The following is a 230,686-nucleotide window of genomic DNA, read 5'->3' as shown; positions in this document are numbered from 1 at the left end:
TGCGGGCTCGCCTGCTCGGCACCCGCGACTCCGGGGCACCGGCCGAGGTCCTGCTTCTCAAACCAGTGGGCGACGGCGCGTGGGAGGCGATGGTGTCACCTGGCGGGAAGCTCAAGCCCGGGCGCACGGTGCACGTGGCGCCGGGATTCGACGTGGAGATCGTGTCGGTCACCGACCGCCGCACGCGCGTCGTGCGGTTGATCGTCGACGGGAGCGCCGACGAGGCGATCGAGCGACACGGGCATGTGCCGCTCCCTCCGTACATCGACCGCGCCGATCTGCCCGCCGACGCCGAACGCTACCAGACGGTGTACGCCCGCCAGCCCGGCTCCGTAGCCGCGCCCACGGCCGGCCTGCACTTCACGCCGCGGCTGCTCGACGCGCTCGCCGCCAAGGGGGCCCGGCGGGCCGACGTGGTGCTGCACGTGGGCGCTGGCACCTTCAAGCCGGTCGAGGTGGAGGATCCGGCCCAGCATACGATGCACGAGGAGTGGTATGCGGTACCGCCGGAGACCACCGCCGCCGTGGCCGACACGCGCGCCGCGGGCGGCAAGCTGTGGGCGGTGGGCACGACGTCCGTGCGCACGCTCGAGAGTGCGGCCCTTGTCGACGGCACCCTCGCGGCCGGCAGCGCCGAAACGCGCATCTTCATCCGCCCCCCATACACTTTCCGGGTCGTGGACCACCTGATCACCAACTTCCACCTGCCCCGCTCCACTCTCCTCATGCTCGTCGCGGCATTCGCCGGCTACGACCTTACGATGCATGCCTACGCCGAAGCGGTAGCCCGCGAGTACCGCTTCTATTCGTACGGTGACGCGATGGTCATTCTTTAATAATGTCAGATCCGTTCGGGTTTGCGATGGTCGCCCAACTCGGCGCAGCCCGCGCCGGCGCATTCACCACGCCGCACGGAGTCGTGGAGACGCCGGCGTTCATGGCGGTGGGGACCCTGGCCACCGTCAAAGCGCTCGACCCTGACGACCTGAGGGCCATGGGCGCGCAGATGATTCTCGCCAACGCCTACCACCTGCACCTGCGGCCGGGCGACGAGCTGGTGCGGCAGTTGGGCGGTCTCCACCGCTTCATGCAGTGGAACGGCCCCATCCTCACCGACTCCGGTGGCTTCCAGGTCTTCTCGCTCGCTGCGCTGCGCACGGTGGACGAGGACGGCGTGGACTTCCAGAGCCACCTCGACGGCTCGCGCAGGCGCTTCACCCCCGAATCGGTCATGGAGATCGAGCGGAACCTGGGCGGCGACGTCGTGATGCAATTCGACCACGTGATCCCGGGCCGGAGTGACGCCACCGCCGCGCGCGACGCGAGCGAACGTAGCGTCCGCTGGCTGGCCCGCTGCCGTGCCGCGTTCAACGCCCTCGACCGCGAGCGGCCCCAGGCCCTGTTTCCCATCGTGCAGGGAGGCATCCACGTCGCACTCCGCCGCGAGGCGGCGCGGGCCATCCAGGACCTCGACGACTGGAAGGGGTTCGGCATCGGGGGCCTGTCGGTGGGCGAGGACAAGCCGGACATGTATGCCACCCTCGACGTGGTGAACGAGGAACTGCGCGCCGACCGCCCGCGCTACCTCATGGGCGTGGGCTTTCCCGAGGACCTCGTGGAAGCGGTGCGGCGCGGCGTCGACCTGTTCGACTGCGTGGCGCCGACGCGCATGGGGCGCAATGGCGCCGTATTCACCCGGGAGGGGCGTCTCAACATCAAGCGGGCCGAGTACCGGGCGGATGAACGACCGCTGGACGAGGCGTGCGAGTGCACGGCGTGCCGCCGCTTCAGCCGCGCCTACCTGCGGCATCTGTTCCTGGCCGACGAACTGCTCGGCTTGCGCCTCCTGTCCCTGCATAATGTACATTTCCTCGTCTCGCTGATGCGGCAGGCGCGCGACGCCATCCGCGGCGGCACCTTCGACGGCTGGAGCCAGCAGTGGCTGGACCGCTACCACTCACGCACGGGCACCTCGGCATGACACTCCCTTTTGCGGCACTGCTGGCGATGGCCCCCGCCCAGGGCGGGCAGAGTTCGCTGATTCCGTTCATGGTCCAGCTGGCGCTCATCGTCGCCATCTTCTACTTCCTGCTCATCCGGCCGCAGCAGAAACAGCGGCGCCAGCACGAGCAGGCGCTGGCCAGCTTGAAGAAGGGAGACGAGGTCGTCACCGCGGGCGGCGTGGTGGGCGAGGTGGTGCACATCAAGGAGTCGCTCAAGCCGGACGGCACGAACGGCCCGTCCGCAGAAGACCGTATCACGATCAAGTCGGGCGAGACGCGATTGATCGTCGAGCGGGGTCGGATCGCGCGCATCATCGCCGGGGCGGCCGGCACCACCGGCGGATGAGCCTGCTCGACATCCGGGTCCTCGGCGACCCGATCCTGCGCGAAGAGACGGTGCCGGTTGGCGAAGTCACCGACGAGTTGCGCCGCCTGATCGACGACATGTACGAGACGATGTACGCCGCCAAGGGGATCGGGCTGGCGGCGCCGCAGGTGGGGCGCCGCGAGCGCCTCACCGTGATCGATCTCGAGGACGCACCCTACGTGCTGATCAACCCCGAGATCGTCGAGCGGGCCGGATCGGCCAAGGCGGAGGAAGGCTGCCTCTCCATTCCCGACGTCTACGGCGACGTGGAGCGCGCGTCGCACGTGGTGGTCCGCGCGACCGGCCGTGACGGCAAGCCGTTCGAGATTGCGGCCACCGACCTGCTCTCCCGCTGCATACAGCACGAGATCGACCATCTGCACGGACGGCTGTTCATCGATTATCTGAGTGTGCTCAAGCGCCGGAGCGCCCTCGCCAAGTGGACCAAGGAGAAGGAGAAGTACCCCGGGCTGATCCGGCGGATCACGCCGGCCGACGCCGCGGCGCACCACCACCGCGACGAGGAACTCTGAGTGCGAGTGCTCTTCTGGGGCACGCCCGAGTTCGCCACGCCGCCGCTGCGCGCGCTGATCGGCGAGGGATTCGACGTGGTCGGCGTGGTGACGCAGCCTGACCGCCCGGTGGGGCGCTCGCGCTCGCGGCTCGAAGCGCCACCGGTGAAACAGATCGCAGAGCGCGAGAACATCCCCGTGCTCCAGCCAGCGCGCCCGCAAGGCGAGGCCTTCCGCGCGCAGATCGCGGCCCTCGAACCCGAGGTCTCGGTGATCGTGGCCTACGGACACATCCTGCCCGCCGAGATCATCGATCTACCCACGCACGGCACGCTCAACATCCACGCGTCGCTGCTTCCGGCGCTGCGCGGCGCGGCCCCGATCCAGGCCGCGATCCGCGACGGACTCACCGAGACCGGCGTCTCGATCATGCGGATGGTGCCGGCGCTCGACGCGGGGCCCGTACTGCTCCGCGCCGCCACACCGATCTACGATGACGAGACGGCGGGTGAACTCTCGCTGCGCCTGTCCGAGATGGGAGCCGCCGCGCTCATCGAGGCGTTGGCGCTCATCGAACTGGGCGCTTCGCGCGAGGACCCACAAGACGCCGCCGCCGCCACGTATGCACCCAAGATCGTGCGCGAGATGACGCGCGTGGACTGGCGCGCGCCGGCCACCACGGTGTCACGCGTGATCCGCGCGTACGACCCGCGCCCCGGCGCCTTCACCACGCTCGACGGCGCCGAGGTCAAGCTGTTCGGCGCCCGGCCCGCCGTCGAAGCGCATGGCACGCCGGGTGAGGTCGTAGCCGTGAACGATGACGGCCTGGTGGTAGCGTGTGGCGACGGCGGCACCAGGCTCACCACCGTGCAACCGGCGGGCAAGCGGCGCATGGCCCCCGCCGAATGGCAGCGCGGACGCGGCATCGCGGTCGGCCGGCGATTCGACGCCATGCCCGCCGAGTGACGGCGCACGGCGATTCCGAACGCGCCGCGGCGAGCTATCTTTCGAGCGGCGCGGCCCCGGCTGCCGCGCGCCGGTTCTCTCTCGCGACGCACCTTATGGCAGGTCAGGACATCCACGCACACGGCAGTACCACGCTCGCCCGCCCGATGCCGGTCACCGATGCGCGATTGGTCGCCGCGGGGGTGTGCGCCGACCTCCGCCGCGGCGAACTGCTCGACGCTACCTTCGACCGCCGCTCCGCGCCGCTCGACGCCCGCGACCGCCGATGGACACGCGAACTGGTGTACGGCATGCTCCGCATGCGGGGCCGGCTCGATGCGCTGCTCGGCGACCGCGTGCGCGGCGGACTCGGCCGCATCGACCCCGAGTTGCTCGACTTGCTGCGGCTCGGCGCGTACCAGTTGCTCGAGATGGGGAGCGTCCCCGCCTACGCCGCCATCGCCCAGACCGTGGAACTCGCCAAGTCGCGCGCCGGTGAGGGCGCTGGCAAACTCGCCAACGCCGTCCTCCGGCGGCTCGACCGCGAGCGCGATGTGCTCATCTTGCCCGTACCCGCCGACCCGATCGATGCCCTGGCCACCGAGTTCTCTCACCCGCGCTGGCTCGTGGCGCGGTGGGTGGAGCGGTGGGGCGAACCCGACACGCGGCGGCTGCTCGCCGCGAACAACGCCGAGCCGCCGATCGTGGTACGCCCGATCCACACGACGCGCGACGAACTCGCCGCGTTGCTCGAGGCAGCTGGTGTCCGCGTGGAAGCCGCGCCCCTGGTGGCCGACAGCCTCGTACTCGCCGGCCCGGTGTCGGCGCTCACCGAAATCGGCGCGTTCAAGCGGGGGCTCTTCCACGTGCAGGATCCGGCATCCACGCTGGTCACGGAATACGCCGCCGTGCCCGCGGGCGCGACAGTGGCCGACCTGTGCGCGGCACCGGGCGGCAAGTCCGTGGAGCTGGCGCGAACGGCGGGCGCCGTGTGCTCCAGCGACGTATCGCTGCACCGGCTCAAGCGGCTGCGCGAGAATCTGGCGCGTCTCGGTCTGGCCAACGTCCATGTCTACGCGGCCGATGCGCGCGTGCCCGCGGTGCGCGCGGTGGACTTCGTGCTCCTCGACGCGCCCTGTACCGGCACCGGGACCATGCGCCGCCACCCCGACGCGCGCTGGCGGCTCAGACCGTCCGACCTCGCCGTGATGACGGCACTGCAGGAGATGCTGCTCGCTTCGGCGGCCCGGATCGTGAAACCGGGCGGCATGCTCGTGTACAGCACCTGCTCGCTCGAACCCGAGGAGAACGACGCACAGGTGGATCGGTTCCTTGCGGCACGCACCGATTGGAGCGTGGAGCCGCCGGCCGCGGGGACCGTGGCTGCCGATCTACTCGACGGGGGCCGACTTCGCGTGCTCCCGCAGCGCCACGGCGCCGACGGGGCGTTTGCGGTGCGGCTGCGAAGGCGGGCATGAAGGTGCGTGCCGGATGGCGGCGCGCGTGGCCCTACCTGGCCGCCTCGGCAGGCGGGTTCGCCCTGGCGTGGGCGCTGGTGGCAGTGTTCCTCTTCCCGCCCGGTGCGCCACCCGCCGAGGCCACCGTTCCCAACGTCATCGGACTCAGTTTCGACGTTGCAAGCGGGCGCCTACAACAGGCCGGCTTCAAGGCCCAGCGCGGCGAGCTGCGGTTCCAGGACGCAACGCCCCGCCTGAGCGTGATCGGCATGACGCCCGACCAGGGCAGCCGCGAACCGCTGGGCAGTGCGGTGGTGCTCGATCTGAGCAACGGCCCGCGTATGGGCGTGGTGCCGAACGTCGTCGGGATGGTGCAGACGCCGGCCGATTCGACGCTCAGCGCGGCGGGGTTCACGACCGACCCCGACACCGTGACGCAGGCCAGCGACCAGCCCGTGGGAACAATCATCGGGACGCGCCCTGCGGGCGGGACGCGCGCCGCGATCCCCTCGGCCGTAACCCTGATCGTGAGCGCCGGGCCGGCCACGATCCCCGTGCCCGATCTCACCGGACACACGATCATCGAGGCCCGCGTGCTGCTGGAGCAGTTGGGGCTGGCGCTCGGCGACGTTACGATTCTCAACAGCGGGGGCGCGGGCGCGCAAGCGGCCGTGGTGCAACAGGACCCCGCGGCGGGCACTCTCGTGCCGGTGGGCGCCCGCGTCACCGTGAGCGTTTCCGGAGGCAGTGCGCCATGACTGTCCGCATCGTGCCCTCTTTGCTCGCCGCCGACTTCGCGCGACTGCCCGACGAAGTGGCCCGGTGCGTGCAGGGAGGCGCCGACTGGCTCCATGTCGACGTGATGGACGGGCGATTCGTACCCAACATCACCTTCGGCGTGAAGATCGTGGAGACCGTGCGCCGTCTCACCACGCTGCCGCTCGACGTGCATCTCATGGCGGTGGAGCCGGAGCGGCTCTTTCCGGCATTCGCCGCCGCCGGCGCGAGTGGGCTCACCCTCCACGCCGAGGTGGCTCCGCACCTGCAGCGCCAACTGGCACATATCAGGGAACTTGGGTGCCGAGCCGGCGTGGCGCTCAATCCTTCCACCCCTCTGTCGGCGGTGGAAGACGTGCTCGACGACGCCGACCTCTTGTTGATCATGACGGTGAACCCGGGGTTCGGCGGCCAGGCGTTCATTCCCCACTCGCTGGACAAGGTGCGGCGCGCGCGCCGAATGCTCGACGAAGCACGGTGTCCGGCGCTACTCGAGGTGGACGGCGGCATCGCGCGCGACACCATCGGCAACGTGTGGCGGGCCGGCGCCGACACGTTCGTGGCGGGCCACGCCATCTTCTCGGCCCGTGACCCGGTCGCCGAGATCGGCGCGCTGCGACGCGCGTGTGAGGTACAGGTATGACCGTGCGACAGCAGTGGGGGGTGATTCTCGCCGTGATCGTAGCGCTGGGGGCTGGCTCGTACGCATTCCAGCGCGCGTTCGGTGGAGGCGTGCAGCAGGTGGGCGTCGGTGCCAAGGCGCCGCCGTTCAGCGCCCAGACCATCGACGGCACCCATCAGACCAAGCGGTTGGCCGACTATGCGGGCCACGTCGTCATCCTCAACGTCTGGGCCACCTGGTGCGGACCGTGTAAGGCGGAGATGCCGACGCTCGAACGGCTGCAGGAGATGTACGGCTCGCGCGGGCTCAAGATCGTCGCCGTGAGCATCGACGAGACCGCCTCGGACGACTCCATCCGGACGTATGCCCGTAACATGGGACTCACGTTTGAAATCCTGCACGACCCCCAGTATCGCATCGAGCAGAGCTACCAGGTGGTCGGGTATCCGGAATCGTACGTGATCGATGGCAACGGAGTGATCCGCAAGGTGTGGCTCGGCGCCGCGGATTGGACGTCGCAAGGCAACATCGCGTTGGTCCGACAGCTGCTGGGACTCGGCGGCTCGGCGTCCAGCACCGGCGCGACCGCCAGCCCCGGTGCCGGCGCGGTGGCGACGCGTTGATGCAGGCATGAACGCCGCGCGATCCCGCTGGCGCCGTCGCCTGGTCGGCGCGTTCACCGAGCGGCTCGGGCTCAAAGCCTTGGCCGTGGCCTTCGCGGTCGTGCTCTGGTTCATCGCCACGTCAAAGGAGCCCACCGAAGAAATCGTCCCCGTGCGCCTGTCCGTGATGCTCGACAGCGCGACGGTGCTGCGTGATCCGCCGCCCGACGTCCGCGCCCTGGTGGCCGGAGAGGGCAAGGAAATCTTTGCGCTGTTCTCCAGTCCGCCGGTGATTCGCCGCACGATGCCCCGGGGTGCTGACTCGGCCACCCTGGTGCTCACCCCGGACGACGTGCAGCTGCCGCCTGGCGCGGCGGTACTCGTGCGCGATGTCCAGCCGCGCGTGGTGGTCGTGCACGTCGTGCCACGACCAGCGGCCCCCGCGAGCGTGGGGGGCTCGGCGCGACAGCCCACCGGCCAGCGCAAGCCCACATGACGTCCGTGTTGGGCATCGAGACCTCGTGCGACGAGACGTCGGCCGCCGTGGTCAGCGGCGCCGCGGACGAGGTGACGCTCCACTCGCTCGTCATCCTGTCGCAGGATGTGCATCGGGTGTTCGGGGGCGTGGTGCCCGAGATCGCGTCGCGCGCCCACCTCTCCAGCATCCAGCCCGTCGTGGAGCGCGCGCTGGCCGACGCCGGGCTGGAACCCGCCGCCGTGGACGCGGTGGCGGTGACGCACGGGCCGGGCCTCGTGGGCGCGCTGCTCGTGGGAGTGAGCTTCGGCAAGGCCCTCGCGTACGCGCTGGGCGTCCCGCTGCTCGGCGTGCACCACATGGAGGGGCACCTGTTCGCCACCTCGATCGAGGATCCGGACGCCGTCCCTCCGTTCACAGCGCTGCTCGTCTCAGGCGGGCACACGCTGCTGCTCGACGTCGAGGCGTGGGGGCGCTACCGCCTGCTCGGCGGCACACGCGACGATGCCGCGGGCGAGGCGTTCGACAAGGTGGCCAAGCTGCTGGGGCTGCCCTATCCGGGCGGCCCGCACGTGGAGCGCCTGGCCAACAGCGCCGACGCCGGCCCGCTGCGGTTCTCACGGCCGATGCTTCGCCGCAACCAGCGGCCCGGAGACCCCGACTACTACGATTTTTCGTTCAGCGGCCTGAAGACGGCGGTGCTGAACGCCGTGCACGCGTCGCCAGGCGACGCCGGTCGGGGGCCGATCGCGCGGGCCTTCCAGGATGCGCTCGTCGACACGTTGGTGGAGAAGACGACGCGCGCGGTGAACGCATTCGGCCGTGAGCGGGTGGTCCTGGGTGGCGGCGTGGCTGGCAACCGGACGCTCGTGGCCGCGATGCGGGAGCGCCTCGCGCCCCACGGCGTATCGGTGTATGCTCCGGGGGCGCGGCTGGCCACCGACAACGCCGCCATGATCGCCCGTGCCGGACTCTTCCATTTCGAGCGTGGGGAGCGCGCCGGCCTCGACCTCAACGCGTTCGCCTCTCTCTCTCTTCCGGGCCTCGTCGCCGCATGACCACACCGATCATCCATCATCCGTTCGTCCTCCAGCTCGGCCCCCTGTCGCTCACCGGATTCGGCATCGCGGTCGTGGCGGCGTTCGCCGTGGCCCAGCACGTTTCAGAGCAGGAACTGGACCGCCGCGGGCACGACCCGCGCGCCATCGGCGATATGATCCTCGCCGCCGTGATCGGCGGCCTGCTCGGCGCCAAACTCTACTACGTCATCATCCTCAAGAACTACAACGCGCTGTTCACGCGCGGCGGGTTCGTGTTCTGGGGCGGACTGGTCGGCGGCATGCTGGCCGTGATGGCCGTGATCCGGTGGAAGAAGATCCCGATGATGCGGATCTTCGACGTGGGCGGCCCGGCGGTGGCGGCGGCCTACGCCGTGGGCCGCACCGGATGCTGGGCAGTGGGCGACGACTACGGCCGCCCGTTCAGCGGATTCGGGGCGGTGATGTTCCCCAACGGCCAGCCCCCCACGACGGTGGCCGCGATGGCGGCCGAGTTCCATACGAAATTTCCGGCGGGGCTCGCCCCGTCCACGGTCGTGTCGGTGTATCCCACCGAACTCTACGAGGTGGCGCTGGCCACGATCATGTTTCTGATTCTCTGGCGGCTGCGCGACCACAAACACGCCGAGGGCTGGCTGTTCGGCGTCTATTGCGTGCTGGCCGGGTTTGAGCGTTTCATCATAGAGTTCTTCCGCGCCAAGGACGACCGGTTCCTCGGCTCGCTGACCTACGCGCAGGGCATCGCGCTGGTATTCGTGGCGATGGGGTTCGTCTGGATGTACCTGCGGCGGCGCGTGGAGCCCGGCAAGCCGGGGATCTACGCCGCCCAGCGCGGGTGACCACCGCCGGGGGCGGTCAATCGGCCGCCCCCGGCGCCGCTTTGCGGAGCACCCGCTCTTCCAGCGCGGCGAGCCGCGCGTGCAGAGCCGCGTTCTCCTCGCGCAGCGTTGCGACCTCGGCGCCGAGGACCGTCACGGGCGCCGCCGAATCGGGGATCGTGGGTAACGCCACCGACCGCTTGGGCCAGAACGTCTTGGCCACCGCGAACACGAACAGCGCGAGCAGCAAGAGCTGGGCGAGCACCGTCTCCCACGTCGGATAGAGGCCCAACGCCTCCACGTGCGGGAACCCCGGAATGACGCTCATCGACATCGCGTTGCCCTCCTGCAGCTCACGGATACCTTTGCCCATGAACACAAATGCCATATAGTAGAGCAGTACGCTGGTCACGGTGAAGAACGGCCGCAGCGGAATGCGCACGCCGTAGCGATAGAACAGCGTGAAGATGACGGCCAGCGCGACGAACCCGGCCACGATGCCTAACGAGAGCGGCACCGCCAGGTGCGGGCCTTCGCTGAATAGCGCCTGGTAGAACAGCGCGGTCTCGGCCCCCTCGCGGTACACCGCGAGGAACGCCACGAACGCCAGCGCGCGCCCACCGCCGTGTTGCAGCGCATCGGTGACCTTGTCGCGAATGAACTGCTGCCACTTGGCCGCCTCCACGCGGGAGATCAGCCAGTAACTCACCGAGAACAACACGGCGACCGCGATCAGCAGGGTCACGCCCTCGATGATCTCGCTGCTTGCCGGTACGGCACTCAGGATCGTCTTCAGCGCTACCGCCGTGGCCGCGCTGGCGGCCAGGCCGAGTCCGACCCCTGTCCAGATGGAACGCAGCCGCTCGCGATGCCCCGTCTTGAGCAGGAAGGCCACCACGGCCCCGATCACGAGAATGGCTTCGAGCCCCTCGCGCAGGATGATCAGGAACGACTGCCAGAATGCTTCGGTGGCGCTGCCGGCCGGGTGGGTGAGTTCCACGACGGCCGAGAGATTCGCCTCGATGACATCGCGCGCATCCTCGGCGCCGGCGACGTCGTTCGCGCGCACCGCCGCCTTGAAGTCGCCGAATGACTTTTCCATCCGGGCCACGAGCCCCGGGTTCTTCGCACGGGCCGGACCTTCGAGCGGTTCGAACGCCAGATAGGCGTCGAACGCCCTGTCCCCCGCTTCCGCGGCCCGGCCGAGCTGCACCGAAGCCAGCGCCTGCTTGAGCAGCCCCGTGACGTTGCGTGCCGCGCCCGCCGCGCCCGTGTCGGATGCCGCACCCACGGCGCCAGCCCCGGGGTTCCGCACTGGGAGCGTGCGCAGGTACGCCACGACGCTCCGCACCTGCGCGTCGGTCATCCCGTCGGCCGGGGGCATCGCCGTACCTGCCAGCCCCTCGCGCACCACACGCGCCAGGCTGTCGTCGGTGCGTCCCGCCTGCCACTCCAGAGTGCCGATCTCCGGCGGAAGCTTGGACAGGCTGTGGGCATACGACCCGTCGCCCGCCCCGGTCGCACCGTGGCACTGCGCGCATCGCTGCATGTACAGCCCCTCGCCCTCAGCCACCTGCGCGGATGTACTGCGCAGCGAAATGACGTACGACACCACGTTCCACCGCTGCTGCGGCGTGAGATCACTCGCGAAGCCGAGCATCGGCGTGCCAGAAACGCCCACCGAGGAGATGCGGTACATGATCGCCGGCGTCACGCTCGCGGCGACGGTCGGATCCCCGATCGGCACCGGCTTGGGATTGAGCAGCGCCGCCTGGGGACCGTCGCCGCGGCCCGCCGTCCCGTGGCACTGCGCGCACGTGGCGTCGTAGATCCGCCTGCCGTCGCCCGGATCCAGTGCCGCGGCCGGCAGTTCGAGCGCCCCCTCGCTGCCAAGCGAGGTCGCAAACCGCCGCTCAAGCCCGCCGAGCACGCTGGGCGCTTGGCGGCGCTGCGCCGCCGTGATGATGGAATCGAGCAGCGGACGCGAAGCGTTCGCACGATCCCCGGTGAGCCGGTCGGAGATCCGCTTCGCATCGTCCAGAAAGCCCAGAGCCTCCTGGTATTCGGACGGCGCGATGAGCCGACCCTGTTCGTCTATGCCCTTGCCGTACTCCTCGACGGCCACGCTGACGATGTTGGCCATCCGACGCGCGGGTTGCTCCTGCGCGGCGAGCCGCGGCACGGCGAACCCCAGCGCTGCCAGGGCCAAGCAGGCCACCCGTCCGAGTGTCATTGCCGAGAAAAGGTATCGGCATTGCACTTCCGGTTCCAGGCTATCGCGAAGCGTCGCACACGTCATTCTCCGGACCGGACCGCGCTGGCCGCGCCGCGCTCGTGTAGCAGCCCCCAACATCGATCGGCGGCAGCGAACAACTCCTGCAACGCGGATTTCCAGTGACGCCAGCTCGCCACGCGTGCGTCGGCGGGAGGATTCGCGGCATTCGTGCCGGCGCGGCGCAACTGCTCTATGGCCCGGCGCAGAGGTTCGGTCGCGTCTTCGGCACGGGCCGCCAGAGCACGACGAGCGGCCGGACGCTTGTCGGCGCTGTGCTCGATCAACGCTTCCAGATAGCCGTCCAGGGCACGAGTCAACCGGTCGGCATCGAACGCCGCGACGACGTCGGCCCGCGCCACCGATTCCTCGGCGCGCCGGCGCGCGTCGAGCAGCGGGGCGAAGAACTCCCGCTGCCCCGCGGCGTCGGAACTGGCGCGCGAGGAGCCCAGCGAGTGGAGCGCCCGCGTCAATTCGGGGAGTGTGCTGCAAGCCGCCACGAGCGCCGCGTCGAGAGCGGCCGCGCGATCACAAACCATGCCCACCACATCGCCGCGCGCCGGCGTGATCGTCACGCGGGCGCCATCGTGGGCCACTTCGCGTACGTCGTCCACATGAATGGTGCGGGCCTCGCGCCCATCGGCGCGGGTGAGCACGATGAGGCCGCCGTTCGCGCGCACGAACACGGTGAAGTCCGGCGCCCCGGCAATCCGGGCCTCAAACACCGTGTCGGGCTCAGCCATCGGTGGGTTCCGACCGCGCCGCGCCGGCGATCATGCGGAGAGAATCGCGTCGACCACGGCGGCCGTATCGCGGAAGTTCGCCACCACGGCCGCGGGCTGGTACGCACCCAGTTCGGCCACCGAGTAGCGTCCGGTGGCCACCCCCATGGCGCGCGCGCCCACGCCGAGCCCGCAGGTGAGGTCGGCCGGCGTATCGCCGATCACGACCATCGCCTGGCCCGGGAGTTCGCACCCCAACATGGCGCCGGCGCGGGCGCGGGCAATGGCGGGGAGTTCTGCGCGTACTGCATGGTCCGAGCCGAACGCGCCGACGCGGAATCGCGCCGGAGCGATACCCACCGCGCCGAGCTTCACGTGGGCGCCCGCCTCGACGTTTCCCGTGAGAAGTCCGAGGGTCACGCCGTTCGTCGCCTCGAGGGCGTCAAGCAGTTCGGCCACGCCAGGATAGATCGCCGCCGCGTGGCCCGGGCGCCCGATCTCGTCGCGCAGCAATTCGACGTAGCGCGTGAACACGTGGTCCAAGCGCGCCTCGACCACATCGCGGTCGATGCCGGCCAGCGCCATCAGCTCGTGAACGATCTGAGGATCGGTCTTGCCGTCGAACCAGTGCTGCTCGGGGCCGGCCGTGCCGAATGATTCCACGAGCGCGCGCTGGATGGCGCGGCGCCCCGCGCCGTCGCTGTTCAACAGCGTACCGTCGATATCGAAGAGAACGAGTTTCACGCGCGGGTCAGGAGCAGGCCGGCCATGATGCAGATAGCCCCCATCACCTGCCAGGGCGTGGGCGATTCGCCAAGCAGGATCGCCGCCACGATCAGGGCGAACAGCGGTTGCAGGTTCGAATACATGGCCGTGCGCGTGGGTCCGATCACGCGTACGCCCCGATACCAGAAGAGATACGCCACCACCAGCGCGCCCAACCCGCTGTACAGGATCGCGGCCACCGCGCCGGGGGATACGGTGCTCCATGTCATGCGGGCAAGCTCCGGCGCCGCCACGACCTCGAGCATCAGGGCACCGCCGATCATCGTGTACGCCGACAGCGTGACGCCATCGATGCGCCGCGCGTACGGGGTCAGCAGCACCGTGTACAGTGCCCAGCTCACCGAGCCGGCAAGCACCAGCAGGTCACCCGCCACCGAGGCCCCTTTGACCACCATCCGCGCGCCGCTGTACACCACGAAGCCGATGCCGACCATGGACAGCACGATGCCGACGAAAGCGCGCACCGCCACGCGTTCCACGCCCAGCATCTGGCCGATCAACGCGATCAACGCCGGGGACGCCGCGACGACCAGAGCCGCGTCGCCGGCCCGCGTGATCGCCACGCCCTCGATGAACAGCAGTTGGTACACCCCGTTCCCGAGCACGCCGAGCAGGAGCAGGGCCACGATGTCGCGCCGCGCCACCGGCGCCCGCCGCGGTACGAACGCGACCAGCGACAGCGCCACCGCGGCCAGCAGCACGCGCGACCCGTTGAAGGCGAGCGGCGAGAGCTGGGTGGTGCCGTATTTCACGACGCTGAAATTGACGCCCCAGATGAGCGCCATCAGCACCAGCGAGATGTCGGTGAGCCAGACCGTCGCGGAACCGACCGCATGTTCGGCCCGGGGCGCCGCCTGCGCGTCAGGGGAAGGCATCCACGAAACGTAGACGCACCCCGCCCGACAGTCTATGTTTTTCTCATGCATGTTGCCTTCGCGCTCTTCGCCGACGCCGCCAACGTCTCGCAGGAAGGAAAGCTGAACATCCTCGGCGTGTTCGACGCCCTCCACGTGGGGTCGTCTCCCGCCGTGCACCCGCGCGCGCACCTCGTGGTGCACATCAAAGGCAACTCCCTCGACACGGGGAATCACACCGTGACGCTGCGCTGGCTCAATCCCAAGCGGGCCGAACTCTGGAGCAGCGCCGGCGACTTGAGCGTGGGACCGCTTCCCTCCGGAGTGGCCGAGATGGACGTACCGCTCATCGCACAGATCGACCTGCCGATCGACGGCGCGGGCTCGTACGCCATGGCCATCGCGCTCGACCACGAGCCGACCACCGAGGTTCCGGTGCAGGTGCGCGTGGGCGCGCCGATCGCCGCGGCCTCTGGCCTCGTGAGCTGAGACCCGCTACACGACCCTCCGCACGAAGCGGAACTGGTCGACCAGCGTCTTGACGTAGCCGTCGCGCGCGTCGGCCAACCGCTCCACGGCAAAGCCACCCCGCCCCACGGCCACGTGCGCCATCCGGCCGCTCCCCACGCCGAGCCCGACGTGCGTGATGCGCCCGTCGTCGCGATCCGAAAAGAACGCGAGTTCGCTCACCTGCAGCGCAGCCAGCTTGCGCTCCACGGGTTCCCCCACCTGAGCCTGCTGCCAGGCGTCGCGTGGCAGCGGGACGCCGTGTAGCGCGAAGATCGACTGCACGAAGCCCGAACAGTCGGCGCCCCACGGCGTGATGCCGCCCCACTGATAACTCGTACCCTCGAAAAATTCGGTGGCCGAGCGCGCGATGGCTGCGGCCGTGCCGGGAAAGCGCGTCGCGAACGCGGTCTCTTCCAGAATTTCGCCCGATTGCACGGTCTCCTCGGGCCCGAGGAAGGCGCCCAGCGGCAGCGACCGCCGCCCGCCCCCGGAAATGCCGGTCACGCAGCCCAGCGACACGCGCCGTCCGCCGTGGCTCTGACGGGCGGTGCGCTCGGGCGCGCTCGCAATGTAGCCCGTGTGCACCCATCCTTCGTACGCGTCGCCGCCCCGCACCCGAAGCCAGTCGCCCTGCACTTCGACCACATCGAGCGCATGGCCTGCCAGCCGCTGCGACACCTGCGGGCTCGATGCCCTGGGCTCTGCCAGCAGCGGCGCGATCGCCGACCGAACCATGACGCGGCCCGTGATGGTCATGGCGTGTCGGCGAGTCCGGGAAGGCCCGACGCCCCCACAGCCAGGCGCACACCGCGCTCGATCGCCTCCTCGAGCGCGGCGATGGCGAGCGCTTCCACGTGCAGCGCGTCGGCCGGCGTTCCCTCGCGCGCGCCCAGTGCGAACACGATGTCACCGTCGAACGACGAACCAGCGGGACGGATCCGATGGAAGAGGGCGGCGCCTGCGGCGCGCGCGAGTTGATTGAGCTGCACCCGGTCGAGCGCGGCGTTGGTGGCCACGACGGCGAGGGTGGTATTGCGGCCGCGCTGCTCGGCGGCCAGGGCCGCGATGTGATGCGGGTTCTCGACCAGCAGGCGCGCGGCGTGGAGGAATCCACCCGCGTCGTCGCGTGCGCCGGCCAGCACGTGGCCGTCGGCGTCGTGGACGTCGCCGAATGCGTTGACCACCGCCACCGCGCCTACGGCCACGCCGGCCGACTCGCGTAGGGCGCATCCCACGCCCCCCTTCATGGCCCGCCCGATTCCGGCTGCCTTGCCCACGGTCGCTCCAGTGCCAGCGCCCACGCTTCCCTCGGCCACGCCAGTGGACGCCGCCGTATCGGCGGCGCGGTAGGCCATATCGGGCGTGGGCCGTTGGTCGAATCGCCCCAGAGGCCGCAGATCGAAGATCACCGCGGCCGGCACGATAGGCACCACCCCGCCGCCGATCGGAAAGCCGCGGCAGCGCTCCTCCATCCAGCGCATGACACCCGCCGCGGCGTCGAGCCCGTAGGCCGAGCCGCCGGCAAGCAGCACCGCATCCACGCGGTCGGCAAGCGCGTCGGCACCGAGGGCGGGGAGTTCACGGGACCCCGTGGCGCGGCCGAAGATCGCGACGCCCCCCCGAAAGGAAGCGTCGATGCCGCGCACCACGGTGCACCCCGTGCCCGCGTCGGGATCGCCGGCGTGTCCCACTGCAACCCCCACCCGGGAAAAGTCCACGGCCATTCAGCGCGCCGTGTTCGGGGTGGACGGCGCGGCCGCCTGTTTGGCTTCGCACGCGCGGCAGCGTACGACCCCGCGGAGGTTGCAGACCACACAGATGAACGTACCGCAGTCGACGCACGGGTACCCTTCGGACGCACGCTCTTCGTTGCCGCACGCCCGGCAAGTCATCGCATCGATTTCCTTGATTTCCTGGGTCATCTCACTCCTCCGTAAGACATCGGCTGCCGCACCTCGCTGCCGTATTCCTTGATCTTCTTGATGAGCGTGGCGCGCGAGATTCCCAACTCCTTGGCGGCTCGGGTGCGGTTGCCGTCATGCGCGCGGAGCGTGCGGTCGATGTGCTGTCGCTCCACCTCCGCCAGGGTGCGCGGGATGTGGTGCTCCACGCCCACCCCCGATGCGTCGCGCACCTCGGCGGCGAGGTGCATCGGAGCGATGGCCGGCGCGCCGCGCCCGATGATGAACGCCCGCTCGAGCACGTTGCGCATCTCGCGGACGTTCCCGGGCCACGAGTACTTTAACATATGCTCAAGGGCCTCGTCGTCCAGTTCGGTGGGGCCCTCGGGCAGGTTCACGCGCAATTCGTCCAGCAGGTGCCCGATCAGATCCACCAGGTCCTCCCGGGCGCGGGCGCGCAGCGGGGGAAGATTGATCGGCATCACGCTCAGGCGGTAGTAGAGGTCCTCGCGGAACCGGCCCGCCGTGACCTCGGCCACCAGGTCGCGACTCGTGGCCGCGATGAGACGCACGTCCACCTGCACCTCGCGCGTGCCGCCCTGGCGGCGGAAACTCTTGCCTTCGAGCACGCGCAGTAGCTTGGGCTGGAGGTGCGCGTCGAGATCGCCGATCTCGTCGAGGAACAGCGTGCCGCCGCTCGCGGCCTCGAGCAGCCCGGGCCGGTACACGTCGCCCTCCGGCGATGGGCCCTGCTCCACGCCGAACAGTTCGGAATCGAGCGACGCCGCGGTGAGGGCGGCGCAGTTCACCTCCACGAATCGCTGTGCGGCACGGGGGCTCTGCCGGTGCATCACGTCGGCGACACGCCCCTTGCCGGTGCCCACCTCGCCCACCAGGAGCACCGTCGTGCGGTCGCTCCGCGCCAACAACTCGATCTGCCCGGCGAGTTCGCGCATCGGAGGTGACGACCCGAGCAGGGTGCGGGCCGGAAACGCGCCCCGCCGCTCGCCCAAATACAGATTCATCTGCCGGAGATGCGCCTTCTCGAATGCCCGCTCGGCGGCCGCGCCCAGGTGCGCCAACTCGATCGGCTTGGTGAGGAAGCTCTCGGCGCCAGCCTGCATCGCCTGCACGGCCAGCGACACATCGCCATGCCCGGTGATCATGATCACGACCGGGTGCTCCTCCTTCACGCGCTCGAGTACGTCGAACCCCGAGATATCGGGCAGCCGCAGGTCGAGCAGTACCAGATCCGGACGCCGCTGCCGGATGAGCGACACCGCTTCCTCCCCCGTATACGCCTTCAACACCTCATGCCCGTTGCGTTCGAAGAACGCCCCGAGAAACGAGGTGATGTCGCGTTCGTCGTCAACGATCAGGACGGAAGGCATGCCGAATCATAAGGGTGGCGTGAGCGATCGGTCCCGGCTCGACCCGGCCGGGGCTTACAGAGAATGGACACACACGGCCCCGGCGGCAACCCTCCATTATCCCGGACGCGGCACCAGTACGCGTCCCGCCCCGGCGAGCACGCGCACGTCCAGCTCGCCGGGCGGGAGAAGCTCGCCGTCGGCTTGGGCCCGACGCCGCGGGGTGGTGGCGACGCGTACGTGCCGCCCGCGGTAGAACCGGGTGAGGCCGTCGTCGGGAAATCGCCCGCGCAACATGCGCCACGCCACCCGCAGGGCCTGCGGCACCGTGCGCGCCGCGTATACCGCCACGTCGATCGCGCCGTCGTCGGGTGCTGCCCCGGGGGCGAGCGTGATCAACCCGTTCAATACCGACTCGACGTTGGCCACGAGCACCGACAGCGCCTCGACCTCGTGCACCGTGTCGTCCACCGTGATGCGGGCCCGGAAGCTCTCGCCGCGTGCGGCGGCCCCGATCGCCACGCGCGCCCCGGCCAGGATATACGCGGTCAAGCCGAGTCGACGCTTGAGCACCGCGGATGCGGTTTCGATCATCGCGACGTCGATGCCGATTCCGGCGGCCACCGCGAAATGCCCCCCCGTCCCAAGTTCGGCGACATCGATGGTGCGCGTGGCGCCCGCGCAGAGCGCGCGAACGGCACGCCCTGGACGGAGCGGGATGCCGAACGCGCGCACGAACAGGTTACCCGTGCCGCCAGCCAGCGCGCCCAGCGGCGTGCCCCCGCCAGCCAACCCGCCCAGCGCTTCCATGATCGTGCCGTCACCGCCCAGCGTGAATAGCGCGTCGTAGGTCTGTCCGATGTCCCTGGCCAGGGCGCCGGCATCGCCCGGCCCCGCGGTGAACCGCGTGTCGCACGACACGCCGCAGGCCGCGAACGCGCGCTGGACGCGACGCAGGTCGCGCACCCCGTGACGCGAGCCGGGATTGACGACCAGCAAGACCCGGCGGATCACCAGCGCCAGGTTTTCGAGAGGGAGAATCCCCACTGCTGCGGCGTCGGCACGAGGCCGCGTTGGGTCCGGCCGCACAGCAGGGCGCTGGACGGGGGCTCGAGCCCGGCCTCCACGGACAGTGTGCCGGTGAAGCGGTACTGCAGCTTGCTCTCCAGCTGCTCAACGAACGAGTTCACGCCGGAGGTCCCTCCCCCTGGTTGGTTCGCGTTCAACTGGCACAAGCCCGTGCTGATGCTGAAGAACAGGTTGTTGGTGATCTGCTTGTCGCCACCCAGTCGCGCGCCGGCAAAGAAGTCGCGCGCCGTACTGCCCGTCGTCTGGCCCTTGGTGTCCGTCGCGTCCGTCGCCCCGGGTTGGAACTGCAGGATATCGAATGTGGACCCGAGCTGACCGCGCAGCGTGCGGGCGAGTACGCTGCTCGCCGTCGGCAGGAGCACCTGCGCCGCCGTGCGGAGGTAGCTCTGATTCGCTCCCAATTCGAAGCTCGGTACGCCGCAGCACAGATAGCTCACGAGGTCGGACTGCGGAATCTCGTAACTCTCGCCACTTTCCAGATCGAGCGACGGCCCCGGATACAGGAAGCCGCTGAGCTTGGCGCGCACGCTGATGTCGGGGCGGTTGTACTGCCGCACCTTGTAGAGTGCGCTGACTTCGATGCGCGGGTTCAAGTCGGGTGTCCCGTAGAACGTGATCGTCCCCGTTTCCACCTGGAACTCGCGTTGAAACGGACCGAATGAGAGGGTGTAGGTGCCCCGTTCGGCCGTCAGCGTCCCATCGAGTGCCAACCGATAGGTCATGCTGTCGCCCGGATTGCGACCGGAAAACGGGGACCCCGCGTCGGTGGCCCGCACCGGCACTCGCGTCACGTTCAGCGACCCACCGAGCTTGATGTTCGCCTCCTGTGACCTCAGCCAGACCTCGTCCCCGAGCGTCACCCGCACCCCCGTGATCGCCATGTCCTGCAACAGGGCCGATGGCGGGCTCGGCAGCTTGATGCGGGAATTCAGGTCGGCGGTGTCGACGATGCCCGCCAGATCGCGGTAGCTGAGAATCACCAACTGCTTGTTGGCCACGTCGTGGTCGGGAATGTAGATCGTGCCGCGCACGAGGTTCACCGACCCGGTGAGCGTCGATCCCGTCCTGCGCCCGCGCAGCGTGATGCCGTCGCCCACCGTGGAAACGTCGAGCCGGGCGAGCGAGCGCTTGTCCATGGTCCGGAAATCGTGGGCCACCAGCCGCAGATTGAACAGCGGATTGCTGCGGTCGGCGAAGTCCACGAAGCCGCGCACCGACACGCTGTCGGCCGGCGACGACGGACTCCACGCCCGCAGTTGCCGGATGGCCAGGCTGTCCCGTTCCTGCGACACCGCGAGATCGGCGGTGAGATCGTGCAGCGTGATGCCCAGGTCGTCCATCGTCAGCTCGCCGCCGGTCATCAGCACCCGGCCGCCGAGCGTGGGATGCTTCCATGTGCCACCCACGTCGAGCGCCACAAACACCCGTCCCTTGGCGTGGGTCACTGCGGGCACGAACGCCTCGATGATCGCAAAGTCCGCGCTGTCGGCGCGGATCGTGCCGCGCAACGAGTCCGGCAGCAGCCGCGGGGCGCCGGACAGCGTCAGTTCCATGGGCAGCGAGGCCGTGGCCTGGAGCGCCGGGGCGCCGTCGCGGAACACGGTCACCGCGGCGCCGGTGCGTCCGTCGAGGTACGACGCGTGTGCGCCGACGCGCTGCAATTGCATCTCGCCGTAGTGCAGGTCGCTGAGCTCGGCATCGGCGGTTGCGCGCGGTTGATCGCGCGTGCCCGTCACGTCCACGCGGAGCGAACCCCAGCCCGACAGGGTGTCGGCGATCTGGAGCAGCGTCCCCGCATCGCGCGCCGGAACGCTGTCGGCCCACACCCGCGCCGAGACGGCACCGTGCTCGGGCACGAACCCCGCCACCGTGAACGCGCCCCCGCGACCGTTGATCAATCGCAGGGTGTCGACCGCCGTGAGCGCCGGTTCGATGCGGATGGCCGCCGGCGCCGCCAACGTCCAGGCATCGCTTCCCAGATTTAGCCCCACCGACTGCACCGTCACCGTCCACCGGCTGCTGTCGCGCGCCACGGCGCCGGCGGCGGCGAAGGTCGGACCGTTGTCGCTCAACGCGCCCAGCTGGAACGTACCGCTCGTGCGCGTGGAGAGTTGCAGCTCGGCCCCGATCGTATCGACGCGCACGCCCCCCAGCACCAGCGTGTCGAGTTCGAACCCCACGGTGCCACGCGGAATTCCGAGGATGTTGTCCAGCGCTACGACGCCCCGCGCCGAGGCGCCGCGATCCTCGTTCCGATAAAGCGAACTGCCGAAGATCTGGCCGCGCACATTGAGCGAGTCGAGGTTTCCGGTCAGCATGCCCGTGATCGACAGCGCACCAGCCAGCGAATCGGGCGTGCCCGTCGTGAGCGCCGTCCGCGTCTCGAGAAACGGGCGCAGGCCGCCCAACGAATCCACGGTCGCATCAAAGCGTAGCGAATCCGCAATTCCGGCGTGGAGGCCGAGCGCCCCATCGGCCGTCACCGTCGCCGCCGAGGTCTCGAGGCGCATCGAGTCCACCCGCATGCGGCCGTCGCCGAACTGCAACCGCGCCCGCGAGGCGAACACGTGCACCCGGTCGAACTCCGACCGCTCCATCGATACGCTGGCGGACCCGGTGAGGTTGGCCAACGAGTCGCCCCGCATGTCGATGGTGTAGTTCCCGGTCAACGAGCCCGACGGCACGTTGTCCCGATCGAGCAGCTGCGCTGGATCGACGCTGGACACCCGCCCGCTCCCCTGCGCGCCCAGCTCGGGGGGATAGGCGTCCACGCGTCCGTCGAACGTGATGCCGCCCGCCGGTCCGCGGAGCGACGCCGTGAGCATCAGGTCGTTGGCCGTACCCTGGGCGTGGATCGTCCCGCTGAACATCCCCTTGAAGGGCAGTTTGGGATACGAGCGCTGGAGGCCGGTGAACGACAGCGAATCCGCGAACAGCGAGGCATCGTACGTCATGGACGTATCGCCATACGTGATGCGTCCGCTGCCCAGGATACGGGACGGTGGCGCCAGCGGCACGCGTTGCGTCACGTCGGCATCGGAGAACCGCACGTCCATCCACGACGAATCGAGCGTCGCCACCCCGGACAGCGTTCCGGCAAGCGCCGGGAAGTCCGGATACAGGTATTCGATCGTGCGGAGATCGATGGTCGTCGCCTCCACCCGGAAATGGTGGAAGACGGTGAACGCCGGCTGGAGGATGTCCAGCTCACCGCGGCCGCTCACCTCGGACGACGCACCGGGCACGTGCGCGTCCTGGAATACCAGGTGCGATGTGTCCACCACGAAGTGCGTGAGTGGCCCTCCGCGCGCTACCACCGTCCCCCGCAATTGGCCCTGCCAGTCCACCGGGAATGCCCGACCGTTGAGCGTGCGCAGGAGATCGAAATCCACCGGGTCGGCCAGCAGATCGACGTCCTTCACCTGGAGCACCGGCCCGCCCACGGCGAACGTCATCGCTCCGCGCAGGCGCGATTTCGTACTTCGCACATCCAGTTTCGTGAGCCGGTAGTCCATCACGTGCAGGTTGCGCTCATTGACGATGTCGAGCACCATCGAGCCACCGCCGGTGCGCGGCAGTGTGGGATAGACCCACGCCACGTCGGCGAGCGATACCGAGTCGCCGATGATGTGGAGGTTGTAGCGGATCGGGAGATCGCTACCCCATACGACCTTGCCCGCCGCCGATCCGGTGGAACCCGGGAGGTCGAAGTGTGCCACGTCGGTCCAGACCGAGTCGCCGAGGTTGCGCACTGTCCCGCGCACGTTGCGGAACGAGAAGGGCGGATCGCTCTCATCCGCGGTGAGGGAAGCGATCTGGAACACGCGGCCGACGCTGTCGGGGTTGGCCAGCCGCGCGCGGGGCACGAGCGCGTCGATGTGAGTCCAGCGCCGGGTAATCGCGAACCCTTCGCTCCGCCGCCGGATCTCCGTGTTCTTGTTGACCAGTGCTGCGGCCACGGCGCTGTCGCGCTTCGCCCCGTGCAGGGAATCATCCGGGTGCCACGGTAGCGTGAGCACGAACGTCGCGTCGTGCAGCCGTACCGAGTCCATGACCACGTAATCGCCGTACTGCGGTCCCGTGGCCTTCGGTCCCGTGCGTCCGCTGCGGAAGATGCGCTGGAAGTTCCAGTCATAATTCTCGTGCTGGCGCAGGTAGACCGTGGGATGCTGCACGTCCACGTGATTGAACAACAACCGCTTGTCGAGGAGGTCGCGGGGATCGTACTCCACGGTCAAGGGTCCGCTCGCCACGAACAGCGAATCCTCGGCGTCGCGGATCTCGAGCGAGTCGACGGTGACGCCCGTGAGGTAGCTGCCGGTCACTCGGCCCAGATACACCTTGCCGTGGACGGACGATGCCAACTGCCGCTGGATCAGCTGGCGCACCTTGTCCTGCCCCCAGCCGCTCTGCGTGAGGACGAACACGGCCACCGCGGCCACCACGGTGAGCGTCACCACGAGCCCCAGACTCACGAGCAGCACGATGCGGCGGCGGGAGACCACTAGAACTCCGGCCCGATCGAGAAGGTGAGCGTCAACCGGCGGAGGAACGCGCCCGATCGCGCCGGCGCGAAGTTCGCCGGGCAGGCCTGGCTGTCCTGGCTGTAGGTGCTGATGCCACCGCTGGACGCGAGGTGCACGGGAATCGTGTTACCAGGACTGACGCAGTAGAGCGGCGCGACGCTGGTCTCGCCGTTCACGCTCGCGTCGTAGTAGATCGGCCCGCGGGGCTGCGGATAGGGATTGTACCCCACGTTCACCTGAAGCGGTCCCACGGGCGTGAACACGCGGATGCCGATGCCCGGCGTCCATTTGATCTGCGACAACGCCAGCGCGGTGCCAGGCGTGCCCCGCGTCCACACCTCACCACCGTCGGTGAAGAACGTCCACTGGAGCAGGTCCGGGAAGAAGGCGTCGGGCACCCGGTATTCGAAGTTCACCACGACCAGCGCGTTGCCGCCAACGGGCACCACCCGGTAGGGCGTGACCCCATTGGGCGAACGGAAATAGCGCGTGCTGTCGTTGACGATCACCGAATCGATGCCCTGGGCGATGTACAACAGCGACCCCATCTCGTTCTGGTAGAACCCGCGCACGCTGTTCGCCCCGCCCGCGTAGAGCCGCTCCTCGGGCGGGATGTACTGCGTCGGATCGGACAGCGAGAGACTGGGGCCGACCACGAGGCCGCCGCGCAGGCGCGCCGCGAACACCCCGATACGCCCCAGGGGATGGAACCACGAGAGGTCGGCGGTGCCCTTGTTGAACGTCAGATCGGACGCCGACCCCATGAACCGCGACGAACTGCGCAGTTCGGTGCGCAGCACGAACCCGTCGCTCGGGTTGAACGGGTTGTCGGTGCGGACCAGCGTGTACTGCCCGCCGGTCACCGCCAGCGGCTGCTCGACCAGCGAGATCTGATCCTGCGACTGCGTGTCGCACCGATTGAACACGGCGCACAGGAGAGCCGGTTGGGCTTGCGTGCGCCCGTACTCCAGGCTGTACGACAGACGCAGCGTTCCGCGGTCGCTCACGTTGCGGGTCACCGCAGCCTCGCCGCCGATCAGGGTCGTCCGCAGGTAAGCCAGGTATTCGCTGCGCCGCTCGCTGTACAGCGAATACGACGGCGTCCACCCCGTCCCGAGCAGGCCAGGCTGCAACAGCGTCGCCGATATGTTGTAATTCGTCGTGTCGCTGAACGGATCCTTGCGCAACACGTCCTGGTAGCACAGCCCGCGCGTGGCCGACGACGCCAGCGGGTAGCCGTACCCCACTTTCGACAACTGCGCACCCAGCTCGAGGTGGCGCGCCTGATGGAGGAAGTTCTTGTTCGTGTATTGCGCGCTCGTGCGGAAGCAGTCCAGCGTTCCCCACCCATACTTGGTGTCGAGCTGCTGCATGTAGTCCTCGCGCAGGTCGACGTTCAGCGCGACCAGCGAATCGCCTTGCGACTGCACGGAATCCGCCGACACCTCCACGTGACGGTAGGCCCCCAGCTGGTACAGCTTCCGCTGCGCCGCCACCAACTTGTCATCGCTGTACAGGTCTCCCGGGTGGATTCCCAGCAACTCCCGCACCACGTCGTCGCCAATCTGCTGTGAGTGCGCGCTGTCCACGGGGACCACATGGACGCGAATCTGGCCGATGTGCGCCAGGGCCCCGGGCACGGCCGTGATCGCGATGGACGCCGTGAGCGAGTCGGTCCGCACGGTATAATTGCGCAGCAGTTCCACGTTGGGATAGCCAGAATTCCGCATGCGGGCCGTGATCGTGTCCAGCTCCGTGGCCAACGTGTTCACGTCGAACGGCATCCCCACGCGCAGCCGCAGCCCAGCCACGATGTGCGCCCGGTTGGCCACCCCGTCCAGCCCGGTGATCGCCAACGAGTCGACCACGATCGGCTTCCCCTCGTCGATCGTGAACGTCACACGGACGGCGTGGGCGTCCAGCGACTGGACGAGTGTGTCTACCTGGGTGTTGTAATAGCCCTTGTCGTGGTAGAACTTCTTGAGCCGCAACACGTCGAGCGGCAACTCGGTGCGATCGAGGCAATGGCGCGCGCCGACGAATCCCAGATGCCGCCGCAGCCATCCCGACTCGGTGGTCACGATCCGCACTTCGAGATCCGACGCGCTGAACGCATGGTTGCCACGGAACACGAGCGACCGTACCTCCTGGTCGCCAGGATCACACGTGATGTCCTGCGCGCGTGCCCGGGCCGGGCCGGCCGCGACCGCGAACACGAGGCACAGCGCCCCGAGCGTGAGTTGCGAAATGCGATGCATCAACCGCCGGAGCGCAAGGGACGTCGCTGATGGAGCATGCGAACCTCGGAGCAGAACCCCCCAGGCGTCGCCCCCCGCGCGATTCCCGGGCCCTCTGAGTCGTGTGAACCGACAGCCGATACACGACGCGCCCGCGCGGCGCGTAAATCCGGCGGGCGCATATGATTGACGCGTCGGTGCGGGTAATGTAAGTTCTCGCCCGCTTTCCTAGGTGTCAACCGCCGTGGCCCGTTTCCCCGCCCGTTTCCCGAGGGCGCCGCTCCTCGTCGTCCTCCCCTGTGTCGCCCTCGCCTGTCGCGGGGCGGAGCCCTCGGCCACCTCGCGCCGCACCCTCATCGACGCGCGCGATACCTACGACCCACGTTCACTCGATCCCGCGCTGTCCACCGACGTTCCCACCGGCCGCGCCGTGAGCTACGTGTTCGAAGGCCTCACGCGCTTCGCCCCAGACGCCCGACTCGAACCCGCCCTGGCCACGCACTGGGACGTTTCCCCGGACGGCCGCACCTACACCTTCCACCTGCGGCACGGCGTCACCTTCCAGGACGGACGCCCCCTCACCTCGCGCGACGTCATCCACTCGTTCACCCGCGCCCTCGACCCCGCCACTCACGGTGGCCGCGCCGAGCCGTTGCTCCCTATCCGCGGCGCGCCCGCCTTCGCCAACGGGAAGGCGACGACAATCGCCGGCCTCTCCGCCCCCGACGACAGCACGGTCAAGATCACGCTCGACCAGCCACTCGCCATCTTTCCCAAGCTGCTCGCCATGCCGGTGGCGTCCGTGCTCCCCGCCGATGCCCCCGCCAACGTGGGCGAGCACCCGGTGGGCACGGGCCCGTGGACGCTCGTGAAGTGGAAGCACGACGACTACCTGCTGTTCGCCCGCAACGCGTCGTACTGGGGCGGCGCACCCAAGGCGGACTCGCTCGAAGCGCGCGTGATCGCCGAGCCGAGCACCGCGGTCGCCGAATTCGAGGCCGGCAACGTCGACGTCGTCGAGATCCCGCCCGACGAGATCGCCGGTTGGCAGGCCGACTCGGTGCGCCGCCGGCTACTCGTCGAAGCCCCGTCCCTCGATCTCGTGTACGTGGCCATCAACACCACCCGCGGGCCGCTCCGCGACCCCCGCGTGCGCCGCGCCATCAACCTCGCCGTGGACACGAAGACGATTCTCTCCCAACTCGTCCACGGGCGGGGCCACCTCGCCGCCGGCGTCATTCCACCCTCGCTCGGCGGTGCCGATTCGTCACGTGCCCCGTACGCGTACGATCCGGCGCAGGCCCGCCAGCTCCTCACGGCCGCCGGTCATCCCAATGGTATCGACGTCGAGCTGTGGACCGGTGCCACGCCGATCATGGTGCGCGTGGCGGAAGCCATCCAGGCCTACCTCAACGCCGTGGGCGTCCGCACCAAGATCGTACAGCGCGACGCGGCCTCGGCCCGCGAAGCAGCGCGCCAGGGTGAGACCGATCTGTTCCTCAAGGACTGGTACGCCGACTACCCCGACGCCGAGGACTTCCTCGACCCGTTGCTCGGCAGCGCCAACCGCGGGCTCGGCGGTAACGTGTCGTTCTATCGCAATCCGGCATTCGACGCGCTGATGACCGCGGCGCGCCGCGAACCCGACGAATCGCGCCGCGACGCACTCTATCGGCGGGCCGACTCGCTCGCGTTTGCCGACGCTCCCATGCTGTATCTCTATTTCTACGAGAAGCTGTTCGCCGTGCAGCCCTGGATTCGGGGCTTCACCATTCCCGTGATCTTCAACGGCCAGCGGTGGACGGATGTGTCGTTTCGCCGTCCGTCGCCGTAGTCCCCCATGCTCCGCTTCGTCGCCCGCCGCCTGGCCCTCGCCGTGCCGACGTTGCTCGGCGTGCTCATTGTGGCCTTCCTGCTGCTTTATGTGGCGCCGGGAGACCCGGTGACGGCGATGGTCGGCGAGCGCGCCGACTCCGCCACGGTCGCCCGATTGCGCGCCGAACTGCACCTCGACGACCCACTGCCGATCCAGTTCGCACATTACGTGAGCCAGGTCGCCCGCGGCCAGCTCGGCCGTTCCTACATCACCGACCGGCCGATCAGCCGTGACATCGCCGAGCGATTTCCCAAGACCCTCCAACTGGCCCTGGCGGCGATGCTGCTCGCCACGACCTGTGGCATCACGCTTGGGGTGTTGAGCGCGCGACGCCCCGGCGGTTGGGTGGACCGCTTCGCCCTCGGGGTGGCCTACCTCGGCATATCATTTCCTGTATACTGGGTTGGCTTGGTGCTGATCCTGGTGTTCGCCGTCTGGCTGCGCTGGCTGCCACCGTCCGGGTCGGGCGGGTTGAAGTACCTGATCCTCCCCGCGTTCGCGCTCGGCATGCGTTCCATCGCTTTCCAGGCCCGCGTCACGCGGTCGTCGATGCTCGATGCCCTGGGCGCCGACTTCACGCGCACCGCGCGTGCCAAGGGCGCCGGCGAGTGGGCCGTGGTGGCGCGCCACGCGCTCCGCAACGCGCTCATTCCCGTGATCACCGTGGTCGGGCTCGACTTCGGCTCGTACCTCACGGGCAGCATTCTCACGGAAACCGTGTTCTCGTGGCCCGGGCTCGGTCGCTACGTCGTCAACGCCATCGCCCGCCGCGACCTCCCCGCCATCCAGGGCTCGGTGCTCTTTCTCAGCTTCGTGTTCGTGATCGTGAACCTGCTCGCCGACCTGGCATACACGAAGGCCGATCCGAGAGTGGCGTACTGAGAACGGCACGTGGGAGGGTGGAAGGGTACGCGTAGTTCACCCTCCTACGCTCCCGCTCTCCTACTCTCCTACTCTCCTACCCTCCTGCTCGAAACCGCTCCCATGACATTGAACGATTACGCTGCCGCGGCCAGCCGCACGATCAATCCATCGCTCTCACCGGCCGACCGTCTGCTCGACGCCGCAGCAGGGCTCGCCGAGGAAGCAGGAGAAGTGCTCGGCCTGGTGCGCAAACATCGCATGCAGGGCCGCGGGCTCGACGCGGGCCAGCTACGCGAAGAGTTGGGCGACGCTCTCTGGTGCCTGGCCGTCGCCGCGCAGAGCGCGGGGCTGACGCTGGACGACGTGGCCCGGACCAATGTCCAGAAGCTCGAGGCACGGCATCCGAACGGCTTTACCCCTTAGCACCCGCTCCAGACCCGCGGGCCGCAAGTCGGGAACTGGCGGCTCGCGATGTTCGGTCAGTCGTCGTTCTGTCCGAAGATCGCCATGTTCGAGCTGTGCCCAGGATTCACCTTCTTTTCCGGGTACAGCCAGTGCACCGCCTGGTTCACGGCTGTGGCTGCATCGCCGAATCCGGTGACGATCAATTTGAGCTTCCCTGGGTACGTCACCACGTCCCCCGCGGCGTAGATCCCCGGCCGCCCGGTTTCCATCTGGCTGTTCACCTGGATCTCGTCCTTCTCGATGTGCAGCCCCCAATCCTTCAGCGCGCCCATATCACTGACGAACCCGAGCATCGGAAGCACCACGTCAGCTTCGAGTTCACGCGTCGTCTTGGCCTTGAGGTCCTTGAGCACGAGATGGGTGAACGCGTCGCACCCCGCGGGGACCGTGAGGTCGTGCAGCTCGTGAAAGGTGAACAGCGCTGCCTTCCCGGCATCCACGGCAGCGCGGAACTGCGCCACAGTCGCTTCGTGAGCGCGGAAGCGGTCGCTTCGGTGCACGATTGACACCGACGCCGCCCGGCCCAGCAATTGGGTCCCCCAATCGAACGCCGAATCTCCCCCGCCGATGATCACTACCTTCCGGCCGCGGAACTGTTCGGGATCGGTGACCACATCGTGGATCCCGCTCCCGTACCATGGTTCGGCCACGGGCTGCGGCAGCCGCCGCGGGCTGAACGCCCCGATCCCCGCGGCGATGAGGATTGAACGCGTCGGGAAGCGGTCCGTTTCGGTCACCAGCACGAAGTGCCCGTCGGCCTCCTCGAGCCCCGTGACCCGCTGCGAGAAGTGCATCGGCTCGCCGAACTGCCCGGCTTGGTCGCGCAGCGACCGGACCAGTTCCTTGGCCGGCACGCGGCGAAACCCGGCCACGTCGAAGATGTCCTTTTCGGGGTACAGCGCCGTCAGCTGTCCGCCGGGCTCGACCAGGGCGTCGACGATTTGCGCCGTCGCCCCGCGCATGCCAGCATAGAACATCGCGAAGAGGCCCGTGGGCCCTCCGCCGATGATCGTCAGGTCGCGAATTTCGTGGATCATTCTCTAACGTTCGCCACTGCTCATTCGTTAAACAAGCACGGCCCGCGCCCCCACCCGCCACCACTCCCCCATCAAATCCAACACGCCACCTCCGCATGAACGAGAGTCTCGAATACCAGGGTGCGTTCCACCTCGTCCGCAAAGTGGCCGAGGGCGGTATGGCCACCGTGTATGAAGCCGAACAGATCGGCCCCTCTGGCTTCGCCAAGCGCATCGCGCTCAAGGTCATCCATCCCCATCTCGCCCAACGGCGCGAGTTCCTGCAGCTGTTCATTGACGAGGCCAAGCTCTCGGCCAACTTGATGCACGGCAACATCGTGCAGATCTACCAGCTCGGCGAAGTGCGTGGGCAGTACTTCATCGGCATGGAATACATCCAGGGCCCGACGCTGCGCAGCGTGATCGATCGCCACAACGAACTCGGCCGGCCCATCCCGGCCACGATGGTCGCCTACATCGGCAGTCGCCTATGCCGCGCCCTCGACTTTGCCCACAATGCCATGGGCCCCGACGGACGCCGTCTCGACGTTGTGCACCGCGACGTATCGCCCGGCAACGTCATGATCACCTGGGACGGCCACATCAAGCTCGGTGACTTCGGCATCGCCAAGGCCCGCACCTCGATCGACCCGGCCACCGAGCAGCACGTGCGCATGGGCAAGAAGCGGTACATGAGCCCCGAGCAGGTGCTGGGCACCCTCGTCGACGCTCGCAGCGACGTGTTCTCTCTCGGCGTCGTGCTCTACGAGCTGCTCGCGCTGAGCCCTCTGTTTCATGAGGACGACACCGCGCTCTCAGTGGAGGAGGTGGTGCTCCGGCCGCTGCCGGACCTGCGCTCGCGGGTCACCGACCTCGACCCCGAGTTCGCCGACATCCTGCAGCTCGCGCTGCAGCGCAATCCCGCCGACCGCGCCACGGCGGCCCAGCTCGGCAATCTGCTCGACCAGTGGATCGCCAATCAGAGCGACCGCACCGGTGCCTCCCCCGACCGTCTGCAGACCCACCTCGCAGACATGTTCCCGACCACGTTCCAGGCGCGCTTCCACGCCGATCCTGCGGCGGTGCAGGCCGCATCGGACGCCTTCAAGAAGAAGCGTGGGTCGATCATCGCGCGATTGTTCGGGTAGCCGCAGGAGGGGCGGAGGGCAAACCCGTCACGCGGTTCGGCGGTCCCCGTCCTCGCTCTTGCCCGCGCTCCTTCTGCTAGTGCGGTCTTTGCCGGCACTCGCGCTGTCTGCGTACATTTACCAGCATGAAGATCTACACGAGAACCGGCGACTCCGGTGACACCGGGCTGTTCGGCGGGGGGCGTACGCGCAAGAGTGACCCGCGCGTGGAAGCCTACGGCGAGGTGGACGAGCTGAACGCCGCGCTCGGCCTCGCCCGTGCCAGCGAAGTCATGTCGCGCATCGACGAGGTGCTCGTCCCCATCCAGCGTGATCTGTTCGCCATCGGCGCCCTCCTCGCCACGCCCGATCGAGAGAAGATGAAGGCCCATCTCGACAAGGCCCGCATTGACGACGTCCGGATCACGGAACTCGAGCACGCCATCGACGACGGCGATCGTGAGCTCGAACCGCTCAAGGCGTTCATCATTCCCGGCGGTACGCCGAAGGCAGCGGCGCTCCACCTGGCCCGCACCGTGTGCCGTCGCGCCGAGCGCCGCGTGGTCGCGCTGCGCGCCACCGTCGAAGTGCCCGACCTCGTGATCATCTACCTGAACCGTCTGTCGGACCTGTTGTTCACGCTCGCCCGGGTCGCCAACCGCCGCACCGGCACCGGCGAGGTCACCTGGTAGCGCGCGCGCCCGCCGGAGTTCGTCCGTGATCGACACCGCATATCGCGTGCACGTCCTGCCGGGCGCGCTGGACGCCATTGGCGGTGTGGTGCGAGTGGCGGCCCGGGCACACCGATACGCGATCATCACCGACACCAACGTCGGCCCGCTGTACGGCGCGCGCGCCCGCGCGGCGATGGCGGGCGCGGCGTGCGAAGTGTTCGCCATCCCGGCTGGTGAACGGCATAAGACGCGGGCCACCTGGGCCCAGGTGACCGATCAGATGCTCGCCGCCGGCTTCGGCCGCGATTCGGCGGTCATCGCCCTCGGCGGCGGTGTCGTGGGCGATCTCGCCGGATTCGTGGCCGCCACATTCATGCGCGGGATCCCGTTCGTCCAGACGCCGACGAGCCTGCTCGCCATGCTCGACGCCTCCATCGGCGGCAAGACCGGCGTCGATACGCCCGCCGGCAAGAATCTGGTGGGCGCCTTCCACGAGCCCGCCGCCGTCCTCACCGACCCGGCTCTGCTCGCCTCGCTCCCGGTAGAGCACTACCGCGCCGGACTTGCCGAAGCACTCAAACACGGCGTGATCGCTGACGCCGCGCATTTCTCGGCCGTGGCCGTCACGGGCGCCGAGTTGCGCCACGGCCGCCCCGACGACCGTTCGATGAGCGCGCTCATCGCCCGCAGCGTCGAGATCAAATCGGCCGTCGCCGCTGGCGATTTCCGCGAGTCCGGACGCCGCAAGACGCTCAACTTCGGGCACACCATAGGCCACGCCATCGAACATCTGAGCGGCTACTCCCAACTGCACGGCGAAGCGGTGGCCATCGGTATGTGCGTGGAAGCGGCTCTCGCCGAACGGATGGCGATCGCCGAGCCCGGCACGGCCGATCGCGTTCGCGCCGCGTGCGAGGCGACGGGGCTGCCTAGCAGTCGTCCCGCCGACATCGATCCGGAAGCCATCGTCCGCGCCACTCACGGCGACAAGAAGGGCCGCGCCGGCCGTGCGCAGTACGCCCTGCCCACGCGCATCGGCGCCATGGCGTTCGGCGATTACGGATGGACTGCGCCGGTGGACGACCGGCTCGTCCTCGCCGCGCTCGCCTGATCACGTGGCGACGAACCCCCACTGGAGATCATGCCCGTGTCCCGCTCCGCCGTGACCCTCCTGTTGCTCGCCGCGATCATCGTTGCCTTGGCCGTGGCAGCACTCCTCCTCGACGTGCCGGTGCTCGTGATCGCGGTTGGCGTTGGTGTATTCGCCGGCATGCTCGCCGCCTTCGCGGCACGTACGCGGCGCGCGAGTGCAGGCGGACCGAACAAATCCAGTCCTTGATCGCGACACTGTCTCAGAAATTGCCGACGGAGTTCCAGCGCGGGAGCAAATCGGAGTCATCTTCGGGCGATGTTCGGAAAAGATGACCGAAAGATATTTGTTTAATGCGGCCAGATGATTTCAACTGTAAATTTCTGCCACATATTGGGTTAGGCTTACAGACAGATGTTTTTCAGCGCTGTGCCCGGATGGCCGCTGTTGACGCCTCCGGACGGCGACGTTAACGTGCCCGTCCCTGCTAGTCGCCGGCGCGATGCGAGCCTTCTGCGCTCGTTCCCACCTTTCGCTTTCGTGATAGGGGCGTGTATGGAGCAAGTGACCGAGACCAGGTCCAAGGGATATTTCCGCTCGTCTCCCTCCTCGGCGTTCGACCAGTACCTGCAAGACATCCAGAAACTCCCCCTCATTGATGACCCGCAGGAAGAGCGACGACTTGCCCGTCGCGCTCAAAAAGGTGACGAGAAGGCCGCCGAGCGGCTCGTCACGGCGAACCTCCGCTTCGTCATCTCGTACGTGAAGAAGTACCAGGGCCACGGCCTCGATCTCAGCGAACTCGTGGCGATCGGCAACGAAGGACTGCTCAAGGCCGTCCGCAAATTCGATCCCGATCAAGGCGTCAAGTTCATTTCGTACGCCGTGTGGTGGGTGCGCCAGGCGGTCCTCAAGGCCCTGGCCGAGCAGACGCGCTCGGTGCGCATTCCGCTCAATCAGAATTCGCAACTCATCCGGCTCGCGCGTGCCGAGACCGTGCTCGCCCAGGTGCTCAAGCGCGACCCCACCGAGAATGAGATCGGGCGGCTGCTCGAGGAAACGCCCGAAGCGATTCGCTCCGCCAAGCAGATGTCGGCCACCGAAGTCTCGCTCGACGCGCCGATCGATCGCTCCGACCGCGAAGCGTCCACGCTCGGCGAACGCTTTGCCGGAGTCGACGGTACCGAGATCGAAGAGGTGACCGACTACAAGTTGATGCGCGAGTTCATCGACCGGGTGTTCCGCAAGTACCTCACGCCGCGCGAACGGAAGATCCTCTATCTCTACTACGGCCTCGAGGAAGGGAGTGAGGCTATGACGCTCGAGAAGATCGGCGCGCTCATGGGCGTCACACGCGAGCGCATCCGCCAGATCCGCGAGCGCGCATTCGAGAAGCTGCGCGAGAGTCCCGACGGCCGCGCGTTGTGCGGCTTCTGGGCCGCCTAGCCGACCCGGCGTGACCAGCGAATCGGCCCCCGGCGCACCCACGCCGGGGGCTTTTTCACCCCGTCGTCGGGCGCTCGAGTTATCATGAAATGCATGCGCCCAATGGCATCGCCCTGTCGTGCCGATGACCGCCACCGCTGACCCCGGCCACGGCCACGTCGACGCCGCGCTCGTCGCCCGGCTAGCTGGCATCGTGGGCAAGCGTCGAGTGCTGTCCCGCGACAGCGAACTCGTCGCGTACGGGTCGGACGGCCTGCCGTCCTATCACGCGCGGCCGGCCTGCGCCGTCTTTCCGGGCACGCGTGACGAGGCCGTGGCCGTGGTGCGCGCCCTGGCTGCCGCGCACGTGCCGTTCGTGCCGCGCGGCGCGGGCACCGGACTCTCCGGCGGCGCACTCGCCGACGGCGTCGTGCTGCTCGGTCTCAACCGGCTCACGCGCATCCTGTCGATGGACCCTGAGAACCGGTTGGCCGTGGTCGAGCCGGGCGTGGTCAACGTCGCCCTGTCCCGCGCCGCCAAACCATACGGCTTATACTATGCCCCCGACCCGTCCAGTCAGGCCGCATGCACGATCGGCGGCAATGTGGCCGAGAATGCCGGCGGCCCGCACTGCCTGAAATACGGCGTCACGACCAACCACGTCGTGGCGCTCACGGTGCTGCTCCCCGACGGCGAGATCCTGCCACTGGGCCGCGCCGACGGCGAGGCCGAGGGCTACGATCTGGTGGGCGCGTTCGTCGGATCCGAGGGTTGCTTTGGCATCGCCCTCGACATCACGGTGCGGCTCACCCCGGAGCCACAGGCCATCCGCACGCTGCTCGCCGATTTCACCACGCTCGACGCGGCGGCGCGCACCGTGTCGGCCATCGTCGCGAGCGGCATCGTGCCGGCGGCGCTCGAGATGCTCGACGCGCCCACCATTCGGATGGTCGAGGCCTCCATCTATGCCGCCGGCTATCCGGTGGACGCAGCGGCCGTGTTGCTGATCGAGCTCGACGGCGCACTGGCCGGGCTCGAACAAGATGTGGCCGCCGTGGACGCCATGTGCCGCGCCGAGGGCGCACGGGCCGTTCGGGTGGCGCGCGACGAAGCCGAGCGCGCCCGTCTCTGGCAAGGACGCAAGAAAGCATTCGGCGCCATGGGCCGGCTCTCGCCGCACCTCGTGGTGCAGGACGCCGTGGTGCCGCGCACCAAGCTGCCCCAAGTGCTGTCGCGGATTCAGGAAATCGCCGCGCACTGGCGCGTGACGGTCTGCAACGTGTTTCATGCCGGCGACGGCAACGTGCACCCCAACATCGCCTACGATGCCAACGACCCCGACGCGACAGCCCGCGTGCACGGGGCCATGCGCGACATCATGGAGACATGTATCGCCGCTGGCGGCACCATCACCGGCGAGCACGGCGTGGGCGTGGACAAGCTCCCCTACATGGACCGCATCTTCTCGGCCCAATCGCTCCGCGCCATGTGCGACCTGCGCGACGTGTTCGATCCCGAACGACGCAGCAACCCCGGCAAGGTCGTGCCCGTGCATAGTTGCCGGGAATGGCACATGGCGGCTTCGGCCCGCCGGGCTCCGTGACGACGACCACCGCCGAGATCGCCGAGCGCATACGCGACGCAGCCGCGCACGGCACGCGGCTCCGCGTCATCGGCCGCGGACACTGGCTCGCCGCCAACCGGCCGGTGCAGGCCGACGCCACGCTGCCGCTCGACGGGTACTCGGGCATCGTCGACTACGTCCCGGGAGACTTCACGCTCACGGCGCGCGCCGGCACCACGCTGGCCGAGATCGCACGCGCGGCCCGCGACCAGGGACAGTGGCTGGCGCTCGACCCGCTGGGCAGCGACGAGGGAAGCATTGGGGCCACAGTAGCCACGGCATCCCATGGACCGCACGCCACCGGCTTCGGCACGCCGCGCGACCATCTGCTCGGCCTCGAGTTCGTGACCGGCGCCGGCGACGTGGTCCGCGGCGGCGGACGTGTCGTGAAGAACGTCGCCGGGTTCGATCTCGTACGACTGTCCACCGGCGCCTGGGGCACGCTCGGCGTCATCACCGAGGTCACGGTGCGCCTGCGCGCGCTCCCGGCCGAGCAGCAGACGTTGGCGCTCGCTGTGGATGAAGACGCGCCCATCCTCGAGCGGCTCACCTCCGGGCTGCGCGGGCTGGTCACAGCCCCGCTCGCCTGCGAGTTGCTGAGTGGGGTATTGGCGGCGCGGATCGGCCTCCCGGAGCGGCCCGTGCTCGCCGTGCACATCGGTGGCAACGCGGAGTCCATGCGCGCGCAACGCGATGCGTTGGCGGGGCTCGAGGCCGGCGCGTTCGCCCCGGCGGACGACGCGCTGTGGACCAGGCTACGCGCCGCCGGCGCCGGGGCCGCCGCGACCTGGCGCCTGTCGTACCGTCCGTCGCGCTTCGCACACACCTGGATCGAAGGCCGCGAGTCCATTGCGCCTTTCGCCGGCGCGTGGATGCACGGGAGCCCGCTGCGCGGCGCGGTGCGCTACGCCGTGCCGACCGACGCAGCCGAGCCGGGATCGCCAGAGCGGCTCCTCCGCGCCCTCACGCAACCGTTCGACGGTGTGCGCATTGGCGAGACGCTTCCCGCTCGGGCCTGGTCGGTGCTGCCCTCGCGGGCAATGGACCGGCTCTCGCGCGGGGTGCGTACGGCGTTCGACCCCCGCGGCATCCTCAATCCCGGCATCCTGGGAGCCTCCGAATGACGGCCAGCGGCGCGACGGCCTGCGCGCTGCCCGGCAGCCCTCTGGCGGAGGCGCGCGCCGGTCTCGACGCCTGCGTGCACTGCGGCTTCTGCCTGCAGAGCTGCCCCACCTATCTCACGCTCGAGGACGAGAACGACAGCCCACGGGGCCGCGTGGTGCTCATGCGGTCGATGTTCGAGGGTACCCTGTCACCCGATGATCAGGCCGTGCGAACGCATATTGATCGCTGCCTCGGGTGCCGGGCCTGCGAGACGGCATGCCCGTCGGGAGTGCCATACGGGCAGCTGCTCGAAGCGACGCGCGCCACGATGACGGCGCGGCATCCGCAACCGCTTGTCGTGAGAATCATTCTCGGCGTCTTCTCGCGGCCGGCATTGCTGCGCCCCGCCATGGCCTTGGGACGGATGCTGCGCGATAGCCGCATCGCTGCGGCGCTCGCGCGTCTCCCGGGACGCATCGGGTTCGCCTTTGCCATGCTCGACACCACGCGCGTGCCACTGGCCCGTTGGCCGTACGACGCGCCGGAGGCGGGTGAGCGCGGCCGGGTGTCCTTGCTCGATGGCTGCGTGATGGAGGGACTGTATGCCGGGACCAACCGCGCCACGGCGCGCGTGCTCGGCGTGAACGGATACGCCACGGCGGCGGCGCCCGGCCAGCGATGCTGCGGCGCTCTGCATGCGCACGCCGGCGATCTCGAAAGCGCAAGAGCGCTAGCGCGCGTCAACGTGGCGGCGTTCGAACGTTCAGGCGCGGATTTCATTGCCGTGAACTCGGCCGGGTGCGGCGCCATGTGCAAGGAATACGGCCACTTGTTGGCCCATGACCCCGTGTGGGCCGAGCGCGCGGCCGCTGTGGCCGCGCGGGTGCGCGACGTGAGCGAATTGCTGGCCGACGCGGGACCGGTGCCGGCGCAGGGTGCGGCGATGCGCGTGGCCTATGACGCCGCCTGCCATCTGCTCCATGCGCAACGGGTCGCCCTCCCGCCGTTGCGCGTGCTCGCGGCGATCGGGGGACTCGAATCCGCGCCGTTGGCAGACGCCGATCAGTGCTGTGGCGGCGCCGGCATCTACGGCCTGGTCCAACCGGTGGTGTCGAACCTCGTGCTGGCGTCGAAGATCAGTGACATCCGTGCGTCCGGGGCCCAGTGGGTGGCGACCGGGAATCCCGGCTGCCTGATGCAGATCGGCGCCGGGTTGCAGCGCGGGGGCGTGCCCTGCCGGACCGTGCATCCGATAGATCTGCTCGACGCGGCGTACGCGGCCGACCGCGGGCCGGCGCCGCGTGGCTAGGAGGCCGCACGCGCCCATTCCTCGGTGGCGACGAACCCGCCTTCCATATTACATATTCGCATGCTCGATGCGCTGATGCTGGAGTTGGAAGGTGTGGTGGTCGAAACGCGCGCGGCGCGGTTCGATGCGCTGGCCCGGGCGTTGGCGGACGACAGCGTCGTGGCGCTCCCGTCGAACGCGTCCGACGCACTGCTCGGCCTCCCGCCGAGGGACGCCGCGGCCATGGCGATCTCGCTGTTCGGCCTGGCGCGTGACGCCACGGCGATCGACCTCATCGGCCTGCGCGCCGACCGTTACTTCACGGAGCGCATGAGCCGTGGCGTCACGCTGCGTGAAGGGGTGCGCGTGTTGGTCACGATCGCCCACGCCAGGTCGAGGTTGGCGCTCGTGACGCGGGCCGGCCGGGCCGCGGTGGATCTCGTGCTGGGGCTCTCGGGCATGCACGATGCATTCGAGGTGATCGTGTGCGCCGACGACGTGGTCGACAACAAGCCCGCCCCGGAAAGTTATGCGCGCGCGCTCGCGCGCTTACAGAGCCGCCGTCCGTTGTCACGCGAACGCGTGCTGGCACTGGAGGACGCGAAGCCCGGCATTCTCGCCGCGCGCGCCGCTGGCGTGCGCTGCCTGGCGGTGGGCGACCTGCCGGCCCATCAGGCGGTGGAAGCGGACGGGCTCGTCCCCTCGCTGGCCGACGCGGGACACGATGTGCTGTCCGAACTCGAGCGCTGGGCGCACGAGGCCGCATGACCAGGGAGACCATCGCCGGCACGATCACGCCCGCCCACCCGGCATTGCAGACCATCCTCGGCCAGCCGGTGGTGCTCACGTATAGCAACGTGGACGCCGAATACGCCGCTCTCACGCAGCGGGCTGGTGTGGTCGACCGCAGCCATCGGGCGCGCGTCCGCGTCAACGGCCCCAAGGCGGCGGAGATGATCGCCGGCCTGGTGACCAACGACACGCTCGCCCTCCCGCCCGGCCAGGGGCAGTACGCCGCCGCGCTGTCGCCCAAGGGCAAGATCATTGCCGACGTGCGGATCTTCGTCCAGGACAAGAGCGTGCTCACCGACACGGGCGCGCGCGCGGCGGACGGATGGCGCACCATGCTCAAGAAGTATGTGAACCCGCGCGTGGCGCCCCATGTCGACGAGTCGGCAACCACGCGCGCTCTTGGGGTGTTCGGCCCCACGGCACGCCACGTGATCGAGACGATGACAGGGGTGAACAGCAGCGCGCTCACCTTGCTCCCCGCATACGCCCACGTCCAGGTGGAGGTGGACGGGGCCGTGATGATGATCGCGCGGACACCCGAACTGCTGGTGGACGGGTTCGAACTGTTCGCACCGACCGATGCATTCGATGCCCTGTGGGGGCGCGCGACGCGCGCCGGTGCCGAACCCTGTGGGCTCTCGGCGTGGGAGGTCGCGCGCGTCGAGGCCGGACGTCCCGAGTGGGGCCTCGACATGGACGACACCACGCTGACGCAGGAAGCGAACTTCGACGAGCTGCAGGCGATCAGCTACACCAAAGGTTGCTACGTGGGACAGGAAGTCGTGGCGCGCGTGCACTTCAAAGGCCATGTGAACCGGCATCTGCGCGGCCTGCGGGCGCCTGAAACCGCGGCCCCACCACCGGGCGCCACGCTCGTCGACCCGGCGGGCAGCGACGTCGGGGACGTGCGCACATCGGTGAAGTCCCCGCGGCTGGGCTCAATCGCCCTGGGAATGGTGCGGCGCGAAGTGGAACTCGGCGCGACCCTCACGACGCGATGGGACGGTGGCGAGGGACGCGTGGAGGTGTGCGCGCTTCCCTTCCCGCCCGCGTAGTGCGCGCGCTGGTCACCGGCGCCACGGGAATGGTGGGGCGCCACATCGCCGAGCGGCTGCTCGCCGACGGATGGACGGTGCGGGCGCTGGTGCGTGAACCGCAACGGGCGCAGCCGCTGGCCGAGACGGGGGTTGAACTCGCTCGTGGCGACGTACTCGATGCGCAGGCGTTCGCGACCGCCGCGGCGGGGTGCGACGTGCTGTTCCACGCCGCCGCGGAGATCATGACCCGCGGATGGGAGTCGTACCGCCGTGTGAACGTGGACGGCACACGCAACGCGATTTCGGCGGCGGCCGGCTCTGCAGCGCGACTGATGCAGGTGAGCAGTGTGGCGGTGTACGGATCGGAGACGCGTTACCTGGGGGAGAACCGGAGCGGCAAGACGAGCGAGGACCTGCCGTTGATGCCGTTACACGAGCGCAACTATTACGCGCGCAGCAAGCGGGAGTCGGAGGCGTTGGTGATGGCGGCGCACCGTGCTGGACGGATCTGGGCAACGGCGGTGCGGCCCGATGTGATCTACGGCCGGTACGACCGCCAGTTCGTGCCGCGGCTGGCGCCGCTGCTGCGGTTCGGCGTTGTGCCACTGTTGGCGGGGGGCCGGTCGACGCTTGCCGTGGTGCATGCGGCGGCGGTGGCCGACGGCGCCGTTCGCGCGGCGACGAGCGACTCGGCGGGGGGCCGGGCGTACAATCTCGCCAACGACTTCGAGGTGACCGTGCGTGAATTCTTCGCGTTCGGCGCGCGCGGCCTCGGGGTCGCGCCGCATTTCCTCCCGGTGCCGCTCTGGCTGGCGCGCGGCGGCCTGCGGGCAGCCAAACGGACCGCGCGGGTCGTGACGTTGGGCCGGGTGCGCATCGGCGGCGCCACAGCCGTGGACTTCCTGACCCGCGACAACCCGTTCACGTCGGAGCGGGCGCGGCGCGAATTGGGGTGGGCGCCTCCCGTGCGCCCCGAAGACGGCGTGGCCGACGCGTTCGCTTGGTGGAAGGCGCATCCCGCCGGGGCCTGAACGCATACGGGCGCGGCCTCACGGCCGCGCCCGTATACAAGAACAAGAATGAACGGCGATTAGCCCTTCTTCGTGCTATCCTTCTTCTTCGTGGTATCCTTCTTCACCGTCGTCGTCGTCGTGGTGGTGGTCGTTTTCGTCATCGTGGAGTCTTTCTTCGTCGTGTCCATGCTCATCGCCGACGTATCAGCGGGCGCAGGCACGGCGGCGGGCGCCGCGGCAGCAGTGTCGGCGGCGGGTTTCGATTGCGACGAACAGGCAGCGACCGCGAACACCGCGGCAACAAGGGCCAAGCGCTTCATTGAAAATCTCCTGAGAGAATCGGGGGTGAACGACAGGCGCGTAGCACCGCTGCACGCGAGGAAGAGGTGCTCATGCTTCTGCGGGCTTTAACTTACGGACGCCAGAATCGCTGTCAAGTCCGCTACCCCGCACCCAAGTGACGGCGCCACAATGGTTTCGTCCGCGCCTCCAGATGGTCCCAGACCGTTGCGGAGGGGATGAGCGCATGTTCCCCCCATGGAATTTTCGAGCAGGTTCGTAACCTGCTGGCCACAAAAGAGTTGGCAGGACAAAGAAGTCTTCGCGCCTCGACGGATACACGTACGACAACGGCATTGCGCGGCCCCCGACCAGCCCTAGGTTGCGGTTGACCCGTCATCACCAACGCTAGATGCCCACGCCTGCCGCATCGTTCGCCGCTCCCCCGCTCACCCAGGATGGGGTCGTGCGCGCCGCCTGTCCGCATGATTGCCCCGACACGTGCGCGATGCTCGTCACGGTCGAGAAAGGACGCGCGGTGCGGGTCGCCGGCGACGCCGAGCATCCATTCACGAACGGATTTCTCTGCGCCAAAGTGAATCGCTACGTCGAGCGGACGTACCATCGGGACCGCCTCACCCAACCGCTGCGCCGCGTGGGGCCGAAGGGCGCCGGCCGGTTCCAACCAGTTTCGTGGGACGAAGCGCTGGGCGAGATCGCGGCGCGGCTCTCCGCCATTGCGCGATCAACCGACGGCCCGCAGGCGATCTTGCCGTATTCCTACGCCGGCACGATGGGCATGCTGCAGGGCTCGTCCATGGACCGCCGATTCTTCCACCTGCTCGGCGCGTCCAAACTCGACCGCACCATCTGCGCCATGGCCGGCACGATGGGCATGCGCATGACCGTCGGTGCCAACATTGGCGCCGACGCAGAAGGCATCCCGGAGAGCGACCTCGTCTTGTTGTGGGGCACCAACACGCTCACCTCCAACCCCCACCTCTGGCCGTTCATCCTGCGCGCACGTAAGCGAGGCGCGCGCGTGGTCGCGATCGACCCCATCCGCACGCGCACCGCGGCGCAATGCGACGAGTGGATCGCCATTCGGCCGGGCACCGACGCCGCGCTGGCTCTCGGCATGATGCACGTGCTGTTCGCGCGTGGGCTCGACGACGCCGACTATCTCGCCCGCCACACGCTCGGTGAATCCGAATTGCGCGCGCGCGTCGCGGAGTATCCGCCCGCTCTCGTGGCGTCGATCACCGGGGTCGACGCGCCGGTGATCGAGCGCCTGGGCGACGCGTACGGACATGCCCGGGCGGCGTTCATTCGCGTGAACTACGGGCTGCAGCGGCATGCCGGCGGCGGGATGGCCGTGCGGACCATCGCCTGTCTGCCCGCCGTCACCGGACACTGGCGGCGCGCCGGCGGCGGCGTACAACTGTCGACGAGCGCCAATTTCGAACTCAACAAGCAGGCACTCGAACGCCCCGACCTCTCGCCGCCGGTGCGCACCATCAACATGATCCGCCTCGGCGATGCCCTCACCCGACCGGACGCCGGCGTGGGCGGTCCACCGGTGCGGGCCCTCGTGGTATACAATTCCAATCCCGCCGCGGTGGCTCCCGATCGCAACGCCGTGCTCCGCGGCCTGGCCCGCGACGACCTGCTCACCGTCGTCCTCGAGCATTTCCAGACCGACACCGCCGACTGGGCCGACTACGTGCTCCCCGCCACCACGCAACTCGAGCACTGGGACGTGCACCTGGCCTATGGCCACCATTACATAACGCTCAACAGACCAGCGATCGCGCCAGTCGGCGAGAGCAAGCCGAATACCGAGATCTTCCGGATGCTCGCGCGCCGGATGGGCCTCGAACACGACGTGCTGCACGACGACGACCTCTCGCTGATGCGCCAGGCGCTCGACACGCCGAGTGACAAGTTGCGCGGCGTAACCTTCGACGCGCTACTCGAGCGCGGATGGATGCGCCTCAACGTGCCACGGCCGTACCTGCCGTTCGCCGACGGTGGGTTCCGCACCCCGAGCGGCAAGTGCGAGTTCTATTCCGCCCGGATGAAGGAGATGGGGCTCGACCCCCTGCCCGCGTACACGCCGCCTTACGAAAGCCCCGAACGCGACCCGGCGCTGGCCGAGCGGTATCCGCTTGTGCTCATCTCGTCGCCGGCCCACGAGTTTCTCAATTCGACATTCGTCAACGTCGATGCGCTGCGCCGTGGGGCTCGCGAGCCCGAGTGCATACTGCACCCGGCCGACGCCGAACGCCGCGGCATCGCGTCGGGTATGCGCGTGGCCGTGCACAACGACCGGGGCGCATTCACCGCCGTGGCCCGCGTGGAGCACACCATCCGCGAGGGCGTGGTGTGGGCGCCCTCCATCTGGTGGGGGAAGCTCGCGGAGGACGGCGCCAACGCCAATCAAACCACCTCGCAACGCGAGACCGACATGGGGCACGGGCCGGTGTTCTACGACAACCTCGTGGACGTCGCGTTGGCCGACTGACCGCCCCTTGCGCGCCTTTGCCCGGCGTGGCTGATTCCGATTCATGCACCGGAGTTCCCCGTGACGAAGCTCCCTGAGACCCTCGGCGCGCTCAAGCGCTCCCCCGCTGGCGTGCCGGAACGGGCGCTGCGCTCGGTGAAGGACGAGATGCGTCAGAATCTCCTGGCGCGGCTCTGCACCGACGTTCCGCTCTTCGAAGGCGTGCTCGGCTACGAAGACACGGTGATGCCGCAGATCGTCAATGCGATCCTGTCCCGGCACAACTTCATCCTGCTCGGCCTCCGCGGACAGGCCAAGTCGCGCATTCTGCGTGCGCTCACCACGCTGCTCGACGACGCCATGCCGATCGTCGCCGGAAGCGAGGTGAACGACAATCCGTTCGCGCCGATCTCGAAATATGCCCGCACGCTGATCACCGAGGCGGGGGACGACACGCCCATCGCCTGGGTGGGACGCGAGAATCGCTACGTGGAGAAGCTGGCCACGCCCGACGTCACGATCGCCGACCTCATCGGGGACCTCGATCCAATCAAGGCGGCGCGTGGCGGACACCTGCTGTCCGACGAGCTGACGATTCATTACGGCATGCTGCCGCGCGCCAACCGCGGCATCTTTGCGCTCAACGAACTGGCCGACCTGGCCGGCAAGGTGCAGGTGGGCCTGTTCAACGTGATGCAGGAAGGCGACGTGCAGATCAAGGGCTACCCGGTGCGGCTGGCCCTCGACGTACAGCTCTGCTTCACCGCCAACCCCGAGGACTACACGGCACGCGGCAAGATCATCACGCCCCTCAAGGACCGCATCGGCAGCGAGATTCTCACGCACTACCCCGAGACGGTGGCCCTCGGCATGACGATCACCGAGCAGGAGGCATGGACGGCGCGTGACCACCGGCCGGTGCGCATTCCCGATTTCGTCGCCGAGCTCGTGGAACGCGTCGCCTTCGCAGCGCGCGCCGACCGCCGCGTGGACAAGCGCTCCGGCGTCTCGCAGCGCATGCCGATCTCCGTGCTCGAGAACGTCGTCTCCAACGCCGAGCGGCGCGCCGTGGCCACCGGCGAGGCGGAGATCGTGCCGCGCGTTTCGGACGTGTACGCCGCGCTCCCCGCGATCACGGGGAAACTCGAACTCGAATACGAAGGTGAGCTGGTGGGCGCCGCCACGATCGGGCGCGAACTGATCCGGAAGGCGGCGGACGAGACGTTCGAGAAGCGGGCCGGCGGCGTGAATGTGGACGAGATCGTCATGTGGTTCGACGAAGGCGCGGCACTGCTGGTGACCGACGACGCCAAACCCGACGTCGTGCTCCAGGGGTTCGATGTCGTCCCGGATCTCGTTCGCATCGTGCACCACACGGGGCTGGCGGCCGACGACGACCCGGCCCAGTCGGTGGCGGCGTGCGAACTCGTGCTCGAGGCACTCGTCGCGCGGCGGCGTATCTCGCGGAGCGACGGCGGGCGGTATGCGCGCGCCGTGCCCGAGCAGCGGCGCCGCCCCAATCAGGACTTCTTCGGCGGTGGACTCGGCTAGGCCGGACCCGATGACCACCTCCCACGCCGAGCACGCCGTCGCGCCGTCCATCGGCGCCGGGCTCTCCGTGCGGGAAGCCACGGCCGGGGACGTCGACACGGTCGCCACACTCCGCCTGACGCTGTTGCGCGAGTATGCAACGCATCCCGTGTACGGCCGGCTCCACGCCGAAGCCGAGGCGCGCGCCGCCGAGCTGTGCGCGCGACAGCTCGCCTCGGAGCGCGACGCGTTCTTCATCGCCGAGATCGACGGCATCGCGGTGGGGCTCCTCCGCTGCTCCGAGTCGCTCGCCTCGCCGCTCCTCGAGGTGGAGCGGTTTGCGTACCTGTCGTCGGTGTACGTGCGGCCCGCCTTCCGGCGTGCCGGCGTGCTGCGCGCGTTGCTCGCCCGAGCCGACGCCTGGTGCGGCGAACGCGGGCTCACCGAGATGCGGCTGCACAACGTGCCCGACCACGCCGCGGCCGCGGCGTGGACTGCCCTCGGCTTCGACGTCGTCGAAGAGGTGCGGACACGCTCGCTCGCCGGGCGCTGACCGGATGGCCATCGTCACCATCTCGCGAATGTTCGGCTCGGGAGGCTCCCAGGTGGCCAAGCGGGTGGCCGATACGCTAGGGTGGGACCTGCTCGACGACGCGGTCGTCGACGCGATCGCCGAGCGACTCGGCCTCACGCGGGCCGAGGTCTCGGCCCGCGAGGAGCGCGTGCCGTCGCTGGTCGAACGGGTGGCGGCGGCGCTCACCCTGAGCGTGCCGGAGATGCTGCCCGTGGCGGACGGCACGCTTCCGCTCACCGAAGAACGGATCGTGGCCGTGACCAAAGCGGTGATCGAGGAAACCGTGCAGAAGGGGCACGCCGTGCTCGTGGGGCGCGGCGCCCAGTCCCTGCTGGCCAACCGTCCCGACGCCTTGCACGTCTTCTGTTACGCGCCACGTGCAGCACTCGCCGCATTCGTGATGACCGACCGCGGCGTGTCGCACGAGGAAGCCCTGCGCCTCGTGGATGAGACCAACCGCCAGCGCGAGCGGTACGTGCGCCAGCACTGGCATCGCGAGTGGCGGGCCGCGGAGAGCTACGATCTGTGCGTCAACACGGGCACGCTGGGCATCGAAGGGGCGGCGCGGCTCGTGATCGAATTGGCGCGCGATCGGTTCGGCTAGTCCGCGGCGCCTTACCGGCGCCGTTTGAGGCGGGCGAGCCAGCCCTCCACTTCATCGGGAAGCAGGAGGTTGTCCGAGATGCGGGCGATCTCGTCGGCCTCCTTCCACGCGGCTTCCAGCATCGCCAATTCGCCCTCCAGAGCGCGCCGCTCGGTGTCCTCGTGCAGCGTCATTTCCAGCGCCAACCGCATCGGCTTGGGAATTTCCTTGATTCGCCGTCCCTTGGCGGCCAGAGCTTCCGAGCCGGCAATCGCGCGCGGCGCCTGGGTGCCGAACAGCCGGTGCGGGCTGGCGTCGTCCTCGATCAGCCTCACGGCCCGCTGGACGTCGTCCTTGCCCGCACCGCTCATGTTGATCTTGGGCAGGATCTTGCCAGCCACGCGAATCGCTTCGTCGCCCACGAACAGGGCGCTCGTCTTGCGCTTCCCGGTCGCCGCGTGCGGCACGCGTTCCGTGTATTCGAGGCGCGGCAGAGGCGGATCGCCGAGCCGCCGCGGCTCGTCGGGGAGCACGAACCTCTTGCGCGACACCGGCACGCGCAGCGCCCACCCCAACGGGTTGTCGTCGGCGACCAGATTGACCTTCGCCACCTGCTCGGCCTCGAGCACGAGCGGCTTCTCCATCCACGGCATCGGCACCTTCACGCGGCCGAAGGCGCGCCGATAGATCTGCGCGAACAGTTGCGGCGTCTGTCCCAGGAAGGCACCGCCGCCGATCGCGTAGAGGCCGAGCGCCGGGCCCACCACATAGATGCCGGCCACCGCTGCCACGCCGACGCCCGCGTACGTGTAGTACCGGCGCCGGCGGTGCCCGAACTGGTCGCCGTAGCGCCACGCGGCCATCTCCGGCCGGTCGGGCCGGCCGATGCGCACCAACTCCAGCCCTTCGCTCACGCGCGCCAACCCGATGTTATCGGTGGAGGCGCGCAGCTTCGTGTCACGGAACGCGCGCTCGCACTCCTCGATCGCTTCCCAGCGTTCCTCGAGCGGGCTCAGGTTCCAGCGCTCGCACTTGCGGCACACCACCCACAGGCGGCCGGTGGTGGCGTCGAACGCCAGGCGGCGGCCCACCGGGAAATGCTCGATCACTTCGTTGCTGCCGAGGTTCGAGTTGCAGAACAAGCAGGTGGAATACAAGCAGACTGCTCTTGGATGAATGCCGACGGCTCACGACGCCGGGCATTCGGCGGGCCGCGAACGGTGGGCTTAGAGGGTTCTCATTTCCGGGCTCTTGCGGAACGCCCACATACAATACGCCAGAATGATGGCCGCGGTGCCAGAAATGGCCAGTTGGTCGCCCAGGCGTTCGGCGATCGTGCCGGCGATCAGGGAGCCGACCGCTTGCGACAGACCGACGACCACGAACGAGTAGGCGGCCATGAGGCGCCCGCGCATGTCGTCGGGCACGATCGATTGCAGGATCGAGTTGGCCAGCGCACCGCTCACGATCATGGCGAAGCCCACCACGAACAGCACGGGGTACGCCATGGCCGGGGTGTACACGAGCCCGAACAGCACGAGGAGCAGCGCATAGGCCCGCGTGCCGTGCTCCCAGAGACGGCCCCGCTCGAAGTTGCCCCCGACCGCGGCCAGCCAGAGCGCACCGCCCAGGCCGCCGACCCCGACACAGGCCAGCAGCAGGCCGTAGCCGCCGGCGCCCATGTGCAGCCGGTCACGCGCCACGACCGGCATGAGCGTCAGGTACGGCACCCCGAGCACGGAGTACACGGCCACCACCTTCAGCATCGCCGCCACCGGCTTCGTGTCGCGCAGGTAGCGCACCCCTTCCACCGCGCCGGCCAGCGGTGACGCCACGGGTGCTGCGGGCCGCCATTCTGGAATTCGTATCATGTACAGCGCGATCAATACGGCCACGTAGCTCAGCGCATTCAGCCCGAAGCACCATGAGATGCCGAGCTGGGCGATCGCAGCGGCGCCGAGCGCCGGCCCCACGATGCGCGCCAGGTTGAAGCCGCTCGAATTGAGGGCGATGGCGTCGCGCAAGTCCTCACGGCCAACCAACTCGACCATCAGGGACTGCCGCGCCGGGATCTCCACGGCGTTGATGAGGCCGTTCGCGAAGGCCAGCACGACCAACCACCAGACCGTGGCTGCGCCCGACCACGAGATCCACCACAGCGCGACGGCCTGCACGAGAAAGAGGATCTGCCCCACCTGCACCAGCTTGAGTCGGTCGCTGCGGTCCACGAGTACGCCCGTGAACAGCGAGAAGCCGACGATGGGCCACGATGAGGCGGAAGCGACGAGGCCCACCACGAACGGGCTGTTCGAGAGTTGGAGGGCGAGCCACCCCAGTGCCATCGTCTGCATCCAGGTGCCGACGAGCGACAGCGTCTGACCGAACCAGAACAGCCGGAAGTTCCGGTGCTTGACCAGGGCCCGAAACGGATTCGCCGTCGGCATCCAACCAATATACGCCGACTCGGCTCGGACCGAGCCGCCGGCGGACGCTCGCGCTGAGATGGCTTCCGCAGTCCTGACCTCGACCGTGACCGCAGCGTCCACGATCCGGCCGACCCGGAATTCACGCACCACCACGCCTCGGATACTGACCCGGCTTGGCACTCCTTCCCGGCCGCGGGTATTGTTGGAGAGAGGAGCCCGCGGATGCGATTCCACACGTATACCAAGTTCAGTCCTGAAGCCGCCGACCAGGTGGACCTCCAGGCCCTGCTCGACAAGCTCGCCGATTTCCTGCTGCAGTCTGGATTTGCCGGCGACAACCTGCCCTTCCAGGGCAACTTCGAGTTCAACGAAGAACGCGACCGCTCTCTCGACGCCCTCCGCCAGGCGATCCTCAATGCGCTCATCGAGAGCGGACAGTTCACCCCCGAGATGCTCGAAGCGCTACGCGGCGAGGGAGACGAGGCGGCACAGGCCAAGCTCGCCAAGCTGCTCGACGAACTCGTCCAGCGCCTGATCGACGAAGGGTTCCTGAACCTCGAGGCCCCGCCTCAGATGCCGGGCGGCCACCAACCCGTCGAGGGGCCTGGCAGTCTCGCCCAGGCGGCAGCCCGCGACGTCCAGTTCAACCTCACCGAGAAGGGCATCGACTTCCTCGGCTACAAGACCCTCCGTAGCCTGCTCGGCTCGCTCGGCAAGTCGAGCGCCGGCAGCCACGAGACGCCACACCTCGCCACCGGCATCGAGTCCGACGGCTGGAGCAAGCCTTATGAGTTTGGTGATGTACTCAACCTGGACGTGAACGAGACGCTCAAGAACGCCCTCGCCCGCACGGGCAAGCTCGAGGTGCCGATCGACCTCGACTACGGCGACCTCATGGTCCGCCAGGCCGAGTACCGCTCGTCGTGCGCCACGGTGCTCATGCTGGACTGCTCGCACTCGATGATCCTCTATGGCGAGGACCGGTTCACGCCGGCCAAGAAGGTCGCGCTGGCCCTGACCCACCTCATCCGCACGCAGTTCCCAGGCGACACACTCAAAGTGGTCCTGTTCCACGACTCGGCCGAGGAGATCCCGATCGCGACGCTCGCGTCGGCGCAGGTCGGGCCGTACCACACGAACACCGCCCAGGGACTCAAGTTGGCTCAGCGCCTGCTGTTGGCACAGAAGAAGGACATGCGGCAGATCGTCATGATCACCGACGGCAAGCCGAGTGCGCTCACGATGCCTGATGGGCAGATCTACAAGAATGCCTTCGGCCTCGACCTCACGGTGATCACCGAGACCCTCAAAGAGGTGGCGCGATGCCGGCAGAGCGGGATCGTGATCAACACCTTCATGCTGGCCCGCGACCGTGCCCTGGTGGAGTTCGTGAAGCGCGTCTCGGAGATCAGCCGCGGCAAGGCCTACTTCACCACCACGCTGACCCTGGGGCAGTTCATTCTGATGGACTTCCTCAAGCGGAAGACACGCAAGGTCTCGTAGCCGCCTGCGAGCGCCTCCGGGATTAGGTTTCGGGGCCCGGCAATCCGCACGCCCCCTATTCCTGATGCCACGGTCACCATCCACCGCCGCGAAGTCCACGTCCGCCGCCCGGTCCCGCGCATCGCGCGTGGACGTAATGGCGGCACGCGAGTTCTCGCGGCGGCTGCGTGCCTGGTACCGCCGCAGCCATCGCGACCTTCCGTGGCGCCGCACGCGCAACGCGTACGAGGTGCTCGTGTCGGAGTTGATGCTCCAGCAAACGCAGGTGTCACGCGTGCTCGAGTTCTATCCTCGATTTCTCACCTCCTTCCCGACCGTTCACGAGTTGGCCAGCGCGACGCCGAGGCGCGTCCGGGAGGCGTGGGAGGGGCTCGGCTATTACGCGCGGGCCCGCAATCTGCACGCATTGGCCAAGCACGTCACGGCGAACGGCCACGGTGTGCTGCCGGCCCATCCCGATGAGCTCCGCGCCCTGCCCGGCGTCGGCGCGTACACCGCCGGCGCCGTGGCGAGCTTTGCCTTCGAGCGCCGGACGGCTGCCGTGGACACCAACGTCGCCCGGGTGCTGACCCGCGCGTTCGCACCCAAGCGCGACCCCAAGCGGCCTCGCGATCTCAGCATCCTGTGGTTGATTGCCGAACGGGTGCTCCCCCGCACCGGTAGGGCGACCTGGGTGCACAATCAGGCCCTGATGGAACTCGGAGCGCTGGTGTGCACGGCGCGCGTGGCGCGGTGCGAGGCATGCCCCGTCCGCAACGTCTGCAAGACGGGACGCAAATGGAATCGGCCTTCGGCCGGGTGAGCCACATGACTCACGTAGCGGGCACTTCTGGCGCTGCGGCAGGCCGCCGCGCCGCACGGTATCCCAACCGATGACCCTCATCTCCTTCTCCGGCGTGGGCGTCGATTTCGGCGCCACCATGCTGTTCTCCGACGTCACGTTCACCGTGGGAGCCGGCGACCGGTGGGGCATCGTCGGCCGCAACGGCACCGGCAAGACAACGCTCTTCCGCTTACTCACCGGCGAGATGGAGCCCACCCGCGGTGCGATCGCACGGCAACCCGGCACGCGCGCATCGCTGCTCGAGCAGCATCGCGACTTTGGCGAGGCGATCACGGTGTGGGAGGCCGCGGCCGGTGAGCTGCACGAGCTCCTCACCCTCGAGCGGTCGCTGGTGGACCAGGCCGCCGCCCTCGCCCACGACTCCTCACCGGCGGCCATGGATCGTTACGGCCGCGACCTCGAACGGTTCGAGCACGAAGGCGGATACGCCGTTACGTCGCGCATCGACGCGGTGCTCCATGGGCTCGGGTTCGACCCCGCGAAGGCGCGCACGACTCCCGTCGGCGTGTTGAGCGGCGGCGAACGCGGCCGGCTGGGGCTGGCCCGCCAATTAATGAGCAACGCCCAGGTGTTGCTCCTCGACGAACCCACCAACCATCTGGATCTCGAGACCACGCAGTGGCTCGAACAATACATCAAAGACATCGACAAGACGGTGCTGCTGGTGAGCCACGACCGTGCCTTCCTGGCCGGCACCGTGGACCACGTCCTGCACTTCGAGGGCGGATCGGCCACGCCATATGCCGCCGGCTATAACGCCTTCGTGCAGCAGCGCGCAGAACGCCGGCTCACGCAGCAACGCGCCTTCGAGCAGCAGCAGCGCGTGATCGCTCAGGAGAGCGACTACATCGCGCGCAACCTCGCCGGCCAGAACACGCGCCAGGCCAAGGGACGACGCAAGCGGCTCGAGCGACTGCCGCGCCTGAGTGCCCCGGTGGAAGGCGACGACGCGATGGCGCTGCGCTTCGATGTGCACCAGCGGGGCGGCGACCGCGTGGTGCAGGCTACCGACGTCACGGTCAAGGTGGGCGACCGCGTGCTCGTGGAACACTTCAACGGTACGCTCATGCGCGGCGACGTCCTGGGACTTGTCGGCCCCAACGGGGCCGGCAAGACGACCCTCATCCGGGCGCTGTTCGGGGAGCATCCGGTGGCCGGCGGCGAGCTGCGTATCGGCAATTCGATCGACGCCGGCTGGTACCGTCAGGACCTCTCGCAGGTGCCACTCGATAAGACCATCTACGGCGTGATCGAGGATCTGCGCCCCACCTGGGAACGACGGTTCGTGCAGGGGCACCTCGGACGGTTCGGCTTCTCGGGTGACGAGGTGCAACGCCGCGTCGACACACTGTCGGGCGGCGAGCGCGCCCGCGTGGCGCTCGCCATGCTCATGCTCTCCCGGGCCAATCTGATGGTGCTGGATGAACCCACCAACCACCTCGACGTCGAATCGATCGAGGCGCTGGAAGACGCCGTCGACGCCTACGACGGCACGGTGATCCTGGTGAGCCACGACCGCGAACTGCTGCGCGCGTTGACCACCAAGGTGTGGGTGCTGCATGAGCGGCACATCACCGAATTCAACGACGGATTCGCCGACTGGGAGGGGGTGAGCGCCGAACGCGCACACGCCGCCTCGGTACGCGCGGCCGAGGATCAGGCGCTACGTCGGGTGCACGAGCGCAAGCGCGTCACGGCCGGCAAGCGGGACCAAGCGGGCGTATCCGATCGGCCCGATCCCCGCAAGCTCCTGCGCGCCGCCGAGCGCGAACTCGGCGACGCTGAGGCGGATGTCGAGCGGGTGGAGGCCGAGGTGCAGTCCCTTACGACGGCGCTCGAGGATCCCGGACTCTATGCCCGGCCCGATGGAGTGGTGGAGGCCAGACGCTTGGGGGTCAGTTTGGAGACGCGAAAGCGGACGCTGGACGCCGCGCTCGCGCGTTGGACCGCGGCCAGCGAGAACTTCGAGACGCTGTCAGCGGCCACGGCGCGCGACGCGTAGCCGCGGCGGCGGCCGGCGCTCAGCGAACGGTGAGCGTGCCGCGGAGCCGGATGTCCTTGGAACTGGCCCCCACCATCACGCGGAACGCTCCGGGCTCGACCACCCAACGCCGGTCCGTATTGAGCAGGTGGAGCTTGTCGCGGTCGAGCCGGAAGGTCACCATCGCCGAATCGCCGGGTTCGAGATGGACCCGGCGGAATCCTTCGAGCTGCATGACCGGCCGCCCGACGGACGCGAGCACGTCGTGAATGTAGAGCTGCACCACCTCGTCTCCGGCGCGGGCGCCCGTGTTCTTCACGGTGCATCGCACGAAGGCCGTGCCGGCAGTGCCGATGGTGTCGGGCGAGATCACGAGCCCAGAATAGTCGAACGTCGTATAGCTCAGTCCGAACCCGAATGGAAAGAGCGGTTGCCCGGTGAGATCCACGTAATCGTCGCCGCGGCCGGTGGGCTGATGATCGTACACCAGGGGGAGCTGCCCCTCGGCTACGGGAAAGGTGATCGGCAGCCGGCCGGCCGGGTCCGCGTCGCCGAACAGCACGTCGGCCACCGCCGGTCCGCCCTGTTCGCCCGGATACCACGCGTCGAGCACCGCGCCCACCCGGTCCAGCCACCCCGACATCGTGATCGCGCTGCCGCCGATGAGCACGACCACCGTGGGCGTGCCGGTCGCGGCCACCGCGCCTATGAGTTGTTCCTGATGTCCCGGCAGGCCCAGCAGTGCGCGGTCGCGGAATTCGCCTTCCTCGATGCCGACCGCCACGACGGCCACGTCGCTCGCGCGCGCAGCGGCCACCGCACTGTCGATCTCCGCCCGCCAATCATCGGGCACCCCGGCGTCCCAGACCAGCTTCACCCGCGCGTTGCCGGTGCTCTCGAAGTATTCGAGGCGGATGGTGTGCGTGCTCCCGGGCGCCAGGTTCACGTCGGCCACGTGCGTGCCGTACGACTGCTTCTTCCAGTCGTCCACCACCAACGTGCCGTCGAGATACAGCCGGTAGCCGTCGTTGCCCTCGACCCCGAGCCGGTGCACCCCACCCGCGGGTACCGTGATCGCGCCCGTCCAGCGCGCGGAATACCAGTCGAAGGGGATGCCCGGCCCCGGTGAGTTGAGCGTCCATCCAAAGTCCACGTCGCGATCGGTACGCACCAACCGGGGCGGACCGTCGAACCGGTTGTTGTCCCAGTACTCTCCATGGAGGCCTGGCTCACCGCGCCCGTGTTCGATGCTCGCGAGTTGCGCGCCCGGCACGACCACATACTTGACCGCCGAGCGTCCCGGGCCGGGCGCGTAGCGGACACGCGCGCTGCCCATCCGGTCGCGGAGCGCATCCAGGATCGATACCCGCCGGAGGCCTGGGCCGCTGTACCCACCCAGCCGCGCCTCCACCGCGTCATCCCCGATCACGGCCACCGAGCCCACAGTCGGCGACAACGGCAGCAGCCCGCGGTCGTTCTTGAGCAGCACGATCGCTTCGCGCGCCGCCTGCCGGGCCAGCGCAAGGTGCGCGGCGCTGCCGTTCTCCGCGGCGGCGCGGTCGGGGTCCACGAAGGGATGGTCGAACAGGCCGAGCCGGAACTTGGCACGCAGCACCCTCGCCACCGACGAATCGACGACGGCACGCGGCACCAGCCCGCGCTGAAACGCCGCGAGATACGGCCGGTATTGTTGATACGATGACTGGAATACCACGTCGAGGCCGGCGTTGAACGCGTCCCGGGTGGCCGTCGCCGTGCTCGCTTCGGTGTGCTGCAGCACCGTCGGACCGCCCGTGGCCGCCGCATCCGAGATGACGAACCCCGTGAATCCCCAACCGCGTTTGAGTTGGCCGGTGAGCAGCGCGCGGTTCTGCGTCGCGGGAATGCCGTCCACGGAGTTGTACGCGGTCATCACGGCGCCAGCGTGCGCCTGCGTGACCGCCGCCTTGAACGGCGGCAGATAGTACTCGTCCAGTACCCGGGCGTCCCAATCGATCGGATAACTGTCCCGCCCGCCCTCCCCGACGTTGGCCACGAAGTGTTTGGGAGTCGCGATCACGCCGGCGCGCTCGAACGGTTCGATGAAGTTGCGCGCCATCGCCGAGGTGAGATACGGATCCTCGCCGTACGACTCCTCGACCCGGCCCCACCGCACATCGCTGGCGATGTTGATCACGGGCGAGAGCACCTGGCGGACGCCGCGGCTGCGCGTCTCCTGCGCGATGGCACCGGCCACGCGCCCCATGAGCGTCGTGTCCCACGTCGCCGCCAGGGCGATCGCCTGCGGAAAAACCGTAGCCCCTTCGCGCACCAATCCGTGCACCGCCTCGTCGAACGGAATGATCGGGATTCCGAGCCTGGTACTGTCCGTGAAGTACCGTTGGATGGCATTGATCCGCTCGGCCTGGCGGCGCGCCGCGTCGGCGAGCGGCACGGTGTCGCCGGCCGGCGCTTCGGAGATCTGCAAGCCGAAGATGCCATGCGAATAGTCGTCGGCGACATCGTCCCGGTTCCCGGGAATCATGAACAACTGCCAGAACTTGTCTTCGAGGGTCATACGCCCCATCAGGTCGCGCACGCGGGCATCGATCGGCGCCGCGGCATCGCGATAGACGGGCGCGGTGGCGCGTTGCGCATGGGCCGGCAGGGCGGCGGCCACCAGGGCGAGCGCGGCGGCGAAGGCTCGGAATCGGCAATGGGTCATGGCAGGGAGCGCGGGTCGATGATCCGCGCAGAACTTAGGCCCCGCCGGGGACGGGGGATAGGCGCCCCGCCAGGATGCGCTATCTTTCCCGGGCATATGACCGGCCACCTCCATTCCACCTCCGCACGCCGGTGACGGACAACCCCACCAGGCGCGGCACGCATTCGCCGTCCTCAGCCCAATCCAAACCGGTCGGCCACACCCGCCCGGCGGGCAACGCCGCCCACGGAAAATCGGGCGCCAAGTCCGGTGCCTCCGGGCGCTCGCGCCGGCGCGGCGGGTCGGGCCGACGTGGCGGGCACGGTCCGGGCCGCGCGTCGCAGGAAACGTCGCTTCCCACCACGCGCGCCGCGTATCTGGAAACGCGCCGCTGGCTCCTCGCGCAGCACGGATCGGTGTGCGCGTATTGCGAACGCCGGATGGACCCCGACCTCATCACGCTCGACCACGCCACGCCACGACGCGGCAAGACCGCATACGACCGTCGCGACAACCTGCTGCTCTCCTGTCAGGAGTGCAACGCCAAGAAAAAGGACCAATCGTTCCTCGCCTTTCTGCTCGGCCGCCGTGGACGCGCTGCGAGCGTGGTGCGATACGGCCAGCACCTCAGCCCCATGCTGCTGCACATGGCCCGCGAAGTCGCCGGCCCCGAAGCCACGGCGCGCGCCGAACGGTTGGCGGATCCCGACTATCCCTACAGTGACTGACGTTGGAGTCGTCCGCCGATCGGCGATTTGTCGCCGATCCCTGGCGCGCGACGCGCGATCGCTCCATGATGGTGCTGCGGTGACCGTCCCCCCACCACCCCGCACCGGACCCCTCTCTGCAATATTCCCTTTGGAGTCACGACGAACTGCTCGGCTATACGAATCTGGGAATACCGGGCGACGACCTCGGCCATCAGAGCGGCATCTTCGAGCCGGAACCACCCTTCGTGAAGATCGAACCGATCCTCACCGCGCTGCAGCACGCGATGAACGCATTCGAGGCCGACGCGCCGCTGCCCGCTCCGGAACTGCTCGCTTCCCTGTCGCGCGAAGAGCAGCTCAAGCTCATCCGCGCATCCCTCGGCGCGGGTTCGTCCGTGCGCCGAGTGGTCGAGTCGCAGCGGGCCGTCGATGCGTTTGCCCTCCACCTGCGCGACGAACAGGACCGCGAGGTCCCCACCCAATTCATCACGGTCCACCGCGTGAGCGACGACGTGCCGGTCGCCCTGGCGAGCGATGCGGCACCCGTCCCCGCCCGCTACGTCATCGTCGCACAACTGGAACAGCGCGCCGCCTCCTGACCGCGAGGCTCGGCGCGTCCACGACGAGGCGGGATACCACGTGACCGACTGGGACGAACGCTTCGCCGAAGCCGAATACGCGTACGGCACCGAGCCCAACGCGTTTCTGGCCGCCGTCGCCTGCCGCATCCCGCGCGGGCCAGTGCTCTGCTTGGCCGAGGGCCAGGGGCGCAACGCGACCTTTCTCGCGCGACAGGGCTACCGCGTGACCGCCGTCGACCAGTCGGCGGTGGGGCTCGCTCGCGCGCGCGACCTCGCGGCGCGCCACGGAGTGGAGATCGAATGCATCCAGGCCGATCTCGCCGAATACGTCATCGAGCCCCGCGCATGGGCAGGCATCGTCTCCATTTTCGTGCACCTGCCAGCGGCCCTGCGCGGCCACGTCTATCGCGGCGCCACCGCCGGCCTCCGTCCTGGCGGCGTCCTGGTGGTGGAGGCCTACTCGCCCCGCCAATTGATCTTCGACACGGGCGGCCCGCGGACAGCCGAGCGTCTCGTGGCGCGGCCGGCGCTGGTGGCCGAGTTGGCGGGACTCGACCTCCTGCTCGCGCAGGACGCGGAGCGCGAGGTGGTCGAGGGCAAGTACCATCGCGGAATGGCGGCAGTGGTTCAGGTGCTGGCACGCAAACCGGATGCGTGACGGAACGAGGGGAGAGGCCGGATGAGCATTTACGAAATCGCAGTCACGGGCATTGATGGCACGGTGGGCACGCTCGCACCCTACCGCGGCAACCTGCTGCTGATCGTGAACGTGGCCAGTAAGTGCGGATTCACGCCGCAGTACGAAGGGCTCGAGACCCTGTATCGCAACTACCGCGCGCGCGGGTTTACGGTGTTGGGGTTCCCGTGTGACCAGTTCGGACATCAGGAGCCGGGCAGCGAACAGGAGATCGCGAAGTTCTGCACCGATACCTACCACGTGACCTTCCCATTGTTCGCCAAGATCGACGTGAACGGTCCACTCGTCCACCCGCTCTACCGGCTCCTCAAGTCGGAGCAGGCAGGACTGCTCGGCACCGGCGCCATCAAGTGGAACTTCACGAAGTTTCTCGTGGGCCGGGACGGAACGGTGCTCAAGCGCTACGCGCCCTCCGCCCCACCGGCAAGCATCGGCAAGGACATCGACGCGTTGATCGCGTCGCCGGTCTAGCATGGACCGTCGGTCGTTCGTGTTCACGGGCGCCGCGGCGCTGGCCGGATGCTGGCTGCCGGTGCGCGGCGGCCCGCCCGCACCCGCCACCCCGCGGCGGCCCGTTCCCACCCCCGCCCAGTTCGCCTGGCAACGAGACGAGTTGGCCATGTTCTGCCACTTCGGGGTGAATACGTTCACCGACCGCGAGTGGGGCGATGGGACCGAGAATCCGGCGATCTTCAATCCCGCGGCGCTCGATGCGCGGCAGTGGGCACGCGCCGCCCGCGCCGCTGGCTTCCGCGCCATGATCCTCACCGCCAAGCACCACGATGGCTTCTGCCTTTGGCCCACTGCGACGACCGCGCATTCGGTGGCCTCTAGCCCCTGGCGCGGTGGCCACGGCGACGTGGTGCGCGAGTTTGTGGACGCCTGCCGCGCGGAAGGGCTGCGCGCTGGCCTCTACCTCTCGCCGTGGGACCGCAACAACCCGGCCTACGGGAATTCGCCCCGCTACAACGATCTCTACTGCGATCAACTCACGGAGTTGCTCACCCGCTACGGGTCGATCGCCGAAGTCTGGTTCGACGGCGCCAACGGCGAGGGGCCCAACGGCCGGAAGCAGGTCTATGACTGGCCACGCTTCTGGAGCACGGTACGGCGCTTCCAGCCGGACGCCGTGATCTTCTCCGACGCCGGGCCCGACGTCCGGTGGTGCGGCAACGAGCGCGGCGCGGCGGGTGATCCCAACTGGTCCACCGTGAACCCGGCAGTCGTGACCTATCCCGGCGAGAGCGGCCCGCAGGTGATCCCCTCGCTCCAGCACGGTGATCCCGCCGGGTCGGTTTGGCGCCCAGCCGAGGCCGACGTGTCCATTCGCCCGGGCTGGTTCTATCACCCGGCCGAAAACGAGCACGTCCGGACGGTGGAGTCACTCCTCGACTTGTACTTCTCGTCGGTGGGCCGCAATGCCAAGCTGCTGCTCAACGTGCCGCCCACGCGCGAAGGCCTGCTGTACCATAGCGATGTGGAGCGACTGGCGGCCTTCCGCGCACGGCGCGATGCGGTGTTCGCTCACGATCTAGCGGCCGGCGCGGACAGTGGGTGGACGCGGACATCAGCACGCACCGCGGAGCTGTCGCTCGAATTGGCCGCTCCGGCTACCGCGACCGTGGCGCGGATCGAAGAGCCGGTGGCGCACGGACAGGCTGTGGCCCGCTACACCCTCTACGGCTCCGACGGCGCCGATTGGTCGGTGCTCACGCGTGGCACCACGATCGGCTACGCCAAGCTTGACCGGTTCCCGTCCACGCGAGTGCGGAAGATCCGCCTGGTGATCGAGGAGGCGGCAGCGCCGCCTGCGCCCGTCGTGATGCGGCTCTACGCCGGCGCCTAGCTGCGCCGGGCCTTGGCGGGTTTGGCTTTGGGCGTGTCCGTCTTGGGCTTGGCGGCCTTTGCCGCCGGGGCGGGAGTGGGCTCCGGGACTACCGGCGCCGCCTTGGCCGCGTCGGTCTGCTGCGGTCCGCGACGCCAGTAAGGCGTGGCCGGAGCCGCACGGCGAACGAGCAACTCATCGTAGTACGCGACAATCCGGGCCCGGATCGCCTTCTGCGTGTCACGCGCCGTGGCACGAAATGGAGCATACCGCTGGCGGTCGTCCGTGGAAACCGTGAACCACCACCATGCCTCGTTGCCCACCGCAGCCGCCTTCCCCACGGAGCAGGTGAACGTACGGTCTCCGTCGATGAACTCGAATCCCTCGATCACATCAGGTCCTTTTTGGCTGTTTCTAAATCTAGTCGATTCGGTCACGCGGGTCACGTGGGGCGGGTTACGGCCTGTCGAGCCTCCAACTGGAGTGTGGGCCAACCGCCTACGGCTGCCCCCTTGGCGTCTCCAGGGGCGGCGGCGCAAGCCCGCCAGCGGAGCCCGTCGCCCTGCCCTCCAAGCGGGGCCTTTCGCTGGCCAAGAGCTTGGAGTGGGAGAACCTGCTCGGACCCTGCCTCCCGCTCGGCAACCCCGGCAGCGCGGGAGGAACGACTCGCCGGCTGCTTGTCGTGCGATTGACCTGGCGACGCCGGCGGGTGCACTCTTGTCTCGGAACATCGAACCGGAGATCCGCTCCAATGTCACACAAGAAGTTCACTCGTCGCGAATTCGTGTCCGACGCCAGCAAGCTGGCCCTCGGTGCCGTGGTGCTGCCGAACGCGTTTCCGACCATCGTGCCGCGCCACGTGCTGGGCGGTCCGGGCTACACCGCCCCCAGCGACCAGCTCCAAGTGGCCATCGTCGGCTTCGGGGGCATGGGCTCGCAGAACGCGCTCGAACTCTCCAAGACCGAGCACATCGTCGCCGTGTGCGACGTGGATCTGGCCTTCTCGGCCACCAACGTCGCATCCAAACTGAAGACCGGCGAGGGTGTCGACCGCCCCGACGGGGCAGAGCTCAAACGGCAGTTCGATGCGGCCACCAAGTATACCGACTGGCGGGTGATGCTCGACAAGCAGAAGGACATCGAGGGAGTGGTGGTCGCGACCCCGGACCACAACCACGCCGTGGTGGCCAACGCCGCCATGCTCGCCGGTAAGGCCGTATACGTTCAGAAACCACTAACGTATTCGGTATACGAATCCCGTGTGTTGCGGGCAACGGCGGCCAAGACCGGCGTCAAGACGCAGATGGGCAACCAGGGGCATTCGGGCGACGGTGCCCGGTTGATCAACGAGTGGATCCAGGCCGGCGTGATCGGGACCGTGCACGAGGCGCACGTGTGGACGAATCGCCCGTGGGGCTACTGGCCGCAGGGCATTCCCCGTCCGGCCAAGGCAACTCCGGAGCAGGCGGCGCGCCTGGGCAAGAGCTGGAGCCAGGGCGGCGTGGACAACATCCTCGCCAATGCCATGGCCGGGGACTATCCGATGCCCGACGGATTACGGTGGGACATGTACCTGGGCCCCGTGGCCGAGGACATCGTCTACCACCCCATCTATCATCCGTTCAACTGGCGCGGGTGGACTGATTTCGGGTGCGGTGCCCTGGGCGACATGGGCGCGCACCTGATCGACCACCCGTACTGGGCGCTCGGGCTCACGCAGCCCACGAGCATCGAGGCGAGCTCGACCCCCTGGGGCACGAGCGTCATACCGCCGGCTCCGGGCGAGATGGGCCCGGACGGCAAGCCGGCCCGCCCGCACCGCGTGCCGGTCACGTACCCGCTGTCGACGACGGTGCACTATGAGTTCCCAGCCGTCGGCAGCCGGCCGCCGGTCAAGCTGTTCTGGTACGACGGCGGGCTGTTCCCACCTCGCCCCGACGTGCTCCCCGACGAGGTGAAATTGCAGAGCGACGGCGGGGGCCTGTTCATCGGCGAGAAGGGCATCCTCCACTACGATACCTACGGCGAGAACCCGCACTGTTACCCCGAAGAACTCATGGACGTGGCGCGCGCCGTGCCCAAGACCATTCCGCGGATCACGGTCAGTCACGAGCGCAATTGGGCCCTGGCGGTCAAGGGACTGGCTGCCGAGAGTTCGCCGATATCGTATGCGTCCCAGTTGACCGAAACGATGCTGCTCGGCGTAATCGCGCTGCGGGCCGGACAGGGCAAGAAGATCTACTACGATGCCGAGAACATGCGGGTGACCAACATGCCTGAAATCGATCATTACCTGTCGCGCCAGTTCCGCGCCGGCTGGGCGATCTGACCCACGACTCATTCGAGGATATTTATGAAGCATTCCGTCCGGGCGGTTCTGGCCATCGCGCTTGCGTCCGGGGTTGGGGCCTGCGCCCCGCCGCAGCAAATGTCGCAGCGCGGCGCCGCCGGCCCAGTTACGGCCGGCCCGTGGCACTCCCTGTTCGACGGCAAGACCATGGACCAGTGGCGCGGATACCGCAACGCGGACATCTCGGCGTGGCACGTTGTGGACGGCACGATCACCAAGGACACCACGACCAGCGACATCGTGACGCGAACCCAGTACGCGAACTTCGAACTCGAGATCGATTGGAAGATCAGTAAAGGCGGCAACTCGGGCATCTTCTACCGCGGGACCGAGGAATACGACCACATCTACTGGACGGCGCCGGAATTCCAGTTGCTCGACGACGCCAACGCACCCGACGGTCGCGACCGCCTCACCGCGGCCGGCTCCGACTATGCCGTGTACCCGTCGCCGGCCGGCATCGTGAAGCCGGCCGGTGAGTGGAACTCCACGCGCATCATCGTGAACGGCAACCACGTCGAACACTGGCTCAACGGACGGAAGCTGCTCGCGTACGACCTGGGCAGCCCCGACTGGGTCGCTCGTGTCAAGACGAGCAAATTCAACGACTGGCCCGACTACGGAAAAGCGGCCATCGGCCTCATCGGCATCCAGGGCGATCACGACGGCGAGCTGTCGCTGCGCAACATCCGGATCCGGGAACTTCACTAAACACTCATGGCAAATTCCGTCGGCCTCGTGCTCCTGATGGCGTTTCCGTTCGCCGTGCTCATCTCGGCGTTCCGCGCCATGCGCCGGTGGGATGGCGGTTGGCGCATGGCCGCCCGGCTTCCGATAATCGCCATCGTCGGTGATCTGGTCTTCTCGTACGCCAGCAATCTCGTTGATCCGGGCAGCCACCTCTGGCCGTACGAGTTGGCAACGATCACCGCGGTGTCGGCGGTGTTCCTGATCGGGGCATCGTCGCTGCGGAAGGCGTCCTTGAAAGCCGGGAAGTCGTAACCCACACGGCGCCCGCCGTCCAACAACCGACGACCTGCCCGCGTACGCGGTCGCATGCCTCCCACGCCCTCTATCCCTCGCAACACGAGCCCGACCATCGGCCAATGGCTGATGTTCGGGATTCTCGTCTTGCTGGTCGTGGTGCTCGCGTTGCAGGACACACCCCACGCGGTGATCGTCGCCAGGCACACGCCAGCCCTTTGGGTGGCGGTGGTGAGCGCGCTCGCTGGCGTGATCATCTTGCGATCGGGGTGGGGCCGCAGTGAGGAACGTACGGAACGGCAACTCGAATTCGGGACGCTGCAGAACAGCTATTACCAGCCGCGGCGCGCCGCACTCACGCATGGGGCTGCGGTATTGGGGGGCGTGGCCGGCGCGCTCTGGTGGGGCATGGAGTCGTGGCTGCTCCTGTTCACGGGCATGCGCCGCCACCAGGCCGTACGCGGCCTGTTCGACTTCGAGATGTCCGTGCTCGTCGGCGCGCTCGCCGGGGGCGTCGTGGGCGCCACCCTGGGACTGGCGAGTGGCCACCTCTGGGAGCAGCGGCACCGGCGGAAGCGGCGCCGAACGTCGTAAGCGGACGCCACCGCTGGTCAGAGCAGGGCACGATCGTCATCTTCCGCCAATGTCCATCCGCCCCTTCCGCCACGCCGCGGCCTGCCTCGCCCTGGCCGGCACCGCCGCCGCGTCCAGCGCCTCTGCTCAACAAGACGACGTCGCCTCGCGCATCTGCGATCGGCCCCTCGTTCCCTGGCTCCTCATCGGACCGTTTCCCGTCGACACCGGCGCACTGCGCCTGGACAAACAGGACATCGGCAATCCGACGCAGCTACAGGCCCGCGCCGGCGAACGCGCCGGCGGGCACGTCTGGCAGCCCGTCTCGGCGGACCAGCTCGGCCAACTCGACTTCTTCAAGAGCTTCGCGCAGACCTCGCTCGATAACACCGCGGCGTACGCCGAGACCTACCTGGCCAGCCCCGACGACCGCACGGTCAGGCTCGGCGTCGAAAGCGACGACGACGTGATCGTCTGGCTCGACGGTCAGCTGCTCGAGCACAACGACATCGCGCGCGGCGTCGGCCGCGGTACCGATTCCCTCACGCTCCACCTGCACAAGGGTGTGAACCGCCTCGTGTACAAGGTGGTCAATCGCGGTGGCGGGATGGGCATGGGCGCCCGGTTCCTCTCCGATAGCCCCGATCCGGTGGGCGCCATTGTCGTTTCCGATTCACCCGACGGCGGCGCGCCGAGCCCGGTGCCCTGGTCCAACCTCCGCGTCGGTCCGATCGCGGTCGCTCAGAACGCGCGCCTCGTGAACGACGCGAATGGCAGTGCGCTCACGGTTCCATTACAGGTCTGCGCCGAACGCAAGGTATCGTCGGCGGCCGCGGCCCTGTTCGAGTTCGGCGGCACGCGTGTCGCCACGACCGTCGCCGCGGGCGCGTCACACCCGGCCGTGAATTTCCCGGCACGCTGGTCCGACCTCATGCGCGTCGCCGTCGCCCCGGCGCCTGTGCGACAGTCCGTCGACAGCCGGCTCAGCGGAATCCTCATGTCCAGCGACGCCTCCGACGCCGCGGATTCGTCGGCCGTGGCCGGCATCGGCACGGCGGAGGTTCCGGTCACCGCGGCGGGTCTGCTCGACCTGCTCTCTCGACCCATCGAGCTCAACGCGTGGCGGCAGGCGGCCACCGCCACCCAAGCCGCGAGTTCGCCCGCAGGGTGGGCCCCGCTCGATACCGTCCTCGCCGACTCGACGGTGCGGCGGCGACTCGCAGCCATCGGATTCTCCCTCCAGGTGCCGGTGGAGCTTGGCGGCTTCACGCTCCAATTGCACGCCGGCGAATTTCTTCCGCGTGGCTCGTTCATCGTGAACGGCAACCCCGCCTCGGCCGACTCCATGGGCCGCGTCACGCTCTGCGCGCCGTGTAACCGCGGGGCGTCACTCACCGTTGTCGTGCATCCCAACGGTTCCGGATGGTGGGACCCGCCGGTGCTCCGCATCGCCGACCTCGGCTGGCACGAGATCCACGACGGCGCCGAGTGGGCCAGGTTCTTCACCCGCGACAGCACGATCGCCGTTCCCGGCGATGCCGTGGCGCAGCAGTTGGGACGGGCCATGTTGCTCCCGGTCCGCACGCCCTACCAGACGGCGATCGCCCAGTGGGTGCAGAGGCTGGCGCCCGCCGTGGCCCGGGTCCGGCGCGATACCATTGACCTCGTCGGGAACTCGCACATCGATGCCGCCTGGCTCTGGCGGTGGCGCGAGACACAGGGCGTGATCGACGCCACTTGGGCCACCGCCACCAAGCTCATGGCGAAGTACCGCGACATGCACTTCGCCGCGTCGGCTGCCGTGTACTACGAATCACTCGCCAAGCAAGCACCCGACGTTCTGGCACGCATCAAGCAGTTGGACAAGGAGGGGCGCTGGAACGTGGTCGGCGGCTGGTGGCTCGAGCCCGACGTCAACATGCCGTCGGGCGAGTCGCTCGTGCGCCAGGGGCTGTACGGCCAGCGCACGTTCATCAAGATGTTCGGCCATCCGGCGCACGTGGCGTGGATCCCCGATACGTTCGGGTATCCCTGGTCGCTGCCACAGATTTTCCTCAAGAGCGGCCTCGACTTCTTCGTCACGCAGAAGCTCCGATGGAACGACACCGACAAGTGGCCCGCACGACTCAACCAGTTCTACTGGGAAGGTCCCGACGGCTCGAAGATCTTCTCGTATATCCCCTACGGGTACGATAGCGATCTCGATCCGCAGACGCTCGCCACCCAGGAGCGGACGACGATCGATTCCAGCGCCGTACCGCGCATGCTCACCCTATACGGCGTGGGCGACCACGGCGGCGGCCCGACGATGGAGATGCTCGAGCGCTCGCACGACCTCGAACGCATTCCGGCCTTCCCGGTGATGCGCGACGACAGTCCCACCGACGCGCTCACCCGGATGCGGACCGACTTTCCCGCCGATGGGCCCGTGGTGCGGGACGAATTGTACCTGGAGTACCACCGCGGCGTGTTCACGACACAGAGCGAGATGAAGCGGTGGAATCGCCACATGGAGGGTCTGCTCGGCGCCGCCGAGGCTGCGGCGACGGTGTCGCCCGCGCCATACCCGCACCGGGCGCTCACCGACGCCTGGCACACGACGCTGTTCAACCAATTCCATGACCTGATGGCCGGGTCCGGCATCGACTCCATCTACACGGACGCGACGGCGGACTATCGCGAGGCGAACGCGCTCGCCAGCGGCGCGCTGGCGACCTCGCTCCGGGCAATCGCCGAGCCGCTCGACACTCGGCCGTTGCGCACGGGAGACGTGCCGATGCTCGCGTTCAACCCCAGTGGCGTGGCCCGCACCGACGTGGTGGAATGTGCTCCCCCCGCCGGCGGGGACGGTCCCGGCGCGGCCGCCGCGTGGACCGCGTTCGACAGCCAAGGGCGCCCGTTGCCCACCGAGCCCGGTGACTCGGGCCGCATCCGGGTGCGTGTCGGACCCGTGCCGGCAGTCGGAACGGCGGTCTTCTTCCTACGGCCGTCGAAGCCCACACCCGCCACCGTCGTTCCTGGCTGGACATTGGAAAACCGGTATCTTCGCGTGACCATCGATTCCGCCACCGGCGGCATCGCGCGGATGTACGACAAGGTGCACCGACGCGACGTGCTGGCCCGCGGACCCACCACCAACGGCCTCGTCTTGATGGTGGACCGGCCCAAGGATTACGACGCGTGGAACATCGACAATCTCGACGGCGCGCGTACCTGGCTCGTGGCGCGCACCGCCGAGACGCCCCCGCGGATCGGGCGCGACGCGTTCGGCACCTCCATCACCGTCTACCGTGGCAAGGACAGTTCGCTGGTCACCCAGCGCTACGAGCTGCCCGCCGACGGCGACCGCCTCGACGTGGAAACCACGGTGGACTGGCACCAGTCGCATGAACTCCTGAAGGCCGTGTTCCCCCTTGCCTTCCACGTGGACAGCACGCATGCCGAGATTCCCTACGCGGTGATCGGCCGCACCACTCGGCCGCGCACGCGTCAGGACAGTGCCCGGTTTGAGACGCCGATGCTTCGTTTCGTGGACGGCTCGACGCCGGCCGGCGACTACGGCGTGGCCATCGTCAATGCAGGCAAGTACGGGTACAGCGCGTTTGGCGATACCATCTTCATCACGCTGCTCCGGTCCCCCAAATCGCCCGATGCGCACGCCGACATGGGCACGCAGACGTTCGAATACAGCATCGTACCGCATGCCGGAGACTGGCGATCGCCCGCCGTGCTGGCCACGGCCCGGTCGCTCAATGAGCCAATGCGTGCCGTGGCCGTGAATGCGCATGGCGGCCACGGGCGCGGCACGGCAAGCGCGCTCACCATCAAGGGCGGGACCGTGGCGCTCGGCGCGCTCAAACGGGCCGAGGACGGAGATGCATGGATCGTGCGGCTGGTCGAGACGAGCGGACAGGCAACCACCGCCGTGTTGCAGCTCCCATGGGCCGTGACGGTCCAGGAGACCGACCTCATCGAGCGGCCCACGGGCAAGACCTTCGCGCCAAAAGGTCGCGTACTCTCGGTGCCGATGGGTCCATGGGAGATCGAGACATTGCGGATTCCGCGCGCGCCATGATCCGTCCGGTATTCGATACTATACCAATAATATTCCGATGACCCTCCGCGACTTCCTGTCCCCCAACCCGCGCCTCACGCGCCAGGAGTACGAACTATCCGAGGCCATGGGGCGTAAGCGGTACGCCATGCGCGGCGCCGTGCGCATGGCCCGCTGGCTGCTCACGTTCAGCATCGTGATCCTCGGCGTCCGCGGATATCTCGCCGGCAACTGGATGCAGATGCTGAACCTCCGGGTGGCGCTCGAAGTCGTCGCCCTCGTCGTATTGTGCTCGGCGTTCGTGGCGTACACAACGTACGCACTCATCTGGAAGGCACTACACCAGATGTTCGGCCCCAAACCGGGGGCCTGAGGCGCCGCGGCGGGATCCGCATGCGGCATGGCCGTGGCCACCCAATGCGTGTGCACCGCCCCGCGGGTTCGCAATTGACCAAGATTCCACTCGGCGCCTCGACACACGCCGTGCGCCGCAGTACCATCCGCAGGTCCGCCAACCGGCCGCGACCATGCGCTATGTGATGAAACAGAAGTTGTTCTCCTGGGGCGACGACTTCACGATCCAGGACGACGCCGGCCGCGACGCCTTCTTCGTGGACGGCAAGGCGATAAGCCTCGGCTCACAATTGTCGTTCCGGGATCTCAGCGGCCGCGAGTTGGCGCTCATCAAGCAGCGCGTCGTCTCGTTGAAGCCCACGTACGAGATCTATCGTGATGGAGCCGTCGCGGCCGTCGTCACGAAGGCGCTTTTCACCTTCCTCCACTGCCAATTCTCGGTCGATGTTCCGGGCGCCGACGATCTCCACGCATCCGGCAACCTCACCGATCACGAATACGCGATCACCCGCGGCGACCGCCAGGTGGCCACCGTGTCCAAGCAGTGGTTCACGCTCGCCGACACCTACGGCGTCGACGTGGCCGACGGCGAGGACGAGGTGCTCCTGCTCGCCGGCACGGTCGTCATCGACATGTGCTGCCACCCCGACGGCGGCCACCGCCACTAGCTCTCCGGAGATTCCTGCATGCGCACCGCCACGATCGTCACGCAGATGCTCATCCGCCTCTGCTTCCTCGTCCTCCTCGTGCTCGGCGTTCTCTTCTGGACCGGGCACGCAGTCCAACTCGTCAGCCTCCACATGGCGATCGGCGGCATCTTCGTCCTCGGCCTCTGGTTCCTGGCCGCGCTCGGCGCCAGGGCCAAGGTGGGCATGGGGCTCGTGGCCAACGCCGCCGTCGGCGGCTTCATCGTCCTCGGCCTTGGCATGACGCAGACCACCGTCATGGTCGGCGACATGCACTGGCTCGTCCGCGTGGTCCACCTGCTGGTGGGCACGGCCGCCATCGGCATCAGTGAGCAGATCGGCGCGCGCATCCGGAAGTAAGCAAATCGTCATCTTGAATTAATCCGCCGGTTCTTTCGCCCCCGGCGGATCGGCGTACCGTAGGGGCCATGCCCTCCCCCCCGTCCGCCACTCGACCCCGCGCCCGCCATGGATGGGCGCGCGTCCTCGCAGCCGGCGCCGCACTTGTCTCGGGCGCGTGCGTGCGCCAGCAGTCCACGGCGCCTACTCCGGTGCGCGCCGCCACTCCCGCCGAGACCGCCATATACCGCCTGGTCGCCGAATCGGTCTACGTGCGCACCACGGCGCGGTCGGTCGGGATCGTCACCGCGTCGCTCGATACCGCGTGTATGAGCCAGCCGTGCCATCCGCTCCTGAGCCGGTGGGGGCTCGATCCACTATGGTGGGCCGACGGCGACAGCGCGTCGGCGCTGGCCACGCGCGCCGATTTGATGGCGCGTACCGCGTCGCCTCTGACGCTCGCCGCCGTGCCCGACGGGCAGCGTTTGCTACAGGCCGTCGCCCCCGACTCGGCAGCCGTGGTGGTCGCCCAGCCGGACACGGCGCGCTGGAAGGCATTCAAGGAGCATCACGGCGGCGCCTCGGGATTCCTCTGGTTCTCGCCGGTCGGATTCGACGCCCGCCGCCAGTCCGCGGTGGTATTCGTGGACTGGCGGTGCGGTCCCTTGTGCGGCCACACCGTCACGATTGCGCTCCACGCCACCGCCGACGGCGCGTGGCGCATCGCTGACATGCTGCTCGTGTCGTCGCGATCGGCGCGGCCGGACACCGGCCCCCGCTGACGGGCGTCTGCCGAATGGCTGCCTCGTTCACCGTCGATCCGGGCCCATCTCGCCTCGCGCTCACCCGCGCGGTGACCGACGCCATCACGGACTGCGAGCTCACGCATCGCAAGCGCGTGCCGATCGACGTCGCCGCGGCGCGCGCCCAGCACGACGCCTACGAACAAGCGCTCCTCATCGCCGGCTGCACGGTGCGGCACGTGGACGCGGCCCCCAACCTGCCCGACGCGGTGTTCGTCGAGGATACCGCGGTCGTGGTCGATGAGATCGCGGTGATGACGCGACCGGGCGCCGAGTCGCGGCGCCCCGAACTGCCCGCCGCCGAGCGCGCGCTCGCGCCGTACCGCAACGTGGTCCGGATCCTCGCTCCCGGCACCCTCGATGGCGGCGACGTGCTCGTGGTGGGTCGACGCGTGTTCGTGGGCCGGTCGTCGCGCAGCAACGACGCCGGGGTGGAGCAGCTCTGCGCCGAACTCCGCCCATTCGGCTACACGGTGGAGCCGGTGCCGGTGCACGGCTGCCTGCACCTCAAGTCCGCGGTGACCTCGCTGACTGATACCACTCTACTCATCAACCGTGCCTGGACCCACGCCCAGGCGTTCCGAGGATTCGACCTGCTCGACGTGCACCCGTTCGAGCCGTACGCCGCCAACGTGCTCCGCATCGGCGAGGCGCTCATCTACCCCGCCGAGTTCCCGCGCACCCTGGAGCGTATCGAGCGACGGGGGTTGCTCGCTCACACAGTGCCGGCCTCCGAATTGGCCAAAGCGGAGGGCGGTGTGACGTGTTGCAGTCTGATCTTGAACTCGGTAGGAGAATAGGAAGCACGGGAAGGGAAAGGCGCCGCCTGAAGCCTCGCCATTCCTCGCTGTCTTTCCCTCCTAGACTCCTACACTCCTACACTCCTACACTCCTACGCGAGCAATGCACTCGATCTCGACCCCCGCTGCCCCCACTCCCGCAGGCCATTACTCCCAAGGCATCATCCACGACGGGCTCGTCTACGTTGCTGGGCAGTTGCCACTTGATCCCATCACCGCCCAGGTCGTGGGCGACGGCGACATTGAAGCGCAGACCGAACAGGTGCTCCGCAACGTCGCCGCGGTGCTGGAGGCCGCGAACAGTGGACTCGACCAGCTGCTCTCGGTGACCCTGTTCGTCACCGGACGCGAACTCTGGGGACCGGTCAATGGGGTGTTCGCGCGCATGCTCGGCGACCACCGCCCGGCCCGGGCGATCGTGCCGGTGAGCGAACTGAAGCCGGGGTGCCTGATCGAAGTGCAGGCGATCGCCAAACAGCGGACGTAGCACCACCGGCCCCACCGCCTGCGACACCAGGCCCGGAGTTCGCGGTCGCTGGAAGCGACATCGGGACGCATCGTGGCTTCGCGATGCGTCCCGTTTGCCTTTGCGGCAGGCTAACCGCTGAAAGCGCCCACCCTGCTATTGATGCAGGGTGGGACCATCATTCATCGTCAGCGCAGGTTGCTCTTGTACGCCCGCTCCCCCCGCCCGATGTAAATCTGCCGCGGCCGCGCGATCTTCTGCTCCTTGTCGTTGAGCATCTCCTCCCACTGGGAGAGCCAACCGGCCGTACGCGCCACGGCGAACAGCACCGTGAAGAAATCGGTGGGGAAGGCCATCGAGCGGTAGATCAGCCCGGTGTAGAAATCCACGTTCGGGTAGAGCTTGCGCGACACGAAGTAGTCGTCGGACAGCGCGATGCGCTCGAGTTCCAGCGCGATCTCGAGATCCTTGTCCATGCCCACCTGCTCAAACACCTCGTAGGCCAGTTTCTTCACGATCTTGGCCCGCGGATCGTAGCTCTTGTATACGCGGTGTCCGAAGCCCATGAGTCGACCGCTGCCGCCCTTCACCGACTCGATGAACGCCGGCACGTTCTTCTTGTGGCCGATTTCCTTGATCATAAGCAGCACCTGCTCGTTCGCACCGCCGTGCAGCGGACCGAACAGTGCGGCGATCCCGGCCGCCACCGCCGAGAAGGGATCGACGTGTGACGACCCGACAGCGCGCACCGCGTTCGTGGAACAGTTCTGCTCGTGGTCGGCGTGCAGGATGAACAATATCTCCAACGCCTTCACGAACACCGGATTCCCTTCGTATTTCGATTCCGACATCCGCGCCACCATCGAGAGGAAGTTCTCGACGTAGCTGAGATCGTTGTCGGGATAGATGAACGGCAGCCCCTTCACGTGCCGGTACGCAAACGCCGCCAGCGTCGGCACCTTGGCCAGCAGCCGGATGATCGAGATGTTTCGCTGCTCGGGGTCGGCGATATTCTTGGCGTCGGGATAGAACGACGACAGCGCCGCCACCGTGCTGCAGAGCATCGACATCGGGTGCGCGTCGTACCGGAACCCCTGCAGGAACCCTTTGATGTTCTCATGCACATAGGTGTGGAACGTGATGTCGCGCACCCACTGCTTGTACTCGTCCTTGTTCGGCAACTCCCCATGCCGCAGCAGCCACGCCACCTCGAGGAACGTCGCGTTCTCGGCGAGCTGCTCGATGGGATAGCCGCGGTACCGCAGAATCCCCTTGTCGCCGTCGATGAACGTGATGGCACTCTTGCACGAGGCCGTGTTCATGAACGCCGGATCATACGTCATCAGCCCGAATTCTTCGGGTTTGGTCTTGATCTTGCGCAAGTCCATGGCACGGATGGTGGTATCTCCCTCCACTCCCTCCGTGAGGATCGGAACCGAATAGCCAGCCCCGGTCCGTGTGTCCTTGATCTCGAGCGCCGCGGCAGCTGCTCCGGCGGCATCCTTGCGCGTGTCTTTGATCTCGAGCGTCGCGGCAGCTGCCCCTGCGGCGCCAGACTCAGTCAGTGTCTTGGGCATGCTACGTTCTCCGTGGGTGTACTCCGGCGGGCCGAGTGCTCCGGCCGCGTCCTTCCAATCTATGGGAAGGCACACCCAAACGGCATTGCCACGACTGTCAGGAGAGTGTTGTTTCCGGATCGCTACGAACCCTGACATCCCTTCGGTAGGAACACCGACACTGCTCCCGTCACCCGCAGGTATGCCCCTGACCGCCCTTCCCCTTCCGTCCGCGGCGCGGCTCGCCGCCGTGGTCCTGGTCTCGGCGGTAGCGGGCGGCGTGAATGCAATTGCCGGTGGCGGCACGCTGCTCACCTTCCCGGCGCTGATCGGGCTCGGCGTCCCGCCCATCATCGCCAACGCCACGAGCACCGTCGCGCTCTGGCCCGGGTCCGCCGGCAGCATGTGGGGCTACCGCAACGAACTCGCCGGCGCGCGGCGATGGGCACTCTGGTTCGCGGTCCCCAGCGTGGTCGGCGGGGCCGCGGGCGCCTGGCTTCTCTTGCGCACCCCCGCCGATCGATTCGCCGCCCTCGTGCCGTGGCTCGTACTGGGCGCCACCGCCATTTTCGTCCTCCAGGCCCCGTTGCAGCGCGCGCTCCGCGTGCGCGGGGCGACCGGACCCGCCACCGCGGACGGCGACGTCGCCATCACCACCGACCGCCCGGGCGCCGGCGTGTTGCTCGCACAACTCCCGGTCAGCGTGTACGGCGGCTATTTCGGCGCCGGCATCGGAATTCTCATGCTCGCCGCCCTCGGCTTCATGGGATTGGCCAACATCCACCGCATGAACGGGCTCAAAGCGTGGGGTGGCCTGTGCATCAACGCGATGGCGGCCGGCATCTTCATCGTCGGCGGACTGGTGAGCTGGCACATCGCGCTCGCCATGGCCGCGGGTTCGATCGCCGGCGGCTACGGCGGTGCGCGGATGGCGCAACGCGTGCCACAGGCGTGGGTGCGATGGTCGGTGGTGGCCGTCGGATTTTCGAGCGGCGTGTGGCTGTACATTGCTCACCGCCAGAGCTTGCTCTGATCAGACGGCCGTCGGCGCTCCGAGCTTCCGCACGATCTCGAATTGGCGGGGCGTCACCGATTGCACCGACAGCCGGCTCCCCTTCTGCAGCAGGGCCATCGCGTGGAGGCCCCTCACATCGCGAAGCTCGGCCAGCGTCACCGGACGCGTGAATCGTTCCACGGCCTGCAGATCCACCATCATCCAGGTAGGAGCCTCGCGCTTCGACTTGGGGTCGTGGTGGGGATCGCGCGGGTCGAACGCCGTGGAATCGGGATACGCCTCGCGCACCACCCGTGCCACGCCTACCACAGCCGTGGGTTCGGCGTTGCTGTGGTAGAACAGCACCAGGTCGCCGTGCTTCATCCCGTCGCGCATCAAGTTGCGGGCCTGGTAATTGCGCACCCCGTCCCACGAGGTGGTCTTGGCAGGGCACCCCACGAGATCGTCGAACGAGAACGAGCCGGGCTCGCTCTTCACCAACCAATAGTGCCGTTCGCTCATACGCCGAATCTAACCCGAACCGGTCCGGTACGGCCGTGTTGGCCGCCACCGTGCCGTCCGGCAACCTCCGGCTGCCGTTCGGGGAACGCCCACTTTCCCCTTTCCTTCCGCGCGGGCACGTTTAATGGATGGCGTCCCCAATACCGGCCCCCCCCACGGATTTGCCCGCCCCACGCTTCGTCGAGTCTCGCGACCCGGCCACCGGCGAGGTCTGGAGCCGGTACGAGAGCACGAGCTCGGCCGACATCGCCGCCGCCCTCGCCGCCGCTCGGCACGCCCAGCCCGCATGGCGCGCCACACCCGTGCGCGAGCGTGCGCGCATCCTCGAGCGGTTTCACGACGTGCTCTTCGCGCGCCGGGACGAGGTCGCCGCCACCGTCGGCCGCGAGAACGGAAAGCCCCCGGTCGAAGCGCTGAGCGAGGTGCTCGTCACGCTCGACTTCGCGCGATACTACGGCAGCCGGAAAGTCCTCCGCGAACTTCGACCGTCGGCGCGAACCGGTGCCAGCCCGGCCACGTGGCGCAAGCGCGTGCTGATTTCGGTGGAACCGTTCGGGGTCATCGGCGTGATCGCCCCGTGGAACTACCCGTTCATGCTCCCCGCGGCCATCGTCCTGCCGGCGCTCGTGGCCGGCAACGCGGTACTGCTCAAGCCGTCGGAATTCACCACGGAGAGCGGCTTGCTCATCGCCAGCCTGCTCGACGAGGCGGGACTGCCGCGCGGCATCTTTCGCGTGCTGCCCGGTGAGCGCATCACCGGGGCCGCGCTCATCGAGCACGGATGCGACAAGTTCTTCTTCACCGGTAGCGAAGCGACCGGGCGCAAAGTGGCGGCCGAATGCGGGGCCCGCCTCATTCCCTGTGTCCTGGAACTGGGCGGCAGCGACGCCGCGATCGTGCTCGACGACGCCGACCTCGAACGGGCCGCCGAAGGCCTCGCCTGGGGACGGTTCTCGAACAGCGGGCAGACCTGCGTGGCGCCCAAGCGATTGTTCGTCCACGAAGCCGTTTACGACCGCTTCGCCGCTCTGCTCTCCGACCGCGTGCGGCGCATCAATGCAAGCAACGACCGCATGTCGGCTGAGACGGGGCCCCTCATCCGTCCGGAGCAGACCGCGCGCCTCCAGGCGCAGTTCGACGACGCGCTGGCGCGTGGCGCAAAGGTTGCCGCCTCTGCCGACCGCACGGCTGCCCGCGTGTTCGCGCCGGTGCTGCTCACCGACGTCACCTCCGACATGCGCGTGCTGCGCGAGGAGACGTTTGGCCCGGTGCTGCCCATGGTGCGGGTACGCGACGATGAGGACGCAGTGGCGCGCGCCAACGATTCGCCATACGGCCTGAGCGCCAGCGTTTGGAGCCGCAACCGCCCGCGCGCGCTGGCCGTGGCCGCCCGCTTGGATGTGGGAAGCGTGGTGCTCAACGACTCGGTGGTGGTGGCCGGCATGAGCGACGTGCCGCACGGCGGAGTGAAGGCGAGCGGGTCAGGACGCGCGCATGGCATTGCGGGCCTGCGCGAATGCGTGCGCAGCAAGACGGTGGTGGTCGAGCGGGCTCCGGGGCTGCGACAAGTCTGGTGGTTCCCGTATGGGCCCACGCTGCGCAACGCCTTCGATGGCGCCCTGACGGCGCTCCACGGCCCGGGGGTGTGGGCGCGGCTCCGCGGGCTCTGGCGGGCACGCGGCCTGCTCCGCCGCCCACGCCCTTGAATCGCCGACCTCCGCGGTTGAGGTTACGGGAATGACGCAAACCATCGGTGCCGCCGCCGCGATCATGATGATACTGCGCGGCGTGCTGCTCGCGGTCGGCGTGCTGGCCGCCGTCGGCGCCGGCATTGCATGGGGCGTGCGCACGCGCCGTCTGGGGCCCTTCACCTGGGCGGGGCGCTTCGCGCGGCGGTGGGTGGATCCCCTGCTCGCCCCGGTGGAGCGGTTCCTGCTCCGCACTGGAGGTCACGCGACCAGCGCCCCATGGTGGGGGCTCGTGATTCTGCTCGTCGCCGGCATGCTGTTGCTGAGCGCCGTGCAGGCATTCGCCGGTGTCGTGCTGCAGGTGATGTGGGTGGCAGGCCACCCGTCGCAGGCACCCGTCCTCGTGCTGTCGTGGGTGTTCATGATCCTGCGGCTGGCGTTGATCGTGCGGGTGCTCGTGTCGTGGATCCCCGCCTCGCCATACGCCTGGTGGGTGCGGTGGAGCTACCGGCTCACGGAGTGGCTGCTCCGTCCGCTACGCGCCGTCGTGCCGCTCTTCGGCGCCGTCGACGTGACGCCGGTGGTCGCCTACTTCCTGCTCTGGCTGGTGCAGAGCCTGCTGCACATCCCGTAGTGGCGCTCGACGTCCGGCCGCGTCCGGGCGGCGTGCGGGTCAGCGTGCGGGCGCAGCCGCGGGCCGCCCGCACGGAGATCGCCGGCGTCCACGGCGACGCGCTCAAGGTGCGCCTCTGTGCGCCGCCGGTGGATGGCGCGGCCAACGAAGCGCTGGTGGCATTCCTGGCCGAGCGGTTCGGCCTGACGCGGCAGTCGGTGCGCATCGTGAGCGGCCACGCGGCGCGCACGAAGATCGTGGAGCTGGACGGCGTAGACGTGGCCGCCGTGCGCCGCGTGGCCGGAGAGGACTAGGCGGTCGGCCCGGGCGCCATCGCCCGTCGAATCGCTTCGTCCAGTTCCTCCATGCTGAATGGCTTGCCGAGGAAGGGCGTCTGGTGGTCGCGGAGTTCGCCGCGCATGAACTCGTCGGCATGGCCGGACATGAACAACACGCGCATCGCCGGCCGTTCGGTCGCGAACGCATCACGCAATTCCAGCCCCGTCATACCGCGCATGCGGATGTCTGTTATTAGCAAATCGATATTATCGGTGAATAGCCGGCTCACCTGCAGCGCCTCGGCACCCGACGCCGCGTCGAGTACGGTATGGCGGCGGCGGGACAACGTGCGCCGCATCATGTCGCGCACCGCTTCGTCGTCGTCCACGACCATCACCGTGAGGCGCCCCGACACCGCCGGCCGCGGGGCGTCGAGCGCCCGACGGCCCGGCCGCGCTTCCTTGCTCGGCCCCCCGGGCACGAGCCGCAGCAGGCGGGCCGGGCCGGCCGCCCGGGTCACCGCCGCGGTATCGGCCGGCGTCTCGGACGGCCGGTCGGCGACCGGTCCCGTCCCCGCGCTCGCCACGGCCGTGATCACGTCGTCCTCCGCCTCCACACGCGGCAGGTAGACGGAGAACGTCGTCCCCTTGGCCGAGGTGGCGGTGGGCCACACGTAGCCCCCACTCTGCTTCACGATGCCGAACACCGTGGCCAGGCCGAGCCCGGTCCCCGCTTCCTTGGTCGTGTAGAATGGATCGAACGCCCGTGTCAGGGAGAGCGGATCCATGCCCTTCCCCGTATCGATCACGTCCAGACGTACGTACGGCCCCGGCCGCGGGGTGACCCCCCATTTTGCGAACTCCTTCTCCAACGTCACGACTCTCGTACGCATCGTGATCTTGCCGCGTTCCACGATCGCTTCACGCGCGTTCATCACGAGATTCAGCACCACCTGTTCGAACTGCACCGGGTCGGCCATCACCAATCCGACCTCGTCACCCAGCTCGAGCTTCAGTTCGATATTGCTGGCCGCCAGCACGCGCAACATCGGATGCATGGCCGACAGGCGCCGGTTGAGGTCCAGGATCTCGGGCCGCAACAGCTGGCGCCGACTGAAGGCGAGCAGCTGCCCCGTGAGTCCCGCAGCACGTTCCGCCGCCCGCACAATCTCGTCCACGCACTCCTGTGCCGCCTGGTTCTCACCCACGGCTTCCAGCAGCAGCGACGAGAATCCCTTGATCGCCGTGAGCAGATTGTTGAAATCGTGCGCCACGCCACCAGCCAGCAGTCCCACCGCCTCCATCTTCTGAGCGTTGCGCAAGCGCATCTCGATCTGCCGCCGCTCGGTGACATCCACGAACATCCCCATGATCCCCACCACCTGGCCCTCCGGATCCCGAATCGCCGCGGTATGGATCAGCACGTTCACCCGCGTCCCGTCCCGCCGCATCCGCACCACCTCGGTTCCACGGGCCGGGTTCCCCTCGGCGGCATTGCGGATGTGTTCGAACATCTTGGCCACCGCCTCGGGGGGAACGTGGAGCGGGGTCCGGCCCACCACCTCCTCTTCCTTCCACCCGAACAGTCGCTCAGCCTCGGAACTCCACATCAGGATGTGCGCGTCGATGTCCATCACCGTGATCGCCACCGGCGACTGCCGGAGCAGTTCCTTGAACGGCTCCAGCGCCGGATGCAGCCCCCCGGCACCGGGGGAATTCACCGTGTGATCTGACATCGTTGACCCGTCACCAGAGGTGGACGCTGACCCGGCAGTTTGCTTGCCGCCCGGGTCGCCGACCCGCTAATATGGAGAAGCACAAGTGTTCGTGGCGATTTCCGGCAAATTGCGGCCACGTTAAAGATTCGCTAAAGCGCCTGGCTCGGCGCTCCTTGCTCCGGGCCTCTCTTGTTTTCCGGCACCCCGTCGATGGCCAACCGTCCGCCGCCAGGTACCTACCTCGCCGAGCTCTCCCACCGCGTCCTCGTCTTCGATGGCGCGATGGGTACCAATATTCAACGATACCATCTCCGGGCGGAAGACTTCGGTGGGGATTCGCTCGAAGGATGTAACGACCACCTCGTGCTCACGCGTCCCGATGTCATCCGCGAGATCCACGAGTCGTTTCTCGCGGTAGGCTGCGACGTGGTCGAGACCTGCACCTTCCAGTCCACCCCGCACCGCCTCCGCGAGTGGGGCATCGAGCCCAAGACGCACGAGTTGAACCTCGCGGCGGCCCGCCTCGCCCGCGCCGCCTGCGACCGCTTCTCCACGGCCGATCACCCGCGCTTCGTGGCCGGCTCCATCGGACCCACCGGGCTGCTCCCCTCGAGCAGCGACCCGGTGCTGTCCAACATCACGTTCGACGCGCTGGCCGCCAACTACTACGCCCAGGCCCGCGCGCTCGCCGAAGGCGGGGTGGACGTGCTGCTCGTGGAGACGGCGCAGGATATCCTCGAAGTCAAGGCCGCCCTCACGGGGTTCGAGCGCCTGTTCGCCGAACTCGGCCGCCGCATCCCGGTGCAGACGCAGATCACGCTCGATGTGAGCGGCCGCATGCTCCTCGGCACGGACGTGGCCAGTGCGCTCACCACGCTCGAGGCGCTACGCGCGGACGTGATCGGCCTCAACTGCTCCACCGGACCCGAGCACATGCGTGAGCCGGTGCGCTACCTCACCGAGAACGCCGGACGTCCCATCTCGTGCATTCCCAACGCCGGCTTGCCGCTCAACACCGGCGCCGGCGAGGCCGTGTACCCCCTCGAGCCCGAACCGATGGCGGCGATGCTCGCCGAGTTCGTCGCCGATCTCGGCGTACGCGTGGTGGGCGGCTGCTGCGGCACGACTCCCGCGCACTTGGCGGCTATCGTCAGCGCCGTGCATGCACGACCCGCCGCCAGCCGCCCCTGGGAATCGCGCCCCGCGGCCCATGTGCCCCGCATCTCGTCGGCCATGCGCGCCATGCCGCTCGAGCAGCAACCGCCTCCGCTGCTCATCGGCGAACGCGTCAACGCGCAGGGTTCGCGCAAGGTCAAGCAGCTGCTCCTCGCCGACGACTACGAGGGCATCGTCCAGGTCGCCCGCCAGCAGCAGGACGCCGGCGCCCACGTCCTCGATGTGTGCGTGGCCGTCACCGAGCGGGCCGACGAGGCCGAGCAGATGGCCACCCTCGTCAAGCTGCTCTCGATGAGCGTGGAACTGCCGCTGATGATCGACTCGACCGAGCCGGCGGTGATCGAGGCGGCCCTCGCGCACGTGCCGGGCCGCGCCATCGTCAATTCGATCAACATGGAGAACGGCCGCCAACGCATCGACCTCGTGGTGCCGATCGCCCGCCGCCACGGGGCGGCCCTGGTCGCGCTCACGATCGACGAGCATGGCATGGCCAAGACCCGCGAACGCAAGCTCGAAGTGGCGCGCAACATCTACGATATCGTGGTCGGCGAGTACGGCCTCGCCCCCGAAGACCTGATCTACGACGCCCTCACCTTCACGCTCGCCACCGGCGACCAGGAGTGGGTCGACTCGGCCCGGGAGACGATCGAAGGCATCCGGCTCATTAAGCGCGAACTCCCCGGCGTGTACGCCTCGCTCGGGGTGTCCAACGTGAGCTTCGGTCTCGCCCCGGCCGCGCGCGCGGTGCTCAACTCGGTCTTTCTGCACCACTGCGTGGAAGCCGGACTCGATATGGCAATCGTGAATCCGGCGCACATCGTGCCGTACGCCGAAATTTCACAGGCCGAGCGCGCCCTGGCCGACGACCTCGTGTTCAACCGGCGTCCCGACGCGCTGCAGCTCTTCATCGATCGCTTCACGGCCGGCGGGGAGCGCGGCACCGCGGGAAGCCAGCCGGCGGTTGACCCCACGAGCGCGATGACGCCCGGTGAGAAGGCCCACTGGATGGTCGTCCACCGCAAGAAGGAAGGCATCGAACAGGTGCTCGACGCCGCCGGCGTGCGAGAACACCCCGTGCGCGTGCTCAACGATGTGCTGCTCCCCGCGATGAAGGAGGTGGGCGACAGGTTCGGCGCCGGCGAGCTGATCCTGCCGTTCGTGCTCCAGTCGGCCGAGGTGATGAAGAAGGCGGTCAAGCACCTCGAGCGGTTCCTGGACAAATCCGAGGGCTACACCAAAGGCCGAGTCGTTCTCGCCACCGTGTACGGCGACGTCCACGACATCGGCAAGTCACTGGTCAACACGATCCTCTCCAACAACGGATATACGGTGTTCGACCTCGGCAAGCAGGTGCCGGTGAATGTGATCCTCGAGAAGGCTCAGGCGGTGAACGCCGACGCGATCGGTCTCTCGGCGCTGCTCGTGTCGACTTCCAAGCAGATGCCGCTCTGCGTGCAGGAGTTGGACAAGCGCGGCCTGCACATTCCGGTGCTGATCGGCGGTGCGGCGATCAACCGCCGGTTCGGCCGGCGAGCCATGTTCGTGGCCGGCGAACGCCCGTACGCCGCTGGCGTGTTCTACTGCAAGGACGCCTTCGAGGGGCTGGAGACGATGGACGCCCTGCAGGATCCCCGCCGCCGCGAGGCCACGGTGGCCAGACTGATCGACGATGCGCGCCGAGACGTGTTCCTCCGCTCCGACGCTGGCAAGGATGTGCGCGCCGGCACCGAGAGCGAGGAACGCAGCGGCGTCCGCGCCGACCACCCGGTGCCCACGGCGCCGTTCTACGGCACCCGCACGTTGCGCGACATTCCCCTCGACGAGGTATTCGAGCTGCTCGACGTCGACGAGTTGTATCGCCTGCAATGGGGCGCGCGCGGCTCCGGCGCGGCATTCGACCGCCTCGTGCACGATGAGTTCGCCCCGACCCTGGAGCGAATCAAGGCACGCGCACGGCGCGAGGAGTGGCTGCGTCCCCAGGCCGTCTATGGATACTTTCCCGCGCAGTCCCGCGGGAATGCCGTGATCGTTTACGACCCGGAGGACTTCACCCGCCACGGCACGGCCCGCGAGCTCGCCCGCTTCACCTACCCGCGACAGGACGGCCGCGACCGCCTCTGTCTCGCCGACTACTTCCGCTCGGTAGACTCCGGCGACATGGACGTCGTCGCGCTGCAGATCGTGACCGTCGGCGATGCAGCCTCGCGCGAGTTCGACCGGCTACAGCACGCCGGCGAGTACACCGAGGCGTACTATCTCCACGGCCTCGCCGTGGAAACGGCGGAGGCGGTGGCCGAATGGCTGCACCGGCGGATCCGCCACGAACTGGGCGTTCCCGGCGGACGCGGCAAACGCTACTCGTGGGGCTACGGCGCCTGCCCCGACCTCGAGGATCACGAATTGGTGTTCAAGCTCCTGCCTGCGGAACGCGAACTCGGCCTGACGCTCACGACGGCCTACCAGCTCGTGCCCGAGCAGAGCACGGCGGCGATGATCGTGCACCATCCCGACGCCAAGTACTACGCCGTGCGCGCGACGGCGGGATCGACCACATGAGCGCTCCCTATTCGCGGCAACGGTTTCTCGACCCCGCACGCATCATCGTGTTCGACGGAGCGATGGGCACCATGCTCTATTCGCGCGGCATGTTCATCAATCAGTGCTACGACGAACTCAACGTCAGCGCCCCCGAACTCATCCGCGCCATTCACCAGGAATACGTGCGCGCCGGCGCTCAGGTGCTCGAGACCAACAGCTTCGGCGCCAATCGGAGCAAGCTCGCCCAGCATGGACTGGAATCGAAGGTGCACGAGTTGAACCGCGCTGCCGCGCAGATCGCTCGCGAGGTGGCCGGCGACCGCGACGTGCTCGTGGCGGGCGCGGTCGGCCCGCTCGGCCTGCGCCTCGAGCCCTTCGGGCCGACCAGTCTCGAAGAGGCCCGAGGCTACTTCCGCGAGCAGATGGAAGGGCTGCGCGACGGCGGCGCCGAGTTGTTCATTCTCGAGACATTCGGCGACCTCCACGAAATCGAACAGGCCATTCGCGCCGCCCGCGATGTCGAGGCCGGGACCCCCGTGATCGCCCAGATGACCATCGGCGTGGACGGGCTCTCCCCCTACGGCGCCACCCCTGAAGATATCGCGCGGTCCCTCGACGCCTGGGGCGCCGATGTCATCGGCCTCAATTGCTCGGTGGGCCCGCAGACGATCCTCGAAGCCATCGAACGCATGGTGCCGCTCACCTCGCGCAAGCTCAGCGCCCAGCCCAACGCCGGCATGCCGCGCGACGTCGGCGGCCGCAGCATGTACATGGCGAGCCCGGAGTACATGGCCACATACGCCCGTCACCTCGTGCAGGCCGGCGCCAAGATCGTCGGCGGATGCTGCGGTACCACGCCCGCCCACATCCACGCGATCGGCGACGGCGTCCGCCCCCTGGCCCCACGGCTCGCCGAAGTGCACACTCGCCCCGAAGCGCGCGACTCCGCACCGGTGGAATCCGCACTCGCGCTCCCCGCCATGGTTCCGCTCGCCGAACGCTCGCACTGGGGCGCGCGGATCGCGGCCCGCGAGTGGGCCACCTCGGTCGAGATCGTACCGCCGCGCGGGGTCGACGCGTCCCGCATGCTCGCCGATGTCCGCCGCCTCAAAGACGCCGGCGTCGATGCAGTCAACGTTCCCGACGGACCGCGCGCCCAGAGCCGCATGGGCGCCTTGCTCACCAGCGTGCTCATCCAGCAGCAGATCGGCATCGAAACGGTCACGCACTACGCCTGCCGCGACCGCAACCTGCTCGGCATGCTGTCCGACCTGCTCGGCGCCGCGGCGATCGGGCTGCGCAATCTGCTCGTCGTCACCGGTGATCCGCCCAAAATGGGTCCCTACCCCGACGCGACAGCGGTGTTCGACATCGATTCGATCGGGCTCACCAACCTGGTGCACAACCTCAACCGCGGACTCGACCCCGGCGGCAACCAGATCGGAGAACCCACGCGGTTCGTGATTGGCGTGGGCGTGAACCCCGCCGCCGTCGATCCCGACCACGAACTCGAGCGGTTCGAGTGGAAGGTCGCCGCAGGCGCGGAATTCGCCATCACCCAACCGGTGTTCGACGTCGAGCAGTTGGAACGGTTCATGGCGCGCATCGCTCACGTCCGGATCCCGTTGGTTGCCGGGATCTGGCCGCTGATCTCGGTGCGCAACGCCGAGTTCCTGGCCAACGAGGTCCCCGGAGTCGCGGTGCCCGAAGCCGTCGTGGCCCGCATGCGTCGTGCCAACGAACGTTCGCGGGACCACGCCGTGGCCGAGGGCATCGCCATTGCACGCGAGATGCTCGACCGGGTGCGTCCCGTCGTCCAGGGCGCCCAAGTGTCGGCCCCGTTCGGCAAGGTCGACCTTGCCCTCCAGGTACTCGGCCGGTAGGCCCACTAGGCTTCGTGAAGCCGGCGCCGCCAGGCAGCGACGCCCAGGCGTCAGATCGAGCGAAATGCCCGCCAGGGGTTGATTGAATCTCCGTCGAGCAGCATTACTTATGCGGACCACGCTGCCATGAATGCCCAACCACCCAATCCACAGAGTCTCCCATCCGGCGCGTTGCGTGACGCCGGCGGTGCGCGGATTCTCGTTGATTCCGATCGCATCGAGTGGGAGACCTATGACGAGAGTCAGTGGGATTTCCGCATGGCGCTCGACTGGGGCGTATTGCCGCAGGCGGAGAACCCCGGGTTGATCTTCTCGTCGCGCATTGACCGGCGGCGCGTGTGGCCGGCCCCGGCCAACTGGCAGAGCATGACCGATGACCAACTCCTGGCACTGTGCGCCAACGCTCGGTCGATGTTCTGAACGGAGTCGAACGGGCGGGCAACGAGAGACGGGGCGGACGGCTTTGCCGTTTGCCCCGCTTCCGCATGCTGCCGTCAGAGTGCCACGCTGCCCGGGTGCCGGACTGTCTTATATTCCCCCATACTCTCATCCCTGTCAGCGCCATGTCCAACAACGCCGAAACCGCCCGCGCCCCGCTCACCGTCCTGTCCAACGACGAACTCATGTTCCGCGACGCGGTCGCGGCGATGGCCGAGGAGATGGTCCGCCCCCGGGTCCAGGAGATGGAGCGGGCCGGCAAGATCGACCCCGAACTGACCAAGGCGTTTGCCGAGATGGGGCTCATGGGCATCGAGGTCGACGAGGCGTACGGGGGTGCCGCCGGGTCGCTCATGATGGTGACACTGGCCGTCGAGGAGGTCAGCAAGATCGACGCCTCTGCCGCCATCCAGATCGACGTCCAGAACACGCTGGTCAACTACCCCCTCCGCACCTACGGCAGCGACCACATCAAGTCCACCTACCTACCCCGCCTCACCGGCGGTACGGTGGGCGCCTATGCTCTCTCCGAGCCTGGGTCGGGGTCCGACGCCTTCGGGATGGCCACGCGCGCCGAGCGGAAGGGCGACAACTGGCTGCTCACCGGGCGCAAGATGTGGATCACCAACGGCGCTGAAGCGCAGATCTACGTCGTCTTCGCCAACGCGAATCCGGAGGCCGGATACAAGGGCATCACCGCGTTCGTCGTCGAGCGCGGCTTTCCCGGATTCAGCGTCGGCCGCAAGGAAGACAAGATGGGCATCCGAGCGTCGAGTACCACCGAACTCATCCTCGACGGCGTGGAGATCCCGGTGAAGAACGTGCTCGGTCCCGTGGGCCAGGGGTACAAGGTGGCCATCGAGACGCTCAACGAGGGACGCATCGGCATCGGCGCGCAGATGATCGGCGTTGCCCAGGGCGCGTTGAAGGCCGCCACCGACTACGTCAAGGAGCGCAAGCAATTCGGCAAGGCGCTCGCGGAGTTCCAGGGCATCCAGTTCCAACTCGCGCAGGCGCGCACCGAAGTCGAGGCGGCGCGCCTCATGGTGTACAACGCGGCCCGCCTCAAGGACGCTGGGCACGACATCGCCATGGAGGGCGCCATGGCCAAGCTCTACGCTTCGCAGGTGTGCGAACGCGTGACGTCGATCTCACTGGAGCTATTCGGCGGCTACGGTTACACCAAGGATTTCCCCGCCGAGAAGTTCTATCGCGACGCCAAGATCGGTGCGATCTACGAGGGCACGTCCAACATGCAACTGCAGACGATCGCCAAGCAGATGCTACGGTAGCGGCGCGCCGCGTCAGCGGAATAGCCGCGCGATCTCCGAAGCGTACTTCTCGGCCACGACCTTGCGCCGCACCTTGAGCGACGGCGTGAGCTCGCCGCCCTCGACGGTGAATTCCGCCGGGATGATCTCGAACCGTTTCACCGCCTGCACGCGCGCCAGCCGCGCGTTCACGGCGTCGATGTTCCGCTGAAGATACGCCCGGAACTTCTCGCACTGGGCCGCGGCGGCCGGATCACGCGCCGGACTGCCCGCCGCCTCCGCATCCGTGGGCACTCGCGCTGGATCGAGCGTGAGCAGCACCCCGAGATACCGTTGTCGGTCGCCGACCACCACTGCCTGGCTCACCACGGGGATCGACTTGAGGTAGCCCTCCACCAACTGGGGCGCCACGTTCTCGCCACCGGCGGTGATGATCAGATCCTTCTTGCGGTCGGTGATCTCCAGGAATCCCGCGGCATCGACGTCGCCGATGTCACCGGAGTGCAGCCAGTGGTCGGCGTCGAGGGCCGCCGCCGTACCCTCCGGATCCTTGTAGTAGCCCCGGAACACGTGGCGGCCCCGCATGCAGATCTCACCATCCTCGGCAATCCGGAGTTCGGCGCCTGGAAACACGCGGCCGGCCTTGCCGGTGCGGTACTGCTCCGGCGTGCTGATCGTCGCCGGGCCCGTGCACTCGCTCATCCCGTACACCTCGCAGATCGGCAGGCCGAGCGACAGGAAGAACTCCAGGGTCGAGCGCGCGATCGGCGCCGCCGACGTCACGAGCACGCGAGCACGGTCGAAACCCAGCCGCTGCCGCACTTTCTTGAACACCAGCGCGCTAGCCAGCGGATAGAGCAGTGGCTTGCGTTTCCCCTGCTGGGCCGCGTAGCCGCCGCGCAGCCCCACGCCGCGCGCCCATGCGATCAGCTTTTTGCGCAATGGTGAATTCTGCGCGCCCGCCGCCTGCATTCGCTCCTGGATCTTCTCCCACACCCGCGGCACGCCGAGAAAGAAGTCGGGGCGCACCTCGCGCAGGTCGTCGCCCAACTGCTCCATCCCCTCGGCGAACCAGGTGCATCCGCCGAACGAGATCGGCCCGAATAGCGACACGAGTTGCTCGGCGATGTGGCTCAGCGGCAGGTAGCTCAGGATGTTGTCGCCGGCGCGCAGGCCGAGCGCCGCAATTCCGACGTCGGCCGTCCAATTCACGTTGTCGTGGGTGAGCATCACCGCCTTCGGCTCGCCAGTCGTGCCGGAGGTATAGATGAGCGTCGCTACATCGCCGGACGTCTGAGCGGCCAGTCGCGCCTCGAGTACTGGTTCAGACGTGTCGTGCCCGCGGCGCAGCAGGTCCGACCACCCGATGACGCCCGGCGCGGCGGGCTCGCCGCGCATCTGCACGATAGCGCGCAAGTGCGGCAGATCGGGCCGGATGGCGAGGAACTTGGCGAGGTGCTCGGCGTTCGCCACCATCGCGATCTGCGCTTCGCAGTGATGCGCGATGTATCGGCACTGATCGGGCGCGAACGTCGCATAGATGCCAGTGGGCAGGCCGCCGGCATGGATGGCGGCGAGCGCGGCCACGAACCACTCGGGGCAGTTGGGGCCTACGATGGCGACGCCCTTGCCGGGCTCCAGTCCCAGCGAAATGAAGCCGCGCGCCGCCAGGCGCACCTGCCGGCGGTAGCCGCTCCAGGACAGCGATTGCCACGCGCCGGCATCCTTCCATCGGAGGGCGGGGAGATCGGCGCATTCCCGCGCCGTGCGGTCGAGGGCCTGTGGGATCGTCTGCGGGTACATGGGAGTGGAGGTCGTGTGCCGGTGACGGCCAGCCGGATAGCTGATAGCGCTTGGCCGACAATTTGTCGAGACGCCCGATGGCGCGGGCGGCCAGCCCGGCCTAATTTCCGCCTCGTCATGCCCGCCCATTCTCGCGTTCCCGACATTGGCGACGCGCTCCCCAGAAGCGGCGGCTCCATCTCCCGCGCACTTGGCCGCGGCGTGCTTGGTCTCCTCGGATGGCGCATCGAGGGCACCCTTCCCAACGTCGCCAAGGCAGTGGTGATCGTGGCCCCCCATACGTCCAACTGGGACTTCGTGATCGGGATCGCCGCGAAGTTCGCCCTCGGACTGCGCGCCGCGTGGCTGGGCAAGAACACCCTGTTCCGCGGCCCATTGGGCCCCGTCATGCGTTGGCTCGGCGGTATTCCCGTGGACCGCTCAAAGCCGCACGACGTCGTGGCGCAAACGGTGGCCAGGTTCGCCGGATCGGAACGCCTGGTGCTCGGCATCTCACCGGAGGGCACGCGCAAAGCCGTCGCGCGCTGGCGCATGGGGTTCTACCACATCGCCTGCGGAGCCGCCGTGCCGATTGTGCCGGTGGCGTTCGACTGGTCGCGGCACGCCCTCGTTATCGGTCCACCGCTCGTGCCCAGCGACGACCCCGACGCCGATCTCGCGGCGCTGGCAGCGTGCTTCGCGCCCGCCCGCGGCCGCCGCGGCGAATTGACGTCACCACCGCGCTAGCTAGACCGCCGACCTGCGCGCGGTAGATTGCCGTGCATGTCTGATTCGCCGTCGCCGATGCGCGCCGCATTCGCCAAACTCGTCGGCGCCGTCGTGGCGCTTGACATCGTGGCCATCGCCGCCTTCCAGCTTGGCCACGTGGATGCTCGTGGACCCGTGTTCCTTCAGCGCTACGTGGTCGTATGGACCCTGTCGAGCGCGCTCGTGGTCGGGTGGGGGCTGTGGCAGGTAAAGCAGGCTCGGCGCACATGGCGCCGACGCGGGGCGGCAGAGCGTGACTCGGGCTCAGGCGCCCCGCGTCACGACTAGCTTGAGCGGCGGCTTCTCGTCGGCCTCCTCAACGGACTCCGGAACGATCGTGTGCCGCAACGCGTGGACCACTTCCGTGGCGAATGTACGGCCGGCGCTGCGATCGATCTCCTCCAGCGCGTTCCACGGCGCGAATGGCGGACGCGTGTCGGTGGGCGTGAGCAGCGTTTCATAGGCGTCCGCCACTGCGAGAATCTTCACCGCCATGGTGATGCGCAGAGCATCCACCGGCCAGTCATCGCCGATCAACTCGTGATACCGGCCATACGCCGTGACCGTGTCGAGCGCAGCATGCATCGATGCCGCCACGGGCACCTTGCGAACCTCGCGCGGGAAGTCGGCGAACATACGCGCTACGCGCGGATCCTGCGGACCCATCTCGTGCAGCAGGCCGGCTACGCGCAGATCCTCGATCTCCCCGCCTCGCATGCCGAGCTTGCGGCCGATCGCCATGGCCCGCTCGGCCACGCGATAGCTGTGGCCGCGGCGATGCCGGTCCGCCGCATCGAGATGGAAGGTGAGTAGCTCGAGCAGCGCGAAATACGTCCGCTTCACGTCGTCGGCCCGGTCCTTCCGCTGGTCTGCCAGCGTACCCACCACGTAACTGGTCAAGATCAAGAACCCGCCCCACGGCACGAAATACATCACCGTAGGAACCGAGAAGCCCGGCGTACCCCCCAATCCGGTAACTGCCTGAAAAAACGTCACCAACAGAACCGTGAGCACGGCCGCCCACACGGCATGGCGGCGCCCGATCAGGAATCCGGCAGCGATGACCGGCAGGTAATAGAAGCTCAGGAAAGCGAGCTTGTAGTCCACCGCGAAGTTGATGAGCAGCAACGAGGCCACGAGTACGACGACGAGTGTCTGCTCGAAGTGATCGTAAAGGGCCTGCTTTACCCGATTCGCTAGTCCTTGCACCGTGACCCCGTCCTGAGTTCGGTCGATAACCGGTACATCCGCCAGCGTCGGTGGATTCCGCTTGAGTCTCACTCTCGGCTCCTTTTCGGTCGAGAAGTCGTTCCGTGAGAACTAGTGTCATATAGCTGGTCTGTAGCCGCAAGTGCATAGGCCGATGAAATGGCCCTAGAAATGCGACATCATCGGGCATATTGGCCGATGTGTGCCGCTGAAACACCCGACGTGACCGATTCGCCAACGTTTCGCGAGCTACCGCCTCGGGACTGGAGCGTTGAGCGGCGTACATGGTACAATTGTGTATGAACCACGCCTTGATCATTCGCGGCGCCGCAGTCGCGCTGTTCGGCGCCGTGATCGCCCGTCCCACCGCCGCCCAACAGCCAACGGCCCCGGCGTCGATAGTCGGAATCGCGTACGACAGCGTGCGGAGCCAACCGATGGCCCGGGCCGAGATCGCCATCCAGGGCACCACACTTTTCGCCGTGGCCGGTGACGACGGCCACTTTCATTTCGATAGCGTCGCGCCCGGCCAGCATCGCCTGATCGTCGGGCATCCGATTCTCGATTCGCTCGGCATTCAACTCATGACTCCGCCGCTCACGTTCAGCGCCGGCAAGCAGGCCACGCTCGACTTGGCCACACCCTCGGCAGCGACACTCGTCAAGATGCTCTGCCCGGCCGCCTGGCTCACGCGTGGCCCTGCCGCGCTGTTCGGCCGCGTGCACAACGCCGATACCGGCCTGCCCGTCCCCAACGCCAGCGTCTCGGTGGTGTGGTACGAGATCGACTATCTGAAGCTGAGCAAGATCCCGCGTCTGCGCGAAGCGACGACGGGCAAGGACGGCACGTACCGCATCTGCGGGCTCCCCGCCAGCTTCGATGGCAAGGTCCAGGTCAATTACGCCGGCCTGAAGAGCGGCGACGTTCCCGTTTCCTTCAACAAGTCCGTGCTCGAGATGCGTAGCCTCAGCGTCGCGTCGGCCGCGCCGGTGACGGTGGCGACCGGGGATACCAATCCGCAGCCGCGCCACGCGCTGGCGGTGGCCAGCCTGCGCGGCCGCGTGCTCGGGACGACCGGACTCCCCGTAGCCGGTGCACGGGTGCAGCTCGAAGGAACCTTCCACTCGGTGAATTCCGGGGCCGATGGTTCGTTCCAACTCGACAGCCTCCCGTCGGGATCACAGGTCGTGCGTGCTATGTTCATCGGTTTCACGCCGGTGGAGCAATCGGTGGAGTTGTCGAGCAACACGCCGGTGACGGTGACCCTGCAGATGCAAAAGGAGGTCGCCATGCTTCCCACGGTGACCACCCAGGCGCGGCGGCTGAGCGGACTCGACGCCGTGGGCTTCACGCAGCGCGAGAAGACCGGCATGGGTTTCTACCTCGACGAGAAAACGATCGACCGGAAGCAGGCGAGCAAGTTCACGGATCTTCTCACGGCCGTGCCCGGAATCCACGTCTCACAGTCCGGCTACGACACGTACGTCACGGACAACCGCAACCCCATGGGGGGATGCGTTCAGTACGTGGTCGACGGATCCCCTTGGACGTCGGTTTCACCCGGCGACATCAACAGCTTCATCCAGGGCTACGACGTGGGAGCGATTGAGGTCTACCACGGCGCCGACACCCCACCGCAATTTCAATTCGCTGGTCAGAGCGGATGCGTAGTGATCGTCGCCTGGACCAAGTGGCGGCTCGATCGCAACACCGGAGGCGGGCGTTAGAGCAGCTCCTTGAGGCGGGCCGCGTCCACATTGCCGCCGCTCACCACGCAGACCACGCGGGAGTTGGCCGGCATGGAGAGCTTGCCTGTGATCAGCGCCGCCACGCCGGCGGCGCCCGCCGGTTCGGCGAGCAGCTTGGCAGAGCTGAGAATCAGTCGCATCGCGTCGACGATCTCGTCGTCACGGACCAGGACCACGTCGTCCACGTGGCGCTGGGCCACGGTGAGTGGCAACTCGGTGGTCATCGGGGCCGCGAGCCCGTCGGCAATGGTCTGTGGCCGGTCGATTGCCGTGACGCGCCCCGCATCGAGGCTGCGGCGCAGCGCCTGCGCCCCCACGGGTTCGACGCCGAAAACCTTGACCGACGGCTTGAGATGCTTGGCCGCGATCGCGATGCCCGCCAACAGTCCGCCGCCGCCCACGGGAACGACGATCGCATCGACCTCGGGAAGATCCTCGAGAATTTCCATCCCCACCGTGCCCTGCCCGGCGACCACGCGGGGATCATCGAACGGGTGGATGAAGACGTAGCCGTGCTCGATCGCCAGCTCACGCGCTTTGTCGAACATCGCCGAACCCCACTGGTGCTGCACCACCGTGGCACCGTATCCGCGGGTCGCGTCGAGTTTGGCCTGCACGGCGTCGCTCGGCATGACGACGGTGCACGAAGTGCCGGCCGCGCGCGCCGCCCACGCCAGCGCCTGCGCATGGTTGCCCGCCGAGACACCCACCACACCCCGCCGCCGCTCGGCAGTGGTGAGTTGGCGGATGGCATTGAGCGCACCGCGCACCTTGAACGATCCGGTCTTCTGCAGCACCTCGCACTTGAGCCACGCCTGCACGCCGACGTGCTCGCCAATGCGCGACGCGGAAAGCGTGGGAGTGCGGTGCACATATCCGGCAATGCGCTCGCGGGCGGCGATCATGTCGGAATAATCGAGCATACGTGACCGGGCTGGGGACCCCTCACGCTAGCGGCTCCGCCGCACCACCCGCAACCCGCTTGCTCCGCGGCGCGCCCCGCGGAAAGATTTGGCTATGCGGACCCCCCCCTCATGTCTCGCCTGAGCCAACCGGGCTGCATGCTGCGTGCGATGAGCGCGCTGTTCGGGGCCATCTTTCTCCCCGTTGGGGTGTCGTTCTTCTTCATTCTCCACCACCGGCACTGGATGCGAGGCGTGGGTGCCGTCACGGCATCGCTCGGCTTTTTCTACGTGGCATGGCGCGCCCACGACATCCTCGGCCTCGACGAGATCGGACCCGATGCCGGGGCGCCGTTTCCTGAATTTACGCCGCCCGCGGGAGAACCCGCCGGCCCTTCACACCATCTGCAGGAGCCGCCGCCGTGATACCTGCCAAATCTTGCGTACCCGCAGTGACTCTCGCCCTCGCCGTATCGCTCGCTACGCCCGCCGTCGCCCAGTGGCAGCTCGCACCGCTTGCCACACGCGCGGAATTCCGCGGGCTGAGTGTCGTGGATGGAACCGTGGCGTGGGCGAGTGGGACGCACGGAACGGTGGCGCGCACCACCGACGGCGGCGCCACGTGGACACTGCGCGGGGTTCCGGCGGCCGATTCGCTCGACCTCCGTTCGATCGTCGGACTCGGCGCCGACGTGGCGGTGACGGCAAGCGCCGGCCCCGCCGAGGCGGGACAGGCGCGCATCTTTCGAACGACCGACGGCGGCGCCAGTTGGTCGGCGGTGTACGCAACTGATCGAAAGGGCGTGTTTCTCGACGCCCTGGCGTTCTGGGATTCACGGCACGGCATCGCGCAGAGCGACCCGGTGGACGGCACATTCTATCTGCTCACCACCGACGATGGCGGCATGACCTGGACTCGCGTTCCGCCGGCAGCGCTGCCTCCCACACTGCCTGGTGAGGCGGCCTTCGCCGCCAGCGGGACGTGCATGGTCGTGTGGGGCGCCGACGACGTGTGGATCGGCACGGGCGGCGGCCCGCGCGCACGGGTGTTCCACTCCCGCGACCGCGGACGTACCTGGACGGTGAGCGACACGCCGGTGCATGCCGGCAGCTCGGCGTCGGGGATCTTCTCGCTCGCGTTCCGTGATGCAACGCACGGAGTGGCCGTCGGCGGCGACTACACCGCACCCCACGGCCAGACGGCGAACGCGGCGATCACCGACGACGGCGGGCGCACGTGGCGGGCGGCGCATGGTCCGCTCGTGCCGGCGTATCTCTCAGGCGTCAGCTACGCCGGCACCGCGAACGATCTCATCGCCGTCGGGTTGGCCGGCACCGCGCTCTCCTCCGACGGCGGCGAGTCCTGGATCGCCGTCGATACGCTTCCGCTCGACGCCGTGCGCGTGCACGGTGCGTTCTGGGCGGCTTCCGGTCCGCACGGACGGCTGGGACGGTGGGCCGGAGCCCCGCGGCGGGCCCTCGGCCGGTCCGGCACCTCGCACTAGCTGGCTCAGCGTTCTGGCACTTTGGTCACACCGCCGGAAATAATGAATGCCATCACGTGGGCGCTGTCGGCGTCGAGGCGGTGCACCTGTGCCGCGGGGAACACCACGAGGTTGCCAGCGAAACCATAGGACTGTGGCACGTATACCGTCACCGAGTCGGCAACGCCGAAGTTGTCCACCGATTCCTGCGTGAGAAATCCGAACACGCGCGCGCCCGTGCCGCCAGCCAGCGTGACCAGCACCGGCTTGTCGAAGCGCCGCTGTTCACCCACGAACGCATTCAGCAGATCGCGCGTGCTCGAATAGAGCAGACGCACGAACGGCAGACGGTTGAACAACGAATCCAGCCCCGTGAGCAGGACGCGGCTGGCGAACGTTTGCGCCGTGAATCCGACAAGCGTGATCAGCAGGATCGAGACCACGAATCCCGCACCGGGGATCGGCAGCCCCAGCCAGCTGTCGATCGTCGTGAAGATCACGTAGCAGATGTAGATCGTGATGAACACGGGGGCTGTGACGATCAGCCCCTTGAGGAAGTAGTTCAGCAGTCGTGACATGGCGGCACGCGGAAGGAGAGGAGCCGGCCGGGATGTGAAACGGACTCCCGCCGGAGAGGGAGCCCGTCGCGAGCGGCTGGCGCTCGTGGAGCTTACTGCCGCACCGGGGGAACCGAAAGCTTGCGGCAATCCCCATGGGGCCGAGACGCCCGCGGGCGCTGCCTGTCTGCGGCGGCGCCGCGTTCCCGGCAACGGTGGACTTTGTCCGAATCCGTGACCTGCGCCGCCCTCAAACGGTCGTTCAACGGAGACTCCTCAAGCGAGAGGCGCATGAAGAAGTTGTTCGGGACCATCGGCATGTTCGTCGGCAGCACCGTCGGCTGGTATGCGGCCGTCAAACTGGGCTTCATGACCGCATTCTTCGTGAGCACGATCGCGGGTGGTGTGGGCGCCTATTACGCCGTCAAGGCCAGCAACAACCTGACCGGGTAGCCCAGTCCGCCAGCGCTCCCGGGCGCTCGCGCGTTGAGCAATTGGGGCCGTTCGCGATCACCTGCCTCGCCCCCTTCTTCGTCCGCCCATCGCCGTCAGCCGCTCTCCGCCGTGACACCACTCGATCTGTCGAGCGACGTCGCCCTCGTGGCGCTGTGTCTGCTCACCACGAATCTACTGCTCGGGTTGCTGCTCTCCATGCATTACAACCCGTGGACCCATTGGCCGCACCGGCGTTTCAACTATTTCAAGCTCCACAATTGGAACGCGTACCTCGCGTTGGCCCTGGCCGTCCTCCACGCCGTACTGCTCCTGGCCGTGAAGACGCCGGCGTTCCGGTTCATCGACCTCGTCTATCCGGTTGACGGCCCCAAGCAGCCGTGGATCAATACGATCGGCGCAGCGGCGCTCTACATCCTCTGTCTGGTGGTCATCAGTTCGTACTACCGGGTGGAGATCGGACGCCGACGGTGGAAGCTGCTCCACTTGCTCACCTACGTCACCGCCGCGCTGTTTTACGCGCACGGGCTTCTCACCGACCCGACGCTCAAGGACCGACCGATCGACTATCTGGACGGAGAGAAGGTGCTGGTCGAGATCTGCGCGCTCCTGGTGCTCGCCCTCGCGCTGTACCGCCTACGCTGGGGAATCCGCCGCCGGGAGGAGCACCGCGCGGTCCACACCGCCGCCCGGGCGGCGTGACGCCCGGTACTTCCGCTCGGGGCAGGAATGTCGAACATTTCCTGCATGATCCGCCGGTTGTTTCTCGCCCTCGCTCTCGGCGCGGTCGCGTGCAGCTACCGTGGCAGCCCGAGCGGGCCCGCGACCCCTGAAGTGCGATCGGTTTCCCTGGGACCGAGCAACCCCACGCTCGCGGTCGGCCAGACCGTCCAACTCACCGCCACCGCATACGACGCGCACGGGAACGTGGTGGGCGGGCTGACCGTGGCGTGGACCTCGGCCGCTCCGTCAGTCGCCCGGGTGGACAGCAACGGGCTGGTCGCGGGACTCGCGGCAGGCCGAGCCCAGATTTCCGCCTCCGTGGCCGGCGCCAACGGCGCCCTCACGGTGACGGTCGGCCCGTAGCGCGCAGCGCCGGCTACAGCAATCGCTTCGTGCGTTTACGCCGCCGGCTCTTGGCCGACCGGCGGTATGGCGGCCGGAGCACCGTCTCGGAGATCGCCATCAGCGCCTGTTCGGCGGTGTGGCGCGACAGTTTCCACCGCACACCCGGCCTCTTCTCGCGCTGGATCCTTTCCAGCCGTTTGCGCAGTGTGTCGTCGTCTGGGTTGCGCTCGCCCTTCGATGGTCCGCGGCTCATATTCGCTGGTGAGTGACGTGGTTCAGTAGTACCATCCGGCTTCGGCTCCGTCCAGGGAGCCCCCTCTCGTACACCGCCTCGACCGCTTCGATGTCGATTCGCCCTCCGTCCGCAGATCCGATCGCCCCCGGCTCGTCCCTGTCGCTGGATGAACAGTGGATGCCCTTCACCGCCAACCGCGCCTTCAAGCGGGCGCCGCGCCTCCTCGTCTCGGCCAAGGATATGCACTACGTGGCGGCCGACGGACACCGTGTACTCGACGGCACGGCTGGCCTCTGGTGTGTGAATGCGGGCCACGCGCGCGAGTCAATTGTACGCGCGATCGCCGAGCAGGCCGCCACACTCGACTACGCGCCGGGATTCCAGATGGGCCACCCGTTGGCGTTCGAACTCGCCCGCCGCGTGGCCGCTCTTACTCCCGACGACCTGAACCGCGTGTTCTTCACGAACTCGGGGTCGGAAGCCGTGGACACCGCGCTCAAGATCGCCCTCGCATACTGGAGGGCGCGCCGGGAACCGGAGCGCCTCTGGTTCGTGGGACGCCAGCGCGGCTACCATGGCGTGGGGTTCGGCGGGACGTCGGTGGGAGGCATCCCTGCCAACCGCCGTCAATTCGAAGGCCAGCTACTGCCCAACGTCGACCACCTGCCCGATACCCACGACTTGGCGCATAACGCGTTCAGCCGCGGGCAGCCGGCGTGGGGCGCGCACCTCGCCGATGCGCTCCAGACGCTCATCGCCTCGCACGGGTCCCGCGCCATCGCCGCGGTGATCGTCGAGCCGATGGCCGGTTCCACGGGTGTACTCGTGCCGCCCAAGGGCTACCTCGAACGGCTGCGCGACCTCTGCGACCAACACGGTATTCTGCTGATCTTCGACGAGGTGATCACGGGGTTCGGCCGGCTCGGCGCCCCATTCGCCGCACAACAGTTCGGCGTGACTCCGGACATGATCACGATGGCCAAAGGCATCACCAACGCCGCCGTGCCGATGGGCGCCGTGGCCGTCCGCACACGCATCCACGATGCGATCGTGGACGCGGCGCCCGATGGCATCGAACTCTTCCACGGCTACACCTATTCCGGTCATCCCCTGGCCTGCGCGGCGGGGCTCGCCACGCTCGATCTGTACGAACGCGAAGGACTGTTCGCGCGTTCCGCCGAACTCGCGCCCTACTGGGCTGACGCCATCCATCGGCTGGACGACGCTCGGCACGTGATCGACGTGCGCAACGTCGGCCTCGTGGGGGCGGTGGAACTCCGGCCGCGCGACGGGAAGCCGGGCGCGCGAGCGTTCGACGCGTTCCTCGACTGCCTGGAGCACGGCGTGCTCGTGCGCGTCGCCGGCGACAACATCGCGCTCTCCCCACCGCTCATTGTAACCACCGAACAGATCGATGAGATCGTGGAGGCCGTCGCCCAAGCGTTGCGGCGCATTTCGTGATCGGCGCTCCGTCGCCCCGCGCCGCGCTCGCGCATCTGCGGCGTGTCGATCCGGTCATGGCCGGGCTGATCCGCCGGGTGGGGCCCTACCGGCCGCGCATGCGATTGGGGCGGTCGCACTTCCACGACCTCGTGCGATCCATCGTGTATCAGCAACTGTCAGGAAAGGCGGCAGGCACCATCCACGGTCGCGTCGTGGCACTCTTCCCCCGTCGGCACGTCGACCCCGAACGCCTGCTGGCGCTCCCCGACGACGCGCTGCGCCGTGCCGGACTGTCGCGCCAGAAGATGGGCTACGTCCGCGATCTCGCCCACAAGGTCCACACGGGCGTCGTGCCCCTCCACCGCGTGGGGCGGATGAGTGACGACGCGATCATCGCGCACCTCGTCCAGGTGAAGGGCGTGGGCCGGTGGACCGCGCAGATGTTCTTGATGTTCCGGCTGGGACGCCCGGACGTGCTCCCCGAACTCGACCTCGGCATCCAGAACGCCGTCCACCGGGCGTACGGCCTGCGGCGCCGGCCCGCACCCGACGACGTGCGACGCATTGGTGCCGCGTGGAGTCCCTACTGCTCCATCGCCTGCTGGTACCTCTGGCGGTCGCTCGAATGAGCCTCCCGCCGCGGCTCCCCCACGCCCCTTCCCGGGGTCCGTATCCCATGTCGGTATCCCGTGCCGTCCGTGTCTGCGCCCTTGCCCTGGCCGCCGCCGCGCTCACCGGCGGTGCCGTGCCGGTCGTCGCCCAGTTGGCGCCGACCGAGCGGAAGATCCGCGACTTCGTGCATCAGCATCACGCAGATGAGATCGCGATGCTTGCCAATATCGTGAACATCAACAGCGGCACAATGAACCTTGCCGGCGTGCGCAGGGTCGGCGCGCGGTTTGCCGCCGCTCTCGACTCGCTCGGCTTTCAGACGCGCTGGTCGGCGATGCCCGACTCCATGAACCGGGCTGGCCACCTGATCGCCGTGCACAAGGGGCAGCCCGGCGGCACGCGGATCCTGCTCATTGGCCACCTCGACACCGTGTTCGAGGGTGAGGGCCAGGAATTTGTACGTGTAGACACGATTGCCCGTGGCGCCGGCTCCTGTGACATGAAGGGCGGGGACGTGATCGCCCTGTACGCGCTCAAGGCGCTGCGTGACATCGGCGCGCTGCGGAACGCCAACATCATCGTCGTGTTCAACGGCGACGAGGAATCACCGGGCCTCCCGCTCGCCGTGTCACGGCGCGACCTCCGCGACGCCGCGCGCGCGAGCGATGTGGCGCTGGCCTTCGAGGGCGGCGCCCGGTCGTTTGCTTCGGTGTCGCGCCGCGGCAGCAGCTCGTGGCTACTCACCGTTTCCGGCCGGCAGGCCCATTCGGGTGCCGTGTTTGGCCCGGGTACGGGGTACGGTGCGATCTACGAGGCCGCCCGCATTCTCGACGGCTTCCGTCGCGAGCTGGTCGGCCCCAAGGACCTGACCTTCAACCCGGGGGCGATCCTCGGCGGCACGACCGTCACGTACGACAGCGCGAACCTCTCGGGCACCGTGGCCGGCAAGACCAATATCATCGCCCCCACCACCGTGGTGCCCGGCGACCTGCGGTTCATCACCGAGGGCCAGGAGGACAGCACGCGTCAACGCATGCGCGAGATCGTCGGAGAGCATCTGCCCGGGACGTCGGCCGAGATCACATTCCAGGATGACTACCCCGCCATGCCGATGACGCCGGGCGGGGAGCAGCTGATCGCGCTCTACGACGCGACCAGCCGCGCACTGGGTTACGGGCCGGTCCAGGCCCAGGATCCCAGCACCCGCGGAGCCGGCGACGTGTCGTTCGTGGCGCCCTACATCGCCGGCATGGACGGGCTTGGTGCGATCGGCCGCGGTGCTCACACGCCGCACGAGCAGGTCGATCTGAATTCGTTAACAATGCAGACGGAGCGCGCGGCGGTGATGATGTACCGGCTGCTCGGCAGACGGGTAGGACGGTAGACGGCATAGCGCAGTCAGCGACCCTACCGGCCTACCCTCCTACTGCAATTGAGCCGGCGGCGGCCCGAGAAACCCCTTCGGCAGCTCCGCCATCAGATCGCGATGGGCGAACACCACGTCGGGGTGGCGCTGGAGCATCTGCAGGTAGCGCGTCGCGAACGCCGTCGTGGGCGGAATGGGCGTGAGGAGGGCGCGCACCTGGGCCAGCAGCGATGCCGTCAGGTCGCTCGCCACGGGTCCCTCCTCGCGGTCCGCTTCGTCCAGCGCCTCGTCGATCTGCACGATGAGCTGCGACGCAGGCCGCAGCCAGGCGAACTCCGGCTCGTGGAGGACAGCCTGCAAATACTCGTTCGGCGCGAGTCGTCCGCGCGACCGCTCCAGCTCCACCCGTTCCATTTCGAGTAGCAGTCGGTGGACACGCAACAATCCCTGTCGCGCCGTTTTCAGCGTCTTGGTGGTCAGATCGCCGGCCGCCAGACCGGCCCGGTTCAGTTTCGCGGACATCGCTCCTCCTCCTCCGGAAGTTAGGGGGAGGGGGAAGCCCCGCCGAGCGCGGTTGGATCGATCAGCCGCCGCTCGCCACCTCGATCAGCCCAGCGGCGCCCATGCCGCCGCCGATGCACATGGTCACCAGCCCGAGTCCGCCGCCGCGCGAGCGCAGTTCGTAGATGAGCTGCGTGGTGAGCTTGGCCCCCGTGGCTCCCAGCGGGTGACCGAGCGCAATCGCGCCGCCGTTCACGTTCACGCGCGCCGGATCCATTCCCAGTTCGCGCACGACCGCCACCACCTGCGACGCGAACGCTTCGTTGAACTCGATCAGCTTCACGTCGCCCAGCGCGAGCCCCGCGCGCTTCAGCACCTTGGGAACGGCCTTGACCGGTCCGATCCCCATCACATCCGGATCCACGCCCGCCACTGCGTAGTTCACGAACCGCGCCAGCGGTGCGAGCCCCAATGCCTTGGCGCGCGTGGCGCTCATCAGCAACACCGCGGCCGCCCCGTCGGAATACGGGCTGGAGTTGCCGGCCGTCACCGTGCCCTTGGCCTTGAACACGGGGCGCAGATTGGCCAACCCCTCTGCGGTCGTGTCGGCCCGCGGTGTTTCGTCGCGCGCGAACTCCGTCGTGGTTTCAGTCTTCCGGGCCCCGTTCCAGGTGGCCGTCGTCACCGGAACCGGAAGGAGTTGCGCGTCGAACGCGCCCGACACCTGCGCCCGCACCGCCTTCTGCTGGCTGGCCAGCGCCCACGCGTCCTGTTCCTCGCGCGACACCTTCCACCGCTCGGCCACCCGCTCGGCAGTGAACCCCATGCCGATGTAGCTCTCCACCGCTGCGGGGTCGAGCCGCGTGTGGTAGCCCGACATCGGCACCTGGCTCATCATCTCGATGCCGCCGGCGACCACGACGTCGGCCATCCCGCTCAGGATCTCCTGCGCGCCGAACGCGATCGTCTGGAGCCCAGATGAGCAGAAGCGGTTGATCGTGGCGCCCGGGACGTCGACGGGGAATCCGGCGCGGAGGAGCGACAGGCGGGCCACGTTGAGCCCCTGCCCCGCTTCCGGCATCGCGCACCCCCACAGCACGTCGTCCACGATCGCCGGGTCCACGCTCACCCGGTTCACCGCGGCCCGCATCAACTGCGCCGACAGTTCCACGGGGTGCACACCGGCCAGCGCGCCATCCTTCTTGCCACGGCCCACGGCACTGCGCACCGCTGAAACAATCACGACATCAGTCACGAGTCATCCCTCTCAGTTGCGGAGCGGTTTGCCGGTTTCCAGCATGTACGCGATGCGCTCCTGCGTTTCCTTGGTGCCGAGCAGCCGCAAGAAGGCGTCGCGCTCCAGGTCGAGGATGTCGTCCTCGGTCACCCGGCGCGCCGGTCCGTCGCCGCCGCACAATACTTTAGCAATTTCTAATGCCATCCGTACGTCATGGTCGCTGGCCTGCCCGGCTTCGTGCATCGCCCACGCGGCGTAGTGCAGGTTGCCGATCCCGTCGCGCCCCACGACGTTGATCGTTCGCGGTGGTGGCGCCGTGTACCCCGGCGCGAGGTCCAGCACCAGCCGCTTGGCGTCGGCCAGCAGGAAATCGCGGTTCATCGAGATCCGATCCCCATCGCGCAGGAACCCGAGATGGCGCGCTTCGAGCGCGCTGGTGCTCACGGTCGCCATGGCGATCATCCTGAACGCCCGCTTCGCGGCCTCGAACGGGTCGGCGTCCTCGTAGGCCGCCAGTTCCTGCGAGAATCGGAACAGCAGCTCCTTGGTACCGCCGCCGCCCGGCAGTAGTCCCACGCCCACTTCCACGAGGCCCATGTATAGCTCGGCGTGCGCTTGCAGCGCGTCGGAGTGAAGCGACCACTCGCACCCACCCCCCAGCGTGAGCCCGAACGGCGCCACAACTACCGGAAATGGCGCCGAGCGGATGGACATCGAACACCCCTGGAACAGCCGAACGGCTTCGTCGAGACCCTTCCAATTTCCGGCCTGTGCCATGGCCGCCACCATGCCCAGATCGGCGCCGGCGGTGAACGTACGCGAATCGTCGTTTCCAATCACCAGCCCGGCCCGGTCATCATGCGCCACGAGTTCCAGCGACTTCATCACCATCGCGAGCACGCCTTCGCCGAGGGAGTTCATCTTGCTGTGGAATTCGAGCAGCGCCACTCCGTCGCCGGCGTCCCACAGCGTAGCGTCGGGCGAATCGGCCAGCGAGCGGCCGGCCCGCCGCAGCGCGCCTGTGCGTACCATCCCCTCGGGCTCCCGGATCGGCTCGTAGCCCCTCCAGTCGAGCGACACCACGCGCAACCCATCGGCGGCATAGTACCCCTCGGTCGCCGCGGCTGGACGCAGCTTGGCGGCGTCTGGCAGTGCGCCCCCGAGCAGGTCGAGTTGCGCGAGCGGACCCGCTTCCCACGCGAACCCCCACTCCATCGCATGGTCCACGTCGGGCAGGTGGTACGCGATCTTGGGAGCCGTCGTGATCACGTACCGCGAAAGCCGCGTCAGATACTCGCGGGCGAACGTCCCGTACGCGCCGTCGACCGCCACTGCCGCCTTGAGCCGCTCGCCCAGGGGCAGGCGCATCGCCTTGCCGATCGCCGGCGTCTCCGGCTTGGTCGCCGGCGCGTACGCCATGGTCTTCCAGTTCAGCGTGTGGATCTCCTTGCCCACGCGCTTGTAGAACCCGGCCCCGCTCTTCTCCCCGAGTTGGCCGTTCCTCACCATCGCGGCCACCCATTCTGGCAACGCGAAGTCCTCGCCCGTCGCCTTGGCCAGTCCAGTGGCGACATGCGACAGGACGTCGAGCCCGGTCAGGTCGGCCGTGCGGAACGTGGCCGACTTGGCGCGGCCGAGGAGCGGACCCGTGAGCATGTCGACTTGGTCGATCGTAAGGTCGAACTCCTCCATCATCCGCAAGGCGAGCACCATGCCGAACACGCCCAATCGGTTGGCCACGAATCCCGGCACGTCGCGGGCCGTCACGATTCCCTTGCCAAGCACGCGTTCGCTGAACCGACGGGTGTCGGCGATTGTTTCCGGCGCCGTCTGGGCCGTGGGGATGATCTCCAACAGATGCAGATAGCGCGGCGGGTTGAAGAAGTGCATGCCCACGAAGCGCCGCTTGAATCCCTCGCTCCGGCCCTCGGCGAGAAGCGCCATCGGGATGCCCGACGTATTCGACGCGATGATCGCGTGCGGGGGCAGCAGCGCCTCCAGTGTCTCGTAGAGCGCACGCTTGGGCTCGAGCTCCTCGATGATCGCCTCGATCACGAGATCGCACCCGGCGAGCACGCCCAGGTCATCAGTCGTATTGCCGATCTGGATGAGCGCCGCGCGTTCGGAATCCATGAACGCCGCCGGCCTGGCTTTCTTCGCGCGCTCGAGCCCCTGTCGGGCCGGTGCGTTGGGATCGGTCGCCGGCCCCGCGATATCGAGCAGATCCACCGCGATGCCCGCCGACGCGGCCAGCGCGGCGATACTGTGCCCCATCGTTCCGGCGCCAACCACGCCAAGCCTTCGAATCCGCATCCTGCCCCTCCGGAGTGGTTCCTGGAATCCGGCCCGGCCCGCGCCGGAATTGAGAGATAGGCGGTCGGGGTGCCGAATGGGAGGGGAGAATCGACTACGCGCGGCGGCGGTACCTGCTGACTGCAGGCTGCACGCTGAGAGCGTGGGCCAACCGCTCTCAGCGTGCAGTGCTCATCAGTTGTTGCCGTTCCCGTTCCAGGGATCCCAATCCGCCATTCCGAACGGATCGCCGGGCGGTGCTTCGAGTGCCCGCGTCGGCTGGGGTAGTTCTCTCCGGTCGATCCACCGCTGGAAATCGCCGGCAATCGCGTACCACTGCGCCCGCGCCTCTACGCTGCCCGCGGCTGCACGCCGCGCGGCCTGCGGCTGCAGGTCCTTGATCTTCAACTCGGCGATCGCCCGTACCTCGGGCGCCGCCGTGGTGTCGGCCGCCAGCAGGAGCAGGCGGTCGGCCACGGCGCGTTGCGTCACGCGCTGCAGCGCGGCGAGCTTGCCGCTCGACGGCACGGGCGCATTCCACGTGCGGCCGATCAGTGAATCGATCGTCTCGCCGAGCGTGAGCATGTTGGGACCCCGGGTGGCGAACTCCACCAGCCGCGCGGCGCGTTCCGGTTGCAGCACCATGTCCACGATCATCTGCGCGAGGGTCCGCGCCGCCCCAAACTCGTCGAACGCCGGCTGCGTCCGCGTGCCGAACAGTTCGACACGTGGCGTCACCTCGTTGGCGTTCGGCGTGAGCAGCGTGAGCACGGTATCGGGAATAGCGAGCGCCGACGGCTGGAGCGCCGACAGCATCAGCCCCAGCGCCACGCGCTGTTCAGGGCCGGGAATCGGCCTCGTGGCCTGCTGTCCGTCGCCCACCACCGCCTCGGCGTACTCCATCCCGCCGATCGTCTTCGATACCGAGTTCAGCGCGAACCGGTGGAAGAAGTACAGCGGCGCGAGCCGCTCCTGTAGCATCGTCAATGGCTCGCCAGGCCGCAGGTTGCGCAGCCCGAACCGCGCCATCGCCACCCGTCGCACATCCATCTGGTTCTTGAGGAACTGCGCGGCGGTGGACTGATCGTCCCACAGGTTCACGCGCGGATCGGATGCGTCGTCCGGCCGAGCGTCAGCATCGGACAGAAAGAGGTACCCCTTCTTCAGCCCCTCAGCCACGATCGCCTTGAGCGAATCCTGCTCCTGCCCCGGCGGAAAGATCCCGTAACCCCAGTGAATGGCCCACACGTCGTAGGCGCCGGGCCCCACGGCATATGCCTGCGACATGTCGATGTTGCCGTTCTTGTCGAGCGTGATACGGGGCGCCGGATAATCCATCACCGACGCGCGGCTGTACGTTGACGCGATGTAGTTGTGTGAGAGTCCCAGGGTGTGCCCGATCTCGTGCGCGCTCACCTGCCGCACACGGGCCAGGACGAAGTGCGTGTCGGCCGGCGTCTGGGCGGCGCCCATCAGTGCCGCGTACAGGTTGTAGTCGGTGCGCGCACGGTGCGAGTCCAGCCGGGAGATGCCCTTCAGAATCTCACCAGTCCGCGGGTCGTCCACCGAACCACTCACCGACCACCCGCGCTCGTTCCGGTTCTCCCACACGAGCACATTGTAGCGGATGTCCATCGGATCGATGCCTTCGGGGCAGAGGTCCACCTTGAACCCGCCCTTGAGCCCCGCCTCGTCGAACGCCTGCTCCCACCACTTCACCCCCTGCAGCGTCGCTGTCCGGATCGGCTCGGGGATCCCGCGGTCCACACAGTACACGATCGGATTCTTGATCGGAGAGTTGGGATCGTTTGGATTCACCCGCTCCAGCCGATGCCGCTCGATCCACCGCTGCTGCAGCGGCTGGTCGACGGGCTGGGCGTAATCGTTGAAGGTGATCCCGAAGTACCCGATGCGCGGGTCCCATTCGCGCGGCCGGTAGCCCGAGTCGGGCAGTTCGACCAGCGAGATGTGGTCCCGCAACGTGAAGGCGTGGCCGTCGGGCGCCATCCGGCTCACGATGCCGCCCGGCGGTCCACTTGCCGCGAAGGTGAGCGAGACGTCCACTTCGGTGTTCTTCGGAAATGCCTTCGTGTATGGTGCATAGATCGACGACCGGTCCTTGGCCACCGCGTACGCGCCCTGCTTACTGCGCTGCAGCGTGGCCACCACATTGGTCCAATCGTGGATGAAGAAATCGGTCGCGTCCACCAGCAGCCGCCCGTTTTCCACCGCCAGCAGTGGCAGCGCGGCCACGGTACTCACCGGAAACGCCTCGGCCACCGTGCGCTCGTGGTCCGGATTGTTCGTGGCTCCCCGGAAGCGCGTGTTCTGGAACACCACAAACACATGCTCGGCGTTCCGATCGAACTGCACGATCTCGCTCTGACCGCCTGCCCCGCGATCGATGCCGATGGGATTGGACCCGAGTCCCGTGGCCTGCATCACGTCCATGAGGGCGGGGAAGGAATCGTGTGGGATCTCGAGGAGGATCTTGCCTGTGGATTGGTTCAGATAGAACGGAATGAAGCCGTCGTGCTTCACGAAGCCCGCCGTCTTGGCGGCAATGCTCGTGTCCACGACGGCCGGCTTGTGCGCGGGGGCCGGTGGATTCTGCGCGGCGGTGGCCGGCGCCACGAAGACCAGCGCGAGCAGGGCGGCAAGGAGGTTCGAATGCATGGTACGGGAGGGCGGAGGGTGAGAGTGTGCGGGCCGGGCGGGGAGGAGTCACGAGCGCCGCGCCTGATGCCCCAACCTATACGAGGAACCGCCAGGGGCGCGACTGGAGGCCGGCGCGGCCAGGGGGAATATCGCCACCTTTGTCCGGCGATTCGCCGAACTGGGCGTGATCCGGTTCAGGCAGGCCACCCACGCCACGAGCGCCATAGACTGGACCAGCAACCGCCTGGGATCCGTGGGCCTCGCCGGCGCCTATGCCCGGCGGACACGGCATGGGGTCCAATGCCGCGGGCAGGGACGCCGATTTCGTGGCGCAGCACCGGGACATTATGACACCGCTCGATCAGGACGTCGTCCGAACCAATATCCCGACTACGTATATTGGTGGCAGAGCGGTCTGCCAACGAATGCCGTAGGCCACGGGGCTCGCCACACCGGGAGTGCTGATGGGATCACCCCCATCCGGCTCGCGCACGCAGCCGGAGCACGTGACGCAAGCGCAGAACATGACGCCTCCGGCGACCACGAACGCGTGGCTCACGGCCGAGCGACTGGTCCAGATCCGCGCCGTCCTGCTCGGCCTCACGCTGTTCTTCGCGCTCGCCGTTTGGGTGCTGTACAGCATCGGATTCGACGCGCGGGGTCCACACCTGGCGGGCAAACTGCGCGCGGTGGGAGCCATGACCTGGATCTACGCGCTCGTCCAGATGCTCGACCACCGGTTCTGGAACAGCCGCTTCGCACGGCGGCGCCGGGCAGCGCTGAGCATTCCCGAGAGTCTGTTCGGCTGGCTCCTGGGCCAGATGCTCGCCTGGTTCGGCATCGTGTATTACGCCCTCACCGCCGATGCGCGCTGGTACGCGGCCGGCTTGGCCATCCTCATCGTGAGCTTCGCGGCCTTCCCGATCCGTCGCGACCACTGATCATCGCGGCGCGCGTCTCCACCGGCAGCGGTGCCTGCTTCCCCCCGGCAGCCATCCTGGCTACCATATGCGGGATTACGCGAAGTCTCAAAATTCCCTCCGCTCCTCCGTCCCATGCTCGCTTCGTCTTCCATGGCCTTTCTCAAGCGGCTGCTCGACACGCCAGGCCCTTCCGGCTACGAGACCGCCGCTGCCCGTGTCTGGCGCGCCGAAGCACAGACATTCGCCGACGTCGTGCGCAGCGACGTGGCCGGCAACAGCATCGCTGAAGTGAATCCCGAAGGATCGCCGACCATCATGCTCGACGGCCACATCGACGAGATCGGCGTCATCGTGCAGTACATCGACGACGACGGCTACCTGTACATCTCCCCGATCGGCGGTTGGGATCCCGAGGTCCTCGTCGGCCAGCGGCTCCGCTTCCTGTCCGACGACCCCGAGGTCGTGGGTGTGGTGGGCAAGAAGCCCATCCATCTCATCAAGACGGCGGACCGTGAGAAGGCGTCCAAGATCACTGACTTCTGGGTTGACATCGGAGCCAGGGACCGCGCTCAGGCCGAAGCCCGCGTCGCCGTGGGCGACGCCGCCGTGATCGACTCGCGCTCAATGGACTTCCCGAACGACCGAATCATCTCGCGGTCGATTGACGATCGGATCGGGGCCTTCGCGGTGCTCGAGGCACTGCGCCGATATAAGGAGCGGCCGGGCAAGGCACGCGTGGTCGCCGCCGCGACGACCCAGGAGGAGATCGCCTGGAACGGCGGCGGCGCGCTGGTGTCCGCCAATACCATCCGGCCCCAGATGGCCATCGCCGTGGACGTCACCTTCGCCACCGATCATCCCGGCCTCGAGAAGAAGGAGATCGGCGACCACCGGCTCGGCAGCGGTCCAGTGCTCGTGCGCGGCTCCCTGGTCTCGCCGGTCGTGTTCGAGTTGCTTCGCGAGGCGGCGAAGGCCGCCAACATCCCGTACACCGTGCACGCCGAGGGGCGCGCCACCCATACCAACGCCGACGCCATTCATCTGGCGCGCGAGGGAGTGGCCACGGCGCTCGTCTCGATTCCCAACCGCTACATGCACTCGCCCAATGAAATGGTGAGCCTGGCCGACGTGGACCACACCGCGGCCCTCATTGCCGAGGCCTGCCGCGGTGTGGACGACCGCACCGACTTCACCGCACGATAAGCGGAGCGCCTCAGGGGCGCTGGTTCTGCTGTGCCAGGCGCGCCACGGTGTCGCGGACGTCCTTGTCCCGGTCCGACGCCAGCGCCTTGAGCGCGTCCCGCGCCGCAGCCGAATTCACCGAGGCCAGGGCCTGGACCGCCGCCACCCGAACCGCCGTCGCCTTCTTCTTGAACAACCCGTGCTCCGGCTCGGCCGCGCGAATCAGCCGCTGCACGGCCTCCAGCGTGCCCACACGGCCCAACGCAAGCAGCATTGCCAACTGCACGTCGGTATCGGCCTCCTTGTCGATCGCGGTGATCAGTGTGGCAGCGGTCTCGGGATCGCGGTGCGCCGCGATCGCGAATGCTGCCTGCATCCGCACCTCCGGCTCCGGATCGCGCACCGCCGCCCGCACCGCCTGTCGCGCGCTCTCCGTTCCGAGCTGCATGAGTGCGTTCGTCGCCGAGCGGCGCACCCGGCCTTCGGGGTGGTGCAGCAACCCCACCAGCGAACTCTCCGCGGCCACCGGCTTCATCTCCGCCAACAGGTCCGCTGCGTTCCGCGCCACGAACCACCGCGCATCGCCGAGCATATTGATCAGTGCGGGAACGGCGGCGTCGAGTTGCATCAGCACATCGAACATCGCTTGTCGGTCTTCGGTCGTCTGCGCCTGCGTCATCTGATCGATCAGCGCTTCGGCGCCGTCCTGCCCGGTCCGCGCCAGCACTTCAACCACGTGCGCCCGGCGCTCGGGATCCCGCGACATGAGCGCCGCGACCGGGCGCAGCGTGAGTTGCCTGGACATGCGGCGCAGTGCCAGGACGTAGGCCCGTTTCACATCCTCGTCCGCTGCCGATCGCTCGCACCGCACGACCCCATACATGAGGTCGGCCACCACCGCCGGCTTCCCTTCGCGCGCGGCCGTTTCGGCCTGCGTGACGGCACCGTCGAGCAACCGGATGGCTTCGGACGGGTTCTCCACCGTCTCGAGACGCGCAACTAACGTCTCGGGGGAATCCTTCGCCGCGCCGATCGCCGAGAATTGGAAGAACATCGCGCTGATGTCTTCCGACACGAGGCCCGGCACCCCCGCCTCACGTTCCGGCCCCCGTTCCTGGTCGTTGCGCGCGGCTTCGGGCACTGCGAACTCTGTCAGGGGTGCCAGGGCCGCCACAGGCTCGGCGACGCCCGACCCGTTCATGCGGCCCCCGGCTAGCTCGCGCGCGCGGTCCAGCACCGCCGCTGCACGCGGACTGGCTTCGAAAATGATCTCGCGCAGCCCGCACGCCGCCATCCGTGCCGCCACGTCGGATACCCCGGGGAGCACCGTGGGCATCGGCTCGTCATCGGCCATGAGTTCACCCTCGCGCACGGTCAGCCGAACCGGCCCCTGCTTGCCGACCGCGACGGCAGCCCGCAGCGTCACCTTCTGCTGGTCGACGTTGTGCGCGTCGTGGATCAGCAGGGAGACGAGTCGGGAGAAGAGGCGTGCGAAGGTAGCCGAGTGGTCCATGACGTGGCGTTCCGCCCCGCAGTGGGCTGGTGAGTGTCCCCAAAAGTAGGCCCCCCCAGTGCGGGGCCGCCAGCAGCCGGCTCACGCCCAACTGGTTCCCCGGGCGAGGCGGCGCTAAACTCCTCAATTCCCTCCTTGTAAGATGGCCATGAAGATCCTCTCCCGTTCTTCGCTGCTGTTCGCCGTAATGATCGCCGGCGCCTGCCAACCGGTCGTTTCGGGGCCAACCAGCGCCCCGACGCCCGCCCCCGTGGCCGCGGCCGACTCGGCGCGGATGCGCGCCGACATCGCTTATCTCGCCAGCGACCGGCTCGAGGGCCGGCGTGCCGGCACGCCGGGCAACGACAGCGCCGCTGCGTTTATCGAGCGCCGCTATCAAGCCCTCGGGCTCGCCGCCATGACGCCTACCTCGTATCTCCAGCCCTTCGTCGCGCGGCCCGCCGCGTCGGCTCACCCCGGCGCGCCCGAACTGCTGCCCACGCAGAACGTCATCGCCATGCTGCCTGGCACGGACCCGGCGCTACGCCAGGAATACGTGGTCGTCGGTGCCCACTTCGACCACTTGGGGCGCTCCACCGAGGGGGCGCTCGACCCAGAGGCCACGGACGCCATCCGCCACGGCGCCGACGACAACGCGTCCGGCACCGCGGCGGTGCTCGAACTGGCCCGCATGTTCCGCGCCGCTCCAACACGTCGTTCGCTCATGTTCATCAACTTCAGCGCCGAAGAGGAAGGGCTGCTCGGCTCGGCCTACTTCGTGGAGCACAGCCCGGTGGCGCTCGACAGCATGGATGCCATGGTGAACTTCGACATGGTGGGCCGGCTCCGGAACCGGCGATTGATCGTCTACGGCGTGGCCACCGGCGCCGAATTCCCGGCCCTCCTCGACAGCGCCAACGCCGGGCGCCTCACGATCTTTGGTCAGGGCGACGGATTCGGCCCCTCGGACCAGTCCTCGTTCTACGCCAAGAACATCCCCGTGCTCCACTTCTTTACCGACCTCCACGCGGACTACCACCGCGCCACTGACGTCGTGAGCAAGATCGACGCCGCCGGCGAAGCCACCGTGGTGGGCATTGGCGAACGCGTGATTCGCGACATCGCCGACCGGCCGGCGCGCATCACGTTCGTCCGCGTGCCAGCCAAGCCCAGCACGGCCGCGTCGAGTTCGAGCAGCGATGTCTATTTCGGGTCCATTCCCGACATGGCAGCCGGCGACATCAGAGGTGAGCGGCTCACCGGCGTCACCGCCGGAAGTCCCGCCGACGCGGGCGGCATCAAGGCGGGCGACGTCGTGGTGGAATTCGGCGGCCAGGAAGTCACCGATCTCGAGACCTACTCGGCAGCGCTGTACAGCCACAAGCCGGGCGACGTGGTCCAGGTCGTCGTGGTGCGCGACGGAGCGCGCGTCACGTTGCGCGTCACGCTCAGCAAGCGAGGAGGGTAGCCGGCGCGGTGCCGGCTACCGCCGCTGTGTGACGCTCCACGCCTGGTCGAGCGCGCGATATACCTTTCCGCTCCCCGAGGGGCACCGGTTTCCGATCGCCAAGTACCAACTGCTTCGCCAGCGGGTACTCGATCTGGGCATCGTGCCGGCCGACCGCCTGCACGAACCCGACCGCGTCAGCGCAGACGATCTCCTGCGCGTGCACACGCCCGACTACGTGCAGCGGTTCACCCGCGGCGCGCTTACCGCGGCGGAAGTGCGGCGGCTGGGGTTCCCGTGGTCACCGGCGCTCGTCGAGCGGTCGTACCGGGCCACGGGCGGCACCTGCGAGGCGGCCAGACACGCGCTCGACTTCGGAATCAGCATGAACCTAGCTGGCGGCACGCACCACGCGTTCCCCGACCACGGCGAAGGCTTCTGCGTGTTCAACGACGTCGCCGTGGCCATTCGTGCCCTGCAGCACCGCGGGCAGATCGAGCGAGCCGCCATCGTCGATCTCGACGTACACCAGGGCAATGGAACCCACGCCATCTTCGCCGGCGATGCATCGGTGTTCACCTTCAGCATGCACGGAGGTCGGAATTACCCGTTCCGCAAGGTGGCCGGCGACCTCGACGTGGAACTGCCGGACGGCGCCGACGACGCCGAATACCTGAATCGGCTGGCTGCGGCCCTCCCCGGCGTCATCGCTCGTGCCCACCCGGACCTAGTGGTGTACCTCGCCGGCGCAGACGCGCACGAGCACGACGCGCTCGGCCGATTGTCGCTCACCCAGCAAGGGCTGGCGCGCCGCGACCTGTTGGTGGTCCAACACTGTCGCGAGGTGGGACTCCCGCTGACCATCACAATCGCTGGCGGCTATGGTCGCGACCCCTCGACCACGGTCGCCCTCCATGTGCAGACCGCCCGAATCGCGTCGCAGTTCAGCTGACGCAGCCGTGGCATTCTACCCCGAAGCTCGCGTAATGCATGGGCTTAGCCAAATGTGATCTATATCACATCATTGTAAGTTCTTTACCAACAAAGGGTTCTAAACGTCTCAAGAACGGCACCCCTCTTGCCCTTCTGGGCTGCCGGTAGCGACGGCGCGACCACTACTGCCGGGCAACAACTAGTCATGCCCCCCATTTCCCATTTCGGAGACCCCCCCACCATGTTGCAGAATCGCAAGGGCTTCACGCTGATCGAACTTCTGATCGTCGTCGTCATCATCGGCATTCTGGCGGCGATTGCGATTCCGAAGTTCGCGAATACCAAGGACAAGGCATACATCACCGCCATGAAGTCGGACCTCCGCAACATGGTTACGGCTGAGGAAGCCTTCTTCTCCGATTCGTCGGCCTACACGACCAACGAAACTGCGATGAACTTCAAGCAGTCGACGGGCGTCAATGCGCCGACGATCACGGTGGGCGCCGGCTATTGGTCGGCGACGATCACCCACACGATGCTGACCGGGCACACCTGCGCCATCGCCATCAACACCACGAACCCGCTGGTCACGAGCGCGGGCGAAGGCGAGCCGGTCTGTAACTGAGGCTGGGGTAGTCGGCGGCACAGAGGGGCCGGACGCACACGCGTCCGGCCCCTCTGTTATACTCGAGTCACGACGCGCGACGATGTGTGGATTCTCCACCACCAGCATGCCTCCGAACCCTCCACCTCCTCGCGCCTCCGGTTTCACGACGACCACCCCGGTTCCGCTGTACTGGACAGCGTACGGTCCGGACGTGGGCCCCCGCGCGCTGGTGCTCCACGGCGGCCCCGGAGCAGACCACAGATATCTCTTGCCGCAGATGCTCGAACTCGCCCACGATCGGGAACTCCTGTTCTACGATCAACGCGGCGGCGGCCGGTCGCGGACCGACGATCGCGAGCCCATCACGTGGCAGACTCACGTCGCTGATCTCGCGGCGGTACTCCGGGAATTCACGCTCTCGCGACCCACCATCATCGGCTATTCCTGGGGCGGGCTGTTGGCGCTGTTGTATGCGGCGGCCGCGGAGTCCGACCCCGCCTCGCCTGCCCCCGATCGGCTCGCGCTCATTGACCCGGCTCCGATCTCACGGCAATTTCGGGAGGAGTTCGAGGCGGAGTTCGCTCGGCGCCAAGCCGCTCCGGCGGTCCAGGCGATGCGCGACGAGTTGGTCGCTTCGGGCCTGCGGGAGCGGGATCCCCAGGGGTACCGCCACCGGGCATTCGAGTTGAGTGTGGCAGGCTACTTCGCCGATCCGCACGCAGCGCGTGACCTGACCCCGTTCCGGATCGTGGAACGCGTGCAGCGAACGGTGTGGGAAAGCCTGGGAGATTACGATCTCGTGCGCGATGGGCGGTTGGCGGCGGTCCGCTGCCCGACGTTGATCGTGCACGGCATGCAGGATCCGATCCCGCTGGCATCGTCAGAAGCGTGCGCCCGCGCGACGGGCGCCGAGTTGGTGACGTTGGAAGCGTGCGGACACGTGCCGTACGTCGAACAGCCCGCGGCGCTCTTCGGGGCGCTGCGTAAGTTTCTCGCATGATCGCGGCTCGCCCGCACGGCCCTTTCGAGACGACCCGATGTCTCAGACCGACACTGTCATTCAGCCGTACATCACGACCATCGAACCCGACGGACAGAAGCTGCACGTATCCTGCCGCGTGGCGTTCGACGGCATCGAGTACGTCGGTCGCCTCTGGTTCGCCGACGATGGCTGGGAGGACTCGGGCATTCCCGACCGGGGCGCCCTGCCGGGCCGGTCACACGACGAGGTGCTGGCGCTCGCCAAACGGCTCAACGCCACCGAACTCACGCTGCGCTACCGGCGTGCGCTCGCCGAGAAGCGGCGCTTCATGCAACTGCGCAGGGCCACCGACGAAGTCCTCGCGAAGATTCGCTACTTGAACCAGGTCGCCATCTCGATGCGAGCCGGCCTGCTCGACAAAGAAGGCGCCAGACAGGAAATCGAGCTCACCGAGAAGCAGCTCCATGAGTGCGTGGACCGGCTGAAGCAGCATGCCGGTGTCGAAGGCTAGGTCCCGGGTCCGGCGCGGAGCACTGCGCGGCCCAGCGCTCGAACGGCAGGCCAGTGAGGTCCTGGGCCGGCTCCTCGCAGAGTACCCCGACGCCCACTGCGCCCTCGACTTTCAAAATCCGTTTCAGCTCCTCGTGGCGACCATTCTCAGCGCGCAGTGCACCGACAAGCGCGTGAACATGGTCACGCCGGCGCTGTTCAAGAAATATCCCACGCCGCACGCCTTGGCCCACGCCCGTCGTGAAGACCTTGAGGCACTCATCAAGAGCACAGGCTTCTTCCGCAACAAAGCCAAGAGCCTCATCGGCATGGCCGCTGCGATCACGGAAACGCACGGGGGCGCGGTGCCCCACACCATGGAAGCGCTCACGAATCTGCCTGGCGTCGGACGCAAGACGGCCAACGTCATTCTCGGAAACGCCTTCGACCAGAACGAAGGGATCGTCGTCGACACCCACGTCACGCGGCTCAGCCAACGACTTGGCCTGACCCGGGCGAACACAGCGGAAAAGATCGAGGCCAGCCTCACCCCGCTCTTTCCGCGCCAACAGTGGACCATCCTCTCGCACCTGCTCATCGAGCACGGGCGGCGCGTCTGCCTGGCTCGGAAACCGAAATGCGTTGAGTGCGTGCTCGCCGACATCTGCCCCAGCGCGATCTTCTGATTGAACTCCGGCTGGCTCGCCCGACCGGGAGTTCCTTGACTGTTCCTCCAATCTCGATGCCCGGCACACGCGATCACTCCCGCGCCGCGCCAGAAACGCCTAGTTTATCCTCGGCGAAGTTCTCTTCTTTCCCTGGCTGGTATTCCCGTGAGCAAGACCGCCACCTTTGAAACCAACCGCGGCACGATCGTCGCCGAACTCTACGACGGTGAGGCGCCGAACACCGTTGCCAACTTCGAGAAGTTGGCCAACTCGGGCTTCTACGACGGCGTGAAGTTTCACCGAGTGATTCCCGATTTCGTCGTCCAGGGGGGCGACCCGCTCTCCCGCGACCTCCCCGAAGGCGACCGGCGCATCGGCACCGGAGGTCCGGGCTACAAGATCAAGTGTGAGACCGCTGGGAATCCCCGCCGCCATCAGGTGGGCGCCCTGTCCATGGCGCACGCCGGAAAGGACACCGGCGGCAGCCAGTTCTTCATGGTGCTGAGCGAAGCGAACACCCGGCACCTCAACGGAGTCCACACCGTCTTTGGCCAGATCACGCAGGGCCTCGACGCCATGCAGTCCATTCGCCAGAACGATGTGATGAACACGGTGCGGGTCGCGTAGCCGCACCGCCGCCCAGGAGCTCACATGACCGACTCGCACGACGCACACCAGACGCACGCCAGCGACATGAAGGCCGGCTTCATGGGCCTCATCTTCGGTGCGATCTGCATCTTCGCCATCCTGTACGGCATCGTCCGGCTCACCAACCGTCATTTCAATTCTGAAAAGCCGGCGGCTCAGGCCACGAAGTAGGTGAGCATAGCGGCGTGAGTCCGCGACCGTTCCGGCTGCGCACGCCGCCGAGCATCAAGCACAGCGACTGGAACAGGAAGATCCGGAAACACCGGACGAGAGCGATCGACAACGTGGGGGCTTCGGTGGGAGGCATGATGCACTCCGCGTATCATGCCTCGCCCTGAGGCCCTCGCCCTTTCAGATCGGCGTCATCGGTCGCTGGCGGATCACGTGCCATTCCCGTCTCCGTTCCTGATGCGAGGGCCGCACGCATCGAGCGGTTTCTCATGCCGAGCTGGCGCCTATCGGTCCGCGGTCAGAAGAGACAATATTCCGAAGGCCTATCGAATTGGGAGCCACACCAACCGCCATGCCCGATCTACCATCCCGCGAATCCGCGCTCGCCCTGATGCATGAGTACACGGCCAGCGAGTCGCTCCGTAAACACATGCTTGCGGTCGAGGCTGCTATGCGCGCCTATGCCGTCAGATTCGACGAGGACCCCGCTCGGTGGGGACTTGCGGGGCTGATCCACGATTTCGACTACGAGCGGTATCCCAACGCCGAGCACTCGGCTATCGACGAACATCCCGCGCACGGCGTCGGACTGCTCCGCAGCATGGGCTGGCCCGAGGACATCCTGCAGGCCATCCTTGGCCACGCCACCTACTGCAACGTGCCGCGGGAGACTCCGATGGCCAAGACGTTGTTTGCCGTGGACGAACTGACTGGCCTCATCACGGCCACTGCCCTCGTCAAGCCGACGCGGAGCGTCCACGACGTGGATGCCCGTTCGGTACGGAAGAAGATGAAGGACAAGGCGTTCGCCCGCGGAGTGAGCCGGGAGGACGTGCTGCTCGGCGCGCAGGAACTGGGCGTGGACCTCGACGCCCACGTTCAGTTTGTGATCGAGGCCATGCGCGGTGTGGCGCCCCAGTTGGGGCTGGCCGGGACGCCTGGTCCCTCCTGACCAATGTTCAACGCCCTTTTGGCTCCCCGCGTACATCCAGTTGAACAACGTCGAGATGCCAATGACCGTAGCGATCGCTCCCAGGCAGCCACAACTGAGGGCGCCCGTGGTTGACGTGGGCAGGCCGGAGCGGGAGTACGTTCTTGCGGCGCAACACGGCGACCAGGAAGCGTTCGCGGCACTCGTGCACCTGCACCAGCGCCGCGCATACGCGGTCACGCGGGCAATCGTCTCGACGCATGAGGACGCGGAAGACGCGGTCCAGGAAGGGTTCTTGCACGCCTACCGCGCGCTCGACCGGTTCCTGCCCGACCAGCCCTTCGGCGCCTGGTTGTACCGCATCATGGCCAACTCGGCGCTCGATCTGGTTAGGCGTCGCAAGGTCCGCGATGCGGATGAATTGCCGGAAACGGTCGCGCTGCCATTCCGCGATCCGGGAGAGGCGGACGAGTTGCGGCGGCGGTTGAATGAAGCGGTAACGCACCTCACGGAGCGGCAGCGATCGGTCATCGTATTGCACGACGTAGAGGGGTTCACGCACGGCGAGATCGGCGGCATGCTCGGGATTCCCGAGGGAACTGCCCGGTCGGACCTGCACCACGCCCGCGCAACGTTGCGCGGGCTCTTGAAAGACGTATGGAGTGATCTATGAGCGATCTGCGACTGGTGCACGAGGACGACGAGATCACGCGCGGACTGCGCGAGATGTACGCCGCCCCGAGCAGTGAGGCGTACTGGAGCGAGCTCGAAGCGCGCATCACATCCCGCATCGCCGGCGTCGAGTTGGGGTGGTGGACCGAACTCGATCATTGGACGCGTCCGGCGCTGCTCGCCGCGGCGGCCCTCATCCTGGCCTGCACGGCGGCGGTCTTCCGCGCGCACCAGGCCGAACAGACCACCGCATACGAAGCACTGCTGGCGCCCATCCCGGGCCCCCTCGAGACAGCCGTGCGACCCATGCTGCAGGACACGCGCGACGGAACGGCGCGCTACGTCCTGACGCGGGACTGAGGAGAACGGATCATGGACCGGCCGAAGCTGCAGGCCCTGATTCTCTTGCTCGGTGCCGTGCTGGTGGGCGGAGTGCTCGGATTCTCCGCCGACCGCGTCATGCAGCGCCGGCCCCATAGCTGGGCCGAACGCACGACGATGTACGACGACATCGGGCTCACCCCCGCGCAGCGCGCCGCCGCCGACTCGGTGTTCGACGCCACCAATTGCGCGATCTCGACGGTGTTCACCCCGTTGCACCCGACACTTGATTCCATTCGCCTCGACAGCAGGCGCAAGTTCCGCGCCCTGCTCACGCCGAGCCAGCTCTCCACCCTGGACGCCCGCATCCGGGATGACTCCCTCCACCGCGCCCGAGCCGATTCCACTCGACGGGCGCGCGGGGACACCACCCATCGCGGCAGACAATCCAATTCGAGACAGGACGCCTGCAAAAAATGAAGAAGTTTCTGATTCTGGCGGCGCTGCCCGCCGCGCTCGCGGCACAGCAGCCCGCCGTCGATTCGCTGCGCCCCATATCCCTCAAGGACGCCATCGCCCTCGCCACCCAGTACGCGCCGGCGGCGGTGTCCGCCGAAGGGCAGATTTCCACGGCCCGGGCCGGGGTCACGTCGGCCTACGCGCAATTCATCCCGAGCCTCTCCTGGTCCATGGGGCAGAGTCAGCAGAGCGGCCCTCGATTGGGCCAGGACGGCACGATCATCCAGTACCTGACCCCCTGGTCGTACTCTGATGGCCTGCGGTTCGGACTCACCCTGTTCGACGGCGGTCAACGCCTTGCCGGCCTCCGCACCGCCAAAGCCGCCGTAAAGAGCGCCGAGGCTAACGAGGTCGCGCAGAAGTTCAGCATCGCGCTTCAGGTGAAGACGCAGTACTACAACATTCTCGCCGCCATGGAGTCGGAGGGCGCGGCACGCGCCCAGCTCCAGCAGGCGGTCGAGCAGATGAAGGTGTCGGTCGCCAAAGTCATTGCCGGCGCGTCCACCAAGTCCGACTCGCTCCAGTCCGGTATCCAGGTGGCCAACGCGCGCCTCGCGCTGCTCACAGCTCAGAACAACCTCCAGGTGGCCTCGGCGTCGCTGACCCGGCTCGTCGCCACTCCGTACCTGGTAACCGCCGACCCCTCGGACACCCTGGCGCAGGAACTCACGCCCGTGGACAGCGCCCTCGTGGCGCATCTCGCCGCCCAAGGGCCGAGCATCAGAGGCGCCCAGGCAGGTGTGGCGTCCGCCGAAGCCGGCGTCAGTGCGAGCAGGGCCCCGTACTTGCCCTCGATCAGCATTTCGTACGGCCGCAACGGCAGCGGCTTCGACAAGTACTTCGGAATCGGGGGGGGACAGCTGAGCTACAGCAAGAGCCTATCGCTGTCGCTCAGCTACAGCCTGTTCGACAACTGGACGCGTGAGGCCGGGTCAGTTTCGGCCAGTGTCTCCCTCAACAACGCCCGGGCCACGCTTCGCGACGCGCAGTTCGCGGCGCAACAGAACGTCGTCCAGTACGTCACGGGACTGCAGACGCTGCAGGAGGAGATCCAGATCCAGCAGCAGTCGATCGTGGCCGCCGAGGAGAACCTGCGCGTTCAGGAGCAGCGGTACGCGGTCGGCGCCTCCACCCTGCTCGACGTCCTCACGGCCGAGACCACGCTGAATCAGGCGCGGGCGCAGCTCATCCAGTACCGCCTCAACTACCGCACCACCAAGGCGCAGATCGAACAGATCATCGGGCGCGACCTGCAGTAACCCCGCACAAATGCCGAAAGCGCTGGTCGGGCCTCCATGGGCCCGGCCAGCGCTTTCTTTGTGTTTTCCGTATTAGAGGCAGTTGCCCCCCATCAACTGACCCCGAGGAGCAGGTTCGTGAATCGATTTCTCCCCCCGATCGTGATCGCCCTGGTGGTCGGCTGCGGCACCGGCAAGAGCAAGCAACTGCCCGTGCAGACGCAGACCATCACGCGACGCGACATCGTAGTGTCCGCCGACGCCAATGGCGCGATCGAGCCGATCGTGATCGTCGAGGTGCGCTCCAAAGCCTCGGGCATGATCACCGACATGCCGGTGGAGACCGGAACGTCCGTCAAGCCGGGCAACCTGCTCGCGCAGATCGACACCCAGACCGTGCAGAAGCAGTTCGAGCAGGCCCAGGCCGATCTCAACTCCGCCACGGCGCAACTCGACGTCGCCATCGTGCAGAAGAAGCGCAGCGACGACATGCTGGCCGCCAAGGTGATCACGCCCCAGGAAAACGAGCAGGCGCGGCTCACGTACGAGAGTGCGCAGGCTACCGTGGTGCGCCAACGCGCCGCCCTCGACCTCGCCGTTCAGGCGCTGCAGGACGCAACCGTCCGCGCGACGACCGTCGGCACCATTATCGAGAAGGACGTCCAGGTGGGCCAGATCATTCAATCGTCCACCAGTTCGGTGAACGGCGGCACCACGCTGCTCAAGATGGCCGATCTGTCGCACGTGCGCATGCGCGCGTACTTCAACGAAACCGATATCGGCAACATCCGCGCTGGTGAGCCGGCCACGGTTACCGTGGATGCATTCCCCGACCGCCGATTCGAAGGCAAGGTCGAGAAGATCGAGCCCCAAGCCGTGGTCCAACAGGGCGTGACGATGTTCTCCGTGCTCGTCAACCTCGAGAACTTTGACGGCGCGCTGCTTCCCGGCATGAACGGCGAAGTCTCCGCCATCGTCGATCAACGCAACAACGTGATCGCCGTCTCCAACGACGCCATCAAGACCACCCGCGAGGGGGTGACCGTGGCGCCGATGCTTGGACTCAACCCGGATAGCGTTCAGGCCAATATACGCGCCCAGATGAGTGGCGGGCTCGCCGGCATGGGCAGTGGGCGGCGCGGAAGCCGGCGTGGGAACAGCGGAAACGGGGGCGGGGCTACAGGTGCGGCAGTAACCCGAGGCGACGTGGAGCTCGATCCTCAGCAGAGCGCGCAGGGCGCGAGACGGCGCGGCGGCGGCCAGCAGGTTCAGGTCACCGACCAGGATTGTGCGGCGATCGCGGCCGCCTACAAGAAGTTCCCCAAGGAGAAGAAGCAGCTCGACGATCTCATGGCGAAGATGCGCGACCCGGATGCCGACCGTCAGGCGCTGGTGGGCCAGATGGCCCCACTGTACGAGAAGATGGGCCTCGACCGTACCAAGGTGGGTGCCTGCCGCCGTCGTGACATGGTGGCCGCCAACGGCGGGGCCGGCGGCCTTGCCGCCGGTGCCTCGGAGACAGGGATGACCATACGGCCGCGCACGGGCCTCGTGTTCGTCGCCGACAGCGGCGGATACAAGGCCCGCGTCGTGATGCTTGGCCAGAGCAACTTCGACTACACCGAGGTGCTGAGCGGGCTCAAAGAAGGAGAGAAGGTCGTGATGCTCAACGTGCTGGCGCTGCAGGCGGCACGGGATCAGCAGCAGGACCGGTTCCGCCAGATGCAGTCGTCGCCCCTCGGCGGTGGCGGTGGCGGCCGCGGCCGCTAGGGAAACGCAATATGCTCATCGGCGAAATCATCAGTGTGGCGCTGGGCGCGCTACGTGCCAACAAGCTCCGCTCGCTGCTCACCATGCTCGGCATCGTGATCGGCGTGGCCGCCGTCATCGCCATGGTGGCGCTCGGCAGCGGCGCGCAGCAGGCCGTGAAGGACCGCATCGCGTCGCTCGGTACCACCCTCCTGAGCGTGAGTCCCGGCCAGGCGCGGGGGTTCGGCGCCGCCATCGGGGGCCAGCGCAAGCGCATGACCATCGAGGACGCCAAGGCGCTGGACGACCCGGAAAACCTCCCCGACGTGATCGCCGTGGAGCCGGAGATGCAGAAGAGTTCGCAGGTCACCTGGACCAACCGGAATACGAACACTTCGATCATCGGAACCGCCGCCAACTACCTGACGGTGCGCAACTACAAGCTTTCCTCGGGCCGCATGTTCACGGAGGCTGAAGACGCGGGGCAACGCCGGGTGGCCATCGTCGGCCCCACCGTGGCGGCGAACCTCGGCCTCACCACCGCCGATGCGCTGGTGGGTGAGGACATCCGCGTCGGCGGCGTGCTGTTCACGGTGATCGGCGCCACCGAACCGAAGGGCCAGGGAAGTACGTTCGGCGATCCGGACGATCAGGTGCTGATTCCGATCACCACTGGCCGTTATCGCGTGTTCGGCTCCAATTGGGTGCGCTCGATCAACCTCCTCGCGTCCACCGAGGATAACATCCCCCTGGCCATGGCCGAGATCCAGAAGGCCCTCCGTCGCCAGCACCGGCTGCGCACCAGCGATCCCGACGACTTCCAGATTCGCAGTCAGACCGACTTCCTCACCACGACCGCCGAAACGACGCAGGTGTTCACCTACCTGCTCGCCGGCATCGCGGGCGTCAGTCTGCTCGTCGGTGGCATTGGCATCATGAACATCATGCTCGTGTCGGTCACCGAGCGCACCCGAGAGATCGGCATTCGCAAGGCCCTCGGAGCCACCCGCTGGAACATCCTCCTGCAATTCCTCATCGAGGCCGTGGTGTTGTGCTGCCTGGGCGGCATCGTGGGTATTGCGTTAGGCGCCGGGGGCGCGCAACTCATGAGCAAGACCGCCGGCTGGAACACCCAGATCTCGATCGCCGCGATCGCCGTCGCCTTTGCCTTTTCGGCGGGGGTTGGCGTGATCTTTGGTGTATGGCCAGCTCGGCGCGCGTCAGTCATGGATCCGATCGTAGCGTTGCGGTACGAGTAGGCAGCCACCTGAAATTCGGCTCATGCTGCGAGTCAACCGGCAGCAATCCAATGTTGACTGGCCAAGACTGCTTGACAAGACATATCGCACGATATATCGTAATGTCACCAACGATATATCTCTGCTATATCGCAGAGGAGAAGATACCAATGCGCGATGACTGCTTTGGGCCCCGCCGGGCTCGCTGGGACTGGGACGCTTTTGCCGGAGGGTTCTGGGGGCGTGGGCCGCGAGGCCGGCACTTCCGCGGCCGCATGGGTCGCATGTTCGAGCAGGGTGATTTGAAGTTCGTCATCCTCCAATTGCTCGACGAGAAGCCCCGTCACGGTTACGACATCATCAAGGCATTGGAGGAGCGCTCTCACGGTGCCTATTCGCCCAGCGCGGGCACGGTGTACCCCACTCTCACGATGCTCGAGGAGATGGGTTACGCCAAGGCGACCGCTGAGGACGGAGGCAAGAAGGTCTACGAGATCACCGCCGAGGGCAAGAAGCATCTCGAGGAGAACTCGAGCACCGTCGAGTCGATATTCGCGCGCATTTCCGAGGCGGTGGAGCCCTTTTTCAGCTCGTCCATGGCCGACGTCCGCAGCGCCATGCGGCATCTGGCGAGGAGCAGCTTGGGCACGGCCATGAAGCACGCCGAGAGCAGGGAAGTTCTGGGCAAAATCGCCGAAGTCCTGAACCGCGCCGCCGGCGAGATCGACGCGATCACCGGGTAGCGCGCTGGACGCGCTCCAACGGATCGCTAGATTGGTGTACGGGCCGCGAATCCCTCGCGGCCCGTTTGCATTTGGCGGGGTCCGGCCTGGCGAGCATTCGGCTCGGCTACCCTGGGTAACCAATCTGCCTTTCCATGCCCGCTGAGCCCTCCCGCTCGGGCGAGCCGTTGGCCGACCCAACGGCCAACGGTACGAGCGGCTTCCATAGCGCCATCCCCCGCGAACGGCAGCACGTCGAATCCAATCCCACCGGCAAACGGCTGGCGTTCCTATCGCTGGCCGCGCTGGGCGTGGTCTACGGCGACATCGGCACCAGCCCGCTGTACGCGCTCAAGGAGTGCTTCCGGCCGGAATACGGGATCGATCCAGTGCAGCGCAATGTCTATGGCGTGCTATCGCTGCTCGTCTGGATCCTGATCCTCGTGGTCTGCGTGAAGTACCTGGTGTTCATCATGCGGGCCGACAACCGGGGAGAGGGCGGCATCCTGGCCCTGCTCGCACTGCTCCTCCGTGACAGCGCGACACCCCGTCCCGCGGTGAGCCGGCGGTGGCTGGTGGTGCTCGGGATCTTCGGGGCGGCGCTGCTCTACGGCGACGGCATGATCACGCCGGCCATCTCGGTGCTCGGCGCGATGGAGGGCCTGCAGATCGCAGCCCCGCACCTGGGCGAATTCACCGTGGTCGTGTCTACCGTCCTCATCCTGTTCGCGTTGTTCTCGCTGCAGAAGCACGGCACGTCTCGAGTGGGGGGCCTGTTCGGGCCGATCATGGCCGTCTGGTTCGTGGCCATCGCCGCGTTGGGAATCGCAGAGATCCTCCGCGCGCCGGCCATCCTGCTCGCGATCAACCCGTGGTGGGGGGTGCAGTTCTTTCTCGAGCACGGCGAAGCCGGGTTCTTCATCCTCGGCGCGGTGGTGCTCGTGGTCACGGGAGCGGAGGCCCTCTACGCCGACATGGGGCATTTCGGAAAGCGGCCCATTCGCCTGGCCTGGTTCGCGTTCGTGTTCCCCGCGCTGCTGCTCAACTACTTTGGCCAGGGCGCCATCTTGCTGCGCGAGCCGAGCGCGGTCACCAACCCGTTCTTCCTCTTGGCACCGCACGTCCTGTTGTACCCGCTTGTCGTGATCGCCACGCTGGCCGCCATCGTGGCGTCGCAGGCCCTCATCTCGGGTGCGTTCTCCCTCATGCAGCAGAGCGTGCAACTCGGATACTCGCCGCGCGTGACGATCATCCACACATCGAGCCGCGAAGCAGGGCAGATCTACATTCCCGAGGTCAACGACGTGCTGCGCATCGGCACGATCGTGCTCGTGCTGAGTTTCCGGTCGGTGGCCAACCTGAGTGCCGCCTACGGCATCGCCGTCACCGGCACCATGGTGATCACATCGTTGCTGTTCTACTCCGTCGCGCGCACCCGGTGGAAGTGGTCGTTGCTCAAGGCGGGATCGCTCACCCTCGCTTTCCTCATCGTGGATGTGGCGCTGATGGCCGCCAACCTGGTGAAGATCAGGTATGGCGGCTGGGTGCCGATCGCCATCGCCGTGGCGATCTTCGCACTGATGAGCACTTGGAAGCGGGGGCGCATCATGCTCAACCGTGTCCTGCATTCGGGGGCGTTGCCGCTCGATCTATTCCTCGACGATGTGGCCCGCCGCAAGCCCACCCGGGTGCCGGGCACGGCGGTGTTCATGACCTCGTCGCCCAAGGGCGTGCCGGTGGTGCTGCTGCACCATCTCAAGCACAACAAAGTGCTGCACGACCAGGTGGTGCTGATGTCGATCATGACGCTCGAGGTGCCCGAGGTGGACAACGCCGAGCGGATCACGCTGGAGAAATTTGAAGAGGGCTTCTGGCGGGTCACGGCGCGCTACGGCTTCATGGAAACGCCCGACGTTCCCGAGGTGCTCAACCGGGCGCGCGCGCTCGGCCTCCGGGCCAAGCCACTCGATACGACCTTCTACCTGGGGCGCGAACGTATCATCGTGCTCGGCAAGGGCGAGAAGCGCACCGGCCGGGGAGCGGTACCCGATGCGGAAGAGGGACCGGTGCTCGAGATGGCGCGGTGGCGCAAGAAGCTATTCGTCGTGATGTCGCGCAACGCGCGTTCGGCAACTGAATTCTTCAGCATTCCGCCGAATCGCGTGGTGGAACTGGGAGCCCAGGTCGAGTTCTGAGGGCTGGGTGGAAAGTACGAGGGTGGAAGGGTACGAGTGAGCCGCCGATCGACCGCCCCTCCCCCCACGAGCGCGCGCAGGGGTCCGCGATACGGCCATGCCGCCACGGGCAACGCAGCGCCCCGGCGGGCCCCCTTCCCCAGGCCCGGTCCCGGACGCAAATCAATGTCGCGGCGATCTCGCCCTCCCCCGTCCTGCCCCCTCCTCCGTCGCCGTTCCCATCCCGGAGATCCCTCCATGCCCGCCCATCCGCTACTGTTTCGCCACGCGCTCGGACAATCGCCCAGCCGGTTCGGCGTTGCTGGACTTGCCCTCGGGGCGGTGATGGCCGCGTCGCTCGGCATCGCAGCACCGGGCGCGGCGCAGCACCCGACGCACACCAACACGGCCAACTGGACGCTCGCCGACAAGTTCACCCCGGAGGCGTTGCGGCCGATCCTCTACAGCTCGGCGGTGGATCCGCACTGGATCGGCAAGACCGATTCGATGTGGTACAACTGGAAGGACCACACGGGGTCCACCTTCTTCCTCGTGGTGCCGGCGCTCAATGTCAAGCGGCCGCTGTTCGATCAAACCAAGCTCGCCGCCGCGCTCACCGCTGCATCGGGGCGCGCGTACGACGGCTACAACCTGCCGTTCACCACGCTCGATCTCAGCAAGGATCACAAGACCTTCGAGTTCAACGCCGACAGTTCGCGCTGGAAGTGGACGCTGGCCGCCGAAACGCTGGAGCGCGTGGGCAAGGCCACGCGCGAGACCGGCGGGGCCGACGGCCGGGGAGGCGGGAGGGGCGGCGGCTTCGGCGGCCGCGGAGGCAACTTCCGCAACTTCTCACCCGACAGCACGCACTTCGTGTTCGCGCGCGACAACAACCTGTTCCTCGTCGATACGTTGACGAAGGACACGGTGCAGATCTCCACCGACGGCGAGCGTAAGCGGACGTTCGGCTACCTCGATACGGCCGCCGTGCTGCTGGCCCGCGAAGGCATGGCCGCCGGCGGTCGCGGCGCGCCGCCGCTTGACTCGCGCGTGCGGGCCAACGTGACCTGGTCGCGCGACTCCAAGGCATTCGCGGTCACGCGCCAGGACGAACGCAAGGTGAAGGACCTCTATCTGGTGAACTACCTCGCCAATCCGCGTCCCACGCTCATGGAGTATCCGTACGCCATGCCGGGCGAGGCGGACGTGCCGCAGATGGAGCTTTACACGTACGTGCTCGGCGACAAGTCGGTGACGCCGTTGGACGTGAGCAAGTACAAGGACCAGAGAATCATGAATCTCGTGTGGCCCGATGCGGGCCACGATGTGCTGAGCCTGGTCCGGCGCGACCGCACCCAGCGCGAACTGGAGATGATCGACATCAACCTCCAGACGCACGACATCAAGACCATCCTCACCGAGAAGAGCGACTGGGGTGGACTGCAGACGCAGGAGCCGCGTTACGTGAAGGCCGGCGGCGACTTCATCTGGTGGTCCGACAGCACGGGATGGGGCGAGTACTACCTCTATTCGCACGATGGAAAGCTCAAGAACGCGCTCACGTCGGGTCCCTGGCGGGCCGAGAATCTCGTCGAGGTCGACTCGGTACATGGCGCGGCCTGGGTCACCGGCGTGGGTCGCGAGCCCGGCGAGGACCCCTACTACCACCACCTGTACAAGGTCAATCTCGACGGCACAGGGCTCACGCTCGTCGACGCCGGCAACGCCACGCATACGTCCGATCTCTCGCCCAGTTTCAGGTACGACGTGGACAACTCTTCACGGATCGACGTGGAGCCGCATGCCGTGATCCGTAACGAAACGGGCAAGGTCGTGATGGACCTCGAAACGATGGATGTCTCCGGGCTCAGGACGCTGGGCTGGAAGCCCCCCGAACCCTTTCACGTGAAGGCGGCCGACGGGATCACCGACATCTGGGGTGAGATGTGGAAGCCATTCGACTTCGATTCGTCCAAGTCGTACCCGATCATCACCTACACCTACCCCGGACCACAGACCGAGTCGGTGATCTTCAACTTCTCACCCTCGGCGCAGCAGCAGCGGCTGGCACAGCTCGGTTTCATCGTCGTCACCTTCGGCAACCGCGGGGGCAGCCCCGAACGGTCGCGAGCGTACGACACCTTCGGGTACCTCAATCTCCGCGACTACGGGCTGGCCGACAAGAAATACGTGATCGAGGAACTGGGCGCCGAACACCGCTACATCGACCTCAACCGGGTGGGGATCTACGGGCATTCGGGTGGTGGCTTCCAGACGGCGGCGGCCATGCTGCTGCCGCCCTATAACGATTTCTTCAAGGTTGGCGTGAGCGAATCGGGCAACCACGACAACAACGTCTACAACCAGAACTGGAGCGAGCAGTACCACGGGCTGCGCATCGAGTCGGCAGCCGACAGCGCCCGGGCACGCGGCGGGCGGGGCGGGCGCGGTGGACGTGGCGGAGCGCGGGGCGGCGGTGACGCGGGCGGGATGCCGGCTGCCGGTACGCCGGCCGATACCGGCACGAAGTACGAAATCCACGTGCCGACCACGGTGGAGTTGGCGGCGAACCTCAAGGGCGCGCTGCTCCTCGAAACTGGGCTCATGGACAACAACGTGCATCCAGCCAACACCATGCGGTTGGTGAACGCGCTCATCAAGGCCAACAAGAGGTTCTCCCTCATGGTCTATCCACCGAAGCCGCACGGCTACGGCGACATGGCCCCGTACGCGCAGGTGATGATGATGGAATTCTTCGCCACCCATTTCCTGGGGGACGACTACGGCGGCAGCGCGGAGATGACGGCGCACTAGCACCGGCGGGAACAACGACCACAGGTTCGATGCTGTGAGTTGTTGGCCGAACGCCGTGTGCAACGACGCTGGGACGCATCGCGACTCCGGTCGGAGTGCGTCCCAGTGTTTTGTTTGGCGAACAGCTGACCGCTCTCGGTTCACAGCCGTTCACCTGCTGCTTGCGGTTGCCGCTGCTACCGGGTCCAGATCAACGTCACGCAGCCGCTCCCATCGGCTATCGGCGCTGCGCTGCCCGCTCCCGTCGCGTTGAATCCGGGCGGAGTCTCGCCCGTCGTGTAGGTCTCGATCCCGGCGACCATCGCCGGATCGACGAGTGCGTCGAGCCCAGTTTTGAGCACGCGGCTCACGTGCCCCGGCGCGACGGCGCGACTCGGGACCTGCACGCGCACGCCGTCGATGTACACGTTGCCGGTGCAGAGGTCGCGGCCGGAGAAGTGCCCGATGTCGGTCATCAACGTCGGCGCCCAGCGCTTCAACTGGTCCTCGGTCACATACGCGGTAGGCGGCGCGCCGCCGTACTCCCGGCGCTCGTAGAATCCGACGCGCTCCAGCCGCACAATCGTGTCGGCCGGCCCCCGCGCGATGCCGCGCGCCCGGGTGTGCACCGTCGGGAGTTGCGGGAGCGCGGCGTCGATCGTGAACGTCGCCGGCGTCGTGTCCTCCGCGGCGTTCGGCAGGGGATACGTGCGCATCAGATAGCCCACCTTCCGGATGCGCAGCAGCGCGCCCGACGTGTCGAGCGGGAGCACCACCGTCCCGGTGCTGGTGGTGAGCGCCGAGAAGCCGGTGAACACGTCCTTCACCTCGACGCCCTCGACGGGCTGGCCGGTCTGATCGTCGAACACGCCGATCACCCGCAGGTGAACGGCGATGCTGTCGGCGTGCGGCGGGGGCGCCGTGTTCTGGGGGCGCGCCGAGCTGGCGGCGACCACGAGGGCGGCCGCGGCCAACGTCGCGGTACGCACGATGAATGGAACGGGGGGGCAGTTCATGTAAGAACGAGTATTGGCCTGTTGTACGCAGTTGAGTATGCAATTGGTGTTGAGAGGATGCAAGAACTTCTTCCCGCGCGACCGCATCGGTGCCCAACGGTCGAGCCTTCCCGGCCCTCGGCCCAAATCCTCCGGCTCCAGAAGTTCATCAGCACCCCTTACCACGCCCTCTGATCTTCGGTATTTATTCGGGTATGACAGGCGCCGCTGCCCAGGACCTTCTTGCCCTCCGTGCCCTCCTCGAGGAGCGCTTTCCCGATGCCTCGCCCATCACTCGGCGGGCCGCCACCCAATTAGCCACGGGCATTGCCCAGCTCGACCAGGCCTTGCCCAGCGGAGGACTTCCCCGCGGCCGGCTATCCGTCTGGGCGCCACACGGCGGCGCGACCGCCATCCTCCGCGCCGCCTGCCAGGGTATCCTGGCCGTCGGCGAGCGTGCCGCCTGGATCGACAGCGTCGGCACCGTGGCCGGCGCGTTCTGGGACGATGGCCCCCTGCTCGTCCGCCCCTCCAGCCGACTCAATGCGCTGCGATCGGCTGAGGAGTTACTGCGCTCGGGCGGGTTCGCGCTCGTCGTGCTGGCCGGTGCGGAACCCAAGGGACAGGAGACCGTCCGTCTCACCCGCGCCACGCGCGACGGCGGGAGCGCGCTCGTCGCGCTCACCACGCACGCCGCGATGTCGGCCTTGAAGCTCACCTCGCGCATTCAACCCGCGGACTACCGCTACACGCGCACGCCGTTCGGCGACCCCGCCGAGATCACGCACGCCCGCGTGCGCGTGGACGCGGTGGCTCTCGGGTGGCAGGCGCATGCCGCATTCGTTCTTCCGGTCACGCATCATGAGTTACGTCTGTCTCTGGAGCCCGAGCTGGCCGACCGGCGCGGCGTTTCCCGCTGAACTGATCACCGATCTACTGCAGCACGTCCCGCGCGTGCGCCTCGGCGCCGGCGGCCGCGTGTGGGCCGACGCACGCGGCCTCGACGCGGGCGCCCTCGCCCTGACGCTCGTGGACGTGGCACACCGTCACGGCTATTCCAACGCGCACGCCGGCGCCGCCACCACGGCGATCGCCGCCGAGTTGGCGGCCACGCAGCGCCGTATCCCGTTCACCATCGTGAAGCCGGGGCACGACCGCGACTTCATGGCGCCGTTTCCGATAGACGTTCTGGATCCATCGACATTGCTCGACCACCTGCTCGACGGCATCGGCGTGGAGACCTGCGGCGCGCTGGCCGCCCTCGACGCGGCTAGTATAGAAATACTAATGGGCGCCGAAGGTGTCCGACTGTGGAAGCTCGCCCGGGCCGACGATCCGCGGCTGCTCTTCGCGTCGCCCGCCCGCGCGCTCCCCAGCGCGTCCGTCGACTGGGTGGACTACGCGTTGCGGGACGCCGAACGGTTGCTGTTCGTGGTGAACGCGCAGGCCGCCACCGTGTGCGACGCGCTCGCCGCCGGCGGGCACCGGGCACGCGAGGTGTCGCTCGCCTTCGCGCTCGCCGACCGTACCGAGTTCGTGCACCGCATTCGCTCGGCGCGCCCCACGGCCAGCCAGAAGGCTTGGATGCGGCTCATTCGCACCGCGCTCGACCGCATCACGCTCCCCGACGCGGTCACCGGCGTGACGCTATGCGTGGAGTCGGCGATCGGCAACGACGGCGTGCAGGGCGACCTGTTCGACAAGGGATTTGCCAGCGCGCCGCAGGTGGAGCGCGCCGTATCGCAGTTGATGGACGACCAGGGCGACGTGGTGCTCACCCCCAGGAATTCGGCACACCCGCTCGTGGACGCGCGCACGGAGTGGACACGAGAAGATCCTGCGGTGGCGGCAACGAGCGGGGAACGCGGCGTGGCCAAGGCGCAGAGCGGGGCAAGACCCACCCCGCGGCTCACGCTGCAGCTCGTGTCACCGCCGCGGCCCGTGTCCGTGCGCACGGCGGAGCGCCGGGATCATCAGGTGCCGGTGCAGTATCGGGATGGCCAGACGTCGTACGCGATCGTGGACGCCGCCGGCCCCGAACGTGTGTCGGGAGGCCAGTGGGAACAGGGCGGCCCATACGCGCGCGAGTATTTCCGGTGTGTGCGGGAGGACGGCACGCTGGTGTGGTTGTATCGCGATGCGGTGGGGAGCGGTGGCGGTTCACAGTTGGAGGTCGGCGGTTCGCAGTTAGCGGTTTCCCCTCCTACCGTCCTACCGTCCTACCGTCCTACCGGTTGGTACCTCCACGGCTGGTGGGACTGATCCATGCCGTACGCGGAACTCCGCGGGCACACTGCCTTTTCCTTTGGCGATGGGAGCGCCACACCCGAGTCGCTCATTGCCAGGGCGCACAATCTCGGCTACCGCAGAATCGCCATTACGGACAACGCAGATCTCGGCGCCATCGTGCGCGCGCAACTCGCCGCACGGGCGTGCGATCCGCCGCTCGAGCTGATCGTCGGCGCGGAGATCAACGTGGACGGCATGCCCTGCGCGTTCCTGGCCCGCAACGCGCAGGGCTATCGGAATGTCGCGGCACTCGTCACCGCGGCGCGGGTGGGCAGCTGGACTGCCTGGGACAAGGACGCACAGCACCGGCGCCGCGGTCATGCCGGCGTGACGTGGCAGCAGGTGGCACGGCACGCCGAGGGGGTGCACGCGCTCACCGGCCCTGGGTCGGGTCCGCTCGCGTCGCGTATCCGGGCTGGCGACGACAGCGGTGCGCGCCGCCTGCTCGGCGATTGGTACGAGGTATTCGGCGACCGGCTGGCCGTGGAGGTGCAGCTGCATCACACCGGGGGCGCGGAGGCGGCGCTGGCCGGCGCACTCGTGTCGCTGGCCGAGCGTGAGCGCGTGCCGTGGGTGGTGACGCACGACCCGCGGTACGTGGATGAGGGCGGGCGGTTGGTGCACGACATGCTCACCGCGCTGAGGGCCGAGCTGACCATTGATGAAGCGGCGGCGCATGGCGTGCTGCATCCGAATGGTGAATGGCGCCTGCTCGCGCCCTGCGAGATGGAGCGGCGATGGCGAGGGCGCACGGAGGGGTTGTGCGAGAGTGCGCGCATCGCAGCCGAGTGCGAGCCCGCGGATTTCGCGTGGATGCGTCCACCGATGCCCAGGTACGCCGTTCCGGCCAACCACAACGACATCACCTTCCTGCGCGAGCAGGTGTACATCGGGGCGCGCGAGCGGTGGGGCGGCGCGGTCACGCCCCGGCAGGCCGCGCAGATCGAGCACGAGCTGGCGGTGATCAACCGGCTCGGCTTCGCGGGGTTCTTTCTCGTGATGTGGGACGCCGTGCGGTTCGCCCGCGGGCGGGGAATTCTCTGTCAGGGGCGCGGGAGCGCCGCGAATTCGGTGACCGCGTTTTGCCTGGGGGTCACGGCGGTGGATCCGGTGGAGCACGGGCTGTTGTTCGAGCGCTTCCTGAGCGAGGTGCGCGTGGACGGGAAGGCCGAGGCGCCCGACATCGACGTGGACTTCGAACACAACCGGCGCGAGGAGGTGCTCGACTACATGTACGCGAACTACGCGCGCGAGAAGGCAGCCATCGCCTGCACCGTGCAGACCTACCGCGCGCCCAACGCCGTGCAGGACGCGATGCGGGCGTTCGGGTACCCGCCGGAACTCGCCGTCTCCATATCAAAACGCTTACATCACGCCGAGCCCGCAGAGGCGGCGGAGGCCATCCGCAACGGACTGGGCGCCGAGCAGGGGCTGGACGTGGGCGACGCGCGGGCGCAGGCACTGTTGAGGGGAATCGCGGCATTCGACGGTGTGCCGCGCATGCGGTCCACGCACGTGGGCGGGTTCGTGTTGTCGGCGCAGGCGTTGGGGAGCTATCTGCCCATCGAGCAGACCGCGATGGGTCGGACCATCGTGCAGTTCGACAAAGACGATCTCGATGCCGTGGGCGTGCCCAAGTTCGATTTTCTGGGATTGGGTGGATTGTCAGCCATACGGCGTGCCTTTGACGTGATCGAGCGGCGGGGGGGTGCGCGTCCGGTGATGTACGCGCTGCCGTACGATGATAAGAAGACCTATGAGTTGATCCAGAGCGGGGAGACCATCGGCACGTTCCAGATCGAGAGCCGGGCGCAGATCGGATCCATTCTCAAGACCAAGCCCGAGCGGTTGTACGACATCGTGGTGCAGGTGGCGTTGATACGGCCGGGGCCCATCCAGGCGAAGTTCGTGCATCCGTACACCGAGCGGCGGCTGGGTCGCGAGCCGGTGACCTATCTGCACCCGGCGCTCGAACCCATTCTCGAGCGCACGCAGGGAATTCCGATCTTCCAGGAGCAGGCCATGGCCATCGCCATGGCGCTGGGCGGCTATACCGGCAGCCAGGCCGACGAGCTGCGCCGGACCATGGGGAACATCCGGAAGAAGGAGCGGTTGGTGGGGGCGCTCACCAGACTGCGCGCGGCGATGGTGGAGCACGGGGTGAAGGGCGACGTCGCCGACCGGATCTGCGCCGACCTCGTGAGCTTCGCGAACTACGGGTTTCCCGAGTCGCACGCGTGGAGCTTTGCGCTCATCGCATATGCCACGGCGTGGTTGAAGGCGCATTACCCGACCGAATTCTTTTACGGATTGCTGAATTCGTGGCCGATGGGGTTCTATCCGGTCTCGACGCTGATCCACGATGCCAAGCGGCATGGCGTGCCGTTGCTGCCGCCATGCCTGCGCGACGGGGATTGGGAGTGCAGCGTGGAGGAAACCGCGGATCCGGCGCGGCCGGCGTTGAGGATCGGGTGGCGGCACGTGCGGAGCGTCGGTACGCGGGTGATCGACGCGCTGAAGGATGCGCGGATGGCCGGACCGTTCATCTCGATTGCGGATGTGGTGCGGCGGGCCAGGTTGTCGCGGGCGGACGTGTTGGCGTTCGCGCAGGCGGGGGCGCTTGGAGTATGGGCGCCAGACCGGCGGCATGCCGCGTGGGAGGGGCTCAGGGCGGTTGGGGATCTCTTGTCCCTGGCACCGGCATCACGGGAGTTGCACGATCCGCCGCCGATGGATCGGGACCGCCAGGTGCTGCTCGATTACTACGCCATCGGGTTGAGTCTGGACGGGCATCCGATGCAAGTGGCGCGGGCGAGGCTGGAGGCGGGAGGGGCAGTGTCGAGCCGGGATCTGGCCGGGCTGCCGACTGGGCGGACAGTGACGATCGGGGGGCTGGTCACGGTGCGGCAGCGGCCGAGCACCGCCGGGGGGACGATTTTCCTGTTGCTGGAAGACGAATGGGGGTTCGTGAACATCGTGGTGCATAAGAGCCTGGTGGCGGCGAACGAGGAGGTCGTGAAGCGGGCGCCGTTCGTGCTCGTGCAGGGGAGATTGGAAAAGGACTCGGGGGCGGTGAATGTCGTGGGGCGGAAGTTCCGGGAGTTGACGGTGCTGGAGGGGGGCCGGAAGATCGCACACCTGTCGCACGACTTTCATTAACGACTCCCCGAACTCCGCCAACGGTCGGAGTCAGTCTGCCCCAACGCTGAGCCCGGGCGCCGGATTCACTTCCCACCGAAAACAGGTATGATGTAAGCGAGCATTCGCGCGCCCATTACCGAACGTTTCCGACCGCAGAGGCCCCTCATGTTCAAGCCCCTGACCACCGCCGTCGTCATCGCCGCGGCCGCCTTCTCCGGCGCCTCCGCCCAGAAGCCCGCCGCGAAATTCACCCTCACCAGTTCCGACGTGCACGCTGGTAAGACGATCCCCGCCGCCCACATCTTCAACGGCATGGGCTGCACCGGCAACAACATCTCCCCCGCCCTTTCCTGGTCCGACGCGCCAGCCGGCACCAAGAGCTTCGCGATCACGGTCTATGACCCCGACGCGCCGACGGGCAGCGGCTGGTGGCACTGGGTGGTGTACAACATTCCCGCCAGCGTCACCTCATTGCCGGCCGGCGCCGGCGATGCGACCCGGCACCTCCTGCCCGCAAGCGCGGTGCAGGGCAAAACGGACTTCGGCTCCGCCGGCTACGGCGGCCCCTGCCCGCCGGCGGGCGACAAGCCCCATCACTACCACTTCACGGTATACGCGCTCAATACCGACAAGATGGACATCCCCGCCGGCGCCACGGCGGCCTACGTCGGGTTCAACATCCATGGACATCTATTGGGCAAGGCGGAGCTGACAGCCCTGTACGGCCGGTAGTCGACCCCGGCCCACTGCACGCCGCGGCCGCACCGCCCAACCCAGCAGCGCGGCCGTTTCTCTATCGCGCGACGACCTGCACGCTATGTTCAACGCGCCCGGACTACTTCGGAGACCACCACGATGCTTCCCCGCGTCCGCTCCCTTCCGTTCGTCACATCCGCCCTGTTCGTCGCGTCGCTCATTGCCACGGCGGCGAGTGCGCAGAAGCCCACGCTCACCAACGAAACGCCCGCGCATTTCACCCCTGTGGACAGTTCGTGGAACTACGTACGCCGAGACGTCATGATCCCGATGCGCGACGGGGTGAAGCTCCACACCGTGATTCTCATCCCGAAGGGGGCGCACGACGCCCCAATCCTGCTCACGCGCACGCCGTATGACGCCAGCGCCACCACCACGTACGCCCAGAGTTCACACCTCGCACCCGAACTCAACGGCTACGACAACGCGCTCGACGTCATCATTCCCGGCGGGTACATCCGCGTCGTGCAGGATATCCGCGGCAAGTACGGTTCCGAGGGCGACTACGTAATGAACCGGCCGCTCGTCGGCCCGCTCAACGACACCAAAGTGGACGAGTCCACCGACACCTACGACACGATCGACTGGCTGGTGAAGAACATCCCGCAGTCCAACGGCCGCGTGGGCGAACTGGGCATCTCGTACGACGGCTTCGAGCCGCTCATGGGACTCGTGAACCCGCACCCGGCACTCAAAGTCTCCGTCCCCATGAACCCGATGGTGGACGGCTGGATGGGCGACGACTGGTTCCACCACGGCGCGTTCCGCGAACAGAACATGCCGTACATCCTGGAGCAGGAAGCGACGCGCGACAATTCCGTCAAGTGGTGGACGGACCACTTCGACGACTACGACGTATACATGTCGGCCGGATCGGCCGGCGCGCTCGGCGCGTCGCGCGGCATGCAGCAGGTGGGCTTCTGGAACCAGATCCTCGCGCATCCGAGCTACGATGCATGGTGGCAGGATCAGGCGATGGACAAGATCCTCGCCAAGCAGCCGCTCAAGGTGCCGGTGATGTTGGTTTCGTCGCTCTGGGACCAGGAGGACATCTACGGCGCGATCGCGGTGTACGACGCGATCAAGCCCAAGGACGTCAACAATGACATGGTCTTCCTCACCATGGGTCCCTGGCACCACGGCCAGGAGATCGAGGACGGCAGTTCGCTGGGCGCGCTCAGATTCCCGACCAATACGTCGTACGACTTCCAGAGCAAGATCCTGGGGCCCTTTCTCGCGCACTACCTCAAAGACGGCGCGCCGGCCGACGACGTCGCCCCGGTGAACGCGTACCTCACGGGCGCCAACGAATGGGAGCGGCTGAACAGTTGGCCGTCGGGGTGCGCCCGCGGCTGCACGGTCACGCCGACGCCACTTTATCTGGAATCAAGTATGAAAGTCGGGTTCTCCGCGCCCTCATCCGGCGGCAGTGCATTCGACGAATACGTGTCCGATCCTTCGAAGCCGGTGCCCTACCGCACGCGTCCGAGCCAGCCGATCGGCTATGACCTGCCGCTCACCTGGCCGCAGTGGCTGGTGGACGACCAGCGCGAGGTCGGGAGCCGCACCGACGTGCTCTCCTACGAATCGGACGTGCTCACCAAGCCCGTGCAGATCAGCGGCCAGCCGATGGCCAACATCATCGCCAGCACCACGGGCACCGACGCCGACTGGGTGGTGAAGGTGATCGACGTCTATCCGCCCGAAGTGGCGGGCGACGCCTCGATGGGCGGCTACGAACTCGCCGTGTCCATGGACATCTTCCGCGGCCGCTACCGCACGAGCTACGCGAACCCCGGGCCGATCACGCCGGACACGCCGCTGCTCTACAAGTTCCCGCTCCCGACCGCGAACCATGTCTTCCTGCCGGGCCATCGGATCATGGTGCAGATCCAATCGAGCTGGTTCCCGCTCTACGACCGCAATCCGCAGACGTTCGTGCCGAACATCTTCTGGGCCAAGCCCGGCGATTACAAGGCGGCGACACAGCGGATCTACCACGAACCGGAGCATGAGAGTTTCGTGGAGTTGCCGATCGTCGGACGGTAGAAGGGCCGGCCGGCAGGACAGCGAGGCTACGTGACGACAGCATCCGCTTCGATCTCCACGAGTAACTTCGGATCCACCAGCGCACTCACCTGAACCAACGTGGCCGCGGGGCGAATGTCCGAGAACACTTCGCCCTGCGCCCGTGCCACTTCGGTCCACCACGAGATGTCGGTGACGAAGGTACGGACACGGACCACGTCTTTCAGGGAAGCCCCCGCTTCGGCGAGGGCCGTTCCGATCTTCTCATACACGAACTTCGTCTGGCGATAGGGATCACCCTCGCCCACGACCTTGCCCGTTTCGTCCACGGCGGTGGTTCCGGCGACGTAGACGGCATTACCGAGCTTCACCGCGCGGCTGTAACCGTAGAGCGTCTCCCAACTCGTGCCTGACGAGATCAACTGTCTGGCCATGCCTACCGCCTCCTGGTCTCGGGTTCTCCCGCCATTCGTCACCTGGCCAGAGTCAACTCTGACACGTACAGACCCGGCTCGGTTCGCCCGGAAATCGCGAGTCGGTTCCACACATTGATCGTGGCGACCACACAGGTGAGATCGGCCAGTTCCTTCTCGGTGAACTGCAGCTTCACGGACTCGTATACGAGGTCGTCCACCTGCCCGCCGGCCACCAAGGTCACGGCCTCCGCCCACATCAGCGCCGCGCGCTCGCGGTCGGTGTAGTAGGGGCTTTCACGCCACGCGTCCAACCCGTACAGCCGTTGCTCGGGCTCACCGATCGCCCGCAGGTCCTTCCAGTGCATATCGATACAATAGGCACAGCCATTGATCTGCGAGGCTCGGAGCTTGACCAGGTGGATGAGCGGCTCGTCCAACCCGCACTCATGCAGATACTTCTCCAACCCGACCATCGCGCGATAGAAGCCAGCGGACGCCCTTTGGTAATCGAACCGTGATTTCATATGGACCCCACGCCTCCAATTGACGTATGGTGGAACAATAGCCGTCGCCGAACCGCTCGCGTAACCAGCCCGGCACCGAAGGCCGGGTGGCGGCCACTATCGGCGCCGTCGTGCTGGATGGAACGCTCCGTATGCCATAGTTTCGAGAGCGATGTCTTTTACGCGTGAGAGCCTGTGCCGGTTCGTCCTTGTTGCCTGCGCGTCCGCCTGCGCCGGTGCACAGGCCGGAGCGCCGCCTGCCCCCGCAGCAACCAACCGCGAGCCGGCGACGACCTGCTTGGTGGCCGATACGTCGGCGTCGCCCGCGGACACGCTTCACTACGTGGCCGACGGCCGGCCGCCGTCGGTAACGGTTGCGGCCGTGGACTGCAACGGTAACCCGGCGCCCGCGATACCGGCGGCGGATCTACCGGTGATCGAGTACGACGAGCTGCCGCCCGGCACCGACCTTCGCGACGTGCTCGATCGCGGCATTCCAGGCGCCGGCGCCGCCCGGGCCGACCTCGTATTCACGCGCGATCCCGGCGTGCTCGCCTACGCAGCGCGCCGAGACGACTACCGCGCCGTGGCGCTTCCCTGGGACCGCACGTACGCACTCGTGGTTCCGAACGCCGATTCCACGGCGCCGCCGGATTCCGTCGAGCGCGAGGCACTGGCGCGCGACGCCGTGCGGAGCGATGCACGGGGCGCGGCGGGTCCCTTCTGGTGGCAGGGCGACACGACCTGCAACCTGCCCGCGCCGGGCGCCGCCGCCCTGCCCGTGGTGGGATTCGCAGCCGGCGATTCGATCGGCCGTGAGCTGGCGGAGCGGATCGTCGCGCTCGCGACGTCGCCCGGACGGCCAGCATGGATTCCGCCGGAGCTCGGCGCGAGTCGGCGCGGGCCGCTGCGCACGGCGCCGATGGCCGCCGACTCGCTGGGCGAGGCGATCGCATCAGGACGGGTAGCGGCGGCGGTGCTCGCGTACCCGCGCATTCGCCCACCGGGGTGCGATGCGGCGCGGCGAACGCCAGCCGGGGCGGCAACGATCCCGTTGATCGACTCGCGGGCCCATGTGCTGATTCGGCGCGGCAGTGGCGCGGCGTTCTACATCGTCACCGACGGTTCCATCCGCGTCATGCCGAGCGAGCGACGGTGACGTTCCGAACCCGGCTGACGCTGGCCTTCAGCGCCATCGCCATCGTGCCGCTGTTGACATTCGGATATGGCGTGCGCCGTGAGATGAGCTCGACGCTGGACGCCGAGGCAGAGCGACGGGTGGCCACCGCCACTTCGACGGTCCTCGTCGAACTCGCGCAAGCCGCCGCCGCCGACCACGCCCGCCTTCGATCGTTCGCAGCCGATCTCGCTGCCGACAACCGCTTTCGCATCGCACTCGTCGACCGGAATTCAGCGGAGCATCGCTGGCTGCTCGACTGGGCGTCGAACACGATGAGGCTGGGCGGCCTCGCCGTCCTTCAGCTGCAGGACAGCTCCGGCCATATTCTGAGTTCCGGCCAATTTCGCAATGACTTCGACCGCCTGGATCCGGCGCTGCCGGCCTCGCTGGCTGCCGCGCCGGATGAATCGGGAGTGATCTCCGTGCGCACACCCGACGGCCCGGTCCGGGTGCTGGCAGTAACCGATGCCTTCACGATCGGTGGGCGCCGATTCTCGCTCGTGGGCGGACGCGCGTTCGACTCCAGCGCGGTGGCGCAACTGTCGCGCGACGCGCAGATCACCACAGCACTGGTGGTTGGCCACGCCACCGCCCCACGTGACGTGGCCCAGACCATCGCGCTCCCATACTTCGACGACCAGGCTGGCCCCCACCCGACTGCCACTGCCCGGCTCGTACTGCTCCAGGATCTGGGCCCGGCTCGTGCGCTCCGTGAGAGTGTGAACCGGTGGCTGCTCCTCACGCTCGGCAGTACGCTCATCGCGGCGATCCTTGCCGGCGTGCTCGTCGCCGGTCGGGTTTCCAGACCGATCGCCGACCTGGCCGACAAGACTGCGCGACTGGATCTCGATCGGCTCGATCAGAAATTCGGGACCGATCGCAGCGACGAGATCGGCGCCCTTTCCCGCCTACTCGATGCCATGACCGCGCGACTGCGGTCCAGTGCCGCGCGAGTGCGCGAGACCGAACGACTGGCCGCCACGGGAGACCTGGCCCGCCAGATCAATCACGACATCAAGAACGGACTGGCCCCGATCCGCAACGTGCTCCGCCACCTTACACAGACGGCCGAACAGCATCCCGACCAGCTCGCGGCCATCTACGACGAGCGCCGTGGCACGCTCGAATCGAGCGTGCAGTACCTGGACGAGTTGGCGCGCAACTACGCGCGACTTTCACCCGTGCTCGACCGGTCGTCGTGTGCTCCCGGGCTCGTGGCGATGGAGGTGGTCCATGGTGTGACCGCGGACGCCGCGCGCGTGCACGCGCGCATCCCCGACGGGTTGCCAAACGTCAGGGCCGACGCGGTCGTCCTCCGACGCATTCTCGAGAACCTCGTCTCGAACGCCGTCGACGCCCTCGATGGCGCGCCGGGCGACGTAACGCTCGCCGCCGAGCCGGCCGGCACGGACCTCGAACGACGGGTCCGATTCACCATCTCGGACACGGGCCGCGGCATGACCCGTCAGCAGCTGGACCGCGCTTTCGACGACTTCTATACGACGAAGCCAACGGGCACGGGGCTCGGGCTCTCCGTCGTACGTCGCCTGCTCACCGACCTGGGCGGCTCGATTCGGGTGGAGACGGCACCGGGCGAGGGGAGTACATTCACGGTGGAAATTCCTGCTGGGTGAGCACACGATGAGCAATATCCTGATTGTCGACGACGTCGCCCCCCTCGCCGAGCAATACGCGTATGATCTGAAGCGGATCGCCGGCCATGACGTGTCGGTGGCGACGAACGGGGCCGAGGCCGTCGAGCGACTGCGGTCCGAAGCCATCGACTGCGCGATTCTCGACCTCGAGATGCCCGGCATGGACGGATTCGAGGTGCTGCGCGCGCTCAAGCACCACGGAGTGGAGACACCGGTGATCGTATATACGGGCACGGGGAACTTCGATCGCTGCATCGAAGCCGTACGCCTGGGTGCGGCCGGGTTCATCGACAAGGCCGAACCCATGGAGCGCGTGGCGCAGGAACTGGAGCACGCAATCGAGCGCCGCGCGCTGCGGCAGGAAGTGTTCGCGCTTCAGCAGCGGCTGGGCGAGTCGACCCTGGTCGGTGCCAGCGCGGCGATGGATCAGCTTCGCCGCGCCATCGCGCGCGTCGCGCCCATTCCCAGCGCTGTGCTGATCCTGGGCGAGAGTGGAACCGGCAAGGAACTGGTGGCGCGCGAACTGCACCGCCTCGGGGCCAACCCCGCAGGCCCGTTCGTGGTCATCAATTCGGCGGCGCTGCCAGAACACCTGGTGGAGAGCGAGCTGTTCGGGCACGAACGCGGCGCGTTTACCGGGGCGGTGAGCATGCGCAAGGGCGCGTTCGAAGCTGCCGAGCGCGGTACGCTCTTTCTGGACGAAATTGGCGAGCTTCCACTGGCCGTGCAGCCCAAACTCCTGCGGGCGCTGGAGCAGCGCACCGTGACCCGGGTGGGCAGCAACAAGGACATCCCGGTGAATGCGCGCGTCGTGGCGGCCACGCATCGCGATGTCGACCGATTGGTGGCGGAGGGTCGCTTTCGCGAGGACCTGCTCTTCCGGCTCAACGTGCATATGCTGCATGTGCCTCCGCTTCGGGAGCGGCCCGAGGACGTGCCGGTGCTCGCCGAGCGGTTCGTGGCGGACACCTGCCGCCAGTTCGGCGTGCTACCCAAGCAGCTGGCTCCCGATGCCCGCGAAGCGCTGGTGCAGTACGACTGGCAGCGCAACAACGTCCGCGAGTTGCGGAACGTGATCGAACGCTGCGTCGTGGCCGCGAACGGCGAGGTGATTCGCGCCGAGCACCTGCCGCCCGAGTTGCGCGGCGAGACGCCGGCGGCAGACGGTACTTCGGACCATTCGTTCCAGGCTCTGCGCGAGGACGCCGAGCGAAAGATCGTCCTCGCCGCATTGGAGCGGCACGACTGGCACGTGACCCGGGCCGCCGAGTCGCTGGGACTGGCCGACCACGCGAGCCTGCTCAAGATCATGCGGCGGCTGGAAATCCAGCGAGCGGTCGAAAGTTGACCGTCGTTGGCAGCTCACGGTGAGCCCTGGAGCTCCCGACTCTGCGTTCTCAGCGTCACGTTCGCCGTCTCGTGTCCCGCCGGACACGTCGCGCTCGTGGCAACCGTGTTCGCACGGACACGGCGCCTGGCAGCCCGAACCGCCGCGAGCCCCCAACTCGCTCGCGAGCAACGGCTTAGGGGAATTGCCCGAACACCCTGATCCGTGGCCGCCTCCTTGCCTTCTCAATGGGCGTCTCACCACCGCCAAGGCGCTCCGGCGCCCCCAATGAGGAGGACCCCATGTACACCATCACTCGCAGCACCCGCATCCGCGGCTTCTCGTGGACCGCACTCGTCATCGTGCCCTTCGCCCTCGCGGCGTGCGGCAACGACAACGCCGAGGCTCGTCCCGTCGGTTCCGGCAAGACGGACGTCGCACGGCCCACCGGCTCCGCGGTGACCGGCAAGGTCCGGCCGGCCACCAACACCACGGGCGGTTCGGTAACGTCCCGCACCTCGGAGTTCGTACTGCCCGCTACATATTCAAACGCTAATGACATCTTCAAAGCCGGCCACTACGACGAGGCGGCGGCGATGTTCGAGCGCTACGTGGCGTCCAAGCCCAACGACGCGTTCGGCTTCTACATGCTCGGCCTGTCCTCGTGGAAGGCCGGCGACTTCACGCGCGCCGAGAAGGCGTTCGAGAGATCCATCGACATCGATCCCACCTACGCCAAGGGGTACTTCAACTCGGCCCGGGTACTGCTCGACCTGAAGCGGGCACCCGAAGCGCTGGAGCGCGTGGAGAAGGGGTTGGCGATCGATTCCGTGTCGGCCGACGGCTGGCGGCTCAAGGCCCGGGCGCAGGCCGGCAGCGGCGACCTCGACGGGGCCAGGGAGACCTACCGGCAGTTGCTGGTGCGCGACGGCGAGGACCTCTGGGGGTTGAACAACCTTGGCGTGCTGCTGCTGGATTCGGGGGATTACAAGGACGCGCTCGGTCCGCTCGCCCGCGCCGTACAACTCAAGCCGACCGCGCCGCTGTTTCAGAACAACTTCGGCATGGCGCTCGAACGGTCGGGATACCCGGTGACGGCCAAGCACGCGTACGAGGCCGCCGTCCATGACGACTCCACGTTCACCAAGGCCGTGAAGAATCTGGAGCGGATGCAGAGCACCGTCACCGACTCGATGGCCGTTGACGAGGTCAGCATCCAGGACCTGGCCGAGCAATTCCGGCTGAAAGTGAAGGCGTGGAAGGACACGCCCACCGCGAAGCCTGACTCGGGAATCGTGAAGCTCGACAGCACGATCACGATCGTCCGGACGGTGGGTGATCCGATCAAGATCCGGCCGGATTCTGGACGGTAGGACGCTACACGGGAGGAACGACGGCCGAGCCCCGCGGATTGCATCTGCGGGGCTCGGTTGTCATTCCAGGAACGGGCCAGCCATCGTTCGCCGGGTACGGCGAACCCGGGCCCGGATTGCGGTGATCGGTCAACCCATTGAGGAAACGGTATGAAACTGGGATTCATCGGCCTCGGCCGCATGGGAGAAGGGATGGTGCCCAACCTGCTCGCGGCCGGTCACGATGTCACCGTGTACAACCGCACTGCGGCCAAGGTGCAACCGCTGGTCGAACGCGGAGCACACGCGGCGGCCGCGGTGGCCGGGGCCTGCACCGCTGGCGCCGTGATCACCATGCTCGCCGACGATGCCGCTGTGGAAGCCGTATCGTTGGGCGACGGCGGCATTATCTCCAACCTCGGAAGGGGCGGACTCCACATCTCCATGAGCACGATCAGCGTCGCGCTGGCCAACCGGCTGACCGCGGCGCACGCCGAGGCGGGACTGCGGTTCGTCTGCGCGCCCGTGGTCGGGCGCCCCGATGCCGCCGCCGCAGCAAGGCTCTACATACTGGCGGCGGGCGCTCCTGACGCGGTTACCGAGTGCACGCCGTTGTTCGCGGCCATGGGACAGCACGTGCTCTTCATGGGCGACGCGCCACGCTCGGCGAATCTGGTGAAGCTCGCCACCAACTTTCTCATCATGTCAGTGATCGAGTCGGTGGGCGAAGCCATGGCGCTGGTAGGCAAGGAGGGGATCGACCGCCGTGCGTACCTCGAATTCCTCACGAACACGCTGTTCGACGCCCCCGTGTACAGGACGTATGGCGGGCTGGTAGTCGACGGAGATTTCACCAAGGTGGGCTTCGCGGCTCCGCTGGGACTGAAGGACGTGCGGCTGGCGCTCGCCGCCGGCGAAGAGCTGCGGGTGCCGCTGCCGCTGGCAAGCCTGCTGCGCGACCGGTTCCTGGCGCTGCTGGCCATGGGAGGCGAAGCGCTCGACTGGTCGGCCATCGGGGCGCTTGCCGCCCACGACTCGGGGCAGCGCGGCCCCATGGGGTGATGTTGGGCCGAGCCGGCGTAAAAACCTTTCGGCAACTTCCGCCGTAGGACGGGCAGCCCGCTTCGCCAACCTTCGGCGGGCGTTCGCTGTCTAAGCGCGAAAGCTGCGCTCTCCCGTTCCTTCGGCCCACCGCCCGATGTCCCATCTGAAACTCGCCTTCCGGACGCTGTTCAAGACGCCCTTCGTGACCGGCGTGGCAGCGCTGTCGCTGGCCCTCGGGATCGGCGCGAACGCCGCAATCTATTCGCTGTTCAACGAATTGCTGCGGCAGCCCCTCCCGGTACCGCACCCCGAGCAACTGGTCAATCTGGGAGCGCCCGGCCCCAATCCGGGCTCACAGTCGTGTGGGCAGGCAGGCGGCTGCGACGTCGTGTTCAGCTACCCGATGTTCCGCGATCTCGAGAAGGCCCAGACGGTGTTCACCGGCCTGGCCGCCCACGTGCTGTTCGGCGCCAACGTGGCCTACGGCGACCAGACCATGAACACGGAAGGGGAGGAGGTCTCGGGGTCGTATTTCCCGACGCTCGAACTCTCGCCGACGCTCGGCCGGCTATTCACGCCAAGTGACGACCAGGCCATCGGGGCGAACTTCCTGGCGGTGCTGAGCTACGGGTACTGGCAGGCGCACCTGGGCGGCGACCGCCGCGTGATCGGCAAACCGATCGTGATCAACGGCCAGACGATGACGATCGTCGGCGTCGCGCCCCAGACGTTCACGGGAACGACGATCGGCACGCAACCGGCGGTGTTCGTGCCGCTTTCGATGCGTGGCGTCATGTTACCGACCTGGAAAGGGTTCACCAACCGCACGAGCTACTGGGCGTATGTGTTCGGGCGGCTCAAGCCGGGCGTGACGGTGGACCAGGCGCGCGCGGCGATGAACGCCATCTATCACCCGATCGTCACCGACGTCGAGGCCCCGCTCCAGAAGGGGATGAGCGACGCGACGATGGCACGGTTCAAGGCCAAGCTGCTGACCGTGGACGATGGGCGCCGCGGCCAGAATACCCTGGCGCAGAGTGCGAAGACGCCGCTGCTGTTCCTGTTCGCGATCACCGGCATTGTCCTGCTCATCGCCTGCGCCAACATCGCCAACCTGCTGCTCGCCCGCGGCGCCAATCGCACGATGGAGATGGCCGTGCGCCTCTCGCTCGGCGCCACGCGGTGGCAGATCATCAGGCAGTTGCTCACCGAGTCAGTGCTGCTCGCCCTGGTCGGAGGGGCGATGAGCATCTTCGTCGCGCACTGGACTTTGGTGTCGATCATGGTCATGCTGCCGCCCGACTCGGCGCAGACGCTCAACTTCCAACTGCACCTGTCAGTGGTCTGGTTCGCGGCGGCCATGTCCGTCGGCACCGGCATTCTCTTCGGCCTGTTCCCGGCACTCCAGAGTACGCGCCCAGATCTGGTCACCGCATTGCGCAACAACTCCGGCAAGCTCTCCGGTACGCGCGGAGCGGCGCGCTTCCGCACGTCGCTCGTCACCGCACAGATCGCGCTGTCCATGGCGCTGCTCATCTCGGCCGGCCTGTTCATCAAGAGCCTGCGCAACGTGAGCCGCGTGGATCTCGGTATCAACGTCGAGCACGTGGCGACGTTCGGCGTGTCGCCGGAGCTCAACGGGTATTCAAGTGCCCGCTCGGCGGTGTTCTTCGGCCGCCTGGACCAGGAGTTGAGCGGTCTTCCGGGCGTGACCGGCGTGACGGAAGCGCGCGTTCCGCTCCTCGCGGGCGACAATTGGGGCAACGACGTCAACGTCGAGGGGTTTCCGCGTGGCCCCGACGTGGACAATAACTCGCGGTTCAACGAGGTGGGGGCGAACTACTTCCACGTCATGGGCGTCCCGATACTGGCAGGCCGCGACTTCACGACGTCCGACATCGCCGGTGCGCCCAAGGTGGCCGTGGTCAACGAGGCGTTCGCCAGGAAGTTCCACCTCGGACGTGACGCGGTCGGCAAGCACATGTCCACGGGAGGCAACGATCTGGACATCGAGATCGTGGGGCTCACGAAGAACGCGAAGTACAGTGACGTGAAGGATTCGGTGCCTCCGGTGTTCTTCCTCCCGTGGCGGGCCGACACCGCGCTCGGCGGACTCAACTACTACGTGCGGAGCGCCCAGGATCCAGAGCAGCTTCTGCAGGCTATCCCGAGCGTGGTCAAGAAGCTCGACCCGAACCTGCCGGTGGAGGAACTCAAGACCCTGTCCGAGCAGGTCAAGGAGAACGTCTTCCTCGATCGCATGATCGGCACGCTGTCCACCGCCTTCGCAGTGCTGGCCACGCTGCTCGCTGCGGTCGGGCTGTATGGCGTGCTGGCATACTCGGTGGCGCAGCGCACGCGGGAGATCGGCGTCCGTATGGCCCTTGGCGCGGACGCCGCTCGCGTGCGCCGCATGGTATTGCGCCAGGTGGGTCTCATGACGTTGATCGGCGGGGCGATCGGCGTAGGAGGGGCGATCGCCTTGGGACGCGGCGCGCAGTCGCTGCTCTATCAGCTCAAGGGCTACGATCCTGCCGTCACGCTGGCGGCCGCGGTCGTTCTCACATTGGTGGCCCTGGCGGCGGGGTACCTGCCGGCCCAGCGTGCATCGCGGACCGATCCGATGCACGCCTTGCGGTACGAATAGTGAAACGGGCCCGGTCTCGGACTTGAGAACGGGCTCCGTTCGGTGCAACGTACCCGCCGCTACGCCCAGCTCAGGTCGTGCTTCGACAGCGGCAGCGACCGCACGCGCTTTCCTGTCGCCGAGAAGATCGCGTTGCACAGAGCGGCCACCGCTGGCGGCAGTGCCGGCTCACCAAGGCCCGTGGGCGGAAAGTCGGTGGCGAGAAAGTGCACATCCACCGGTGGTACGTCGCGGATGCGCATCAACCGATACTGGTTGAAGTTCGCCTGTTCGGTGCGCCCGTCCTTGATCGTGATCTCCTGGCCAAACGCTTCGGACAACCCGTCGAGCACAGCGCCCTGCGCCTGGCTCTCGGCGTTGAGCGGGTTGATGACCTGGCTGCCGATGTCGCCGGCCACCCAGACCTTGTCCACCTTCACGGCGCCGGCCTTGGTTACCGTGGCCTGCACGACCTCGGCGAAGTAGCCGCGGTGGCTGAAGTGGAAGGCGACGCCCTGCGCCGTTCCGCGCGGGAAGGTCTGCTTGCCCCACCCCGACTTCTCGGCCACGAGGTCGAGCACGCCTTGCATTCGCCGGGCGTCCATTGCCGCGCCGTCTTCGGCGGCCACCAGCAGATCGCGTCGGAACTGCACGGGGTCGCGCCCAGCGGCGTGCGCCAATTCGTCGATGAACGACTGCATCACGAACGCGATGGCATTGCTGCCCGGCGCGCGCAGCGCTCCGGTGGGCACGCCCAGCGGCATCGACGACACACCGAGCGAGAAATTCGGGATGAATCGCGACGGGAACTCGGCGGCTGAGATCCCGGCGCTGGCCGCGTAGCGGGGCGCATCGCCGAAGGTCACGAAGTGGTCCTTCCAGGCCACCAGCTTGCCCGAAGCGTCCACGCCGCCGGTGAAATAGTGGAACCCCGCCGGGCGATAGAAGTCGTGCTGCATGTCGTCTTCCCGCGACCAGAGCAGCTTGACCGGCGCGTCCACCTGCCTTGCGATGCGCGCCGCTTCGACCATGTAGTCGTTGTTCAATCGACGGCCGAAGCCGCCGCCGCTCCGCGTCAGGTGAACGGTGATGTCGTCCTCCTTCATCCCCAGCGTGGTCGCCACCATCGTGCGCCCGCGCGCCGGCATCTGCGTGGGCGCCCAGATCTCGAGCTTCCCGGCACGATAATGGGCGGTGCAGTTCTGCGGCTCCAGCGTCGCGTGCGAAATGAATGGATAGAAGTAGTCGCCGCTCACCACTTTCGCTGCCCCCTTGAGTGCGGCATCCACGTCGCCGTCGCTGCGGAGGGAGCGTTGCGGCGCCTGCTTCGACAACGCCGCGGCCCGGGAGGCGAACGACGCGCTGCTCTGTTGCGCCGCCGCGCCTTCGTCCCACACCACCTTCAACTTCTTGCGCGCCGATTGGGCGGCCCACCAGGTCTCGCCGATGATCGCGACGCCGCCGAGCAGACCGCTGAGATCGCCGCCCGGCGCCGGCTCCACCACGAACGCGTCCTTCACACCCGGCTGCGCCTTGATCACGTCGAGGTTGGCGCTCTTCACCGTACCGCCGAAGACCGGGCACTTCTGGAATACGGCATGCACCATCCCGGGCAGCGTGACGTCAATGCCATAGAGCGGCTGGCCGGTGACGATGGCGTGGTTGTCCACCTCGTGCACCGGCGTGCCTATGATCCGGAAATCCTTCGGATCCTTGAGTTTCACCGAATTCAGATCGGGAGCGGGCACGGTTGTGGCGCGATCCACCAGTTGGCCGTAGCTGAGCTTGCGTCCGCTCGCGGCGTGGACCACGGCGCCCGGCTCCGTGCTGCATGCGGATTCCGGTACGCCCCACGCGGCGGCCGCGGCGGTGATCAGCATCGCGCGGCCAGCCGCACCCACGCGACGCAGGGGCATCCAGTTGATGGGCGTGGCCGTGCTGCCGCCGGCCCATTGGTTCTCGAACTTGGTCGTGTCGAGCGACGCCTGTTCCACGCGGACGTTCTTCCACTCCACGTCCAGCTCGTCGGCGATGATCATAGGCAGCATCGTCTTCACACCCTGCCCGATCTCGGGATTCTTGGCCATGATCGTGACCATACCGTCGGGCGTCATACGGATGTACGCATCGGGCTGAAATTCGTCGGACGCTTTCGCGGCCAACGTTTCTGCCCCGGCCAATCCGGGGATGTAGGTGGCAAGCAGGATGCCGCCGCCCGCGATGGCAGACACGCGCAGGAAGTCGCGGCGGGTGACTGTGGCGTTCCTCATCGGGTGGCCTCCGTACCAGCGGCGCGATGGACGGCCGCGCGGATTCGCAGGTAGGTGGTGCACCGGCAGATATTGCCGCTCATCGCGAGATCGATATCGGCATCGGACGGATGCGGATTCCGTTTGAGCAACGCCGCGGCCGACATGAGCTGTCCCGTCTGGCAGTAACCGCACTGCGGAACGTCCAACTCCTCCCACGCCTGCTGGAGCGGATGGCGACCGTCTTCCGACAGGCCTTCGATCGTGGTGACGTCAACACCGTCGAGGCCGGACGCGGGCAGGAGGCACGACCGCGCAGGCCGTCCGTTCACGTGCACGGTACACGCGGCGCACTGGCCGACGCCGCATCCGAACTTCGTGCCTTTGAGATCGAGGATGTCGCGGAGCACCCAGAGCAGGGGCATGTCCGCGGCGACGTCCACGGTGTGCGACTTTCCGTTGACCTTGAAGGTGACAGGCATCGGCTTCGCCCTCGATGTTCGGCATGGCCCACGAGCATCCCGGGGAAACCGGGTCTCCTGGTCAATCTACGCCGAAGAACACACCGAAGAACAGCGTCAACCCGTGGTGCTTTCCCCTACTCCGACCGTAACGCCTGCATCGGATCCGCCTTGGCGGCGCGGCGTGCCGGGATGAGGCTGGCCAGCGTCGCGACCACGAGCAGCGTCACGGCCACAGCCGCGTAAACCGCCGGATCGCGAGGCGACTCGTTGAACAGCAGCGGCTTCACCCAACGGCCTGCCCCCAGCGCGATCGCGGCGCCGAACACGATGCCCACTGTCGAAACGCCGATCCCCTGGCGGAGCACCAGACCCATGAGATCCCGCATCTGCGCACCGAGTGCGACGCGGACGCCCATCTCATGCGCGCGCTGCGCCACGTTGTATGCGATAACGCTATACAGTCCCACGGCGGCGAGCACGAGCGCCAGCACGCCGAACGCCAGGAACATGGTGGCACCAAGCTTCCACGACTGCGTCTCATTGCCGAGCACGTCGCTCATCGACGTGACGGTGACGTACGATACGCCAGGCATGAGCGGCTGCAGCGCCCGGCGAATGGCCTCCGTCTGGGAGGCCGCGGCGCCGTGCATGCGCACGAACAGGCCGCCCTGGCTCGGCGCAAACTGCTGCCACGACATGTAGTAATACAGCCCCGGCTCACTGTTCAGGCTGCTGTTCTTGATGTTCTCGGCCACCCCCACCACGTAGGTGCATGGCATCGTGTCGGCGCCCACTTTCACGCATTGCCCGATGGCGTCGGCGTGGGGCCAGAGTTTCCGTGCCATGGCCTGGCTCACGACCATGGCGCCCGGTGCACCGGCCACGTCCTGCGCCGTGATGCCGCGGCCACGCAGGATGCGGGTGCCCATGGTGGCGAAATAGTCGGGCGAGACGGCGTTGAGATCGAATTCGCCGAGTTTCTCGACCGTATCGATTCCGGCCACGGTCAGTTGGGTGTCCCACGTGCTCCAGAAGGGCATCGTCACTTGGAGCGACGCGTGCTCCGCGCCTGGAATGGCCTGGGCCGCCTCGAGCATCCTCATGCGAAGCGCGTGCGCCTGCGCGCTGTCCAGCGTCACACCCCGCATGTTGAGGTTCACCACGGCCACCGGATCGGCTTCATACCCAAGCGGCGTAGCTCTCACATGGGCCAGGCTGCGCACGAACAGCCCCGCGCCCACGAGCAGCAGCACCGATAGCATGCCCTGGAACACGAGCAAGCCGGTGCGTATATGTGAACTATGATACGTTCCCTCGCGTGCGCCCGCCTTGAGATCGCGGGTGAGGTCCGTGTGTGCGGTCTGGAACAACGGGGCGAGCCCGGTGAGCAGCCCCGCGGCGGCCGCGGTGAGCGCGATGAAGATCAGGGTCCGGGGATCGTCGATCACCGTGGCCGTGGTCGTCTTGGAGAGGAACAGTGCGCGGAGGAGCGCCCCGCCCCACTGGGCCACCGCAGCGCCGGCCACGCCCCCGAGCAGGGCGAGCGCGAAGCTCTCAGTGAGCAGCTGCGACGCCAATCGCCCGCGGCTCACGCCGAGGGCCAGCCGCACGGCGATCTCGCGGCGGCGGCGCAGGGCGCGCGCCAGCAGCAGATTCGCGACGTTGGCGCAGGCGATGAGCCACACGATGAGGGCCACGCCGCTGATCCAGGTGACGATCCGGGCTAGGCTCGATTCGTTGGGCCCGCGATCGCTGAGTATCGACGCGGCGATGCCGCGCGGCTTGGTCACTGACAGCGGCTGCATGCCCTTGTCGGTCGCGGCCTCGATCGTGTAGCTGCGCAGTACGGCCTGCGTGAGGTCGGCATCGGCCATCGCGTCACTCACGCCTGGCTTCCGCTCGGCGATCATCGACGCCCAGGTCCAGTGGTAGGTGGTGTTCCAACTTTCGCCGCGTAACCGAAGATCAGCACCCATTTCGCGGCCCATCGCCGAGAGCGGGACGAACGCGGCCGGCGGCGCGTTCGGCCAGAGCCCGACGAATCCCTGAGGGGCGACACCGATCACGGTGTACGTCGTGGCGCCGATGTGCATCGCCTGGCCCAGGACGTTCTTACGTCCGCCGAACTTCATCTGCCAGTAGCCGTAGCCGAGTACCACCACCGGCGTTCCGGTCAGCGCGGCGTCTTCGGCGGTCGAGAAGTAGCGGCCGAGCACCGGCGGCGCGTTGAAGAAGCCAAAGAAGCTGGCGCTCACCGCGCTGACGTTCACCTCTTCGGCGTCGGTTCCGGTTCCGATGGCCAGCTTGCGTTGGGCGACCTCGGCCGTGCGCGAGAATGACCGGGTGAAGTTGGTGAGGTCCACGTAGCGGGCGAACTGCACGTTGCTGCCAATGAACTCCTTGCCGCGGTAGGTGCTGCCGATGTAGACGCGGTTGGCGAGCGCCGGGTGGGCGAGCATCGGCGGCGGGCGGAAGAGCAACCGGTCGACGATGGAGAACATGGAGGCATTGGCGCCGATACCGAGGGCAAGCGTGACCACCACGGCGATGGTGAAGCCCGGCTTGGCGCGTAGCCCGCGGGCGGCGTAGCGGACGTCCTGGAGGAACGCTTCGAGGGAGGCAGGCATGGGAGGGGGAGAATCCTCGGCCAGCGGGAGGTCACTGCTTGCGGCGGACGGTTCACGGGGGGGCACACGAGCGCCGGCAACGGCCGGTTTCCCGCTGACACAATCTGCTCCTTTGACACCGGCCCGGCGAGAATCGTTTGCCGCTATTCGGCGCGCAGCGCAATGACCGGGTCCACGCAGGCGGCGCGGCGGGCAGCGAGGTAGCTCGCAAGAAGAGACGTCGCCACCAGCACGATCGGGATCGTGACGAGGACCAGGGGGTCGGTCGGACTCACGCCATATAGCAGCGTCGTGAGCAGTCGCGCCGCGGCCAGCGCAGCGCCCAGGCCGAGAATGAGTCCAGCAACCGCGAGCCGAACCCCATCGCCCAAAACCATCCGCACCACGTCGCCCGCCCCCGCCCCCAGCGCTACGCGCACGCCGATTTCGTGGGTCCGCTGACTCACGGCATATGCGATGAGGCCGTAGAGCCCCACCGCGGCAAGCACAAGCGCCAACGCGGCGAACACGATCATCAGCGTCGTGCTGAATCGCGGGCTGGCCAGGTTGTCGTCGAGAATGCTCCGCTCGCTCCGCGCATCAGTGATCACGGCGCGTGGATTCACTGATTTCACGATGCTTCGCAATACCGCCAGTGTCCTGCTCACGTCAGCGCCCGGCCGGAGGCGCACCATGATTCCCGCCGCCTGATCGAGTCCCGCTCGTGGCGTGGGATAATAGAACTGAAGATCTCGATTCACCGGCGACGGGCCTATCAATCCCACGTCGCTCACGACGCCTTCGACGGTCAGCCATGGGTTCGCACGATAGGTCCTGAACCGATGGCCGACGGCGCTGCCGTTCGGCCAGAACCGCCGCGCCATTTCCTGTCCGATGACGACGTTCTGGTCCTGGCCGCGCTCATCCTCGGGGGTGAACGTGCGCCCTGCCAGGACGTGAATTCCCAGGATGGCAAAATAGGCGGCCGGCACCCGGCGCACGCTGTAGATGAACTCCTGATCCTTGGGTCCCGGCGGGGCTCCTTCGATTTCGAGAGCGCTGCCACTCCACCCACTCGATGACTGCAACAGGCTGTATCCGACGGGTATCGCCGCCGCCACGTCCGGCGCCGCGTCTGCCCGGATCGTGAGACCGGACCAGAACGTGGTGCGGGCCACGGAGTCGGGAAACGCTGGTGCCGGCAGGACGATTCCCATCTCCAACAGCCCGTCCGGAGCAAAGCCTGGATCCTTCGCGTTCATGCGAGCGAAGCTCGTCACGAGAAGTCCGGCGCCGGTCAGCAAGACGACGGAGAGCGCGAGTTCGCCAACGATCACCGCGGACTGCAGCCGGCTGCGTGCCCGCGAAAGCCCGGTCGATGCAACGCTTCGCAGCAGCGTCGCAAACCGCGCACTCGTCGCGTGCCACGCGGGCAGCACGCCGTAGGCCAGACTCGTCAATCCGGCCAACGCGATGCCGACCAGCAGCACCCACCGATCGAACTGGACGACGTCGAGCTGCCGGAGCTGCTGCGGGCGCAGCAGGATCACCGCGCGAAGCATCCAGTAGCCGAAAATGATTCCCGCCGTGCCGCCGAAGGCGGCGAGGATCAATCCCTCGACCGACATCTGGCGTACGAGCCGGCCGCGGGACGCACCGAGCGCGGCGCGCACCGAGAGCTCCCGGGCTCGGTTCGCCGCTCGGACGAGGTGCAGACTCGCAACGTTCGCACAGGTGATGAGAAGCACCAGCAGCGTTGCGCCCACGAGCACCCAGAGCCCCACCTGCAGGTTCGTACCCATGACGTCGCCCGGCCGGACGAGTCGGGTCGGGATCACCCCGCTGACCTTCCCTCCAGCAGCCAGCACCTCTTGGCGCTTGAGCAGATTCAGCTCCTGCTCGGCACGCTCCACGGTCACCTTGGGCTTCAACCGGGCGACGCCCCGCACCCCCCAGTCCTGGCGGGTGAACAGCGCCATCTGGGTCGGAGTCAGCGGAGCCCAGAAGGCTGTGTTCGAGTAGTCGTTGATCGCGTCGAGCTGGTCGGGCACGACGCCGACGATGACGTAACTCGTGTCGTGAATCGTGACGTGCTCGCCCAGCACGTCCCGGCTTCCGCCGAATTCCGCGCGCCAGAAGTGATCGGAGAGCACCATCGTCCGTTCGGCGCCCTGCGACGCATCGGCTGGCCCGAACACACGCCCGATAGTCGGCTTGACACCGAGTTGCAGCAGCAATTCAGGCGAGATGTCCGCCCCCGAAGCCACCGTCGAATGCCCCGGAGCGGAAAGCACGCCGCCGGTTTCGAATACGATGCTCACGGCGTCCACCGTCGTTGCGCGCTTGGCCCAGTCCACCATGTCCTGCGACATGGCCGAGGCCCGCAGGTTTCCCTCTGCCGGAATTAGTATCCCGAACACGCGCCACCGATCCCCGTTGGCGAACGGCAGTGGATGCAGGATCAACCGATTCACCACACTGTACATCGTCGTCGTCACCCCAATCCCAAGCGCAATCGTCAACGCCGACGTCACCACGAACCCCGGGCTCTTGCGCAACGACCGCACGGCGTACTTCGCGTCCTGCGCCAACTGCTCGATCCACCGCACCCCGCGCGCGTCGCGCTGGGCCTCGCGGTAGCGCTCCACGCCCCCAAACCCGATCATCGCCCGGCGCCGCGCCTCGTCGCGCGACAGCCCATGCATGCGCATCAGATCCTCGGTCTCGAGCTCGATGTGCAGCCGGATCTCGTCCGTCAACTCGGCGTCGAGCCGCTCGCCCCGTACGAGCGCCCGCAGCCGTCGCCCCACGAGCTTCAGCCAGTTCCGCATAGGCGCGTTCCGCTCAGGTCGCCTTCAACACTTGATCCACTGCCGCCGAGAACAGCTTCCACTCCGATCGCTCGGCGGCCCACTGCTTCCGCCCATCGGTGGTCAGCGTGTAGATCTTCGCGCGCCGCCCTTCGGGACTCGTCCCCCACTCAGCTTCGATCCATCCCTTGTCTTCCAAGCGGTAGAGCGCGGGATAGAGGCTCCCCTGCCCCACGTCGAGCACGTCGTCGGACAGCTGGCGCAATCGCTTGGAGATCGCCCAGCCGTGCAGCGGCCCAAGCACGAGCGTCTTGAGGATCAGCAGATCGAGCGTGCCCTGCAGCAGATCGGCGCGTTGCGCCATCGCACCTCCAGGCCGGCGGATTACCTTGTCATTCGACAATACGATGGGGCTGTCGTTGTCGGATGTCAAGGTATTGGACGGTTTTCGCCTCTCCGGCGCCGGTTTCGTATCTTTCCCAAGCCCCCACCCACCCGCTACCCCACCGTCGCCATGCGCCGCTTTCCACTCGTCGCCGCCCTCGCCGCCGCCCTCCTCGCGCCGAGCACCACCCGCGCCCAGACCCAGACCCACGATGTCGTGCTGCTCGGCGGCTGGCTGTTCACCTCCACCGGCCACACGCGCGTCCGAAACCCCGGCATCCTCATCCGCGCCGGCAAGTTCCAGCGCGTTGGCGGCAACCTTTCCGAGGTCAAGCCCGGCGCCGACACCATCCGCGTGGCTGATACCGAAACAATCATACCCGGCTTGTTCGACCTCCACGCGCACTACGCCATGCAACTGTTCGGCAATGGACGCGTGGACGAGACGAAGGCATATCCGTCGCTCTTTCTCGCCAACGGCGTCACCACCACGTGGCCCGCCGGCGAGATGAACGCCGACTCCATGCGCGCCCTGCGCATCCGTATCGATCGCGGGCTCCAACCCGGACCCCGCCTGCTCAATTCAGGGCCCTACTTCGGCACCGCGCGCCCCGGCTGGAAGCGCGACATCTCGGTGGACTCGATCTACGCCGAGGTGGACCACTGGGCCGAGCTCGGCGTGGGCGGATTCAAGGCCAAGGGCATCGCCCCGTATCAACTGCAAGCGCTCATCGAGCGGGCCCACCAGCACGGGCTCACCGTCACCGGGCACCTCGACTCCGGATTCCACGACACGGTGAACCCGCGCGATGCGATCCTCATGGGGATCGACCGCATCGAGCACTTCATGGGCGGCGACGCGTATCCACCCGACCGCAGCGCCTACGCGTCACTCGAGAATTTCACGACGGCGACGTTCGCTTCGGCGGCCTACAGGCGCACGTTCCAGCTCTATATTCAACATCACGTATACTACGACGCTACGCTCAGCGCCTACGGCTACTACGGAAAGCGCGACCCCGCGGTATTCACCTACTTCACCGACGAGAAGCGCTTCCTCACGCCGTACATGCGCAAGATCGTGGACTCGCGGCCGCCGCGGCCGGTGATGGAGCAGTTCGAGAGGATCTACTGGGCCAAACGAAAGGAGATCAAAGCCTTCTATGACGCGGGCGGCGGCGATCTCATCACGCTCGGTACCGACCACCCGAGCTGGGGCGAGTACTTCACGCCGTTCTCGGTGCACCGCGAGTTGCTGTCGTTCGTGCTGTCGGGCATCCCCCCCGAAGCGGTCCTGCGCTTCGCCACCATCAACGCCGCCAACGCCATGGGGCTCGGCGACCGGCTGGGTTCCATCGAGACCGGCAAGTGGGCCGACGCCGTCATCGTCGAGGGCAATCCGCTGGCCGACATCCGCAACGTCCGCCACGCTCGTCTCGTGATCAAATCCGGCATCGTGTACGACCCGGCCAAGCTCATGAAGTCGGTGGAGGGCACGATCGGCCCCGCGACACCGGCCGACACCGTGTTCTGGCTGGGGGGGACGACGGGGGTATACCGCTAACCCGTGCGCCTACCGCCCCGCATCGCGGCTCCCTAGCTTGCCCGCAGCCACGCCTCGCACCGTTCGGAGCCCGAATGCCGTCTCACGATCAACTCGCCGCGTTGCTCGCTCGCCTGTCGTACCGTGAAGGCGACTTCACACTCACCTCGGGCGCCACGAGCAATTTCTACCTCGACGCCAAACAGGTGACCTACCACCCGGACGGCGTGGCGCTTGTCGGCGCGGCGATGCACGCCATCGCGCGCGAGTTCGGTGCGGCGGCGATCGGCGGTCCGACGATGGGCGCCGACGCGATCGTCCTGTGCGCGGTGTACGCGTCCGGCGGCAGCGACCGCCCGCTCACCGGATTCGTTGTGCGCAAGGAGCCCAAGAAGCACGGGCTCGGCAAATGGATCGAAGGAATCAACCCGGCCGGCCAGAAGGTCGCGATCGTGGACGACGTGATCACGTCAGGCGGCTCGCTGCTCAAGGCCGCCGCGCACGTGCAGGAAGCGGGCGCGGAGATCGTCGTTGCGATAGGACTCGTGGATCGCGAACAGGGCGGACGCGAGGCAATCGAAGCCGCGGGGTTCGCCTTCCGCGCCGTGTGCACCCTGTCCGACGTGCGCGCCCAATTCCGCGGCGCGCGATGACGCCGCCCCCTGCGCTCCCCACGTTCGGCGAACTGGAAGCCGCCGACCGCCTCGTCAGGGCGGTGATGCCGGCCACGCCGCAGTACCGGTGGCCCCTGCTCGACCGGCTGGTGGGCACCGCGATATGGGTGAAGCACGAGAACTTCACGCCGGTGGGCGCGTTCAAGATCCGCGGCGGGCTGGTGTACATGGACCGCCTGCGGCGCGCCATGCCCGGCGCCGAGGGCGTGGTGACGGCGACGCGCGGCAATCACGGGCAGTCGGTGGCGTTCGCCGCGGCACGGTACGGCTTCAAGGCCGCCGTGGTGGTCCCCCACGGGAACAGCCGCGAGAAGAACGACGCGATGCGCGCCCTCGGCGCCGAGTTGATCGAGTTCGGCGACGATTTTCAGGACGCGCTCGAGCACGCGGTGGAAGTTGCCGAGCAGCGCGGCTGGCACCGAATGCCGTCGTTCGACACGGCGCTCGCGGCCGGCGTTGGCACGTACGCCATGGAGTTCCTGCGCGCGGTGCCCGAGTTGCAGACGGTGTACGTTCCCATCGGCTTGGGTTCCGGCATCTGCGGTATGCTCTCGGCAATGTACGCGCTCAACCGGGACGTCGAAGTGGTGGGCGTGGTCTCGGCGGCGGCGCCCGCGTACAAACGGTCGCTGGAGGGCGCGGAGTCGGTGTCGTGCGCCGTGAGTACGCAGATCGCCGATGGGGTCGCGTGCCGCACGCCCAACGCGGCCGCGTTGGGCCTCATGCGCGGCCGAGTGGCGCGCGTGGTCGAGATTTCGGACGCCGGGGTCGAGCGGGCGATGCGCGACATCTTCCGCGCCACGCACAACGTGGTGGAAGGCGCCGGCGCGTTGGGGCTGGCCGCGGCCATGAAGGAGCGCGATGCCTTGCGCGGCCGCACGGTGGGAATCGTGTTCACCGGCGCCAACGTGGACTCGGACGTGTTCGCACGCGTGCTCGCGTCCGGGTAGGGCTCAGCGGTAGATCCGGTAGCGTTCCGCCGCCCGTTCGAATGCACGTGACTGGGCATCCAACACGGGCAGCAGCGCGGCCACTGTGCCTGCGTCAACGGCCTTGCGCAACGCGTCGGACCCGGCCAGCTCGTCCATATGCGGCAGCAGCCATTTGAAATCGGTGGGATGCCGGCGGCGAATGACCTGCAGCATGTACGCGGCGACCTCCAAGGGCCGCACGCGGTCGCGATCGACCACTGAAACATGGAGCATCGGGATCGTTTGGCCGCCCCACTTCTGGCCAGCATCGATTCTGCAAGCCGTGGACTCGAACCGCACGCCCGGCAGCGCCATGGCGTTCAGTTCCCGTGCGATCGCTCCGGCATCGGTGAGCCACGGCGCACCTACGAGTAGAAATGGCGACTCGGTGCCGCGCCCCTCGCTCAGATTCGTGCCTTCGAAGAACACGGTTCCGGGATACATCAGCAGGGCGTCCATCGAGCGGAGGTTCGGCGATGGGCTCACCCATGGCAGCCCCGTCTGATCGTACCGCATGGCCCGGTGCCAGCCGTCCATCGGAATCACGTGCACGTTGGCATGCACCTGCCCGGTACCCACGAGGTAGCGCAGCAACTCGCCCGGGGTGAGGCCGTACCGCAGGGCCACCGGATATTCCCCTACGAACGAGCGGTATGCCGTGTCGAGCACGCCACCCGTAACCCGGCTCCCGCCGAGAGGATCGGGCCGGTCGAGCACCACAAAGGGCTTGTGCGCCCGTCCCGCGGCATCGGCCGACAACGCCATGGTCCATACGTACGTGTAGAAGCGGACGCCAGCATCTTGAATGTCATATAGCAGCACGTCCACACTGTCGAGCATAGCTGGTGTGGGAGCGCGCACGGCCCCATAGAGCGAGTAGATGGGGACTCCGGTGGCCGCATCGGTGTCCGACGCGATGCGTGCCCCGGCCTCGGCCGTCCCCCGGATGCCGTGTTCGGGCGCGAACAGCGCTACGAGCCGCACGCCCGACGCATGCGCGAGCAGGTCGATGTCGCTGCGGCCCCGCCGGTCGCGGCCAGTCTGATTGGTGATGAGCCCCACGCGCTTGCCACGCACGAGGGACATCGAATCGCGCAGCAGGACTTCGATGCCGGGCACCACGCCGGCCTCGCGCGGCGCCGGCGTGCCCTGCGCGCGCGCCGCCGTCGCGCTCAGGAACAGGATCGTCAGCGCGACCCGCGCGCGCGAAACGTGAGCAGTGGTCACGCCGGGATATTACCCGCCGGCGCCCACGGCGAGAAGCTCCGCGCCCTCGAGCCGCAGCGGCTGGCCGCCGCCATCAGAACCTGATGATGCGAATCGGTGCCGGGGAAGCGAGCACAGGCCGGAGCATCATGGCAGCGCGCGACGCGCGGATCCGGGCGATCACGGGTAGGGCAGACATGCTCGGCGCCGCAGGAGCCTCCGGAGCGGCCGTCGTCGCAGGAGCCGGTTCCGGCGACGGGATGAATTTGCTGATCACCGCCGGTGCGGCGCTGTCGTCCAACCAGCGCACGCGGGGCGCCGGGGCTTCGATGCGCACCCGCTGCATCTCCTGCCGCACCTGGTCCATGGCGCGCTGCACCTGCGCGCGGACCTGTTGGCTGTTCACGTTGAACTGCATCATCGGGGCTCCGTCGCCACGGAACATGAACGTGGTGCCGGCGTTGCCCAGCTCCGACGCCTTGGTGGCCTTCACGTGGACCGTCTTGAAGTGACCGTCCGCATAGACCTGCAGCGTCACGTCGTCGCCGGGTTTGACCTTGGCCATCTCCTTCTGTAGGCGCTGGTAACGCGCCTCGGCCACGTATCGGTCGCCGGCGTCCTCGCGATCGACCTTGAGATTCACGCCGTTGATCGCGGCGAGTCGATTGCCCTCCTCGAGCCCAGCCTTGGCCGCCGGCCCGCTGTCGTCCACGGCAACAACGAGCACGCCGAGGGTGTCGCGTTTGCTGCCGGTCACCGAAAGCGAGACGCCAAGCATGGCCCGGTTGTCCTCGGCCATGCGCATCATGCCGGCCGGGTTGCCGTACAGATCGCCGGAACTCACGGTCTTGATGACCACCGGTTTCACTTGGCCGTTGTGGTAGACGCTGAGCGACACGTTGTCGCCAACCGTGAGCTTGCCCAGTTCGCGCGTCAACCGGTTTGACATGGCATTGGCCATCTCCTCATCTCCGATGTCGATCGGTGCGAGCTTGAGATCGATGCCGTTTATGGACTGGATGCGGTCGCCTTCCTGGATGCCCGCCTTGGCGGCAGGCCCTTTGGCGGCCACGTCCGTCACGAGGAGACCCAGTGTGTCGCGCGCGTCGCCCGCTGAAGTGGTCACTCCGATCACGGCCGTGGGAGCGAGCACGCGAGTCCACGAGAGGCTACGTACGCCGGACCCCGGCATGGTACGAACGGTGACCTGAGCCGCGGCCGGTGCGACGGTGCCGGCCGTGAGCAAGAGCATGATGCAGAATGTGTTGCGCATGGTTCCTCAGTGCTTCGGTTGGGGGCTACTGTGGAATGGACACAGCTGCACCCACGAAGGGTTTACGGAAAACACCGGTAGGCCGGTCAGACCGTAGGACCGTGGGACGGGAACTGCGGTGGGCAGTTATCCCTCTCACCGTCCTACCGTCCCACTCTCACTCCGCCATATTTCTGCCCATGCCCCCCACCCCAACCCCCGACCTCGACGCATTCCTCGACCACTGGCAGGACGAGGCCGACGCGGCCTACCTGTACCGCGTCCTGGCCGGCTTCGAGGCCGATGCTAAGAAGAAGCACATCTATCTCGAATTGGCGGAGGTCGAGGACCGTCATACCACCATCTGGGCCGGTTTGCTGGCCGACAATGGGCGTCCGGTTCGAGAATTCCGGCCCACGGCGCGCACCCGCCTGCTCGCACTCCTCGGACGCTGGCTGGGGCCGAACTTTCTGCTGCCAATGTTGCTCGCCGAAGAAGGGCGCGAAGTGCGTAGCTACCTCCAGATGCATCGCGGCACCACGAAGGGCGCGCCGGGGCGCGACGAATCGCTGACGCTGGCGCGCGAATCGGCGGAACATGCCAGCACGCTCGGTACGATGGCCGGTCGTGAAGGGGAGCCATGGCACCGTGCCGAGTCGGGCGGATTCTTGCGCAACGTAGTGTATGGGTTCAACGACGGACTCACGGCCAACTTCGGCCTCGTGGCCGGCGTGATCGGCGCCTCGGCGAACAACCAAGCGCACGCGGTGATCGTGGCAGGTGTAGCAGGGCTTATCGCCGACTCGCTGTCCATGGGATCGAGCGGGTACCTGGCGGCGAAGAGCGAGCAGGAAGTATACGCGCACGAGATCGCGATGGAGCGCGACGAGATCGCGCTGATGCCCGAGGTGGAGCGCGACGAGCTCGCGCTCATCTACCAGGCCAAGGGGATGGACGCCGATTCCGCCCACGCGCTGGCCACGGACGTGATGGCCGACCCGCGACGAATGCTCGACGAGCAGGTGCAGGAGGAGTTGGGGATCGGCGAGCGGAGCATGTCGCCGCTGCGCGAGGGGTGGGTGACGGGCACGGCGACAGCCGTGGGCGCGTTCATCCCCGTGGCGCCGTTCCTGTTCTGGTCGGGCACCACGGCTATCGTGATCTCGTTCGCGATCGCCATGCTCTCGCACTGGCTCGTGGGGGCCGCGCGCTCCGTGTTCACTGGACGCGGCGTGTTCCGGTCCGGGATCGATATGTTCGTCGTCGGTCTGGGTGTTGCGGCGGCGGGCTACCTGGTGGGCGATTGGATCGGCCGGCTGCTCTGACGCTACATTAGACTCATGCGCCGATTCGGGATCACTGGTGCTCTGCTGCTCTTCGCCGCGTCCAGCGCGGTTGCGCAGGGCGGACTGTCGGCGGGCCATCTGGGGGCGGCGTTCGGCGTCAGCCTTCCGACCAGCTCGCTGTCGCACGAACACTCCGCGGGATTCAACCTCGCCGCCACCGCCGAATACCGGGCACCGCTTGAGACGGTGGGCGTGCGGGGAGAGCTGTTCTACGAGCACTTCGCCGCCAAACCACAGGCGGTAGGCGCCCACTCCGTCCAGGCCACGGCCGCCATCGTGAGCGCCGTATACCATATCCAGGGGGTATCGTACCACCCGTACCTGATCGGCGGCATGGGGCTATACCACGTCACCGCGAGCGGTACCAATCCCGGCTTCAACGGCGGGTTGGGAATCGAGATTCCGCTCACCGGAATGACGGCGTATTTCGAGGCCCGGTTGCACAAGGTCCTCACGAATGGTAGTTCCTACCTGTCCCTGCCCATCACGTTCGGGTTGAGCTTCTAGCCCTCCACGCATGCCCTCCACCACACCGGATCCCCTTCCCGCCCTCTCCGCCACCGACATCCACGTGTGGCATGCGACCCTTGCGGCCACCCCGGAGAACCTCTCCAGCGCCGCCGAGATGCTCCCGGCCCATGAGCGTGAAAAGACCGCGCTCGTAGCGAGCGAAGCCCAGCGGGCGCGGCTCACGCTGTCGCGCGCCTGGGTGCGCGACATCCTGGCTCGGTACCTGAGCGAGGCGCCTGCGGACATCACCATCCGGCGCTCGGCGCGCGGCAAGCCGCAGGTCGTGGCCAAGGACACCGATGCGCCGCTTCAGTTCAGCGTATCGCACTCGGCCGATCACATGCTCGTGGCTGTCACGCGCTCCGACGATGTGGGGGTGGACCTCGAGCGCATGACGCGGCTGGCCGATGTGGAGCGCATCGCGGCGCGGTTCTTCGCGCGCGGCGAGTACGACGCGCTGCTTGCCCTGCCCGCTGAGCAGCACGCCGACGCGTTCTTCCGAGCCTGGGTCCGCAAGGAGTCGGTGGTGAAGGCGCTCGGCACGGGCATCGCTGCGGCCTTTGACGGCTTCACCGTATCGCTCGGCAAAGAGGTGCAGCAGGAGGTCGACGTCACGGGGATCACCGGCGTCGACCGACAACACCTCTGGGTGCGCCTACTCGACATCGGACGCGTGGATTATCTGGCGGCTGTGGCCTTTTCGCAGCCCGACTCCCAGGTCCGTTACGCCGAGTGGACCTGACCGCCAGCCCTACACTACCAGATTGAGCAGGCGGTTCTTCACGTAGATCACCTTCCTGGGTGATCCCGTAACGAATTTGGCGATGTTCGGCTCGGCCAGGGCCGCTTCCAGCGCCGCCGGCTGCTCAGCGTCCTTGGGCACCTGGACGGTGCCGCGGGTCTTGCCGTTCACTTGGACGGCCACGGTCACCGATTCCTCGGTTGCCAGAGCGGCGTCGAATGCGGGCCAGCCGTCGTCGAACACGCTACGCGCATGGCCAAGGATTTCCCACAACTCTTCGGCCACGTGCGGCGCGAACGGCGCCACGAGTTGCACCAGTGGTTCCACCTCGCGCACGTGGGGTGTGCGGTCGTGGGCGCGGATCGTGTTCACGCACTCCATCATCGCGGCCACGGCCGTGTTGTAGCTGAGCGCCGGGATGTCGTCGGTCACCTTGCCGATCGTCTGGTGCACCTTGCGCATAACGGCGGGGTCGGCTTCGCCGTCGCGCGCCGCCTCGTGCACCGACGTCCACAACCGGTCGAGGAACCGTCGCACTCCGGAGATGCTCTGATCGCGGAAGTCGCCGCCCTCTTCGTACGGCCCCAGGAACATGAGGTAGGTGCGGAACGAGTCGGCCCCCCACCGCTCCACGTATTCGTCGGGGTTCACCACATTGCCGCGGCTCTTCGACATCTTGGCGCCTTCGCGCACAATCGTGCCGTGGGCCCGAAAGCGCGTGAACGGCTCCTCGAAGCCGAGCAGCCCGGCATCGTGCAGCACCATCGTGATGAAGCGCGAGTACAAGAGGTGCAGCACGGCGTGCTCGTTGCCGCCGATGTACGAGTTCACGGGCAGCCAGTGCCTGGTGATCTCGGGGTCGAAGGCCACGTCGTCGCGATCGGCGCTGGGATAGCGCAGGAAGTACCACGAACTGTCGAGGAAGGTGTCCGACACGTCCGTCTCGCGACGCGCCGGCGCGCCGCACTGCGGGCACGACACACGGTACCACGACGCGTCCCGGGCCAGCGGCGAGACGCCCGAGTCGTCGGGGCGGAAGTTCTCCAACGGCGGCAGCACCACCGGGAGATCCTGTTCCGGCACCGGCACCGGGCCGCACGCGTCGCAGTAGATGATCGGGATGGGCGGGCCCCAGTACCGCTGCCGCGAGATGCACCAGTCGTGCAGCCGGTAGTTCACCACCGCCCGTGCGGCGCCGTGCTCCGTGAGCCACTTCACGATGGTGAGCTTCGCCTCGGGCACGGTGAGCCCATTGAATCTTCCCGAATTCACCAGAACGCCATTCACGTTGTCGGTGAACGCGGCGTCCATCGGGGGGGCCGTGTCGTGCGGGTCGGCGCCCACCACGCGCACGATTGGCAGCCCGAACTTGAGGGCGAACTCGTGATCGCGCTCGTCGTGGCCCGGCACAGCCATGATCGCGCCGGTACCGTACTCCATCAGCACGTAGTCGGCCGTCCAGATCGGAATCGGCTCACGGGTAGCCGCGTTGATCGCGTACGCGCCCGTGAACACGCCCGTCTTGTCCTTGTTCACCTTGCGGGTGACGATGTCCTGCTTGGCGGTGGCCGCACGGTAGGCTTCGACCTCGACGCGCTGTTCGTCGGTGGTGACGAGATCGACCAGCGGATGCTCAGGCGCCACCACCAGGAACGTCGCGCCGAAGATCGTGTCGGCGCGCGTGGTGAACACGCGGATGTCCACCGGCGTCGAAACCACCTCGCCGCTCAGCCCGCCGCCGCTGACCGTTGCGCTCCCCGCGAACTCCATCAGATCCTGCACCCGAAACGCCAGTTCGGCACCCTCCGACTTGCCGATCCAGTTGCGCTGCGCCGTCTTGGTGCTCTCCGACCAGTCGAGCGCGCCGAGGTTGTCGAGCAGGCGCCCCGCATAATCGGTAATCCGGAAGAACCACTGCTCCAGGAACCGCTGCTCCACCAGCGTGCCGCACCGCTCGCACGCGCCGTTGATCACCTGCTCGTTGGCCAGCACGGTCTTGTCGTACGGACACCAGTTTACGGCCGCCTGCTTCTTGTACGCCAGCCCGCGTTTGTACAGCTGCAAGAACAGCCACTGCGTCCACTTGTAGTACGACGCATCGGTCGTGGACAGCTCGTAGCGCCAGTCCACCATGAGGCCCGCCCGGCGCAGCTGACGCCGGAAGTTGGCGATGTTGCGTGGGATCAGCTCCAGCGGATGCACCCCGACTTTGAGGGCGTAGTTCTCCGAGTGGATGCCGAACGCGTCGTAGCCCAGTGGCTCGAACACGGTGTGGCCGCGCATGCGCTGGTAGCGGCCGTGAATGTCGTTGCCGGTGAACGCGAACAAGTTCCCCACGTGCAGCCCCTCAGCCGACGGATAGGGGAACATCATGAGCGTGTAGTACGGATTCGCGCCTGAGAGGTCGGTGTGGTTCGTGCCGCGCTCGTCCCAGCGCGCCTGCCACTTCCGTTCCACAACGGTAGGCTCGTACGCGGCCGGAAGATCGGTCGTAGGCGTGTGATTCGTATCGGTCATTCGTTCGGGGCGGCGCACCGCGATCCCGCAGGGGCGGGTCGGAGCGGGCGCCAAAGAGGCGATGGCCAGGGGTTTCCGCAATTTACTTGGCCCCAGAGGGCAAACAAGCCAGATTGGGGGGGGTGCCCGGCGCGGGGTACCGCGCGTCCACCCACCAGCCCCGATGCCCCCTTCACGTCCGCCCTCGCCCACGCCCGTGACCACGGGAGCCACGCCGGAAGCGTTCGCGCCCGGAAGCGCGCTCTCCATCCGGTTCGTGCCCCTCACGGCGCTCGCCGCGGCATTGATCCTCGTGACCCTGGGAATGGTCGTCAGCGGCGAGGTCGCGTCGGCGCTTCGTGGCCGGGCGGACGGGCACCTGCAGACCGTAGCCAAGCAATACGCGGCGCTGGCGCAGGTGGCGGCGGCAACCCGGCCCCAGGCCAGCCCCGACCTCACCGCCGATCCGGCTCTTCGAACCACCCTCCAGGATGTGTTCGCGACGGCGTCGGCCTCGGAGATCGAAGTAGAACTGGCCGACTCGGCGGGCCATCCGCTCATCAGTTCGCGCGACGCGACGAGCAGTGATCTGCAGGCGTTCGCGAGGGCCGCGAGCACCGGCGGTGACACCGTCTTCACCGTAGTCACGTCGCGCGGCCAGGAGCGCGTGGCGCTGGCCACCGCCAACCTCGGCCGGTGGGTGGTGCTCGCCCACGAAACGCCCGCCACCGCCACGTATCGCGACGTCCGCGAGACGATCGTCGCCGTTGGTGCTTTCCTCTTCCTGATCATCGTCGGCATCGGATTCGCCGTCGAGCGGCTGGTGAACCAGCACATCCGCCGCCCGGCCATGGAACTCGCGGTGCTCGCCGAAGCCGTGGCCGCCGGCAATCTCACCGCGCGCGTGCCCACCGTGCGGTCCACCGACGAGATCGAGCGGCTGGCGCGCGCACTGGGCGCGATGGTCGGCGAACTCGCGCGGCTCGCCCGGGTGCTCAGCGCTTCGGCTGGCGACACGGCCACGATGTCGGTTCAGATCACCGCCAGTTCGGAACAGATGGCGGGCTCGGCGGCCCAGATCGCACAGACAGCCAGCGACCTCAGCAAGCAATCAGAGCAGATGGCCGAGTCGGTGCAGTCGCTTGCCGCGTCGTCGGACAGTCTCGGACCGCTCGTCGAGCAACTGAACGCCGGCGCGCATGAAGGTGTAGAGCGGAACGGGCGCCTGCGCGAGCTCGCGCTGGAGAACCGGCGGCTGATGGATGACAGCACGAACGCGCTCGCTACACTCACCAGCGACGTGGCCGCCACCGCCGCGACGGTGCGCGCTTTGGTGGAGGCATCACAAGAGATCCGCACCTTCGTCGCGCTGGTACAATCACTGGCCCGCCACTCCAAGCTGCTCGCCCTCAATGCCGCCATGGAGGCGGCCCGCGCCGGCGATCAGGGCGAGGGTTTCGCCGTGGTCGCCGCCGAGGTGCGCCGCCTCTCAGCCATGTCGTCCGACGCCGCCGAGCGCGCGCACCGCGTGGTGACCGGAGTGCTCACGGGCGTCGAACGATCGAGTGAAGGCATGGAGCGCATGGCGGCCACGGCTCGAGGCGTGCAGCGCGCCACCGAGCAGGCGTCGGCATCGTTTGCGCATCTCGAGGCGAGCGTGGCCGAATTGGAGACGTGGACGTCGTCGATCGAGCGCACGGCGGCCGGCACCGACGCGCTGGTACGCGACATGAGCGAGCGACTGGTGATGATCACCCGCGGAACGGAGTCGTTTGCCGCCGCCATGCAGCAGGTGGCTGCGGCAAGCGAGGAGCAGAGCGCCAGCACGCAGGAGATCGTGGCGGCGGCCGCCACCATGGCGCACGCCGCCGAGCGCCTATCGACGCTGGTGTCGAACCTGCGCATCGGCAGGAGCAAGCGCAGCGAGGGCACGCCCGCGCGGGGCACTGCGCCGGGGCGGACGAGCTGAGCGCTAACGCCGCGAACGAAGTATCTCCCCCATCGTGGCGAGTAGGCGCTTCACGCCTTCGACGGTGTGATCGCCCATGTGGCCTATGCGCACCGAGGTGCGCTGCAGATCACCGTGGCCGAGGCCGATCACGTACCCCTGCTCGTTGAGCGCGCGCACCATCCGCTCGGGTTGGTCGCACAGGTAACAGGTCACCGACGGCGACCGTTCCCCTTCGCGCGCCAGAATCTCCAACGACAGGTCGGACCCTCCGTCAGCCACCACCCACTCCCAGCATGCCTGCGCCATCTGCGCATGCCGGTTGAACCGGGCGCCGAACCCCTCCAGCTCGATGTCGGCCAATTGCCGGTCCAGAGCGTACAGCAACGCAATCGACGGTGTAGTCGGGCTCTGTGATTTGTGCCAGAAGTCATCGTAGCGCACGAGGTCGAGCGTGAAGCCGCGGTCGAACAGCGTGCGCGCGCGTTTCAGCAGCCGCTCCGACGCCGCCGCGAACGCCAGACCCGGCGGCAGCGCGAGTGCCTTCTGCGACCCGGCGAACACGAAGTCGGCGCCCCATGCGTCCATTTCCACCGGCATGGCGCCTACGCTCGTCACGGCGTCTACGAGCAACATGGCGTTCGACGCCTCGCGGACCGCCCGTGCGATACCGGTCACGTCGCTCAACGCGCCGGTGGACGTCTCGGAGTGCACCACCGTCACCGTATCGTACGCGCCCTGTTCGAGCGCCAGGCTCACCTGCTGCGCTGACACGGTCTCCCCTGGCTCGGCGATCACGCGGGTAACCTCGCGCCCGGAAAGTTCGGCGATCTCGGCGAACCGCTCGCCGAACGCGCCGCACACCAGGGAGAGCACGCGTCGCATACTCCCGCAGCGAATGCCCATTTCCATGGCCGACGTCGCCGATCCGTTCACCACGTAGACTGGCCGCTGGGTGCCGAACAACGGCTGCAGCCGCCCGTGGACGGTGCTCATGAGCAATTCCATCGCGGCGCTGCGGTGCGGAATCATCGGGTGCAGCATGGCCTCCAGCACCTCGGCCCGCACCGCAGTGGGCCCCGGCAGGAAGAACCGCTCGTCGCACGACATCAGCCCACCACGGCCGAGGCCGCGCCCGGCCTCCGGTCGAGGCGCCCCAACGTCGTCTGGCGATCGCTCATTTCGGGATCACGAGCGTCCCCGACATCGGGTGCCCCTTGGGCCGCTGATCGGCCGTGTACATGTACGCGAACGGTTCGAAACGCGGCCCCCGCTCGTCGCACACCGCGAACATCGTCGGCCGGTCGGGATTCGCGCTCTGATACGCGCAGGCCGCCGCGTATTCGCCCTTCTTGTTCACGGCGTAGTACTCGAGGTCGAAATAGGGACGGCCGTGCTCGTCGAGCAGTCGCGTTTCCGTCATCTCCACCACGCGCTCCATCACCTTCATCACCGCCTGCGAGGGAGACATCCCCTGCCGCATGAACTCCACAGCCAGGAAAGAACCGCACACCTTCATGTTGGCCTCACCGCGGCCTGTGGAGCCTGCCGCCCCCACCGTGTTGTCGCAGTACTGGCCCGCCCCGATGATCGGCGAATCGCCCACCCGCCCCGGGATCTTCCACGACAGCCCGCTCGTGGTGGTCACCGACGCGATGTCCCCGCTGGCCGTCACCGCATTCATGTTGATCGTGCCATAGGTGTGCGGCACACCGTGCGCGTCGTAGGTCACGTGCATCGATGGCGATTCGTCGTCGCCTCCGCCGCGTCCGGACCCCCGCGGAGGAAGATCGAGCCAGTTATCGTTGGGATTGAGATCGGCCTTCCACCGCAACCAGTCCCGGCGGCTCTTGTCGGTGAGCAGGTTTTGCGTCTTGAACCCCATCTCCACGGCGAACCGCCGCGCCCCCGCGCCTACCAGGAAGATGTGATCCGTGTAGTCCATCACGGCCTTGGCCACGGCCGCAGCCGTCGCCACGTCCTCCAGACACCCCACGGCGCCCGCCCGTTTCGTGGGTCCGTGCATGCACGACGCGTCGAGCTGCACCACGCCGTCCTCGTCGGGCAGTCCGCCGAGCCCCACCGACTGGTCGTCCGGGTTCAACTCGACGATGCTCACGCCGGCCACGATCGCATCGAGCGGATCGGCGCCGCCCACGAGCAGGTCGTACGCGACCTTGATGCCTTGCTTCCCGTCGGCGTCCTTCGTGAGCCCGTTGCTCGCCGAGATGATCACGGGCCGCGACGCCGGCCCCGGTGATCCAGGGGCCGACCGGTCGACAACGGACGAGATCACCGGTTCGGCACCGCCGATCCGGGGGAGCGCGAGGCCGGCCGCTGCCGCAGCGCCCGCACTGATGAAGTCACGACGGGAGATCGACACGATACTTCCTCCAGAATATGACGGACGTTCGAGCAATCTTACGCGGTTTCTCGCCCCAATACGAGAGGTGACCCCCCTCGGCGGCGGGTCCCCCGTCGTCCGCCTGCGGAGGCCCGTGCCGGTGGCCTCGGGCGTTCGCTACCGGGCCCCGTACACAGCGCGTAGCTTACGGTCCTATGACGCGCCCCACCCGGCAGGACCAAGTCAAGAACGTCGCATTCTTCCAGAGTCTGCCCGAATCGCTCCGCTGGCATCTCATTCGGGCCGGGGTTCCCACAACCTACGAGCCTGGCGCCATGCTGTTCCGCGAGGGCGAACCACGCGAGTTCTTCGCCGTGCTGCTCGCCGGAAGTGTGGCCATCGAGCAAGCCAACAACTCCACCCCGCTCGCCACGCTCGGTCCGGGCGAGGTGATCGGCGAAGGGCTGCTGCTCGACGATTCGCCCCACGGTGTTTCGGGGCGGGCCCTGGTCAAGACCGAAGCCCTGATGTTCCGCAAGGACGTGGTCGAGCCGCTGCTCAAGGACACGCCGGCGCTGCATGCGGCGCTGGTCACCCGGGCCGCGCGCGCCATCGCCCAGCGTCTGAAGGCCGCAGACGCCACCCTGGCCGGACGCGGCCGGGCCCTTGGCTTCACGGGCGGCCAGACGCGGCGCGAGCACGACCTGCTCGGCGAGCGCGACGTGCCCGCTGACGCCCTGTACGGCGTGCAGACGCTGCGCGCGCTGGAGAACTTCCCGATCACCGGCGTTCCAATCCGCGAATTTCCGTCGCTGGTCGAGGCCCTGGCCGCCGTGAAGGCCGCCGCCGCCCGAGCCAACGCCGACCTCGGACTGCTACCGCGCGACGTGGCCCATGCCATCGATGAGGCAGCCATGGAGATCCGGGCCGGGCGCCACCACGAGCACTTCATGGTGGACGCCATCCAGGGCGGCGCCGGGACGTCTACCAACATGAATGCCAACGAGGTGATCGCCAACCGCGCGCTCGAACTCATGCACAAGCCGCGTGGCGACTACGCCGTGGTGCACCCCAACAACCACGTGAATCTCAGCCAGTCCACCAACGACGTCTATCCGACGGCGGTGAAGGTGGCCCTCCACACCAGCATTGAGGGACTCCGCGCCGCGATGCGCGACCTCGTGAACGCTTTTCTCGCCAAGGCTGACGAGTTCTCGCCGTTCATCAAGATGGGTCGCACTCAGCTGCAGGACGCCGTGCCGATGACGCTCGGCCAGGAGTTCGCCGCCTTCGGCCATACGATTCTCGAAGACGTGGACCGCCTGGGCGAGGCTCAGGCGCTGATTCGCGAGATCAACATGGGGGCGACGGCGATCGGCACTGGTATCAATGCCCCGCCAGGCTACGCCGAGAAGGTGCGCGAGCATCTCTCCCAGATCACCGGGCTCTCGCTCATCACGGCGCCCGACCTGGTGGAGGCCACCTCGGACACGGGAGCCTTCGTCCAGCTCTCCGGCGTCCTCAAACGCTGCGCCGTCAAACTCTCCAAGATCTGCAATGACCTGCGGCTCCTCAGTTCGGGACCGCGCACCGGACTCGGCGAGATCAACTTGCCGGCCATGCAGCCCGGCTCTTCGATCATGCCCGGCAAGGTGAACCCGGTGATCCCCGAGGTCGTGAACCAAGTGTGCTTTGACGTCATCGGCGGTGACGTGACGGTGACCATGGCCGCCGAAGCCGGTCAGCTGCAGCTCAACGTGTTCGAACCCGTGATCGCCTACCGGTTGCTGCGTAGCGTCGATACGCTGCGCAACGCCTGCGTCGTACTCCGCGAGCGGTGCGTCACCGGCATCACGGCCAATCCGCAGCGGATGCGCGACTTCGTCGAGCATTCGATCGGGATCGTGACCGCCCTCGTGCCGGTCATCGGCTACGACAAGGCCACGCAGATCGCCAAGGCCGCGCTCGACACGGGCCGCGGGGTCACCGAGTTGGTCCTCGAGCAGAAACTGCTCACGCGCCAGCAGATCGACCGGATTCTCGATCCGGAGCGGATGACCGCCCCGCGCGCCACCAAGGCGTAGCCCCTCTTTCTCCCGATCCCCGCGGCATCCCATGGCTGGACTCAAACTCGACGGCGCCGGTCAGGCGAAACTCAAGACGCTCGACGATGCGACCACCATCCTCCACCGCATCCACGGTCTCGTGGAGCAGTACGCGCTGGCAGTGAAGCGCCAGACGCCCACGAGTCCCTACTTCAACAACCTCAAGCGGCAGCTCCCCGCCCTCGGCGGCTTGCTCAAGGGCCAGTTTGGCGTCATCTCTGATCAGGTGTTTGCGATCACGCTGGCGATCAGCCGCGGCTCCAGCGAGCCGACGCGCATCCGGCAAATGCGCGAGGGGGTGGCCCAACTCACCCAGGCCCTCGAACTCACCGCCAAGCAAGTGGTCGAAAAACATTCCATCCACGACGAAGAGCAGCCCGACCACGCTGGCGGCTAGAAGTTCCGGTCGGCTGTGCCCGACGGGCACCCCGCCGTTTGTTCCCGCAGAATCGCGGCGCGCGGGGGGGGGACACCGAAAATCGCTTGATTTAGCCCTGGGCAATCCGTAGGTTGCCTCTGCTGTTTTTCACCCGCTTGCGCTCCCTCGGCCGGAGCGCATTTCCCACTGTCGGTACAAGGACCCCCGCATGGATCCACATTCCCGCCCGCGTCGGCTGACTACCGCCGCGCTGACGGCCGTGCTCGCAGTGCTGCTCGCTGCATGCGCCCCCGCACATCCCAACTCGATCTTCACGCACCATACGGAGTTCAATCGGGATATCGGACACTTGTTCGACATTCTGATCTGGCTCGGATCGTTTGTGTTCGTGTTCGTCGAAAGCATCCTGCTCATCGCGCTCATCAAGTTCCGGAAGCGCGAGGGCCAGCCGCCGCCGCAGCAGGTCCACGGCAACACGAAGCTCGAGATCCTCTGGACGTCCATTCCGGCCCTTATTCTGGCCATGATCGCCGTACCCACGGTGCGGACGATCTTCAAGACGGAGGCGCCGGCAGCCCAGGACGCCCTCCAGGTCACCGTCACTGGCCATCAGTGGTGGTGGGAGTTCCAGTATCCCCAGTACGGGATCACCACGGCCAATGAACTCTACCTGCCGATCGGCCGCACGGTGAACTTCACGCTCAGGACGGCCGACGTGATCCATTCGTTCTGGATCCCTGAGTTGGGCGGCAAGCGCGACCTGATCTCAAACCACACCAACTACCTGTGGTTCACTCCCGATTCGGTCGGCGACGACGTGTTCAACGGCTTCTGCGCCGAATTTTGCGGCACCTCACACGCCAACATGCGGTTCAAGGTGTTCACGGTGGCACCCGCCGAGTTTGCGGCGTGGACGCACAATCAGGAGCAGCCCGCCGTCTCGCTCCTTCCCGACACGACGAAAGCCAAGACGCCAGCCATGGCCAAGGGAGCAGCGATCGCCTCGGCCATGCCGGTCGCCCAGGCCGCACCGGCCACCGCGAGTTTCGTGAGCTTCCCGCGGGCGAATATTCCGAGATACGCTGTTCCCGCGACACCACTTCCGCCGGGGATGACCTTCGACCAGTCACTCACCGGCGATCCGCTGGAAGGCGAAAAGCTCATCTCGGCCGGGCAGAGCATGTGCCTCGCCTGCCACACGATCAAGGGCAACCCGATGATGCAGGCGATTCTCGGGCCCGATCTCACGCACATCGCCTCGCGGACCACCATCGCCGCCGGCCTGTACCCGAATGACAAGCAGCACCTCGAGCTGTGGATCAAGAACGCCCGCGTCATGAAACCGGGCGTGATCATGTACACGCTCGGCAAAGGCCAGATCGACCCCGCCACCGGAAAGCCCACGACCATGGGCAACCTGACCGATCAGCAGATCGCCGACATCGTCGCATATCTGCAGACCCTGAAGTAACCGCACGGAGACGCTGACGCATGGCCACAACCGCCGCCGCCCCGCCCTACGTTTCGACGCACGAAGCGTCCAACACGGGAATCTGGAGCTGGCTCACCACTGTTGATCACAAGCGGATCGGGGTGCTGTATCTCGTTACCGCGCTGACGTTCTTCCTGATAGGCGGCCTCGAAGCCGAGATCATCCGTGCCCAGCTGATGCACCCGAACGGAACCGTCGTCTCGGCGACTACGTTCAATGAGCTGTTCACGATGCACGGTACGACCATGATCTTCCTCGCGATCATGCCGTTGTCGGCCGCCTTCTTCAATTTTCTGATCCCGCTGCAGATCGGGGCCCGCGACGTGGCCTTCCCGCGGCTCAACGCGTTCAGTTACTGGGTATTCCTGTTCGGCGGCATCTTCATCAACGTGTCATGGCTCGTGGGCGCCGCCCCCGATGGCGGCTGGTTCGGCTACGCACCGCTCACCACCATGCAGTTCAACCCCGGCCTCAACATCGACTTCTGGGTGCTCGGCATCCAGATCCTCGGCGTTTCCTCGCTGGCCGCAGCGTTCAACTTCATCACCACGATCATCAACATGCGGGCGCCCGGCATGCAGCTCATGCGCATGCCGATGTTCACCTGGATGGCGTTCATCGTGCAGTTCCTGCTCGTCCTGGCCTTCCCCGTGATTACGGTCGCCCTCGTGTTCCTGCAATTCGACCGCTTCTTCGGCACCCAGTTCTACGAGTTGGCAGCCGGCGCCGATCCGCTCCTCTGGCAGCATCTGTTCTGGATCTTCGGCCACCCCGAGGTCTACATCCTCATCCTGCCAGCGTTCGGCCTCGTATCCGAGGTGCTCCCCACGTTCTCCGGAAAACCACTGTTCGGGTACCCGGTGATGGTGTACTCGGGCATGCTGATCGCCTTCCTCGGCTTCGGCGTATGGGCGCACCACATGTTCGCCGTCGGCCTCGGTCCGATTGCCGACACGGTATTCGGCGTGACCACGCTCCTCATCGGCATTCCGACGGGAGTGAAGATCTTCAACTGGATCTTCACAATGTGGGGCGGCAACGTGCGCTTCACGGTGGCCTGCAAATTCGCCATCGCGCTCATCGCGCTCTTCACCATCGGCGGGATTTCCGGTGTCATGCACGCGTCGCCGCCCGCTGACCTACAGCAGACCGACAGCTACTTCGTCGTCGCCCACTTCCATTACGTGTTGTTCGGCGGGTCGATGATGGGCATTTTTGCCGGCATCTACTACTACTATCCGAAGCTCACCGGACACCTGATGAGCGAGAAGCTCGGCAATTGGCATTTCTGGCTCACCTTCATCGGGATGAACCTTACCTTCTTCCCGATGCACTTCTCTGGTCTCGCCGGCATGCCGCGCCGCATCTACCGCTACGACGCCAACCAGGGCTTCGATACGTACAACCTGATGTCGTCGTACGGCGCCTACCTGCTCGGCTTCGCCACGCTCCTCTTTGTCTGGAACTTCGTCCGTAGCCGCAAGAAGGGCGCCGTGGCCGGCCACAACCCGTGGAACGCCCCCTCGCTGGAATGGTCGCTCCCGTCGCCCCCACCCGACTACAACTTCGCCACGATCCCGACTGTGTCCTCACGCTATCCCCTGTGGGACCACAAGGGCAACGTGCCGGAGTTCCATGACGGAGATCGGATCAAGACGGCCAAGGAACTTGGCATCCCGATGCCGTTCCCGACCATAAAGCCGCTATTCACGGCCCTGTTCATGACCCTCATGTTCTCGGGCCTCCTGTTTATCCACAAGAACAACTGGCCGATGGCCTATACCTTCATATTCGGTGGCGCCGCCGGCATGGTGATCTCGCTCTACAGCTGGCTGCTCAGTCCGCTGGAATAGCCCGTCCCGGCGCGCGGGAGCATCTGCGCACCGTTCCCGATTCCTTTAGCTGTCGCACAACGCAATCACGGTTCAATCAATGGCCAATCCAGCAGCTGCAGTCGAGCACCAAGGGCACACGCCGACCACCACGGGCCTCGATCACCGCAAGGTGGCGATTTGGGCCTTCATCGGGTCGGAGTGCATGCTGTTCGCGTCGCTCATCTCGACCTACCTGATCTACAAGGGCCGCAGTGTGACGGGCCCGTTCCCGCACGAGGTATGCAGTCCGCCTGTCTGCGACACGGTGATGAAGCCGATCCTCAACATCCCCGTGACGTCGGCCTCCACCTTCGTGCTGCTCATGTCGTCGCTCGCCATGGTACTCGCGTTGGCCGCCGTCGAGAACGCCGATAAGCCCAAGCACTCGTTCGGTGAGAAGGTCCTCGGCAGCTCCAAGCTGTGGCTGTTCATGACCGCGCTGCTCGGCACCACCTTCCTCGGCTTTCAGGCATTCGAGTTCACGTCGTTCGTACATGAAGGACTCACCATCCGTACCAACCTGTTCGGATCGTCGTTCTTCACGCTCACCGGCTTCCACGGCGCCCACGTGACCGCCGGCGTCCTCTGGCTGCTCACGCTCCTCGCCATCGACTTCAAACGCGGCCTCCAACCGAAGGACGCACTGATCGTAGACATCGCCGCGCTCTACTGGCACTTTGTAGACGTGGTCTGGATCGCGATCTTCACCCTCGTGTACCTCATCCACTAACGAGACCACCATGGCTCACGATCCCTCGGCCGACGCTCACCCCACCCACGTGGACCACTCCGCGATGGGCATGGAAAAGGAGCATCCGACCTGGTCCGTGTATTGGAAGGTCGCGGTCATCCTCACCCTCATCACGATGGCCGAGGTGTGGATCTACTACATCCCCAGCTTCGTCGCATCACACCTGTTCGTGCCGACGCTGCTGATCCTGTCGGCGGTCAAGTTCGCCATCGTCGTCATGTTCTATATGCACCTGCGCTACGATCACCGGCTCTTCCGCGCACTGTTCACCGGGCCCCTGATCATCGCCATGACGACGATCGTCGCTCTGCTCTTCCTGTTCGGCCACCTGGCCATCCACACCGGATAGCCCGCCGCAGCCACCGATCGCTCCGCGAAAAAGGCCGGGCACCCCGGATGGGGCGCCCGGCCTTCATTTCATCCCGCGGCGCGGCCGCTATTCCCTGCCTTCCAGCGCGTAGATCAGCTCCGCCTTGAGCCCCGGATGGGCGCGCCACATGTACGCCCCCATCGTGATCGACGCAATCAGATTGCCCACCGCCACGTTGTACCACGCCAGCACCCCCAGCACCGGGATGCTGTCGAATGCCGAGCTGAGCCCATAGAAGCCAACCTCGAAGGCCACGAACAGGATCATCGCCCCGGCTAGCACCGTCGGCTGCTGCTCTGCCCAGTGAACGATTGCTGCGACGACGATCCCGGCCGCAATGAACGCCAGGTAGTGGAACACTGTATACCCGATCACCACCAGCAGGTCGGTATTCCCGTTGGTCGTCTGCCCGAACAGCGTGAAGAACCCGCGGCCGAGTTCGATCGGCGTCTGGAATGGATGACGCAGCACGACATCCACGATGAAAAACCAGCCGGCCACACTCGTCGCACCCAGAACACCGGCGACGCTGCCCTCGCGCAAGATATTGTTCCGCACCGGCCACCTCCTGAAGTCATTTCGGCGGGAGCCCCGCCGGGCTATACTAGTATCCCCAGATGCCGCCGATCAGTTCCCCAGTCCCCGCCTCCACGGCGCAGCCCGCGCCCCGAGCGAGCACCGCTCCCCGCGAGCGGCTGCTCTCGCTCGACGTGTTCCGCGGCCTCACCATCGCCGGGATGCTGCTGGTGAACACGCCGGGCACATGGAGCGCCATCTATCCGCCTCTCGAGCACGCGGCCTGGAACGGGTGGACCCCCACCGATCTCATCTTTCCGTTCTTCCTCTTCATCGTTGGCATCACCACCGAACTTTCCCTCTCCGCACGCCGTGGCCGTGGAGACGCCGAAAGCGATATTCGCCGCCAGATCGTTCGCCGCGGCGCCCTCATCTTCCTGTTCGGATTCCTCCTCAATGGCGTTCCGTTCTTCACCTGGTCCGCCATCCCTGGGAACCCCGATCCCACGTTCGTCCAGCGCGTCGTGGACCGCCTGTATGATTGGCGCATCCTCGGCGTGCTCCAGCGCATCGGACTGGCGTACATTGCCGCCGGCCTCATCTCGCGCCGCGCGTCGGTGAAACAGCTCGTGATCGTCGTCGCCGTCATACTCTTCGGCTACTGGTTCGTGCTCACCTGCCTGCCCGTTCCGGGTACCCACGGCACCATCGGCGCCCTGCTCCTCGACCGCCCCGAGACGACCATGGCGGCGTGGTGGGATCGGACTTTGCTCGACTGGACGCGGTTCGGCCTGGGCAATCACACGTGGGGGAACAGCTTAACCTGGGATCCTGAGGGTTTCTTCTCGACCATCCCCGCCGTCGCCACTTGTCTGCTTGGCAACCTTGCAGGCCGTTGGATCGTCAAACAAGAGCGATCCTTGCTCGACCGCGTCAGTGCGCTGTTCGCGGTGGGCGCCCTGGGTATGATGGTCGGGTTGATGTGGAACTGGGTGTTCCCCATCAACAAGAATCTCTGGACAAGTTCGTACGTCGTGTTCACCGCGGGCGTGGCGTCCGTGGCGATCGCGACGATCATGTGGATCGTCGATGTGCAGGGGGTAAAGCGGTGGACCGGCCCATGGGTCGTCTTCGGCCTGAATCCGCTCACTGCCTACGTCGGCTCGTTTTTCATGGCCCGCATGATTTACTCGGTGCTGTCCGTGCAGTACCACGGACAAACCGTCCCGTTGGAGGAGGCGATCTTCCGGTCGCTCTTTCTCTCGTGGGCGTCGCCGGTGAATGCGTCCCTCGCCTTTGCCGTGGTCTTCGTATTACTCTGGTATGGCATTCTGGTCGTGCTGCGACGCCGCAACATCATCTGGAAGGTCTGAGCCCTTCAGGCTCGCTCACACGCTCAGGCCATTCACCCGCCCGTGCGACATCCATCGGTCCCTTCGCTGACATGAAAATCGCGGTCCCTTTCGCCCTGCTGCTCGGCGGCGCCACACTCGTCGCCGCCACGCGCGCCGTTGCCGACGCGCCGAAGGGCGCGCCCACCCCGACGTCCACCGTCCCAGGGGCCAGCGCGGCGGCGCCAGCGAACTGGCGCGTGCCGGCGCGCCCCATCGCGTCTCGCGCCGCCAAGTCGAAGAGCGTCCGGGACCTCGACCTCGATCTGGACTATTTCCTCACGACCAAGGTGCGTGGCGGTCGGTGGGGCGCCATCGTCGTCTCGCTGACACGAGGTGACACGCTCTTCACGCGCAACGCCGACGAGTTGATGCAGCCCGCGTCGACACTCAAACTGTTCACCACCGGGCTTGCGTTCGATCGTTTCGGACCCAACTACCAGCTCGGCACCGATGTTCTGCGCGACACAACGATCGACCGCGACGGCACACTCCATGGCAACCTGTACCTTCGGGGCGGCGGCGATCCCTCGCTCTCCACCCGCTTCCTCGGTTCGGCCAGCTCGCCTATGGATCGCTTGGCGCAGGCCCTTGCCGCTACCGGACTTCGCCATGTGACCGGCGACCTCATCGCCGACGCCAGCGCCTTCACGGACCAGCCCATTCCCGACGGATGGAAGCACCGCTATCTCTCGGCGGCGTATGCCGCTCCCGTCTCGGCGCTTTCGCTCAATGAGAACGTCGTCTGGGTAGCCGTCTCGCCGGGCGCGAGGAGCGGCAAGGTGGTGCTCGAGCCGGCCAGCACCGCGTTCACGATCAGCAATCAGGTTACGATCAAGCCGGGCCGCACCGGCGCCTCGATCACTATCTATCGCCGTGGCGAGGGCGACATCGCAGTGCGCGGCTGGATCGGCACGCGTGCCACGACCAAGCGCTATTCCCTCGTCGTCGACGACCCGCCGCTCTTCGCTGCCGGCGCCCTCCGCGCTTCACTCGCCGCCCTCGGCATCACGGTGGACGGTACCCTCCGCGAGGCGGTGACGCCGCCGTCGGCCATCCGGATGGCCTCGCTCGAATCACCGCCGCTGGCCGAGATCGTCTCGGAGATGAACCGTGAGAGCATCAACCACGTCGCGGAGTTGCTGTTCCGCGACGCGGCGCGCGCTACGGCGCCCGACCACATCGGGTCGGTCGAAGCCGGCGAGACCGCCCTGCATACCTTCCTCACCGACAAGGTCGGTGTGCCCGCCGCCGACGTACGCGTATCCGACGGCAGCGGCCTCTCGGTCCGCGATTCGGTCACGCCCCGCGCTATGGTGAGCCTGCTCGCCTATGCGCATTACGCGCCGTGGTCGTCGGCCTTCCACGCCTCGTTGCCCGTGGCCGGCGAGTCCGAACTGCTCAAGGCCCGCATGCGGCGCACCGCCGCCCAGGGCAACCTGCACGCCAAGACCGGCACCACCAATACCGTGGCCTCGCTCGCCGGCTATGTGACCGCCGAGGATGGCGAGATCCTGGCCTTTGCACTGATCTACAACGGCGGCGACCGCTGGAATGCGCGCGCCGCCATGGACAAGACCGGCGCCGCGCTCGCCTCGTTCTCGAGAAACTGATCGGTCGGAGCTGGCCGATCGGCTAGTCGCGCCGCTGCGACTTATCGAACTTCGCGGATATCGATGCCCCGCTTGCCAAGCTCCGCGATGTACGCCTCGGCCGGCATTGCCTCATCGGGCGTGTGCACGCCCATCACCGCCACCTGCCCCCTGGCCTGCATGAGTCCGGTGATGGCCAGCGAGTAGCCCGTGGTGCGCTCCATCGCGCTGATCCCGTGCGCTTCGTCGTACCGATCCACGAGCTCCCACTCGAAGGTTTTCGGTTTCCCGTCCTTCTTCCCGGTGACGATCACGCGCAATGCCACGAGGTCGGCGCTTTCAGGCTTGGTGAGCCGCGGTCCCATGGCGGCCACCGCCACGTCGCGCGGCGACACCTGCACGCCCTTCACGTTGATCGGCTGCTGTTCCAGCAGGCCGAGGTCGCGAATCGCCTCCATGATTTTCGCATGGCCCGGATACCGGAGCGTCTTGTATTCCATCGTCGGGATCTTGCCCTCGTACCGGAACGCCATCGTCGATAGCCCGCCCGCCGTGTGGAACGCCTCCAGCGTCCCGATCGGCGACGCGAAGCTCATCGGCTCCACTTCCGACAGCGCCTTGACCTGCGTCCGTTTTCCGTTGCGCAGCACCCACGAGAGCGTGGTGTAGTAGTCGAGCACCCCTTCCAGGGAATACACGATCTGATAGTTGAGCGGTGCCTGCGGATGCTGTGGAAGCCCACCCACGAAGATCTTCACCGCATCTACCGTATCCAACTGGCGAATGCCATGCTCGGCCAGGATGTTCACCATCCCCGGAGCCAGCCCGCAGTCGGGCATCACCGAGATCTTCTTCTTCCTGGCCTCGGCGTCCAGCGCCTTTTGCTGGAAGACGATCTCCGTGTTTCCACCCAGGTCCGCAAAGTGGACACCGGCTTCCACCGCACACCCGGCCATCTCGAAGTTGAAGTAGTAAGGGATGGCGCTCATCACGGCGTCGCATCCCTTCATGGCCGCCAGCACGGCCGCCCGGTCCCGCACATCAAGCTTCACCCCCTTGAGCTTCTTGTCCGCGCCGGGTGCCGTCGCCAGGAACGCGGGCAGATCGTTCACGTGCAAGTCGGCGATGCGGACTTCGGTCACTTCAGGATCCCGCAGCAGATCGTACGCGCAGGCAGAGCCCTGGAGCCCCGCACCCAGCACGAGCATCTTCATCTATGCCATCTCCAGAAATCGGTTGGGGAGCGTTGTATTGTTCAAAGCTAACCGTTCGTTCCTTCGCCTGTCACGCCAAGCCGTCCGCAATCGGGACCCCTTGGGTCACCATTACCAAACGCCCCATGACCGATACGTCCGCCGCCTGGCGCGGCCACCTCATAGAGGACGACGCGGGACTCCGCCGTATCATCGAGCAGTCGCACCGCATCGCCGTGCTCGGCATCAAGACGCCCGAGTCGCAACAGTCCGCGTATCTCATTCCCGAATATCTGCAAAAGGCGGGATTCGAGGTCGTCCCCGTACCAGTGTACTATCCGGACGTTACCCAGATCCTGGGGCAGCCCGTATACCGCACGCTGGCGGCCGTCCCCGGCCCCGTCGATCTCGTGGACGTGTTCAGGCGCCCGAAGGACATTCCCGCCCACGTCGACGACATGATCGCCAAACACCCCAAGGCCGTTTGGTTCCAGCAGGGGATCCGTAACGACGAGGCCGCCGAGCGGCTGGCCCGCGCCGGCATCGACGTCGTGCAGGATCACTGTCTGATGCTGGAGGCGCGGCGCATCGGCCGGTGACACGCACCGGCGCGTGTCACTTCACGTCGAGGCGCGCCAGCAGCGAGACGTCCGGGTCCGCTACGAGCGTTGTGGGTGCCGAGGCGAGCGTCACGGGAATCGTCGCCGCCGTCTCCGTGAGCGCATCGACGTCGATCGTCGCCCGCTCCGTGTGACCTGCGGCATCGCGCAACTCCACCGTGAGCGGCACGTGGAAGTAGCCGAACCGGTCACCCTGGACAACCCGCAGATGAACGGCGCGTGCCGCCGCATCGTATGCCCAGGTCACCGTGAGCTCCGGATACCCGGGCCGGCGGAGCCACTGGTCGAAGAACGCTTGCAGCCGCCTCCCCGAACTCTGCTCCAGAGCGTGCTCAAGATCGGCCGAGGTCGCATTCCCGTATTCATGCGCGTGGAAGTAGATCCGTAGTCCACGGAAGAACGCACTGTCGCCGAGCGAGCGGCGCAGCATGTGCAGCACGAACCCGCCCTTCTGGTAACTGTTGGCATCGAGCAGTGCCATCAGGTTCGTCTCCGTGGTGTCGATCACGGGCCGTGTCGCCACCCGTCTATCACTCAACACACGGCGACGGATCCCGGCCATGGCCTCGCGGAACGCGCTGTCGCCGCGCGCATGCTCGGTCCACAGCGCCGAGAAGTACGTAGCAAAACCTTCCGACAGCCAGAGGTCCGGCCAATCACGCTCCGTGACTGCGTCGCCGAACCACTGATGCGCGGTCTCGTGCGAGATGAGGCCGTCGTTCATCGTGTGCCGGCGAAAGGCTTCATCCGAATAGAAGATCTCGGTGGCGTTCTCCATGCCACCGAACTGCGTGGAACTCTGCAGATGCGCCAGCTTCTCGAACGGGAAGGGCGCGATCAATTGCGCGAAGAAGGTCACGATGCTATCGGCCGCCGCGAATGGCCCCGGCATATAGTTGGCTTGTTCCGGTGCGGTGTACACCATCTGCGGCACGCACCGCGCCGAGCTGCCGTAGCCGCACGCCGTTTCCCCAAGCCGTGTTTCCACCAATGGGGCGGCCGCGATCACCATGAGATACGTGCTGATGGGATGAATCTCGTTCCACTCGGTGACCTCGCGCGGCGCGCCGCCCGGCACGAGCGGCGGCGCCGCATGCCGACCCGTCATCATGCCATTGCCCACCACCGTCTCCGACGCCGGTGCGCTCACCCACCACGACACCGTGGCCTTGTCGCTGGGCCGGTCCACGGTGGGCAGCCAGTGCCGGGCGCGGTTCGGCCAGTTGTCGCCGAAGTAGGTCCAACGGCCGGCGGTGTCGCGCCGAATGATCAGGCCGTCGTCGGGCGTGCCCCCATACACCACGCGCACGAGCAGCGTGTCATGCGTTCCCACCGGCAGCGGCACGAGCAGCCGGTCGCCGGCCCGTCGTGCGGTGACGCCGCGCCCGTCCACGAGCACGCGATCCACATCCAGCCCCGCGAGGTCGAGCGTCAGCGTGTCGGCCGGACCGCGCCGGGCTACGGTGATCATGACGGCCGCCTCGAACCGGTGGCCGCTGTCGGGAAGCGTGAGCGCGAAGTGGTAGTGGAGCACGTCCAGGAGCGGCGACGACGACGCCCCCTGCGCCCGCGCGGTTCCCCCCAACAGCGTCACCGCGGCCACCACGGACGCCCACCGGCGGATCATCGTCCGAACCCCTGGCCCATCGGGCCGACGCCCCTGCCATCGCCCGCCCCTGCGGCCAGTCCATTAGCCAAATCTAATGTCGTTCCGGGTCGCTCGTCGGGGTTGCGGGCCATGGCCTCGTTGAACACGCGCTCCACGGCCTCCGGGAAGTCGAGATCGGGGCGCATCTTGCGCAGGGGGATCGGGTCGCTGCGCAGCCGGGAGATCATCAACTCTTGCGGCGTCGGTCCCTGGAACGGCAGCCGGCTGGTGAGCATCTCGTAGGTGAGCAGCGACAGTGAATAGATGTCGGTGCGCGCGTCGAGCGGCTTACCGCGCAGTTGCTCCGGGCCCATGAACTCCGCCGTTCCCATGATGACCCCCGTGGCCGTCAATCTCTGCAGCTCGGGCCCCGCTCGCCGCCCCTTGGCCCGCCCAAAGTCCATCACCACCGGCCACTCGGTGCCGTCCGGCCGCTCATATACCATCACATTTTCTGGCTTCAGATCGCGGTGCACGATGTTGAGCTCGTGCGCCACGTGCAGCCCCGCTGCCATGCCCTGCACCAGCCGCACCGTCTCGTCCAGCGGCACGTGCCCCACCCGGTTGTTGCGGTCCGACAGCAGTTCCCCTTCCACGAATGGCATCACCACGTATACGAGCCCGTCCTCTGTCTCGCCCACCCGGATGATGTGGCACACGTTGGGGTGCGCCAGCCGCATGCCGAGACCGGCTTGCCGCTTTAGCTGCGCCATCGCGCTCGAATCCTGCGACAGCGCCGCTGACAGGATCTTGATCGCGCGTGGCTGTCGCGTACCGAGCTCGGTGGCCAGGTACACGAATGACATGCCCCCCTCACCCACCTTCTTCTCGACCAGGTAGCGGCCGTCCAGCACGCGGCCCACCATCGCCGAATCCGTTGGCATCTCGCCGCCCGCCGCTGCGTGCGGTGCGGCGGCGCAAACGTTGGGGGCGGGATCGCCCGCCGCCATCAGACGTGCGCCATCCTTGGTACAGAACTGGGCGTCGGTACCGTAGTCCGTATGACAACTGGGACGGCGCTTCATCCGGAAAAGGTGCTACACGAACCGGAGAGCGTCAAATCGAATCCTTAGCCGGTTAGGGCAGGCGACAGCAGTCCCTGAAGCCCCGACCAGTCTACGTTCCCACCACTCAGCACGGCCACCACCGGTCCGGCCGACGGCACTACGGCGCCCGACACGAGGGCCGCCACCGTGATCGCACCACTCGGCTCGGATACCAACTTCGACCGCTCGAGCAACAGGCGCATGGCGTCGCGAATCGCCGCGTCGTCCACCAGCACCACATCGTCCACGTACCGCTGGTGGTGCGCGAACGGCAGCCGCCCGATCTCCACCGCCAGGAGGCCGTCCGCAATGCTCGCGGTGTGCTCGAGCCGCACAGGCGCTCCTGCCGCGCGCGCGCGCGTCAGTTTGGGCGCACCGGCCGGCTCCACGCCGATCACGCGCACCCCGGGGGCCACGAGCTTGACGGCGGCCGCAACTCCGGCGCTCAGCCCGCCTCCACCCACCGGCACCAACACGGTCGCCACATCCGGCAGCTGCTCGGCGATCTCGAGCCCGACCGTGCCCTGGCCCGCGATGATCGTTGGATCGTCATACGGTGGCACGACCGTCGAACCCTCGGCGCGGGCGATTTCCAGCGCACGCTCCATACGATGCGCGGTGGTGGTGCCGGCCAACTCGATGCGCGCGCCCAACCGTTCGGCCCCGGCGCGCTTGGCCACCGTGACCGTCGTGGGCATCACCACCGTCGCCGGCACGCCGAACAGGCGCGCCGCCAAGGCCACTGCTTGCGCATGGTTACCAGACGACGGGGCGATTACGCCGCGCGCGCGGGCCGCCGGGCTCATGTTGGCTAGGTAGTTGTACGCCCCGCGGAATTTGAATGCCCCGCCGCGCTGCAGCATCTCGGGCTTGAGCCACACGTCGGCGCCCATGATCTCGCGGAGCGCGTCGCAGGGCAGGAGCGGCGTGCGCACCGCCACCGGCCGCAGCGTGGCGGCAGCGCGCTGGAATTCCTCGATCCCGACCAGCGCGTCCGGGCGGGCGACGGTGGCGGCCATCAGGAATAGACGCGGTTACGGCCGCCCGCTTTCGCCTTGTACAGCGACCGATCGGCCTCGTGGAGGAGCACATCCGGCGAGATCGGGTCGGTACCGCCGGCTAGTGCCACGCCGACCGATACCGTCGCTTCCACGGGCGCGCTGTCCGGCCCGAACGCGAACTCCTCGACACGGTGACGCAGACGCTCGGCGAACGTCATCGCGCCCTCCCTTCCCGTGTCCGGAAGGACGACTACGAATTCGTCGCCGCCCAAGCGCGCCACCGTGTCGGTGTCGCGCGCCGTGGCCTTCATGATGCCCGCTAGTTGCTGAAGCACGATGTCCCCCACCGGGTGGCCGCGGGAGTCGTTGACCGTCTTGAAGTTGTCCAGATCAATCGCCACCACAGCTACGTGCGAACCGCGTCGCTTCGCTATGCGCCAATCGGTACGCAGGCGGTTCTCCAGGGCGCGTCGGTTCACGCACCCGGTGAGCGGGTCGGTCCCGATCTGTTCGGCGAACCGGTCGCGCATGGTCTCGAAGCTGCGCGCCAGTAGGGTGAGATCGTCGGGGTGCGAAGCACGGGTGGCGGTCAGCGTCGTCGTCAGTTCACCGTCTTCCACGAGCTTGCAGAACAGACGCAATTCGTCCATACGTTCGCGGAAGCTGCCGAACACGAGAATCACGATGCCGCTGACGAGGGCGAAGGTCGCCGCCGTCACCAGCGTACGGTTCAACGGTGCGCCCCCGCCGGCGACGAACGGCGGGAACACCAACTCGACGAGCAAGTACGCCGCCAAGGTGAGTGCGGCCGTATAGGCGCCCAGCCACTTGCCGAAATAGAAGACCGCCAATTGCACGGCCAGCAGCCCGATGAGCAACATGCGGTAGTGCCCGAACCCTGTGCTCGCGAAGTAGAAGAACGCCGCCATCATGGCGATGTCGGCAGTCGCGAGTACCACGGGCAGGACAGGATGGAGCACGCCTCGCTCCGACCGCTTCACCCACCCCGAGGTCCCCATGATGCTGGCCAGGTAGATGAAGCAGGCGATCACCACCGGCATCAGCGCGGCGTCGCGCGGGGAAGCGCCGAACAGAAGCGCCAGGAGAAGCCCCAACAGCACGCCGAGATACCGGAACCAGCGCTGCCACAGGATCGCCTCCCGCTGGGCGTCCGCCTGTGCGTGTCCGAGCGCCTCCCCCAGTTCCGTCACGTGGACCGATTCGCGCACCACTTCGAGTGAAGTGGAGCTCCGCCGTCGCGGTGCGCTGGAATGAGGGGCAGTAGACATCGAGTGACGCTCGTGCGTCGAGCCAACCTACAATCTTGCGGTTGAACGGTAAAGCGCAGATTGTCGGCGGCGGATGCTGCCGCCAGACGCCAAGGGGGCGGCTCCTGCCGCCCCCTGCGCCCCGTGCTCATTCCTCGTCGCCCGCACCCACCGGCTCGCCCGCGTCCTCGGCGACCCCCTCCTCCTCGTCCGGCACCACCCGGGCCACGTCGCGCACCAGATCGTCCCCATCGAGCTCAACCAGGCGTACACCTTGGGTGTTGCGCCCGGCCACGCGAATGCCTTTCACCGGCATCCGGATGATGATCCCCTGCTTGGTGATCAGCATCAGTTCGTCGTCGGGGAGGACTTCCTTGATGCTCACCGCGTCGCCGGTCCTCTCGGTTCGGTGCACCGTGATGATCCCCTTGCCACCGCGCCGCTGCACTCGGTACTCATCGATTGGCGAGCACTTGCCCATGCCGCGCTCGGTGACCACCAGCAGGTTGGCTTCGCGTTTCACCACGACCATGCCCACCAAGACGTCGCCGTCGCCGAGCTCCACGCCGCTCACGCCCGTGGTATCGCGTCCCATGGGCCGAACGTCGCTCTCGTGGAAGCGAATCGACAGTCCATGGCGCGTGGCGAGCACGATGTCGTTGTTGCCGTCGGTCACCTGCACGTCGATCAGCGCGTCGCCATCCTCGATCTTGATGGCCTTGAGACCGGTGGAGCGCGGGTTGGCGTACTGCGACAGCGCCGTCTTCTTCACCGTGCCCTGACGGGTGGCGAATATCAGGAACTTGCTCTCCGGAAATTCCCGGACCGGCATCATCGCCTGGATGCGCGTTTCCGGCGACACGTTGATCATGTTCACCACGGGCTTGCCCTTGGCGGCACGGCCGGCCTGCGGGATCTCGTGCACCTTCAGCCAGAACACGCGTCCGTCGTCCGTGAAGAAGAGCAGATAGTCGTGGGTCGAGGCGATGAACAGATGCTCCACGAAATCCTCGTCCTTCAGCGTCGCCCCCGTGCCCCCCTTTCCGCCGCGCCGCTGTCGCCGGTAGGTGGACACCGCCGTCCGCTTGATGTAGCCGGAGTGCGAGATCGTGACCACCATGTCCTCTTCGGCGATCAGGTCCTCGACGGTGAACTCGCCCTCGTCGCTGGTGATCTCCGTGCGGCGATCATTGCCGTACTTCTCGGCCGCTCGCGTCAACTCTTCCTTCATCAACGCCATGCGCTTGGGCCTGGACTCGAGCAGCGCTCGCAACTCGCTGATCATGCCGCGGACTTCCTTCAACTCGTCTTCCAGCTTCTCGATCTCGAGCCCGGTGAGTTTCGCCAGCCGCATGTTGAGGATCGCTTCGGCCTGCCGCTCGCTCAGCTTGAACCGCTTCTGGAGTTCGGTACTCGCCGTCGGCGTGTCCTCGGCCGCCCGGATGACCTTGATCACCTCGTCGATGTGGTCGACCGCGATCTTGAGCCCCTCAAGGATGTGCTCGCGCTCCTGCGCCTTGTCCAGTTCGAACTGGGCGCGCCGTACAATCACGTCGTGCCGGTGCGTGATGTAGTGCTCGAGCACTTCCTTGAGCGGCATGATCTTGGGCACGAGCCGCCCCGTCACGGCATCCGGCACGAGCGCCAGCATGATCACGCCGAAGGTCGTCTGCAGTTGCGTATGCTTGTAGAGCTGGTTCAGCACGACGCGCGGAATCGCGTCGCGCTTGAGTTCGATCACGATGCGCAGCCCCTCACGGTCCGACTCGTTTCGGAGATCGCTGATTCCCTCCAGTTTCTTGTCGCGCACCAGTTGCGCAATGTCCTCGAGCAACTTGGCGCTGTTCACCTGGTATGGAATCTCGGTGACCACGATCTGTGCCTTGTTCGACGATTCCTTTTCCTCGATCACCGCGCGCGCACGCATCACGATCCGGCCGCGCCCCGTCTCCTGATAGTCCTTCACCCCCTGCCGGCCGTAGATGAACCCCGCCGTGGGGAAATCGGGCCCCTTGACGTACCGGCGCAGCTCGGTAATCGTCGCGTCCGGATGGTCGATCAGGTGCAACAGCGCCGACACCGCCTCGCCCAGATTGTGCGGCGGAATGTTGGTCGCCATCCCGACCGCGATGCCCGACGAACCGTTGACGATCAGGTTCGGGATCCCCGATGGCAGCACGGCCGGCTCCTGCAGCCGGTCGTCGAAGTTCGGCACGAAATCGACCGTGTTCTTGTCGATGTCGGCCAGCATCTCCATCGCGATCGGTGTGAGCCGTGCCTCGGTGTAGCGGTACGCCGCCGCGGGATCGCCTTCCACCGACCCGAAATTCCCTTGCCCGTCGATGAGCGGATAGCGCAGCGAGAAGTCCTGCACCATACGAACCAGTGCGTCGTACACGCTTGAGTCGCCGTGCGGGTGGTACTTGCCGAGCACGTCGCCCACCACCGTCGCCGACTTCTTGTACGGCCGCCCGGGTACCAGCCCCAATTCGTTCATCGCATAGAGCACCCGGCGGTGCACCGGCTTCAATCCGTCGCGCACGTCGGGCAATGCGCGCGACACGATCACGCTCATCGAATAGTTGATGAACGACTCTTTGATCTCGTCGTCGATGAGCCGGGGAAGGATCCGTTCTCGATTGTTCGGAGCGGTCATCTTTAGCGTGGAGGGAGGGGCGGAAATGCGGGCGGCGGGAGACCTGTAAACCTAACGGTTTCGAGACCGAAAATCAACCGATAACGCAAGCCATAACCCGCTACAAATCAACCACTTGCGGACAGCGCTCCTGGCTTCCGCCAGGCGCATGTTTCCGCCCTCGAATTTCTCGTGCCTACCCCCCAGATTCGGCCTCTTCGCGCTCCAATTCCGCCTCTTCCTGGGCCACCGCACGGCGCTCCAATGCCCGCACTTCATCGCGCTCCGCGCGGTAGCGATCGTACCACTGGCGCGTCACCTCCGCGGCCAGATCGCGGTTCCCCAACCCGAACGCGAGCGCCAACGCCAACGCCACCGCCCCGAACAGGATCGCGAACGCCGTCGACACAATGTCGGTCGCGATGCCGAGTTCCTGGACCGCCATGAATACCGCCAGGAGGATCACCCCGCCTCGGCCCACGTGCGCCAGCATGCGCCCGCCCGTGAGCGCACCGGCCGAGGCCGCGATCAGCCCGCCCACGAACCGGCCAAGTACGATGCCCACCAGAATGATGATGACCGCCGCGATCAGACTCGGGATGTAGCTCACGAGTTCTGAGAACACGTTGGCCAGTGACGGCAGCCCCAATGCGTCGGCCGCCACGAGAATCACCGCGAACATCATTAACCAGAACGCGAAGCCCGCCACCGCGCGCGCAGGATTGGGATGCGAGCCGCCGCGCTCCACGGCCTCGAGTACGCCTCCCCGCTCCAGGATCTGGTTCAACTGGATGCGCCGTAGGAACCGCTCCACCACCCGCTGCAACAGCTTCGCCACGAGATAGCCGGCGAACAGAATGATCGCCGCCCCGCCGAGCGGGCGCAGGAAATCGGTGAACACCTGGGCGAAGCTGTCCCCCAGACGCCCGGCGAAATTCGAGACTTGTGTGGTGTCCTGCAGCGGAAGAAGCATGCGTCATCCAGGTAGTTGAGAGATAAGCTACACCGGTTGACCGCCGGCCACGAGCCGCGCGCGCCCTACGTGCGCGTGCCCCGCCGCCGGTCGAAGATCACACTCCGCCGGCACACCGGGCACAACAGCCACTCGCGCTGTCGTGCGTATCCGAGCCCGAACGATCCACCGCCGATCTCGCGCACGGTCATCACCGCCCCGTCCCGCGGACAGTGCACGCCCCCGCCCGCCGCATAGGCCTCGCGTACCACCCGCTCCTCGTCGGGCGCGAACTGGGCATGGTCCGGTACCGGCGGCAGTTCGCTCATCCACTCACTCCTTCACACGTAGGACGATCTTCCCGAACTGCGCCCCATCCTGCAATCGTGCATACGCCTCGCGCCCCTGCGCCAACGAATACTCCCCGTCAACGGGCGGCAGGAGCCGCCCCGCCCGCAGTTGCTCCGTGATGGCATCGAACTCGGCGTCGCTGCCCATCGTCGACCCGAGAATCGACCACTGGTTCCAGAACAGCCGGCGCACGTCCGTTTCCACCGTCGGTCCCGACGTGCCGCCGCAGGTCACCAGCCGGCCGCGCTTGCCCAGAGCGCCCAGCGACTGGCTCCACGTCGCCGCGCCCACGTTGTCCACTACTACGTCCACGCCGGCCTTCCCCGTTGCGGCCCGGATCTCACGCGCCACGTCCTGCGTGCGATGGTTGAGCGTATGGTCCGCACCCAATCCCCGGGCCCGCGCCAACTTCTCGTCGTGGCCCGAGGTCACCCACACCTCGGCACCCACGAGCTTGCAGATCTGCAACGCTGCCGTGGCCACCCCACCGCCGATACCCCAGATGAGCACCCGTTCGCCGGCGCGCAACTGCGCGCGCGTGACGAGCATCCGCCATGCCGTGAGCGTCACGAGGCCGAACGCCGCGGCTTCTGCCAGCGGCGTGCTTGCCGGAATGGCGCGCACGTTGGCACCCGGCACGACGACGTACTCGGCCGCGGTTCCCGGGTGGTGCTCGCCCAGAATGCCGAACCGCACGCACAGCGACTGCTCGCCCTCGCGGCAGTACACGCAGGTTCGGTCGCTGATCCCTGGGTTCACGATCACCGTGTCCCCTTCGCGTACGCCTCGCGCACCGCGTCCGGCCTGATCCACCACCCCCACGGCGTCGGCAGCCACGACCCAGGGTGGGGTGATCGTCACACCCGGCAGCCCCGCGAGCACGAACAGATCCAGGTGGTTCAGCGCGGCCGCCGCGACGCGCACCCGCACCTCGGTCGGGTCCCGCACCGACGGCTCACGGAGGTCATCGCGAACCTGCAACTGGTCGAGCCCGCCATGAGCGGAGATCGTGAGTCCTCGCACTGCCACCCTCGGGAGTTATATTGCACTCGCTTGCGGCCATTCGCATCCAGCCGCGCTCCGTCCGGAGGAAATATGCACCGGAATCCCGGAGCCCGCGGCGGCTGGACCGCCGAGAACCGACACCGAATCCGATGACGTCCATCAAGGTCCCCCCGCTCGGCGAATCGATCACCGAAGCGATCGTGTCCCGCTGGCTCAAGTCCGAGGGCGACGCGGTTGCGCCGGGCGATACCATCGTCGAACTCGAAACGGACAAGATCACCGTCGAAGTGCCGTCGCTGACCGGCGGCGTCCTCACCAAACGCCTGCACGCCGAGGGCGATACGGTTCACGTGGACGATGCACTCGCGGAGTTGGACGAGACGGCCACCCCGGCCCCCGCCCGCACCGAGCCCCCCGCGACGTCTCCGGCCAAGCCTGCCCCACCGGCGCCGATAGCGCCCGCACCGATCGTCGCCGCCAACCCGCGCGTGTCGCCGGCCGCCGAACGGCTCGCCACGGCGTCGGGGGTGGACCTGTCAGGAGTGAAGGGCACCGGACTCGGCGGCGTGGTGAGCAAGCCGGACGTGCTCGACGCGATGGCCATCCATTCCGCTCCCGCGGCGCCCAGCGCGCCAAAGGGCGCCGTTGACCAGCGCGAGAAACGTGAGAAGATGTCCACGCGCCGCAAGCGAATCGCCGAGAATCTCCTCCAGGCACAGCACGCCACGGCCCACCTGACGACGTTCAACGAAGTCGACATGACCGCCGTGATGGGACTCCGCACGCGGCTCAAGGATCGTGTCGAGAAAGAGCACGGCGTGAAGCTGTCGTTCATGCCGTTCTTCGTGAAGGCCGCGTGCCAGGCCCTCAGAGCCTTTCCCACGGTCAATGCGCAGATCGATGATGATGCGATCATCTACAAGCACTATGTGAACATGGGCATCGCTGTCGCATCAGAAGCCGGGCTGGTCGTGCCGAACATCAAGGACGCCGACCGCATGGGGCTGCTCGACGTGGCGCGGGAGATGAACGACGTGGCCGACCGGGCGCGCAAGTCCAGGCTGACCATGGACGACCTCACGGGCGGCACGTTCACCATCACGAACGGCGGCGTGTTCGGCTCGCTCCTGTCCACGCCGATTCTCAACTATCCGCAGGTCGGCATCCTGGGGCTCCACAAGATTCAGGACCGTCCCATCGCCCTCGACGGACAGGTGGCGATCCGGCCGATGATGTACGTCGCGCTGTCGTACGATCACCGTATCGTGGACGGGGAGCAGGCCGTGCTGTTTCTGGTGCGCATCAAAGAACTGATGGAAGAACCCGGCGCCATGCTGGTGGAATAGCGCTGGGTGCTCGACCACAACGAGAGCGGGGCCGCGATGCGATCACGCGGCCCCGCTCTCCGTTCTTCTGCCCCTCGGCAACCCTACATGTGCAGTGCTTTCGGCAGGTTGAAGTTGTACGACACGGCAACACCGTACGACGTCTTGCCGTTTGTCTCCGATACCGGCACCTGCACCATCGGTGAGATCGTGCACCGCTTGTTGAATACGAAGCCAATCGTGGCCGTGACGAGGCCGAAGCTCTCGCTGGTCGTGGGATTCGCCGCTCCTTGCGTGACAATCTTCGACTTGAAGCTGCGGGCCACGAGCGAGGCTCCGATCGCCGGAATCACCGACATCGAGCTCGACTCGCTCGCCGTCCAACCCAGCGAACCGCCAAAGTTCAAGTCAAGCGTGTTCTGTGGGAGGTTTGGGTACGGCGTCATGCCGACCAGCGATCCAGACTGGGCTGTCACTCCGACGATCGGGCAAATCTCAACCGAACTGCCGCCACCCACGGCCCACTCATAGCCCAACGAGCCGCCACCGGCGTTCGACGAGCCGTCGCTGTTGTCGTCCTTGGCGTGGCTGTAGTTCCCCACCGCAAAGAAGTTGTGGTACGTGCCCAGGGCGAGCTGTCCGCCGTACGCCTTGCTCTGGTCGCCGATCAACACGCTGCCGCCAACCCGGGCCGAGCCTGTGGAAAATGAAGGGGTGCCAACGCACACCTGCGCATTAGCCACCGATGCCAGCCCTGCCACAGCCAGCCCGACAATCGCAGTACGAAACAGTCGAGACATATCGCTGACTCCGAAGAAGGTGAATGCAACTGAAAGGTATCGCCTGAAACACCCGATCCGTCCACTGCCGGGCGGCGCTCGGGGGGCGCCGCTCACTCCCTGGGGCTACGCAGACTGGCTAGCTTAGGATTCAGCACTTACCAGCAAACACCACATGACAGACTTGGTCCCGAATCGAGCCGATGTCGTCGTCATTGGCGGTGGTCCCGGTGGCTACGTCGCCGCGCTCCGGGCCGCCCAACTTGGTCTCTCCACCGTCTGTGTCGAGATGGACAAGACACTCGGCGGCACCTGCGTAAATGTCGGCTGCATTCCTTCGAAAGCGTTGCTCACGTCGAGCGAGCACTTCGAGTTTGCCCGGAACCACGCCGCCGAGCACGGCCTGCTGATCGGAAACGTCGGCCTCGATCTGGCCCGGATGCTCCAGCGCAAGGACGCCGTCGTCACACAAAATACTAAAGGAATCGAATTCCTGTTTCGCAAGAACAAGGTCGTCTGGTCCAAAGGACGCGGCAACGTCAAGCCGGGCAACATCTTGGAAGTCACTTCGGCCGACGGCGTGGTTACCACCTGGGAGGCCCGGAACATCATCATCGCCACTGGCTCGGCGGCGATCGAGCTGCCATTCCTGAAGTTCGACGAAGAGCGGATTCTGTCCAACGTGGGTGCGCTCAGGATTCCCGAGGTCCCGCGTCACCTGATCGTCATCGGCGGTGGAGTGATCGGCCTTGAGCTGGGGTCCGTGTGGCGCCGCCTCGGGGCCAAGGTCACGGTTGTCGAGTTCTTCCCGACCATCCTGCCCGGAATGGACGACGACATCGTCAAAGAAGCCGACGGCGCCTTCCGCAAGCAGGGATTAGAGTTGCGCACCGGAACCAAGGTCGTATCCGGTCGTCGCGATGGCACTCGGGTCTTCGTCGACGTCGAGAAGAACGGCCAAACCGAGACCCTTGAAGGCGATTACGTGCTCGTGGCCGTAGGCCGGCGTCCCGTGCTCACGGGGATCGACGCCGCCGCGCTCGGACTCGCCGTGGGCAAGCGCGGCGAACTCGTGGTGGACGACTGCATGCGTACCAACATTCCCAACGTGTACGCCGTTGGCGACTGTGTCGGCGGCAAACTCCTCGCCCACAAGGCCGAGGAGGAGGGGAGCGTGGCTGCCGAGGTCATTGCCGGCCGACCCGTGCACATGCACTACAAGTCCATTCCGTCGGTGGTCTATACTTGGCCGGAGATCGCGTCCGTGGGCCTGACGGAACGGGAAGTGAAGGAATCGAAGCGTGAGTATCGCACGGGCAAGTTTCCGTACTCGGCCAACGGCCGCGCCCGGTCGATGGGTGAGACATCGGGGTTCGTGAAGTTTCTTGCCGACGCGCGCACCGACGAGTTGGTGGGCTGCCACATCATCGGACCCAATGCCTCGGAGTTGATCGGGGAGGTGGTGCTTGCATTCGAATACCGCGCGACAAGCGAGGACATCGGGATCACGGTGCACGCGCACCCGACGCTCTCAGAAGCCACCAAGGAAGCGGCCCTGGCCACGCTCGGCCGCGCCCTGCACATCTGACGTAGTGTCGGCCCGCGCGCGCCATCTCATCGAGGCCGCGCTCGGCGGCACACCATACTTGGGACGCGGGCTCGAACTGCTCGACGCCGCGGAGCACCACGCCTCGGATGAGTGTTGTGCCGTATGGACGGAGCACGGCGGTGCGGTTGTGGCCGTGGCCCTCGTGGGGCTCGTAGCTGGAGCGGAAGGGGCCGGCCGCCTCCATCTATTGATCGGGCACGACCCGCACCTCGTGGCGCGCGCGCTCGACGTGCTGCGCGCCATGGGCGCGCGCTTCGTGATGGCCGAGTGGCCCGACGACGCGGCGTTCGCCGAAGCTATCCGGCGACTGCACGAGGAGGGCTTTCACGAAGAGGCACGCATCGCGCACGTCTACCGCGCCGGCGTGGACCAGGTCTTCCTACGACGCGATCTCTGAGAACGGCGGCGCTAGCCGAGGACGATTTCCGCCGCCGGGGGCAGGGCTAGCCGCGCCCACCGCTCGTACATCGGAGCTGCAGGATGGAGGCCATCGGCCGCCAACATCGCCAACTCGGAGCCCGCCCGGCGTGAGTCGTCGGTGACGTTCGCGAAGCGGGCGCCCACGGCGAGCACCGCGGTACGGATCACGTCGTTGAACGCGTCGATCGCTGCTGCGATCGCCGGTCGGTCGCGCCCGTTGGCAAACGGCGTCATTCCCCAGTCGGGGATCGACAACACCAGCACGTGCCGCGCGTTGCCACCGGCGAATTCCGTAGCTCGCGCGAGCAGTCGCGCGAAGCGCGGCGCGTACTCCGCAGGCGTCGCGCCGCCGTACTGATCGTTCACCCCGATGAGCAGCGAAACGAGCGTGTACGGACCGCAGGGACGCGCGGCATCGATTGCCGCCCACAGCTGCTCACAGGTCCAGCCCGTGCGCGCCACGATTTCCGGATCTTCGACGGCGGCGCCGGCCTCCCGGAGCAGGGCGACGAGCCGCGCCGGCCATCGGTGGGCCGCCGCCACGCCCTCGCCAATCGTGTAGGAGTCGCCCAACGCCAGGTACCGCCCCGGGAGTTCGGTCATCGTTTCCCTACCGGCACCGGGCAGAACGAAGAAGGCGACCGGGTTCGCGAAGGATCCCGGCCGCCTGGTTCGGACACTGAGCGAACGCTCAGCGCACGACCAACGCCGTGATGATGGAGGCGGCGGCGACTAGCGCCGCGCCGACGAGCAGGGCCGTGGTTGGCGTGACGACGAATTCCCGGCGAAACCACGGGGTGATCGTCGCGGCCGGCGCATGGGTGGGCAGCGCCGCCATGATTTGTGCTTCCACGTGCTGGGGCGTGCGCATCCGGCGCACGCGCGCCATCTCGCTGTCCAGCCCTCGCCAGAATTCCACGTCCCTCGAAGTATCGCTCTTACGCACGGCAGCCTCCGGCAGCTCCCCATCCAACCACGCATGTACGGGTGCGGCGAGGAGACGCTCCGCCTGCTGACCCAGCGGGACTTCTCGATCCATGAGGGATCGCGCTGGTTCGTCCGGCGTCGGACGCTTCTGACCCTCTCGCGCGAGCCCAGGCTCGGAATTCAGATCGTCGTACATGTTCAGGCGTACTTCTCCTCGAGTAGAGCCTGGAGCGCCTCGCGTGCGCGGTGCACGCGCATCTTCAACGCCCCGACCGTAGTGCCCAGCAGATCCGCCATCTCTTCGTACGAGCGCCCTTCCACGTGCTTCATGATGAATGCTTCCCGCAGCGATGCGGGTAGCGACGTCAGGGCCCGATCCAGATCCGAACGCAATTCCGTCCGGTCCAACTCCTCTTCGGGGGTCGCGTGCTGCGAGGGCTGATCATCCTCCTCGTAGCTCAAGTGCGACCGTCGAATATTCTTCAGCCAATCCTTGCAGCCATTCGCGACGATCCGGAACATCCACGCGTCGAACCGGCCCCGCACCTCCGACAGGTGCTGATAGGCCTTGATGAAGGAGAGCTGCAGGATGTCTTCCGCGACATCCGGACTCCCCGTCATGCACAGCGCGTGCCGATACAGCGGATCGCTGTAGCGGGTGATCAGCAGCCGGAACGCGTCTCGCTTTCCCGCGAGCACCTGCTGGATGATCAGTTGATCAGAACCATCCTGATCGATGTCTGGGGCGGTAGTTTCCGTCGTCTTCACGACGATAGAGTAATGCACTTTCCCCGCTTGGAACAGGGAGCGGCACCCGTCCCGCCGCCAACCACGAGTGTCACGCCAAGAAGACGATATTGAGGATCGGGAGGTAACGCCGTCCGGCTCTAGGTCCCGAACACTCCCCAGCCGAGTCGCCGGATCGCCGCTCCATGCTCGTCCAGGGCGGGCGGCATCCGGCGGTTTTCCCCCCCGACACTCGATGGCATGCCCATGAGGGGCGACGCCGAGGGCGTCTGGGCCAGGACCTCGAGCACCGTGCGCACCACGCCGCTCGGCACCCCCGCGGCGGCGAGCCGCGCGAGCCAGTGCGCGGCATCCCGTTCCGAGAGCCGCTCCTGCAGGGCGGAGACCACCCGCTCGCGCTGTCCCACCCGGCCGGCGTTGGTGACCAACGACGGATCGTCGGCGAGTGCGTCGAGCCCCAGCGCGCGCGCACACGCCGCCCACTGTCCATCACTCCCCACCGCGATGACCAGGCCGCGGTCGGCGGCTTGAAAGAGTTGGTATGGGACGAGATTGGGATGGGCGTTGCCCCACCGGCCCGCGTCGATGCCCGTGACCAACGCATTCTGCGCCACATTCACCAGGGCGGCTCCGGCGCTGTCGGCGAGCGAAACGGCGACGCGGCGTCCCCGGCCGGTGCGCGCGCGTGCCATGAGCGCCCCGAGGATCGCCACGGCCGCGTCCTTGCCCGCCAGCACGTCGGCAAGCGCCACCCCCGTCTTCATGGGTGCACCCTGAGGCTCACCCGTGATCGCCATCCATCCCGACTCCGCCTGCACCACGAAGTCGTATCCCAGACGATCGCTGGCTGTGCCAAACCCCGAGATCGTGCACCAGACGAGCTGCGGGTGGTCGGCCACGAGCGCGTCGGGATCAAGCCCGCACCGCGCCAGGGTGCCGCGGCGAAAATTATCGATCACCACGTCGGCTCCTGCAATGAGCCCGCGCAGCAGAGCCACGTCGCGCGGCTCGTCGAGGTCCGCGGCCACACTCAGCTTGTTGCGGTTGATGCTCAGGAAATAGGCGCTCCGGCCGCGATCATCAAACGGCGGACCCCAGCCCCGGGTCTCATCCCCCACTCCTGGGCGTTCGACCTTGATGACATCGGCACCGAGGTCCCCGAGGAGCATCGAACAGAGTGGACCAGCAAGCACTCTCGACAGATCTAGTACATTCAGTCCAGTGAGCATTTGGTGGCTTGTGAATGGCTTTATATTGGCTTAACTTTTTGCGAATACATCCGGTCCATTGACTGGCGCCGGTTGGTCATTCTGCCGCGGCAGTCCTTGCATAGCTGTCGAAAAATCATATACTTGCCGCGAATTCCGCCAACCTGTTCGGACGCGAGGCCCGCGAACATAGCGCACCTCCGGCCGTCCATCAAATCAAACGGTGCGCAGTTTCCCCTTTCACGAAGAGTGGACGCGTATAGATGCCGGATTCTTCGCACGGCGGTTCAGCCAAGCCAGCCACCACCCAACCGAGCGGTGGAGCACCCGCACCGCGACGCGGGCCCGGCCACCGCGCCGACGCCCGTGATACGGTAGCCGAGCTGGCGGAGAAGGCACAGCTCATCAGTCTCGAAGCCGGCAGCAAGGTGGCTGCGGCCATGAAGGACGTGATCAGCGCCGCCGCCGGCATTGCCGGCTTTGCCATGGAAAGCGCCCGCGATCTCACCACGTACATGGTACGCCGCGGCCAGATGACGCAGGACGAGGCGGACAAGCTGCTCCGCGAAGCCGACGCCGCTCATTCCAAGCGGCCAGCATCCGAGCGCACAAAGCCGACGGCCACGATGGTCACCGCCGAGAGGACAGCGCTACTCAAGGCGCAGGCGGCACGAGCCGCAGAGATCGCCGCGGCCGCCTTTGCCAAACTGCACCCGCCGCGCCCTCCAAAGCCGCCGTCCAAAGTATTCATGCCCAAACCGGTCAAAGCCGCCAAGTCCGGTTCCAGACCGACGGCAAATAAGGCGGCGGCGAAACCAGCGCCCAAGGGTGCCGCCGCGAAAAAGCCGGCCAAGAAGTTGGCCACCAAGCAGCCGGCGAAGCAGCCTCATCCCAAGAAGGCGGCTCTCAAGGCACCCGCCAAGAAGCCGGCCCCGAAGAAAGCCGCCAAGAAGCGCTAGCCGGAGACGTCTGGCATGTTTCGCACACGTCACCTGCTGCTCCTGCTCGTGCTCGTCGTCGTGGCATGGTTCACGCTCCAACGGGCCGCGACGCCGCGCCCCGAACCGGTCGACTCCGTGCAGATTCAGCGCCAGGTCCTGGCCGTACTCGTCCACGGGGCCAAGGCGTGGAATGCCGGCGATCTCGACGATTTCGTGTCGGACTATCTCCCCGACTCGGAAACGACGTTCATCACCAAGACGGGCGTCCTCCATGGCATTGCGGCGATCAGAAGTGTCTACGCCGCTCGCTTCGCTCCCGGCGCGCAGCGCGATTCGCTGCACTTTCAGGGCGTCGAAGTGGACGTACTCGGCCCGGACCTGGTGAACACGATTGCCTGGTACGTGCTCATGCGCGGCGACTCGGTCACGGCCCGAGGCCCGACATCCCTGGTCATGCGGCGCGTGAGCGGCCGTTGGCGGATCATCCACGACCATTCGAGTTGACGTGGTTCGGGTAGTCGCCATGCGCGCGCCGACGCGCATCGATTTTGGCGGGGGCTGGACGGATGTGCCGCCGTACGCGCAGCGGGAGGGTGGGGTAGTGTGTGCAATGGCGATAGCGAGGTACGCGACGGCGGAGTTGCGTGGCGGCGGAGGGCCGGTACCACGCAAGGCCGGTACCACGCAGGGCAAAACCAGCGCACCGCCGAGCCCGTATGAGGCCAAAACGGCGGGGGGCGTGGAGGCGCCGCTCATCCGCGCGGCGCTCGAACGGGCGGGGTTGACCTCGAGGCTGCAAGTTCGACTGGACAGCGACTTCCCCGTCGGCGCGGGCCTCGGCGGGTCGTCCGCCGCGAGCGCGGCGCTGCTCGGCGCCCTCGACCGGTGGCGCGGCGTGCCTATCGACCGCGCGGGCATCGCCGAGCGCGGGCGGACGATCGAGATCGAGGACCTGGGCGTCGCCGGCGGCCGGCAGGATCACTACTGCGCCACGTACGGCGGGCTGCTCGGCCTCACCTTCGGCCGCGGAGTGGAGGTGCGGCGGCTCGCGCTGCCGCCGACCCTCCGGGAGGAACTCGAGCGGCGCTGCGTGCTGGTTTACACGGGCGAGTCGCGCATCTCGGGCGACACGATCACCGGCGTACTCGAGGGCTACCGCCGCGGAGAGAAGCGTGTAACGTTCGCACTCGCACGCCTGCGCGACCTGGCGCAACAGATGCTCGCGGCGCTGGCGCGCGCCGACGTCGACGCGCTCGGCGCGTTGGTGGATGAACACTGGACGTATCAGCGGTCGCTGCATCCGTCCATCCCCACGGCCCGCATCGACGCCATCGTCGAACGGGCGCACGGGGCCGGCGCGACAGGCGTGAAGGCAACCGGCGCTTCGGGCGGCGGGTGCGTGGTGGCCATCGCACGGCACGGCGTGGAAGACGCGGTGCGGCGGGCGGTGGCCGAATTGGGCGAATTGGTGCCGTTCACTCTCGACGAGGAAGGACTTGTCGCATGCGACTGGAACGCGGAGACGCCGTAGGCCTGACCCGCGCGCTCGTTCGCACCGATTCCCGTAATCCGTCGCTCGTGTCCGGCGGCCCAGGCGAAGGCGAGGCGGCGCGACTGCTCGCCGGCGTACTCGAGGCATGGGGGTTTCGCGTGGAGGTCCAGGAGGTGGCCCCTGGCCGTCCGAACGTGATCGCGCGCGTGGGCACGCCGGGAGCCAATGCGCTGCTATTCAACGGCCACCTGGACGTGGTGGGCGTTGAAGGCATGCGTCACGCCCCGTTTGACGCCGAGGAGCGCGACGGCCGCATCTACGGCCGCGGCGCCGCGGACATGAAAGCGGGGGTGGCCGCCATGTGCGCCGCTGCCGCGCTCGCTGCCGATGACCTTTCCCACGGCGAGTTGATCGTCGCTGCGGTGGTCGACGAGGAATTCGCGAGCCACGGCACGCGGGCCCTTGTCGATCGCGGGGTGCGTGCCGATGCAGCCATCGTTGCCGAGCCGACGGGGCTCGCTGTCATGCCCGCGCACCGTGGATTCGTGTGGATCACGCTCACCTTTCGGGGCCGGGCCGCGCACGGCAGCCGGTGGGAACTGGGCGTGGACGCGATCCGCCATGCCGGTCTCGTGCTGGCCGAGTTGGATGCGCTCGACAGGGGTGAACTGACGCGGCACACCCACCGGCTGTTGGGGCACGCGTCGTTGCACGCCTCACTCATCGCGGGGGGCACGGGCATGTCGACATACCCGGACCATTGTGAACTGAAGGTCGAACGACGCACGATGCCGGGCGAGACGCCCGCCCAGGTGATGGCCGAGGTGGAGACGGCGTGCGCGCGGGTGCGGGCCCGTCGCCCCGAGCTGCGCGTGGAAATCGCGGTGACCCTGGCGCAGAACCCGAGCGACGTGAGTACAAACGCGCCGATCGTGCGTGCACTCACCGATGCGCTGACGCAGCAAGCCATTCCCGTGCGCACCGAAGGCATGAGCGCCTGGACCGATTGTGCGTTACTCAATGAAGCAGGAATGCCGGCGATCTGTTTCGGACCGGGCGACATCGCCGTTGCGCACGCCGACGAAGAATACGTGGACATTGAAGAGATCCCGAGAGCCGCGGCAGTACTGGAGCGGTTGGCTCGCAACTGGTGCGGCACCGGACCGGAGTCACTGTGGCGGAGTTGACTCACCGCGACTACGACGTGCTCGAGCGGGCGGTGCAGTTCGGCCACCGTATCATTGTGTACCGGCGGGGCACGGAGTACATCGTCATTCCCGAGCGGCTCACGGTGCGCGAGCGGCGCGAGGCCATCGAGGCGCGCAATCCCACGACGGGAGATCATCTCACCCTGTTCATCGATGAGCTGGACGGGCTCGAGGTCGTGCGGTGACCGTCACGCCGGTGTTACCCCTCGTGGCTATTTACGCCGACGAGTCGTGCCTGGGCAACGGGCAGGACGGAGACAATCCCGGCGCCGCCGCCGGGGTGATCGAGTATCGCAGCCCCGGCGCGGGGGGAGTGATGCGGCGCGATTTCTGGCGCTCCGAACCGGCGACGACGAACAATCGCATGGCCCTGTGGAGCGTGATCGAGGCCTTCCGGACCATCGCCAACAAGGGCGGCCGCTTTCGCGTGCTCTTCACCAGCGATTCACAGTACCTGATCAAAGGCATGAGCGAATGGGTGCCGGGATGGATCGCGCGCGGCTGGCGGCGCAAAGCCGGCCCGATCGAGAACCTGGCGCTCTGGAAGGACGCGGTGGAGTGCGTGCGCCCGCACCAGGTGCAGTGGCAGTGGGTACGCGGCCACGACGGCCACGTGCAGAACGAATATGCCAACGATCTCGCGGTGCACGCCGCACGGGAGCAGACGGCCTCGGGCGGCTCCGTGCCGTCGGGGTTCGACCGCTGGCTGGGCGCGGAGCGTGCGGCCGGCCGGCTGCACGCCGAGCCGGCGGGGTTCCCCCATCCGGATAGATTTCGGGCTTCGCGGCCGCTGCCCTTGGCGGCCCAGGCAACGCTGCTCGACTAGTGGAGGACGGGATGGACGCCATCGACCGCATGTTCACTGTGCTCGTCCAAGCAGTTCGCGACGCGCAGCCGCGCTACCTCGGCCAGCCGTTCGAGGTGGCGGAACTGTACCAGACGCTCCTGCCCTACCGCCATTTCCGGCGTGAACTGGCCCTGGACACCAACGAAGACTACGAGCTGACCCTGATGCAGCTCCTTTCCGGGGTTCGCGGGTATCTGATCGTCGACGATCGGATGCGCGACGCCCTGGAGCGGGAACTCAAGTCTCCCAATCCGGATCCCGGCGCGTTCCGGCAGTTCGCCGACGCGCAGGTGGCGCTGTCGCCGGTCGCGTTACAGCGGCAGGGCCACACGCCGGAGACGGGGCTGGAGCCGGCCCAGGGGGGCGGTTCCGGGGTCCGGTTCTCCACGCCGGCGGCAGTGGCGGCGGCGGCCGCCGCGGCAGATGAGGCACGGTGCAGGTACTGCGGCGGCAAGCTGCCGCAGGACCGCAAGATCGTATTCTGCCCGCATTGCGGGCAGAACCTCACGGTGAGGAACTGCAGCGCCTGCGGCGCGGAGTTGGAGATCGGGTGGAAGTTCTGCGTGGCATGCGGCCGGTCCACCGGCCAGGAGGAGTGATGCGGAGCGGTTGGTTGGGCGCGGCCCTGGTGGCCGCCGTGATGTCATCGGGGTGCGCCACGGGAATGCGCGGCACCCGTGCGCCAGCGGCGGCCCCCGCACCGGTCTGGCCCGTGGTCACGCGCGAACATGTGGACCTGTGGCTGCATGGCTACGCGATGATTACCCGCGACGCGGCCCAGGTGCCGGTGTTCCGGCGCGGCTATCGCAACTCGCTCGACGTGCTCCGGCGCAAGGACAATGTTCTCACCGGACTCGACGCCAACCACGAGCGGCTCGCTACGCTCATGGCGCAGAACGCCGAAATCACCAACGGCCAGTTCCTGCCGCTCTACTTTGATTCTTGGGACGAGATGGTCCAGACGATCAACGCCTTCCTCGGTGCTGACGGCGACGCCCGCACCGCCCCGCCAGCGCTGCGGGTCCAGGTAGCCCTCGTCGCGTCGATGTTTCCCACCGCGCAGGACCGGGAATGGCTGCGTCTGTTCACGCAGTCACTCGGTGACGAGTCCGAACATTTCTTCCACCAGTACTGGGTGTCCCAGCAGGAGGCGTGCAAGCCCCTCGTCGTGGCGGTGGATTCGTTGTGGCAATCGCTGCGCCCCCGGTTCCAAAGCTTTCTCACCAACACCCATCAGTTGGACGGCCAGTTGGTCCTGTCGTTGGTTATCGGGGGCGAAGGACGCACTTTGAACGCCTCGCCGCAACACAACGTCATGGTGGTCGCCCTGCCCGAGTCGCGGGCCGATCTCGACGATCCCATTTATGGGTTCGCGCACGAGGCGGTGCAGTCGATCGCCAACTCCGCGATCATCGACAACACGACGGCAGCCGAGCAGCGCAGCGGCGTGGCCGCCGGGTACGCACCGACCGCGGCGGTACGCGCCGGCGCGATGCTCATGGACCGCGCGGCACCCGAGTTCGCCGACGGATTCATGCGCTTCTATCTGCGGCAGGCGGGAGTCACGCCACCGCCGGGGAACGTGGAGGCAACGTTCGTGGCCACGTTCCCGCTGCCCACAGCGATCGAGGCTTCCATGGACCGCCAGATCAACACGGCTCTCGGCGGAATCTGACCGGGGGCATTGGCCGTATATTGGAAACATGGCTGATCCACCGGTCCCGATACCCCGCCCACCGCTCGACCGCGCCGCGCTGGAACGCGTGCTGGCGCGGGCCGCTGAGCTGCAAGCGAGCAGCGGGGAGCCCGCCGATACGATGACCGACGCCCAGATCCTCGATCTGGGAAAGGAGGTCGGACTTTCGTCACAAGTGCTGCGGCAGGCGTTGGCCGAGGAACGGACGCGGCGTGACCACCCACAGGCGCCCGGACTGGTGTTCGGGTCCACCGTCGTGACCGCGGAGCGCACCGTGCGAGGCACGGCCGAAAACGTATTTTCGGCCCTCGACGTGTGGATGCAGAAGGAAGAGTGGCTGCAGATCAAACGTCAATTCCCGGACCGGATCATATGGGAGCCGCGCCGGGATTTCGAGGGAGGCGTGCGGCGATTGTTCAACGTGGGCGGTCGCGGCTACGCACTGTCCAAGGCCACTGATGTGGGTGCCACCGTCGTCCCCGCTGACGAGGGCCGGGTGCTGGTACGCCTCGATGCCGACCTATCCGGCCAGCGGCGCAACGCGATCATCGGGCTGGCCACCGCCACCACGTTCGGCACGGCCGCGAGCGCGGTCGCAATCGCCCTGCATTTCGCGCTGGTCGTGGTACCCGTACCCCTGTTGGCGGCAGGCGCGATCAGCTACTTCGCGGCGCGCGGCGCGTACACCAGTGCGGTATCGCGTGCCCAGCTCGCACTCGAGCAAACGCTCGACCGGCTCGAACGGGGCGAACGCGCGGACAACCCGTCGCTGCTCAAGCTCCTGGCGCAGGCTGCGAGCACAACCGCGCGCCGCTACTGACCGGACGCGAACCCCGGCACGATACGCAGCGGCCGCTGGCTGGCTCGGCGAACCAGCCAGGCCAGCATCCCGTTGCTCATGACGCCGACCATGCTGAGCAGCGTGAGCGACTTCACTTCGGCCCGTGAGATTTTCACGACGTCGCGATGCAGAAGGGCGGCGGGGGTGCGCGTGAGGTCGCGCAGCGTGGCGTAGGCGAATAGCAGCGGCAGCGCGCAGAACAGGCGGATCGACGCGGCGCGGCGCGGGATCAACAATAGATAGTCCGTGGCGTGCTCCAGGTCCTCCCACGCCAGTGCGATCAGCGAGGCCATCGCGGCCTGCGTGGGGCCCGGGTCGCCGCCCGCCAGGAGCGTGGCGTGGCTGCCCCCGTGCGCCGTCAGGAGCTGTTCCGGAATGTAGATGGCGTTCTCGCGCTCCGCGTCCTGTGCCACGTCCTTGAGGATGTTCACCGTCTGCAGCGCCTCGGCAAACGAGCGACTGCGCTTGCGGAGCACCTCGTACTGGTGCTGGCCGATGCTCGGAGCGTGTTCGTGCCAGAGGTCGGTGAGCATGTAGCCAACCGTGCCGGCCACGTAGTAGCAGTACTCGCGATACTCCTCCAGACTCTGGATGCGGATGCCGTCCGGATAGAGGAGCACGAATTTCCGCATGCCAGTGGCCATTTCGGCGACCCATGTCCGCACATGGTCCTGTGTGGTCGGCGCAAGATGGCGGAACATCACGAACACCAGGTCGGTGTGGCGGATGAGTCGCAGGTGCGCGGCATCGCCGGTCATCGACCCGGTCTGGGAGGGAAAGGCGTCAGCCTGCGCCGGATCGTCGAAGCAGGAGAGAAAGCCGTCGAACAGGGTGGCCTTGACCGCGGCCGGCATTCGCGGCTCGTCCTCGATCGTATCGGCAATGCGGCAGAGCAGGTAGGCACAGGTGACCGCCTGGCCGAGCGCCCCCGGGAGCACCCGGATGCTGAGCGCGAAGGTGCGCGAGACGGCCGGCAGAATCTCTCGTGCAAAACGCGACGCCTCATCGAGGCGGAGATCGGGGGCGGGGCGGGAGGTGGCCGGAGGCACGGAGAGCGGCGGAGTCGTCGCGACAGTGGAGGTTCGTTTAACTTCAGCGTTGCCGGCTGACGACCAAAGCTATCGCGCCGGTCTCTCCGGCGCTTCGGGCCGGAGCCTCCACCAACAGGAAGTCGATCGCGTGAGCATTTCTGCGCCTCCAGGATTTCGCGGTACCTTTCGCACCGACGACGCGGCTCGCGCCGTGTATGGAGAGGCGGCGGGCATCACCCGCTGCTGGCCGGCCGCCGTCGCCGTTCCCGCCGATGAGCGGGATCTGCAGACGCTCGTCGGTTGGGCCCATCGGGACGGCATGGCGATCATCCCCCGCGGATCGGGGAGCGGGATGGCTGGGGGCGCCGTGGGTGAGGGCGTCGCCGTGGACCTGAGCCGGTTCCGCACGATGGGCGACGTGGACCAGCAGACGCGCACGGTGCGCGTGGGCGCCGGTGTGCTGCGCGGCGAAGTGGACCGCGCGGCGCGCGCTGTAGGACTTCGCTTTCCCGTGGACCCGTCGAGCGGAGAGTTCTGCACCGTGGGCGGGATGGCGGCCACCAACGCCGCCGGCGCGCAGACCATGCGCCACGGCCCGATGCGTCCTTGGGTGCAGGCGCTGCGCTGCGTGTTCGACGACAGCTCGGCCGCCGAACTCCGCCGGGGCGTCACCGCCCCGCGGGAAGTCGCGGGGATCGACCGGTTCATGCGCGACGCGCACGACGCGATTGTGCGGCGGGAGCGCGTCACGCCCTCGGTGCATCGCGGTGTGCTCAAGGACTCGTCGGGATACGCCACGGCGGAATACGCCTCGAGCGGTGAATTCGTAGACCTGCTCGTGGGCAGCGAGGGCACCCTGGCGCTGTTCACGGAACTTGAGTTGCGGCTGGAGCCTACGCCGGCGGCGAGCGCCAGCTTGCTCGGTGAGTTCCGATCGCTCGACGCCGCCGTGCGCGCCGCCGCCGAGGCGCGCCAGCTCGGCGCCAGCGCCTGCGAGCTGCTGGACCGCACCTTCCTGGAGGTCGCCGGCTCGGGGGGCACGCCGCTCCCCGTGGTGCCGGGGGTCGAGGGAGTGCTGCTGGTCAAGTTGGAGGGTGAGTCAACACGTGATGTCGGTGCCCGGGCCCGGGCCATTGAGCAGGCATTCCGGCGCATCGGTGCCGCGGGTGTCACGCTGGCCCTCGACCCCAATGCGGAGCACGAGATGTGGGAACTGCGGCACGCCGTGAGCCCCATCCTTTCCCGCCTCGACCCGTCGCTCAAGTCTATGCAATTCGTCGAGGACGCCGCCGTCCCGCCGGAACACCTGGCCGATTACGTGCGGGGCGTGCGCGCCGTGCTCGAGCGGCACAAGGTCAAGGGAGTGATCTTCGGCCACGCCGGCGACGCCCACATTCACGTCAATCCTCTCATCGACGTAAGCCAGCGGGATTGGCGCACCAAGCTCGACGGAATCCTGGACAGCGTCGTGGCGCTCACTGCGTCGCTCGGAGGTACGCTGACCGGCGAGCACGGCGACGGCCGCCTACGGACCCCGCTCCTCGCGCGCGTGTGGACCGACGCCGCCCGCGAACGGTTCGCCCTGGTCAAGCGCTGTTTCGACCCCGCCGGCATTCTGAACCCCGGCGTGAAGGTGCCGCTGCCCGGCCAGCAGCCGCTGAAGGACGTGAAGTACGATCCCGCACTCCCGCCCCTTCCGACTGCCGCGGCCAGCGCGCTCGAGACGGTGGAACGCGATCGCGGGTATGGGGAATACCGACTTGCCTTGCTGGAGGCACCCGTAGAATCTTGATAGAGGAAGCGCATTGGCTCCCGCGCAGACTACCGCGCGGTTCTGCCGTGGGACGGAAGAACTGAAGAAACTGCGTTCCGCCGTTCGCCGTCCTACCCTCCCACCCCCATTCTCCATGCCCGCCCCCGAGTTCTTCACCGAGCCCCGCGTCACCGTCCTGGCGCGCCCTGACTTTGCCGAGCCTTCGCACCTGCTCGTCGAATGGCAGGGGGAGAGCACCGACGGAGAGCGACTGGCCGAGTTCGCCGGGCGGCTCTGCTATATGAGTCAGCACAACCCGGCCAAGCGCGCCACGCGCGAATACCTGGAGAACATCAAGAAGCAGGGGCACGGCAGCGTATTGGAGCACGCCAACTATTCGCTGCTGCTCGAGGGCGTGAGCCGGTCACTCACCCACGAACTGGTCCGCCATCGGGCGGGTTTCGCGTACTCACAGCTCTCGCAGCGCTATGTGGACGAGTCCCACGCCGCCTTCGTCGTGCCACCCGCCATTCTCGGCGACCAGGCGCTCGAGGCGGCGTGGCGCGCCCAGATCGAGTCGGCCCAGGCCGCCTATGTGGCACTCGTGGAGCAGCTGATGGAGCGCTACTCCTGGGTAGCCGACCGGGTCCATCGGCGGAAGATGGCCCGTGAGGCAGCGCGTGGCGTACTCCCCAACTCCACCGAAACCAAGATCGTGGTCACCGGCAACGCGCGCGCCTGGCGGACGATGCTCGAACTGCGGTCGAGCGAGGGAGCGGAGATGGAGATCCGCCGCGCCGCGCTGGCGGTCCTTCGGGTGCTGCGAGCCGAAGCGCCGGGGTTCTTCTCGGATTTCGAGGTCTACATGGCGGAGGACCGCCGCGAGGCCGCGCGCATCTCTTACCACAAAGTGTGAAGCGGATGCGCGACGCCGCCTTTTTCCCGTTGCGCGACGAATTCGCGGAGCGTATCTTGCCGCGTCCTTTCGAGAACGGATGACGCGTATCGGTTTCGCGTACAATCAAAAGCCTGAGTCGGCTCCCGCATCGCACGCTGCTACAGACGCGGTCGACGCCGACGACGAGCCGCCAGGTACGCGCCGGGACCCGAGGTCCCGGATCTCCCCCTCTGTCCCGACTAGCCCTTTCGCCGCGAACGGCGGTGGCACGGGACTTGTCGCGCCCTCCATTCCCACGCCGAGCGACGATGTCTACGCCGAGTGGGACTCGGCGGAGACCATTGACGCCGTCGCCGACGCCCTCGCGGCATTCGGAGATGTGATCCGGCTGGAGGCCGATGCCGACTTTCCCGCCCTCCTCCGCGAAACGCGACCCGACCTCGTGTTCAACATCGCCGAGGGCCTGCAGGGGCCCAACCGCGAGGCCCACGTACCGGCCATCTGCGAGTTCTACGGCGTTCCCTACTCGGGCAGCGATCCGTTCACGCTGTCCCTCTGCTTGCACAAGGCGCGGACCAAGCAGGTGCTCGCGGCCCACGGGATCCCCACGGCCGGGTTCGTGCTCGTGGAAACGGAAGCGGACCTCAGGGCGCTTGCCGCCGGTGGCCACCCGCGCGCGACGGCCTCGACCCCGCGCTATCCGCTGTTCCTCAAGCCCGTCCAGGAAGGCTCGTCCAAGGGCATCACCGAGCGCAACTTCGTGCGTGACCCCGGCGAACTCCTCGCCCGCGGGCGCGAACTGCTACAGCTCTACGAGCAGCCTGTACTTGCCGAGGAGTACCTGCCGGGAGCCGAGTTCACCTGCGGCGTGCTCGGCAATGGGCCAGCGGCCCAGGTGCTTCCGCTCGTCGGCATGCGCTTCGAGACGCTGCCCGAGGGCGCCGTACCGATTTACGGGTTCGAGGCCAAGTGGGTGTGGGACACGCGCGACCATCCGCTGGAGATCTTCGAGTGCCCGGCGCAACTCTCCCCAGAGCTGCGCGCGGCGATCGAACAGACCGCGCTCGGCGCGTACCACGCCGTCGGCTGCCGCGACTGGTCGCGCATCGACGTTCGGCTGGACCGCCATGGTACCCCGCATATCATCGAGATCAATCCGCTCCCGGGCATCCTGCCCGACCCTGCGGATCATTCCTGCCTGCCCAAGGCCGCGCGTGCGGCCGGGCTGTCGTACGACGAGCTGATCCAGGCTTGTCTTGTCCATGCCGCCGAGCGGCAAGGTCTCGCCCTCCAGCGCAGGAGTGTGCCGTGAGAATCGCCATTCTGTTCGACGGAGCATCCGCTGTCGCCGCCTTTCCCGACCTTGCCATCCTCGAGACTGTCGAAGCTATCGAAACGTCTCTGACGGCCGAGGGGAATACGGTCGCGCGAGTGCCAGTACGTGTCGACGGCCGCTGGATCGAGCGGCTCCGCAAGGGATCGTTCGATCTCGTCTTCAATATGTGCGAGGGCGTGGACGGCATCGCGGCCCTCGAGCCGCCCGTGATCGCGGTGCTCGAGATGCTTGGCCTGCCCTACACCGGCAGCTCCAGCTTCACGACGGCGCTCTGTCTGCGCAAACACGTGGTCAACGCGCTACTCGACCAGGCCGGGCTGCCAGTACCGACGTTCGCTGCCTTCCGCCGCGGCGACCCCCTGTACTCGATCGGGTACCCGGCTATCTGCAAGCCGACGGCGGAGGATGCCTCCATCGGCATCGAGCAGAAGTCAGTGGTGCGCACCAAGCGCGCGCTAACCCGGCGTGTCGAGGCGATGCTCGATCGCTGGACCGAGGTGCTGGTTCAGCGCTTCGTGGACGGCCGCGAGGTAAACGTGGGCATTCTGGGAGACACCGTGCTTCCCGTGGCCGAGATCCAGTTCGACGGCCTGCCCAAGGGAATGTGGCGAATCGTGAGCTACCGGTCGAAGTGGGAGGCAGGATCGAACGAGGACACCGGGACGATGCCGCGCTGTCCCGCCGAACTGTCGCCTGAACTGGACGCGGAGGTGCGGCGGATCGCCATCGCCGCCTGGCGCCTGGTGGGTGGCCAGGGCTACGGCCGCGTCGATATGCGCATCGACGCCGACGGCCGGCCGTGGATTCTCGAAGTGAATCCGAACCCCGATATCGCCGCTGATGCCGGACTCGCGCGCATGGCCAAGGTGGCCGGCATCAGCTATCCTCGTCTCATTCGCTCCGTGAGCCAACTCGGCGCCCGTCGGCGGGTCGAGGTCGGCGACGCCGACCGGCTGTGGGCCCTCGCGTTCAAGCTCTCGGGCGGGGTCGATCCGACCCTCGAGACCGACCTGTTCGACAGCGCACTTCAGGCCTCCTGATGTATACGCTCGGTCCGCTCGACGCCCCGCATCGCACGGCGCTGGACACGCTGCTCCGTGCGTCGCATGCATTCAGCCATGAGGAGATCGAGGTCGCACTCGCATTGTTCGACGAGACGACCCTGACACCGGGAACTCCGCCCGAGGATTATGAATTCGTGGCGGCGTTCGACCGTGCGGGGTCTCTCGCCGGATATTGCTGCTATGGCGCAACGCCGGGAACCGAAGGGACGTACGACGTCTACTGGATCGCCGTCGATCCGGTGCACCAGGGAGGCGGGGTGGGGTCGAGGCTGCTGGCCGAGGTCGAGCGGCGCCTGGCCGAGCGCCGGGCGCGGCTCGTGGTGGTGGAGACGTCGGGACGGGACGGGTACGAAGCGGCACGACGGTTTTACGACGCGCGCGGCTACCGTGTGGCGGCGCGACTCCGGGATTTTTACGGCCCGGCCGACGACCGGCTGGTGTTCACGCGGCACCTCGAGAGTCCTCCCTCACCCGCACCAAGCGGAGCGTAACCGCCATGAGCGACTGGCAGCAACTCCTCCACACGGGCGTCGACACGCTCGACAAATTGGCCGAGCGTTTCGGGCCCGACGTCATCGACGTCGACGCGTTGAAGCCGGCGTTCGACAACTTCCAGATGCGGCTCACCCCCGCCGTGCTCGCCCAGATCAAGGAAGTGGGCGACCCGATCTGGAATCAGTACGTTCCCACGGTTCAGGAACTGGACATTGTGGACGGCGTGATCGACTCGCTCGACGAGGACGGCGACTCTCCGGTACCCAACATCACCCACCGGTATCCCGACCGTGCCCTGTTCCTCGTGAGCCCGGTGTGCGCGTCGTACTGCCGCTTCTGTACCCGCCGCCGGAAGGTGGGCGACCCCGAGAAGATCCCGCTCAATCAGTACGAGTCGGCATTCGAGTACATCCGCAGCCATCCGGAAATCCGCGACGTCATCATGAGCGGCGGTGACCCGATGATGCTCTCCGATCGACGCCTGGAATACCTGTTCCAGCGGCTGCGCGAGATCCCGCACGTGGAAATCATCCGCATCGGGAGCCGGATCACGGCGCATCTGCCCGAGCGCATCACGCCCGAGTTCTGCGAGATGGTAAAGAAGTACCATCCGGTGTACATGAACACCCACTTCAACCACCCCAGCGAACTCACGCCGGCCACGGTGGCGGCACTGGGACGCCTGGCCGATGCCGGGGTGCCGCTCGGCTGCCAGACGGTTCTGCTCCGTGGCGTGAATGACAACCCGGAGATCATGAAGGAGCTGATGCAGAAGCTCCTTAAGGCGCGCGTGCGCCCGTATTACTTGTACATGGCCGACCAGGTCGCAGGCGGCGAGCACTTCCGGACCATGGTCGAGACCGGGCTCGAGATCGTGAAGGCCTTGCGTGGATGGACCTCGGGCCTGGCCGTTCCCCATTTCTGCATCGACGCGCCCGGCGGCGGTGGCAAGGTACCCCTCCTGCCCGAGTACGTGGAAAAGATCACGGAGGACGAAGTGATCTTCCGCAACTACGAGGGCAAGCGGTTCACCTACAAGCAGCCCCGGCCGTTGGTCACGGCCAGTGCGTGCGGCGCGGCCGCGGAGCAGGATCCGGCGGTCCTGCCCATCCAGAGCGCCAACCCGGCCAAGAAAACCGTGCGTCAGCGGCGCCGCAAGACGGGCTGACGAGCGCACACGCCTGGCGGTCCGCCGTGCTCGGCGGACCGCCGGGGCATCAATGGGTGGAAATCACGATCGCCCCACCGGCGTTGCCAGTCCCGAATCGTTGCGTGGCGTCGGTCGGACTCAGGTAACGGATTTCCTTGATGCCACCTGCCGGGAGGTCGCGTAGGCCGGACACCCCTCCGATGCTGGTGTTGTCCACGTAGACCTGGAGGGCGGGTGGCCCGGACCTCAACGACGAACTTGCCGCGCCACCGCGCTGCGCGAGCATCGACGGCCGTAGCTGTTGGATTGCATCGTATGCGTTGGCGAACGACCTTCCGGCGAGTTCGTCCGCGGTAATCAGATCGAACCGGTGGCTCGGCGTGGGCGCCGATGAACTGGGCGTGCCACTGGGGGCACAGCCGCCCACCGAGGCAGCCAGGGCGACGCAAAGAACCAGCGAATTGATGCGCATGGAAGTTGGGGGGTTGGGGGAAAGTGTCCGCCGGCGCGGCGTCAGTGCGCCATCACCTCTTCGTGTTCCTTGGCCGACTCCGCGATCACGCGCTGCGCAGCGTCGGCCGGCATCTCTTCGTACCCGCGGAAACGACGAGTGAACACGGCCCGCCCCTGCGTCATCGACTGCAACGCACTCGCGTACATGTGCAACTCAGCCTGCGGGATCACCGCCCGCACGCGCGTTCCGTCGGCGGTCGCCTCGGTGCCGAGAATATGGCCTCGACGGGCCGACAGGTCGCCCAACACGTCGCCCATGTACTCCTCCGGCGTGACGATCTCGAGTTCGTCGAGGGGCTCGAGTAGCACCGGTTTGCACTTCGGGGCGACGGCCTTGAAGCCCAGGATCCCCGCCATCTTGAACGACATCTCGTTCGAGTCTACGGTATGGAACGACCCGTCGAACAGCTCCGCTTTGAAGTCCACGAGGGGATAGCCAGCGAGCACGCCCCGCACTGACGCTTCCTGGATCCCCTTGTCCACCGCTGGGATGAATTTGCTGGGGATCGCGCCGCCCACGATCTTGTCCACGAACTCGTAGCCTGCCCCGCGCGACAGCGGGGCAAACCGCACCCAACAGTCGCCGAACTGGCCGCGCCCACCGCTCTGCTTCTTGTGGCGGCCTTGGCCCTCGGCGGTGCCACGGAGTGTTTCCCGGTACGCTATGCTCGGCTTGGTGAGCTCGGCATCGACCCCGTACTTCCGCTTGAGCTTGCCCATCGTCACTTCGAGATGCCGCTCGCCGAGACCCGACACGATCGTCTCATGCGTTTCGGCGTTGTAGTGCATCTCAAAGGTCGGATCCTCGTCGTGGAGTCGATGCAGACCGGCCTGCAGCTTCTCCTCGTCCCCCCGGGCGGCAGCGTGCACCGCCATCTGCAGCACCCCCTCGGGAAAGGCGATCTGCGGCAACCGTACCGGATGCTGGCGCGTGGACAGCGTGTCATTGGTATGCGTATTGCGCAGCTTGGCCACACACCCGATGTCGCCCGCGTACAGCACGGGCATCTCCGTACGGTCCTTGCCCTGCGAGATCGAGAGATGGCCGAGTTTCTCGACCCCATCGCGCGTGGCATTGAACACCTCGGCGCCCGCCTCGATTTTGCCGGAGAAGATGCGGAAATAGCTCACCTCGCCCACGTGCGGCTCCGACATCGTCTTGAACACGAGCGCGGCGAGCGGGGCTTGATCGTCGCAGTGGATCTCCACCGTGTGATCGCCCTCGGCGCCCTTGAAGGCGTGCAGTTCCTCCATCGCGAAAGCCGTCGGCATCAGTTCCACTACCGTGCTGAGCACGGCCTGCGTGCCGTAGTTGAGTTCGCTCGAAACGCAGAACAAGGGGAAGAGCTCCATCTGCTTCATGGCTTCTTTCATGGCCCTGAGCGCGTCCTCGCGTGGGATCTCCCCACCTTCCAGGTAGCGCTCGAGCAGATCATCGTCGGTGGCCGCGATCGTCTCGATGAGCTGCTCGTAGTACTTGTCGAACACCGGCTGCAACTCAGCCGGGATGTCCACCTCGTCGTAGTTCCCGCCCTTCACCCCCTGCCTGTACAGGTGGGCCTTCTTGGAGAACAGGTTGATGATGCCATGGAACTCGGGGCCTTCGCCGATGGGCACCTCCACCGGGATCACCTTCGTGGTGAGCCGTTCGCGGATCTGATCATAGACGGCATCGAAGCTGGCGTGCTCTTTGTCCATCATGGACGCAACGAACAGCACCGGCTGTCGGCGCCTAACGGTCTCACGGAACATCCGCTCCGTGCCCACCTCGACTCCCGCCGTGGCGTTCACCACGCACAGGGCGCCGTCGGCCGCCGCCAGGCCGGCCACGGCGTCGCCCAGGAAGTCCAGATATCCCGGGGTGTCGATGAGGTTGATCTTGGTGTTCATCCACTCGGCGTAGGCGCAGCCGAGGTTGATCGAATAGCCGCGTTCCAATTCTTCCGGGGCCGTGTCGGTGAGTGAGGTCCCGTCCTTCACCGAGCCATGGCGCCTGCTGGCTCCAGACACGAAGGCGAGCGCATCGACCAGACTGGTCTTGCCGCTCGCCCCGTGCCCCACCACCGCTACATTCCGGATCTCCGATCCGCGGTACTCTGGCATTGGCCGATCCTCATCCGCTCAGGTAAGTGTGCCGATTCGCGGCGCGACCAGCAGCCAGGCGCGGAGAGTATCCTCTTCGACGTCGCCGACACTGCCGGGCAGATCCACGGCAATTGCGCGGCCCGATTGTCGCACCTCGCTGACGCAAGTAAAGACCGCGACGTCTGGCCCGCCGGCTTCCCCTTTGACGAAGGCCGCGCTCCACGTGCGGCCAAGCGCATCGGTGAAAACGCGCTCCCCGCCCGAGGGGCGGTGGGGCATGGTGCGGATGGACTGCCGTGGCACGCTACGATAGACCTCCCTGCCCGAAGCGTGGCCAATCGGAAGGGGGTTCGTCAAGGTACCCCCGAAGACGCCACCGGGGAGCGCGTAGGCGCTCCCCGGGGCTCACCGCTCTGACACGTCAGGTATCGTCTTACTCCCCCCCCTCGTAGTCAAAGGCCAGACTGTCTGCCTCACGCCATTGCTCCAGCACCGACTCCAACGGTCTCAATATCGGCGCCGTGAGCCCCAGAACTGGCCCCAACGACACCGCAATCGCCCGTCGGGCCCCTTCGGGCCAATCGGGCATGGACAGCCCGGCTACGAGACGGCCGATCACCTGGCCGCATTCCCGCATCAGCAGCGTGGCCGTCGCATGGAGAATGTCCAACGGGATCTCCAGGTCGCGCGTCACGAGCTGCCCCGTGCTGTCCCGCCACGCCGCGTCACCCACGGCGCCACGTTCCGCCCACACGCCCAGATGGCGGATGGACTCCAGATTCCCTACACCTTCCCCCTCCCAGGTACGGTGGCATTCCACCGCCGCCGCCAACGCCAACGCAACAGACTCCGCACTCGGGTCGCCATACAGCGTCACGATATCCCGCGACGGCCGCTCCGAATCGAGCGGCGCCGGGACGGAGTTCACATGCGCGAGCACCGGCGAATGGTCGGGGTTCTCCTCGAGCATCACGAGGATGTCCATGATCCCCTCCTGTCGAATTGCTGCCACACCATCGCCTCGCTCCCTCAACGAGTGCGCGCCGCACGAAGTTTCAACCGCGGTCGAGCATCCACTGCCACAAACACGTATGCCGATGTTTCGTTCCCGCGCGCACACCGCATTTCCTTGTCAACCCGCAGAACCGCTGTCGCGTCACTTCGGACGGTGGGAACCTCGGCGACGCGGAGCCCCCACGTGACCGCAATCACAAGACGGCCACCGCGCGCGGCCAGTTGGCCGCGGCTCGCCTATGGATCGGATCGCCGGTTGAAGTCCGCGGAGACCCGTCGGGCCGACGAGTGGGAGCGTGCCCGTGCCACGAAACACCTCGGCGCGGCGAAGGTTCGAACCCGACCGGCCGTCTGGGCAACCGACGGCCGGGCGCTCGAGCGAGTAGGGCGGGGTCATGGGGCCGTCGGGAGCGGCCGGGAGGCGGGGGACGCCGTCCAGCATGGCGAGCCTGCCCGCGGATCAGCACCTGCGCGTCGAATTCCACCTATCTATAAGGAAGGAGTTCCGGGGGTCAGGCGCCCTTCGGAGAGCCCCCCGCAGCGTTCCTATCGGGTAACGGCCGCGAATCAGGTCTGTGATCGAGATGCCACGTCAGACCGCCGAATTCGCTTGTGGTCCATATCACCCCTCGAACTCGAGCGACCTGAACTTCTCGGTCAGCGTCGTGAATCCCAGCGACGCCACCCGTGATGCGTACCGCTCCACTGCCGCACGCGTCACCCCAGGATCGATCTCGAACAGGGCCGTGGCGCAGGCGGCCGTCAACCATGCGGCGCTGAATAGATCAGCGCTGTCTGCCAGGGCGCGGGCGCTCTCGAACTGCTGCAGCGCGTCAGTGTTCCGTCGCTCCGCCGCTGCCACAAGCACCCGCAAGCACTCCACCAACTCGCGTCCCTGGAACCACTCGCTGCGCGGGGCCATCCGGCTTTCCGCTTCGGCCAAGGGTCGTCGAGCGTCGGCCAGCCGGCCCACCGCGAGGAGGCACAATCCTTCCCCGGCGCGAGCGCCGATCTCCACGTCCGATTGGCCAATGCGTTGAGCCAGCGAGGCAGTCGATTCGTACAACTCCGTACTCGAAGCATACTCTCCGAGCTCGCGCTCCACGTGCGCCATGTTGAACAGCGCGTGTAGCTGCAATTCGCTGTTCTTCACATTGGCGAACAACGACAGCGCTTCCCGAAACAGATTGCGAGCCTGCTCCAGATCGCCCAGCTTCTGCGACATGACCCCGAAGTTCAGCGCCGCGGTGCCCCATACGTCGGGCATCCCCGCCGCCCGGGCCAGCGAGATCGCCGTGCTGAGGGCCTCGTGAGCCAGGTCCATCCGGCTCTCGAGTTGGGCCACGATGCCGAGGCTGTTGTAACAGCGCACCTGTCCACGCACGTCGCCGGTCTGCCTGAACAACTCCAGCGCGCGTTGGTAGTATTCGCGTGCCCGCGCTGGAGATTCGGACTCGAGTGTGATGGCCAAGCGGTTCAACGCCTCGGCCAGGAGCGATGGGTCGCCCACACGCTCGGCAATCTCCGCGCACTCAGCGGCGATACGCGCCGATTCCCGCGGCTCACCCAGTCGGCCGTGCACCTGCGAGAGCAATGTGAGCACGGCCACCCGTTCCTCGTCGAACCCAAGCCGAGCCGCCTCCGCATCCATGGCGCGGAGTGCCTCGAGGGAACGGCGAGCCGGCTGGCCCAACTCCTTGCGCGCCCGTTCCCGCATGCGGCGCAGGGTGAGGGCGCGGCGGTGGTCGCCTCGACCGGCGAACCAGTCGATGGCCAGGTCGCACAGCTCCTCCTCTTCGTCGTAGCGGCCCATCGCGTCGGCGACCTGTGCCAGGCGCACGCGCGCCTCGGCCAGTTGGTCCGGCGCGGCGGCGTTGCGCACTGCTACCTGCAGCAGGTCGCGCGCCGTCTGCAGGGCGTACACCCCTTCGGCTTCGGCCGCCGCCTGGAGCGCAGTGCGATAGGCGTCTCCCGCCACCTCCGCGGCGTCGTAGTGTAGGGCGATTTCGGCCGCCGTCCCCTCCTCACGAGCCTCCATGGCACGACCCACCCGCTCGTGCTGGAGCCGCAGCGTTTCGGCCGGCATGGAGCGCACTAGGACGTCGGCGATGGATTCGTGCGCGAAAAGGAACGCTTTGCGCCGCCGCTCGTAGGTGTACTGGAGAATGCCGCGTTCCAGCGCCTCGTCGATCGCCGCTTCCACGGCATGCACGCTTCCCGCGCCCGCGGCCTCCATGAGCAACACGTCGAATTCCCGCCCCACCACGGCGGCGGTGGCGAGTACGGTGCGGGTCGCAGCGGATAGTCCGTCGAGCCGGCGCGACACGATACCGTCGATGCCCGGGGGCAGGCGTAGTTCGGAGACCGGCTTCCACTGCCACCGTTCACCTTCGCGCCAGAGCGCGCCGCCTTCGGCCAGATCGCGCATCAACTGGGTGAGCAGGAAGGGGTTGCCCTCGGTGTACCGGTACACGTACGCGAGAAATTCGCGAGCTACGTCCTGGTGGTCGAGAGACGCTTCCAGCCACCGCTTCACCTCGTCGCGTGTGAGCTGCGAAAGCTGGAGCTCCTCGAATCCGGCGTGGCCGCGGAGCGCGGCCCGCCGCTCGGCAGCCGGTGTGTATTCCACGCCCGTGCGCATCGTGATGCAGATGAGGATCTGTTCGTTGGCCAGCTGATCGACGAGATGGTCGAGGGTGTCCCAGGACGCCTCGTCGGCCCACTGCATCTCGTCGAGCACCACGACGAGCGGCCATTTGGCTGAGGCGGCGCGCAGCCATGCGGCGATTTCCTCCATAAGCCGGTACTTCGTGCCAGCCGCCAGCTTGCCCTCGCGCGGGAGCTCCGGGACGAGCTTGGGCAGCTCTCGCCACAGTTCGTCGAGCGGCGGCGCCACGCGGCGCATCGCCTGCAGCACGCCGGCCCACGGACCGTACGGCTGGCGCACCGCCATCTGTCGGCCGTGCCCATACACCATGGATCCGCCGAGCAGCCGTACTTCGGGTTCGAGCTGGCGCGCCAGTGTGAGCGTGCCGCTCCCGGCGTCGCCCACGATCGAGACAACGCGTGGGCGGCCGGCCGCCGCTTCGTCGAGCAGACGGAACAACGTGCGCCGCTCGGCCAGGCGCCCGGCGAATCGCACTATGTCGGGCATCGCCACGACTTGGCCGGCCACGAGGCCCGTCGCCATCGCGAAGCTGTCGCCGCCGCGCTGCGCCGCGGTAACGCGGGCCCGGCGGGCCGCCGCCACGAGCGACTCGGGGTCGGCGGCGTGATCGGGTGCGGCAGCCACGCCGGAGGAGATCGTCACGCGAGGTGGCGGGCCGGCCACCCGCGGCGGCGTCGCGGGCACGAATTCGTGGCCGCGCACTGCCGCGCCCATGCGGCTGGCCACCTGGCGGGCGTCTTTCGCACCCGCGCCCAGCAGCATGACCACCAGTTCACCATCGGAGACCCGTTGCACATAGTCGCCGGTGCGCAGGATCTTCTGCAGCATCTGGGCGATCTGTTCACAGATCTCGTCGGCGCCCGCGGGGCCGACTGCCAACTGTAGCGCCTGGAGCCGATCGAGTTCGATCGACACCAGGGACACCGGTCGGGTGGCGGCGTTGGTCTCGGCGAGCGTGGCCGAGATGACGTCCATCAGGTCGGGCATGCGTTGGCGTGACGGGAGTGACGGCCCACCGGTCCACACTGCACGAGAGGTCTTGGTGACCGGTGTCACCGAACCGTACGCCAAACCGCCTCACTCTCGCAAGCGCCGACGTCACACTTCTGGTCGGTTTCGTTAACGGGCCGGCCCTCCTATCCGTCTCACCAGCCGAGTCTCCAGAACCGGGAGAGGTCTCGATGCGGTTGCGAACCAAGATGTGGCTATGGCTACCCGCTGTCGGCGCGGCCTTCGCGTGCGCCAGCGGATCGACCGCGCCCGCTCCGGTCCAGGATCCCGCGCCCGCCGCGGCGCCGGTCGCGACCCTGCGCGAGCAGTTGCCCGACCAGCAGGTGCTGCAGGTGCTCAACCGGCTGGCATACGGCCCTCGCCCAGGTGACGTGGACAAGGTGCGGGCGATGGGCGTGGACCGGTGGATCTCGCTTCAACTCACGCCCGACCGCATCGACGATCACGTGGCCGACTCAGCCCTTGCCCAGTACCACCTGCTGGACACACCCACGGGCGACATTGTGCAGACGTTCCGCGAGGTGCAGGAGGCGCGCAGACAGATTCAACGGCGGATGAAGGGCGACGACAGTACGTCGCAGGCCGAGGCGCAGCGGCAGGTTCTGCGGGTCAACCCCCAGCTGCGGGAACTCCAGCAGCGCGTCCAAGGTCCGATCAACGAGTTGGTTTCTGCCCAGCTGGCGCGAGCCGTGCTGAGCGAGCGGCAACTGAACGAAGTGATGGTGGAATTCTGGGAGAACCACTTCAGCGTATACGTGGGCAAGGGACAGACTCGCAACTTCCTCAATGCCTACGATCGCGACGTCATCCGCCCGCATGCCCTGGGTAAGTTCCGCGATCTGCTGGGGGCCGTGGCGCACAGCCCGGCCATGCTGTTCTATCTCGACAACTGGGAGAGCCAGGCCGACAGTACGCACTCGACGCTCATGGCCAATGGCCGGGTGGCCACGGCAGCGCAGCGGCAGCGCGTGCTCGCTGCCCTGGGCCGGGCCCGACCGTACCAACTCCCCCCGCGACTCCGCGACTTGCCCGCCGACCAGCGCGCGCAAGCCGTGCAGCGGCTGCAACGGGCGGGCAAGCGCGGGCTCAACGAGAACTACGCGCGCGAATTGATGGAACTGCACACCCTCGGCGTGGAGGGCGGCTACACCCAGCACGACGTGATCGAGGTGGCGCGCTGCTTCACCGGCTGGAGCATCGACCAGCGCACCGGGGCATTCATCTTCCGTCCTCAGATGCACGACGCCGATGCCAAGGTGGTGCTGGGCCACCAGATTCCCGCCGGCCGCGGCGAGGAGGACGGGGAGGATGTACTCGACATCCTGGCGCGCAGCCCCGCCACAGCGCACTTCCTCGCCCGCAAGCTGGTGGTGCGGTTCGTGAGCGACAGCCCGCCCCCAGCTCTCGTCGACCGCGCCGCCCAGACCTTCCTGCGCACCGGCGGCGATATAAGAGCAGTTGTACGAACCATCGTCACGTCACCAGAATTCTTCAGCACGGCGGCCTACCGCGCCAAGGTGAAAACGCCATTCGAGGTGGTGGTGAGCGGCCTCCGCGCGCTCGACGCCCGGCCGGACACCACACCCCGCCTCGCCGGCCTGGTGGGGCTGCTTGGCCAACCCGCGTTCGGGCGACAGACACCCGACGGCTGGCCGGACCGCGGCGACGCCTGGATGAACACCGGTGCCATCCTCAATCGCATCAACTTCGGATTGCTGCTTGCCAGCGGGCGGCTGCCGGGGGCCGCGTTCACCAATTGGCCCTACGCCCGCGACCTCGCGCGCGCGCCGCACGACGACCAGGTGGACGGGGTGATCAAGGCGATCCTCGGGGGCGAGGTATCTCAGGTCACGCGCGACGTGCTGCTCACGGGTCGGAACCCGTTTCTCAGCAAAGCACGAACCGATTCGATCGCGAACATGGCCAACCCAGCGTCGTCCAATCCGAGAGGTGCCAGACGCGGGGCGCGGGGCGGAAGAGGCGGCGGCACCTTGGGTGTGGCCGGCCGTGGCGGCCGGGGGGGCGGCGGCGGATCGATTCTGACGCGTCCGCTCAACCTCACCGGCCTGCAACTGGTCGTGGGGCTCGCGCTGGGTGCGCCGGAATTTCAACGTAGGTAACGGGAGGCTGCTATGAATCGCCGAGTGTTCATGAAGTCGGGAGCGCTGGCGCTCGTCACGATGGGGCTGTCCCCGAGTTTCCTCCGACGGAGCGTGTTCGCCGCCGGCTTGCCAAGAGCGCAGAAAGGCAAGACGCTCATCTGCATCTTCCAGCGCGGGGCGGCAGACGCGCTCAACGTCGTCGTGCCGCACGGAGAGACCGCGTACTATCGCATGCGCCCCACCATCGCCATTCCCCGCCCTTCGCAAGACGTGGCTAATGCGGCGATCGACCTCGACGGATTCTTCGGCCTCCATCCGGCGCTGGCGCCGTTCAAGCCGCTATGGGACCGCGGCCTGCTCACCGCCGTCCACGCCGTGGGAAGCCCCAGCAACACACGCTCGCATTTCGATGCCCAGGACTACATGGAGAGCGGCACACCCGACAACAAGGGCACTCCCGACGGCTGGCTCAACCGGTACCTGGCCGCCAAGGGCACATGTGCCGAATGCGAAGTCACCCCGTTCCGCGCTGTGTCGATGACGCCGCAGACGCCGCGCATTCTCGAAGGTGCGGCACCCGTGGTGGCCATGAATAGTCTCGACGAATTCACCATCCGCACCGGGGGGAGCGCCGAGGCCGAGCTCGAAGCACTGTACATGACTGGATCGTCGGACGTCGTACACGCCGCCGGCGGCGACATGTTCGAGGCGATGAAGGTGTTGCGCGCCGCCAACCCACTGCAGTACCAGCCGCGCAACGGCGCCGTCTATCCCAATTCGACGTTCGGCCAGCACCTGAAGCAGATCGCCCAGCTCATCAAGTCTGACGTCGGGCTCGAGATCGCATTCGCCGACGTGGGCGGCTGGGATACGCACGTGAACCAAGGCGGCGCCACCGGTCAGCTTGCGCAGCGCCTCGACGATTTTTCTCGGTCCATCAACGGCCTGGTCACCGACCTCGGCGACCGGATGGCCGACGTGGCGATTCTCACGATGTCGGAGTTCGGCCGCACGGCGCGGCAGAACGGGGACGGCGGCACCGACCACGGGCACGCCAGCTCGATGTTCGTGATCGGCGGCGACGTGCAGGGGCACAAGGTACACGGCAAGTGGCCGGGGCTCGAACCAGAGCAGCTCAACGAGAATCGCGACCTTGCGCTCACCACCGATTTCCGCAGCGTATTCTCCGAAGTCGTGGGCAAGCACCTCGGTGCGACGGCCTTTGACCGTATCTTCCCGAGCTTCAACGACGACAAGAGCCGGTGGGTGGGCGTGCTCTGACGTCCGCGGCCGGGAGACGCTTGGCCGGGCACCCCGATCAGAAGCGGATGATTCGCCGAAGCCCGCGTTCCACGAGGGAGCGGATCCAGTTCTCGAAACCGTCGGCGATGCGCGGCGCCGGCGGTTCGGTGTGCATGGTGCACGTGTCCGTGGGCGCCGTGCCCGGCTTGAACCAGTCCGTGGCGCGTTGGGGGCACCACACACCAGCCAGTTGCCCCGACTCGGGATCGATGACGGCGGCCACCATATTCGCCGGCGGGGTCCACCGCGAATCGGCCGGCTCGCGCCATCCCGAACGCAGGATCGACGCCCAGGCCGGGGCGGCCAGCCGTCCACCCGTAGCGTCGCGGCTGATCGCATGCGGCGTGTCGTACCCGAACCATACCCCGGCCACGAGCGTCGGTGTGTAGCCCACGAACCAGACGTCGGCGTTGTTGTTCGTCGTGCCGGTCTTGCCGGCCACGGGTCCCTGAACGCCCAGGTCGCGCACCTCGCGCCCCGTGCCAAAATCCACCACCCCTTCCAGCATGGACGTCATCTCGTACGCGTCGCGCGGATCCATGACCCGTTGCCGCTGCGTCGCGCTTTGCCAGAGCACCGCGCCGCCTGGTGCCTCGATCTGCGTCACCAAGCGGGGGACCACCCGCATGCCGCCGTTGGCGAATGGCGCGTATCCCGCCACCAGTTCCAGTGGCGTCACATCGAATGCGCCAAGGGCGATGGACGGCACCGGCGCGAGGGGGCTGACGATGCCGTTGCGGCGCGCGGCGGCAATGACGTCGCGCTCGCCCACTCCATGGCTCACCCGCACCGCTGCCGCATTCGACGAGATGATCAGCGCCCGACGCATGGTCACTGGCCCCGTGTATTCATTGCCGTAGTTCGCGGGGCTCCAGATGCGCCCGCCCAGGTCGATATTTACGGGCTCGTCCTGGACCATCGTCGCGGGGGAGAGACCGGCCTTCAGCGCCGCCGCGTATACGAACGGCTTGAACGCCGACCCCGGCTGGCGGCGGGCGTCGAGGGCGCGGTCGAACCCACCCCGTACGACCTGCGTGCCGCCGACGAGTGCGCGGATGTCGCCGGTGGCTGCATCGAGTGCCACGAACGCCCCTTCGACGGGGCCAGGGGCCGAGCCGTATTCGCTTTCCGTTTCGCGCGCGATGGCGTCGGCCTGGCCCGGCACGACGCGGTCGGCCGCGCGCTGCAGCGCCCAGTCGATGGTCGTGCGCACTGTAAGATCGCCGGTCCGACGTCCGGGGGGCAGCACGGAGTCGACCAGGGAGCGGACGGCGTCGATCACGGTGGACGCGTCGCGCTGGTCGGGGTGCCACCCGTCGCCGGCGACCTCCACCGGTTCGGCGCGCGCTTCGTCGGCTTGGTCGGGCGAGATGAAGCCCTGGTCGGCCATCAATCCGAGCACGAGGTCACGTCGGGCCCTGGCGCGGTCCTCGTCGCGGCGGGGCGTGTATGCCGACGGTCCCTTGGGAAGGGCGGCGAGGAGCGCACCTTCGGCCAGCGTGAGTTGTGAGACGTGCTTGTCGAACAGGTCGCGGCTGGCCGCTTCGACGCCGTATACGCCGTCGCCGAGGTAGATCGCGTTGAGGTAGAGATCGAGAATCTGGTTCTTGGTCAGGTTGCGCTCGAACAGGCGGGCGTACCGTATTTCGAGGAGCTTGCGCCGGAGTGACCGTCCCGTGTAGCGGTTGGCGAGAAAGGTGTTGCGGGCCACCTGCATATCGATCGTGCTGAACCCCTGACGCACGCCGAGGGCGGCGATGTTCCGCACTGTCGCCCGCACGAGTCCACGCCAGTCGAGTCCGTGGTGCTGGTAGAAGCGCCGGTCCTCCGTGGCAACGAAGGCGTCGCGCACCTCAGCGGGCACGCGGCTGAGCGGCACGTCGATGCGCCGCACAAAGGCCAGGTGGCCAATCAGCCGACCCGATCGGTCGAGGATCCGCCCGCCTTCGTCTGGGCGGTACGCCCGAATTTCGGCGCCCGAGGGACAGCCGTCGAAGCCGCAGGTGCCGAGCCAGGCATCGAACGCCACTACGGCCGTGAGAAAGACGGCGAGCGCCACGACAAGGCCTCCGCGGCTGCGAGCCCGGGCTGCCGACCCGGCACCTCGGCGTGCAACCGACTGGATCCATAGGTGACACCGGGCGAACCCGGCCCGTAATCCCGCGGCGACGTTCATATCCTCGGGGTGATGGACGCCTCTTGAGAGGCGTACGCGGCGCGCCGTCGCAGGTTTCTGGCGGCCCGATTAGACTTCACCGCCACATCCATCATCTCCATCCGGTCAGGTGCCATTGCTGCTCTCTGGGCAAGTTAAGTGGCTGTTGTGCGGGTTCGCCGCGGCCGTTATTCCGTATCACGCGGCGGGCGCTCAAGCGCTGGCGTCGCAGGATTTGACACCCGAAGTTGGCGCGGGGGTTCGCGTAGCCCGGCCACAGGTCGAACGCCCGCCCGCGCCCGGCGGCGGCTCGCCGCTGGACAGCTCGCTCCGGGCCAACCGCGAGGGGCGGGTGCCGATTCTGGAGTATCATCTCGTCGCCGATAGCGACTCGCGGTGGGGTCGCAGTTGGCACCACTTTGCGCAGGACCTGCAACTCCTGTACGACCACGGGTACCGCCCGGTGACGGTATCGCAGCTTGTCGACAAGAAGCTCGACCTTCCGGCCGGCACGTCGCCGGTGGTGTTCACCTTCGATGATGCATCGCCGGGCCAATTCCGGTACATCGAACAAAACGGGAAACTGGAGATCGATTCGACGAGCGCGATCGGGATCTGGCTGGCGTTCCATGCCAAACATCCTGATTGGGGCAACCGGGCCACCTTCTGCATGCTGCCGGCGGCCGCTGCCGGCCATGCGTTTTTCGGTGAGCGGGGCATCCAGGGGCAGAAGTCCGCCTGGCGCTTTAGGAAAGTCAAATACCTGGCCGACCTGGGCTTCGAGCTGTGCGGCCACACGTTGTGGCACGCCAATCTGGCCAAGTACAGCGACGCGGTGGTGCAGGAGCAGATCGCGCGCGGAGACATGGCAATCGACTCGGCGGTGCCTGGCTATCGCGTGCGGACGTTCGCGTTGCCGCTGGGCATCTGGCCCAAGAACCGCGCACTGGCCAAGGCTGGATCGTGGAAAGACCCCAAGACCGGCCAGGTGTATCGCTACGATTTCGACGCGATTCTCGAGGTCGCGGGCGGGCCCAATCGCAGCCCCTACGACCCACGGTTCAATCCACTGAGCCTGAGCCGCATCCAGGTGTACGACAACGAACTCGTGCGCGTGGTGGACATGCTCGACCGGACGCACTCGCGCTTTGTGGCGGGGGCGGAGCCGGCCCCAGGTTCCGCAGCGAAACGGAAATAGGCGCCTGGATACGCGTGATCGACGGGCGCGCGGGTTACGGAGCGATCCGGTGACGGGCAGCATCGCGCGTCACAGAGGCCGGGCGGCCGCACGGGTGCGGCGTCATGCATGAAGCGCGCGTACGGGCGCGGGCGCGTATGATCCCCCGTGCGTTCGTCGAAGAATTGACCCGCTCGGGCGGGGACGATGCGGCAGCGCAGGCGGCGGTGGCCGGACTCGTGGTATTGCGCACCGTTGATCGGTGGGTGGCGGAGGGCTGCCGCTCCGGATTTGATGTCGCCGGTGCAATGGCAACCGTGCAGAGCGTTGACCCTGGACAGTCCACTCCGGCGCTGCTCGAGCGCGTGCTCGATGCCATCGCGGGTGGGGGACCGGATTCTGCATCGACGGTGGCTGATTGGCTCCTGAAGTATGGGAAGGCGCTCGAAATGGACGCCAAGTGGCATCTCGCATTGGCCGTGTACGACGCGATCGTGGACCATGCGGGGGCAGCGAGTCCGGAGACGGCGGTGGCACATGCGCTGACGCGAGAGGGATATTGCCTTCGCGTACTCGGCCGATTCGAAGATTCACGGCGAAGTCACTTGCGGGCACGCCAGATCGCGGAACGCACGGGAGACTTGACCAACGTCATGTTGGCCGATCTCGGGCGCGCGAGGACCGATGCGGCGCAAGGGTTCTCGGCCAAGGCAGACGCTGAGTTTCGCCGAGTTGTCCAATGCGCGGAACAAGCAGCGCTCCCACGCCTGCAGTCGTTGGCGCTCCACGAATGCGCGGTCATGGCGGGAAACCGCGGTGATCTCGCGGACGCCGCCCGTCTGGCGTATGCTGCCCTGCAATTATGCGAGTCTCCCTCAGACCGGGACCGCATTCTCACCGACATCGGCGAGAATTTCCGCCGACTCGGAATGCGCGACGCGGCCCGCGACGCATTCCTCATTCTGTCGTGTACCGCGCGCGATCAGTATTGCTGCTGGATGTCGCTCATTCTGCTCATGCGGATCGCGGCAGATGACGGCGCGGGCAAGTCGTTTCGCAAGTACCGCCGCATGCTTGACTCTTCACCGCTGCCCTTGCCATTACAAATCGAGTTGGCACTGCAGGTCGGGTATGGCCTGCGCGCCCTGGGCATGGAAGGGCCGAGTCAGACTGCGTTTCGCCGCGCGGCTTCGCTCGCCAAGACGCACAGGTTCACGCGCGAGTTGCAAGTCATTGAACACGCGATAGCGGGGCGATCCGATTGCGTGGAGGAACCGGCAACGGTCACCCCATCGGACCTCGAAACGATTGTTGGCGGATTGCGCGCAATGCGCGAAGCCGCAGTCGCGGGCTGATCATCCGACTGCCGCCGCAACCGCGGACTTCTGCTTACATCTGGCGGTAGGCGCCAAACAGGCCGGGAAGCAGCGTGACCACCCAGAGGCCGATGCCGAACGCCCAGGCCTTCGCTTTGGGGACTTTACCGATCACCGCGACGCCGATTGCGATCAGCACCAGGCCCCACAAGGCG

At 67.3% G+C, this 230,686-nt stretch carries 204 protein-coding genes and 1 riboswitch (1 of these 205 cut by a window edge); of the genes, 139 read left to right on the top strand and 65 right to left on the bottom strand.

The window, feature by feature from the left end:
- The 12 genes from queA to VNF92_10860 form a co-directional block, all read left to right on the top strand.
- A protein-coding gene (gene queA, locus VNF92_10915) for a tRNA preQ1(34) S-adenosylmethionine ribosyltransferase-isomerase QueA (protein ID HVA58393.1) crosses the window boundary here: on the top strand, positions 1-836 show its 3' portion. It extends 202 nt beyond the left edge of the window; the window shows 836 of its 1,038 coding nt (coding positions 203-1,038); its start codon lies beyond the left edge, outside the window; its stop codon occupies positions 834-836.
- A 2-nt stretch (positions 837-838) separates the two neighbouring features.
- On the top strand, positions 839-1,981 hold the full coding sequence (gene tgt / locus VNF92_10910) for a tRNA guanosine(34) transglycosylase Tgt (protein HVA58392.1): 1,143 nt from the start codon (positions 839-841) through the stop codon (positions 1,979-1,981).
- A complete protein-coding gene (gene yajC / locus VNF92_10905; GenBank protein HVA58391.1) occupies positions 1,978-2,349 on the top strand; it encodes a preprotein translocase subunit YajC in 372 nt (123 codons plus the stop codon). Before tgt ends, yajC begins: the two co-directional genes overlap by 4 nt.
- Complete coding sequence (def, locus tag VNF92_10900) at positions 2,346-2,903, top strand: peptide deformylase (GenBank protein ID HVA58390.1); 558 nt, start codon at positions 2,346-2,348, stop codon at positions 2,901-2,903. The genes yajC and def overlap by 4 nt, the downstream gene beginning before the upstream one ends.
- Positions 2,904-3,848: a methionyl-tRNA formyltransferase gene (fmt, locus tag VNF92_10895; protein ID HVA58389.1), complete on the top strand. Its 945-nt coding sequence runs from the start codon at positions 2,904-2,906 to the stop codon at positions 3,846-3,848.
- Between the two features lie 95 nt (positions 3,849-3,943).
- Entirely contained in the window at positions 3,944-5,305 is a 1,362-nt protein-coding gene (gene rsmB / locus VNF92_10890) for a 16S rRNA (cytosine(967)-C(5))-methyltransferase RsmB (GenBank protein ID HVA58388.1), read from the top strand.
- On the top strand, positions 5,302-6,042 hold the full coding sequence (locus VNF92_10885; GenBank protein ID HVA58387.1) for a PASTA domain-containing protein: 741 nt from the start codon (positions 5,302-5,304) through the stop codon (positions 6,040-6,042). Before rsmB ends, VNF92_10885 begins: the two co-directional genes overlap by 4 nt.
- Entirely contained in the window at positions 6,039-6,704 is a 666-nt protein-coding gene (gene rpe, locus VNF92_10880) for a ribulose-phosphate 3-epimerase (protein ID HVA58386.1), read from the top strand. Before VNF92_10885 ends, rpe begins: the two co-directional genes overlap by 4 nt.
- The gene (locus tag VNF92_10875; protein HVA58385.1) at positions 6,701-7,306 is read left to right on the top strand and encodes a TlpA disulfide reductase family protein; all 606 of its coding nucleotides are present in this window, start codon (positions 6,701-6,703) and stop codon (positions 7,304-7,306) included. The genes rpe and VNF92_10875 overlap by 4 nt, the downstream gene beginning before the upstream one ends.
- Before the next feature lie 7 nt (positions 7,307-7,313).
- The gene (locus tag VNF92_10870; protein HVA58384.1) at positions 7,314-7,781 is read left to right on the top strand and encodes a hypothetical protein; all 468 of its coding nucleotides are present in this window, start codon (positions 7,314-7,316) and stop codon (positions 7,779-7,781) included.
- Positions 7,778-8,818 (top strand): tRNA (adenosine(37)-N6)-threonylcarbamoyltransferase complex transferase subunit TsaD, encoded by a 1,041-nt coding sequence (gene tsaD, locus VNF92_10865; protein ID HVA58383.1) that lies wholly within the window; start codon positions 7,778-7,780, stop codon positions 8,816-8,818. Before VNF92_10870 ends, tsaD begins: the two co-directional genes overlap by 4 nt.
- Positions 8,815-9,657, top strand: coding sequence for a prolipoprotein diacylglyceryl transferase family protein (locus VNF92_10860; protein HVA58382.1), 843 nt, complete (start codon positions 8,815-8,817; stop codon positions 9,655-9,657). Before tsaD ends, VNF92_10860 begins: the two co-directional genes overlap by 4 nt.
- A gap of 16 nt (positions 9,658-9,673) precedes the next feature.
- Here VNF92_10860 and VNF92_10855 read toward each other — a convergent pair whose 3' ends face one another.
- The 4 genes from VNF92_10855 to VNF92_10840 form a co-directional block, all read right to left on the bottom strand.
- Positions 9,674-11,869 carry a cytochrome c/FTR1 family iron permease gene (locus VNF92_10855; GenBank protein ID HVA58381.1) on the bottom strand — a complete coding sequence of 732 codons (2,196 nt, stop codon included), beginning with the start codon at positions 11,867-11,869 and terminating at the stop codon, positions 9,674-9,676.
- A gap of 62 nt (positions 11,870-11,931) precedes the next feature.
- Complete coding sequence (locus VNF92_10850; GenBank protein HVA58380.1) at positions 11,932-12,651, bottom strand: hypothetical protein; 720 nt, start codon at positions 12,649-12,651, stop codon at positions 11,932-11,934.
- A gap of 30 nt (positions 12,652-12,681) precedes the next feature.
- A complete protein-coding gene (locus VNF92_10845) occupies positions 12,682-13,374 on the bottom strand; it encodes an HAD family hydrolase (protein ID HVA58379.1) in 693 nt (230 codons plus the stop codon).
- Entirely contained in the window at positions 13,371-14,291 is a 921-nt protein-coding gene (locus VNF92_10840) for a DMT family transporter (protein HVA58378.1), read from the bottom strand. Before VNF92_10840 ends, VNF92_10845 begins: the two co-directional genes overlap by 4 nt.
- 45 nt (positions 14,292-14,336) lie before the next feature.
- Between VNF92_10840 and VNF92_10835 the strand changes: the two genes are divergently transcribed.
- Positions 14,337-14,759, top strand: coding sequence for a hypothetical protein (locus VNF92_10835; GenBank protein HVA58377.1), 423 nt, complete (start codon positions 14,337-14,339; stop codon positions 14,757-14,759).
- 6 nt (positions 14,760-14,765) lie between these two features.
- On the opposite strand, the gene VNF92_10830 is transcribed toward VNF92_10835, so the two are convergent.
- The 7 genes from VNF92_10830 to VNF92_10800 all read right to left on the bottom strand — a co-directional run bounded on the left by VNF92_10830 (position 14,766) and on the right by VNF92_10800 (position 25,924).
- Positions 14,766-15,536: an NlpC/P60 family protein gene (locus VNF92_10830; protein HVA58376.1), complete on the bottom strand. Its 771-nt coding sequence runs from the start codon at positions 15,534-15,536 to the stop codon at positions 14,766-14,768.
- Positions 15,533-16,504 (bottom strand): P1 family peptidase, encoded by a 972-nt coding sequence (locus VNF92_10825; protein HVA58375.1) that lies wholly within the window; start codon positions 16,502-16,504, stop codon positions 15,533-15,535. Before VNF92_10825 ends, VNF92_10830 begins: the two co-directional genes overlap by 4 nt.
- Complete coding sequence (locus VNF92_10820) at positions 16,505-16,702, bottom strand: hypothetical protein (protein ID HVA58374.1); 198 nt, start codon at positions 16,700-16,702, stop codon at positions 16,505-16,507.
- Positions 16,699-18,072: a sigma-54 dependent transcriptional regulator gene (locus VNF92_10815; protein HVA58373.1), complete on the bottom strand. Its 1,374-nt coding sequence runs from the start codon at positions 18,070-18,072 to the stop codon at positions 16,699-16,701. The genes VNF92_10820 and VNF92_10815 overlap by 4 nt, the downstream gene beginning before the upstream one ends.
- A gap of 96 nt (positions 18,073-18,168) precedes the next feature.
- On the bottom strand, positions 18,169-19,065 hold the full coding sequence (locus VNF92_10810; protein ID HVA58372.1) for a diacylglycerol kinase family protein: 897 nt from the start codon (positions 19,063-19,065) through the stop codon (positions 18,169-18,171).
- On the bottom strand, positions 19,062-23,645 hold the full coding sequence (locus VNF92_10805; GenBank protein ID HVA58371.1) for a translocation/assembly module TamB domain-containing protein: 4,584 nt from the start codon (positions 23,643-23,645) through the stop codon (positions 19,062-19,064). Before VNF92_10805 ends, VNF92_10810 begins: the two co-directional genes overlap by 4 nt.
- Positions 23,645-25,924 (bottom strand): BamA/TamA family outer membrane protein, encoded by a 2,280-nt coding sequence (locus VNF92_10800; GenBank protein ID HVA58370.1) that lies wholly within the window; start codon positions 25,922-25,924, stop codon positions 23,645-23,647. The genes VNF92_10805 and VNF92_10800 overlap by 1 nt, the downstream gene beginning before the upstream one ends.
- A 223-nt stretch (positions 25,925-26,147) precedes the next feature.
- Here VNF92_10800 and VNF92_10795 point away from each other — a divergent pair, with 223 nt between their 5' ends.
- From VNF92_10795 to VNF92_10785, 3 genes are all read left to right on the top strand, one after another.
- A complete protein-coding gene (locus VNF92_10795; GenBank protein HVA58369.1) occupies positions 26,148-27,737 on the top strand; it encodes an ABC transporter substrate-binding protein in 1,590 nt (529 codons plus the stop codon).
- 6 nt (positions 27,738-27,743) lie between these two features.
- Positions 27,744-28,661 carry an ABC transporter permease gene (locus VNF92_10790; GenBank protein HVA58368.1) on the top strand — a complete coding sequence of 306 codons (918 nt, stop codon included), beginning with the start codon at positions 27,744-27,746 and terminating at the stop codon, positions 28,659-28,661.
- A gap of 102 nt (positions 28,662-28,763) precedes the next feature.
- On the top strand, positions 28,764-29,066 hold the full coding sequence (locus VNF92_10785; protein ID HVA58367.1) for a MazG nucleotide pyrophosphohydrolase domain-containing protein: 303 nt from the start codon (positions 28,764-28,766) through the stop codon (positions 29,064-29,066).
- Positions 29,067-29,122: 56 nt separating this feature from the next.
- Here VNF92_10785 and VNF92_10780 read toward each other — a convergent pair whose 3' ends face one another.
- Positions 29,123-30,145, bottom strand: a complete 1,023-nt coding sequence (locus VNF92_10780) for an NAD(P)/FAD-dependent oxidoreductase (protein HVA58366.1) — start codon at positions 30,143-30,145, stop codon at positions 29,123-29,125.
- Positions 30,146-30,240: 95 nt separating this feature from the next.
- On the opposite strand from VNF92_10780, the gene VNF92_10775 reads away from it, so the two are divergent.
- The 11 genes from VNF92_10775 to VNF92_10725 all read left to right on the top strand — a co-directional run bounded on the left by VNF92_10775 (position 30,241) and on the right by VNF92_10725 (position 41,316).
- Entirely contained in the window at positions 30,241-31,272 is a 1,032-nt protein-coding gene (locus tag VNF92_10775; protein ID HVA58365.1) for a serine/threonine-protein kinase, read from the top strand.
- Between the two features lie 125 nt (positions 31,273-31,397).
- Positions 31,398-31,943, top strand: coding sequence for a cob(I)yrinic acid a,c-diamide adenosyltransferase (locus VNF92_10770; protein HVA58364.1), 546 nt, complete (start codon positions 31,398-31,400; stop codon positions 31,941-31,943).
- A 25-nt stretch (positions 31,944-31,968) separates the two neighbouring features.
- Positions 31,969-33,036, top strand: coding sequence for a 3-dehydroquinate synthase (aroB, locus tag VNF92_10765; protein HVA58363.1), 1,068 nt, complete (start codon positions 31,969-31,971; stop codon positions 33,034-33,036).
- 30 nt (positions 33,037-33,066) lie between these two features.
- Positions 33,067-33,264, top strand: coding sequence for a hypothetical protein (locus VNF92_10760; protein HVA58362.1), 198 nt, complete (start codon positions 33,067-33,069; stop codon positions 33,262-33,264).
- Between the two features lie 315 nt (positions 33,265-33,579).
- Positions 33,580-34,461, top strand: coding sequence for an RNA polymerase sigma factor RpoD/SigA (locus VNF92_10755; protein HVA58361.1), 882 nt, complete (start codon positions 33,580-33,582; stop codon positions 34,459-34,461).
- 124 nt (positions 34,462-34,585) lie between these two features.
- Positions 34,586-36,043, top strand: coding sequence for an FAD-linked oxidase C-terminal domain-containing protein (locus VNF92_10750; protein HVA58360.1), 1,458 nt, complete (start codon positions 34,586-34,588; stop codon positions 36,041-36,043).
- Positions 36,040-37,188: an FAD-binding oxidoreductase gene (locus VNF92_10745; protein HVA58359.1), complete on the top strand. Its 1,149-nt coding sequence runs from the start codon at positions 36,040-36,042 to the stop codon at positions 37,186-37,188. Before VNF92_10750 ends, VNF92_10745 begins: the two co-directional genes overlap by 4 nt.
- Complete coding sequence (locus VNF92_10740; GenBank protein ID HVA58358.1) at positions 37,185-38,477, top strand: heterodisulfide reductase-related iron-sulfur binding cluster; 1,293 nt, start codon at positions 37,185-37,187, stop codon at positions 38,475-38,477. The genes VNF92_10745 and VNF92_10740 overlap by 4 nt, the downstream gene beginning before the upstream one ends.
- Positions 38,478-38,537: 60 nt before the next feature.
- Entirely contained in the window at positions 38,538-39,224 is a 687-nt protein-coding gene (locus VNF92_10735) for an HAD-IA family hydrolase (protein ID HVA58357.1), read from the top strand.
- Complete coding sequence (locus VNF92_10730) at positions 39,221-40,303, top strand: glycine cleavage T C-terminal barrel domain-containing protein (GenBank protein ID HVA58356.1); 1,083 nt, start codon at positions 39,221-39,223, stop codon at positions 40,301-40,303. The genes VNF92_10735 and VNF92_10730 overlap by 4 nt, the downstream gene beginning before the upstream one ends.
- Entirely contained in the window at positions 40,276-41,316 is a 1,041-nt protein-coding gene (locus tag VNF92_10725) for an NAD-dependent epimerase/dehydratase family protein (protein ID HVA58355.1), read from the top strand. Before VNF92_10730 ends, VNF92_10725 begins: the two co-directional genes overlap by 28 nt.
- A 59-nt stretch (positions 41,317-41,375) precedes the next feature.
- Here the strand turns inward: VNF92_10725 and VNF92_10720 are convergent, their stop codons facing one another.
- Complete coding sequence (locus VNF92_10720) at positions 41,376-41,618, bottom strand: hypothetical protein (GenBank protein HVA58354.1); 243 nt, start codon at positions 41,616-41,618, stop codon at positions 41,376-41,378.
- A gap of 371 nt (positions 41,619-41,989) precedes the next feature.
- On the opposite strand from VNF92_10720, the gene VNF92_10715 reads away from it, so the two are divergent.
- The 4 genes from VNF92_10715 to VNF92_10700 are packed head-to-tail and all read left to right on the top strand — an operon-like array spanning position 41,990 to position 46,788.
- On the top strand, positions 41,990-44,101 hold the full coding sequence (locus VNF92_10715; protein ID HVA58353.1) for a molybdopterin oxidoreductase family protein: 2,112 nt from the start codon (positions 41,990-41,992) through the stop codon (positions 44,099-44,101).
- Between the two features lie 60 nt (positions 44,102-44,161).
- A complete protein-coding gene (locus tag VNF92_10710) occupies positions 44,162-45,631 on the top strand; it encodes a sigma 54-interacting transcriptional regulator (GenBank protein ID HVA58352.1) in 1,470 nt (489 codons plus the stop codon).
- 10 nt (positions 45,632-45,641) lie between these two features.
- Entirely contained in the window at positions 45,642-46,163 is a 522-nt protein-coding gene (locus VNF92_10705; protein ID HVA58351.1) for a GNAT family N-acetyltransferase, read from the top strand.
- 4 nt (positions 46,164-46,167) lie between these two features.
- Positions 46,168-46,788, top strand: coding sequence for a cytidylate kinase-like family protein (locus tag VNF92_10700; GenBank protein ID HVA58350.1), 621 nt, complete (start codon positions 46,168-46,170; stop codon positions 46,786-46,788).
- A gap of 11 nt (positions 46,789-46,799) precedes the next feature.
- Here the strand turns inward: VNF92_10700 and VNF92_10695 are convergent, their stop codons facing one another.
- Together VNF92_10695 and VNF92_10690 are read right to left on the bottom strand one after the other, a co-directional pair.
- Positions 46,800-47,909 carry a hypothetical protein gene (locus VNF92_10695; protein ID HVA58349.1) on the bottom strand — a complete coding sequence of 370 codons (1,110 nt, stop codon included), beginning with the start codon at positions 47,907-47,909 and terminating at the stop codon, positions 46,800-46,802.
- 84 nt (positions 47,910-47,993) lie between these two features.
- Positions 47,994-49,211: an MFS transporter gene (locus tag VNF92_10690; protein HVA58348.1), complete on the bottom strand. Its 1,218-nt coding sequence runs from the start codon at positions 49,209-49,211 to the stop codon at positions 47,994-47,996.
- A gap of 204 nt (positions 49,212-49,415) precedes the next feature.
- On the opposite strand from VNF92_10690, the gene VNF92_10685 reads away from it, so the two are divergent.
- The 3 genes from VNF92_10685 (at position 49,416) to VNF92_10675 (ending at position 53,542) form a co-directional block, all read left to right on the top strand.
- Positions 49,416-50,696, top strand: a complete 1,281-nt coding sequence (locus VNF92_10685; protein ID HVA58347.1) for a VWA domain-containing protein — start codon at positions 49,416-49,418, stop codon at positions 50,694-50,696.
- Positions 50,697-50,832: 136 nt separating this feature from the next.
- Complete coding sequence (locus VNF92_10680) at positions 50,833-51,498, top strand: hypothetical protein (protein HVA58346.1); 666 nt, start codon at positions 50,833-50,835, stop codon at positions 51,496-51,498.
- A gap of 70 nt (positions 51,499-51,568) precedes the next feature.
- The gene (locus VNF92_10675) at positions 51,569-53,542 is read left to right on the top strand and encodes an ABC-F family ATP-binding cassette domain-containing protein (protein ID HVA58345.1); all 1,974 of its coding nucleotides are present in this window, start codon (positions 51,569-51,571) and stop codon (positions 53,540-53,542) included.
- 19 nt (positions 53,543-53,561) lie between these two features.
- Here the strand turns inward: VNF92_10675 and VNF92_10670 are convergent, their stop codons facing one another.
- Positions 53,562-56,225, bottom strand: a complete 2,664-nt coding sequence (locus tag VNF92_10670) for a glycoside hydrolase family 3 N-terminal domain-containing protein (protein HVA58344.1) — start codon at positions 56,223-56,225, stop codon at positions 53,562-53,564.
- A 74-nt stretch (positions 56,226-56,299) separates the two neighbouring features.
- Between VNF92_10670 and VNF92_10665 the strand changes: the two genes are divergently transcribed.
- The 5 genes from VNF92_10665 (at position 56,300) to VNF92_10645 (ending at position 60,038) form a co-directional block, all read left to right on the top strand.
- Positions 56,300-56,932, top strand: coding sequence for an HNH endonuclease signature motif containing protein (locus VNF92_10665; GenBank protein HVA58343.1), 633 nt, complete (start codon positions 56,300-56,302; stop codon positions 56,930-56,932).
- A gap of 227 nt (positions 56,933-57,159) precedes the next feature.
- Positions 57,160-57,513: a hypothetical protein gene (locus VNF92_10660; protein ID HVA58342.1), complete on the top strand. Its 354-nt coding sequence runs from the start codon at positions 57,160-57,162 to the stop codon at positions 57,511-57,513.
- A gap of 40 nt (positions 57,514-57,553) precedes the next feature.
- Positions 57,554-58,153, top strand: a complete 600-nt coding sequence (locus VNF92_10655) for a class I SAM-dependent methyltransferase (protein HVA58341.1) — start codon at positions 57,554-57,556, stop codon at positions 58,151-58,153.
- Positions 58,154-58,174: 21 nt separating this feature from the next.
- Positions 58,175-58,663 carry a glutathione peroxidase gene (locus VNF92_10650; protein HVA58340.1) on the top strand — a complete coding sequence of 163 codons (489 nt, stop codon included), beginning with the start codon at positions 58,175-58,177 and terminating at the stop codon, positions 58,661-58,663.
- Between the two features lies 1 nt (position 58,664).
- On the top strand, positions 58,665-60,038 hold the full coding sequence (locus VNF92_10645; GenBank protein HVA58339.1) for an alpha-L-fucosidase: 1,374 nt from the start codon (positions 58,665-58,667) through the stop codon (positions 60,036-60,038).
- On the opposite strand, the gene VNF92_10640 is transcribed toward VNF92_10645, so the two are convergent.
- On the bottom strand, positions 60,035-60,409 hold the full coding sequence (locus tag VNF92_10640) for a hypothetical protein (protein ID HVA58338.1): 375 nt from the start codon (positions 60,407-60,409) through the stop codon (positions 60,035-60,037). The two genes, VNF92_10645 and VNF92_10640, sit on opposite strands and share 4 nt — an antisense overlap.
- A 359-nt stretch (positions 60,410-60,768) precedes the next feature.
- On the opposite strand from VNF92_10640, the gene VNF92_10635 reads away from it, so the two are divergent.
- The 11 genes from VNF92_10635 (at position 60,769) to VNF92_10585 (ending at position 71,447) form a co-directional block, all read left to right on the top strand.
- Positions 60,769-62,346, top strand: a complete 1,578-nt coding sequence (locus VNF92_10635) for a Gfo/Idh/MocA family oxidoreductase (GenBank protein ID HVA58337.1) — start codon at positions 60,769-60,771, stop codon at positions 62,344-62,346.
- A gap of 24 nt (positions 62,347-62,370) precedes the next feature.
- A complete protein-coding gene (locus VNF92_10630; protein HVA58336.1) occupies positions 62,371-63,078 on the top strand; it encodes a DUF1080 domain-containing protein in 708 nt (235 codons plus the stop codon).
- Positions 63,079-63,084: 6 nt separating this feature from the next.
- Positions 63,085-63,369: a hypothetical protein gene (locus VNF92_10625; GenBank protein ID HVA58335.1), complete on the top strand. Its 285-nt coding sequence runs from the start codon at positions 63,085-63,087 to the stop codon at positions 63,367-63,369.
- Between the two features lie 54 nt (positions 63,370-63,423).
- Positions 63,424-63,945 carry a hypothetical protein gene (locus tag VNF92_10620; protein ID HVA58334.1) on the top strand — a complete coding sequence of 174 codons (522 nt, stop codon included), beginning with the start codon at positions 63,424-63,426 and terminating at the stop codon, positions 63,943-63,945.
- Between the two features lie 49 nt (positions 63,946-63,994).
- Positions 63,995-67,999 (top strand): glycoside hydrolase family 38 C-terminal domain-containing protein, encoded by a 4,005-nt coding sequence (locus VNF92_10615; GenBank protein HVA58333.1) that lies wholly within the window; start codon positions 63,995-63,997, stop codon positions 67,997-67,999.
- A 37-nt stretch (positions 68,000-68,036) separates the two neighbouring features.
- Positions 68,037-68,351 carry a hypothetical protein gene (locus tag VNF92_10610; protein ID HVA58332.1) on the top strand — a complete coding sequence of 105 codons (315 nt, stop codon included), beginning with the start codon at positions 68,037-68,039 and terminating at the stop codon, positions 68,349-68,351.
- Between the two features lie 154 nt (positions 68,352-68,505).
- Positions 68,506-69,000, top strand: coding sequence for an LURP-one-related family protein (locus tag VNF92_10605; GenBank protein ID HVA58331.1), 495 nt, complete (start codon positions 68,506-68,508; stop codon positions 68,998-69,000).
- Between the two features lie 18 nt (positions 69,001-69,018).
- Complete coding sequence (locus tag VNF92_10600) at positions 69,019-69,378, top strand: hypothetical protein (GenBank protein ID HVA58330.1); 360 nt, start codon at positions 69,019-69,021, stop codon at positions 69,376-69,378.
- 191 nt (positions 69,379-69,569) lie between these two features.
- On the top strand, positions 69,570-70,139 hold the full coding sequence (locus VNF92_10595; GenBank protein ID HVA58329.1) for a hypothetical protein: 570 nt from the start codon (positions 69,570-69,572) through the stop codon (positions 70,137-70,139).
- Between the two features lie 14 nt (positions 70,140-70,153).
- Positions 70,154-70,960, top strand: coding sequence for a N(G),N(G)-dimethylarginine dimethylaminohydrolase (locus tag VNF92_10590; GenBank protein HVA58328.1), 807 nt, complete (start codon positions 70,154-70,156; stop codon positions 70,958-70,960).
- Positions 70,961-71,063: 103 nt separating this feature from the next.
- Positions 71,064-71,447: a RidA family protein gene (locus VNF92_10585; protein ID HVA58327.1), complete on the top strand. Its 384-nt coding sequence runs from the start codon at positions 71,064-71,066 to the stop codon at positions 71,445-71,447.
- Between the two features lie 167 nt (positions 71,448-71,614).
- Here the strand turns inward: VNF92_10585 and VNF92_10580 are convergent, their stop codons facing one another.
- Positions 71,615-73,003 (bottom strand): citrate synthase, encoded by a 1,389-nt coding sequence (locus tag VNF92_10580; protein ID HVA58326.1) that lies wholly within the window; start codon positions 73,001-73,003, stop codon positions 71,615-71,617.
- A gap of 181 nt (positions 73,004-73,184) precedes the next feature.
- On the opposite strand from VNF92_10580, the gene VNF92_10575 reads away from it, so the two are divergent.
- Entirely contained in the window at positions 73,185-74,015 is an 831-nt protein-coding gene (locus tag VNF92_10575) for a sulfite exporter TauE/SafE family protein (protein ID HVA58325.1), read from the top strand.
- Here VNF92_10575 and VNF92_10570 read toward each other — a convergent pair whose 3' ends face one another.
- Positions 74,016-74,498 carry an EVE domain-containing protein gene (locus VNF92_10570; GenBank protein ID HVA58324.1) on the bottom strand — a complete coding sequence of 161 codons (483 nt, stop codon included), beginning with the start codon at positions 74,496-74,498 and terminating at the stop codon, positions 74,016-74,018.
- Positions 74,499-74,659: 161 nt separating this feature from the next.
- Between VNF92_10570 and VNF92_10565 the strand changes: the two genes are divergently transcribed.
- The 3 genes from VNF92_10565 to VNF92_10555 are packed head-to-tail and all read left to right on the top strand — an operon-like array spanning position 74,660 to position 77,113.
- Complete coding sequence (locus VNF92_10565) at positions 74,660-76,204, top strand: aldehyde dehydrogenase family protein (protein ID HVA58323.1); 1,545 nt, start codon at positions 74,660-74,662, stop codon at positions 76,202-76,204.
- 31 nt (positions 76,205-76,235) lie between these two features.
- Positions 76,236-76,820, top strand: coding sequence for a YggT family protein (locus tag VNF92_10560; protein HVA58322.1), 585 nt, complete (start codon positions 76,236-76,238; stop codon positions 76,818-76,820).
- Positions 76,820-77,113, top strand: a complete 294-nt coding sequence (locus tag VNF92_10555) for a DUF167 domain-containing protein (GenBank protein ID HVA58321.1) — start codon at positions 76,820-76,822, stop codon at positions 77,111-77,113. Before VNF92_10560 ends, VNF92_10555 begins: the two co-directional genes overlap by 1 nt.
- Here the strand turns inward: VNF92_10555 and VNF92_10550 are convergent.
- Positions 77,110-78,813 (bottom strand): PAS domain S-box protein, encoded by a 1,704-nt coding sequence (locus VNF92_10550; GenBank protein HVA58320.1) that lies wholly within the window; start codon positions 78,811-78,813, stop codon positions 77,110-77,112. The genes VNF92_10555 and VNF92_10550 overlap by 4 nt on opposite strands.
- A gap of 81 nt (positions 78,814-78,894) precedes the next feature.
- Positions 78,895-78,968, top strand: a riboswitch (SAM riboswitch).
- Between the two features lie 37 nt (positions 78,969-79,005).
- Between VNF92_10550 and metH the strand changes: the two genes are divergently transcribed.
- The 4 genes from metH to VNF92_10530 all read left to right on the top strand — a co-directional run bounded on the left by metH (position 79,006) and on the right by VNF92_10530 (position 86,122).
- On the top strand, positions 79,006-82,527 hold the full coding sequence (gene metH, locus VNF92_10545) for a methionine synthase (protein ID HVA58319.1): 3,522 nt from the start codon (positions 79,006-79,008) through the stop codon (positions 82,525-82,527).
- Complete coding sequence (locus VNF92_10540) at positions 82,524-84,392, top strand: bifunctional homocysteine S-methyltransferase/methylenetetrahydrofolate reductase (GenBank protein HVA58318.1); 1,869 nt, start codon at positions 82,524-82,526, stop codon at positions 84,390-84,392. Before metH ends, VNF92_10540 begins: the two co-directional genes overlap by 4 nt.
- Before the next feature lie 126 nt (positions 84,393-84,518).
- Positions 84,519-84,812, top strand: coding sequence for a hypothetical protein (locus VNF92_10535; GenBank protein ID HVA58317.1), 294 nt, complete (start codon positions 84,519-84,521; stop codon positions 84,810-84,812).
- Between the two features lie 143 nt (positions 84,813-84,955).
- Entirely contained in the window at positions 84,956-86,122 is a 1,167-nt protein-coding gene (locus tag VNF92_10530; protein ID HVA58316.1) for an acyl-CoA dehydrogenase family protein, read from the top strand.
- Between the two features lie 12 nt (positions 86,123-86,134).
- On the opposite strand, the gene VNF92_10525 is transcribed toward VNF92_10530, so the two are convergent.
- Complete coding sequence (locus tag VNF92_10525; GenBank protein HVA58315.1) at positions 86,135-87,904, bottom strand: AMP-binding protein; 1,770 nt, start codon at positions 87,902-87,904, stop codon at positions 86,135-86,137.
- A 117-nt stretch (positions 87,905-88,021) separates the two neighbouring features.
- On the opposite strand from VNF92_10525, the gene VNF92_10520 reads away from it, so the two are divergent.
- Both VNF92_10520 and VNF92_10515 read left to right on the top strand, forming a co-directional pair.
- Positions 88,022-88,630 (top strand): 1-acyl-sn-glycerol-3-phosphate acyltransferase, encoded by a 609-nt coding sequence (locus tag VNF92_10520; GenBank protein HVA58314.1) that lies wholly within the window; start codon positions 88,022-88,024, stop codon positions 88,628-88,630.
- Positions 88,631-88,666: 36 nt separating this feature from the next.
- A complete protein-coding gene (locus tag VNF92_10515; protein HVA58313.1) occupies positions 88,667-88,939 on the top strand; it encodes a hypothetical protein in 273 nt (90 codons plus the stop codon).
- Here VNF92_10515 and VNF92_10510 read toward each other — a convergent pair.
- Positions 88,916-89,860 carry an HD domain-containing protein gene (locus VNF92_10510; protein HVA58312.1) on the bottom strand — a complete coding sequence of 315 codons (945 nt, stop codon included), beginning with the start codon at positions 89,858-89,860 and terminating at the stop codon, positions 88,916-88,918. The genes VNF92_10515 and VNF92_10510 overlap by 24 nt on opposite strands.
- 299 nt (positions 89,861-90,159) lie before the next feature.
- Here VNF92_10510 and VNF92_10505 point away from each other — a divergent pair, with 299 nt between their 5' ends.
- Positions 90,160-91,587: a carboxypeptidase regulatory-like domain-containing protein gene (locus tag VNF92_10505; GenBank protein ID HVA58311.1), complete on the top strand. Its 1,428-nt coding sequence runs from the start codon at positions 90,160-90,162 to the stop codon at positions 91,585-91,587.
- Here VNF92_10505 and VNF92_10500 read toward each other — a convergent pair.
- A complete protein-coding gene (locus tag VNF92_10500) occupies positions 91,584-92,531 on the bottom strand; it encodes a threonine/serine dehydratase (GenBank protein HVA58310.1) in 948 nt (315 codons plus the stop codon). The genes VNF92_10505 and VNF92_10500 overlap by 4 nt on opposite strands.
- Positions 92,532-92,642: 111 nt before the next feature.
- On the opposite strand from VNF92_10500, the gene VNF92_10495 reads away from it, so the two are divergent.
- Both VNF92_10495 and VNF92_10490 read left to right on the top strand, forming a co-directional pair.
- Positions 92,643-92,936, top strand: a complete 294-nt coding sequence (locus VNF92_10495) for a hypothetical protein (GenBank protein ID HVA58309.1) — start codon at positions 92,643-92,645, stop codon at positions 92,934-92,936.
- A 26-nt stretch (positions 92,937-92,962) separates the two neighbouring features.
- A complete protein-coding gene (locus VNF92_10490; protein HVA58308.1) occupies positions 92,963-94,015 on the top strand; it encodes a hypothetical protein in 1,053 nt (350 codons plus the stop codon).
- 5 nt (positions 94,016-94,020) lie between these two features.
- On the opposite strand, the gene VNF92_10485 is transcribed toward VNF92_10490, so the two are convergent.
- Positions 94,021-94,572 carry a DUF502 domain-containing protein gene (locus tag VNF92_10485; GenBank protein HVA58307.1) on the bottom strand — a complete coding sequence of 184 codons (552 nt, stop codon included), beginning with the start codon at positions 94,570-94,572 and terminating at the stop codon, positions 94,021-94,023.
- A 270-nt stretch (positions 94,573-94,842) separates the two neighbouring features.
- Here VNF92_10485 and VNF92_10480 point away from each other — a divergent pair, with 270 nt between their 5' ends.
- The 3 genes from VNF92_10480 (at position 94,843) to VNF92_10470 (ending at position 96,090) form a co-directional block, all read left to right on the top strand.
- Positions 94,843-95,004 (top strand): hypothetical protein, encoded by a 162-nt coding sequence (locus VNF92_10480; protein HVA58306.1) that lies wholly within the window; start codon positions 94,843-94,845, stop codon positions 95,002-95,004.
- 111 nt (positions 95,005-95,115) lie between these two features.
- Positions 95,116-95,706: a ferric reductase-like transmembrane domain-containing protein gene (locus VNF92_10475; protein HVA58305.1), complete on the top strand. Its 591-nt coding sequence runs from the start codon at positions 95,116-95,118 to the stop codon at positions 95,704-95,706.
- 27 nt (positions 95,707-95,733) lie between these two features.
- On the top strand, positions 95,734-96,090 hold the full coding sequence (locus tag VNF92_10470) for an Ig-like domain-containing protein (protein HVA58304.1): 357 nt from the start codon (positions 95,734-95,736) through the stop codon (positions 96,088-96,090).
- Positions 96,091-96,103: 13 nt separating this feature from the next.
- Here VNF92_10470 and VNF92_10465 read toward each other — a convergent pair whose 3' ends face one another.
- Positions 96,104-96,325, bottom strand: coding sequence for a hypothetical protein (locus tag VNF92_10465; GenBank protein HVA58303.1), 222 nt, complete (start codon positions 96,323-96,325; stop codon positions 96,104-96,106).
- Between the two features lie 90 nt (positions 96,326-96,415).
- Between VNF92_10465 and VNF92_10460 the strand changes: the two genes are divergently transcribed.
- The 3 genes from VNF92_10460 to VNF92_10450 are packed head-to-tail and all read left to right on the top strand — an operon-like array spanning position 96,416 to position 99,746.
- Positions 96,416-97,768 (top strand): aspartate aminotransferase family protein, encoded by a 1,353-nt coding sequence (locus VNF92_10460; GenBank protein ID HVA58302.1) that lies wholly within the window; start codon positions 96,416-96,418, stop codon positions 97,766-97,768.
- Positions 97,765-98,379 carry a DNA-3-methyladenine glycosylase 2 family protein gene (locus VNF92_10455; protein ID HVA58301.1) on the top strand — a complete coding sequence of 205 codons (615 nt, stop codon included), beginning with the start codon at positions 97,765-97,767 and terminating at the stop codon, positions 98,377-98,379. The genes VNF92_10460 and VNF92_10455 overlap by 4 nt, the downstream gene beginning before the upstream one ends.
- 47 nt (positions 98,380-98,426) lie before the next feature.
- A complete protein-coding gene (locus VNF92_10450) occupies positions 98,427-99,746 on the top strand; it encodes a M20/M25/M40 family metallo-hydrolase (GenBank protein HVA58300.1) in 1,320 nt (439 codons plus the stop codon).
- A gap of 39 nt (positions 99,747-99,785) precedes the next feature.
- On the opposite strand, the gene VNF92_10445 is transcribed toward VNF92_10450, so the two are convergent.
- The 4 genes from VNF92_10445 to VNF92_10430 all read right to left on the bottom strand — a co-directional run bounded on the left by VNF92_10445 (position 99,786) and on the right by VNF92_10430 (position 106,434).
- Positions 99,786-100,250, bottom strand: a complete 465-nt coding sequence (locus tag VNF92_10445) for a hypothetical protein (protein ID HVA58299.1) — start codon at positions 100,248-100,250, stop codon at positions 99,786-99,788.
- Between the two features lie 61 nt (positions 100,251-100,311).
- Positions 100,312-101,484, bottom strand: a complete 1,173-nt coding sequence (locus tag VNF92_10440; protein ID HVA58298.1) for a thiolase family protein — start codon at positions 101,482-101,484, stop codon at positions 100,312-100,314.
- A 12-nt stretch (positions 101,485-101,496) separates the two neighbouring features.
- Complete coding sequence (locus VNF92_10435) at positions 101,497-103,779, bottom strand: 3-hydroxyacyl-CoA dehydrogenase/enoyl-CoA hydratase family protein (GenBank protein HVA58297.1); 2,283 nt, start codon at positions 103,777-103,779, stop codon at positions 101,497-101,499.
- Positions 103,780-103,953: 174 nt separating this feature from the next.
- Entirely contained in the window at positions 103,954-106,434 is a 2,481-nt protein-coding gene (locus VNF92_10430) for a zinc-dependent metalloprotease (GenBank protein ID HVA58296.1), read from the bottom strand.
- Positions 106,435-106,880: 446 nt separating this feature from the next.
- On the opposite strand from VNF92_10430, the gene VNF92_10425 reads away from it, so the two are divergent.
- Both VNF92_10425 and VNF92_10420 read left to right on the top strand, forming a co-directional pair.
- The gene (locus VNF92_10425; protein ID HVA58295.1) at positions 106,881-107,357 is read left to right on the top strand and encodes a hypothetical protein; all 477 of its coding nucleotides are present in this window, start codon (positions 106,881-106,883) and stop codon (positions 107,355-107,357) included.
- Between the two features lie 114 nt (positions 107,358-107,471).
- The gene (locus VNF92_10420) at positions 107,472-108,542 is read left to right on the top strand and encodes a M42 family metallopeptidase (protein HVA58294.1); all 1,071 of its coding nucleotides are present in this window, start codon (positions 107,472-107,474) and stop codon (positions 108,540-108,542) included.
- Positions 108,543-108,552: 10 nt separating this feature from the next.
- Here the strand turns inward: VNF92_10420 and VNF92_10415 are convergent, their stop codons facing one another.
- Positions 108,553-110,034: a HEAT repeat domain-containing protein gene (locus tag VNF92_10415; protein ID HVA58293.1), complete on the bottom strand. Its 1,482-nt coding sequence runs from the start codon at positions 110,032-110,034 to the stop codon at positions 108,553-108,555.
- A gap of 148 nt (positions 110,035-110,182) precedes the next feature.
- On the opposite strand from VNF92_10415, the gene VNF92_10410 reads away from it, so the two are divergent.
- From VNF92_10410 to VNF92_10320, 19 genes are all read left to right on the top strand, one after another.
- Entirely contained in the window at positions 110,183-111,481 is a 1,299-nt protein-coding gene (locus tag VNF92_10410) for a M28 family peptidase (GenBank protein HVA58292.1), read from the top strand.
- Positions 111,482-111,509: 28 nt separating this feature from the next.
- Positions 111,510-112,412: a histone deacetylase gene (locus VNF92_10405; protein ID HVA58291.1), complete on the top strand. Its 903-nt coding sequence runs from the start codon at positions 111,510-111,512 to the stop codon at positions 112,410-112,412.
- Positions 112,413-112,634: 222 nt separating this feature from the next.
- Positions 112,635-113,018: a prepilin-type N-terminal cleavage/methylation domain-containing protein gene (locus tag VNF92_10400; GenBank protein HVA58290.1), complete on the top strand. Its 384-nt coding sequence runs from the start codon at positions 112,635-112,637 to the stop codon at positions 113,016-113,018.
- Positions 113,019-113,100: 82 nt separating this feature from the next.
- Entirely contained in the window at positions 113,101-114,000 is a 900-nt protein-coding gene (locus VNF92_10395; GenBank protein HVA58289.1) for an alpha/beta hydrolase, read from the top strand.
- 37 nt (positions 114,001-114,037) lie between these two features.
- The gene (locus tag VNF92_10390; GenBank protein HVA58288.1) at positions 114,038-114,493 is read left to right on the top strand and encodes a hypothetical protein; all 456 of its coding nucleotides are present in this window, start codon (positions 114,038-114,040) and stop codon (positions 114,491-114,493) included.
- Positions 114,474-115,157, top strand: a complete 684-nt coding sequence (gene nth / locus VNF92_10385) for an endonuclease III (GenBank protein HVA58287.1) — start codon at positions 114,474-114,476, stop codon at positions 115,155-115,157. Before VNF92_10390 ends, nth begins: the two co-directional genes overlap by 20 nt.
- Positions 115,158-115,304: 147 nt before the next feature.
- Entirely contained in the window at positions 115,305-115,766 is a 462-nt protein-coding gene (locus VNF92_10380) for a peptidylprolyl isomerase (protein ID HVA58286.1), read from the top strand.
- A 24-nt stretch (positions 115,767-115,790) separates the two neighbouring features.
- Positions 115,791-115,958: a hypothetical protein gene (locus VNF92_10375; protein ID HVA58285.1), complete on the top strand. Its 168-nt coding sequence runs from the start codon at positions 115,791-115,793 to the stop codon at positions 115,956-115,958.
- Between the two features lie 14 nt (positions 115,959-115,972).
- Positions 115,973-116,125 carry a hypothetical protein gene (locus VNF92_10370; GenBank protein HVA58284.1) on the top strand — a complete coding sequence of 51 codons (153 nt, stop codon included), beginning with the start codon at positions 115,973-115,975 and terminating at the stop codon, positions 116,123-116,125.
- 185 nt (positions 116,126-116,310) lie between these two features.
- Complete coding sequence (locus VNF92_10365; GenBank protein ID HVA58283.1) at positions 116,311-116,910, top strand: HD domain-containing protein; 600 nt, start codon at positions 116,311-116,313, stop codon at positions 116,908-116,910.
- Positions 116,911-116,971: 61 nt separating this feature from the next.
- Positions 116,972-117,562, top strand: coding sequence for an RNA polymerase sigma factor (locus VNF92_10360; protein ID HVA58282.1), 591 nt, complete (start codon positions 116,972-116,974; stop codon positions 117,560-117,562).
- Entirely contained in the window at positions 117,559-117,921 is a 363-nt protein-coding gene (locus VNF92_10355) for a hypothetical protein (protein HVA58281.1), read from the top strand. Before VNF92_10360 ends, VNF92_10355 begins: the two co-directional genes overlap by 4 nt.
- A 12-nt stretch (positions 117,922-117,933) precedes the next feature.
- The gene (locus VNF92_10350) at positions 117,934-118,362 is read left to right on the top strand and encodes a hypothetical protein (GenBank protein HVA58280.1); all 429 of its coding nucleotides are present in this window, start codon (positions 117,934-117,936) and stop codon (positions 118,360-118,362) included.
- Complete coding sequence (locus tag VNF92_10345; protein ID HVA58279.1) at positions 118,359-119,660, top strand: TolC family protein; 1,302 nt, start codon at positions 118,359-118,361, stop codon at positions 119,658-119,660. The genes VNF92_10350 and VNF92_10345 overlap by 4 nt, the downstream gene beginning before the upstream one ends.
- A 117-nt stretch (positions 119,661-119,777) precedes the next feature.
- Positions 119,778-121,409, top strand: a complete 1,632-nt coding sequence (locus VNF92_10340; protein ID HVA58278.1) for an efflux RND transporter periplasmic adaptor subunit — start codon at positions 119,778-119,780, stop codon at positions 121,407-121,409.
- 11 nt (positions 121,410-121,420) lie between these two features.
- Positions 121,421-122,647 (top strand): ABC transporter permease, encoded by a 1,227-nt coding sequence (locus VNF92_10335; GenBank protein HVA58277.1) that lies wholly within the window; start codon positions 121,421-121,423, stop codon positions 122,645-122,647.
- A gap of 254 nt (positions 122,648-122,901) precedes the next feature.
- The gene (locus VNF92_10330; protein ID HVA58276.1) at positions 122,902-123,369 is read left to right on the top strand and encodes a PadR family transcriptional regulator; all 468 of its coding nucleotides are present in this window, start codon (positions 122,902-122,904) and stop codon (positions 123,367-123,369) included.
- A gap of 134 nt (positions 123,370-123,503) precedes the next feature.
- Positions 123,504-125,543 carry a potassium transporter Kup gene (locus VNF92_10325; protein ID HVA58275.1) on the top strand — a complete coding sequence of 680 codons (2,040 nt, stop codon included), beginning with the start codon at positions 123,504-123,506 and terminating at the stop codon, positions 125,541-125,543.
- Between the two features lie 237 nt (positions 125,544-125,780).
- Positions 125,781-128,336, top strand: coding sequence for a DPP IV N-terminal domain-containing protein (locus VNF92_10320; GenBank protein HVA58274.1), 2,556 nt, complete (start codon positions 125,781-125,783; stop codon positions 128,334-128,336).
- Positions 128,337-128,512: 176 nt separating this feature from the next.
- Here VNF92_10320 and VNF92_10315 read toward each other — a convergent pair whose 3' ends face one another.
- Positions 128,513-129,304, bottom strand: coding sequence for a hypothetical protein (locus VNF92_10315; protein ID HVA58273.1), 792 nt, complete (start codon positions 129,302-129,304; stop codon positions 128,513-128,515).
- Positions 129,305-129,525: 221 nt separating this feature from the next.
- Here VNF92_10315 and VNF92_10310 point away from each other — a divergent pair, with 221 nt between their 5' ends.
- The 5 genes from VNF92_10310 (at position 129,526) to VNF92_10290 (ending at position 137,545) form a co-directional block, all read left to right on the top strand.
- Entirely contained in the window at positions 129,526-130,230 is a 705-nt protein-coding gene (locus tag VNF92_10310; GenBank protein ID HVA58272.1) for a hypothetical protein, read from the top strand.
- Positions 130,172-131,572 (top strand): hypothetical protein, encoded by a 1,401-nt coding sequence (locus VNF92_10305; protein HVA58271.1) that lies wholly within the window; start codon positions 130,172-130,174, stop codon positions 131,570-131,572. Before VNF92_10310 ends, VNF92_10305 begins: the two co-directional genes overlap by 59 nt.
- Positions 131,573-131,575: 3 nt before the next feature.
- Positions 131,576-134,758, top strand: a complete 3,183-nt coding sequence (locus tag VNF92_10300; GenBank protein ID HVA58270.1) for an error-prone DNA polymerase — start codon at positions 131,576-131,578, stop codon at positions 134,756-134,758.
- Between the two features lie 147 nt (positions 134,759-134,905).
- Positions 134,906-135,472, top strand: coding sequence for a YbhB/YbcL family Raf kinase inhibitor-like protein (locus VNF92_10295; GenBank protein HVA58269.1), 567 nt, complete (start codon positions 134,906-134,908; stop codon positions 135,470-135,472).
- Positions 135,473-135,595: 123 nt separating this feature from the next.
- Complete coding sequence (locus VNF92_10290; GenBank protein HVA58268.1) at positions 135,596-137,545, top strand: CocE/NonD family hydrolase; 1,950 nt, start codon at positions 135,596-135,598, stop codon at positions 137,543-137,545.
- A gap of 26 nt (positions 137,546-137,571) precedes the next feature.
- Here VNF92_10290 and VNF92_10285 read toward each other — a convergent pair whose 3' ends face one another.
- Both VNF92_10285 and VNF92_10280 read right to left on the bottom strand, forming a co-directional pair.
- The gene (locus VNF92_10285) at positions 137,572-137,958 is read right to left on the bottom strand and encodes a RidA family protein (GenBank protein ID HVA58267.1); all 387 of its coding nucleotides are present in this window, start codon (positions 137,956-137,958) and stop codon (positions 137,572-137,574) included.
- Between the two features lie 38 nt (positions 137,959-137,996).
- Positions 137,997-138,464: a carboxymuconolactone decarboxylase family protein gene (locus VNF92_10280; protein HVA58266.1), complete on the bottom strand. Its 468-nt coding sequence runs from the start codon at positions 138,462-138,464 to the stop codon at positions 137,997-137,999.
- A 280-nt stretch (positions 138,465-138,744) separates the two neighbouring features.
- Here VNF92_10280 and VNF92_10275 point away from each other — a divergent pair, with 280 nt between their 5' ends.
- The 6 genes from VNF92_10275 (at position 138,745) to VNF92_10250 (ending at position 147,648) form a co-directional block, all read left to right on the top strand.
- A complete protein-coding gene (locus tag VNF92_10275) occupies positions 138,745-139,602 on the top strand; it encodes a hypothetical protein (protein ID HVA58265.1) in 858 nt (285 codons plus the stop codon).
- Positions 139,599-141,257 (top strand): HAMP domain-containing sensor histidine kinase, encoded by a 1,659-nt coding sequence (locus VNF92_10270; protein HVA58264.1) that lies wholly within the window; start codon positions 139,599-139,601, stop codon positions 141,255-141,257. Before VNF92_10275 ends, VNF92_10270 begins: the two co-directional genes overlap by 4 nt.
- Before the next feature lie 7 nt (positions 141,258-141,264).
- On the top strand, positions 141,265-142,626 hold the full coding sequence (locus VNF92_10265; protein HVA58263.1) for a sigma-54 dependent transcriptional regulator: 1,362 nt from the start codon (positions 141,265-141,267) through the stop codon (positions 142,624-142,626).
- A 281-nt stretch (positions 142,627-142,907) separates the two neighbouring features.
- The gene (locus VNF92_10260) at positions 142,908-143,978 is read left to right on the top strand and encodes a tetratricopeptide repeat protein (GenBank protein HVA58262.1); all 1,071 of its coding nucleotides are present in this window, start codon (positions 142,908-142,910) and stop codon (positions 143,976-143,978) included.
- Between the two features lie 150 nt (positions 143,979-144,128).
- The gene (locus VNF92_10255) at positions 144,129-145,019 is read left to right on the top strand and encodes an NAD(P)-dependent oxidoreductase (protein HVA58261.1); all 891 of its coding nucleotides are present in this window, start codon (positions 144,129-144,131) and stop codon (positions 145,017-145,019) included.
- Between the two features lie 136 nt (positions 145,020-145,155).
- Positions 145,156-147,648 (top strand): ABC transporter permease, encoded by a 2,493-nt coding sequence (locus VNF92_10250; protein ID HVA58260.1) that lies wholly within the window; start codon positions 145,156-145,158, stop codon positions 147,646-147,648.
- Between the two features lie 59 nt (positions 147,649-147,707).
- On the opposite strand, the gene VNF92_10245 is transcribed toward VNF92_10250, so the two are convergent.
- From VNF92_10245 to VNF92_10225, 5 genes are all read right to left on the bottom strand, one after another.
- Positions 147,708-149,897, bottom strand: a complete 2,190-nt coding sequence (locus VNF92_10245) for a molybdopterin cofactor-binding domain-containing protein (GenBank protein HVA58259.1) — start codon at positions 149,895-149,897, stop codon at positions 147,708-147,710.
- The gene (locus tag VNF92_10240; GenBank protein ID HVA58258.1) at positions 149,894-150,358 is read right to left on the bottom strand and encodes a (2Fe-2S)-binding protein; all 465 of its coding nucleotides are present in this window, start codon (positions 150,356-150,358) and stop codon (positions 149,894-149,896) included. The genes VNF92_10245 and VNF92_10240 overlap by 4 nt, the downstream gene beginning before the upstream one ends.
- 116 nt (positions 150,359-150,474) lie before the next feature.
- Complete coding sequence (locus tag VNF92_10235; protein ID HVA58257.1) at positions 150,475-152,967, bottom strand: ABC transporter permease; 2,493 nt, start codon at positions 152,965-152,967, stop codon at positions 150,475-150,477.
- 143 nt (positions 152,968-153,110) lie between these two features.
- Positions 153,111-155,777 (bottom strand): ADOP family duplicated permease, encoded by a 2,667-nt coding sequence (locus VNF92_10230; GenBank protein HVA58256.1) that lies wholly within the window; start codon positions 155,775-155,777, stop codon positions 153,111-153,113.
- Between the two features lie 13 nt (positions 155,778-155,790).
- A complete protein-coding gene (locus VNF92_10225) occupies positions 155,791-156,120 on the bottom strand; it encodes a PadR family transcriptional regulator (protein HVA58255.1) in 330 nt (109 codons plus the stop codon).
- Positions 156,121-156,270: 150 nt separating this feature from the next.
- Here VNF92_10225 and VNF92_10220 point away from each other — a divergent pair, with 150 nt between their 5' ends.
- The 3 genes from VNF92_10220 to VNF92_10210 all read left to right on the top strand — a co-directional run bounded on the left by VNF92_10220 (position 156,271) and on the right by VNF92_10210 (position 159,307).
- Positions 156,271-157,704: an amidohydrolase family protein gene (locus VNF92_10220; GenBank protein ID HVA58254.1), complete on the top strand. Its 1,434-nt coding sequence runs from the start codon at positions 156,271-156,273 to the stop codon at positions 157,702-157,704.
- A gap of 74 nt (positions 157,705-157,778) precedes the next feature.
- A complete protein-coding gene (gene pyrE / locus VNF92_10215; GenBank protein HVA58253.1) occupies positions 157,779-158,336 on the top strand; it encodes an orotate phosphoribosyltransferase in 558 nt (185 codons plus the stop codon).
- Positions 158,333-159,307 carry a threonine dehydratase gene (locus VNF92_10210; protein ID HVA58252.1) on the top strand — a complete coding sequence of 325 codons (975 nt, stop codon included), beginning with the start codon at positions 158,333-158,335 and terminating at the stop codon, positions 159,305-159,307. Before pyrE ends, VNF92_10210 begins: the two co-directional genes overlap by 4 nt.
- A gap of 3 nt (positions 159,308-159,310) precedes the next feature.
- On the opposite strand, the gene VNF92_10205 is transcribed toward VNF92_10210, so the two are convergent.
- Together VNF92_10205 and VNF92_10200 are read right to left on the bottom strand one after the other, a co-directional pair.
- Positions 159,311-160,555 carry a DUF1343 domain-containing protein gene (locus VNF92_10205; GenBank protein HVA58251.1) on the bottom strand — a complete coding sequence of 415 codons (1,245 nt, stop codon included), beginning with the start codon at positions 160,553-160,555 and terminating at the stop codon, positions 159,311-159,313.
- A gap of 73 nt (positions 160,556-160,628) precedes the next feature.
- Positions 160,629-161,807: a PDZ domain-containing protein gene (locus VNF92_10200; protein ID HVA58250.1), complete on the bottom strand. Its 1,179-nt coding sequence runs from the start codon at positions 161,805-161,807 to the stop codon at positions 160,629-160,631.
- Positions 161,808-161,986: 179 nt separating this feature from the next.
- On the opposite strand from VNF92_10200, the gene VNF92_10195 reads away from it, so the two are divergent.
- The 3 genes from VNF92_10195 to VNF92_10185 are packed head-to-tail and all read left to right on the top strand — an operon-like array spanning position 161,987 to position 164,384.
- The gene (locus tag VNF92_10195; GenBank protein HVA58249.1) at positions 161,987-163,111 is read left to right on the top strand and encodes a VIT1/CCC1 transporter family protein; all 1,125 of its coding nucleotides are present in this window, start codon (positions 161,987-161,989) and stop codon (positions 163,109-163,111) included.
- Positions 163,112-163,126: 15 nt separating this feature from the next.
- Positions 163,127-163,639, top strand: a complete 513-nt coding sequence (locus tag VNF92_10190; protein HVA58248.1) for a hypothetical protein — start codon at positions 163,127-163,129, stop codon at positions 163,637-163,639.
- Positions 163,640-163,649: 10 nt separating this feature from the next.
- Positions 163,650-164,384, top strand: coding sequence for a 4'-phosphopantetheinyl transferase superfamily protein (locus VNF92_10185; GenBank protein ID HVA58247.1), 735 nt, complete (start codon positions 163,650-163,652; stop codon positions 164,382-164,384).
- A gap of 9 nt (positions 164,385-164,393) precedes the next feature.
- On the opposite strand, the gene leuS is transcribed toward VNF92_10185, so the two are convergent.
- Positions 164,394-166,901, bottom strand: coding sequence for a leucine--tRNA ligase (leuS, locus tag VNF92_10180; protein ID HVA58246.1), 2,508 nt, complete (start codon positions 166,899-166,901; stop codon positions 164,394-164,396).
- A gap of 163 nt (positions 166,902-167,064) precedes the next feature.
- On the opposite strand from leuS, the gene VNF92_10175 reads away from it, so the two are divergent.
- Entirely contained in the window at positions 167,065-168,849 is a 1,785-nt protein-coding gene (locus VNF92_10175) for a methyl-accepting chemotaxis protein (protein HVA58245.1), read from the top strand.
- 3 nt (positions 168,850-168,852) lie between these two features.
- Here the strand turns inward: VNF92_10175 and VNF92_10170 are convergent, their stop codons facing one another.
- Positions 168,853-169,938 carry an alanine--glyoxylate aminotransferase family protein gene (locus VNF92_10170; GenBank protein HVA58244.1) on the bottom strand — a complete coding sequence of 362 codons (1,086 nt, stop codon included), beginning with the start codon at positions 169,936-169,938 and terminating at the stop codon, positions 168,853-168,855.
- Positions 169,939-170,005: 67 nt separating this feature from the next.
- Positions 170,006-171,211: a N(4)-(beta-N-acetylglucosaminyl)-L-asparaginase gene (locus VNF92_10165; GenBank protein ID HVA58243.1), complete on the bottom strand. Its 1,206-nt coding sequence runs from the start codon at positions 171,209-171,211 to the stop codon at positions 170,006-170,008.
- A 176-nt stretch (positions 171,212-171,387) separates the two neighbouring features.
- Here VNF92_10165 and aspA point away from each other — a divergent pair, with 176 nt between their 5' ends.
- The 6 genes from aspA to VNF92_10135 all read left to right on the top strand — a co-directional run bounded on the left by aspA (position 171,388) and on the right by VNF92_10135 (position 178,122).
- Complete coding sequence (aspA, locus tag VNF92_10160; GenBank protein HVA58242.1) at positions 171,388-173,256, top strand: aspartate ammonia-lyase; 1,869 nt, start codon at positions 171,388-171,390, stop codon at positions 173,254-173,256.
- A gap of 31 nt (positions 173,257-173,287) precedes the next feature.
- Positions 173,288-173,674, top strand: a complete 387-nt coding sequence (locus tag VNF92_10155) for a hypothetical protein (protein HVA58241.1) — start codon at positions 173,288-173,290, stop codon at positions 173,672-173,674.
- A gap of 190 nt (positions 173,675-173,864) precedes the next feature.
- Positions 173,865-175,127, top strand: coding sequence for a cytochrome c oxidase subunit II (gene coxB, locus VNF92_10150; GenBank protein HVA58240.1), 1,263 nt, complete (start codon positions 173,865-173,867; stop codon positions 175,125-175,127).
- Positions 175,128-175,147: 20 nt separating this feature from the next.
- Complete coding sequence (gene ctaD / locus VNF92_10145) at positions 175,148-177,001, top strand: cytochrome c oxidase subunit I (protein ID HVA58239.1); 1,854 nt, start codon at positions 175,148-175,150, stop codon at positions 176,999-177,001.
- 79 nt (positions 177,002-177,080) lie between these two features.
- Positions 177,081-177,752, top strand: a complete 672-nt coding sequence (locus VNF92_10140; protein ID HVA58238.1) for a cytochrome c oxidase subunit 3 — start codon at positions 177,081-177,083, stop codon at positions 177,750-177,752.
- A gap of 10 nt (positions 177,753-177,762) precedes the next feature.
- Positions 177,763-178,122: a cytochrome C oxidase subunit IV family protein gene (locus VNF92_10135; GenBank protein ID HVA58237.1), complete on the top strand. Its 360-nt coding sequence runs from the start codon at positions 177,763-177,765 to the stop codon at positions 178,120-178,122.
- An 87-nt stretch (positions 178,123-178,209) separates the two neighbouring features.
- On the opposite strand, the gene VNF92_10130 is transcribed toward VNF92_10135, so the two are convergent.
- A complete protein-coding gene (locus tag VNF92_10130) occupies positions 178,210-178,701 on the bottom strand; it encodes a hypothetical protein (protein ID HVA58236.1) in 492 nt (163 codons plus the stop codon).
- Between the two features lie 59 nt (positions 178,702-178,760).
- On the opposite strand from VNF92_10130, the gene VNF92_10125 reads away from it, so the two are divergent.
- Positions 178,761-180,032 (top strand): heparan-alpha-glucosaminide N-acetyltransferase domain-containing protein, encoded by a 1,272-nt coding sequence (locus VNF92_10125; GenBank protein ID HVA58235.1) that lies wholly within the window; start codon positions 178,761-178,763, stop codon positions 180,030-180,032.
- A gap of 71 nt (positions 180,033-180,103) precedes the next feature.
- A complete protein-coding gene (gene dacB / locus VNF92_10120; GenBank protein ID HVA58234.1) occupies positions 180,104-181,663 on the top strand; it encodes a D-alanyl-D-alanine carboxypeptidase/D-alanyl-D-alanine-endopeptidase in 1,560 nt (519 codons plus the stop codon).
- A gap of 41 nt (positions 181,664-181,704) precedes the next feature.
- Here the strand turns inward: dacB and VNF92_10115 are convergent, their stop codons facing one another.
- Entirely contained in the window at positions 181,705-182,856 is a 1,152-nt protein-coding gene (locus tag VNF92_10115) for a saccharopine dehydrogenase C-terminal domain-containing protein (GenBank protein HVA58233.1), read from the bottom strand.
- A gap of 125 nt (positions 182,857-182,981) precedes the next feature.
- On the opposite strand from VNF92_10115, the gene VNF92_10110 reads away from it, so the two are divergent.
- Positions 182,982-183,434 (top strand): CoA-binding protein, encoded by a 453-nt coding sequence (locus VNF92_10110; GenBank protein HVA58232.1) that lies wholly within the window; start codon positions 182,982-182,984, stop codon positions 183,432-183,434.
- A 16-nt stretch (positions 183,435-183,450) separates the two neighbouring features.
- On the opposite strand, the gene VNF92_10105 is transcribed toward VNF92_10110, so the two are convergent.
- From VNF92_10105 to VNF92_10070, 8 genes are all read right to left on the bottom strand, one after another.
- Positions 183,451-185,082: a M1 family aminopeptidase gene (locus VNF92_10105; GenBank protein HVA58231.1), complete on the bottom strand. Its 1,632-nt coding sequence runs from the start codon at positions 185,080-185,082 to the stop codon at positions 183,451-183,453.
- Entirely contained in the window at positions 185,079-186,128 is a 1,050-nt protein-coding gene (locus tag VNF92_10100) for a serine/threonine-protein kinase (protein HVA58230.1), read from the bottom strand. Before VNF92_10100 ends, VNF92_10105 begins: the two co-directional genes overlap by 4 nt.
- A 44-nt stretch (positions 186,129-186,172) precedes the next feature.
- Complete coding sequence (locus VNF92_10095; protein ID HVA58229.1) at positions 186,173-187,168, bottom strand: threonine/serine dehydratase; 996 nt, start codon at positions 187,166-187,168, stop codon at positions 186,173-186,175.
- Positions 187,168-188,379, bottom strand: coding sequence for a GGDEF domain-containing protein (locus VNF92_10090; GenBank protein ID HVA58228.1), 1,212 nt, complete (start codon positions 188,377-188,379; stop codon positions 187,168-187,170). The genes VNF92_10095 and VNF92_10090 overlap by 1 nt, the downstream gene beginning before the upstream one ends.
- A gap of 187 nt (positions 188,380-188,566) precedes the next feature.
- The gene (gene gyrA / locus VNF92_10085) at positions 188,567-191,074 is read right to left on the bottom strand and encodes a DNA gyrase subunit A (protein ID HVA58227.1); all 2,508 of its coding nucleotides are present in this window, start codon (positions 191,072-191,074) and stop codon (positions 188,567-188,569) included.
- A 175-nt stretch (positions 191,075-191,249) separates the two neighbouring features.
- Entirely contained in the window at positions 191,250-192,026 is a 777-nt protein-coding gene (locus tag VNF92_10080) for a hypothetical protein (GenBank protein HVA58226.1), read from the bottom strand.
- A gap of 65 nt (positions 192,027-192,091) precedes the next feature.
- Positions 192,092-192,334: a hypothetical protein gene (locus VNF92_10075; protein ID HVA58225.1), complete on the bottom strand. Its 243-nt coding sequence runs from the start codon at positions 192,332-192,334 to the stop codon at positions 192,092-192,094.
- Positions 192,335-192,338: 4 nt separating this feature from the next.
- Positions 192,339-193,379: a zinc-binding dehydrogenase gene (locus VNF92_10070; GenBank protein HVA58224.1), complete on the bottom strand. Its 1,041-nt coding sequence runs from the start codon at positions 193,377-193,379 to the stop codon at positions 192,339-192,341.
- A 131-nt stretch (positions 193,380-193,510) separates the two neighbouring features.
- Between VNF92_10070 and odhB the strand changes: the two genes are divergently transcribed.
- The gene (odhB, locus tag VNF92_10065; GenBank protein HVA58223.1) at positions 193,511-194,707 is read left to right on the top strand and encodes a 2-oxoglutarate dehydrogenase complex dihydrolipoyllysine-residue succinyltransferase; all 1,197 of its coding nucleotides are present in this window, start codon (positions 193,511-193,513) and stop codon (positions 194,705-194,707) included.
- An 83-nt stretch (positions 194,708-194,790) separates the two neighbouring features.
- Here the strand turns inward: odhB and VNF92_10060 are convergent, their stop codons facing one another.
- The gene (locus VNF92_10060) at positions 194,791-195,486 is read right to left on the bottom strand and encodes a hypothetical protein (protein HVA58222.1); all 696 of its coding nucleotides are present in this window, start codon (positions 195,484-195,486) and stop codon (positions 194,791-194,793) included.
- Between the two features lie 154 nt (positions 195,487-195,640).
- Here VNF92_10060 and lpdA point away from each other — a divergent pair, with 154 nt between their 5' ends.
- On the top strand, positions 195,641-197,053 hold the full coding sequence (gene lpdA, locus VNF92_10055; protein ID HVA58221.1) for a dihydrolipoyl dehydrogenase: 1,413 nt from the start codon (positions 195,641-195,643) through the stop codon (positions 197,051-197,053).
- 4 nt (positions 197,054-197,057) lie between these two features.
- On the top strand, positions 197,058-197,471 hold the full coding sequence (locus tag VNF92_10050; GenBank protein HVA58220.1) for a hypothetical protein: 414 nt from the start codon (positions 197,058-197,060) through the stop codon (positions 197,469-197,471).
- Between the two features lie 11 nt (positions 197,472-197,482).
- On the opposite strand, the gene VNF92_10045 is transcribed toward VNF92_10050, so the two are convergent.
- The 4 genes from VNF92_10045 to VNF92_10030 all read right to left on the bottom strand — a co-directional run bounded on the left by VNF92_10045 (position 197,483) and on the right by VNF92_10030 (position 200,397).
- Positions 197,483-198,097 carry a GDSL-type esterase/lipase family protein gene (locus VNF92_10045; GenBank protein ID HVA58219.1) on the bottom strand — a complete coding sequence of 205 codons (615 nt, stop codon included), beginning with the start codon at positions 198,095-198,097 and terminating at the stop codon, positions 197,483-197,485.
- 88 nt (positions 198,098-198,185) lie between these two features.
- A complete protein-coding gene (locus VNF92_10040) occupies positions 198,186-198,617 on the bottom strand; it encodes a hypothetical protein (protein ID HVA58218.1) in 432 nt (143 codons plus the stop codon).
- 2 nt (positions 198,618-198,619) lie between these two features.
- Positions 198,620-199,189, bottom strand: coding sequence for an RNA polymerase sigma factor (locus tag VNF92_10035; GenBank protein HVA58217.1), 570 nt, complete (start codon positions 199,187-199,189; stop codon positions 198,620-198,622).
- A 119-nt stretch (positions 199,190-199,308) separates the two neighbouring features.
- Positions 199,309-200,397 carry a CoA transferase gene (locus VNF92_10030; protein ID HVA58216.1) on the bottom strand — a complete coding sequence of 363 codons (1,089 nt, stop codon included), beginning with the start codon at positions 200,395-200,397 and terminating at the stop codon, positions 199,309-199,311.
- A 242-nt stretch (positions 200,398-200,639) separates the two neighbouring features.
- On the opposite strand from VNF92_10030, the gene VNF92_10025 reads away from it, so the two are divergent.
- From VNF92_10025 to VNF92_09985, 9 genes are read left to right on the top strand one after another with little or no spacing between them, the layout of a single operon-like run.
- Positions 200,640-201,335, top strand: a complete 696-nt coding sequence (locus VNF92_10025) for a hypothetical protein (GenBank protein ID HVA58215.1) — start codon at positions 200,640-200,642, stop codon at positions 201,333-201,335.
- A 15-nt stretch (positions 201,336-201,350) separates the two neighbouring features.
- On the top strand, positions 201,351-201,821 hold the full coding sequence (locus tag VNF92_10020; protein HVA58214.1) for an SgcJ/EcaC family oxidoreductase: 471 nt from the start codon (positions 201,351-201,353) through the stop codon (positions 201,819-201,821).
- Between the two features lie 19 nt (positions 201,822-201,840).
- Positions 201,841-202,848 (top strand): hypothetical protein, encoded by a 1,008-nt coding sequence (locus VNF92_10015; GenBank protein HVA58213.1) that lies wholly within the window; start codon positions 201,841-201,843, stop codon positions 202,846-202,848.
- Positions 202,821-203,996 (top strand): ArgE/DapE family deacylase, encoded by a 1,176-nt coding sequence (locus tag VNF92_10010; GenBank protein ID HVA58212.1) that lies wholly within the window; start codon positions 202,821-202,823, stop codon positions 203,994-203,996. The genes VNF92_10015 and VNF92_10010 overlap by 28 nt, the downstream gene beginning before the upstream one ends.
- The gene (locus VNF92_10005) at positions 203,984-204,202 is read left to right on the top strand and encodes a hypothetical protein (GenBank protein ID HVA58211.1); all 219 of its coding nucleotides are present in this window, start codon (positions 203,984-203,986) and stop codon (positions 204,200-204,202) included. Before VNF92_10010 ends, VNF92_10005 begins: the two co-directional genes overlap by 13 nt.
- A complete protein-coding gene (locus tag VNF92_10000; GenBank protein ID HVA58210.1) occupies positions 204,199-204,843 on the top strand; it encodes a ribonuclease H in 645 nt (214 codons plus the stop codon). The genes VNF92_10005 and VNF92_10000 overlap by 4 nt, the downstream gene beginning before the upstream one ends.
- 11 nt (positions 204,844-204,854) lie before the next feature.
- On the top strand, positions 204,855-205,463 hold the full coding sequence (locus VNF92_09995; protein HVA58209.1) for a zinc ribbon domain-containing protein: 609 nt from the start codon (positions 204,855-204,857) through the stop codon (positions 205,461-205,463).
- The gene (locus tag VNF92_09990) at positions 205,463-206,539 is read left to right on the top strand and encodes a hypothetical protein (GenBank protein ID HVA58208.1); all 1,077 of its coding nucleotides are present in this window, start codon (positions 205,463-205,465) and stop codon (positions 206,537-206,539) included. Before VNF92_09995 ends, VNF92_09990 begins: the two co-directional genes overlap by 1 nt.
- 28 nt (positions 206,540-206,567) lie before the next feature.
- Positions 206,568-207,380, top strand: coding sequence for a hypothetical protein (locus VNF92_09985; protein ID HVA58207.1), 813 nt, complete (start codon positions 206,568-206,570; stop codon positions 207,378-207,380).
- Here VNF92_09985 and VNF92_09980 read toward each other — a convergent pair.
- Positions 207,374-208,450, bottom strand: a complete 1,077-nt coding sequence (locus VNF92_09980; GenBank protein ID HVA58206.1) for a phytoene/squalene synthase family protein — start codon at positions 208,448-208,450, stop codon at positions 207,374-207,376. The two genes, VNF92_09985 and VNF92_09980, sit on opposite strands and share 7 nt — an antisense overlap.
- 130 nt (positions 208,451-208,580) lie before the next feature.
- Here VNF92_09980 and VNF92_09975 point away from each other — a divergent pair, with 130 nt between their 5' ends.
- The 6 genes from VNF92_09975 to VNF92_09950 all read left to right on the top strand — a co-directional run bounded on the left by VNF92_09975 (position 208,581) and on the right by VNF92_09950 (position 215,146).
- Positions 208,581-210,224, top strand: a complete 1,644-nt coding sequence (locus tag VNF92_09975; protein ID HVA58205.1) for an FAD-binding oxidoreductase — start codon at positions 208,581-208,583, stop codon at positions 210,222-210,224.
- Between the two features lie 115 nt (positions 210,225-210,339).
- Positions 210,340-211,101, top strand: a complete 762-nt coding sequence (gene thyX, locus VNF92_09970; protein ID HVA58204.1) for an FAD-dependent thymidylate synthase — start codon at positions 210,340-210,342, stop codon at positions 211,099-211,101.
- Between the two features lie 79 nt (positions 211,102-211,180).
- Positions 211,181-212,395, top strand: coding sequence for a hypothetical protein (locus VNF92_09965; protein HVA58203.1), 1,215 nt, complete (start codon positions 211,181-211,183; stop codon positions 212,393-212,395).
- The gene (locus VNF92_09960) at positions 212,392-213,459 is read left to right on the top strand and encodes a hypothetical protein (GenBank protein ID HVA58202.1); all 1,068 of its coding nucleotides are present in this window, start codon (positions 212,392-212,394) and stop codon (positions 213,457-213,459) included. Before VNF92_09965 ends, VNF92_09960 begins: the two co-directional genes overlap by 4 nt.
- Positions 213,459-213,974, top strand: a complete 516-nt coding sequence (locus VNF92_09955; GenBank protein ID HVA58201.1) for a GNAT family N-acetyltransferase — start codon at positions 213,459-213,461, stop codon at positions 213,972-213,974. The genes VNF92_09960 and VNF92_09955 overlap by 1 nt, the downstream gene beginning before the upstream one ends.
- A 5-nt stretch (positions 213,975-213,979) precedes the next feature.
- Entirely contained in the window at positions 213,980-215,146 is a 1,167-nt protein-coding gene (locus tag VNF92_09950) for a KamA family radical SAM protein (GenBank protein HVA58200.1), read from the top strand.
- Positions 215,147-215,195: 49 nt separating this feature from the next.
- On the opposite strand, the gene VNF92_09945 is transcribed toward VNF92_09950, so the two are convergent.
- The 5 genes from VNF92_09945 to VNF92_09925 all read right to left on the bottom strand — a co-directional run bounded on the left by VNF92_09945 (position 215,196) and on the right by VNF92_09925 (position 222,395).
- The gene (locus VNF92_09945; GenBank protein ID HVA58199.1) at positions 215,196-215,600 is read right to left on the bottom strand and encodes a hypothetical protein; all 405 of its coding nucleotides are present in this window, start codon (positions 215,598-215,600) and stop codon (positions 215,196-215,198) included.
- 41 nt (positions 215,601-215,641) lie between these two features.
- Complete coding sequence (fusA, locus tag VNF92_09940; GenBank protein HVA58198.1) at positions 215,642-217,744, bottom strand: elongation factor G; 2,103 nt, start codon at positions 217,742-217,744, stop codon at positions 215,642-215,644.
- Positions 217,745-217,762: 18 nt separating this feature from the next.
- A complete protein-coding gene (locus VNF92_09935) occupies positions 217,763-218,029 on the bottom strand; it encodes a hypothetical protein (protein ID HVA58197.1) in 267 nt (88 codons plus the stop codon).
- Between the two features lie 130 nt (positions 218,030-218,159).
- Positions 218,160-218,738, bottom strand: coding sequence for a hypothetical protein (locus VNF92_09930; GenBank protein HVA58196.1), 579 nt, complete (start codon positions 218,736-218,738; stop codon positions 218,160-218,162).
- 624 nt (positions 218,739-219,362) lie between these two features.
- Complete coding sequence (locus VNF92_09925; protein ID HVA58195.1) at positions 219,363-222,395, bottom strand: tetratricopeptide repeat protein; 3,033 nt, start codon at positions 222,393-222,395, stop codon at positions 219,363-219,365.
- A gap of 194 nt (positions 222,396-222,589) precedes the next feature.
- Here VNF92_09925 and VNF92_09920 point away from each other — a divergent pair, with 194 nt between their 5' ends.
- Positions 222,590-224,539, top strand: a complete 1,950-nt coding sequence (locus tag VNF92_09920; protein ID HVA58194.1) for a DUF1800 domain-containing protein — start codon at positions 222,590-222,592, stop codon at positions 224,537-224,539.
- 12 nt (positions 224,540-224,551) lie between these two features.
- Positions 224,552-225,802 (top strand): DUF1501 domain-containing protein, encoded by a 1,251-nt coding sequence (locus VNF92_09915; GenBank protein ID HVA58193.1) that lies wholly within the window; start codon positions 224,552-224,554, stop codon positions 225,800-225,802.
- 37 nt (positions 225,803-225,839) lie between these two features.
- Here VNF92_09915 and VNF92_09910 read toward each other — a convergent pair whose 3' ends face one another.
- Positions 225,840-227,882, bottom strand: a complete 2,043-nt coding sequence (locus tag VNF92_09910) for a PBP1A family penicillin-binding protein (GenBank protein ID HVA58192.1) — start codon at positions 227,880-227,882, stop codon at positions 225,840-225,842.
- Between the two features lie 448 nt (positions 227,883-228,330).
- Between VNF92_09910 and VNF92_09905 the strand changes: the two genes are divergently transcribed.
- Both VNF92_09905 and VNF92_09900 read left to right on the top strand, forming a co-directional pair.
- Positions 228,331-229,176: a polysaccharide deacetylase family protein gene (locus VNF92_09905; GenBank protein HVA58191.1), complete on the top strand. Its 846-nt coding sequence runs from the start codon at positions 228,331-228,333 to the stop codon at positions 229,174-229,176.
- A 137-nt stretch (positions 229,177-229,313) separates the two neighbouring features.
- Positions 229,314-230,510 (top strand): hypothetical protein, encoded by a 1,197-nt coding sequence (locus VNF92_09900; protein HVA58190.1) that lies wholly within the window; start codon positions 229,314-229,316, stop codon positions 230,508-230,510.
- The last annotated feature ends 176 nt before the right edge of the window (positions 230,511-230,686 follow it).

This window comes from Gemmatimonadaceae bacterium, assembly GCA_035533015.1.
Classification (GTDB): Bacteria; Gemmatimonadota; Gemmatimonadetes; order Gemmatimonadales; family Gemmatimonadaceae; genus JAGWRI01.
This window is presented reverse-complemented; position numbering and strand designations above follow the sequence as displayed.

Excerpts from the sequence above, each read along its gene's own strand:
- tgt (HVA58392.1), top strand. The coding sequence starts at position 839 with ATGTCAGATCCGTTCGGGTTTGCGATGGTCGCCCAACTCGGCGCAGCC.
- yajC (HVA58391.1), top strand. The coding sequence starts at position 1,978 with ATGACACTCCCTTTTGCGGCACTGCTGGCGATGGCCCCCGCCCAGGGC.
- def (HVA58390.1), top strand. The coding sequence starts at position 2,346 with ATGAGCCTGCTCGACATCCGGGTCCTCGGCGACCCGATCCTGCGCGAA.
- rsmB (HVA58388.1), top strand. The coding sequence starts at position 3,944 with ATGGCAGGTCAGGACATCCACGCACACGGCAGTACCACGCTCGCCCGC.
- VNF92_10885 (HVA58387.1), top strand. The coding sequence starts at position 5,302 with ATGAAGGTGCGTGCCGGATGGCGGCGCGCGTGGCCCTACCTGGCCGCC.
- rpe (HVA58386.1), top strand. The coding sequence starts at position 6,039 with ATGACTGTCCGCATCGTGCCCTCTTTGCTCGCCGCCGACTTCGCGCGA.
- VNF92_10875 (HVA58385.1), top strand. The coding sequence starts at position 6,701 with ATGACCGTGCGACAGCAGTGGGGGGTGATTCTCGCCGTGATCGTAGCG.
- VNF92_10870 (HVA58384.1), top strand. The coding sequence starts at position 7,314 with ATGAACGCCGCGCGATCCCGCTGGCGCCGTCGCCTGGTCGGCGCGTTC.
- tsaD (HVA58383.1), top strand. The coding sequence starts at position 7,778 with ATGACGTCCGTGTTGGGCATCGAGACCTCGTGCGACGAGACGTCGGCC.
- VNF92_10860 (HVA58382.1), top strand. The coding sequence starts at position 8,815 with ATGACCACACCGATCATCCATCATCCGTTCGTCCTCCAGCTCGGCCCC.
- VNF92_10855 (HVA58381.1), bottom strand. The coding sequence starts at position 11,869 with ATGACACTCGGACGGGTGGCCTGCTTGGCCCTGGCAGCGCTGGGGTTC.
- VNF92_10850 (HVA58380.1), bottom strand. The coding sequence starts at position 12,651 with ATGGCTGAGCCCGACACGGTGTTTGAGGCCCGGATTGCCGGGGCGCCG.
- VNF92_10840 (HVA58378.1), bottom strand. The coding sequence starts at position 14,291 with ATGCCTTCCCCTGACGCGCAGGCGGCGCCCCGGGCCGAACATGCGGTC.
- VNF92_10835 (HVA58377.1), top strand. The coding sequence starts at position 14,337 with ATGCATGTTGCCTTCGCGCTCTTCGCCGACGCCGCCAACGTCTCGCAG.
- VNF92_10830 (HVA58376.1), bottom strand. The coding sequence starts at position 15,536 with ATGACCATCACGGGCCGCGTCATGGTTCGGTCGGCGATCGCGCCGCTG.
- VNF92_10825 (HVA58375.1), bottom strand. The coding sequence starts at position 16,504 with ATGGCCGTGGACTTTTCCCGGGTGGGGGTTGCAGTGGGACACGCCGGC.
- VNF92_10820 (HVA58374.1), bottom strand. The coding sequence starts at position 16,702 with ATGACCCAGGAAATCAAGGAAATCGATGCGATGACTTGCCGGGCGTGC.
- VNF92_10815 (HVA58373.1), bottom strand. The coding sequence starts at position 18,072 with ATGCCTTCCGTCCTGATCGTTGACGACGAACGCGACATCACCTCGTTT.
- VNF92_10800 (HVA58370.1), bottom strand. The coding sequence starts at position 25,924 with ATGCATCGCATTTCGCAACTCACGCTCGGGGCGCTGTGCCTCGTGTTC.
- VNF92_10790 (HVA58368.1), top strand. The coding sequence starts at position 27,744 with ATGCTCCGCTTCGTCGCCCGCCGCCTGGCCCTCGCCGTGCCGACGTTG.
- VNF92_10785 (HVA58367.1), top strand. The coding sequence starts at position 28,764 with ATGACATTGAACGATTACGCTGCCGCGGCCAGCCGCACGATCAATCCA.
- VNF92_10780 (HVA58366.1), bottom strand. The coding sequence starts at position 30,145 with ATGATCCACGAAATTCGCGACCTGACGATCATCGGCGGAGGGCCCACG.
- VNF92_10775 (HVA58365.1), top strand. The coding sequence starts at position 30,241 with ATGAACGAGAGTCTCGAATACCAGGGTGCGTTCCACCTCGTCCGCAAA.
- VNF92_10770 (HVA58364.1), top strand. The coding sequence starts at position 31,398 with ATGAAGATCTACACGAGAACCGGCGACTCCGGTGACACCGGGCTGTTC.
- VNF92_10760 (HVA58362.1), top strand. The coding sequence starts at position 33,067 with ATGCCCGTGTCCCGCTCCGCCGTGACCCTCCTGTTGCTCGCCGCGATC.
- VNF92_10750 (HVA58360.1), top strand. The coding sequence starts at position 34,586 with ATGACCGCCACCGCTGACCCCGGCCACGGCCACGTCGACGCCGCGCTC.
- VNF92_10740 (HVA58358.1), top strand. The coding sequence starts at position 37,185 with ATGACGGCCAGCGGCGCGACGGCCTGCGCGCTGCCCGGCAGCCCTCTG.
- VNF92_10735 (HVA58357.1), top strand. The coding sequence starts at position 38,538 with ATGCTCGATGCGCTGATGCTGGAGTTGGAAGGTGTGGTGGTCGAAACG.
- VNF92_10730 (HVA58356.1), top strand. The coding sequence starts at position 39,221 with ATGACCAGGGAGACCATCGCCGGCACGATCACGCCCGCCCACCCGGCA.
- VNF92_10720 (HVA58354.1), bottom strand. The coding sequence starts at position 41,618 with ATGAAGCGCTTGGCCCTTGTTGCCGCGGTGTTCGCGGTCGCTGCCTGT.
- VNF92_10715 (HVA58353.1), top strand. The coding sequence starts at position 41,990 with ATGCCCACGCCTGCCGCATCGTTCGCCGCTCCCCCGCTCACCCAGGAT.
- VNF92_10705 (HVA58351.1), top strand. The coding sequence starts at position 45,642 with ATGACCACCTCCCACGCCGAGCACGCCGTCGCGCCGTCCATCGGCGCC.
- VNF92_10700 (HVA58350.1), top strand. The coding sequence starts at position 46,168 with ATGGCCATCGTCACCATCTCGCGAATGTTCGGCTCGGGAGGCTCCCAG.
- VNF92_10690 (HVA58348.1), bottom strand. The coding sequence starts at position 49,211 with ATGCCGACGGCGAATCCGTTTCGGGCCCTGGTCAAGCACCGGAACTTC.
- VNF92_10685 (HVA58347.1), top strand. The coding sequence starts at position 49,416 with ATGCGATTCCACACGTATACCAAGTTCAGTCCTGAAGCCGCCGACCAG.
- VNF92_10680 (HVA58346.1), top strand. The coding sequence starts at position 50,833 with ATGGCGGCACGCGAGTTCTCGCGGCGGCTGCGTGCCTGGTACCGCCGC.
- VNF92_10675 (HVA58345.1), top strand. The coding sequence starts at position 51,569 with ATGACCCTCATCTCCTTCTCCGGCGTGGGCGTCGATTTCGGCGCCACC.
- VNF92_10670 (HVA58344.1), bottom strand. The coding sequence starts at position 56,225 with ATGACCCATTGCCGATTCCGAGCCTTCGCCGCCGCGCTCGCCCTGGTG.
- VNF92_10665 (HVA58343.1), top strand. The coding sequence starts at position 56,300 with ATGCGCTATCTTTCCCGGGCATATGACCGGCCACCTCCATTCCACCTC.
- VNF92_10650 (HVA58340.1), top strand. The coding sequence starts at position 58,175 with ATGAGCATTTACGAAATCGCAGTCACGGGCATTGATGGCACGGTGGGC.
- VNF92_10645 (HVA58339.1), top strand. The coding sequence starts at position 58,665 with ATGGACCGTCGGTCGTTCGTGTTCACGGGCGCCGCGGCGCTGGCCGGA.
- VNF92_10635 (HVA58337.1), top strand. The coding sequence starts at position 60,769 with ATGTCACACAAGAAGTTCACTCGTCGCGAATTCGTGTCCGACGCCAGC.
- VNF92_10630 (HVA58336.1), top strand. The coding sequence starts at position 62,371 with ATGAAGCATTCCGTCCGGGCGGTTCTGGCCATCGCGCTTGCGTCCGGG.
- VNF92_10625 (HVA58335.1), top strand. The coding sequence starts at position 63,085 with ATGGCAAATTCCGTCGGCCTCGTGCTCCTGATGGCGTTTCCGTTCGCC.
- VNF92_10620 (HVA58334.1), top strand. The coding sequence starts at position 63,424 with ATGCCTCCCACGCCCTCTATCCCTCGCAACACGAGCCCGACCATCGGC.
- VNF92_10615 (HVA58333.1), top strand. The coding sequence starts at position 63,995 with ATGTCCATCCGCCCCTTCCGCCACGCCGCGGCCTGCCTCGCCCTGGCC.
- VNF92_10610 (HVA58332.1), top strand. The coding sequence starts at position 68,037 with ATGACCCTCCGCGACTTCCTGTCCCCCAACCCGCGCCTCACGCGCCAG.
- VNF92_10605 (HVA58331.1), top strand. The coding sequence starts at position 68,506 with ATGCGCTATGTGATGAAACAGAAGTTGTTCTCCTGGGGCGACGACTTC.
- VNF92_10600 (HVA58330.1), top strand. The coding sequence starts at position 69,019 with ATGCGCACCGCCACGATCGTCACGCAGATGCTCATCCGCCTCTGCTTC.
- VNF92_10590 (HVA58328.1), top strand. The coding sequence starts at position 70,154 with ATGGCTGCCTCGTTCACCGTCGATCCGGGCCCATCTCGCCTCGCGCTC.
- VNF92_10585 (HVA58327.1), top strand. The coding sequence starts at position 71,064 with ATGCACTCGATCTCGACCCCCGCTGCCCCCACTCCCGCAGGCCATTAC.
- VNF92_10580 (HVA58326.1), bottom strand. The coding sequence starts at position 73,003 with ATGCCCAAGACACTGACTGAGTCTGGCGCCGCAGGGGCAGCTGCCGCG.
- VNF92_10575 (HVA58325.1), top strand. The coding sequence starts at position 73,185 with ATGCCCCTGACCGCCCTTCCCCTTCCGTCCGCGGCGCGGCTCGCCGCC.
- VNF92_10570 (HVA58324.1), bottom strand. The coding sequence starts at position 74,498 with ATGAGCGAACGGCACTATTGGTTGGTGAAGAGCGAGCCCGGCTCGTTC.
- VNF92_10560 (HVA58322.1), top strand. The coding sequence starts at position 76,236 with ATGACGCAAACCATCGGTGCCGCCGCCGCGATCATGATGATACTGCGC.
- VNF92_10550 (HVA58320.1), bottom strand. The coding sequence starts at position 78,813 with ATGTCAGATCACACGGTGAATTCCCCCGGTGCCGGGGGGCTGCATCCG.
- metH (HVA58319.1), top strand. The coding sequence starts at position 79,006 with ATGGCCAACCGTCCGCCGCCAGGTACCTACCTCGCCGAGCTCTCCCAC.
- VNF92_10540 (HVA58318.1), top strand. The coding sequence starts at position 82,524 with ATGAGCGCTCCCTATTCGCGGCAACGGTTTCTCGACCCCGCACGCATC.
- VNF92_10535 (HVA58317.1), top strand. The coding sequence starts at position 84,519 with ATGAATGCCCAACCACCCAATCCACAGAGTCTCCCATCCGGCGCGTTG.
- VNF92_10530 (HVA58316.1), top strand. The coding sequence starts at position 84,956 with ATGTCCAACAACGCCGAAACCGCCCGCGCCCCGCTCACCGTCCTGTCC.
- VNF92_10525 (HVA58315.1), bottom strand. The coding sequence starts at position 87,904 with ATGTACCCGCAGACGATCCCACAGGCCCTCGACCGCACGGCGCGGGAA.
- VNF92_10520 (HVA58314.1), top strand. The coding sequence starts at position 88,022 with ATGCCCGCCCATTCTCGCGTTCCCGACATTGGCGACGCGCTCCCCAGA.
- VNF92_10515 (HVA58313.1), top strand. The coding sequence starts at position 88,667 with ATGTCTGATTCGCCGTCGCCGATGCGCGCCGCATTCGCCAAACTCGTC.
- VNF92_10505 (HVA58311.1), top strand. The coding sequence starts at position 90,160 with ATGAACCACGCCTTGATCATTCGCGGCGCCGCAGTCGCGCTGTTCGGC.
- VNF92_10500 (HVA58310.1), bottom strand. The coding sequence starts at position 92,531 with ATGCTCGATTATTCCGACATGATCGCCGCCCGCGAGCGCATTGCCGGA.
- VNF92_10495 (HVA58309.1), top strand. The coding sequence starts at position 92,643 with ATGTCTCGCCTGAGCCAACCGGGCTGCATGCTGCGTGCGATGAGCGCG.
- VNF92_10485 (HVA58307.1), bottom strand. The coding sequence starts at position 94,572 with ATGTCACGACTGCTGAACTACTTCCTCAAGGGGCTGATCGTCACAGCC.
- VNF92_10480 (HVA58306.1), top strand. The coding sequence starts at position 94,843 with ATGAAGAAGTTGTTCGGGACCATCGGCATGTTCGTCGGCAGCACCGTC.
- VNF92_10470 (HVA58304.1), top strand. The coding sequence starts at position 95,734 with ATGTCGAACATTTCCTGCATGATCCGCCGGTTGTTTCTCGCCCTCGCT.
- VNF92_10465 (HVA58303.1), bottom strand. The coding sequence starts at position 96,325 with ATGAGCCGCGGACCATCGAAGGGCGAGCGCAACCCAGACGACGACACA.
- VNF92_10460 (HVA58302.1), top strand. The coding sequence starts at position 96,416 with ATGTCGATTCGCCCTCCGTCCGCAGATCCGATCGCCCCCGGCTCGTCC.
- VNF92_10450 (HVA58300.1), top strand. The coding sequence starts at position 98,427 with ATGTCGGTATCCCGTGCCGTCCGTGTCTGCGCCCTTGCCCTGGCCGCC.
- VNF92_10445 (HVA58299.1), bottom strand. The coding sequence starts at position 100,250 with ATGTCCGCGAAACTGAACCGGGCCGGTCTGGCGGCCGGCGATCTGACC.
- VNF92_10435 (HVA58297.1), bottom strand. The coding sequence starts at position 103,779 with ATGCGGATTCGAAGGCTTGGCGTGGTTGGCGCCGGAACGATGGGGCAC.
- VNF92_10430 (HVA58296.1), bottom strand. The coding sequence starts at position 106,434 with ATGCATTCGAACCTCCTTGCCGCCCTGCTCGCGCTGGTCTTCGTGGCG.
- VNF92_10425 (HVA58295.1), top strand. The coding sequence starts at position 106,881 with ATGGGATCACCCCCATCCGGCTCGCGCACGCAGCCGGAGCACGTGACG.
- VNF92_10420 (HVA58294.1), top strand. The coding sequence starts at position 107,472 with ATGCTCGCTTCGTCTTCCATGGCCTTTCTCAAGCGGCTGCTCGACACG.
- VNF92_10415 (HVA58293.1), bottom strand. The coding sequence starts at position 110,034 with ATGGACCACTCGGCTACCTTCGCACGCCTCTTCTCCCGACTCGTCTCC.
- VNF92_10410 (HVA58292.1), top strand. The coding sequence starts at position 110,183 with ATGAAGATCCTCTCCCGTTCTTCGCTGCTGTTCGCCGTAATGATCGCC.
- VNF92_10400 (HVA58290.1), top strand. The coding sequence starts at position 112,635 with ATGTTGCAGAATCGCAAGGGCTTCACGCTGATCGAACTTCTGATCGTC.
- VNF92_10395 (HVA58289.1), top strand. The coding sequence starts at position 113,101 with ATGTGTGGATTCTCCACCACCAGCATGCCTCCGAACCCTCCACCTCCT.
- VNF92_10390 (HVA58288.1), top strand. The coding sequence starts at position 114,038 with ATGTCTCAGACCGACACTGTCATTCAGCCGTACATCACGACCATCGAA.
- nth (HVA58287.1), top strand. The coding sequence starts at position 114,474 with ATGCCGGTGTCGAAGGCTAGGTCCCGGGTCCGGCGCGGAGCACTGCGC.
- VNF92_10375 (HVA58285.1), top strand. The coding sequence starts at position 115,791 with ATGACCGACTCGCACGACGCACACCAGACGCACGCCAGCGACATGAAG.
- VNF92_10365 (HVA58283.1), top strand. The coding sequence starts at position 116,311 with ATGCCCGATCTACCATCCCGCGAATCCGCGCTCGCCCTGATGCATGAG.
- VNF92_10360 (HVA58282.1), top strand. The coding sequence starts at position 116,972 with ATGACCGTAGCGATCGCTCCCAGGCAGCCACAACTGAGGGCGCCCGTG.
- VNF92_10355 (HVA58281.1), top strand. The coding sequence starts at position 117,559 with ATGAGCGATCTGCGACTGGTGCACGAGGACGACGAGATCACGCGCGGA.
- VNF92_10350 (HVA58280.1), top strand. The coding sequence starts at position 117,934 with ATGGACCGGCCGAAGCTGCAGGCCCTGATTCTCTTGCTCGGTGCCGTG.
- VNF92_10345 (HVA58279.1), top strand. The coding sequence starts at position 118,359 with ATGAAGAAGTTTCTGATTCTGGCGGCGCTGCCCGCCGCGCTCGCGGCA.
- VNF92_10335 (HVA58277.1), top strand. The coding sequence starts at position 121,421 with ATGCTCATCGGCGAAATCATCAGTGTGGCGCTGGGCGCGCTACGTGCC.
- VNF92_10330 (HVA58276.1), top strand. The coding sequence starts at position 122,902 with ATGGGTCGCATGTTCGAGCAGGGTGATTTGAAGTTCGTCATCCTCCAA.
- VNF92_10325 (HVA58275.1), top strand. The coding sequence starts at position 123,504 with ATGCCCGCTGAGCCCTCCCGCTCGGGCGAGCCGTTGGCCGACCCAACG.
- VNF92_10320 (HVA58274.1), top strand. The coding sequence starts at position 125,781 with ATGCCCGCCCATCCGCTACTGTTTCGCCACGCGCTCGGACAATCGCCC.
- VNF92_10310 (HVA58272.1), top strand. The coding sequence starts at position 129,526 with ATGACAGGCGCCGCTGCCCAGGACCTTCTTGCCCTCCGTGCCCTCCTC.
- VNF92_10305 (HVA58271.1), top strand. The coding sequence starts at position 130,172 with ATGAGTTACGTCTGTCTCTGGAGCCCGAGCTGGCCGACCGGCGCGGCG.
- VNF92_10300 (HVA58270.1), top strand. The coding sequence starts at position 131,576 with ATGCCGTACGCGGAACTCCGCGGGCACACTGCCTTTTCCTTTGGCGAT.
- VNF92_10295 (HVA58269.1), top strand. The coding sequence starts at position 134,906 with ATGTTCAAGCCCCTGACCACCGCCGTCGTCATCGCCGCGGCCGCCTTC.
- VNF92_10290 (HVA58268.1), top strand. The coding sequence starts at position 135,596 with ATGCTTCCCCGCGTCCGCTCCCTTCCGTTCGTCACATCCGCCCTGTTC.
- VNF92_10285 (HVA58267.1), bottom strand. The coding sequence starts at position 137,958 with ATGGCCAGACAGTTGATCTCGTCAGGCACGAGTTGGGAGACGCTCTAC.
- VNF92_10280 (HVA58266.1), bottom strand. The coding sequence starts at position 138,464 with ATGAAATCACGGTTCGATTACCAAAGGGCGTCCGCTGGCTTCTATCGC.
- VNF92_10265 (HVA58263.1), top strand. The coding sequence starts at position 141,265 with ATGAGCAATATCCTGATTGTCGACGACGTCGCCCCCCTCGCCGAGCAA.
- VNF92_10260 (HVA58262.1), top strand. The coding sequence starts at position 142,908 with ATGTACACCATCACTCGCAGCACCCGCATCCGCGGCTTCTCGTGGACC.
- VNF92_10255 (HVA58261.1), top strand. The coding sequence starts at position 144,129 with ATGAAACTGGGATTCATCGGCCTCGGCCGCATGGGAGAAGGGATGGTG.
- VNF92_10250 (HVA58260.1), top strand. The coding sequence starts at position 145,156 with ATGTCCCATCTGAAACTCGCCTTCCGGACGCTGTTCAAGACGCCCTTC.
- VNF92_10245 (HVA58259.1), bottom strand. The coding sequence starts at position 149,897 with ATGAGGAACGCCACAGTCACCCGCCGCGACTTCCTGCGCGTGTCTGCC.
- VNF92_10240 (HVA58258.1), bottom strand. The coding sequence starts at position 150,358 with ATGCCTGTCACCTTCAAGGTCAACGGAAAGTCGCACACCGTGGACGTC.
- VNF92_10235 (HVA58257.1), bottom strand. The coding sequence starts at position 152,967 with ATGCCTGCCTCCCTCGAAGCGTTCCTCCAGGACGTCCGCTACGCCGCC.
- VNF92_10230 (HVA58256.1), bottom strand. The coding sequence starts at position 155,777 with ATGCGGAACTGGCTGAAGCTCGTGGGGCGACGGCTGCGGGCGCTCGTA.
- VNF92_10225 (HVA58255.1), bottom strand. The coding sequence starts at position 156,120 with ATGGCGCAACGCGCCGATCTGCTGCAGGGCACGCTCGATCTGCTGATC.
- VNF92_10220 (HVA58254.1), top strand. The coding sequence starts at position 156,271 with ATGCGCCGCTTTCCACTCGTCGCCGCCCTCGCCGCCGCCCTCCTCGCG.
- pyrE (HVA58253.1), top strand. The coding sequence starts at position 157,779 with ATGCCGTCTCACGATCAACTCGCCGCGTTGCTCGCTCGCCTGTCGTAC.
- VNF92_10210 (HVA58252.1), top strand. The coding sequence starts at position 158,333 with ATGACGCCGCCCCCTGCGCTCCCCACGTTCGGCGAACTGGAAGCCGCC.
- VNF92_10200 (HVA58250.1), bottom strand. The coding sequence starts at position 161,807 with ATGCGCAACACATTCTGCATCATGCTCTTGCTCACGGCCGGCACCGTC.
- VNF92_10195 (HVA58249.1), top strand. The coding sequence starts at position 161,987 with ATGCCCCCCACCCCAACCCCCGACCTCGACGCATTCCTCGACCACTGG.
- VNF92_10190 (HVA58248.1), top strand. The coding sequence starts at position 163,127 with ATGCGCCGATTCGGGATCACTGGTGCTCTGCTGCTCTTCGCCGCGTCC.
- VNF92_10185 (HVA58247.1), top strand. The coding sequence starts at position 163,650 with ATGCCCTCCACCACACCGGATCCCCTTCCCGCCCTCTCCGCCACCGAC.
- leuS (HVA58246.1), bottom strand. The coding sequence starts at position 166,901 with ATGACCGATACGAATCACACGCCTACGACCGATCTTCCGGCCGCGTAC.
- VNF92_10175 (HVA58245.1), top strand. The coding sequence starts at position 167,065 with ATGCCCCCTTCACGTCCGCCCTCGCCCACGCCCGTGACCACGGGAGCC.
- VNF92_10170 (HVA58244.1), bottom strand. The coding sequence starts at position 169,938 with ATGTCGTGCGACGAGCGGTTCTTCCTGCCGGGGCCCACTGCGGTGCGG.
- aspA (HVA58242.1), top strand. The coding sequence starts at position 171,388 with ATGACGCGCCCCACCCGGCAGGACCAAGTCAAGAACGTCGCATTCTTC.
- VNF92_10155 (HVA58241.1), top strand. The coding sequence starts at position 173,288 with ATGGCTGGACTCAAACTCGACGGCGCCGGTCAGGCGAAACTCAAGACG.
- coxB (HVA58240.1), top strand. The coding sequence starts at position 173,865 with ATGGATCCACATTCCCGCCCGCGTCGGCTGACTACCGCCGCGCTGACG.
- ctaD (HVA58239.1), top strand. The coding sequence starts at position 175,148 with ATGGCCACAACCGCCGCCGCCCCGCCCTACGTTTCGACGCACGAAGCG.
- VNF92_10140 (HVA58238.1), top strand. The coding sequence starts at position 177,081 with ATGGCCAATCCAGCAGCTGCAGTCGAGCACCAAGGGCACACGCCGACC.
- VNF92_10135 (HVA58237.1), top strand. The coding sequence starts at position 177,763 with ATGGCTCACGATCCCTCGGCCGACGCTCACCCCACCCACGTGGACCAC.
- VNF92_10125 (HVA58235.1), top strand. The coding sequence starts at position 178,761 with ATGCCGCCGATCAGTTCCCCAGTCCCCGCCTCCACGGCGCAGCCCGCG.
- dacB (HVA58234.1), top strand. The coding sequence starts at position 180,104 with ATGAAAATCGCGGTCCCTTTCGCCCTGCTGCTCGGCGGCGCCACACTC.
- VNF92_10115 (HVA58233.1), bottom strand. The coding sequence starts at position 182,856 with ATGAAGATGCTCGTGCTGGGTGCGGGGCTCCAGGGCTCTGCCTGCGCG.
- VNF92_10110 (HVA58232.1), top strand. The coding sequence starts at position 182,982 with ATGACCGATACGTCCGCCGCCTGGCGCGGCCACCTCATAGAGGACGAC.
- VNF92_10105 (HVA58231.1), bottom strand. The coding sequence starts at position 185,082 with ATGATCCGCCGGTGGGCGTCCGTGGTGGCCGCGGTGACGCTGTTGGGG.
- VNF92_10100 (HVA58230.1), bottom strand. The coding sequence starts at position 186,128 with ATGAAGCGCCGTCCCAGTTGTCATACGGACTACGGTACCGACGCCCAG.
- VNF92_10095 (HVA58229.1), bottom strand. The coding sequence starts at position 187,168 with ATGGCCGCCACCGTCGCCCGCCCGGACGCGCTGGTCGGGATCGAGGAA.
- gyrA (HVA58227.1), bottom strand. The coding sequence starts at position 191,074 with ATGACCGCTCCGAACAATCGAGAACGGATCCTTCCCCGGCTCATCGAC.
- VNF92_10080 (HVA58226.1), bottom strand. The coding sequence starts at position 192,026 with ATGCTTCTTCCGCTGCAGGACACCACACAAGTCTCGAATTTCGCCGGG.
- VNF92_10075 (HVA58225.1), bottom strand. The coding sequence starts at position 192,334 with ATGAGCGAACTGCCGCCGGTACCGGACCATGCCCAGTTCGCGCCCGAC.
- odhB (HVA58223.1), top strand. The coding sequence starts at position 193,511 with ATGACGTCCATCAAGGTCCCCCCGCTCGGCGAATCGATCACCGAAGCG.
- VNF92_10060 (HVA58222.1), bottom strand. The coding sequence starts at position 195,486 with ATGTCTCGACTGTTTCGTACTGCGATTGTCGGGCTGGCTGTGGCAGGG.
- lpdA (HVA58221.1), top strand. The coding sequence starts at position 195,641 with ATGACAGACTTGGTCCCGAATCGAGCCGATGTCGTCGTCATTGGCGGT.
- VNF92_10045 (HVA58219.1), bottom strand. The coding sequence starts at position 198,097 with ATGACCGAACTCCCGGGGCGGTACCTGGCGTTGGGCGACTCCTACACG.
- VNF92_10040 (HVA58218.1), bottom strand. The coding sequence starts at position 198,617 with ATGTACGACGATCTGAATTCCGAGCCTGGGCTCGCGCGAGAGGGTCAG.
- VNF92_10030 (HVA58216.1), bottom strand. The coding sequence starts at position 200,397 with ATGCTCACTGGACTGAATGTACTAGATCTGTCGAGAGTGCTTGCTGGT.
- VNF92_10025 (HVA58215.1), top strand. The coding sequence starts at position 200,640 with ATGCCGGATTCTTCGCACGGCGGTTCAGCCAAGCCAGCCACCACCCAA.
- VNF92_10020 (HVA58214.1), top strand. The coding sequence starts at position 201,351 with ATGTTTCGCACACGTCACCTGCTGCTCCTGCTCGTGCTCGTCGTCGTG.
- VNF92_10015 (HVA58213.1), top strand. The coding sequence starts at position 201,841 with ATGCGCGCGCCGACGCGCATCGATTTTGGCGGGGGCTGGACGGATGTG.
- VNF92_10010 (HVA58212.1), top strand. The coding sequence starts at position 202,821 with ATGCGACTGGAACGCGGAGACGCCGTAGGCCTGACCCGCGCGCTCGTT.
- VNF92_09995 (HVA58209.1), top strand. The coding sequence starts at position 204,855 with ATGGACGCCATCGACCGCATGTTCACTGTGCTCGTCCAAGCAGTTCGC.
- VNF92_09990 (HVA58208.1), top strand. The coding sequence starts at position 205,463 with ATGCGGAGCGGTTGGTTGGGCGCGGCCCTGGTGGCCGCCGTGATGTCA.
- VNF92_09985 (HVA58207.1), top strand. The coding sequence starts at position 206,568 with ATGGCTGATCCACCGGTCCCGATACCCCGCCCACCGCTCGACCGCGCC.
- thyX (HVA58204.1), top strand. The coding sequence starts at position 210,340 with ATGCCCGCCCCCGAGTTCTTCACCGAGCCCCGCGTCACCGTCCTGGCG.
- VNF92_09965 (HVA58203.1), top strand. The coding sequence starts at position 211,181 with ATGACGCGTATCGGTTTCGCGTACAATCAAAAGCCTGAGTCGGCTCCC.
- VNF92_09955 (HVA58201.1), top strand. The coding sequence starts at position 213,459 with ATGTATACGCTCGGTCCGCTCGACGCCCCGCATCGCACGGCGCTGGAC.
- VNF92_09950 (HVA58200.1), top strand. The coding sequence starts at position 213,980 with ATGAGCGACTGGCAGCAACTCCTCCACACGGGCGTCGACACGCTCGAC.
- VNF92_09945 (HVA58199.1), bottom strand. The coding sequence starts at position 215,600 with ATGCGCATCAATTCGCTGGTTCTTTGCGTCGCCCTGGCTGCCTCGGTG.
- fusA (HVA58198.1), bottom strand. The coding sequence starts at position 217,744 with ATGCCAGAGTACCGCGGATCGGAGATCCGGAATGTAGCGGTGGTGGGG.
- VNF92_09925 (HVA58195.1), bottom strand. The coding sequence starts at position 222,395 with ATGCCCGACCTGATGGACGTCATCTCGGCCACGCTCGCCGAGACCAAC.
- VNF92_09920 (HVA58194.1), top strand. The coding sequence starts at position 222,590 with ATGCGGTTGCGAACCAAGATGTGGCTATGGCTACCCGCTGTCGGCGCG.
- VNF92_09915 (HVA58193.1), top strand. The coding sequence starts at position 224,552 with ATGAATCGCCGAGTGTTCATGAAGTCGGGAGCGCTGGCGCTCGTCACG.
- VNF92_09900 (HVA58190.1), top strand. The coding sequence starts at position 229,314 with ATGATCCCCCGTGCGTTCGTCGAAGAATTGACCCGCTCGGGCGGGGAC.